Annotated in this window: 157 protein-coding genes, 1 tRNA gene, 1 other RNA gene and 3 pseudogenes; 56 read left to right on the forward strand and 106 right to left on the reverse strand. The window is 63.6% G+C overall.

Going from position 1 to position 171,818, the window contains the following annotated elements; genetic code table 11:
* The 8 genes from XH98_RS01930 to XH98_RS01965 form a co-directional block, all read right to left on the reverse strand.
* The coding region (locus XH98_RS01930; protein WP_271617636.1) for a VCBS domain-containing protein at nt 1–2,058 on the reverse strand (2,058 nt) is incomplete at its 3' end.
* Between the two features lie 1,203 nt (nt 2,059–3,261).
* The gene (locus XH98_RS01935; protein WP_271617637.1) at nt 3,262–4,896 is read right to left on the reverse strand and encodes a flavin-containing monooxygenase; all 1,635 of its coding nucleotides are present in this window, start codon (nt 4,894–4,896) and stop codon (nt 3,262–3,264) included.
* 155 nt (nt 4,897–5,051) lie between these two features.
* The gene (locus XH98_RS01940) at nt 5,052–6,632 is read right to left on the reverse strand and encodes an SDR family oxidoreductase (RefSeq protein ID WP_271617638.1); all 1,581 of its coding nucleotides are present in this window, start codon (nt 6,630–6,632) and stop codon (nt 5,052–5,054) included.
* A gap of 25 nt (nt 6,633–6,657) precedes the next feature.
* A complete protein-coding gene (locus XH98_RS01945) occupies nt 6,658–7,197 on the reverse strand; it encodes a nuclear transport factor 2 family protein (RefSeq protein ID WP_271617741.1) in 540 nt (179 codons plus the stop codon).
* A 37-nt stretch (nt 7,198–7,234) separates the two neighbouring features.
* Nucleotides 7,235–9,352 (reverse strand): acetate--CoA ligase family protein, encoded by a 2,118-nt coding sequence (locus tag XH98_RS01950; protein WP_271617639.1) that lies wholly within the window; start codon nt 9,350–9,352, stop codon nt 7,235–7,237.
* On the reverse strand, nt 9,352–10,260 hold the full coding sequence (locus tag XH98_RS01955) for an SMP-30/gluconolactonase/LRE family protein (RefSeq protein ID WP_271617640.1): 909 nt from the start codon (nt 10,258–10,260) through the stop codon (nt 9,352–9,354). The genes XH98_RS01950 and XH98_RS01955 overlap by 1 nt, the downstream gene beginning before the upstream one ends.
* A gap of 29 nt (nt 10,261–10,289) precedes the next feature.
* Nucleotides 10,290–11,519 (reverse strand): ABC transporter substrate-binding protein, encoded by a 1,230-nt coding sequence (locus tag XH98_RS01960; RefSeq protein WP_271617641.1) that lies wholly within the window; start codon nt 11,517–11,519, stop codon nt 10,290–10,292.
* Nucleotides 11,520–11,586: 67 nt separating this feature from the next.
* Nucleotides 11,587–12,348: an SDR family NAD(P)-dependent oxidoreductase gene (locus XH98_RS01965; RefSeq protein WP_271597213.1), complete on the reverse strand. Its 762-nt coding sequence runs from the start codon at nt 12,346–12,348 to the stop codon at nt 11,587–11,589.
* A gap of 207 nt (nt 12,349–12,555) precedes the next feature.
* On the opposite strand from XH98_RS01965, the gene XH98_RS01970 reads away from it, so the two are divergent.
* A complete protein-coding gene (locus tag XH98_RS01970; RefSeq protein WP_271617642.1) occupies nt 12,556–13,320 on the forward strand; it encodes an IclR family transcriptional regulator in 765 nt (254 codons plus the stop codon).
* Nucleotides 13,321–13,328: 8 nt separating this feature from the next.
* On the opposite strand, the gene XH98_RS01975 is transcribed toward XH98_RS01970, so the two are convergent.
* From XH98_RS01975 to XH98_RS01995, 5 genes are all read right to left on the reverse strand, one after another.
* Nucleotides 13,329–14,486: an acyl-CoA dehydrogenase family protein gene (locus tag XH98_RS01975; protein WP_271617643.1), complete on the reverse strand. Its 1,158-nt coding sequence runs from the start codon at nt 14,484–14,486 to the stop codon at nt 13,329–13,331.
* Nucleotides 14,486–15,262, reverse strand: coding sequence for an enoyl-CoA hydratase/isomerase family protein (locus XH98_RS01980; RefSeq protein WP_271617644.1), 777 nt, complete (start codon nt 15,260–15,262; stop codon nt 14,486–14,488). The genes XH98_RS01975 and XH98_RS01980 overlap by 1 nt, the downstream gene beginning before the upstream one ends.
* A complete protein-coding gene (locus XH98_RS01985; protein ID WP_271617645.1) occupies nt 15,262–16,392 on the reverse strand; it encodes an acyl-CoA dehydrogenase family protein in 1,131 nt (376 codons plus the stop codon). Before XH98_RS01985 ends, XH98_RS01980 begins: the two co-directional genes overlap by 1 nt.
* A gap of 55 nt (nt 16,393–16,447) precedes the next feature.
* Complete coding sequence (locus XH98_RS01990) at nt 16,448–18,079, reverse strand: 3-(methylthio)propionyl-CoA ligase (protein ID WP_271617646.1); 1,632 nt, start codon at nt 18,077–18,079, stop codon at nt 16,448–16,450.
* Nucleotides 18,080–18,542: 463 nt separating this feature from the next.
* On the reverse strand, nt 18,543–19,769 hold the full coding sequence (locus XH98_RS01995; RefSeq protein WP_271617647.1) for an aminotransferase class III-fold pyridoxal phosphate-dependent enzyme: 1,227 nt from the start codon (nt 19,767–19,769) through the stop codon (nt 18,543–18,545).
* 177 nt (nt 19,770–19,946) lie between these two features.
* Here XH98_RS01995 and XH98_RS02000 point away from each other — a divergent pair.
* Nucleotides 19,947–20,666: pseudogene (locus tag XH98_RS02000) on the forward strand (GntR family transcriptional regulator); the annotation flags it as partial.
* Nucleotides 20,667–20,760: 94 nt separating this feature from the next.
* Here the strand turns inward: XH98_RS02000 and XH98_RS02005 are convergent.
* The 12 genes from XH98_RS02005 to XH98_RS02060 all read right to left on the reverse strand — a co-directional run bounded on the left by XH98_RS02005 (nt 20,761) and on the right by XH98_RS02060 (nt 34,813).
* On the reverse strand, nt 20,761–22,437 hold the full coding sequence (locus XH98_RS02005) for a N,N-dimethylformamidase beta subunit family domain-containing protein (protein WP_271617649.1): 1,677 nt from the start codon (nt 22,435–22,437) through the stop codon (nt 20,761–20,763).
* 76 nt (nt 22,438–22,513) lie between these two features.
* Nucleotides 22,514–24,775 carry a N,N-dimethylformamidase beta subunit family domain-containing protein gene (locus tag XH98_RS02010; protein ID WP_271617650.1) on the reverse strand — a complete coding sequence of 754 codons (2,262 nt, stop codon included), beginning with the start codon at nt 24,773–24,775 and terminating at the stop codon, nt 22,514–22,516.
* Entirely contained in the window at nt 24,765–25,115 is a 351-nt protein-coding gene (locus tag XH98_RS02015; protein ID WP_271597204.1) for a hypothetical protein, read from the reverse strand. The genes XH98_RS02010 and XH98_RS02015 overlap by 11 nt, the downstream gene beginning before the upstream one ends.
* Nucleotides 25,116–25,164: 49 nt before the next feature.
* On the reverse strand, nt 25,165–26,232 hold the full coding sequence (locus XH98_RS02020) for an ABC transporter substrate-binding protein (RefSeq protein WP_271617651.1): 1,068 nt from the start codon (nt 26,230–26,232) through the stop codon (nt 25,165–25,167).
* A 32-nt stretch (nt 26,233–26,264) separates the two neighbouring features.
* Nucleotides 26,265–27,059 (reverse strand): ABC transporter permease, encoded by a 795-nt coding sequence (locus XH98_RS02025; protein ID WP_271617652.1) that lies wholly within the window; start codon nt 27,057–27,059, stop codon nt 26,265–26,267.
* Nucleotides 27,056–27,934, reverse strand: coding sequence for an ABC transporter permease (locus XH98_RS02030; RefSeq protein WP_057751283.1), 879 nt, complete (start codon nt 27,932–27,934; stop codon nt 27,056–27,058). The genes XH98_RS02025 and XH98_RS02030 overlap by 4 nt, the downstream gene beginning before the upstream one ends.
* Complete coding sequence (locus XH98_RS02035) at nt 27,931–29,040, reverse strand: ABC transporter ATP-binding protein (RefSeq protein ID WP_271597227.1); 1,110 nt, start codon at nt 29,038–29,040, stop codon at nt 27,931–27,933. The genes XH98_RS02030 and XH98_RS02035 overlap by 4 nt, the downstream gene beginning before the upstream one ends.
* 111 nt (nt 29,041–29,151) lie before the next feature.
* The gene (locus XH98_RS02040; RefSeq protein ID WP_271617653.1) at nt 29,152–29,988 is read right to left on the reverse strand and encodes a shikimate dehydrogenase family protein; all 837 of its coding nucleotides are present in this window, start codon (nt 29,986–29,988) and stop codon (nt 29,152–29,154) included.
* Nucleotides 29,954–30,601, reverse strand: a complete 648-nt coding sequence (locus XH98_RS02045; protein WP_271617654.1) for a class II aldolase/adducin family protein — start codon at nt 30,599–30,601, stop codon at nt 29,954–29,956. The genes XH98_RS02040 and XH98_RS02045 overlap by 35 nt, the downstream gene beginning before the upstream one ends.
* Nucleotides 30,598–31,884: a 3-oxo-tetronate kinase gene (otnK, locus tag XH98_RS02050; protein WP_271617655.1), complete on the reverse strand. Its 1,287-nt coding sequence runs from the start codon at nt 31,882–31,884 to the stop codon at nt 30,598–30,600. Before otnK ends, XH98_RS02045 begins: the two co-directional genes overlap by 4 nt.
* A gap of 491 nt (nt 31,885–32,375) precedes the next feature.
* On the reverse strand, nt 32,376–33,389 hold the full coding sequence (locus XH98_RS02055) for an LLM class flavin-dependent oxidoreductase (RefSeq protein ID WP_271617656.1): 1,014 nt from the start codon (nt 33,387–33,389) through the stop codon (nt 32,376–32,378).
* Between the two features lie 1,070 nt (nt 33,390–34,459).
* Entirely contained in the window at nt 34,460–34,813 is a 354-nt protein-coding gene (locus XH98_RS02060; RefSeq protein WP_271597197.1) for a hypothetical protein, read from the reverse strand.
* Between the two features lie 473 nt (nt 34,814–35,286).
* Between XH98_RS02060 and XH98_RS02065 the strand changes: the two are divergent.
* The 7 genes and pseudogenes from XH98_RS02065 to XH98_RS02095 form a co-directional block, all read left to right on the forward strand.
* Nucleotides 35,287–35,655, forward strand: a pseudogene (locus XH98_RS02065) (PRC-barrel domain-containing protein); the annotation flags it as partial.
* A 51-nt stretch (nt 35,656–35,706) separates the two neighbouring features.
* Nucleotides 35,707–36,042 (forward strand): annotated as a pseudogene (locus tag XH98_RS02070) (PRC-barrel domain-containing protein); the annotation flags it as partial.
* Between the two features lie 216 nt (nt 36,043–36,258).
* Nucleotides 36,259–37,488, forward strand: a complete 1,230-nt coding sequence (locus tag XH98_RS02075; protein ID WP_271617657.1) for a DUF1236 domain-containing protein — start codon at nt 36,259–36,261, stop codon at nt 37,486–37,488.
* A 786-nt stretch (nt 37,489–38,274) separates the two neighbouring features.
* Nucleotides 38,275–38,670 (forward strand): hypothetical protein, encoded by a 396-nt coding sequence (locus XH98_RS02080; RefSeq protein WP_271617658.1) that lies wholly within the window; start codon nt 38,275–38,277, stop codon nt 38,668–38,670.
* 56 nt (nt 38,671–38,726) lie between these two features.
* Entirely contained in the window at nt 38,727–39,113 is a 387-nt protein-coding gene (locus XH98_RS02085; RefSeq protein ID WP_271597194.1) for a PRC-barrel domain-containing protein, read from the forward strand.
* Nucleotides 39,114–39,127: 14 nt separating this feature from the next.
* Nucleotides 39,128–39,337 (forward strand): DUF308 domain-containing protein, encoded by a 210-nt coding sequence (locus XH98_RS02090; protein ID WP_271617659.1) that lies wholly within the window; start codon nt 39,128–39,130, stop codon nt 39,335–39,337.
* A complete protein-coding gene (locus XH98_RS02095; protein ID WP_271617660.1) occupies nt 39,319–39,579 on the forward strand; it encodes a hypothetical protein in 261 nt (86 codons plus the stop codon). Before XH98_RS02090 ends, XH98_RS02095 begins: the two co-directional genes overlap by 19 nt.
* Nucleotides 39,580–39,586: 7 nt before the next feature.
* On the opposite strand, the gene XH98_RS02100 is transcribed toward XH98_RS02095, so the two are convergent.
* Nucleotides 39,587–39,790 (reverse strand): hypothetical protein, encoded by a 204-nt coding sequence (locus XH98_RS02100; protein ID WP_271617661.1) that lies wholly within the window; start codon nt 39,788–39,790, stop codon nt 39,587–39,589.
* A gap of 424 nt (nt 39,791–40,214) precedes the next feature.
* Here XH98_RS02100 and XH98_RS02105 point away from each other — a divergent pair, with 424 nt between their 5' ends.
* Entirely contained in the window at nt 40,215–40,931 is a 717-nt protein-coding gene (locus XH98_RS02105; RefSeq protein ID WP_271617662.1) for a TMEM175 family protein, read from the forward strand.
* A 223-nt stretch (nt 40,932–41,154) separates the two neighbouring features.
* Here XH98_RS02105 and XH98_RS02110 read toward each other — a convergent pair whose 3' ends face one another.
* Nucleotides 41,155–41,664 (reverse strand): cytidine deaminase, encoded by a 510-nt coding sequence (locus XH98_RS02110; RefSeq protein WP_271597189.1) that lies wholly within the window; start codon nt 41,662–41,664, stop codon nt 41,155–41,157.
* Nucleotides 41,665–41,860: 196 nt separating this feature from the next.
* Here XH98_RS02110 and XH98_RS02115 point away from each other — a divergent pair, with 196 nt between their 5' ends.
* Genes XH98_RS02115 through XH98_RS02150 form a run of 8 tightly spaced genes read left to right on the forward strand, consistent with a single transcriptional unit; the run spans nt 41,861 to nt 48,730 of the window.
* A complete protein-coding gene (locus XH98_RS02115) occupies nt 41,861–42,127 on the forward strand; it encodes a hypothetical protein (protein ID WP_271597188.1) in 267 nt (88 codons plus the stop codon).
* Entirely contained in the window at nt 42,124–43,185 is a 1,062-nt protein-coding gene (locus XH98_RS02120) for a BMP family ABC transporter substrate-binding protein (RefSeq protein WP_271617663.1), read from the forward strand. Before XH98_RS02115 ends, XH98_RS02120 begins: the two co-directional genes overlap by 4 nt.
* Before the next feature lie 48 nt (nt 43,186–43,233).
* The gene (locus XH98_RS02125) at nt 43,234–44,787 is read left to right on the forward strand and encodes an ABC transporter ATP-binding protein (protein WP_271617664.1); all 1,554 of its coding nucleotides are present in this window, start codon (nt 43,234–43,236) and stop codon (nt 44,785–44,787) included.
* Nucleotides 44,784–45,833 (forward strand): ABC transporter permease, encoded by a 1,050-nt coding sequence (locus XH98_RS02130; RefSeq protein ID WP_271597185.1) that lies wholly within the window; start codon nt 44,784–44,786, stop codon nt 45,831–45,833. The genes XH98_RS02125 and XH98_RS02130 overlap by 4 nt, the downstream gene beginning before the upstream one ends.
* Nucleotides 45,830–46,723: an ABC transporter permease gene (locus XH98_RS02135; RefSeq protein ID WP_271597184.1), complete on the forward strand. Its 894-nt coding sequence runs from the start codon at nt 45,830–45,832 to the stop codon at nt 46,721–46,723. Before XH98_RS02130 ends, XH98_RS02135 begins: the two co-directional genes overlap by 4 nt.
* A 12-nt stretch (nt 46,724–46,735) precedes the next feature.
* Nucleotides 46,736–47,179, forward strand: a complete 444-nt coding sequence (locus XH98_RS02140; protein WP_271597183.1) for a VOC family protein — start codon at nt 46,736–46,738, stop codon at nt 47,177–47,179.
* Nucleotides 47,180–47,191: 12 nt separating this feature from the next.
* Complete coding sequence (locus XH98_RS02145; protein WP_271617665.1) at nt 47,192–48,133, forward strand: nucleoside hydrolase; 942 nt, start codon at nt 47,192–47,194, stop codon at nt 48,131–48,133.
* Nucleotides 48,134–48,178: 45 nt separating this feature from the next.
* Entirely contained in the window at nt 48,179–48,730 is a 552-nt protein-coding gene (locus XH98_RS02150) for a nucleoside 2-deoxyribosyltransferase (protein ID WP_271617666.1), read from the forward strand.
* A gap of 159 nt (nt 48,731–48,889) precedes the next feature.
* Here XH98_RS02150 and XH98_RS02155 read toward each other — a convergent pair.
* The 5 genes from XH98_RS02155 to XH98_RS02175 all read right to left on the reverse strand — a co-directional run bounded on the left by XH98_RS02155 (nt 48,890) and on the right by XH98_RS02175 (nt 54,596).
* A tRNA-Lys gene (locus XH98_RS02155) sits at nt 48,890–48,965 on the reverse strand.
* A gap of 168 nt (nt 48,966–49,133) precedes the next feature.
* Entirely contained in the window at nt 49,134–49,712 is a 579-nt protein-coding gene (locus tag XH98_RS02160; protein WP_271617667.1) for a Spy/CpxP family protein refolding chaperone, read from the reverse strand.
* A gap of 208 nt (nt 49,713–49,920) precedes the next feature.
* Nucleotides 49,921–50,922 (reverse strand): TRAP transporter substrate-binding protein, encoded by a 1,002-nt coding sequence (locus XH98_RS02165; RefSeq protein WP_271602680.1) that lies wholly within the window; start codon nt 50,920–50,922, stop codon nt 49,921–49,923.
* Between the two features lie 188 nt (nt 50,923–51,110).
* Nucleotides 51,111–52,673: a 2-isopropylmalate synthase gene (locus XH98_RS02170; protein WP_057750443.1), complete on the reverse strand. Its 1,563-nt coding sequence runs from the start codon at nt 52,671–52,673 to the stop codon at nt 51,111–51,113.
* A gap of 1,605 nt (nt 52,674–54,278) precedes the next feature.
* The gene (locus tag XH98_RS02175; protein WP_271617668.1) at nt 54,279–54,596 is read right to left on the reverse strand and encodes a hypothetical protein; all 318 of its coding nucleotides are present in this window, start codon (nt 54,594–54,596) and stop codon (nt 54,279–54,281) included.
* 231 nt (nt 54,597–54,827) lie between these two features.
* Between XH98_RS02175 and XH98_RS02180 the strand changes: the two genes are divergently transcribed.
* The 9 genes from XH98_RS02180 to XH98_RS02220 all read left to right on the forward strand — a co-directional run bounded on the left by XH98_RS02180 (nt 54,828) and on the right by XH98_RS02220 (nt 65,639).
* On the forward strand, nt 54,828–56,051 hold the full coding sequence (locus XH98_RS02180; protein WP_271617669.1) for an SMP-30/gluconolactonase/LRE family protein: 1,224 nt from the start codon (nt 54,828–54,830) through the stop codon (nt 56,049–56,051).
* A 133-nt stretch (nt 56,052–56,184) separates the two neighbouring features.
* On the forward strand, nt 56,185–57,303 hold the full coding sequence (locus tag XH98_RS02185) for a D-alanine--D-alanine ligase family protein (protein WP_271617670.1): 1,119 nt from the start codon (nt 56,185–56,187) through the stop codon (nt 57,301–57,303).
* Nucleotides 57,304–57,344: 41 nt separating this feature from the next.
* A complete protein-coding gene (locus XH98_RS02190) occupies nt 57,345–58,448 on the forward strand; it encodes an NAD(P)/FAD-dependent oxidoreductase (RefSeq protein ID WP_271617671.1) in 1,104 nt (367 codons plus the stop codon).
* 213 nt (nt 58,449–58,661) lie between these two features.
* Complete coding sequence (locus XH98_RS02195; protein WP_442868534.1) at nt 58,662–59,906, forward strand: ABC transporter substrate-binding protein; 1,245 nt, start codon at nt 58,662–58,664, stop codon at nt 59,904–59,906.
* 109 nt (nt 59,907–60,015) lie between these two features.
* Entirely contained in the window at nt 60,016–60,891 is an 876-nt protein-coding gene (locus tag XH98_RS02200) for a branched-chain amino acid ABC transporter permease (RefSeq protein WP_271602674.1), read from the forward strand.
* A 1-nt stretch (nt 60,892) separates the two neighbouring features.
* Complete coding sequence (locus XH98_RS02205; RefSeq protein ID WP_271602673.1) at nt 60,893–61,819, forward strand: branched-chain amino acid ABC transporter permease; 927 nt, start codon at nt 60,893–60,895, stop codon at nt 61,817–61,819.
* The gene (locus XH98_RS02210; RefSeq protein ID WP_271617672.1) at nt 61,819–63,300 is read left to right on the forward strand and encodes an ATP-binding cassette domain-containing protein; all 1,482 of its coding nucleotides are present in this window, start codon (nt 61,819–61,821) and stop codon (nt 63,298–63,300) included. Before XH98_RS02205 ends, XH98_RS02210 begins: the two co-directional genes overlap by 1 nt.
* Before the next feature lie 42 nt (nt 63,301–63,342).
* Nucleotides 63,343–64,581, forward strand: coding sequence for an ABC transporter substrate-binding protein (locus XH98_RS02215; RefSeq protein WP_271617673.1), 1,239 nt, complete (start codon nt 63,343–63,345; stop codon nt 64,579–64,581).
* Nucleotides 64,582–64,739: 158 nt separating this feature from the next.
* Nucleotides 64,740–65,639, forward strand: coding sequence for an SMP-30/gluconolactonase/LRE family protein (locus tag XH98_RS02220; protein WP_220004480.1), 900 nt, complete (start codon nt 64,740–64,742; stop codon nt 65,637–65,639).
* An 11-nt stretch (nt 65,640–65,650) separates the two neighbouring features.
* Here XH98_RS02220 and XH98_RS02225 read toward each other — a convergent pair whose 3' ends face one another.
* From XH98_RS02225 to XH98_RS02260, 8 genes are read right to left on the reverse strand one after another with little or no spacing between them, the layout of a single operon-like run.
* Nucleotides 65,651–66,949: an MSMEG_0569 family flavin-dependent oxidoreductase gene (locus XH98_RS02225; protein ID WP_271617674.1), complete on the reverse strand. Its 1,299-nt coding sequence runs from the start codon at nt 66,947–66,949 to the stop codon at nt 65,651–65,653.
* Nucleotides 66,950–66,961: 12 nt separating this feature from the next.
* Nucleotides 66,962–67,249 (reverse strand): MSMEG_0570 family nitrogen starvation response protein, encoded by a 288-nt coding sequence (locus XH98_RS02230; protein WP_271602668.1) that lies wholly within the window; start codon nt 67,247–67,249, stop codon nt 66,962–66,964.
* Nucleotides 67,242–68,408 (reverse strand): MSMEG_0565 family glycosyltransferase, encoded by a 1,167-nt coding sequence (locus tag XH98_RS02235; RefSeq protein ID WP_271617675.1) that lies wholly within the window; start codon nt 68,406–68,408, stop codon nt 67,242–67,244. Before XH98_RS02235 ends, XH98_RS02230 begins: the two co-directional genes overlap by 8 nt.
* Nucleotides 68,405–69,400 carry a sll0787 family AIR synthase-like protein gene (locus tag XH98_RS02240; protein WP_271617676.1) on the reverse strand — a complete coding sequence of 332 codons (996 nt, stop codon included), beginning with the start codon at nt 69,398–69,400 and terminating at the stop codon, nt 68,405–68,407. Before XH98_RS02240 ends, XH98_RS02235 begins: the two co-directional genes overlap by 4 nt.
* 2 nt (nt 69,401–69,402) lie before the next feature.
* Nucleotides 69,403–69,951, reverse strand: a complete 549-nt coding sequence (locus tag XH98_RS02245) for an MSMEG_0567/Sll0786 family nitrogen starvation N-acetyltransferase (protein ID WP_220004475.1) — start codon at nt 69,949–69,951, stop codon at nt 69,403–69,405.
* Nucleotides 69,948–71,078, reverse strand: coding sequence for an MSMEG_0568 family radical SAM protein (locus XH98_RS02250; RefSeq protein WP_271602665.1), 1,131 nt, complete (start codon nt 71,076–71,078; stop codon nt 69,948–69,950). The genes XH98_RS02245 and XH98_RS02250 overlap by 4 nt, the downstream gene beginning before the upstream one ends.
* Nucleotides 70,993–72,060 carry a Nit6803 family nitrilase gene (locus tag XH98_RS02255; protein WP_271617677.1) on the reverse strand — a complete coding sequence of 356 codons (1,068 nt, stop codon included), beginning with the start codon at nt 72,058–72,060 and terminating at the stop codon, nt 70,993–70,995. The genes XH98_RS02250 and XH98_RS02255 overlap by 86 nt, the downstream gene beginning before the upstream one ends.
* Nucleotides 72,061–72,097: 37 nt before the next feature.
* A complete protein-coding gene (locus XH98_RS02260; RefSeq protein ID WP_188100874.1) occupies nt 72,098–72,580 on the reverse strand; it encodes an MSMEG_0572/Sll0783 family nitrogen starvation response protein in 483 nt (160 codons plus the stop codon).
* Between the two features lie 332 nt (nt 72,581–72,912).
* On the opposite strand from XH98_RS02260, the gene XH98_RS02265 reads away from it, so the two are divergent.
* Entirely contained in the window at nt 72,913–74,301 is a 1,389-nt protein-coding gene (locus tag XH98_RS02265) for an aminotransferase-like domain-containing protein (RefSeq protein ID WP_271602663.1), read from the forward strand.
* Nucleotides 74,302–74,311: 10 nt separating this feature from the next.
* Here XH98_RS02265 and XH98_RS02270 read toward each other — a convergent pair whose 3' ends face one another.
* The 4 genes from XH98_RS02270 to XH98_RS02285 form a co-directional block, all read right to left on the reverse strand.
* A complete protein-coding gene (locus tag XH98_RS02270; protein WP_271602662.1) occupies nt 74,312–75,271 on the reverse strand; it encodes an ABC transporter permease in 960 nt (319 codons plus the stop codon).
* Nucleotides 75,268–76,380, reverse strand: a complete 1,113-nt coding sequence (locus XH98_RS02275; RefSeq protein WP_271617678.1) for an ABC transporter permease — start codon at nt 76,378–76,380, stop codon at nt 75,268–75,270. Before XH98_RS02275 ends, XH98_RS02270 begins: the two co-directional genes overlap by 4 nt.
* Nucleotides 76,373–77,920: a sugar ABC transporter ATP-binding protein gene (locus XH98_RS02280; RefSeq protein ID WP_271617679.1), complete on the reverse strand. Its 1,548-nt coding sequence runs from the start codon at nt 77,918–77,920 to the stop codon at nt 76,373–76,375. Before XH98_RS02280 ends, XH98_RS02275 begins: the two co-directional genes overlap by 8 nt.
* Nucleotides 77,921–77,983: 63 nt before the next feature.
* Nucleotides 77,984–79,114 carry a sugar ABC transporter substrate-binding protein gene (locus XH98_RS02285; protein ID WP_271617680.1) on the reverse strand — a complete coding sequence of 377 codons (1,131 nt, stop codon included), beginning with the start codon at nt 79,112–79,114 and terminating at the stop codon, nt 77,984–77,986.
* A gap of 454 nt (nt 79,115–79,568) precedes the next feature.
* Between XH98_RS02285 and XH98_RS02290 the strand changes: the two genes are divergently transcribed.
* Complete coding sequence (locus XH98_RS02290) at nt 79,569–80,879, forward strand: ABC transporter substrate-binding protein (protein ID WP_220004468.1); 1,311 nt, start codon at nt 79,569–79,571, stop codon at nt 80,877–80,879.
* Between the two features lie 477 nt (nt 80,880–81,356).
* On the forward strand, nt 81,357–81,536 hold the full coding sequence (locus XH98_RS02295) for a hypothetical protein (protein WP_271617681.1): 180 nt from the start codon (nt 81,357–81,359) through the stop codon (nt 81,534–81,536).
* Between the two features lie 14 nt (nt 81,537–81,550).
* On the opposite strand, the gene XH98_RS02300 is transcribed toward XH98_RS02295, so the two are convergent.
* The 9 genes from XH98_RS02300 to XH98_RS02340 form a co-directional block, all read right to left on the reverse strand.
* Complete coding sequence (locus tag XH98_RS02300) at nt 81,551–82,720, reverse strand: Gfo/Idh/MocA family protein (protein ID WP_271617682.1); 1,170 nt, start codon at nt 82,718–82,720, stop codon at nt 81,551–81,553.
* Nucleotides 82,721–82,764: 44 nt separating this feature from the next.
* Nucleotides 82,765–83,079, reverse strand: coding sequence for a septal ring lytic transglycosylase RlpA family protein (locus tag XH98_RS02305; protein WP_057750533.1), 315 nt, complete (start codon nt 83,077–83,079; stop codon nt 82,765–82,767).
* A gap of 102 nt (nt 83,080–83,181) precedes the next feature.
* Nucleotides 83,182–84,027: a CmcJ/NvfI family oxidoreductase gene (locus tag XH98_RS02310; protein ID WP_271617683.1), complete on the reverse strand. Its 846-nt coding sequence runs from the start codon at nt 84,025–84,027 to the stop codon at nt 83,182–83,184.
* A gap of 334 nt (nt 84,028–84,361) precedes the next feature.
* Nucleotides 84,362–85,300 (reverse strand): ABC transporter substrate-binding protein, encoded by a 939-nt coding sequence (locus XH98_RS02315; RefSeq protein WP_271617684.1) that lies wholly within the window; start codon nt 85,298–85,300, stop codon nt 84,362–84,364.
* Complete coding sequence (locus XH98_RS02320; protein WP_271617685.1) at nt 85,297–86,391, reverse strand: LLM class flavin-dependent oxidoreductase; 1,095 nt, start codon at nt 86,389–86,391, stop codon at nt 85,297–85,299. The genes XH98_RS02315 and XH98_RS02320 overlap by 4 nt, the downstream gene beginning before the upstream one ends.
* Before the next feature lie 21 nt (nt 86,392–86,412).
* Complete coding sequence (locus tag XH98_RS02325; RefSeq protein WP_271617686.1) at nt 86,413–87,585, reverse strand: acyl-CoA dehydrogenase family protein; 1,173 nt, start codon at nt 87,583–87,585, stop codon at nt 86,413–86,415.
* Nucleotides 87,579–88,373, reverse strand: coding sequence for an ABC transporter ATP-binding protein (locus XH98_RS02330; protein WP_271617687.1), 795 nt, complete (start codon nt 88,371–88,373; stop codon nt 87,579–87,581). Before XH98_RS02330 ends, XH98_RS02325 begins: the two co-directional genes overlap by 7 nt.
* On the reverse strand, nt 88,367–89,389 hold the full coding sequence (locus XH98_RS02335) for an ABC transporter permease (RefSeq protein WP_271617688.1): 1,023 nt from the start codon (nt 89,387–89,389) through the stop codon (nt 88,367–88,369). The genes XH98_RS02330 and XH98_RS02335 overlap by 7 nt, the downstream gene beginning before the upstream one ends.
* Nucleotides 89,367–90,467, reverse strand: a complete 1,101-nt coding sequence (locus tag XH98_RS02340) for an ABC transporter substrate-binding protein (protein WP_271617689.1) — start codon at nt 90,465–90,467, stop codon at nt 89,367–89,369. Before XH98_RS02340 ends, XH98_RS02335 begins: the two co-directional genes overlap by 23 nt.
* Before the next feature lie 488 nt (nt 90,468–90,955).
* On the opposite strand from XH98_RS02340, the gene XH98_RS02345 reads away from it, so the two are divergent.
* The gene (locus tag XH98_RS02345; protein ID WP_271617690.1) at nt 90,956–91,936 is read left to right on the forward strand and encodes an ABC transporter substrate-binding protein; all 981 of its coding nucleotides are present in this window, start codon (nt 90,956–90,958) and stop codon (nt 91,934–91,936) included.
* A 117-nt stretch (nt 91,937–92,053) separates the two neighbouring features.
* Here XH98_RS02345 and XH98_RS02350 read toward each other — a convergent pair whose 3' ends face one another.
* The gene (locus XH98_RS02350) at nt 92,054–92,461 is read right to left on the reverse strand and encodes a hypothetical protein (RefSeq protein WP_271602647.1); all 408 of its coding nucleotides are present in this window, start codon (nt 92,459–92,461) and stop codon (nt 92,054–92,056) included.
* A 327-nt stretch (nt 92,462–92,788) separates the two neighbouring features.
* Here XH98_RS02350 and glgC point away from each other — a divergent pair, with 327 nt between their 5' ends.
* Together glgC and glgA are read left to right on the forward strand one after the other, a co-directional pair.
* Nucleotides 92,789–94,051, forward strand: a complete 1,263-nt coding sequence (gene glgC, locus XH98_RS02355) for a glucose-1-phosphate adenylyltransferase (protein WP_057750542.1) — start codon at nt 92,789–92,791, stop codon at nt 94,049–94,051.
* Nucleotides 94,048–95,499, forward strand: a complete 1,452-nt coding sequence (glgA, locus tag XH98_RS02360) for a glycogen synthase GlgA (RefSeq protein ID WP_271602646.1) — start codon at nt 94,048–94,050, stop codon at nt 95,497–95,499. Before glgC ends, glgA begins: the two co-directional genes overlap by 4 nt.
* A 104-nt stretch (nt 95,500–95,603) precedes the next feature.
* Here glgA and XH98_RS02365 read toward each other — a convergent pair whose 3' ends face one another.
* A complete protein-coding gene (locus tag XH98_RS02365) occupies nt 95,604–96,398 on the reverse strand; it encodes a DODA-type extradiol aromatic ring-opening family dioxygenase (protein ID WP_271602645.1) in 795 nt (264 codons plus the stop codon).
* Between the two features lie 162 nt (nt 96,399–96,560).
* Between XH98_RS02365 and XH98_RS02370 the strand changes: the two genes are divergently transcribed.
* Nucleotides 96,561–96,740: a hypothetical protein gene (locus XH98_RS02370; protein WP_128950411.1), complete on the forward strand. Its 180-nt coding sequence runs from the start codon at nt 96,561–96,563 to the stop codon at nt 96,738–96,740.
* Nucleotides 96,741–96,747: 7 nt separating this feature from the next.
* On the opposite strand, the gene XH98_RS02375 is transcribed toward XH98_RS02370, so the two are convergent.
* The 3 genes from XH98_RS02375 to XH98_RS02385 all read right to left on the reverse strand — a co-directional run bounded on the left by XH98_RS02375 (nt 96,748) and on the right by XH98_RS02385 (nt 102,638).
* Nucleotides 96,748–98,217 (reverse strand): carboxylesterase/lipase family protein, encoded by a 1,470-nt coding sequence (locus XH98_RS02375; protein WP_271617691.1) that lies wholly within the window; start codon nt 98,215–98,217, stop codon nt 96,748–96,750.
* A 165-nt stretch (nt 98,218–98,382) separates the two neighbouring features.
* Nucleotides 98,383–101,439: an efflux RND transporter permease subunit gene (locus tag XH98_RS02380; RefSeq protein WP_271617692.1), complete on the reverse strand. Its 3,057-nt coding sequence runs from the start codon at nt 101,437–101,439 to the stop codon at nt 98,383–98,385.
* A 5-nt stretch (nt 101,440–101,444) separates the two neighbouring features.
* Nucleotides 101,445–102,638 carry an efflux RND transporter periplasmic adaptor subunit gene (locus tag XH98_RS02385; protein WP_271617693.1) on the reverse strand — a complete coding sequence of 398 codons (1,194 nt, stop codon included), beginning with the start codon at nt 102,636–102,638 and terminating at the stop codon, nt 101,445–101,447.
* A 153-nt stretch (nt 102,639–102,791) separates the two neighbouring features.
* Between XH98_RS02385 and XH98_RS02390 the strand changes: the two genes are divergently transcribed.
* Together XH98_RS02390 and XH98_RS02395 are read left to right on the forward strand one after the other, a co-directional pair.
* Complete coding sequence (locus XH98_RS02390; protein ID WP_057750557.1) at nt 102,792–103,277, forward strand: hypothetical protein; 486 nt, start codon at nt 102,792–102,794, stop codon at nt 103,275–103,277.
* Nucleotides 103,235–105,007, forward strand: coding sequence for a SulP family inorganic anion transporter (locus tag XH98_RS02395; protein ID WP_271617694.1), 1,773 nt, complete (start codon nt 103,235–103,237; stop codon nt 105,005–105,007). The genes XH98_RS02390 and XH98_RS02395 overlap by 43 nt, the downstream gene beginning before the upstream one ends.
* Before the next feature lie 9 nt (nt 105,008–105,016).
* Here XH98_RS02395 and XH98_RS02400 read toward each other — a convergent pair whose 3' ends face one another.
* Nucleotides 105,017–105,226, reverse strand: a complete 210-nt coding sequence (locus XH98_RS02400; protein ID WP_057750566.1) for a hypothetical protein — start codon at nt 105,224–105,226, stop codon at nt 105,017–105,019.
* A 227-nt stretch (nt 105,227–105,453) separates the two neighbouring features.
* Here XH98_RS02400 and XH98_RS02405 point away from each other — a divergent pair, with 227 nt between their 5' ends.
* The 3 genes from XH98_RS02405 (at nt 105,454) to XH98_RS02415 (ending at nt 108,977) form a co-directional block, all read left to right on the forward strand.
* Nucleotides 105,454–108,141 (forward strand): flavin-containing monooxygenase, encoded by a 2,688-nt coding sequence (locus XH98_RS02405; protein WP_271617695.1) that lies wholly within the window; start codon nt 105,454–105,456, stop codon nt 108,139–108,141.
* A gap of 130 nt (nt 108,142–108,271) precedes the next feature.
* Nucleotides 108,272–108,547, forward strand: coding sequence for a hypothetical protein (locus XH98_RS02410; protein WP_271617696.1), 276 nt, complete (start codon nt 108,272–108,274; stop codon nt 108,545–108,547).
* A 124-nt stretch (nt 108,548–108,671) separates the two neighbouring features.
* Nucleotides 108,672–108,977: a hypothetical protein gene (locus XH98_RS02415; protein WP_271602640.1), complete on the forward strand. Its 306-nt coding sequence runs from the start codon at nt 108,672–108,674 to the stop codon at nt 108,975–108,977.
* A gap of 396 nt (nt 108,978–109,373) precedes the next feature.
* Here XH98_RS02415 and XH98_RS02420 read toward each other — a convergent pair whose 3' ends face one another.
* From XH98_RS02420 to XH98_RS02450, 7 genes are all read right to left on the reverse strand, one after another.
* Complete coding sequence (locus tag XH98_RS02420) at nt 109,374–109,526, reverse strand: hypothetical protein (protein WP_167353988.1); 153 nt, start codon at nt 109,524–109,526, stop codon at nt 109,374–109,376.
* An 84-nt stretch (nt 109,527–109,610) separates the two neighbouring features.
* A complete protein-coding gene (locus XH98_RS02425; RefSeq protein ID WP_271617697.1) occupies nt 109,611–110,135 on the reverse strand; it encodes a septal ring lytic transglycosylase RlpA family protein in 525 nt (174 codons plus the stop codon).
* A 153-nt stretch (nt 110,136–110,288) separates the two neighbouring features.
* Complete coding sequence (locus tag XH98_RS02430) at nt 110,289–110,456, reverse strand: hypothetical protein (RefSeq protein WP_271617698.1); 168 nt, start codon at nt 110,454–110,456, stop codon at nt 110,289–110,291.
* Between the two features lie 164 nt (nt 110,457–110,620).
* Nucleotides 110,621–113,134: a M56 family metallopeptidase gene (locus tag XH98_RS02435; protein ID WP_271617699.1), complete on the reverse strand. Its 2,514-nt coding sequence runs from the start codon at nt 113,132–113,134 to the stop codon at nt 110,621–110,623.
* Complete coding sequence (locus tag XH98_RS02440) at nt 113,115–113,522, reverse strand: BlaI/MecI/CopY family transcriptional regulator (RefSeq protein WP_057750580.1); 408 nt, start codon at nt 113,520–113,522, stop codon at nt 113,115–113,117. The genes XH98_RS02435 and XH98_RS02440 overlap by 20 nt, the downstream gene beginning before the upstream one ends.
* 254 nt (nt 113,523–113,776) lie before the next feature.
* Nucleotides 113,777–115,429 carry an NAD-dependent malic enzyme gene (locus tag XH98_RS02445; protein WP_271617700.1) on the reverse strand — a complete coding sequence of 551 codons (1,653 nt, stop codon included), beginning with the start codon at nt 115,427–115,429 and terminating at the stop codon, nt 113,777–113,779.
* Nucleotides 115,430–115,742: 313 nt separating this feature from the next.
* Nucleotides 115,743–118,082: a mechanosensitive ion channel domain-containing protein gene (locus XH98_RS02450; RefSeq protein ID WP_271617701.1), complete on the reverse strand. Its 2,340-nt coding sequence runs from the start codon at nt 118,080–118,082 to the stop codon at nt 115,743–115,745.
* A gap of 564 nt (nt 118,083–118,646) precedes the next feature.
* Here XH98_RS02450 and XH98_RS02455 point away from each other — a divergent pair.
* Entirely contained in the window at nt 118,647–119,531 is an 885-nt protein-coding gene (locus XH98_RS02455; RefSeq protein WP_271602635.1) for an MBL fold metallo-hydrolase, read from the forward strand.
* A gap of 299 nt (nt 119,532–119,830) precedes the next feature.
* Here XH98_RS02455 and XH98_RS02460 read toward each other — a convergent pair whose 3' ends face one another.
* The 11 genes from XH98_RS02460 to XH98_RS02510 all read right to left on the reverse strand — a co-directional run bounded on the left by XH98_RS02460 (nt 119,831) and on the right by XH98_RS02510 (nt 130,000).
* Nucleotides 119,831–120,868, reverse strand: a complete 1,038-nt coding sequence (locus tag XH98_RS02460; RefSeq protein ID WP_271617702.1) for a patatin-like phospholipase family protein — start codon at nt 120,866–120,868, stop codon at nt 119,831–119,833.
* The gene (locus XH98_RS02465) at nt 120,865–121,794 is read right to left on the reverse strand and encodes a polyphosphate kinase 2 family protein (protein WP_271602633.1); all 930 of its coding nucleotides are present in this window, start codon (nt 121,792–121,794) and stop codon (nt 120,865–120,867) included. The genes XH98_RS02460 and XH98_RS02465 overlap by 4 nt, the downstream gene beginning before the upstream one ends.
* Nucleotides 121,754–122,773 carry a branched-chain amino acid ABC transporter permease gene (locus XH98_RS02470; RefSeq protein WP_271617703.1) on the reverse strand — a complete coding sequence of 340 codons (1,020 nt, stop codon included), beginning with the start codon at nt 122,771–122,773 and terminating at the stop codon, nt 121,754–121,756. The genes XH98_RS02465 and XH98_RS02470 overlap by 41 nt, the downstream gene beginning before the upstream one ends.
* A complete protein-coding gene (locus XH98_RS02475) occupies nt 122,770–123,651 on the reverse strand; it encodes a branched-chain amino acid ABC transporter permease (protein WP_188100947.1) in 882 nt (293 codons plus the stop codon). The genes XH98_RS02470 and XH98_RS02475 overlap by 4 nt, the downstream gene beginning before the upstream one ends.
* 7 nt (nt 123,652–123,658) lie before the next feature.
* Nucleotides 123,659–124,363 carry an ABC transporter ATP-binding protein gene (locus tag XH98_RS02480; RefSeq protein WP_057747282.1) on the reverse strand — a complete coding sequence of 235 codons (705 nt, stop codon included), beginning with the start codon at nt 124,361–124,363 and terminating at the stop codon, nt 123,659–123,661.
* A complete protein-coding gene (locus XH98_RS02485) occupies nt 124,363–125,133 on the reverse strand; it encodes an ABC transporter ATP-binding protein (RefSeq protein ID WP_271602629.1) in 771 nt (256 codons plus the stop codon). Before XH98_RS02485 ends, XH98_RS02480 begins: the two co-directional genes overlap by 1 nt.
* Nucleotides 125,134–125,148: 15 nt before the next feature.
* Nucleotides 125,149–126,471 (reverse strand): ABC transporter substrate-binding protein, encoded by a 1,323-nt coding sequence (locus XH98_RS02490; RefSeq protein ID WP_271602628.1) that lies wholly within the window; start codon nt 126,469–126,471, stop codon nt 125,149–125,151.
* Nucleotides 126,472–126,564: 93 nt separating this feature from the next.
* Complete coding sequence (locus XH98_RS02495) at nt 126,565–127,269, reverse strand: NUDIX hydrolase (protein WP_271617704.1); 705 nt, start codon at nt 127,267–127,269, stop codon at nt 126,565–126,567.
* A 29-nt stretch (nt 127,270–127,298) separates the two neighbouring features.
* Nucleotides 127,299–128,324: an ABC transporter substrate-binding protein gene (locus tag XH98_RS02500; RefSeq protein ID WP_271617705.1), complete on the reverse strand. Its 1,026-nt coding sequence runs from the start codon at nt 128,322–128,324 to the stop codon at nt 127,299–127,301.
* 72 nt (nt 128,325–128,396) lie between these two features.
* On the reverse strand, nt 128,397–129,182 hold the full coding sequence (locus tag XH98_RS02505; protein WP_271602625.1) for an ABC transporter permease: 786 nt from the start codon (nt 129,180–129,182) through the stop codon (nt 128,397–128,399).
* Nucleotides 129,182–130,000 carry an ABC transporter ATP-binding protein gene (locus XH98_RS02510; RefSeq protein ID WP_057747262.1) on the reverse strand — a complete coding sequence of 273 codons (819 nt, stop codon included), beginning with the start codon at nt 129,998–130,000 and terminating at the stop codon, nt 129,182–129,184. The genes XH98_RS02505 and XH98_RS02510 overlap by 1 nt, the downstream gene beginning before the upstream one ends.
* Nucleotides 130,001–130,144: 144 nt before the next feature.
* Here XH98_RS02510 and XH98_RS02515 point away from each other — a divergent pair, with 144 nt between their 5' ends.
* Complete coding sequence (locus XH98_RS02515) at nt 130,145–130,927, forward strand: ATP-binding cassette domain-containing protein (RefSeq protein WP_271617706.1); 783 nt, start codon at nt 130,145–130,147, stop codon at nt 130,925–130,927.
* A complete protein-coding gene (locus tag XH98_RS02520) occupies nt 130,924–132,483 on the forward strand; it encodes an ABC transporter permease/substrate-binding protein (RefSeq protein ID WP_271617707.1) in 1,560 nt (519 codons plus the stop codon). The genes XH98_RS02515 and XH98_RS02520 overlap by 4 nt, the downstream gene beginning before the upstream one ends.
* A gap of 123 nt (nt 132,484–132,606) precedes the next feature.
* Here XH98_RS02520 and XH98_RS02525 read toward each other — a convergent pair whose 3' ends face one another.
* Together XH98_RS02525 and XH98_RS02530 are read right to left on the reverse strand one after the other, a co-directional pair.
* Nucleotides 132,607–134,319 carry a sulfatase-like hydrolase/transferase gene (locus XH98_RS02525; RefSeq protein ID WP_271617708.1) on the reverse strand — a complete coding sequence of 571 codons (1,713 nt, stop codon included), beginning with the start codon at nt 134,317–134,319 and terminating at the stop codon, nt 132,607–132,609.
* A 195-nt stretch (nt 134,320–134,514) separates the two neighbouring features.
* Entirely contained in the window at nt 134,515–135,183 is a 669-nt protein-coding gene (locus XH98_RS02530) for a TetR/AcrR family transcriptional regulator (RefSeq protein ID WP_271617709.1), read from the reverse strand.
* A gap of 109 nt (nt 135,184–135,292) precedes the next feature.
* On the opposite strand from XH98_RS02530, the gene XH98_RS02535 reads away from it, so the two are divergent.
* The gene (locus tag XH98_RS02535; protein WP_271617710.1) at nt 135,293–135,913 is read left to right on the forward strand and encodes a hypothetical protein; all 621 of its coding nucleotides are present in this window, start codon (nt 135,293–135,295) and stop codon (nt 135,911–135,913) included.
* A 181-nt stretch (nt 135,914–136,094) separates the two neighbouring features.
* Here the strand turns inward: XH98_RS02535 and XH98_RS02540 are convergent, their stop codons facing one another.
* The 9 genes from XH98_RS02540 to miaA form a co-directional block, all read right to left on the reverse strand.
* Entirely contained in the window at nt 136,095–136,283 is a 189-nt protein-coding gene (locus XH98_RS02540; protein WP_271602619.1) for a hypothetical protein, read from the reverse strand.
* 44 nt (nt 136,284–136,327) lie between these two features.
* Nucleotides 136,328–137,347, reverse strand: a complete 1,020-nt coding sequence (ilvC, locus tag XH98_RS02545) for a ketol-acid reductoisomerase (protein WP_057747255.1) — start codon at nt 137,345–137,347, stop codon at nt 136,328–136,330.
* Nucleotides 137,348–137,481: 134 nt separating this feature from the next.
* A complete protein-coding gene (locus tag XH98_RS02550; protein ID WP_271617711.1) occupies nt 137,482–138,084 on the reverse strand; it encodes a LysE family translocator in 603 nt (200 codons plus the stop codon).
* Between the two features lie 7 nt (nt 138,085–138,091).
* Nucleotides 138,092–138,967, reverse strand: a complete 876-nt coding sequence (locus XH98_RS02555; protein ID WP_220006881.1) for an EamA family transporter — start codon at nt 138,965–138,967, stop codon at nt 138,092–138,094.
* Between the two features lie 47 nt (nt 138,968–139,014).
* Entirely contained in the window at nt 139,015–139,710 is a 696-nt protein-coding gene (locus XH98_RS02560) for a class I SAM-dependent methyltransferase (RefSeq protein ID WP_271602616.1), read from the reverse strand.
* 3 nt (nt 139,711–139,713) lie between these two features.
* Entirely contained in the window at nt 139,714–140,256 is a 543-nt protein-coding gene (ilvN, locus tag XH98_RS02565) for an acetolactate synthase small subunit (protein ID WP_271602615.1), read from the reverse strand.
* 152 nt (nt 140,257–140,408) lie between these two features.
* Nucleotides 140,409–141,362, reverse strand: a complete 954-nt coding sequence (locus XH98_RS02570) for a threonine dehydratase (RefSeq protein WP_271617712.1) — start codon at nt 141,360–141,362, stop codon at nt 140,409–140,411.
* Between the two features lie 4 nt (nt 141,363–141,366).
* On the reverse strand, nt 141,367–143,142 hold the full coding sequence (locus tag XH98_RS02575; RefSeq protein WP_271602613.1) for an acetolactate synthase 3 large subunit: 1,776 nt from the start codon (nt 143,140–143,142) through the stop codon (nt 141,367–141,369).
* Between the two features lie 329 nt (nt 143,143–143,471).
* Nucleotides 143,472–144,428, reverse strand: coding sequence for a tRNA (adenosine(37)-N6)-dimethylallyltransferase MiaA (miaA, locus tag XH98_RS02580; protein WP_271617713.1), 957 nt, complete (start codon nt 144,426–144,428; stop codon nt 143,472–143,474).
* Nucleotides 144,429–144,439: 11 nt separating this feature from the next.
* Here miaA and serB point away from each other — a divergent pair, with 11 nt between their 5' ends.
* The gene (gene serB, locus XH98_RS02585) at nt 144,440–145,345 is read left to right on the forward strand and encodes a phosphoserine phosphatase SerB (RefSeq protein ID WP_271617714.1); all 906 of its coding nucleotides are present in this window, start codon (nt 144,440–144,442) and stop codon (nt 145,343–145,345) included.
* 116 nt (nt 145,346–145,461) lie between these two features.
* Here the strand turns inward: serB and XH98_RS02590 are convergent, their stop codons facing one another.
* From XH98_RS02590 to XH98_RS02640, 11 genes are all read right to left on the reverse strand, one after another.
* Nucleotides 145,462–146,955, reverse strand: a complete 1,494-nt coding sequence (locus XH98_RS02590; RefSeq protein WP_271617715.1) for a Do family serine endopeptidase — start codon at nt 146,953–146,955, stop codon at nt 145,462–145,464.
* Nucleotides 146,956–147,098: 143 nt separating this feature from the next.
* Complete coding sequence (locus XH98_RS02595) at nt 147,099–147,305, reverse strand: DUF2065 domain-containing protein (protein ID WP_057747247.1); 207 nt, start codon at nt 147,303–147,305, stop codon at nt 147,099–147,101.
* Nucleotides 147,306–147,376: 71 nt separating this feature from the next.
* Entirely contained in the window at nt 147,377–148,273 is an 897-nt protein-coding gene (gene hflC / locus XH98_RS02600; RefSeq protein ID WP_057747246.1) for a protease modulator HflC, read from the reverse strand.
* Nucleotides 148,270–149,406 carry an FtsH protease activity modulator HflK gene (gene hflK, locus XH98_RS02605; RefSeq protein WP_057747245.1) on the reverse strand — a complete coding sequence of 379 codons (1,137 nt, stop codon included), beginning with the start codon at nt 149,404–149,406 and terminating at the stop codon, nt 148,270–148,272. The genes hflC and hflK overlap by 4 nt, the downstream gene beginning before the upstream one ends.
* A 160-nt stretch (nt 149,407–149,566) precedes the next feature.
* Entirely contained in the window at nt 149,567–150,079 is a 513-nt protein-coding gene (locus tag XH98_RS02610; protein ID WP_271602609.1) for a dihydrofolate reductase, read from the reverse strand.
* Entirely contained in the window at nt 150,079–150,564 is a 486-nt protein-coding gene (locus XH98_RS02615; RefSeq protein ID WP_271602608.1) for a GNAT family N-acetyltransferase, read from the reverse strand. The genes XH98_RS02610 and XH98_RS02615 overlap by 1 nt, the downstream gene beginning before the upstream one ends.
* A 5-nt stretch (nt 150,565–150,569) precedes the next feature.
* Nucleotides 150,570–151,364, reverse strand: a complete 795-nt coding sequence (locus tag XH98_RS02620; protein ID WP_220006870.1) for a thymidylate synthase — start codon at nt 151,362–151,364, stop codon at nt 150,570–150,572.
* A gap of 243 nt (nt 151,365–151,607) precedes the next feature.
* On the reverse strand, nt 151,608–153,122 hold the full coding sequence (locus tag XH98_RS02625) for a tripartite tricarboxylate transporter permease (RefSeq protein WP_057747241.1): 1,515 nt from the start codon (nt 153,120–153,122) through the stop codon (nt 151,608–151,610).
* Nucleotides 153,123–153,129: 7 nt separating this feature from the next.
* Nucleotides 153,130–153,891 (reverse strand): tripartite tricarboxylate transporter TctB family protein, encoded by a 762-nt coding sequence (locus XH98_RS02630; protein ID WP_271602606.1) that lies wholly within the window; start codon nt 153,889–153,891, stop codon nt 153,130–153,132.
* A gap of 94 nt (nt 153,892–153,985) precedes the next feature.
* Nucleotides 153,986–154,516 carry a chromate transporter gene (locus XH98_RS02635; protein WP_271602605.1) on the reverse strand — a complete coding sequence of 177 codons (531 nt, stop codon included), beginning with the start codon at nt 154,514–154,516 and terminating at the stop codon, nt 153,986–153,988.
* Nucleotides 154,513–155,118, reverse strand: coding sequence for a chromate transporter (locus XH98_RS02640; protein WP_271617716.1), 606 nt, complete (start codon nt 155,116–155,118; stop codon nt 154,513–154,515). Before XH98_RS02640 ends, XH98_RS02635 begins: the two co-directional genes overlap by 4 nt.
* A gap of 94 nt (nt 155,119–155,212) precedes the next feature.
* On the opposite strand from XH98_RS02640, the gene ssrA reads away from it, so the two are divergent.
* The 9 genes from ssrA to XH98_RS02685 all read left to right on the forward strand — a co-directional run bounded on the left by ssrA (nt 155,213) and on the right by XH98_RS02685 (nt 164,450).
* Nucleotides 155,213–155,579: a transfer-messenger RNA gene (gene ssrA / locus XH98_RS02645) on the forward strand.
* 115 nt (nt 155,580–155,694) lie between these two features.
* Nucleotides 155,695–156,210 (forward strand): SspB family protein, encoded by a 516-nt coding sequence (locus XH98_RS02650; protein WP_271602603.1) that lies wholly within the window; start codon nt 155,695–155,697, stop codon nt 156,208–156,210.
* Nucleotides 156,211–156,299: 89 nt separating this feature from the next.
* Entirely contained in the window at nt 156,300–157,727 is a 1,428-nt protein-coding gene (fumC, locus tag XH98_RS02655; protein ID WP_271602791.1) for a class II fumarate hydratase, read from the forward strand.
* A 284-nt stretch (nt 157,728–158,011) separates the two neighbouring features.
* A complete protein-coding gene (locus XH98_RS02660) occupies nt 158,012–158,200 on the forward strand; it encodes a DUF4169 family protein (RefSeq protein WP_220006107.1) in 189 nt (62 codons plus the stop codon).
* Nucleotides 158,197–158,442, forward strand: a complete 246-nt coding sequence (locus XH98_RS02665; protein WP_057747235.1) for a ribbon-helix-helix domain-containing protein — start codon at nt 158,197–158,199, stop codon at nt 158,440–158,442. Before XH98_RS02660 ends, XH98_RS02665 begins: the two co-directional genes overlap by 4 nt.
* Nucleotides 158,443–158,551: 109 nt before the next feature.
* Nucleotides 158,552–158,827, forward strand: coding sequence for a FeoA family protein (locus tag XH98_RS02670; protein ID WP_237866121.1), 276 nt, complete (start codon nt 158,552–158,554; stop codon nt 158,825–158,827).
* Nucleotides 158,828–158,852: 25 nt separating this feature from the next.
* Entirely contained in the window at nt 158,853–160,724 is a 1,872-nt protein-coding gene (feoB, locus tag XH98_RS02675) for a ferrous iron transporter B (protein WP_271617717.1), read from the forward strand.
* 508 nt (nt 160,725–161,232) lie between these two features.
* Complete coding sequence (locus XH98_RS02680) at nt 161,233–162,747, forward strand: ATPase domain-containing protein (protein ID WP_271602601.1); 1,515 nt, start codon at nt 161,233–161,235, stop codon at nt 162,745–162,747.
* A complete protein-coding gene (locus XH98_RS02685; protein WP_271617718.1) occupies nt 162,744–164,450 on the forward strand; it encodes a response regulator in 1,707 nt (568 codons plus the stop codon). Before XH98_RS02680 ends, XH98_RS02685 begins: the two co-directional genes overlap by 4 nt.
* A 171-nt stretch (nt 164,451–164,621) precedes the next feature.
* On the opposite strand, the gene XH98_RS02690 is transcribed toward XH98_RS02685, so the two are convergent.
* Entirely contained in the window at nt 164,622–165,377 is a 756-nt protein-coding gene (locus XH98_RS02690) for an outer membrane protein (RefSeq protein ID WP_271602599.1), read from the reverse strand.
* 556 nt (nt 165,378–165,933) lie between these two features.
* Between XH98_RS02690 and XH98_RS02700 the strand changes: the two genes are divergently transcribed.
* A complete protein-coding gene (locus tag XH98_RS02700) occupies nt 165,934–166,431 on the forward strand; it encodes a GNAT family N-acetyltransferase (RefSeq protein WP_271617719.1) in 498 nt (165 codons plus the stop codon).
* Between the two features lie 19 nt (nt 166,432–166,450).
* Here the strand turns inward: XH98_RS02700 and XH98_RS02705 are convergent, their stop codons facing one another.
* Nucleotides 166,451–166,816, reverse strand: coding sequence for a response regulator (locus XH98_RS02705; RefSeq protein ID WP_271602596.1), 366 nt, complete (start codon nt 166,814–166,816; stop codon nt 166,451–166,453).
* A 27-nt stretch (nt 166,817–166,843) separates the two neighbouring features.
* Between XH98_RS02705 and XH98_RS40840 the strand changes: the two genes are divergently transcribed.
* Entirely contained in the window at nt 166,844–167,236 is a 393-nt protein-coding gene (locus XH98_RS40840; protein WP_333931513.1) for a hypothetical protein, read from the forward strand.
* Nucleotides 167,237–167,341: 105 nt separating this feature from the next.
* Here the strand turns inward: XH98_RS40840 and pyrF are convergent, their stop codons facing one another.
* The gene (pyrF, locus tag XH98_RS02715; RefSeq protein WP_271602595.1) at nt 167,342–168,247 is read right to left on the reverse strand and encodes an orotidine-5'-phosphate decarboxylase; all 906 of its coding nucleotides are present in this window, start codon (nt 168,245–168,247) and stop codon (nt 167,342–167,344) included.
* 424 nt (nt 168,248–168,671) lie between these two features.
* Between pyrF and XH98_RS02720 the strand changes: the two genes are divergently transcribed.
* The gene (locus tag XH98_RS02720; protein WP_271617720.1) at nt 168,672–169,034 is read left to right on the forward strand and encodes a hypothetical protein; all 363 of its coding nucleotides are present in this window, start codon (nt 168,672–168,674) and stop codon (nt 169,032–169,034) included.
* A gap of 58 nt (nt 169,035–169,092) precedes the next feature.
* On the opposite strand, the gene XH98_RS02725 is transcribed toward XH98_RS02720, so the two are convergent.
* The 4 genes from XH98_RS02725 to XH98_RS02740 all read right to left on the reverse strand — a co-directional run bounded on the left by XH98_RS02725 (nt 169,093) and on the right by XH98_RS02740 (nt 171,451).
* Nucleotides 169,093–169,536: a c-type cytochrome gene (locus tag XH98_RS02725; protein WP_271617721.1), complete on the reverse strand. Its 444-nt coding sequence runs from the start codon at nt 169,534–169,536 to the stop codon at nt 169,093–169,095.
* A 93-nt stretch (nt 169,537–169,629) separates the two neighbouring features.
* The gene (locus XH98_RS02730; RefSeq protein ID WP_271617722.1) at nt 169,630–169,755 is read right to left on the reverse strand and encodes a hypothetical protein; all 126 of its coding nucleotides are present in this window, start codon (nt 169,753–169,755) and stop codon (nt 169,630–169,632) included.
* 300 nt (nt 169,756–170,055) lie between these two features.
* Nucleotides 170,056–170,301, reverse strand: coding sequence for a hypothetical protein (locus XH98_RS02735; protein WP_271602590.1), 246 nt, complete (start codon nt 170,299–170,301; stop codon nt 170,056–170,058).
* Between the two features lie 25 nt (nt 170,302–170,326).
* Complete coding sequence (locus tag XH98_RS02740; RefSeq protein ID WP_057747227.1) at nt 170,327–171,451, reverse strand: DUF2336 domain-containing protein; 1,125 nt, start codon at nt 171,449–171,451, stop codon at nt 170,327–170,329.
* Between the last annotated feature and the right edge of the window lie 367 nt (nt 171,452–171,818).

Consider the following 171,818-nt stretch of genomic DNA (forward strand, 5'->3'; position numbering starts at 1 on the left):
GCCGCTGGTGTTCAGCGCCGCCGCGGTGTCGCCCTCGGTGACGGACTTCGCCTCGGAAGAGACCGTGGCCGCATCGTTGCTGCCGGTGATGGTGACCGTGACGGGGGGGGGGGGGGGGGGGGGGGGGGGGGGGGGGGGGGGGGGGGGGGGGGGGGGGGGGGGGGGGGGGGGGGGGGGGGGGGGGGGGGGGGGGGGGGGGGGGGGGGGGGGGGGGGGGGGGGGGGGGGGGGGGGGGGGGGGGGGGGGGGGGGGGGGGGGGGGGGGGGGGGGGGGGGGGGGGGGGGGGGGGGGGGGGGGGGGGGGGGGGGGGGGGGGGGGGGGGGGGGGGGGGGGGGGGATGCCGTCCTGGCTGGCGACCGTGAACTGGTCCTGCACCTGCCGGCCCGCGGTGAGCTCATTGTGAGCACCGTTGCCGCTATAACTCCAGGCCCCGTTGGCATCGATGGTGAAGTCACCATAGGTGCCATGGACGTTGCTCTGGGCCACGACATGGGCTTCGCCCGTGTCGGGATCTACAATCGTCAGCTGCCCGGAGGTGTTCAGCGCGGAGGCAATGTCGCCCTCCGTCACCGCGTTGGAGTCCGAGCTCACGGTCGCGGCATCATTGGTACCGATGATCGTCACCGTCACGGTGCCGCTCGCGGTGCCATCCTGGCTGCTGACCGTGAACTGGTCCTGCACCTGCTGGCCCGCGGTGAGCTCATTGTGAGCACCGTTGCCGCTATAACTCCAGGCGCCGTTGGCATCGATGGTGAAGTCGCCATAGGTGCCGTGGACGTTGCTCTGGGCCACGACATGGGCTTCGCCCGTATCCGGGTCGGTGATGGTGAGCTGGCCGGAGGTGTTCAGCGCCGCCGCGGTGTCGCCCTCGGTGACTGCCTTCGAATCCGAGCTGACGGTTGCGGCGTCGTTGGTCCCGGTGATGGTCACCGTCACGGTGCCGGTGGCGGTGCCGTCCTGGCTGGTGACCGTGAACTGGTCCTGCACCTGCTGGCCCGCGGTGAGCTCATTGTGGGCGCCATTACCGCTGTAGCTCCAGGCGCCGTTGGCATCGATGGTGAAGTCGCCATAGGTGCCGTGCGCGTTGCTCTGGGCCACGACATGGGCTTCGCCCGTGTCGGGATCCACAATCGTCAGCTGGCCGCTCGTGTTCAGCGCGGAGGCGGCATTCCCCTCGGTGACGGACTTCGCCTCGGAAGAGACCGTGGCCGCATCGTTGGTCCCGGTGATGGTCACGGTCACTGTCTGGGTAGCTGTCGAGCCGTGGCCGTCATTGATCGTCACCACGAAGCTCTCGGTGACGGTCTGGCCCGCAGCGAGGTATTGCGCAGCCGCGTTGTTCAAACTGTAGTGCCACTGCACCGCGCCGTTGGCGGCATTGGCCGCCTCGTTGACGGGGTCGAGCGAGAAAGTGCCGAGCGAAGTCGTGTTGGAAGAGGCTGCCGCGAACGAGGCGGAATGCGTGTCGCTGAGATCGGCGTCGTTGAAACTGATAGTGCCGGCCGCGCTCTGCGAATCCGAGAGATCCGGCGTGGCATTCGCGTCTTCCACCACCGAGCCGCTCTGCGGACTTGATGTCGCGAAGACCGAATCGTTTGCGCCGTTGAACTGGAGTGTCACCGTCGCCCAGCTGAGCGTGCCATTGCCCAGCTGGATCGCGTAGGTGAATGTGTCAGTCAACGTTTGCCCGACCGCCAGCGCCTGAAGCTGAGCGTTGATGTCGCCCTTGTCGTAGTGAATGGTGCCGTCCGACTCGATCCAGATGCGGGCACCGAGCGCGCTGCGGTCTCGGGTTCCGGCCATGCCGGCTTCGTCAGCGCTGTACACCACATCCCTGACCAGCAGATCAGCAGGTGCGTAGCTCTTGGTAGAGGCGGAGGCGCTCGTGCCGTCGTCCAGCGAGAACAGCGTCTTGGCCGCGCCCCCAAGGTCATTTGCCAGTACGTTCAAGATGAGAATGTTGCCGGCGTCTTCCGTAAACGAGAAAATGTCCGAGTTGGCTTGCGGAGTATTGCCGAACGAAACCGTGCTGCCGCCGCCCGTTGTCTGCGTCGCCATAGCTTAAATCCTCGGGGTGATGCGCCGCCCGCATTCACGGACCGGCACAAATTGCACAATGGCGCGGGGATGATCGGCCGTTGCCTTGCCTATGTTGCTGAAGAAAAATGCCAAGCTGCCCAGGATGCCTACCGTCCTGTTCAGCGCTTCGAAAATGTGCAAAGAGAACACGTGCCGCTCAACTCTGCTCGAGGCCAGAGTCGCTCCGGGCCCGCGAGCGGATGTCGTGAAAACGGTCGCGCGCCCGACAGCCGCCATGTTTGCAAACCGCAAACTTGGCTGGATCGAAGGATCGCAGATTGACGGAGAAGAATTCGAGACTGCCTGAGCCCGACCCAACATTGCTACAAAATGCGTGCACGTCATTCGCGACCCTCGTCTGTCAATGCAGAGCAGAGAGCGTCGCCGGAAAATCAATTCACGCAAACTGATAGCGCTCGCTCGGAGGGTGTTACGTCCACCAGCGATAATCGATCAACTGCTGCCAATTTGCGTGAAAAGATCTGGAGCGGTATCCCCCTGCCCATCGCGGTCGGTGCTTGGCCGGCCACGTCTTGGCAATTATTGATTCTGCGATATTCGCGGCTTCAGAAGCGACGACCGTGATCAGGAAGCGCCACGGTCATTCGCCCTCATTAAATCAATATCTATTTTAAATTAAAGCCATTGTCCATTTATTTATTTATTCGCATATTTTATTGATTAATGCCTCAAATTAATGACAATGAGGCTTTTGCGCCCTCCTTGCGAGGACCCCGGAATACTTCGGCTTGTCTCCCAGATGCACTCGGTCCGCGAGATGATCTTTGCTTCGCGGGGACACGTCGCCAATCGGCCGGGCCGGGGTGCCTCACAACGCTTGAACCAACTCGGCGGCGGGACCGGCTGCCTATTCAGGATCGCGCGTTAGCTCCGACCTTCATTCGACGTTGCACTTCGGAACACCGCAACGAGCCGATCGCCTTCCCAAAGCTCAACGTCGTGCTCGTCATGCATTTTCTCGGCGCGGCGCCTCGCCGTCTGCTCGTCAATGCAGTCGAGCTTTGCAGCGCAGATCACTTGCCGGCTGCCGTCCACCACGAACACCTTGTAACGGAATGATGGCGCGTGCCCCTTCCTCGGCGCCCAGAAGCCCACCTGCTGAACGGAGATGTGGTTGCCGCCCGTATCGCTGGTTCATCCGAACTGTGCACGATAGCGACCTCAAGCCGCCACTGGCGTTCGTCCGCGCTCGAACACGAAATCGCGATACCCCGCTTGCGCGGCGGCGGCACAATACTCCCTGTACTTCGGAAATCCACCCGTGAAAAGCGTAAGCCCGAGCGGCTTGTCCTTGACGTTGGCGCCGAGATACCAGGTCTTCGCCTTGTTCAGCAGCGAGCGCTGCGCGAGCCGCGCGACGAGCTCCATCCAGCCGTCTTCCGCCGCCTTGGTCGGCTCGACGGTCGCAAGGCCCCGATCGGCCATGTGCGTGATCAGGTTCGCGATCCAGTCGACGTCGTTCTCGCTGATCCTGACGATGTTGGCGAGCGCCGCCGGCCCGTTCGGGCCGGTGGTCATGAACAGGTTCGGGAAACCTTCCATCATCAGGCCGAGATACGACCTCGCCCCGTGTTTCCATTTGTCATTCACCTTGCCACCATGGCGGCCGACAACGTCGAAGGCCGTCAGCGCACCGGTGAGCCCATCATAGCCGGTCGCGAGGATCAGCATGTCGAGCTCGGTTTCTCCGGCCTCCGTCCGCACACCCTTCTCGGTGACTTCGAGGATCGGTTCGGTGACGCAGTCCATCAGATGGACATTGGGCCGATTGAACGTCTCGTAGTATTCGGTGTCGAGACACGGCCGCCGCGCGAAGATGGGATAGCCGCGGGGCTTGAGCTTTTCGGCGGTGACGGGGTCCTTGACGACCTCGCTGACCTTGCCGCGCACGAATTCGGCGACATGCTCATTGGCCTCCTCGTTGCTCAGGAGATCCGTGAAGGTCCCGAGCATCGCAAGGCCGCCGGCCTTCCAGGCGTCTTCCATGAGTTCGCGACGCCGTACCGGCGTCACGCTGAAGAACGCGCGCGTGGTCCACGGACGCACGCCGCCGTTCGGGCTGTTACGGGCGGCCTCGCGGATCCCGGCGTAGTTGCGCTTGACCTCGGCTACGTAGTCCGGCTCCAGCGTCTGATTGCGCATGGGCATGGTGAAGCTTGGCGTGCGTTGGAAGACGAAGAGCTCGCCGGCCTTCCGGCCGACCTCCTGGACGATCTGGATGCCGGTCGACCCCGTGCCGATCACCCCGACGCGCTTGCCGGCGAAGCTGACCGGATGGTGCGGCCACTTGCCGGCGCGCAGCAACTCGCCCTTGTAGCGCGCGATACCCGGAATCTGGGGATCCATGGGGATCGACAACGGGCCCGTCGCCATCACGCAGTAAGTCGCCTCGACGGTCTCACCGCGATCGGTCGTCACCTTCCACAGCTTGCGCGTCTCGTCCCAGATGGCGCTGATGATGCGGGTGTTAAACTGATAGTGCTTGCGCAGGTCGAGCCGGTCAGCCACGAAGTTGAAGTAGGCGAGAAGCTCCGGTTGTGACGCGAACTCCTCCGACCAGGTCCACTCCTGTTCGATCTCGGGACAGAACGAATAGCTGTAGTCGATACTCGGAAGGTCTACGCGCGCCCCGGGGTAGCGATTCCAGTACCACACCCCGCCGACATCGCCGCCCGCCTCGAATGCCGCGAGCTTGAGGCCCAACTCCCGGAATTTGTACACGGCGTACAAGCCGCCGAAGCCGGCGCCCACGACGACGACGTCCAGGCGACGTGCGCCCACCTCACTGCTGCTCATCTCGGCATTTCCTCGCTTGCGCTATTGGTTCGATTGACGCGGCGATCGCGCTGACGTTGAAAACCATCTCATGAGTTCTGCGGCGCCACCACGGCTTTGAGGCCACGCAGGGTGAGTTTCACATCCATGAAAGACCCGGGCCTGCACCGCCGTCTTCAACCGCTCGCGGTGCTCGCATCGCCGGCATCGCCGAACGAGGTCCAGCCGCCGTCGACATAGAGGATCGAGCCGTTGACGTAGGACGCTTCCGGCGAGGCCAGGAAATAAGCCGCGTTTGCGATCTCCGCCGGCTCGCCGAAGCGGCCGAGCGGAACGCGGCGGCGGATCCGCGCGCTGTCGATGCGCCCCGATTCCTGAAGCGCAGCCACGCCCGGCGTGCGGACATAGCCTGGCGCAATGGTGGCGGTGCGCACGCCGGCAGGGCCGAGCTCAGCCGCCATGCACCGCGTCAGAATGTCGATGGCGGCCTTCGACGCGCCGTAGGCGTGGCGCGGCGCGAAAGGCAGGAATGTGTTGATCGATCCGAGATTGAGAATAACGCCGCCGCTCCCCATCAGCTTGATTGCCTCTCGCGCGCAGAGAAAGGCGCCCACGAGATTGACCTCCAAGACCTTGTCGAGCTCCGCTGCGGACTGCGCGAGCGCCGGCACGAAACCGTCGGCCACCGCGGCATCGTTGACCAGCACGTCGACGCGACCGAAGCGCTGCCGGATCGTGGCAAACACCGCCAGCACCTCCTGTTCGGAGGAGACGTCCAAGACGAAGGCCATGTGTTTCGTGCCGAGCGCGCGCACGAGCTCGGCAGCGCGATCGCCATCCTTGTCGGCGACGACCACGGTATCGCCGGCGGACGCAAATCGTTGGACGATCGCCGCCCCGATGCCGTTGGCGCCGCCGGTCACGACCACGATACGCTCCTTCAGCGCCGGCTCGGGCTTTTTCAGTTCGGCGTCCGGCGCCCCCATGACCGGAGGATGCGCGTCGCCGGGCTGATTGAAGGATTGCCAGCCGCCGTCGACGGCAAGGACTGCGCCCGTGACATACCCTGCGTCCGGCGAAGCGAGGAAGCGCGCCGCTGCGGCGATCTCGTCCGGGCGTCCCATGCGCCCCAGTGGAACGCGCCGCCGGACCAGTTCGAGGTTCGCCTTGCCGGAGCGCTCCAACTCCGCAACCATGGGCGTGCGGACATAGCCGGGCGCCACCGCCACGACGCGAATGCCATGTTTTGCCCATTCGCAAGCGAGCGACCGCGTCGCCGAAATCAACCCCGCCTTGGACGCCGCATAGGCGTTGCGCTTGGGATTGCCGAGAACGCCGGCCAGCGACGCGATGTTCACGATCACGCCGCCCTGCCCCATCATGCGCCTCGCCGCCTCGCGCGCCAGCACGAAGGGGCCGCGCAGGTTGACGCTCAACGCCTTGCGAAACGAGGCGACGTCCGTGTCTGTCGTCGCCGCCATGGTCGGCCCGAGCGCGGCGTTGTTGACGAGAACGTCAATCCGTCCAAACCGCCGCTCGATCGCGGCGACGAGCTCCACAACCTCGTCTTCAGAAGCCACGTCGCAATAGAACGCCGCATGCTCGCCGCCGAGCGCAACCGTGATATCGCCGACGTCGGTGCCAGGCAGATCGACGGCCGCAATGACATCACCGTCCCGATGGAAAGCCTCGAGCAGCGCCCGGCCGACGCCACCGGCCGCTCCGGTGACGATGACAACGCGCCTTGCCTTTTCCATCGCCCACTTCCTTCGATGCGTTTACCTACATGCGCAGAGCGCGCGCATCGGCCAGAACTTCATAGATGGGATCCTCGGGGTGCCGCGTTCCGATCGGCGTCCGCGGGCCCAAACGCACCTCCTCGCCCTCGGTCGGCACGGCCTGCTCTTCCACCCAGTCAAACGTCACGATGCGCCGCGCGACCCGCCATTCCCCGCCGCGCTTCTCGAACAGGTCGCAGTAGCGCCCGGCCATCACGTACTGCCGTACGACGCCGTCCTTGCCGTGACCGCGCTGCATGGCGAGGAAGTAGGTCTCAACCACGGCTCGCGTCGGGCCGACGAATTCGATCAGAAGGTTGCCGACCTGATGGACGTTGCGCGCGCCGCTCTTGAAGATCTCGCGGGCCCAAAGGAAGAAGCCCTCCACCGGCCCGGAATAGATGCCATGCTGATCGGTGGCGTCGGGCCAATAGGTGCCGCGCAGCGTGGCCTCATCGGCCCGGTCGACTCCGCGGCAATAGCGATAGATGCAATCGCGGATCGCCTCGCGGTCCAGGAGTTCGGTGAGCTTCGCTGTATCGATCGTCATATATCTCTTCCCCCAACCAGAATCGCCATGCTCAAGACCCGGATCTGCACGGGACCAGCAGCGCATCGAGCGGCATGACGCCCTCGCCGCGCGGCATTGCCAGAACCGGGTTGAGATCGATGCTCTCGATCAGCTCGGCATTGTCGGCTGCGAATTGCGACAGCCGCGACAGCATCTCCGCCAGTGCATCGATATCGGTGGGCGGCGCACCGCGAACGCCCTCCAGCAGCGCAAACCCACGGATCTCGTGGATCATTCGCTGCGCCTCGGCAACGTCGAATGGCGCTGCGCGGAACGTCACATCCCTGAGCACCTCGACGAAAACGCCGCCGAGCCCGAACATGACCACAGGACCAAAGGTCGGATCGCGCACCACACCGGCGATGGTCTCCACCCCGCCCTTGATCATCGGTGAGGCGATGACGCCGTCAATCCGCGCGTCCGGCCGCTTGTCGCGCGCGCGGGCCAGAATGGTTCGCGCGGCATCGCGGGCCTCCGCCTCATTCCGCACTCCGACGATGACGCCGCCGATCTCGGTCTTGTGCGCGATGTCAGGGGAGCAGATCTTGACCACCACCGGAAAGCCGATCGCTGCCGCGGCGGCGCCGGCGTCCTCGTCGGGCCGCACCAGCGCTTCCTTCGGAAACGCAATGCCGGCCGCCGCGCGCAACAGCGATTTCGCCTCGTGCTCGCTGAGCGCGCCGTCCGGTGGCGCGATGCGCATCGCGGCCGGCGAGGCCGGGCGCGTCGCTTTCGCCGCATCGAAGCTGCGGCGAAACCAGACCAGTGCCGCCAGCGCGTTCACCAGCGCCGAGCCATCCTCGAAGACCAGGAAACCGTCGTTCTCGTAGGCGCGAACGATCTCCGCCGGCGCCGACATGGACAGCGCCAGGACCCGGCCTTCATGTCCGGCTGTTGCGGTCCGCAGCGTCTGGCGCAGCTTGGCCGAGAAGGTGGGGCTGGCCGGTCCGCTGCCGAAAATGCCGGCGAAGAGGTGATAGCCGCCCTTCTCGAGCATCGCGGCGATATAGCTCGTCATCAGCGGCAGGTCGGTAAGCGCCTGCGCCGTCGCATCCACGGGATTGCGGGGCGATGCGTAAGGAAGCATCGCCTTCAATTCCTCCTGCGCCGCCTCAGGCATCGGTGCGACGTCGAGCCCGCACGCCGAGGCGTCATCGGCCATCTGAATGCCGAAGCCGCCTGACAGCGTGAAGATGCCGAACCTGTTGCCCGCGGGATAAAGCCCCCGCGCGCAGGCATAGGCCACGTCGAGGTGCTCGGCGGTGGTCCGCGCCCGATAGGCGCCATACTGCCGCAGCACCGCGTCGAACACGGCGTCCGATCCCGCCAGCGCCGCGGTGTGCGAACTCACAGCCTGCGCGCCGACATCGGAGCGGCCGACCTTCAGGAAGACGATGGCCTTTTCCCGTGCGCGCGCGACCTCCAGCGCCTCGACGAATGTGTCGCGATCGCGAATGCCCTCCGCATAGGCCATTACGACCTTGACATCCGCCTGATCAATGACCCAGCGCAGCGCTTCGGCGACATCGATGTCGCACTCATTTCCCGTCGTGATCCACTGCCCGATGCCAAGGCCGCGCTGGCGCGCCAAGTGGGCGATATGCGAGCCGTAGGCCCCGCTCTGCGACACGACCGCGACCGGACCGGGCTCGACGAACGCGGCGTCGAGGATCGCCGAGAATGTCCCGTAATAGCCGATGCCGGCGTTGAACAATCCGAGGCAGTTCGGGCCGAGGACACGCATGCCGCTCTGGCGAGCGATGCCCGCGATCTCATCCTGCGCAAGACGCCCCTGCTCGCTTGCCTCGGCAAAACCCGCTGAAAACACCACCGCTGCGTTGACGCCGCGATCCGCGCAGTCCCTCAGCGCCTGGACCGTGCCTTGCGCCGGCACCGCGAGGATGGCGACATCAGGCACCTCTGGCAGCGCCGCGACGGAGCTGTAGGACCTGATGCCCTGGACGGTATCCCGCTTCGGGTTGACCGGATAGACGGCGCCCTTGAAGCCGCCCTCGCGCAAGTACCTCAACGGGCGTCCGCCGATGCGCGCGACATCGTCCGAGGCACCGATCAGGGCGACGGACCGCGGCTTGAAGAGCGGATCGAGCGAGGCTGGGGGCTGACGCATCAAGACGTGGTCCTGGTTGGGAAAGAGTTCGGCTGAACCCGGAATTGCGCTTCCGGCAGACCGGTAACGCCGAGGCCCTCGATCGCGAACAGAAAGCCGCCGTCCGGGTGCCGCGAAACCGCGCGTCCCGATCCTGAATCCTTGATCGAGGTGACATAGAGCGTCGATAGATCCGGGCCGCCGAAAGCGACCGATGAGGGCAAGTCGGTCGGCGCGTCGATCAGACGATCAAGCGTACCTTCCGGAGTAAACCGCGCGATCTTGCCCACCTGCACCAGCGCGACCCAAAGGCAGCCGTCGCAATCGACGGTCGCGCCGTCCGGCCCGGAATGATATGGCGCGGTGTCGATGACCATCCGGGGTTCTCGATCGGGCTTATCACCGGGCCCATAGCGATAGGCGCGGATTGCGCGGTCGAGACTGTCGGCAAAATACATCGTGCGGCCGTCGGGGCTGAAGCAAAGCGCATTCGAAATGCGAATGCCATCGGCAAGCACCGTATGCGCACCGGCAGCGTCAATGCGAAAGAGCTGCCCCAACGGCTCCGCATGGACGCCCATGGTGCCGCAGAGAAACCGTCCCCAACGATCCACCTTGCCGTCATTGAAGCGCACACGGACATCGCGAGGCTCGGGCAAGAACAGCGATGTCAGTGACCCGGAGCCGAGATCGAGCCGGTAGATGCCGTCCACGAGCGCGACGATCAGCGCATCGCCTTGGACAAGCGCGACAGAGCCGACCATGGACGGGACATCCCAATGCCGCGTGTCACCCCTCGCTGGCTCATAGGCATGCACGCGACGCGCGACGCCATCGACCCAATACAGCCGTTGCCGCTCGGCATCCCAGAGCGGGCTTTCACCCAACTGGGCGGCTGTCGCCGATATCCGGCTCACTTCCAGCGCCATCAAGCAGTTCCGCTTATACTCGCTTGGTTTCACTGGGTCTTGAGCAGATCGCAGGTGCTCTCCGCGGCTGGGCGCCAGGCGTCCTCGGCCGGAATGGTCGACGTGATCTCGTAGTAGTCATAAGGATATTTCGACTCCGCCGGCGCCTTGATGCGCGCTGCATAGAGCGGCCGCATCACCTGGCCGTCAGCACGGATGCTGACATTCTTCATCTCGAAATCGTTGATGGGCGTCGTCTTCATCTGCCGCACCACCGCTTCGCCTTCGTCGGTCTGCGTCGCGGCGACCGCCTTGAGATAGTGCGTGACCGCGCTGTAGGTGCTCGCCTGCGCCTCGTTCGGGACGCGGTCTTTGAATTCCGCCTGAAATCGCTTCGCAAAGGCGCGCGTCTCGTCCGTCATGTCCCAGTAGAAGGGCGTCGTCAGGCGCACGTTCTGCAGCGGCTGCAGGCCGATACTATGCGTCTGATTGAGCAAGAGACCCAGCGGGGCAAGCTGCTGCTTCTGCGTCAACCCGAATTCCTGTGCCTGCTTCATGGCATTGGCGAAGTCTGATCCCGAATTGGCGAGCGCAATGACCTTTGCATCACTCGCCTGTGCCGTCAGCAGGAACGAGGAGAAATCCGAGGAATTGAGCGGGTGCAGCACGGAGCCGACCACCTTGCCGCCATCGGCCTTGATGAAGTTCGTCGTATCGGCCTGCCAGGCCTTGCCGAACGAATAGTCGACGGTGACGAAGAACCAGGTGTCGAGCCCTCGTGCGAGCAGCGATTTCACCGTCGCCTTGGGCAACGCATAGGTGTCCATCGTCCATTGCGTCGTCATCGGTGAGCATTTTTCGTTCGTGAACATTGAGGCCGCGGTTCCCGCCAGGAGATACGGCTTCTTCCGGTTCTTCATGATGTCCTGCACGCCCAGCGCGATCGAGGACGCCGAACAGCCGACAATCGCGTCCACGCTCTCGTTGTCCAGCCAGCGCAAGGCAATGGCCATCCCGATATCCGGCTTGTTCTGATCGTCGGCCACAACGAGCTCGATCTTCTTGCCGTTGATGGCGCCACCAAAGTCGCTGATCGCGAGACGTGCGGCGACGACCGAACCCGGCCCGCAATTATCCGAATAAGGACCGGCCTGGTCGTTCATGATGCCGATCTTGATGACGTCCCCGGAAATCCCCTGCGCGCGGACCGGCGTTGCAGGGCACGAAATTGCGCTCAACAAGATCGCCACAGCGGCGATATAGCTAACCGAGAGTCTCATATGGTCCTCCTTACGGTCCGCGGCTCTTCTTGTTGTGGTGGGCCGCCAATGAACGATTGATGCGCACTCAAGAGAACGCGTAGGTAATTCCTCCGTCGACAAACAGCATGTCGCCGGTGATGAAGCTCGCCTCATCGCTGGCAAGAAATACGGCTGCGTTCGCCACGTCGCGCGGCTCGCCCAGACGGCCGATCGGCACGCGTGCGCGGCGCCGCTCCCAGGCTTCCTCGCTGACGACAAGATTGGCGCCGTCCGTCGGCGTCGGCCCGGGCGCGATCGCGTTGACACGAATCCGGCGCGGCCCGAACTCGGCCGCGGCGGATCGCGTCGCGCCCGCCACCGCGGCCTTCACTGCGCTGTACATCACGCCATTCGCCATCGCGAGCACGGCCGATGGCGATCCAATATTCACGATGGCTCCGCCCCCGGCCGCAGTCATTGGCTCGAGCACAGCCTGGTAACCCCAGATCACACCCTTCAGGCCGACATCGATCATCCGGCCGATCATCTCTTCGGTTTGCTGCTCCAGCGGCCCGTAGCGATTCCACATCGCGTTGTTGACCAGGACAGTGGGCGGACCAACGGTCCTGAGGAGACGATCGACTGCCGCAAAAACGTCGGCCCGCGATCCCGCATTGCCGACGATCGCTACGGCCTTGCCACCCTCCGAGACGATAGAGTGCGCCGCAGCATCTGCGACTTCCGCCTTGAGATCGAGCACCCCGACTGCCGCGCCTTCACGCGCAAAGGCTTCTGCGATGGCGCGGCCGATGCCGCGCCCTGCGCCGGTGACGAGCGCCACGCGCCCCTGTAGCCTGCCGCTTCCCAATGACGTCCTCCAGCTCAGCGCCCGCGGCGTCGTATCGCGCCATTGGACTTGACTGCGGGCAGCATGTCATGCGCTGTTGGGGCAAACCAAACATAATTCATATGCGAAGCTGACTTTCATATCCGTGAATTTTGCAGCGACGATGAGGACCCAGTGATGCAAGCGGCAGCAACGACGTCCGCAGCGGTACCGGGAGGGACATCCACCGTGAAGTCAGCGCTTCGCGCGCTCGAGATCCTTCAGTTCTTCATGAACGTCCGCCAGCCGCGCGCCATGTCGGAGATCGGGCTCGCGCTCGGCTATCCGCCGTCAAGCACGACGGTCCTGCTCAAGACCCTCGTCACCATGGGCTACCTGAATTACGACCGGCGAATGCGCGTCTATTTTCCAACACCCAAGGTGACGTCGCTCGGCGACTGGATTCCGCGTACTCTCTTCGGCAACAGCCGCACGCTCGAGGCCATGCACGACGTTCATGCGGCGACCGGCGAAACAGTCTCGATCGGCACGACGAACGACGTCTATCTGCAATACGTCAAGATCGTCCAGTCAATCCACCCGCTCCGCTTCCATGTGGATGAGGGGACACTGCGCCCATTGACTCAGTCGGCGCTTGGCTGGCTCCTGATGTCGACGATGTCGGACGAGAAGGCCGACAACATCATTCGCCGTGCGAATATCGCCACCCCCAACGCATCGGATCGCGTGAAGCTGTCGGACATGATGGACCGCATTCGGAAGATCCGCGGCAAAGGATGGTGCTCGGCCGAAAACATTCCCATTCTCGGCGGCGGGACCATCTGCGTGCTGCTGCCCGTGACGATCCAAAACCAGCCGGTCGTACTCGGCCTCGGCGGCGCCGCCGAGCGTATCCGGCAGAACTTTGATCGTTACCTCGCCGTCCTTCAGCGCGCGGCGAAGTCGGTCAGGAAGGACAACGACCTCGAGCAGCCGGTCGACATCGATTTCTGACGCGGCAATCAACCGGGAAGTTGGAGCACTGCCTTGGCCAGGATATTGCGCTGAATCTCGTTGGAGCCGCCGAAGATCGCGGGCGCGCGGGAGTCGAGAAAGAGGTTCATCGCATCGATATCGATGTCTCCGGCGCCGAGATCGTCGGCAAATCGCGCCTCTTCGCCTGCGACAGTTAGCATTTCCTCCGTGATCCGCTGATAGAGCTCAGTCGTGAATATCTTGAGAGCGGAGACATCGGCGCCCAGTTCTCCGCCCGCACGCAGGACTTTCGCATAGCGCTCGAAGGCTGATCCGAGATCGTAGAGGTCTAGCCGCAACCTCGCGAAACGAGACAGAAACGCGGGATCCTCGAACGCTCCACGTGCTTCTGCGAGCCGCCGCAGACGTTCGAGCGCATATTCCGGCCGCGTCGGCGCGCCGAGAAAGATACGTTCGTGGCCGAGCACCGACTTCGCGACGGTCCAGCCCTCGTGGATCTTGCCAACCAGGTTCTTCAGCGGCACACGCACGTTATCGAAGAAGACCTCGCAGAAATCTGTCTCGCCGCGCAGATTTTCGATCGGCCGGACACGAACGCCGGGCGAGGTCAAATCGAGCAAAAGAACGGTGATGCCCTTCTGGCGTACCTTGGCGTCGCGCTCGGTACGGACGAGGACGAAGATCCAGTTGGCGCAATGGGCGAGCGTGGTCCAGATCTTCTGTCCGTTCACCACGAACACGTCGCCATCCAGCTCAGCGGATGTCCTGAGGCTCGCGAGATCAGATCCTGCATTGGGTTCGGAATAACCCTGACACCAGACGTGCTCGCCGGACAGGATGCAAGGCAGGTAGTGAGCCTTCTGTTCCTCAGTGCCGTACTGAATCAGGAGCGGACCGACCAGGCCGATACCATGATCCGGAATGCGTGGACAGCCGAGACGTCCCCATTCCTCGACATAGATCATGTGCTTGGCCGCCGAGAGGCCCATGCCGCCATATTGCCGGGGCCAGGTAGGCGCCAGCCACCCCTTGGCGGCCAGCGCATGGTACCATTCGGCGACTTCGTTGAAGAGTGGACGCTGCTTGCGCATGTACCGGAGATGGGCGGGGCAGTTCTGGTCGACCCACGTACGAAAGACCGACCTGAACTCCTCGTCGGCAACCTCGTTCCAGTCGGGCGCCATCAAAGCACGTCCTTGAAAACGGGCGTGCGCTTCTCCATGAAAGCCCGCATCGCTTCCTTGGAATCCTCGTGCTGCGTCATCTCCACCGTGAGGTTCTGCTCGAAACGATAGCCGTCCTTCAGGCCCATCGTTTCGACCGTATTGATCGCGCGCTTGGCAAGCTTCAGCGCCATCGGGCTCTTCTTGGCGATCTCGGCCGCCATCCTCATGGCTGACGGCATCAGCTCTTCCCGAGGCAGGCAGTCCTCGATGATGCCACGGCGATAGAGCTCGGCCGCAGGCACCCGGTAACCGGTCAACACCATGCGGCGCGCCAGCGTATGCGGGATGATCCGCATCGTATGCCGCACCCCGCCCATCAGCCCGACGTCGATCTCGGGCAGGCCGAAGACCGCATTCTCGGACGCCAGGATGATGTCCGAGCAGAGCGCAAGGCCGAGGCCGGCTCCCAGCGCCGGGCCATTCACCGCCGCGATCACCGGCTTGTTGGATTCGATGATGCAGAAGCCTACCTCGCGAGCGCGCCGCAGATGCCGATAGGTGTCGCCCGGCGCCGCGCCGACCTTGCCGCGCGATTTGATGTCGGCTCCCGCCGAAAAGGTCTTTCCGGCGCCGGTCAACACGATCACCCGCACCGACGGGGTCTCGTTCAGTTCGTCGAAGACCGCGATGAACTCCTCGACGAACTCCTTGGACTGTGCGTTCACCGGTGGCGCATCCATCGTTACAATCGCGATGTGATCCTTGATCTCGGTCTTGATCAGATTGTTGTCCATTAAGTCCTCCCGCGGCCATAGCCGCTTTCGCGTTCGACAAATTCCAGGCGCAGCTGTTCAGGTTGGCCCAGCATGGCATTGAGATTGATGGCGCGTTTCAGATAGAGCCCGATATCGCATTCGTCGGTGTAACCCATGGCACCATGAAGGTGCACCGCGCGCCGGCAGATCGAAAATGCGGCTTCGCCCGCGCGCGCCTTGGCCGCCAGCACCGCGAGCTCCGCCGCATCGTCATCCTTTGCTTGTAATGCATCGACCGCGTTCACCACGGCGGCAGCCGCAAAATCCGCCTCGATCCACATGTCGACAAGCCGATGCTGAATGGCCTGGAAGCTGGCGATCGGCTTGCCGAACTGCAGGCGGTCGCTCGTGTAGGCAATGGTGAGCTCAAGCGCTTTCGACGCCACTCCGGTCAGCTCGGCTGCGAGTGCCAGACGCGTATGCAGGATGGCCCGCCGGAGCAGATCCTCGCAGCGGTTCGCGCGCGACAGCACGCGATCCGCCGGCATCGCACAATCGGAAAACGAGATGGTCGCAAGCGCACCGCCGTCAACTCCGGCCCGTTCCGAAATCGCCAAACCTGGCGCATCGGCAGCGACGCTGAGGAGTATGACGCCGTCGGCGCTCTGGGCGACCACAAGGAAGTCCGTTGCTGCGCGCGCGGCATCGACGAAGCGCATCTCGCCCGACAGCAAGATGCTGCCATTGACGCTGCGTGCGGTCATCGGCTTCGCACCGGACGTCCATGCCGGTACGGCGATGATCTCGCCGCTGGTCATTCCAGCCGCAAGACGGCTGCGCTCCGCACCCGGCGAAGCTCCACCGACCAGCGTCGCAGCGAAGACGGAGGCTGCACCGGTCGGCTCGGCGATCAACGCTCGCCCCAGCGCCTCACTAAGCACTGTCTGCTCGCGCAGCCCGAGGCCCGCGCCACCGCATTCCTGCGGCAGCAACAATCCGATCCAGCCCGCTTCAACCATCGCAGACCAGATCAGCGGGTCCATGGTTCCGCCGCGTCCGCGCCTCTCGCGCATTGCCTTTGCTCCCGGAAAGCGGCCGGCAAAGCCGGTGACGCTGTCGCTAAGCATCACGAGTGTACCATCGGGATCGTCGAGCATCAGTTTGGGCATGGTCTCTGCTTTTCTGTGGCACCTTTTTCAGGGGGCGCACAGCGGTGCGCCGGCGTCAGTTCGGTAACGCATGATCCTTGAACAGTTCGCGCAGCTTGGTCTTTTGCAGCTTTCCGGTTGCGGTGTGGGGCAACTCGTTCACGAAGACGACATCGTCGGGCAACCACCATTTGGCGACGCGGACGGACATGTAGTCCAAGATGTCCTCGCGCGCGGGATCGGTGTCTGGCTTTCGGACCACGACCAGGAGCGGCCGCTCCTGCCACTTCGGATGCGGCAGACCGATGACCGCTGCCTCCTGTACGGCCGGATGGGCAACCGCGACATTCTCGAGGTCAATCGAGGAGATCCATTCGCCGCCGGACTTGATCACGTCCTTCGAGCGATCGGTGATCTGGATGTAGCCGTCGGGATCGATCGTCGCGACATCGCCCGTCGCGAACCAGCCTTCAGCATCCAACACTGCGCCGCCCTCCCCCTTGAAGTAGCCCGCGGCAACCCATGGGCCGCGCACCATCAGGTTTCCGGCGCTCGCTCCGTCATGCGGAAGCGGTGTTCCGTCTTCGTCGACGATCCTGAGCTCGACGCCATAGATCGCGCGCCCCTGCTTGCACTGAACCGATACCTGCTCGGCGGCAGGCAGATCGCGATGAACCGGCAGCAGATTGCCGATCGAGCCGAGCGGGCTGGTCTCGCTCATTCCCCAGGCGTGGATGACGAATGTACCGAAGATGCTGCGGAACTTCTCGATGATGCTGCGCGGCGCGGCGGATCCCCCGACGACCACGCGATCGAGCTTGATCGCGGAGAGATCGAGCGCGGGATTTTCCTCGATGTACTTGAAGAGGCCGAGCCAGACGGTCGGCACGCCGAGCGAGAAGTTGCAGCCTTCCTGCGCCGCCAGCTCGAAGATGCTCTTGCCGTCCAGAGCGGGACCGGGCAGCACGACCTTGGCCCCACACATGGCGGCAGCATAGGGAATTCCCCAAGCATTGACGTGGAACAAGGGCACAACGAGAAGAACGCTGTCGCTGCTGCACAGCTTGAGACCATCGTTCGCGCAGGCGACAAAGGAATGCAGGATGGTCGAGCGGTGACTGTAGAGCACCCCCTTGGGGTTGCCGGTCGTGCCGGATGTGTAGCAGAGCGATGATGCGGTTCGCTCGTCGAACACCGGCCAGTCCAGAATATCGTCTTCCGCCTCGACCAACGTCTCATAAGAGAGACAACCGAGAGGCTGAGCCGGAAGGTGCGCGCCGTCCGTCATCGCGACCAGATGCTCGACGGTGGTCAGATTCGGCCGCAGCTTGTGAACGAGATCCGCAAAGGTGATATCGAACAACAGAACCCGATTTTCGGCGTGGTTGATGATGTAATCGATCTGCTCCGGAAACAGGCGCGGATTGACGGTGTGCAGCACCGCGCCGATGCCGGATACGGCGAAATAGAGCTCCATGTGACGATGGGTGTTCCAGGCGAGCGTCGCAACGCGATCGCCTGGCCCGATGCCAAGTTTGATCAGCGCCCTAGCGAGTTTTGCGGCGCGCGAGCGGAGCCCGGCATAGTTGCTGCGATAGATCGTCCCCTCGCAGGTCTTGCTGACGATCTCCGCCTTGGGATGGTAATGCGCTGCATGCTCGATGAGACTCGAGATCAGTAACGGTCGATCCTGCATCAAGCCGAGCACTGACGCTTCCTCCGTAATCCTGCGGGGCGGCCATTGTTGATGTTGCTCGCCGCCGGCCCCGACATTTCTTGGTGGAGGTGTGCGCTGTCAAACGAAACGATCCGCGCGAGGTGAATTTCACATCCTTGAAAATGCGCTGATGGCGATCGTATCGCCTTTCGTCTGCGGCGCTCCCGGCGCCATCATGAGGCAAACCAGAGCGATCTCGCAGACCAAAATGACCATTTCGCAGCGTGCCGAAGTGCACGACGTTGCCGTAGCATCTCGCCAGGAATGATCGGCTCCGACCATCCCGCGACTCTAGTTTTGCGGGGTTCGAGTCCCTGGTCCGCTAGATAGCGAGACCCAATATTTCGGAAACCCTACTTGAGAGATAGCGACGGTAAGAACATAACCGCTTACTGGTCGCACCACTGGGCTTATTCGACCGAACATGGGCATTCGTCTTTGCACCACGTGACAATCAAAGCGCCGCCACAGTTGCAAAGCCGTGCTCTGCCGCCTGGAGAGCAGCGGCGATGTCGGCCTCGGTATGAGCGGCACAGAGGAACATGTTGTGCTTGGGATGGAAGTAAACGCCCCTGGCAAGCATCGCGCTGCAGAAGGCTGAACCCTTCCGGTAGTCCGGGTCCTCTTCAAACAAAAGGGTCGGCATTTGCACCGGTCCCGATTGGCGGATCGAAAGACCGAACTGGCGGGAGCGCGTCTCGAGGCCATCACGCAGCGTTTGCCCGAGTTGCGCAAGGCGGGTCGGCACATCGTCCCTGCGCACGATCTTCAATGTGGCGACGGCAGCAGCCATGGCGACGGCGCCGGCCCAGAATGACCCCGTGACGAAGACCTGGGACGCAGCACGACGCAGCCAGTCGGCACCGGTCACAGCCGCCAGGGCATGACCATTGGCGATCGCCTTGCTCCAGGCAGATAAATCGGGCTGAACGCCGAGCCCTTCCCAGCTACCCGCGGCATTGAGGCGGAGGCCGGCGCGAACTTCGTCGATGATAAGCGCCGCCCCCTTGCTGTCACAGATGCGACGCGCCGCACGCGCGAACTCCAGGGTTGGAAGTTCCTGGTCGACTCCGAGATCGTGGCGAAATGCCGAAATTAAAATTCCAGCAAGATCATCGCGCGCCGCGTCAGCCGCCGCCTCGAGACTCTCGACGTCGTTGAAAGTGAAATATCCGAGATGAGCGCGATCCTCCGCGGTCACGCCGAGAAGCGACGGTGAGCACCACGGCACGGCACCATGATAGGCCTTCTTGGCGACGAGGATCTTTCGCCGACCGGTTGCAGCCCTTGCGATCGTGACGCATGTCGTCGTCGCATCGGTACCGTTCTTCTGAAACTGGGTCCAATCGGCATGGCCCACCGTGTCGACGACGAGTTCAGCCAGCTCGACCATGATCTCGGCCGGACCGTTGAGGCAGTCGCCGTCGCGCCGTTGACGCTCGGCCGCTTCCTCCACCTCGGGATGATGGTGGCCGAGCAAGTTGGGACCCCAGCTGCACATGAAGTCCACGTAGCGGTGACCGTCGACATCCCAGAGCACGCCGCCCTCGCCGCGGCTGAAGAACTGCGGATACGTCTCCGGCAACTTGGCCGCGTGGAGATGTCCCCACATCCCGCCTGGCACGACCTTCTCGGCCCGCGCCCGCAGGGCAGCATCCCTTGTCCTGATCAGTTCCGGCATGCCTTCTCTTTCTCTCTCTTCTAATTCTGATATATCATATATTATGTTGTCGATGACAAGGGAATTGTTGCTTTACCGGCCCAGACCCGTAGACCCTCTTGTCGAGGCTAGGGTCCGGATTCCGACTCCGTATCGGCGCGGATTGCCGAAACGGCCCAGACCTTTCGGGGACCGAGAATGGCTGACGTTGACCAGAGACATGGTGAAGGCGGCGTGGGCCCGGTGGCTCGCGACAGCCTGACGAGCCTGGTCTACAACAATCTGCGTCAGGCGCTGATGGAAGGCCGGTTCTGGCCGGGCCATCGCTTCAAGATTCGCGACCTTGCCGCGACCATGAACGTGTCGGAGACACCGATCCGCGAAGCCCTGATGCAGCTCGTGCGCGGTCGTGCGCTCGAGATGCAGGCGGGACGCTCGATCATGGTCGCCCACATGACGGCGAAGCAATATATCGAGCTCAGAACCGTCAGGCTGTTTCTCGAAGGACTTGCCGCCGAGCACGCAACCACGCGCATCTCCGAAGCCGATATCGACAAGATGGAGGCCACTCACCGCGAGCTGATCAGCGCAGAGAAGGAGCGCAGATGGTCCGACGCGGTCCGCGCCAACTGGCAATTCCACCGCGGTCTCTATGATGGATCGGGTCTTCCCGAAGTGCTCGCCATCCTTGACGATATCTGGATGCGCAACGGACCCTTGTTGAATTTCCATTACCCGCACGCGCCCCCCACCTATCCAAACGAACATCAGCACCTGTCTGTTCTCAAGAATCTGCGGCAGCGCCGGCCGGACAAGGTTCGCGAGTCGATCCAGGCCGACATGATGGAGGGCGGCCAGAACCTCGTCCGGTTGCTGGAGAAGCATGGCGGCACGCGCTTCATGACTCCAGAGAGGGCCATTGACGAGGAGGTGGAGATTGAAGCGACGCAAACGCGCGCCGCACCGCCATCCAAAGCAGCGCGCGCGAAAGCCAAGCGCCGCTGACAACCGCTCACGCGGAACGGGGCGCAGTGAATTGATCGAGGATGTTGCGGGTGATCCGCTGCGTGAACGGGTCGCCGCGCTTCAGCCCCATCACCCATTCGCAGGTCGCCGCCGTCAGCACCTCGCCTTTGCCGCGGGTCATGTGCACCATCATGCCCGAGCCGTATTTGTAACGGGCCAATCCCTCGGGCGTGACCTCGCCGGTGATGCATTCCACCAGGCCTTCGAGGTCGCTACTGCGCACGTAATAGCGGAAGCCCTCACCTGGCGGCTCGTCCTCGGCCAGGACGGCCGGCGCCATCGCCAGGATCTGGATGGTCTCGGGCTGCCCCTCGGCCGGGACCGGAAAAGGAAGACCGTTGCGGAACGTGTAGTCCAGCCCGTCGACCTCGTAGGCGAAGATGTGCTGCTTGTCGCCGAAGATATCGGCATAGTGCAGCCCTGTGCCGGCAAAGGCCCAATGCTCGGGGCGATAGACGGTAAAGCCTCTTTGGCCATTCGGCGCGAAGCCGCCCCAGGATGCGTAGAGACCGTGCGCGCCGTTCACGCCGACCGTCGAGGCGCCGGGCCAACGGACGTTGCGATCTTCCCAGGCCGACGTCATCAGACGCGCACGGTCCGTGCCGACGATCGGGTCCTTGTGGATAGCCTTGAACTTGTAGCAGACTTGGCGCTTGCCATCTTCTTCGAGCCGGATCTGCCACAGGAAATTGGCGCCGAAGCGCGCCAGCCGCCCGCCGCCTTCCACATAGCGCTCGATCGCCTCGCGCATCTCCCACGTCCAATACTCGTCATGGCCGATGATGGTGACGCAAGGATAGGCGTCGAGCAGTTCGGGCCGGTAGTGAAGATCGGTCTGGGTGATCATATCGAGGGCGTAGCCTTCCTTCTGCGCCCAGTGCACGAAATGCCGGTCGAACTGGGCCCAGCCCGCCGCTGCGTAATACTGGCCAAAGCCGTTGGCGAAAGCCCACTCCTTCATCGGGTAGCGCGGCGCGTCACCCATCTCGGGTACAGGATCGGCGCAGATGCGCGGCGCACCTGATGGCAGCCAGACCACGCCGCGCGTCCACGGCCGCTGCAACGACAACACCGGCGAGGGCTCGTCCCTGTCAGGACCTTCGACCCCGAAATAATGATTGGCACCGCCGAAATCATTGTACGCGGTCCAGGTGCCGGTCGGTAGGATCATCAGGATCTTCGCGCGCCGCCTCGCCTCGGTCGGGCGCACGACGAAGAAATGATGCTGGACGAAGCGGGCCCCGTTCGCTCGTTCGCACGACGAGACCACGCGATAGAATCCCGAGCGCAGATCCGGCGGCAATGTCCAGCGATGCGCGACGGGCCAGTTGCAGCCATTGCGATAGGCATCGGACGGCGTCGCCGTGAACACACCGTCAAGCGCGTCGATCTCATGCACCATCTCGGGTTCGAGATCGTCGCGATAGATCTGCAGCCGCCAGGCCTTTACCGTTGCGGAAGAGCGAAAGACGACTTCGTCTCCGGGGTCGTAAGACATTGCGTCGGTATAAGTGTAGACCTCCGCTACGGCAGGATCGCCGCGCGGCGCTTCGTACCAGGGCTGGCTGCCCCAGTGCTCGTCCGCATGCATCGGGCGCGCCTTGCGGGGAGCGACATTGAGGGCTCCCAATTCCGGGGCTTGAAAATCGCGCTTGTCCGGCATGACAGCCTCCCAGGTTCGAGAACCATCTCTGGCGACGAGATGGCAATTCTTGTGGAGCCGAAGTCCAGTCAGCCCGCTAGGCTCTGGCAGGCATGATGAAAGGCCGTGGATCGAGAAACCGGTTCACGACGTTCAGGGTGATCGTGCTGATGTTGTTGTCATAGTTGTTGTGGCCCAACGACATGCCGTAGGTGATCGATCCCGTCGCAAAGACCGCGCCACCGTGGGCGGTCTCGAAGAACACCATGTCGGCGCGCACCAGGGCATTTTGCGTCCCGTCGAGACCATCGACCACGGTGCGAAACTCCTCGGGCGTCGGCAGCGCGCCCGCGCCCAATCCTTCCGATGTCGCGATCCGCAACGCATGCGGCGGAGTTCCGAGCTCGAGATCGTAGCGGTCGATTTCGCTCCCGACGGCGCCGTTGTAGCGAAATCCAAAATCACCGAACTTGTCGTGACGGCCTGTGCCCTCGAAGATGAACGCGACACGCGTATCCTCGCTTTCAGCTGTCCGCAGATAGTAGCCGCAGGTATCGTTGATCATGGCCGAGAACCCGACGCCGACGAGCTTTTGGGGTGCAAAGCCCGAATGCCGCCACAGTGAGCCCGGCTCGCCGGTGCCGGCAAGATGAACTTCGCCCGGCTCCGATTCCCAAGTGCGGGTTCCGGCCATGCCGCGGCGAACCTCGAGCGCGGCGGGCGCGGCCGGATGAAAGCCGCAGCGCCAATAGAATGCATTGCCCCCCATCGAGATGTGCCGCCCGCCGGCGTTCTGATACGCCATGATCGCGTTCATCATATTGAGGCTATAATACTCGGGATGGGTCGGCGTCATCATGACCCGGTAAGGCGCAAGTGCACGCGCGCCTCCCCGGTCAAGCTCGACATCCGTGATCAGATCGTAGGCGATGCCTTTCTCCTCGAGCCAGTCGAGGATGTGGGTGTCGTTGATCAAATTGAACCAGTAGCCGCGCGGGCGCATGTTCAGGATGGGTCGCAGCCAGGAGCTGTACGCTCGCCCCGAGCCGTCGACATGGCAATCATAGGTCGACTGGCCGATCTCCGGGTTCTCCTGCATGAAGACGTCATCTTGCGGCAACCACAGAACATGCTCCATCAGCGTCTCGAAGTGGACTTGGTAGAGACGCAACGCGCTGTTGGCATAGGCGAGATAAGTCGCGACCGAAGCGACCACGACGAGATCTGCACGCCGCGACGTCTTGCCTGGTGTCACGAAGAAGGTGACGTAGCTCTCGCAGTCCCGGTCAGGATCGTCGCCCCCCGGGGTCAGCCGGAGCGCGTAGACGCCTGACCGCCAGTGGACCGGCACATCGAGCGTGCAGGTGGTCTGCCACTCGCAATCGTAGATGTCGTCGCTGTGGAAATGAATCGCCGCATATTCCTGCGGCGACATCCGCCAGTCGTGGACGGATCCAGACCAGTGAAAGCCTGTCACGCCCCTGCGCGGTAACTGGCGGAGGTTGCCGTGCAGGCCGTTCGGCGAAAGATCCCTGATCGACGTTGACGAGATTCCATTCGAGAAGTCCCAGAAGGCGACAAGCCCGACATCACTTGCTCCCGTCCGCTGCCGGCCGTCGAAGACACGCAGCGCCTCTGGGTCCAGCGGACGCGAAAAGACACGAGGCGCCTCGATCTTGCCGTCGAAGTGCGAGGTATATTGGCGATCGCCGTTCAGATGGTGGGCCGCGATCAGGAACGGCAGTCCGGAGTCGAATGCAGCCGCTTGCGGCAGGGCGAACGATTTCGAATAGGCGGCCGCCGGCCGAACGCCGTCTGCCGGAACGATCAGCGACACGGAGGCCGATCCTTGGGCAAGATCAAGCGCGCACGATACGAATGCCCAGACGCGCAGGCGCAGCTTGACGTCGAGGGCAAAGCGGGCTGGCGTACCGCTCGCTTGACCCAGCACCAGGACCGGATGCCCCTCCTCGTCGAGCTCGAGCCCATAGCCGCGCGCCGAGCGCTCGCACCAATTTCCCATCACGGCTTTGGCATTATCCACGATCCGCGTCGGATACACGTAGGCTCCGAAACACCAGTGCCCGCCGGTCGGGACCAGTGCACCGTCGTGATCAACGACAGCGTTGGATCCCGGGCGGATCGGCTGGTCGAGGCAGGCATGCTCACCGTCTATGCTGCTCGTCATCACCTCATATTTGAAGCCCGGGCCGTTTGCATCGACATCGCCGCTGCGCAGCCTGAGCACCTCGATCTTCACGCTCGGCCGCTTGCTGCTCAGCTGGAATCTGACGGACTCACCAGCCGGGACGCTGATGCTATCCGGATAGCCGAGATACTCGTTGGTCCTATAGATCACCGGAGACCTCCGCGGGCAGCGTCGTGCCCGTCATGTCCTGCCAACGCAGCTTGAACACGTGCCACTCCGCTTCAGCGAGAGAGGTGAAGACGCGATCATCGACGAAAGGCATCGGATCGCCCCGGCGCTTGGGGATGCGTGACAGCCGCCAGGCCTTGCCGGGTTCGAGCACGATCAGGACCAGTCGCCCTTCCGGCCTGCCCCATCGCATCCGCGCCAACAGCTTGCGAAGTTCCGGGCTATGTACGCCGAGTGGACTTGCGCGGAACTCCTCGACGAGATCGAGCCGTCCGGGATCGATCACGTAGCGCATCGCACCGGGGTCACTGGTGTGATCCATCGTACGTCCTCATCTTGCAAAGGCGAATGGCGGAGGCGGCTGCCGCGGATCAGCGGGTCAGCCAGGCCATCCACCGCTCCCGCAGCTCGTTACGATGTTCGCCGATCCAGGCGAAATCGGGCTTGACCAGCTTTTCGTAATTCTCCGGCGAAGTCGCGTAGAGATTGCGCTCCTCCGGCTTCAGCAGCTCGATGGCCGATTTGCTGGCCGTCGCATAGTTGACGGCGCGCATGAACGGCACATGCGCATCGGAGCTTGCATAGAAGAAGTCGAGATAGGCCATGGCGGCATTGAGGTCAGGCGCCCCCTTGAGAACAGCCATGTAACCGGTGTCGCGAATGGCCTGGTCCCAGGACATGGCGACCGGTACGCCCTCCTTCACGACGGCAAGCGCGCGGCCTGAGTAGCTCATGGCCATGACGACCTCGCGGCTGCGCATGATCTGTTGCACCTGATCGCCCGTCTTCCACCATACCGCGACATTGGGACGGATCTCGTCCAGCTTCTTGTAGGCGCGACCGATGTCCAGCGGGAAAAGCAGCTCCGGCTTGACGCCGTCGGCGAGCAGCGCGGCGACCGGCACCCACCAATCGCTGTCGCCGGTATCGGGCAGTCCTCGCGGCCCGGGAAACTGCTTGACGTCCCAGAAGTCCGCCCATGTCCTGGGCGCCTTGTCCTTGAACGTCTCGGTATTGTAGGTGATCAGCATGCCGCCGGTCGTGCGGGCAACACCGTAGGGCTGACAGGCGTCGGAGACACCGAACTTCTGGACGCTCGGCAATTTCGCACAGTCGATCTTCTCGAGCAGGTCGGTGCGCCCCACCAGATCGGGACCTGTTGCCGTGACGATGTCGAACTCCACCTTGCCGGTTCGCTGCATCGCCTTGGCGCGCGCCCACTGGTCCGGGACCTCGATTGCGACCGGGACGATCTCGACATTCTTGGCCTTGTTGAAGGGATCGTAGAAATATTTCGCGAGGGTGTTGCCCATCAGACCACCGGTCGTGGCAATCACCAACTGGTCTTCCAGCTTTTCAGCCGCGGCCGGCAACGCTCCGCAAAGCGCCAAAGCAAGCACGAAAGCTGCCGACTTCCACATCCAACCTGTTCTCAACATCGACGGTCTCCTCTCTGGCTTCTCACCTGACGCTACCGGGTGACGCTGCGGGATCTGAGGACATGGGCCCCCAGCAGAATCAAAATGGACAAGACGATCAACAGTGTCGCGATCGCGGGAATCACCGGCGTCAGGTTCTGCTCGATGTCTTCGAACATTCGACGCGGCAGCGTCTTCTGGCGCACACCGGACAAAAAGAACGACACCACCGGTTCGTCGAAGGAGATGATGAAGGCAAACAGCGCACTGCTGGCAAGGCTCGGCAGGACGAGTGGCAACGTGACCAGGCGGAAGGCCTGGAAGCGTGTCGCGCCGCAGCTCATGGCCGCCGCCTCCAGATTGGCATCGACCTTTGCCAAGGCCGCGGCCATCGTGAACACGACGAACGGCAGGGTGAGCACCGTATGCGCCAGCACGAAGCCGGGAATGGTGCCGGAGAGACCGATCGTCTGAAAGAACAGATAGAGGCCGACGGCAAGCGCGATATGCGGCACGATGATCGGCCCGATCAGGAGGATCTGGAAAGCCGTGACCAGCCGGCTACGGCCGCGGATCATGGCATAGGTCGCGGCCGTGCCGATCGCCGACGCGCAAAGGGCAGTCAGCAAGGCCACCTGCACGCTGAGCCAGGTCGCGGCACGCCATTGCCTGCTGTCGAAATATTCCGAGTACCATTTCAGCGTGAAGCCGGACGGCGGAAATGCCAGATAGTCGTTCTGGCTGAACGACATCGGAATGACGATAACTAGCGGCACGATAATGAAGGCCAGCACGGCATAGACATAGGCCCCCAGCGCGAGCGATCCGCGGTCAGCAGGCGGCTTCACGAGGCATTCCCCATCAGACGGTCGAACCGGAGCGTCTTGCTGAAGATGATCGCCAGCAACGTCACGAATACGGTCAGCACCCCGACCAGAGCCGCAGCGAAGGGCCAATCGAGCACCTCACGGATCTGTTTCGAAACGAGCGTCGAGATCATCATCTCCTGCGGCGAGCCGAGCAGCGCGGGCGTAATGAAGAAGCCGAGCGCAGTGAGGAACACCAGCAGCGAGCCGGAGACGACGCCCGGCAGGCTCAAGGGAAGGATGACTTCCAGAAAGGTCCGCAGACGCGTCGCGCCGAGCACGGCGGCCGCACGCCCATAGTCGTCAGGAATGCTGCGCAATGCGCCGTAGATCGGCAGGATCATGAACGGCAAGAGCACATGGGTCATGGCGATGACCACCGCGCTCTGGGTATAAAGCAGCTTGAACGGCTGAGAGGTCAGACCGAGAGCCATCAACGCCGAATTGATCAGTCCGTTGCGCTGGAACAGAAAGGACCAGGCGGCGGTGCGCACGAGGACGCTCGACCAGAGCGGCAGGATGACACAGACCGCAACAAGCGCCGCGACCGTCCCCTTCGCCCGACTCATGTAATAGGCCACCGGGAAGCCGAGAACCACCGACAAAGCCGTCACCAGCGTCGCGGTCCAGAGCGTGCGCATCAGGACGCGCATGTGAACCGGATTTTCAACGACGCGCGCGTAGTTCTCCAAGGTTGGATGCGGCTCGAGGATGCTGATCACCAGGAGCTGCAGGATCGGATAGACGAAGACGAAGGCGATGATGGCGAAGAATGGCAGGAGCAGCAGCAGCGTCGACAGGCCGCTGAGCCGGCGACCGTCGGAATGCCAGAAATGCGATCGCCGCGCCTCCGTCATCGCCGGCTCCCTCGGTAAAGCAGCATTGCCTCCACGGGGACGGTAAAGGACGCGACGTCGCCCGGGGCCAAGGCGCTGAGCTGCGAGGCGCCAGGAATTCGCGCGCGCATCTCGGTGCCGTCAGGCAGACGACCGATCAAAAGCAGCGCCGCCCCAGCATAGACAATGTCGCTCAGCGTCACAGTGATGACTTGCCCGCCCGAACCGGCGCCAAGTTGCAGCCGCTCGGGCCTCACGGCCAGCAGCGCTGCTTCGCCGGCTGCAACCGGCTCGACGGCCGCCGTGGCCGGCAGGCGCCATGTTTCACCCCATGGCAGTGCCACCGAGACGTTGTCGCCGACGCTTTCGACGGTGACGCCGACGAAATTCATCTCGCCGATGAAGCCGGCCGTGAAGAGATTCGTCGGCCTTTCATAAAGCTGGCGCGCCGGCCCGATCTGCTGGATCTTGCCATCCTTCAGGACAGCGATCCGGTCGGCCATGGTCAGCGCCTCGCTTTGGTCGTGGGTAACGAAGATGACGGTGATGCCAAGCTCGGCATGCAGTCGCTTGATCTCGAGCTGCATGTCTTCGCGCAGGTTCTTGTCGAGCGCACTGAGCGGCTCATCCATCAACAGCACGCGCGGCTGATAGACGATCGCGCGCGCCAGCGCCACGCGTTGCTGTTGGCCGCCGGACAGCTCATTCGGACGACGATGGCCATAGCCCGCCAGACGCACGGTCGCGAGCGCGGCTTCGGCGCGCGCATGGCGTTCAGCCGTCCGCAGACCGCGCATCTTCAAGGGAAAGGCGACATTGTCGAGAATCGACATGTGGGGGAACAGCGTGTAGTTCTGGAACACCATTCCCAGGTTGCGCCGGTTCGAAGGGACATAGGTCAGGTCTTCGGAATCGACGTGAATGCTGCCGCTGGTCGGGAATTCGAATCCGGCAACGCTCATCAGGATCGTGGTCTTCCCGGAGCCGCTCGGTCCGAGCAGGGCGATAAATTCACCGGCAGCAATATCGATATCGACGCCATCGACGGCGGACACGGCGCCGAAACGCTTCTCGAGGCGACTGATGCGGATCGATGCGCCCGACGCCGATTGTGTTGCCGATGCAATATTCACGGAGTCTCACGTCCCTTCCGTTTGCCTTCGATGCAGGGCGACAGCCCTTGCACTTCAATTCTCAGTCGGGCTCCCCCGGTTCGATATAATATTTGATATATCAGGCTATCGCGCAACGAACCGCGCGACAAGGGCCATCTGCGCATCGAGCATGGGCTTTCCGCCGATGGCCGTTGCGCCCTGCGCAGCCGCCCTTGCGAGCAGCCGCGTGATTGCAGGATTGACGATGATGTCGCTGACGGTGGCGCCCGGACCCACGCCTTCGATGTCCAGTGGGAGCGGATCATCCGGTTTCATGCCGAGCGACGTCGTATTGACGATGAGATCGAAGGTGCGCGCGTCCGCACGGCCGGCGCTGACCTTCGTTGCCGGATAGTGCGCAGCTACGGCAGCCGCAAGCGCGCGGGCCTTCTCCCCATTCCGGTTCATGATCGTGATTTCGCGCGCGCCGGCCTCTGCCAGGCCAAATGCGGTTGCGCGTCCTGCGCCACCAGCACCGACCTGGAGCACCTTCCGATCGCGAACCGCAACGTCATGCTGAGCGAGGCTGGCGATGAATCCCCGCGCGTCCAGATTGTCGCCAACAAGGCGCCCTTCGGCCGTTCGCTTGACGAAGTTGACCGCGCCGATGAGCCGTGCCGTCGGCGTGATTTCATCCAGATGCTCGATCACGCAGGTCTTGTGCGGGATCGTGACGCCGAAGCCGTAGACGTTGCGCATGAGCCTGATGGTTGCAACGACGCGGCCGAGATCGCCTGAGAGGACATGGATCGGCGACACAGCAAGGTCGTCGCCGATCGATGCGAAATAGGCGTTCATGACCGCACTCGCCCGCACATGATCGATCGGATCGGCGAGCACGAACATGATCTTGGTCTTGCCGGTGATCTCCATGGAGCTGTCCTTCTCAGGCCGGAAGACCAGCGCGGCCGTAGCTGCCATAGCGCTCGACCACCCGCGCCATCTCGTCGTCGGCAAGGATCGCGGGCGCGCCGGCCTGACAGGCGAGTAGATACTGTCGGGCAAGGGTTTCGAGCTTCACGGCGAGGTCGAAGGCCGCCTGCAGTCCCTTGCCGACGGCAATCATGCCGTGGTTCGCGAGCAGGCAGGCCTTGCGCTGTTTCAGCGCAGCGACTGCGCTATCGGCGAGAGCCCTGGTGCCGAATGTGGCGTAGGGCGCACAAGGCACGTCGTTTCCGCCAAAGCTGGCGATCATGTAGTGGAATGACGGAATTGGCTTTGCGAGGCAGGACAACGCAACGCAGCAGTCGGCATGCGTGTGAACCACCGCGTTCACATGCGGATAGGCGTTCATGATCGCCAGATGCATGTGCCATTCACTGGAGGGCAAGCCGCCGCCGACCACCGTTCCGTCGCGCTTCAGATGGACGAGATCGTCAATCGTCGTGTTGCTGCTATTGCCGCCGGTCGGCGTGATGAGAACGTCGTCTCCGATACGACAGCTGACATTTCCGCTGCTGCCGTGGTTGAATCCCTTGGCCTCCAGGCGCGCCACAATATCCAGCACGGATTGTCTGAGTTCGCGCTCGTTCAATTGGCTCTCCCAGGATCCAGCATCACTTCGAGCGTGGTCGCGAACAGATCGACGGGGCCCAGCTTGCCAGACTTGAGACAAAGGGCCACCGGATCCTCGTCTTCGGTCACCGCAGTGCCGATGCCGGGTCCACCATAAGGACCGCCCCGCAAACGTCTGATGCCGAGGTGCTCGACGATTGCACCAGACGTCTCGCCACCGGCCACGACGAAGCGCCGCACGCCGACACTGCGAAGAGAGACAGCGAGCCGGCCAAGAATGGCTTCGGCGAGTTGCGCCGCGCCTTCACGGCCGTATCGCTCCTGAGCCATCTTGACGGCCTCGGGCGCGCCCGAAGTGGCGAAACCGACAGGACCGTGATGCAGCCGTGGTCGTGCCCAGTCGAGCGCATCGCCAACCGTCGCCGCCACATCCCTGGCATTCAGGAGATCGATGCGGAGCACCGGATGACTCTTCTCGAATTCGGCGAGTTGCTCCAACGTCCGCTCGGCGCAACTCCCGGCGAGAACCACGCCGCCTCCGCCAACCGCGCGCAGGCAGGGCGGTCTCCTGGTGGCGCCGATGAGCCCCCGAGCCCTCCAGATGTCCGGATAGTGCTGCACGATGGTCGCATTGCCCGTCATCAGCTTCCAATCGCAGGTGAGCGCGGCAAGCGTATCGAGATCCCGATCGTAGATCGCGTCTGTTATGAAGTAGCGGATACCGCGAGCCGCCGCTTCCGCGATCGCGCGTCCGGCCGCCTCCGCGCCGGCACTGACCAGCGCATGCGCCAAAAGGCCAACCTTGGCCCGCGTTTGACGCTGTAGAACCCGAACCAGATCGGAATCGGTCATCGGCGTCAGCGGATCATGGCGTTTCGGCGAGTCCGAGATCAGCTCGGTCCCGAGAAAGAGATGGCCGTTATAGACAGTCCTTCGAAGGGCGGGAGAAGCCGGGCAGAAGGCAGTGTGTTCGGCGCCGGTCAGCTGCATCAGCAGGTCGGCGACCGGGCCGATATTGCCCTGGTCGGTGGAATCGAACGTCGCACAATATTTGAAGAAGATTTGCCTGGCGTCCCGCGCAAGTAGCGCCCGTGCCGCCTTCTCTGTCATGCTGACGGCCTCGCCCGCGGGGATCACCCGTGTCTTCTGCGCGATCACGATAGCAGGCACATCGCCGCAGCTGTCGACGACGTCGGGGTCGGTGACAAATCCGCATTCGATCCCGGCAGCGACCAGCATGGCGGCCGTTTCCATGCCTCCCGTCAGATCGTCCGCCACCACTCCGAAGATGAGCGTCCTCATGCAGATCCCGTGCGTTTCGTGCCACTTGATACATGATATATCAAATATTGGCAATACCTGATACCGCGGACGGCGACTACGGTCAGGTCCTGCTTGGCAGACTTCCGTTCGCAGCCCCGCTCGTGATTACAGATGTCTCCTATCAGGAACGGGAACCGCGCCGCGCAATCACGTCCGCATCCGGACAACCCTCCGCGAGGTCACCGTCCTCGCTACCCACCTCGCTCTCTCGATTCATGAGCGCCAAGCGCAGGCCCGCGCGATCGCCAGCCTAGTGGCGGTCGGCGATTTCAACGACTGGCTTTGGGTTAAATCCGTACGGCGCGCATTGGCCGACCGTTGCCCAGTGCGTACGCAGCTGCGAATATTTCCGTCGTCGCTGCCAATGTCCGGCCGGGAGCGTTGCAGATTCAGGGTCACAGGTTGGATTTCGGCGTCAACGATGAAGGTATATGCATCATCCTGCATCTACTGGATTAGTTGCACGGGTTTCAGCTGATGCTGGCGGCCAGCGCAGCGGCCTCCGGAAGAAGTTCAGCGGCAATTTCAAACGAGCGCAGTCGTGCCGTATGGTCGTAGATCTGGGCCGTCAAAATGAGCTCATCCGCCCGGGTCTCCGCGATGATCCGGACCAGCCCGCTTTGCACGGTGGCGGGGCTGCCCACGGTCGAATAAGCCAGCGACTCCTTAACCATCGCCCGCTCTGTGGGCGAGGAGCGCCGATCCATGTCGTCGACCGGCGGCGGCAGCGGTCCCGGTGAGCCCCGCCTCAAGTTGATGAACTGCTGCTGCAACGATGTGAATAGGCGCTGCGCCTCCGCATCAGAATCGGCGGCAAAGACATTGACGCCTACCATGGCGTACGGCGCTTGCAGAAATTGCGACGGCTGAAACCGGGAGCGGTATATGCTCAGCGCGTTGAACAGCTCTCCCGGCGCAAAGTGGGACGCAAATGCAAATGGGAGCCCGAGCGTTGCGGCGAGTTGCGCGCTGTACGTGCTGGAACCCAAGAGCCAGACCGGCACCCTGAGCCCGGCGCCGGGAACGGCCCGCACGGCCTGACCAGGTTGCACCGGTCCGAGCAGCGCCATCAGTTCCACGACGTCGCGCGGGAAGCTTTCGGCGCCTGCCGCCAGGCTCCGCCGCAAAGCACCCGCCGTTCGCTGGTCCGTTCCGGGAGCGCGGCCGAGACCAAGATCGATGCGGCCCTCGTAAAGGGACTCCAGCGTTCCGAACTGCTCGGCAATGATCAGCGGCGCATGGTTCGGCAGCATGATGCCGCCCGACCCCACCCGGATCGTCTTGGTGCCCCCGGCAATGTAGCCGATCACCACCGCGGTCGCAGCGCTTGCGATGCCCGGCATGTTGTGATGCTCGGCCAGCCAGAAGCGCCTGTAATTCCAACGCTCGGTATGCTGGGCGAGATCGAGCGAGTTGCGGAAGGCCTGGGTGGCGTCGCTGCCTTCGTTGATCGGCGCGAGGTCCAGTACTGAAAAGGGAATCACAATCGCCTCCAGCTATTCGCAGCGCCCGGTCGCTCCGGTCAGGTTCGTATTCAGCCATCGTTCGGCACAAACCATTCTCCGCCGATCGCTTGGTGGCCAATGAAATTTCAACCCGGCGCCACTGAACGCGCCGGTGCTCAGCCCGCGCCATGCGCTAAACCTCATCGGCGGTCTAAGCTTCTCAGCGATCGAAAGCTTCCCAGAAGTCTGATCAACCACACTACGGCTCTCATTTGGGGGGACCGCTGCTTCCCCTGGTGCTGTAGGCACGGGTGTCATTGGTGGGCTCAGGCAGCGCAGGAACGGGGCTCGCGTGAGGTTGGGCATATGCGCTTCGCGGTGTGTCGGAGGCCTGGCGCTCCCATCGTCGTCCGCCACCGGTCCCTTCCATCGCCCAAAGCATCAGAACAGCGCCAACGCAAGCCATCGCGATCACGAAGATGATCGCATAGGGTACATCTCTGTTCATGCGGTGCTCCATTGGTACCTGACGGATGCTGATGGCAGGCGTCGATAAGTCGAGGCCTCTCGCGAGTGAGGACCTCACATCAACCATTTGGGCTTGCCCACGATCCGGCTCAGTTGTGCTCTTCCAGTTGAGCGGCGCTGCCATGGACCGGACAGTTCGCGTCGGGAGCCGCAAGCATGCCAGCGGACTCCAACTCCTCCGCCTTGGTCTCATGGCAGATCACGTGGCACGTGCAACCAAGCTGGATCGCTTCCGTGGTTCCCGGTGATGGCACAGAGTAGTGCAATGTGTGCGGTACGCGCATAATAGCCTCCGCTTCTTTGACATCATGCCGCTGCGGCGGTGTGCACCGGCTGACCGCTTCGACTGGTCCGCGCTATCTCGAGAAAGGCGCGAAGCTGTTGCACGACGGTCGGGCCGCTGAGCGATCAAACCGATTCCGTGGCGGCTACTTGCCGTTCGGACGCCCGCTGGGCAAGCCGATCGTACTCCTCGGCAATCTCCAGCAGGCGTTCGCGCGAGTGTCTCATGCTGAATTGCTCCGCCTTGTCTCTCGTCCTCTCAGCGCACGTCACGGAATCTACAAGGATCGCAGTCCAGATCACGTCATGCTGCCCGGCATGAAGCATCGAATCGTGATGCCCGACAGCCCCTTGATCGGCCACACCATCGCCCTGCCGACCCGGTTCGGCTCGGTGAGCACGGCATCATCGGGGACCACGATCCATTCGTTGTCGATGCGGACACGAAAATGACCGTCTTTCGATTCCCAATCCGGGTCGGCAATCGCAAGACCGTCAGTAACCGAACAACATGGACCTTTGCCGGACTTGAGACTATCGAACCATGGCTTGAGGGGAGATAGCGAATAGCGGCCGTCGTCACGGGCTTGAGCGGTGCCGATTAGCAGCGCGACGAGAATGATAAGGCTCAATCGGCGGAAGAAAGTTTCCATGATTGCGTGCCGAGAGCTGTTAAGGCCGCGAGCTGTGAAGGCTATGAGGATCGCGCCTAGCGGCTCGTGCTTTAAGCGAAGTTATATGATCCACCGGAGCCGGCCTTGATAACAGTCAACCTGGAAGATCATTTCCGCGGCTGTGGAAATGAACTTTCGTGTAGGTATTGGTTACGCACTGCTCCCTTTGGTCTCGCAGCTCGCACGCCATAGCGATTTGGCCGTTAGCAAGCGCGTGTGCAGTTCCGTCGCGCTCGCGAATGCAGCCCCCCATTCGCTTTAGGTTCCACAAGAGTTGGTTGAGGAAGCCATGCTTGCCGAACCCGGAGCAACGCCGACCTATCTGCAATGACGAGCGTCAATGCAACGAGCGCGATTGTAGCGTAGGTGCTGCAATAGAGTGCAACAATCAGCACCGGGGCCAAGCAACTGAGCGTCGCAAAGGCAGCCCGGTTGGCAATCGAGGAGACGATATGGTGACCACAATGCAACGCGCATCCGCGACCGAGCGCGGAACTACACCCTCTCTGATCGCAAGTGACCGCGTGGAAGGAACTGCGGTCTATGACGCACAAGGAAAGCGTATCGGAAAGGTCGAGCACCTCGTGATCGACAAATCCGGCGGTCGCGTCATCTACGCCGTGCTAAGTTTTGGAGGCTTTCTTGGTATCGGCGCGAACCACTACCCGATTCCCTGGCAGATGCTGGATTTCGATGAGGAGCTCGGCGGATACCGCGTGGGCATCACCGAACAGCAACTCAAGAACGCTCCGAAAGCCGGCCAAGGGGAAAGCTGGGAGCAAGCGAACCGTGACCGCGATGAAGAGGTTTATGGCTATTGGGAGCAACCCACACCAGACCAGACTTCGTCTCTCATATCTAGCGACCGCGTCGAAGGAATGCCGGTCTTTGACCTACACGGCAAGCGTATCGGCAAAGTCGAGCGCCTGATGATCGACAAGCTCACCGGCCAGATCGCCTACGCGATCCTGAGTTTCGGCGGCTTCCTCGGCATCGGCGAGGATCATTATCCGATACCCTGGTCGATGCTGACCTACAACGAAAAGCCCGATGGCTTCCAAGTCGAGATCACCGAAGAGGAGCTCAAGAACGCCCCAAAAATCGAACCAGGCGAAAACTGGGAGCAAACAACGCGAACCCGCAATCAGGACGTCTACGACTATTGGGAAGTCAGGTACTATTGGATTGTCGATTCCGATAGTCCGTGAGCATTATCGTTGGCTTCCTCGTGCAGGCACCCGGGCCTAATGTCATGCCCGGCTTTTGCGCCGCGGATCCAATGGAGTGTGAGGCGCTGATCCCACTTTTGAGCAAGCTGCATCAGATCACCCGGCACCGGTTGACCGTCGTCATGGTGGATCGAAACGCAGCTACCTAGATTACCCAATCCCGACGCGTGGGGGGAACCAACAGGAGATTCTCCCATGAGGATTAATTGGCTTTACACGACAGCGATGGCGTTGGTGATTGGCGCCGGTCCCGCCATTGCGCAATCGCCGGAAGGCTCGCAGAAGCGCGAAGAGAGCCCCCGCGCCCAGTCACCAGCATCTCAGTCTAGGGAAATGGACCGTCCAGCCGCCCCGTCGAAGGAGATGGATCGCGGCAGCGCGGCTGATCGCGTCAAGGAGCGCGCGCAGTCCGAGTCGAAGGGCAGCGCTAAGGACATGCAGCGCGGTGAGGCCCCGTCACCGGCCGAGCGCAGCAAGGAGGCGCAGAACCCGCAGGACCGCAACTCCAAGGAGCCGACCCGGGAGAGCCAGGATCAGCCCAACCGTGGCGAGCGCGCACCCTCGAGCACGGCGCAGCAGAAGGACCTGCAGCAGGGCCGCGATGCCAAGCCGGCTACCGACCAGAAGCAACAGGCTGAGGAAAAGCTGCGGGGCCGCGAAGGTCAAGCCAAGCAGGACCGCGCGCAGGACGCCACCCGGCCGGCCGATACGAAGCAGCAGCAGACCCAGCAGCAGATCGATCGCGATCGCAAGGAGCAACGCGAACAGGCCGTCCAGCCGTCCAAGTCCTCGCCGCAGCAGAGCTCGCGGCCGGCCGACAACACACAGACCCAGAAGACCGGCGAGGCGCCGGATCAATCGAACCGCCAGACTTCCTCGGGTGCGGTCGACGACGATCAGCGCAGGCAAGTCGTCGATCAGCTGCGGCGCGACAGGACTGTCACCAGCCAGAATCTCAATGTCCAGGTCAACGTGGGCACGCGGTTGCCGCGGGGCGTGCAGGCGCGTCGATTGCCGCCCGATATCGTGCGGATCATGCCGCAATATCGGGACTACGAGTACACGGTGATCGATAATCGCGTTGCCATTATCGATCCGCGGCGGCGCGAGGTCGTCGATATTCTGGACGACGGACCGGGTTACAGCAGGGCGGCCGCTTACAGCCGCGACCGTGTTGTCATCGACGATGACACGCGTAGGCGGTTCAGGGAAGTGGTACGCAGCTCCTCGACGACGGTCGGCTCGACCTCGCCTTCGGCCGGCGGAGGCGGAACCTCCGCGTCAAACTGTCTGTCGCTACGGCCGGTGCCGGAAGAGCTGGCGCGCAACCATCCAGAGCTCGCCAACTACCGCTATCTCGCTATCGGCGGCCAAGTGGTGCTGGTTGACCCGCAGCAGCAGAAGGTCGTCCAAGTGATCGACTAAAGCTGGCTGTTCTCCCTCTCTCCGTTCTTCACGGGGAGGGGTTGGGGTGAGAGGCTGCAGGTTTCCTGCGATATCCCGGCCAAACGCGCGCATTGCGAATGAAGGAGAGCGACATCATGGGCGTCCTCACCGACGTTCCCGCCACCAAGAAGGGCGCTGCTTAGCCCGCTCCCTCATCCTGAGCAGCCACCTTCTCGAAGAATCATGCCGCAAGCTCAATTCGCATCCTTCGAGAACCCGACGAGCCGCGCGGCCTTTTGGCTCTGGCCATTTGAGATGAGACCACTATGCCGGCCAGGAATTTAGATTCGGCGTTGCTGCCCGCCGACGGGATGCTTCGCGCCTTCGACATTCTCGCCAACGAAAGACCCCGAAACTCAGGACCGCGTAGTCGAGGCCGAGCGCGGCTCGCGGTGTTCCGGCAGCCATCCCCGGCAAGATGACGCGACAACGTGCAAAGAAGACGCCAGCGCACTCCGATCCGCCACATCCCGCTTAGCCGGCGACACTCTGGGTTCTGAGGGCGCGCTCGTGAGGCGCTAATCGAACTCAAGCGAGATCCAAGGAAAATTACTGCCGGCAGCTTGACAACGGTCAAGGCTCGATCCGCGCGCCGCGCGGAGATTGGTGTGACGACCGAACTGACGCGCGCACGCGTGCTGGCTGCAATGGTCGCCGACACAAATGTGCGTCACCGACGCAAAGGTGTCGTCGTTTGTTCAATCCCCATCGCTGGGACGCGCTCGAAAGAAACGGCTCGGATCCATCACAATCAAGGAGACCACCATGAATCGACTTCTCTGTTCCGGCGCCTTGCTCCTCGCCGTTCTCGGCAGTACCGCCGCCACTGCTCAGAACACAACCGACGCCACTCAAAGCAACAACCCTCACGGGACCCTGAACCCGGCGCAGCAGCAGATGGTCAGCAACAGCCTCTCCAGCACGCCATCGCAATCCGCGCCATCGGGCGCGCAGCCGCAAGTCGGTGACAAGGTTCCGGAGTCGATGTCCGCGCAATCCATGCCGCATGACGTTGCTGACCAAGTCCCCGAGGCGAAAGAACTGCTCTTTGTCAAGCTGCCAGACCGTATCCTGCTCATCGACCCCGACACCAAGCTGATATCCGAAATTGTCACCGAGCCGGCCACCACAGGGTCGACGGCCGGCAACCAGGGTCGGTAGGACCACGAGTGCCTCGGCCAACGGCCTGGCCCAACTTTGAAGGCGAAGGAGTTCTGATGAACATGCCTCACCTCCCGCTGCTCCTAGCAGCCACCTTGGCCGTCGCCACGCTTTCAATGCAGATCGACCACGCAGCGGCTCAAGAGATCGGGCTGACGCCTTTGGAGGCGACGGAGGTCGCCAAAGGCTATAATGCCGAGGCACTCAAACTGCGGTCTGTCGTCGGCGACAAGCACGACAGGATAGGAAGAATCCGTGACTTCATCTTCGGCAAAGACGGCAATATTTATGTGGTCGTTGCGGTAGACGATTCGACAGGCCTGTTTGGCCATCTCGTGGCCATTCCACTCCGTCAATTCAAGCTCGACGATTCGCCCGATGCCGTTCTGCCGGGCGCAAGCCGCACTGCGCTTGCAAAGCTGCCGGTTTATGGCGGGCCCTGACACCGCGGTGGTTGGTGCTCGGCGGATTGTGTTCGCTGATTTACGGGGCGCTCCTGATCGCTATGCCACTGATCGGTGCGGTCGTGCTCACGTGGTGGATGGGCGCCTATGCGCTCGTATTCGGTATTTCCTTGATCATTCTGTTGCTCCAGCTCCGCTACAGGGATCAGCATGCGGTCACGCCCAATACAGCGGGAACTCCAGCATGGGTGACATTTTTATGACTTCCGCCACACGCAGGTCAGGTCGGCCGGATGGTCCGCCACAGGACCGTCTGGTCAGTAATGCCGAAAAGGCCAATGGCGAAGAATTACTGCAGGAAAGCTTGATCGAAACCTTCCCGGCAAGCGACTCACCATGCTGGACCGCCTTGACGCGGGTCGGCCCGCCTGACCGAAAAGGCCACCATGTGAAGCGCCAAAAGAAGCGGCTTGGTCTCCCTCATAAAAAAGAGGCGGCCAACTAAGGCTGCCCTAGCCAGACCTACCCAAGGCCTCATTGATTACTTGCTTTGCCTCCTGAAATGCTGGCGAAACGCTAGTGGCTCGAATGTTCAAAGCCACCCAATCAATCTCCGGCAGGGTCGGGTCTGTTCGATAGATCGCGGCGTACCAAAGGGCGGGGTTGTTCGTGACCTGGATTTCGTAGCCGCGAAAGCTTTGTTGTTCGGTATGCATGTGAACTCTCCAAAGCACCCGCTCAGAACATGGGGGTCTGGGCGGTGCTCCAAAAGGGCCAAGCAATAGAATTCAAGAAAGGCCAATCAACTAAACCGGGAATAAGAAAGGCAGTAGCCCGCAAGGGGCTTTACTCCTCGTAGAAGATGAGGCGCTTGTTCGAATGTTGCTTGTCCAGGAGCAGCGTTAACGTTTACCGCCTACGATGCGCATAGACCCGTTCCAAGAAATGGAAATGCTAGGCGCATGGGCTTCCCTCCGAGACGCGAAATATACCACTAGCTCCGCATGCCTGCGGGCCGGCCGTACTCTGACAGTTATCATTGAAACGCCCGGGATAGGCCCCATTCTTGTTCAGTCCTCCGGTACAGCGCGAGTACTCTTCGTGAAAAATGAAGGCACATCGAGGCAGGATGTTCGTCGCATGGCGACAGCGATAGAAACGTCGCAATGGCCGCAGGTACGGCTATCCGGTACCGATCGATTGGAGACCTTTAGCGACGGCGTACTCTCAATAACGATCACGCTGCTCGTCGCCGAAATCGTCCGGCCCGAACATGCACCCGGTCAACTCCTGAACAGGCTGGCCGAGCAATGGCCCAGCTACGTCGCTTTCCTCGCGTCATTCTTTTACACCGGAGTCATCTGGCTCAATCATCGCGCGGTGTTTGCCCGCGTGCGCTACTGCGACCGCGGCCTGCATCTTGCCAACCTATTTCTGCTGCTGACATCCGGGCTTATCCCGTTCCCGACCGCGATCCTTTCGTCCTCCATGCAGACGGGCAATGATTTTGATGCAAGGATTGCCGTCGTGCTCTATGCCGCCATCGCCGGCAGCATGTGCCTGGCGTGGCTCATCTTGTTTCACGTTTTGAGCATTCATCCATGGCTCGTCGAGCACCACATCGGCTCTGATTTTTTTCCCAAGGAGCGGTTGCGCGCCATCCTTGGCGTCGTCTGCTACACGGTGGCGGGCGTTGCGGGCCTGTCGATGCCGAAGCTCGCTTTGGTCATCTTCCTGGCGCTGCCGATCTTCTACGGAATCACCAGCGAAGGCCTCACGGAGACCCGGATCCGCCTGCAGTTTGGCAAGGCCCAGCGCGAAGCTGCGATCAAGCGCGACGCAAACCGCGCCGGATAGCTGCTATGGTGTCTTGACTGTCTCTTCCTTCGCGGTGTGCGCCGCGCTATCCAGTCCTGCCACATCGCCGGATCAGACCGGAGTTCCATCGCCCCATGCCAAGCCGGCAAGCAGGAACGTGATCTCCTCCCGAGGCGTGCCGCACATGCTGCCATCGACGCGCGCTGCGCTCAGGATGGTCGCGGACGACAGATCACCGCTTTCTTTTCTAACCTACATGAGCTTACTTCTTCGCGTAAGTGCTCACATCGATGCCCAGATTGGCGGGACCGAAGGAGTCCGGCAGCAACTCGGAAGCCGAAGACACTTTGCATTTGCTGAGATCGCCATTGCAACTGATGACCCGAATATCTGTGGCAGATGCTTGGCTTGCCTCGAGGATAATCTGGCGACAGCGACCGCACGGAGCGACGATGTCGATGCCCCTAGCCGGATCGTCTGACGGGTATCCTACCACGGCGATGGCGTTGATATTGAAATCGCCGGCTGAATTCGCCGCAGAAACGGCAGAAACTTCAGCACAAATCCCGATGCCGTACGAAGCGTTTTCCAGGTTCGCACCAACGTGGACTCCACGCTCGGTGCGCACAGCAGCCCCAACAGAAAATTTCGAATAGGGCGCGTATGCGTTCCGCGCGACCTTGGCCGCTTCGTGGCAAAGATGCCGGTCCGACGGCTCGAGCGCCGAAACAGGGACAATACGATCAACGGAAGGTCTTTCTGGGTCGCTCATCGATTGCTCGCTTCCGGTTGCGTGTCTTATGAAATCAGCGAATTTCAGGTCCTACAGCACACAATTTAGGCGCCGCCGGAAATCCTGACAACTTGAACAGAGCGGGCGTTTTGGTCAGGATCCAACTTGACAAAGGTCAACGTTCTGGTGAGGTTTTTGTAAATCCGCCGCAACGGCAACGGCGCGGGGATGGCGGATGGTGATTTCGGTCAAGCGCGCGCAAATGCAAATGGAGACCGAACTTGACCGGCGTTCGATGATCGACGGCATCGGCATAGGGCGCAAGTTCATCGCGCAAGAGGCGTTCGATCGAGACCATCCGAGCTCGGGACGCGATAGTCACAAACCCGGCGCATCTTTCATCGGTCACGGGCATGGCGCGGGCCTGACCCTCGCGCCGTTGCGCGCTGTTTTCCGGCGCGCGCCGACCGGGGCGCGCCATTATGCAGGGAGAGTACGGTGAGCCAGTCTTTCGATCTGTCGAAAAGTCCATTGACCGACCCTTCGCGCCGCGATGCCCTCAAGGGCGGCGCGGCGGCGGTGCTCGGACTGATGGCGGCGCTCGCGCCGTTCGAAGCGCAGGCCGCGGGCGACCTCGTCGCGCTCGTCCACACGCAAGCGGCCGGCGACAACGGCCCGGTCGATTCTATGATCGCCAAGCTGCAGCAGCTCGCCAAGGACAAGGGTTTTGCGACGCGCATCGTCTACGCCTCCGATCCCGCCACTTACGAGACGATCTTCCGCACGCTCGGCGACGCCGGTGCCTCGGTCGTCGTCTCGACCTTCAACGAGGTCGGCGAGCCGTTCAAGGCGCTCGCGCCGACTTATCCCAAGACCAAATGGATTCAGCTGTTCGGCGACCCCATCACGCCGCCTTTGCCCAATGTCGCGACCATATCCTATGACTATTACCTCGGCTGCTACCTCTCTGGGCTGTTTGGCGCGCTGATCTCCAAGACCGGCAAGCTCGGCTATATCGGCGGCATTTCACTGCCGCCGCTCAACGCGGACGCCAACGCGATCAAGGCCGGCGCGACGTCCGTCAACGCTGCGGCGACGCTGAACGCCGCCTTCGCCGGCTCCTTCCAGGACCCGGCGAAGGGCCAGGAAATCGCTACCCAGATGTATCAGGGAGGCGTCGACTATATTCAGACGGACTCGGCAGCGACCGACGCGGGCATCATCGCCGCGGCGAACGAAGGCGCGGGCCGCCTGGTGGGTGCAATTTCTCCGGCGCAATACAAGCTCGGGCCCAAGACCGTCGTCACGCTCGTGGAGCTCGACTTTGGCCAGTCGCTCTATAACGAGGTCGTGCGCACCCTCGACGCGGCGTGGACCGGCGGTCACGTCGCCACGGGGCTCGGCACGGGAGTGATCGACTTCGTTTTGTCGCCTGTATTTCTAGAGCAAGGCCCGCCCGACATTGTCGCCAAGGCGAAGGCGGCCTGGCCGCAGATCGAGAAGGCCAAATCCGCCATCCTCGCCGGCTCGTTGAAAGTGCCGTTCAACACCACTTTGTAATCCAGGACGCTCGTGCAGCTCGACAGGGATCGCGGACCCATAACGGACATGCAGGAGCCTGCTCTCGAGTGCCGAAGCGTCTCCGTCACGTTCGGCCCTGTCACAGCGCTGTCGCAGGTGAGCCTCCGTTTCGAAGCCGGCCGGGTCCACGCCGTGGTGGGGCAGAACGGAGCGGGCAAGACCACCTTCGCCAGGGTCGTTGCCGGTCTGATCCGGCCGCAATCCGGCGAGGTGCTCGTCCAAGGCAGGCCGGTGGCTGCGGGCAGCGTGAAGGGCGCGCGTGCGGCGGGCGTCGAACTCGTGCACCAAAGCTTCGCTCTGCCGCCGAGTTTCACGATCTGCGAGGCAATGGAGTTCGGCGCAAAGGGGAATCGTTCCGCCTTCACGCGTCGCCAGCTCGAACGACGATGGAACGGCCATCTCGCCTCGCTCGACATTTCCGTGGACAGGCGCCGCCGGATTCGCGACCTGCCGGTGGAAACGCAGCAGGGCGTGGAAATCGCGCGCGCCTTGGTGACCGACGCGCGCGTGCTGATCCTGGACGAACCGACAGCGGTTCTGTCGCCGTCCGGCGCGGAAAAATTGTTCGATCGCATTCGCACGCTCAATGCGCGCGGTGTGACCGTCATCCTCATCCTGCACAAGATTCGCGAGGTTCTGGCGATCGCCGACACCGTGACCGTGCTGCGAGGCGGCAAGTTGATCGCGGCGACGATGCCGGTCGGCGAGACGGACGCCGCTCAGCTCGCGGAAAAGATCATCGGCTCGGCAAGCTCGCAAATGCTTTCGCCTGACGACGCCAAGGCGCTCGTCGGTGCGGAGAGCGGCGGCGGCGAGCCGGGCCACGCCGCGGTCGTCGCCGCTCCCATGCTCGAATTGCGAAATGTCGCAACACGCGGCGACAATGAAGGACCGGCGCTGCGCGACGTCTCGCTCGTCATTCGCCCCGGCGAGATCGTCGGCGTCGCAGGCGTCGAAGGCAACGGCCAGCGGACGCTGGTGAGAGCCATCGCGGCGCTGGTCGAGGTGACGCAAGGTGAAATCAAGCTGGACGGAGCCGCGGTGACGGGCGTGGCACTTGGCGATCGCAGGAACCGGGGACTGCGCATCATCCCATTCGAGCGCAACACCGAGGGCCTCAGCCTTTCGAGCGCGCTGTGGGAGAACTGGTCGGCGCGCCAGCTTCTGCGCTCGCCTCTGTTCCAGTTCATCAATCCGCATCGCATCCGGCGCGACAGCGAGGCCGCCTTCAAGGCGTGGGAGGTGCGATATGCATCAACAGGACAGAGAGCGGGTTCGCTCTCCGGCGGCAACGCCCAGAAGGTGATCCTCGCGCGCGAGATCGACGACGAGGCGCGGCTGATCCTCGCCGCCCAACCGACGCGCGGGCTCGACATCGGTGCGACCGCCTTCGTCTGGCGTTCGCTGCGCGCTGCGCGCGACCGAGGCTGCGCTGTCCTGTTGGTCTCGTCGGATCTCGACGAATTGTTCGACATCAGCGACCGTATCGTAGTGATGCTGTCAGGCGCCGTGGCTGGAGAATTCTCAGCCCCCTACGACATCGCGCGGGTCGGCGCGACCATGACAGAGGCGCGCCCATGACGGGGAGATTGACGGCGAGATTGATTCCCTTCGTCAGAGCGCTGGTCTTCATCGTCGCTGCGCTCGCCCTCTGCGGCATCATTTTCCAGTTTGCCGGATATTCCGCTTTCTCGATGTTTCAGAACATCGTCGATGGCGCTTTCCTGAGGCCGGGCGCGTCCCTGCAGAGCTTGCGCTGGGCGCTACCCTTGTTCATCACTTCGGTCGGTGTCTCCATCTCGTTCCGGTGCGGCTATTTCAACATCGGAGCGCAGGGACAGTTCTACATCGGAGCGATATGTGCCACGTTCACGGCAACTTGGCTGAACGATGCGCCGGCCTTCGTTCTGACGCCGCTCTGCTTCCTCGCGGGCATGGCTGGCGGTGCGCTCTGGGCGTTCTGGCCGGGCTGGCTGCGCCTGCGATCGGGGACCGACGAAGTCATCACGACGCTGATGGGCAACTTCATCGCTGGGCTCATTCTCGTGTACGTGACGACCGGACCGCTGAAGGACCCGTCAGGTAGCGGCCAGCAATCCTCGAGCCGTCCATTGAAGGCAGCCTATCGGATCAGCGATTCGCTGGGTGTTTCGCCCGTCATCGTCGTCATCGCGCTGGTCGTGGGCGTCGCCATGTGGCTGCTGGTCAATCGCACCGCGTTCGGCGTGCTCGCGAGCCTCGCCGGCCGCAATCCGACGATGGTGAAATGGCAGGGCGCGCGGGTATGGCGCCTCGGACTTGCCAGCTTCCTCATCAGCGGCGCGCTGGCGGGCCTGTCCGGGGTCATCGAGGTCTTCGGTCCCAATGGCCGGCTGGTTGGCGGGTTCCTGCCCACGCATGGCTTTACCGCGATCCTCATCGCCCTCGTCGCCAGTCTGTCCGTCGTCGGCATAAGCTTCGTCAGCCTGTTCTTCGGCGGTCTCGCCTCCGCCGCGCTTTATTTACCGATCATGGCGGGCCTGCCGGCGGCGGCGATCGACATCGTCAACGCAGCGATCGCTCTGTTCATCACCGCCAAGTCCGAATGGGTCGACCGCCTGCTTCGGCTGGGGAACCCGCCCTCATGAACGATATCATCATCGCCATCCTGCGCTCGGGTACGCCGCTCGTCTACGTCACGCTGGCGGGCGTGCTCGCACAGCGCTCCGGCGTCTGGCACCTGGGCCTTGAAGGCGTGATGATCGTCGGCGCATGCGCCACCATTCTCGGCATCGTCGCCACTGGATCGTTCGCCCTGGCGATGCTGATCGCTTGCCTCGCCTGCGTGATCACTTCGGCGCTGCTGTGGTTCGTGATCGAGAGGCTGAAGGCCAGCCCGATCATCGCCGGGCTCGGATTGACGGGGCTCGGCATCGGGGGCACGGCGCTCGCGATCCAATCGATCTTCGGCAGTCAGGCCGCTGTCACCGCCCCGTTCGGCGTGCCCAGGCTGGGGCCCGCGTTCGGCCCTTACGGCATCCTGTCCGTCTTCGTCCTGGCAATGCCCTTCGTCGTCTTTGCGCTCTGGGCACTACTACGGCGCACACGGTTCGGCCTTCAGCTCGCGGCGGCGGGCGAGCATCCTTTCGCAGCGCGCAGTGTGGGCGTGAACCCTTCGGCGATGCGCCTCATTGCGCTCGTCGGCGGCGGCGTCCTGTGCGCGGTCGGCGGGGCGGAGCTTGCGGCGGGAAGCCTGCAGATCTTCGCGCAAAACATGACCGCCGGTCGCGGTTTCATGGCGTTCGCAGCGGTCGTGTTCGGGGCCGGGCACCCCATCGGTTCGGTCCTCGCCGCGCTCTTCTTCAGCGTCGTCGGCGCGGTCGGCATCCGCGCGCAACTGGTCTTCGGCGACGCCGTGCCGCACGACCTGCTGCTGGCGCTTCCCTATTTGGCGACGGTCTTTGGCGTCTGGCTCAGCGGTCAGCTGCGCGGCGGCGCCAAAGCGGCGGCAGACTTTGCCGAACTGCGTGACTACTGAGGACGACACAGGATGGAATTTGCACAACGGCACGCCATCACCGACACCTGCATTCTGGTGCGCGATCTCGAGGCCTCGATCGCGTTCTACCGGGACAAGCTTGGCTTCGCTCTTCAGCGCCGCGCGCCGGGCTTCGCCGACTTTACCGGCGCCGGCCATACGCTCGCGCTATGGGAACGCACACATATCGCCGCCAATACCGGCGTTCCGGTCGACCTCGACGCGTCAGCCGGTGTCCTGATTGCCGTCAGGCTGCCGGACGCGGCGTCGCTCGAGGCTGTATATGCAGAGCTTTGCGCAAAAGACGTCGCCTTCATTCGGCCGCCCGCCAATTATCCCTGGAACGCGCGATGTGTGTATTTTGCGGGTCCGGATGGCGAACTGTGGGAGCTCTACGCCTGGCTCGCCGGCGGCGCGCTCGGCGACATCGCGCGCGACGTTGCGCCACGACAATGAGGGAGGCGCTCCATGGCGCGCAAGATCATTATCGATACCGATCCCGGCCAGGACGACGCCGTGGCGATCCTGATGGCTCTTGGCTCGCCCGAAGAGCTCGACGTGCAGGGACTAGTGACGGTGGCGGGCAACGTGCCGCTCTCGCGCACGACCGACAATGCGCGAAAGATCCTGGAGCTCGCGCAGCGCACCGACGTGCCGCTTCATGCCGGATGCGCGCGTCCCATGCGCCGAAAGCCGGTCACCGCTGAACATGTGCATGGTCCAACCGGGCTCGACGGCCCGTCGCTGCCGGCGCCGACGATGAAGGTCCGTGAGCAGCACGGCGTGCTTTTCATCGTCGACGCGCTGCGAGCGGCGAAGCCGGGCGAGATCACGCTGGTGACGCTCGGGCCGCTCACCAACATCGCCATGGCGATGGTCCTCGCGCCCGATATCGTCGAGCGCATCGCGGAAATCGTGATGATGTTCGGTGCCTATTCGGAAGGTGGCAACATCACGCCGGTGGCCGAGTTCAACAGCTACGTCGACCCGGAGGCCGCGGACGTCGTCCTGAGCAGCGGCGTCAAGATCACGATGGTTCCGCTCGACGTGACGCATCAGTGCCTGAGCACCAGACCGCGCCTTACGGCCTTTCGCGACATCGGCAACGCCTGCGGCATCGCGACGCGCGAGATGCTCACCTTCTCGGAGGGGTTCGACATCAGGAAATACGGCTGGGACGGCGCGCCGCTCCACGATCCCTGCGTGATCGCTTATCTGCTGGCGCCAGAATTGTTCGGCGGCAAACAGGTGAACGTCGGCGTGCAGACCGGCGACGGGCCCACGGCAGGCATGTGCATCGTCGACTGGTGGCGCGTGACAGAGAAGCCTGCCAACGTCCTGTTCCTTCGCGAGGTCGATGTGCCGGGGTTCTACAAGCTCCTCACCGAGCGGCTCGCGCGTCTGCCATAATCGTTCCCGTCCGCCTCGAACTGATCCGACCTGCGGAGACGTGTCATGACAGTAACAGCCTATCTGGCGGGGCCTGACGTGTTTCTCCCGAACGCGGTCGAGCACGCCGCACGGAAGGTGGAGATATGCCGACGATTCGGCTTGCAGGGTCTCCCGCCGCTCAATCAGGATATCGAGACCGCCGCCAAGGCGCTGGACGTCTGGCAATCCATTTACGAGAAGGACATTGCGATGATGGAACGATGCGACATCATCATCGCCAACCTCACGCCATTCGGAGGCGCATCCGCCGATGCGGGTACCCTGATCGAGGTCGGCTGGTTTCTCGGAAGGGGTAAGCCGATCTTTGGTTACTCGAATGTGTCCGAGAGCTTCGAGCAGCGGATGCGGAGGCAGCTTGGCGACGGCTGCGCGAACCTCGGCATCGAAGGTTTCCATCTGCCGGACAATCTGATGATCGTCGGCGCCGTCTCCAGCGGCGGATGCCCGATTTTTGTTCCCAGGGACGGCGAAGCGCGCGGCATCGACGCGCTGGACGTGTTCGAGGCCTGCGCAGCCGCCGCGGCGCACGTTGTTGCCGATCAGAAGGAGCGCTGACGAAGTGCTTGCGGTCCTGCAGCCGTCCGCCGAGATCTTTCGCCATGCCCGATATTCTCGGGAGTACTTGGGGAGGTAACAGTAGTTAGTTGGACGTCGAAAGCGTCCAACCGAAGGTGCCGTTCTGAGGCACAAACCTGCCAAGCAATTGATTTTGCTTGGTGGGCGCACCAGGGCTCGAACCTGGGACCCGCTGATTAAGAGTCAGCTGCTCTACCAACTGAGCTATGCGCCCGAAAGGCGGTCAATGCCTTGCGAGGCCGGTCGTTTAGCAAAGCGATCCGGGTCTGGCAAGCGATGCGAGGCATGTTTTCCAAGGTTCTTCCACAGCCCCCGGAAAGGCGAAAAGCCGCTGGATTCCAGCGGCTTCGCAGAGGTTAATGCCGGCGAAATCCCGGTTCGCTCAGAGCCGGCCCTCCCGGTCGGCGCCCTCGTCCCGGTCGCCGCCGCGCATGTGGTCCATGCCGTGATCCATCATGCGGTCCATGCGCTCCCTGAAACGGTGGGGCGGGCCGTCTTCGCCGCCGCCGAACGGGCCGCGATGGCGGGTCAGCAGGGCAAGACGGCGCTTCTGACCGTCATCGAGGCTCTTGTAGAGCGGATCGGCGGCATCGGCGATCTTCTTCAGGGCCGCCGAGCTCGCGCCCATGTCCTCGGCGCGCTGGCGCAAGCGGGCAACCGGGTCATCCGGCTTGTCGGGGTCACCGGGACCATTCATCCGCGCATTGGCGCGGTCGAGCCGCAGCTTGGCGAAGTCGCGGACCGCGGCCTCGACCGGCGGCCACAGCTTCTCCTGATCGGCGTTGAGCCTCAAGCCGGCATGGACGGCAGCGATACGCGCGTCGACCAGGGCGGCGCGGTCTTCCGGATTCATGCGGATGTGGTGGAAGTGCTCCATCCACGGGCGATGAAATTGGGCATAGACCGCGCCCGAACCGGCGATGCTGAGCACGGCGATGGCGGCGATGGTGAACTTCTTCATCCGAACCTCCTCTGGAAGGATACCCTGAAGATGAGCGTCGTAAGGCCCGTGCGCAACTTACAACTTGGACAGGAAGCCCGTTCTTACGAGATGTAACGACTATGAATTTTGGTTCAGCCGCAACCGGAAATCGTTCGCAACAAAGAGCTTCCGTGCCGCTCGCACGGAAGCCTCGTCCATCGTTCATCCAGACTAGTTGGTCGTGCTGTTAATTAGTAGTGCTCCTGGCTTCCTTCTGGAATTCGTCGATCAGCGGCTGGCCGACGCGGCTCGCGGCGTCCTTGTAGACCGGCTCCATCGCCTTGCGCATCGCTTCGTCCTGCTCGCTGGTGAGCTTGATGATTTCGCTCTTGCCGCTCTTCTTGATCTCGGCGAGCGCGTCGTCGTTTTCCTTCTGCGACTGCGCGTTGTTGAAATCGGTCGCTTCCTTCATCGCCTTCGCGAGCTGGTCGCGGATGTCGGCCGGCAGGTCGTCCCAGAACTTCTTGTTCACGATCACGACGTAGCCGATATAGCCGTGATTGGTCTCGGTGATGTACTTCTGCACCTCGTGCATCTTCTGGGTATAGATGTTCGACCAGGTGTTCTCCTGCCCATCGACCACGCCGGTCTGCAGCGCCTGATAGACCTCGCCGAACGCCATCACCTGCGGCAGCGAGCCGAGCGCCTTGAACTGGGCCTGCAGCACGCGCGAGGACTGGATGCGGAACTTGACGCCCTGATAGTCCGCCGGCGCGATGAGCTTCTTGTTGGCGCTCATCTGCTTGAAGCCGTTGTCCCAATAGGCAAGGCCGGTGATGCCCTTCGGCTCGAGCAGCTTGAGCAGCTTTGCCCCGAGCGGGCCTTCCGTCACCTTCCGCAGCGTCTTCAGATCAGGGAGGATATAGGGCAGGTCGAACACCTCGAACTCGCGGATGCCCAGCGGGCCGAACTTGGAGTTGGACGGCGCCAGCATCTGCACGCTGCCGAGCTGAAGCGCCTCGAGCTCTTCCTTGTCCTTGTACAGCGTCGAGTTCGGATAGACCTCGACCTTGACCTTGCCATTCGTGTACTTCTCGGCGAGCTCCTTGAATTTTTCCGACGCCTTGCCCTTCGGCGTGTCGGTCGCGACCACGTGGCTGAATTTGATGATGATGGGGTCGGCGCTGGCTTGGCCGGCAAGGCCAAGTGCCAGTGCCGCGATGGACGCCGCGATCGCGAAGGTACGCATAATCTCTCCCTGTTGTTATTTGGGCCGCCCGCGCGCGGACGGCCGATCTTTATGCCGACAGCACCAATAGCGGCTCGCGCATCGAGCCGCTATTGGCCGTTCGCAGGGCAGCTATTCAACGCGAATGCCGCTGTACTCCCTCTCCCGCAAGCGGGAGAGGCGAAAGGCCACTCACAGCAGAGCGCTTCTCAGCTCGCCGCGGCCGTCGTCACGGTGTCGCGCTGGCGCTTCATGACGATCTTGTTGAGCGCGCCGAGATAGGCTTTGGCGGACGCCACCAGCGTGTCCGGATCCGCCGCGCGGGCCGTCATCGAACGTCCCTCCTGCGACAGCCGCACCGAGACTTCGGCTTGCGCGTCGGTGCCTTCGGTCACGGCGTGGACCTGATACAGTTCGAGCTTGGCCTCGTGCGGCACCAGGCGCTTGATGCAGTTGAACACCGCGTCCACTGGACCGTTGCCCTCGGCTTCCTCGATCTTGATCTGGCCGTCGACATCGAGCTTCATGGTCGCGCGCTGCGGGCCATGAGTGCCGGCGATTACGGTGAGCGAGGTCAGCTTGATGCGGTCGTGCGAGGCCGCCATCTCCTCGTCGACCAGCGCCTCGATGTCCTCGTCGTAGATATCCTTCTTGCGGTCGGCGAGCGCCTTCATTCGCGTGAACGCATCTTCCAGCTGGTTCGGCCCGAGCTTGTAGCCCATCTCCTCCAGCTTGTGCACGAAGGCATGACGGCCGGAATGCTTGCCCAGCACCAGCGAGGACTGCTTCAGGCCGACCATCTCGGGCCGCATGATCTCGTAGGTCGAGGCATCCTTCAGCACGCCGTCCTGATGGATGCCGCTCTCATGCGCGAACGCATTCCGGCCAACGATCGCCTTGTTGTACTGGACGGGGAACGAGGTTGCGGCCGACACCACCTTCGAGGCGCGAGTCAGCTGCGTGGTGTCGATCTTGTTCCAGTAGGGGAATTTGTCGTTGCGCACGTTGATCGCCATCACGATCTCTTCGAGCGCGGCATTGCCTGCGCGCTCGCCGATGCCGTTGATGGTGCATTCGACCTGGCGGGCGCCGCCGACGACGCCGGCCAGCGAGTTCGCGACCGCCATGCCGAGGTCGTTATGGCAGTGGACCGAGAACACGGCCTTGTCGGAGTTCGGCACGCGCTCGATCAGCGTCTTCATGAAGTGGGTGTATTCCTCCGGCACCGTGTAGCCGACGGTGTCGGGGATGTTCACCGTGGTCGCGCCGGCCTTGATGACGGCCTCGACGATGCGGCACAGATAATCCATCTCGCTGCGGGTGCCGTCTTCGGCCGACCATTCGACGTCGTCGATCTGGTTGCGGGCGCGCGCGACCATCGCGACCGAGGTCTCGATCACCTCCTCGGGGGTCTTGTTCAGCTTCACCCGCATATGCAGCGGCGAGGTCGCGATCACGGTGTGGACGCGGCCGCGTTTCGCAAACTTCACGGCCTCGGCGCAGCGGTCGATGTCGGCCGGGTGCGCACGGGACAGGCCGGCGATGACGGCATTCTTGGAGCGGCGGGCGATCTCGCTCACCGCCTGGAAGTCGCCCTCGGAGGTGATCGGGAAGCCGGCCTCGATGACATCAACGCCCATATCATCCAGCAGTTCGGCAACCTCGAGCTTCTCCTCGAAAGTCATGGTGGCGCCGGGGCATTGCTCGCCGTCGCGCAAGGTGGTGTCGAAAATGATGACGCGGTCCTTGTCGGACTTGTTCACGGAGGCCATTCTAAATTCCTTTTGAGCTTTCGCGCCGTCAGTCTTAGGGGCGCCTGAGGTGTCCGGTGATCTCGACCAACCCCTGAGTGCCCAGGCGCGCAGCGCCCAGCCGGCCCTCAGGGGCAGCTAAGAAGAAGCCCGCCAAGAAGCAGGGTGGGCAGCGCGGCCGGGATCGCGGCGGCGGCCAGAGCCACCTCCCCAGAAATCCCATCGATTTGGCCGCGAATCAGCATTGCCAGACCCTTTTGAGCCCCAAATCCTCGGTCAAAACCGTTGACGGTTGGTTGCCGGGAGGCTCAGTGCACCGTTTCTAGACGACAAATGGCAGCAACTGCAACGCCAAAAGATGGTCAGGGGGACTGACCTGGTTGGGGGATGATTGCGTCGGAGCGACCATATCGATCCCCGTCATCCTGAGGCGCGAGTGGCGCGATGCTAAAGCATCGCGCCGGGAGCTCGAAGGATGAACGGCCTAGCTGGCGCAGCCGGGCCGTCGCCCTTCGAGGCTTGCCCTGCGGCGCGTTGCGCCCCAGGGCGCGCACCTCAGGGTGACGGTCATGGTTGGTGGCTGCTCGCAATGACGGCGTGTGAGGCGGCAGCCTCGCCCCCCCAAATGACGCTGTCATTCCCCGCGAAGGCGGGGAATCCAGTACGCCGCGGCTCCTCTGCTAATCATTGCTGTCTCGGAGTACTGGATCGCCCGGTCAAGCCGGGCGATGACGGCGGGTGTGTAGACGCAAACACACCCTCGCCTTCTCGCGGCGTGTTTCGCCCGAGTTTTGCTTCGCGCTCGCTCCCTCTGCAAACAAAGGGCGCAGGGAAGGCCGGGTGCCGGCAGGCACCCGCGGTCTGCTGCGCGAAGATGTAGCGCAAGGAGACCGCACAGCAGCATACAGGTGGTGCCGAACACACGGCCTTCCCTGCGCGATGGTCGGACGGCTTATGCCGTGCTCTCCCGGGAGCCGAATTCCTTCTGGCCTCCCTCGCCTTGCGGAAGGTACCGGCACCGCGCCGGTTGACACTGATGCCGCATCCGCAAGACTTGACCGTAGCGACGACGGCCGGGACCACACGGTTTTGCCGTACGCAAGCTTTCCTGTTCCGCCCAAAGGCGATGCAGGACATCAAGCGCCGTTCGTACAACGCGGCTTGCGAGATCCTCACGAGGCTCGGCTCAATCCACTGCCCCGCCCTGGTCCCACATCCGCGACGACGCTGCCCACGTCCACCGCAGCCCGATCCGCGGCTCGTGACGACGTACGACCGCCCCTTTTCGCCGGATCAGGATGGGCGAAACATACGACAAATCCGAATTTCGGTAAAGTGGAATATTTTGGGTGGGCGGGATTGACAGGCGAGCGAAACAGGGGCGACGGCAGGCCCTCTCTCCGCCGACATTCCGGGGCGCGCCGCTTGGCGCGAGCCCGGAATCCATTTGACCGCACAACATGAGGCAAAATGGATTCCGGGCTCGCGCTTCGCGCGCCCCGGAATGACGGCCGGATCTCTTGTTGGATTGCGCTTCCGCCTTCGCTCTTCGAGCTTCGGCGGACAAGTCGCGCGCCGCGGAATGACGGTCGAATTTTTTGTTGGATTGCGGGTCCGGCGCCCAGCCTATCCCACCCGGCGCGCGCGGGCCCTGCTCTCCCAGCGATCCAGCATCAGACCGAGTTGACCAAGCTCGCCGGTAGCCGCATGTGCAATCTGATTGGCGGCGGTCGCGTCGTTCGTATTGGCGGGCGCATTGGCGTTCAGCCAATCCGGCTGCGCGTAGTCGCTCCAACGGCGGGCTTCCGCACGGCGTTTGCGAGACTGCCGATCGCGCAGGAAATAGCCCGCCGCAAACGCAATCCCGAGCAGCACGATCAATATGACAACTTCCACAACCAACTCCGACCTTTCGCCCCAAACAGTTTTTGCGAAGCATCGCATGCGAGGTCAAGGCTTGACATGAGCGAAGCTCGCTTCCCGCGAACTGCAGAGACAGAACGAACTGCCGGCCGCCCAAACGCAGCCGCAATGCAGCCATGTTTCGACCTCGACACGCCAGATTGTCTCGTAGAGGATGCGAACCTTCCTCTCGCAACCAGGCGCGGACCGGACTAACCTTGCACCTGCTTGGCCGGATCAACCGGCCAGCCAACATGATCCGGGAGGACGCGAATGACACGCCAACAGCCGCGTGAGCAGGATGCTGCGCTTTCACGACGAACGCTGGTTCAGGGCCTTGCACTCGGAGCCGCGGCCACGATGGCCGGAACAGGCTCGGCGCTTGCCCAGAACGGCCCCGCCGCCCCGCCGACGACCATCACCACGCCGCCGCGCGACTTCAGCCCCCGCGGTGCACCGACCACTTATTTCTGGGACCCCGATATCATCGCGGTCGATCCCTCCTTCGAGGACCTCGCGCAGCCCAACACCGCGATCAAGCGGCTCTATACCGGCCTGTTGTGGGCGGAAGGCCCGGCGTGGAGCGCGCAAGGACGCTATCTGCTCTGGAGCGACATTCCCAACAACAGGCAGATGCGCTGGAGCGAGGATGACGGCCATGTCAGCGTATTCCGCATGCCCTCCAACAATTCCAACGGCAACTCGTTCGATTTCCAGGGGCGCCAGCTGTCCTGCGAACATCTGACCCGGCGGGTGACGCGCTACGAGCATGATGGCACCGCCACCGTGCTCGCCGATAATTACAACGGCAAGAAGCTGAACTCGCCGAACGATGTCGTCGCCCATCCTGACGGCAGCTACTGGTTCACCGATCCGCCCTATGGCGGCCAGCTTTACGAGGGCGAGCCCGACGGCCCGGGCGGACCGAGCAATGCGGCCGGCAAGCTCAATCCGAAAATCGGGCAGCCGGCCGGCTTCGCACCTGGCAAGCGCGAGCTGCCGACCAACTGCTATCGCATCGACCCCTCAGGCCGCGTGGATCTCGTCGTCACCGAAGATCAGGTGCCCGACCCGAACGGCCTCTGCTTCTCGCCCGACTACAAGAAGCTCTACGTGGTCTCGACCGGCAAGGGTCCCGGCGACACCGGCGCCGGCGGCAAGGGCGAAGTCTTCGTGTTCGATGTCGGCAGCGACAACAAGCTCTCGAACCAGAAGAGGTTCAGCGACTTCATGATCGACGGCGTGAAGTGCGGGCCGGACGGCGTGCGCTGCGACGTCAACGGCAATGTCTGGGCCTCCAGCAATGCCGGCCGCGCCGTCGGCTATAGCGGCGTGACGGTGTGGTCGCCGGAGGGCAAGCTGCTCGGCCGCATTCGCCTGCCCGAAGTCTGCGGCAATGTCTGCTTCGGCGGACCGAAGCGCAACCGCCTGTTCATGGCGGCGAGCCAGTCGCTGTACGCGGTATACACGGCGACGCAGGGTGCGGGACCGGGCTGAGCGGGTGTAAGCTCAAGTGCGACGAGGCGCCGGCGTGCCCCGCCGGCGCCGACTTGTTTCGAATGTCATCACCGACGGGTGAACATAGAGGCAAGAGAGGTGACTTCCGCGCGAAGCGCGTGATAGTTGAAGCATGGCAGATAAAATTCGCGTCGTTGTTCTCTATGGCGGCAGGTCCGGTGAGCACGAGGTCTCGCTGAAATCGGCCGCCTCCGTGCTCCGGCATCTCGACCGTGCGCGCTTCGAGGTGATCCCCGTTTCCATCGACAAGACCGGCCGGTGGCAATGGAACGATCTTGCGGCGATCGACCCGGCGGAGCCGTCCTTGCCGATCCTGCTCGATGCACCCGAGATGCGGCTCGCCAGGGGCGCTGACGGAGGCGGCGTTCTCGTGCCTGTTTCCGCAGGCGCAGGCGGCCCGATCGAGATCGACGTCGTGTTTCCAGTCATGCACGGTCCCCTGTGCGAGGATGGCACCGTGCAGGGCCTTTTGGAGCTGGCCGAAGTCGCCTATGTCGGATCGGGCGTTCTCGCCTCCGCCGTCAGCATGGACAAGGACGTCGCCAAGCGGCTGGCTGAATTCGCCGGCGTTCCGGTCGCGCCCTATCGCGTGCTGACGCGTAAAGCCTTCGCCGCCGATCGCCCCGCCTCTCTCGCCAGGGCGATCGAGGGCCTGAGCCTGCCGGTGTTCGTCAAGCCGTGCAACATGGGCTCCAGTGTCGGCATCCACAAGGTGAAGACGCTGGATGCGCTTGGGCCCGCGCTCGATGATGCGTTTCGCTACGATCTCAAGGTGCTGGTCGAACAGGGCATCGACGCCCGCGAGATCGAGGTCGCCGTGCTCGATGGCGAGATGCTGTTTGCGAGCGTTGCCAGCGAGCTCAATCCCAACGCTCAGCACGAATTCTATTCCTACGAGGCCAAATATCTGGATCCCGACGGCGCGCGCGTCGATCTTCCGGCCAGGCTCGATGCAGCCCAGATGGCGCGCGTGCGCGCGCTCGCGGTGCAGCTGTTCGCGGCGCTCGAATGCAGCGGCCTTGCGCGCGTCGATTTCTTCCTCGATCGGCAAACCGGCGAATTCTGCTTCAACGAGATCAACACGCTGCCCGGCTTCACCTCGATCAGCATGTATCCGAAGATGATGGAAGCTTCAGGCGTGCCGTATCGCGAGTTGCTGACGCGCCTCGTCCATCTGGCGCTGGACCGCCATCAGCAGCGTCATGCGTTGGAACGCGGCTATTCGAGCTAGGTTGTTTTTGGCAGCCCCAGGCTTACGGCGGGAAACAGGCCATGCGCGTTGTGATCTGCGGCGGCGGCGTGATCGGGGCCTGCACCGCCTACTTCCTCCGCCGCCACGGCGCCGAAGTCATCGTCGTGGAGCGGACCGGAGTCGCGGCCGCGGCCTCCGGCAAGGCCGGCGGCTTTCTGGCGCGCGACTGGTGTGCGGGCACGCCACTCGACACGTTGGCGCGGCGCAGCTTTGCGCTTCATGCGCAACTGCCCAAGGAGATCGCCGGCGATTGGGGCTATCGCCCGATGAATGCGTATAGCGGCTATGTCGCGACCGATGACGATGCGCGTCGGACTACGTCGTCCGCGCTCGACTGGCTGAGCGATAGTATCGTCCTCGCGCAACGCATCGGCACGCCCGAGTCGACCGCGATCGTTCACCCCAGAAAGTTCACCTCGGCCGTGATGAATGCGGCGATCGCGCAAGGCGCCGAGCTTCGCCATGGCCGCTTTACTGGCATCGCGCGCGACGCAGATCGCGGCGCCGTCAAGGGCGTCGGGGTGGAAGACGATGTCATCGAAGCGGATGCCGTCGTGATAGCAATGGGGCCCTGGTCGCTTCTCGCTGCAAGCTGGATGAGTCTGCCAGCCCTCCATGCCCAAAACAGCCCGAGCATTTTGTATGACACAGGCACAAAGGTCTCGGCAGACGCCTTGTTTCTGGATACGGAGATCCACGGCCACGCCACCAGCATCGAGGTGTTTCCTCGCCCGGACGGCAGCACCTATGTCACCGGCTTCCCCGACACCTCTGCCTTCCCCACTGATCCGGCCGACGTGAAGCCCGATCCGTACAGCATGAAGTGGTTGCAACAAATATCGGAGCAACTGTCGCCGCTGTTCCGGCCGGACAAGATCATCGCGAAACAGGCCTGCTTTCGTCCGGTGACGGCGGACGGCTTGCCGCTGATTGGCCGCGTGCCGCAGGATGAAGGGCTCTATGTTGCGACCGGACACAGTGTCTGGGGTATCCTGAATGCCCCTGCAACCGGCGAAGCGCTGGCGGAGTTGATCGCCGAAGGCGCAACGCGCAATGTCGACCTCGCGCCATTCGATCCTGCCCGGCTCAAGCCACTCGATCTGCCGCGGCGGCGATGGCGATGAATGCCGGCGCGCCTGCGATACACGCGCATGCCCATCGACGAAATCTGCATGCCTGCGTGCGGAATAACGCTCTGTCCTGCCCGTTATTTACGCAGCTAGACTTTAGTCCCCATCGTACACTCCTGAATACAGTTCCACTTGCCGAGGATTCTCTCGCCGCTATAGTCGCGCCCCAATAGCTCAAAGAAGCTTGGTTCAAAGGGAGAGAACAATATGAATAAAGCACTCTCTGGTGCATTGCTAAGTGCGTTTGGTGCTGCCGCTGCGGGCGTGATGTTGGCAGCCTCAGGTGCGGCCTTTGCGGCTGATCCAATCAAGATCGGCGTGATCGCGGAGGCGCAGGCGATCGCCGGCGCATCGATCCCGCAGGCGGCGCAGCTCGCCGCCGACGAAATCAACGCCAACGGCGGCGTCGACGGCCGCAAGATCGAAATCATCGGCTACGACAATCACTCCTCCTCGGCAGATTCGGTGCGCGCGTTCCAGCGTGCGGTGAACGAGGACAAGGTCAACGTCGTCATCGCCAGCTATATCAGCGAAGTGGTGCTGGCGCTGGAGCCCTGGGCCTCGCGGCTGAAGACGCCGTTCGTGACGCCGGGTGCTGCCTCCAACGAGATCAGCAAGAGCGTCCACGCCGATTACGAGAAGAACAAGTACACCTTCCACGGCTATCTGACCTCGGCGGCACTGGCGCTTTCTGTGTGCGACGGCGCCAAGGATCTGCTCGTCGACAAGATGCACATGAAGACGGCGGTCATCATGAGCGAGGACGCCGCCTGGACCAAGCCGCTCGACGTCGGCTACGAGGAGTGCCTGCCCAAGGTCGGCCTGAAGGTGCTCGACCACATCCGCTTCTCGCCCGATACCACCGACTTCACCCCGATCTTCAACAAGATCGAGGGCGCCAAGCCCGACGTGATCATCACCGGCATCTCCCATGTCGGCGTGCAGCCGACGGTGCAGTGGAAGAACCAGCAGGTGCCGATCCCGATGTTCGGCATCTCCTCGCAGGCGACCAACGAAACCTTCGGCAAGGACACCAACCAGGCCGCCGAAGGCGTGCTCTATCAGGGTGTCTCCGGGCCCGGCGTCGCGGTGACGCCGAAGTCGGTGCCGTTCGCGGAGAACTTCAAGAAGAAGTACGGCAACTACCCGTCCTATGCCGGCTACACCGCCTATGACGAGGTCTATTACATCGCCGACGCCGTGAAGCGCGCCGGCTCGCTGGATGCCGACAAGCTGGTCGATGCGCTGGAGAAGACCGACTGGGAAGGCACGATCGGCCGCGTCCAGTTCTATGGCAAGGACGATCCGTTCACGCACTCGATCAAGTACGGCAGGGGCCTGATCACCGGGCTGATGCTGCAATGGCAGGACGGCAAGCAGAGCGCGGTCTGGCCCAAGGAGGTCGCCAAGGTCGACATCAAGTTCCCGAGCTTCATCAAGCTCAGCAACTGATCGGAACAGCTCCCGGGACCATCGCCCGGGAGCTTCCACTTGCGGCGCAGCACCTTTCCTCAAAGCGGCAGCCTGACTGCCAGCCCATAGACCGGATTGCCAATCTTCAATGCGAGCTTTCCAGATTCTGATCGATGGCTTTGCCATCAGCGCTCTCTACGCTCTCGGTGCCACCGGCTTCACACTGATCTTCGGCGTCTCCGGCGTGCTCAACCTCTCCCACGGCGCCATCATGGTGGCGGCGGCGGTGGCGGCATGGGCCGCCGCGAGCATTCTGGGCGTCGGCACCTATGCCGGCGCACTTGTTGGCGTCGGCGTCGCTCTCCTCACCGCTTTCCTCACCTACTTCGCCGTCGTGAAGCCGATCCAGGATTCCCGGCGCATCCCGAATGAGGAGAAGGAGATTTTCGTACTCACCGGCACCCTGCTCTGGGGCATCATGATCCAGGAGCTGATCGCCTATTTCTTCACCAACAACGCCAAGACCGTGCTGCCGATCGTCGAAGGCGTGGTCGATATCCTCGGCGTCCGTACGCCCACGAACGAGATCTTCACCGCGATCGTGTGCTGCCTCGTCATCGCGCTGTTGTGGCTCCTGGTGAACCGCACCCGCACCGGCAAGGCTGTGCTGGCGGCCTCGATGAATCCGCGCGGCGTGACCCTGCTCGGGCTCGAGCTCACCAACATCTATATCGTGGTGTGGGCGATCTACGGCATCCTCGCCGGCATCGCCGGCGTGCTGCTCGGCATGTTCTTGGGGGTCAGCTCCTACAGCGTCGGACCGTTGACCGCGAGCGCGTTCTCGATCGTGGTGCTCGGCGGCCTCGGCAGCGTCTCCGGCTCGCTGATCGCGGCCTTCGTGGTCGGCTATCTCGAAACGCTCACGGCCTATCTGGTCTCGCCGGCCTATCGCACCATTCCGGCGCTGCTGCTGCTCGTGTTCGTGATGTACATCCGGCCCCAGGGCCTGCTGGGGAGGCGCTGAGATGGCCGGATTCTTTACCTCGCGCCTGTTCTTCGTCTCGCTGGCGCTCGTCATCATCGCGGCGACGCTGCCGCTCTACGTCTCCGGCTACGTGCTCGGGCTGCTCACGGTCGCGTTCTATTTCGGCGTATTCGCGATGGCCTGGGACCTGCTGTTCGGCTTTGCGGGCGAGGTCAATTTCGGCCCGACCTTCCTGATCGGCGTCGGCGCCTACACGGCCGGCATCCTCAATGCCCAGCTTGGCTGGTCGGTCTATCTCTGCATCGTGCTCGGCGCGCTTGCCTCGGTCATAGCGGGCCTCGTGCTGGCGCTGCCGGCGCTGCGCGTGCGCGGACCGTATTTCGGCCTAACCACGCTGGTCGCGGTGCTGATGCTGCAAAACTTCGTCGTCGTGTTCGCCGACCTCACCGGCGGCGAAATCGGTCTCACCATCCCTGACGTCATCACCATCAATGCCGGCGCCAATTACTGGATCGCGCTCGGCTTCATGACGATCTCGGCGGCGATCCTCTACGGCCTGTCGCAATCCCCTGTCGGTCTCGTGCTGCAAGCCAGCGGCCAGGATCCGGTGCAGGCCGGCGCGCTCGGCTTCAACATCGTCAAGCACAAGCTCGCCGCCTTCATCGTCAGCGCGTTCTTCTCGGGGCTGTCAGGCGCGCTGCTGGTGTTCTACTTCGGCACCGCCTCGGTCGGCACCGTCGTCGACGTTGCGGTCGGCGTCAATGTGATCGTCTCGGCCGTGCTCGGCGGAAGGCGCACCGTGCTCGGCGCGGCGCTGGGCGCGATCTTCCTGATCGTCGCCGGCGAGTTTCTGCGCCCGACCGGCGAGCTTGCGACCTTCATCGTCTCGGCGGTGGCGCTGCTCGTCGTCCTGTTCTTCCCCGGCGGCTTCCTAGGAGCGGCCCTCTCGCGCGAGGCTCGCTCGTAATGGATCAGAGGCTTTCCAACCGGCCCGTGCTCGAAGTCCGCGGCCTCACCAAGCGCTTTGGCGGCCTGACCGCGGTGAAGAACCTCAACTTCGACGTCAACAGCGGCGAGATCTTTGGCCTGATCGGGCCGAACGGCTCGGGCAAGTCCACCGCGATGAAGAGCGTGATGGGCATCGAGCGCCCGACCGCGGGCGACGTCGTGTTCGAAGGTGAGAATGTCGCCGGCCTGCCCGCACACAAGATCGCGCGCAAGGGCTTTGGCATGGTGTTCCAGCACTCGCGGCCACTGAACCGGCAGACGGTGCTGGAGAACATCATGGTGGCGCTGCTGCCGGACAGCCTGTTCATGCTGTTTCCGGACAAGGCGCTGGTCGAGCGCGCCAAATGGATCGCCGACCGCGTCGGCTTGGGCTCCGTGATGAACCGCCGCCCGCCGACGCTGCCCTTCGCCGATCTGCGCCGGCTCGAGCTTGCAAAAGCGATCGCGCGCGACCCAAAAGTGGTGCTGGTCGACGAGCCCTTCGCCGGTCTCACCCGCGCCGAGGTGGACGTGTTCTCCGACCTGATCCGCAGCTTCCGCGATGACGGCCGCGCGGTGATGCTGGTCGACCACAACGTCAAGAGCGTCGCGGCCCTGGTCGACCGCGTGCTGGCAATGTATCTCGGCGAGGAGATCGTCACCGGCAGGGCCGACGACGTCATGCGAAACGAGACCGTGCGGCGGGTCTATCTCGGCGGCGCCATCGAGACCCATGCGCGGCCCGAGACGAGCTTCAAGGACAAGGTGCCGCTGCTCCAGGTCGAGAATGTCAGCGTCCATTACGGCAAGGCGCAGGCGCTGGAGAATGTCTCCATCCACATCCACGAAGGCGAGTTCGTCTCCATCGTCGGCCTCAACGGCGCCGGCAAGACCACGCTGTTCAACACCATCTCCGGCTTCCTGCCCTACACCGGGGAGATCGTCCGCGGCGGCGAGAAGCTGCGCGGCACCAGCCCCGCCAAGATCGCCCGCAGCGGCCTCGTGCAATGCCCGGAGTCGCGCGAGCTGTTCGGCGAGATGACGGTGCGGGAAAACCTCGATCTCGGCGGCCAGCATCTGGACGACGCCAAGCGCGCGGCACAACTCGCCTGGCTGTTCGAGCTGTTCCCGATCCTGAAGGAGCGCCAGGGGCAGATGGCGCAAACGCTGTCAGGCGGCGAGCAGCAGATGCTGGCAATCGGCCGCGCGCTGATGATGCAGCCGCAGATCCTGATCCTGGACGAGCCGACACTGGGGCTCGCGCCCGTTATCCTCGAGCTGCTCTCCAAGGCGCTGGAGAAGCTGCGACAGACCACATCGATCACCGTGCTGCTCGGCGAGCAGAACGTGACCTTCGCGCTGCCCCATGCCGACCGCGTCTATGTGCTGGAGCACGCCAGGATCGTCTGGGAGGGCGATCCCGGCCGCTTCGCCGCGGAAGCCGGTGCCGATTTTCTCTAAGTCGCGCGTATCAACAAAGAAAACAACGAAAGGGAAACGACCATGCGATCATCGACGGCTTTGAGTTCCGCCTTCCTCACCTCCGCTCTGGCGCTATGCCTCGCAGCTCCCGCCTACGCGCAGTCGAACGACCCGATCAAGATCGGCGTCATCGCCGAGGTGCAGGCGATCGCAGGCGCGGCGACACCCGGCGGCGCGCAGATCGCCGCCGACGAGATCAACGCCAAGGGCGGCATTCTCGGCCGCAAGGTCGAGATCGTCACCTATGACAACAAGAGCTCCTCGGCCGACTCGGTGCGAGCATTCCAGCGCGCGGTGAGCGAGGACAAGGTTTCTGCCGTGATCGCGAGCTACATCTCCGAGGTCGTGCTGGCGCTGGAGCCCTGGGCCGCGCGGCTGAAGATGCCGCTGATCACGCCGGGCGCCGCCTCGAACGAGATCACCAAGGCGATCCACAATGACTATGAGAAGAACAAGTACACCTTCCACGGCTATCTGACCTCTGCCGCCCAGGCCCAACTCGTCTGCGACGCGGCCAAGGATCTGCTGGTCGACAAGATGCACATGAAGACCGTCGCGATCATGAGCGAGGACGCCGCCTGGACCAAGCCGCTCGACGTCGGCTACGAGGCCTGCCTGCCCAAGGCGGGGCTGAAGGTCGTCGAGCATGTGCGCTTCTCGCCTGACACCACCGACTTCACACCGATCTTCAACAACATCGAAGGCAAGAAGCCTGATGTGATCGTGACAGGCATCTCCCATGTCGGCGTGCAGCCGACGGTGCAGTGGAAGAACCAGCAGGTGCCGGTGCCGATGTTCGGCATCAGCGCGCAGGCGCTGAGCCCGACCTTCTGGAAGGACACCAACGGCGCAGCCGACGGCGTGCCCTCGCTTGCGGTCGCGACGCCCGACGTCGCCGTCACCTCGAAGACCAAGCCGTTCGCGGCCGCGTTCAAGGCCAGGTTCGGCGCGCCGCCGGCCTATACCGGCTACACCGCCTATGACGAGGTCTACATCATCACCGACGCAATCAAGCGCGCGGGATCGACCGACCCGGACAAGATGGTCGCCGAACTCGAGAAGACCGACTACGAAGGCACGATCGGCAAGATTCAGTTCTACGGCAAGGATGACGAATTCACCCATGGCATCAAGTCCGGCCCGGGCGCGGTGACCGGCCTGGTCTTCCAGTGGCAGGACGAGAAGCAGGTCGTGGTCTGGCCGGAGAAGATCGCGGAAGGCAAGCTGAAGTTTCCGAACTTCGTGAAGCTGTCGCAATAACAGGCCCAAACGCCAGATCACCTGCGCGATGCCCGGGCCCTCCCGGGCATTTCGTTTTTGTCCGTTGATGCGAACCATCTTGCAAATTCGACAAGGTCGATCAAACTAACGACCGCACGCAGGCCACCTTAAGAATCTGCGGCTATCGCGGAGGACGCATGCTCCCCTATGTCGTTCACGACCCTCGCTTCGAGAAGCTGGTCATCGGCCATGTCAATCTCGAAAAGCTCTTCACCGGCTGCCGCTGGGCCGAAGGCCCCGCCTATTTTCCGGCCGGGCGCTACCTGATCTGGTCCGACATTCCGAACAACCGGATGATGCGCTTCGACGAGACCGACGGGTCGGTGTCGGTGTTCCGCTCGCCGAGCTTCAATTCCAACGGCAACACCACCGACCGCCAGGGCCGGCTGGTGAGCTGCGAGCACTTCATGCGGCGCGTCAGCAGGACCGAGCATGACGGCTCGATCACCGTGCTGGCTGACGCGTTCGAGGGCCACCGGCTGAATTCGCCCAACGACGTCGTGGTCAAGTCGGACCATTCGATCTGGTTCTCCGATCCGACCTACGGCATCGACAGCGACTATGAGGGGCAGCAAAGCCCGTCCGAGATCGGCGCCTCCAACGTCTATCGGATCGATGCCAACACCGGCGCCATCACGCGCGTCGTGTCCGACCGGGTGCAGCCGAATGGCCTCGCCTTCTCGCCGGACGAGACCCGGCTCTACGTCGCCGACACCGGCGCGACGCATGTGCGCGGATTGCCGCCGACGATCTGGTCGTATGAAGTCAGGGGGCAGACGGTCGGCGAAGCCTCGCTGTTCGCGACCTGCCCGGACGGGCTCTATGACGGTTTCCGCGTCGACATCCATGGCAACATCTGGACCTCGGCGGGCCGCAGCGTGTTCTGCTACGCGCCTGACGGGACCCACATCGGCACGGTCCCGATCGGCGAGATCGTCGCCAATGTCTGCTTTGGCGGCCCGCGCCGCAACCGCCTCTATATCTGCGGACAGACCTCGCTGTATTCGATTTATCTCAACACGCGAGCGGCGGTGTAGGGCGTGCGAGGCTACACAGCCTCGCTCGCTGCATATTGCTCGCGTGGGGCTGCCTGATACTGGCCGGCGTGCGACACGCTCGATCGCGCCTCGATGTGGTCTGCGACAAACTCTGCATCACGCCCGATGCCGACGAACCGGCCCGAGCCCCAGGTGTAAAGCCAGGGCAGGCCGATCACATAAGCGCCGTCGACCGACGTGACGCCCCGCTTGTGGGTTGGATAACCGGCGCCGTCGAACATCGGCAGGTCGACCCAGGACCAGTCGGAGCGGAAGCCGGTCGTCCAGATGATGCTCGTGATGCCGCTCGCTGCGAGATCGAGCTCCGTGGGCACCGCGGCGGGGGTCCACACCGGCTCGTAGTGAGGCGTCTCGGGCGCGGCGATCCTGTTCCTTGCGATGTGCTCGTCGATCATCCGGCAGATGCCATTATAGACGCGATCGGCATTGTCGAGATTGACCTGGAGATCATCGCCAAGCTGCAGGCGCGTTCCACGACCGTCCTTGAGGCGACCGTAGAGCTTCATGCCCTCGAGCGCGAATTTGCGCAGATCGATGTCACGGCCGCCGTCCCTTCCGGTCAGGTAATGGTTGGCGTTCTTGCGGACCCCCTCTTTCAACGAATGCTTGTCGACCGGCAGGTCGTACTGGCCGAGATCGTCGAGCCAGTCGACGGCGTCGCGGCCGCGATAGAAACGCGGGCACCGCGGCGCGCTGCCGACGGCGAGATGCACCTTGCGGCCGGCCAGGTGCAGATCCTCCGCGATCTGGCAGCCCGACTGCCCGCTTCCCACCACGAGGATCTCGCCCGGCGGCAGCTGATCCGGATTGCGGTAGGCGGAGGAGTGGAGCTGCATGATCGACGAATCGAGCCGGTCGGCAAACGGCAGCACCTTGGGAACGTGATATCCGCTGACCGCCAGCACGACGCTGTCAGCAGCGATCTCGCCCATCGTCGTCTCGAGCGTGAAGCCGCGATCGGATTGCCTGAGTCGCGTGACGGCGACGCCTTCGCGGACCGGCGCATCGATGCGCCTGGCGAAATCCTCGATATATTTGACGATCTCGTCGCGCAGCATGAATCCATGCGGATCGCTGCCGGCATAAGGAAATCCCGGCAGCTTGCATTGCCAGTTCGGCGTCACCAGGCAAAACGCGTCCCACCGCTGCGTCTTCCAGGAATGCGCGATGGTGTTTTTCTCCAGCACAATATGCGCGATGCCATGCGCCTTGAGCTGCGCGCTCATCGCCAGGCCGGCCTGGCCGCCGCCGATCACGACGACCGGATAGTGAGTGTGAAGGTCGGACATGATCAGCTCCTGCTAGTCTTCAAACGAGACGATGGTGACGGAAGCGCCAGGCGTGGCCTCGAACTGTGCGGCCGCGGCCTCGATCCGGGCGAGTTGACCGAGCGCACGCGAGCAGAGGAAGCCGTACTTCTCGCGGACGCGCTCGGCCGCGATCGTCAGCGCGACGCGGCTGCGCTCGCGGAAATCGTCGAGCGCGTAGGTCGTGCCGGCGACGAAGTGGTCCTTGATGACGAGCGAGGGCGAATAGCAGGCCTCGATCCGCTCATCGGGCCAGCGCACGTGAAAGTGCAGCTCAGGCATAATGCACCTCTCGCATGTCCTGATAGGTCGTCATGTGGGCCTTGGCGGTGCGGCGCCAGTCGTGAAGCCGGGCGACCCTGGCGCCATTCGCAATCAGGCGCGAGCGCAGCGGCTCAGCGAGCGCGCTGAGGGCGGCATCCGCGATCGAGCCGGGATGATGCGGATCGCACCAGGCAACATCGTCCGCGCCGAGATATTCCGTGAACGGCGCGAGATGCGAGACCACCGCGGGCACGTTACTCGCCATCGCCTCCAGCACGGCCAGGCCAAAGCCTTCGCGCAACGACGGGAACAGCAGCACGTCGGCCAGACGAAACAGCGATGGCATCTCGGCATCCGCCAGCGGACCGGTTTCGATGACGGTATCAACAGGCAAGCCCGCATCGCGCAGCCGCGATTTGAACTGCTCTCGATACGTGCCATGATCCAGCAGAGAAGCCCCGCCGGCGATGACGAGCTGCGCGGACCGGTGCACGGCGTGCACCTGGCGGAAGGCCTCGAAAATGCCGAGCGTATTCTTGCGCTGCTCGACGCCGCCGATGGAGAGCAGGATCGGGCCTGCGCGAAGGCCGATCCGTGCACGCAACACCTGGTCGCCAGGAGCGACAGCGGGCGAATAGCGCGCCGTGTCGACACCATTGCCGACCAGCGTCGCCGCGCGCGACATCTCCGCCTGCAGCTGCGCCTGCCAGAACCGGCTGACGACGAACAGGCCGTCGGCGTGGACGATCGAGCGACGGTCGAGCTCGCCGAGCCGCTCGTCGGCGAATGCATCGATGTGATGAACGGTGCGGACATAGCGCTGGATCAGGCCGCGCTGTTTCAACGTCGCGAGCGCATTGCCGGAAATGCCGTCCTGGGCGTGGAAGACGTCGAACTGGCGGTGCGCTGGGTCCTCGAAATAGCTGACATAGTCGGCGATACGCGCCTCGACCATCGCGACGACGTCGCCCGAGACTGATGATGCAGGCACCGAGCGCGTCGCGGCGACGCTGCGGCGGAAGAAGCCTTTGCCGGTGGGGTCCGGCGCATGCGCGACCGGCCTATGTCCGAGGTCGGCAAGGGCGTCCGCCAGCGCGAGCGCATGCACCACGCCACCTCTCGGATTGGTGGAGTGGGTAAGGATCGCGATGCGAAGCCGGGGCGAGTCGCCGCTCATGCCACGCTCCGCTGCTGATGGCTCTGGCCTGGCGCACAGCCGATCAGCGGCTGCGCCGCAAAATCCCAGACCGTTGCCCGAGCGGAACCGGCGCTGATATCGACCGATGTCCCGGCGCTGACCTCTCCGATCGCGGCGGCCGCGATGCCGCGCCGCTGGAAGCGCGACAGGATCTCGTCGACGTCTCCGGGCCTGGCTGACAACAGATAGCCGAAGCTCGGGAATGTCAGCAGCCAGCGCTCGAGCGGCGCGCTCGCGGGAATCGGAATCGCCTCGATGTCCAGGGTGATGGCGACCTGCGAGCACTCGGCCAGCATCGCCGCGGTCCCGACGATGCCGCCCTGGCTGATGTCCTTGGCGGCGAGTGCGAGCCCGCTTTCTGCGATCGACGGCAGGATCTCCAGATCGCCCCGCAATCGCTCCGCCGGCGCGTCGGTCGCCGCCTCCCAATTGGCGAACGGCTCGCGGTAGCGGCCGCGCAGATCGATCGCCGCGATGAGCTTGTCGCCGGGCCTGGCGTCGAAGCTGGTGAGAAGCCGCCTGGCGCGGCCGAGGATCGCGACGGCGAACTGGCTTTGGCCGCTGCGCACATTGGTATGCCCGCCGATGACGGGCACGCCGAATGTCTTCGCCGCAGCTTTCAAGCCTTCGAGAATGGGCGCGGCCTTGTCCGCGCCATTGGACCAGATTGCATTGACGATGGCCGTCGGTCGTCCACCCATCGCGGCGACATCGGAGATGTTGACCATGGCGCCGCACCAGCCGGCGAACCAGGGATCGGCAGCGACGAATTCGTTCATGAAGCCTTCGATGGCGAACAGGGTGTAGCCGTCACCCTCCGGAATCGCTGCGCAATCGTCCCCCACCGCAATGGCGTCGCTGCCCGACAGGTCGAGCGCAGCGGCAACGGCCGCGATGTCGGCCTTGGCGGCGATGCCGCGGCTTTTGCGGAGCGTTTCGGCGAGGCTTGCGAGCGCGGCGTCCGTCAGCATGATCAGGCCGCCAGCTTTGCCAGTGACAGGAAGCCGGTTTCGGGCGTGCGGAACGGCGGGTAGTGATCGAGGTCGGCCTCCATGCGATGATGCGGCCGGCCGTGGAGCTCGAACTCGCCCAGGGAATGCCAGTGCATGTGCTGGAACAGCAGCGCGTTCTGACTTTGCACATTGGCAAGGAAGCGCCGGCAACCGCGCGCATGCGCGGAGGACACGGCGAGCCGGATCAGGCCGGCACCGACTGCGCTGAGACGCCGATAGCTCTTCGCAACGGCAAGGCGGGAGCCCCACCATACATCCGCCTCGTGCTCATCGGCGTGAATGCGCACGGTGCCGACGACCTCGTCCTCGGCGACGCCGAGCAGCGATACGGCCACGAGCGGAATGGCTGAAACGTCGATCGCATCGCGATCATCGCCCGCAAACACGCCCTGCTCGTCGCAGAACACCTTGCGACGCAAGGCTGCCGCCGCGTTGCGCTCCCAGGCTTCGGTTGCGAACTTCACCTGGAATTCCGGTGCAACGAACGGCTTGAACGGCTCGAACATCATGCGCTTGCTCCGCGTTCATAGGTGGACAGGGCCGAGCAGGCGCCGCATTTGCCGCAGCCTGCCTTGATGTCGGTGGCTCGCAGACCGCCGGCGCGCAGCATCTCGGCGAGCGGACGCAGGATGTCATGCATGAATGCCGCGGACGGCGTCGGATGACTCTCCAGCGGCGTGCCGGCGATCGGCACGAACGGCACGACGAAAGGATAGACGCCGAGATCGATCAGCCGGCGCGACAGCGCGAGAATCTCGGACGGCTCGTCGCCAAGTCCCGCGAGGATGTAAGTCGAGACCTGACCGCGGCCGAACACCGGAACGGCCGCAGCAAACGCGTCCATATATTGCGCGACCTGGACCTGCGCCTTGCCCGGCATGATCCTTTGCCGCACGGCCGGCCCGATCACCTCCAGATGCATGCCGAGCGCATCGACGCCGGAACTCTTCATGCGCTCGAACCAGGCAAAATCATCCGGCGGCTCGCACTGCGCCTGGATCGGCAGGTCGACGGCGGCTTTGACGGCCTGCGCACTCTCGGCAAGGATGCCGGCGCCGCGATCGGACGTGTGCGGCGTGCCCGTCGTCATCACCATGTGCCTGACGCCGTCGAGCTCGACGGCGACCTTGGCGACTTCGGCGAGCTGCGCCGGCGTCTTGCGCTCGACCGTGCGTCCGGCCGCGAGCGACTGGCCGATAGCGCAAAACTGGCAGGTCTTGGTGCGGCTCTGGTAGCGAATGCAGGTCTGCAGCACGGTGGTGGCGAGCACGTCGCGCCCGTGCAGGGTCGCGATCTTCCAATAGGGAATGCCGTCCTCGGTGGTGCGGTCGTAGAATTTCGGCCGCAGCGGAAACGAGACGTCGGCCAGCACCACGCCGTCGCGCGAGATGCGGCTGCGCCCGGCCGCGTCCGGGCGCTCGACCAAATAGGGGCTCTCGAAGGCCGGCGCGTTGTGGACCGGGATCATCACGGTGGCGCCGTCGATCGTGAACGGCGTGTGATCCGACGGCCCGGCGCCGCCGCGGCGGCTGGTTCCCCCGGTCTTGGGATCAGCGAGCCGGACCCCGAAGGACTGCAATTCGTTGATCAGCTGCTCGGTCGGCATCGCCATCGGAATCGCCTTGGGCTGCGGCATCTGCGGTCTCATCTGATTGGTCTTTCGGAATGGGTGCGAGGCGGTTCGGGTGAAAGCCGTGCATCGGACGCGCAGGCGCGTCGTTCAGCACCAGCGACAGCAGCTCGGGCCGGGCGTAGTGGCCGACCGAGTCCATCATCCGCTTGCGCTTGGTGATCAAAGCAAGATCGAGATCGGCGACAAGGATGCCCTCGCCGTTGGTCAGTGGCGGCACCAGATGATTGCCTTCGGGTGAGACGATCGCGGTCATGCAGCCGCCGCGCAGGCCCTTGCGCAGGCCCTCCTCCGGCGAGATTTTGGCGATCTGCTCCTCGGTCAGCCAGCCAGTGGCGTTGACGACGAAGCATCCGCTTTCCAGCGCATGATGCCGGATCGTCACCTCGATCTGGTCGGCGAAGACCTGCCCGACCAGCGAGCCCGGAAACTGGGCCGCGTGAATCTCTTCATGCTGGGCCATCAGCGCGTAGCGGGCGAGCGGATTGTAGTGCTCCCAGCAGGCCAGCGCGCCGACACGGCCGACCGCGGTCTCGACCACCTTCAGGCCGGCGCCATCGCCCTGCCCCCAGATCATGCGCTCGTGAAACGTCGGCGTGATCTTGCGGCGCTTGAGGAGAAGCGCGCCGTTCGCGTCGAACACGAGTTGAGTATTGTAAAGCGAGCCGTGATCGCGCTCGTTGACCCCGAGCACCACCACCATGCCGTGGCGCTTGGCCGCCTGCGCAACGGCATCCGTCACCGGACCAGGCACGACGACGGCGTTGTCATAGAGCTGGATGTGCTCGGCGCCGCTGAGGACCGGCGGACGGACAAAGGAGAAATACGGGTACCAGGGAACGAACGTCTCCGGAAAAACGGCGAACTGGACGCCCTTGCCCGCCGCCTCCGCGATGGCCGCCAGGATCCGGTCGACCGTTCCGGTCGGCGTGTCCAGATCCGGCGCGATTTGAATCGCGCCGGCCCTGACCGTGCGTTTCGCTGTCACTGTATCCTCCCTCGTCCGTCGCGTGGGCCGACCGAGGTCAGACGGTCCAGGTGTGGAGCATGAACGCGTCGTCCCTGCGGTGAAGCAGGATGAGGTCGAGCACATCGAGCGGGTTGATCGGCCGGATGCCCGGAATCAGCGACGGCTCGCCATGGCCGTAGAGCGCCTGCAGCGCGAACCGGCAGGCATAGACCTTGCCGCCTTCGTCCATGAATTTCGCGAGCTGGTTGTTGAAGTTCTGCGCGCCGGGGAAGGCCTCGTCGCCGATCTTCGGAAAGCCGCGCTGAATGCCGAGCGTGACACCGGGACCGTAAAGCAGAACCGAGGTCTCAAAGCCCTTCCGCTTCAGGCGCAGCGCCTGCAGAATATTGACGAGGCCGATCGAGCCTTCGAACGCGACGGTGTGGAAGGTGACCAGCGCCTTCTCACCCGGCTTTGCTTTGACGTCCTCGAAAACCTTCTCTTCGTAGTCGACAAGAAAGTCGCCCTTCTGACGTGCGGGCATGTTCACTGCTGGCATAGACACCTCCTGTTCACGTCCGGCCCTCCCGGATCGAGATCAGGTTTTGCAATCAATGTGCCAAGCAGCGTTCTGCACTACAAATCATCAAACCATACAATATGCATTCACTTATCCATTCAATGTTGAATGGAGACCTGACTGGATTTGATGGTGCTCGCGTGATGATCAAAAAATATTGCCTTAAAAATACTGGGCAGCGCGCTCGATCTATGTGCAACGCGCGCAGCCGGAACGCCTCGCCAAGGTGATCAAAAAGCGCAATACAATTGCCTGGACGCTCGCAACAATATACAGTCAATTCTACTGACGTAATTGACCGGAACCGAGCAATGGCCGACTGGCGCCCCGATCTCTCGAACAGCGACAAGCCGCGCTATCTCGCCATCGCCGACGCGATTGCCGACGACATCGCGGCCGGACGACTGGTGATCGGCGACCGCCTGCCGCCACAGCGGAAACTGGCCAAGCGCCTCGACGTCGATTTCACCACCGTCGCGCGCGGCTATGTCGAGGCGCAAAAGCGCGGGCTGATTGAATCCAAGGTCGGACAGGGAACCTTTGTTCGCGACAAGCCGCGGCCGCGGCGTTCGGCGACAAGCTTTCCGCCCCGCCCCGTCGACCTCTCGATGAACCTGCCGCCCGAGCCCGACGATCCTGAATTGATCGAGCGCATGCAGGCCGGCGCTGAACATGTGCTGCGCGACATCGCATCGCTGCTGCGCTACCAGGGCTTTGGCGGCACGCAAGCCGACAAGGACGCCGCCTCGAGCTGGCTCGGCCGCCGCGCGCTGGTGCCGGCACAGAACCGTATTTTTGTCTCGCCGGGCGCCCATCCGGCGCTGCTCGGCATCCTCTCGATCCTCGCAAAGGCAGGCGAGGTGGTGCTGTGCGAGGCGATCACCTATCCCGGGATCAGGTCGATCGCCGCGCAGCTCGGCATCACCCTCGTCGGCCTGCCGATGGATCAGGATGGCATCGAGCCGCAGGCGTTGACCGATGCCTGCAAGAAGCTGAAGCCGAGGGCGATCTACCTCAATCCGACGCTGCAGAATCCGACGACGCTGACAATTCCGGATTCGCGACGGCGCGAGATCGTCGCGATCGCCCGCCGCTTCAAGCTGCCTGTTATCGAGGACGACGCCTATGGCTTCATTCCCGAGCATGGCCACGGCCACGCGCCCTTCGCCGCGATCGCGCCCGATCTGACCTGGCACGTCGCGGGACTGGCCAAGTGCATCGGAGCGGGCCTGCGCGCCGCCTATGTCGTCGTGCCCGATACGCGCTCGGCCTGGCCGTTCGCTTCGGCGCTGCGGTCAGCGACCGTGATGGCATCTCCCCTGACCGTGGCGATCGCGACGCGCTGGATCGAAGACGGCACCGCGGACACGATGTTGCGGTTCATCCGCGCCGAGACGTCGGCGCGGCAGAAGCTCGCCGCCGAAATCCTGCCCAAGGGGTCCTATCGCGGCGATCCCCTCAGCTTCAACCTCTGGGTCGAGCTGCCGACGCCCTGGAGGCGCTCGGCTTTCGTGGAGCATATGCGGCAAACCGGCATCGGCGTCGTCGCAAGCGACGCCTTCGTCGTGGGCGATCCACCGCCCGAGGCCGTGAGAATATGCATCGGCGGCCCGTCAACGCGAACGCAAATCAGGGGCGCGCTCGAATACGCCGCTCACGCGCTGGCCGAAACGCCGGCCCTGGCGTCGCCGTTCCTCTGATCGTGCAGCGTCAGCTCGTGACGCGTTCGCCGCGGCCGTAGACCAGCAGCATGAAGATGATGACGAGGCCGTAGATCACCTGGCGGCCGGCCTCGGGCATGTCCATGATCGAGAGCACGCTGTTGAGCAGCACGATCAGCACGACGCCGATCAGCGTCCCGAGATAGCGGCCGCGGCCGCCCAGGATGTTGGTGCCGCCGATCACCACCGCGGCGATCGATGGCAGCAGATAGGCATCACCCATGCCCTGATAGGCCTTGGTGGAGTAGCCCGCGAGCAGGACGCCGGCGAGCGCCGCGGCGAGGCCGCAAAGGACGAAGCAGATCACCGTGACGCGCCGGGTGTCGACGCCGGCGAGATACGCGGCCGCCTCCTTGTTGCCGATGGCGTAGACGTAGCGTCCGAGCGCCGTGCGCTGGAGGATGATCGTGACGATCACAGATACTGCGGCCCAGACGAACAGGGCGTTGGGAATGCCGAGCGTGCGGTCGCCGGCCAGCATCCGCATCAGGTCTGTCGCAGCCGTCTGCGGAGCGTAGCCGCCGGTATGCGCGACCATCAGGCCGCGCATCACCGCATTGACGCCGAGGGTGAAGATCATCGAGGGCACGCGCAAGTAAGCGACCCCGATGCCGTTGATGAGACCGACCACGAGGCCGACGCCGAGCCCGACCGGAATGGCGAGCGGCCCGCCGATCGATGTCGCCATCATCGCGGCCGCGGCGAGCGTCCACGGCACCGACAGGTCGATCTGCGCGATCAGGATCACCATCATCATGCCGGCGGCGACAATGCCGAGGAAGGCGCCGATCTGGAGCTGCTGCAACAAATAGGTCGGCGACAACAGCGGCGCGCTGCCGAAACGGGCAACGGTATAGACCGTGCCGGCGACCAGGATGACGAGGATGAACAGCGCCGCGATCAGGATCGGACGGTCGTCGCGGGAGAGTCCGAGGGACGCGGTCGTCATCGAAACAGCTCCAGCGTATTCTTGACGCGCAGCACGCCGAGCGCGCCGATGCAGACCGCCCCCAGCAGGATCAGGCCCTCGAACAGCGGCTGCAACAGCGGCGCGATGTCGAAGATGCGGAAGAAGAACGAGATGACGCGCAGCACCATGGCGCCGAAGATCGAGCCGATGGCGCTGCCGGTGCCCCCTAACAGCGAGGTGCCGCCAATGACGACGGAGGCGATCGAGTTGAGCGTATAGGCGCCGGCTTGCGGAATGTCGGCATTGCCGGAAGAGGTCTGGATCGCGAGGAACAGGCCGCCGCAGCCGGCAAAGAAGCCCGCGAGCGTGAAGGCCGCGATCTTGGCGCGATCGATCGGAAGGCCGGACATGTAGGCGGCGCCCTCGGCCGAGCCGACTGCATAGACGGCGCGGCCGAGCACGGAGCGGCGGAACGGCACCCAGACCAGGAGCGCAATCAGGATCAGCAGCACGAACGGCACCGGGATCCAGGCCAGGGGCGCGAACCACGCCGCTGCGCCATCGCCAAAGATATGGACGGTCGCGGCGAAATCCCCGAGCGAGTTGGTCAGCGCCCAATTCAGATCCTCGTCGATCTTGCCGCCCGGCGTCGGACGCAGGAACAGCGCGATGCCGATATAGACCGCGCCGGTCGCGAGCGTCGCGATGATCGGCTGGATGCGTCCATAGACGACGATACAGCCGTTGATGAAGCCGGCCAGCGCGCCGGTCGCAAGGCAGACGACGATCCCGAGCAGGATGCCGCTCACCCCGCCGGGAAAGGTGCCGAGGCCGAGATGCAGGCCGAAGATGTCGAGGTGCAGCGGCGTGCCGCCCGCCGCCCCCGTGAGCAGGTAGCTCGCAAAACACCCCACCATGGTCATGACGGCGCCCACGGAGAGATCCAGCCCCGACGCCAACACCGGCACGGTCTGCGCCATCGCCAGCATGGCGAGGGCAAAGATCTCGTCGCCGTTCTGCACCAGAACCGCCGACGAGAAGCCCTTGGGGTGCGCGAGATTGTAGAGCAGATAGAGGATGGTGAACAACAGGACGGCGGTGACGATGCCGATGTTCTGGCGAACCCGGATGGCGATATCGTCAAGCATGGGCGGCTCCGGCAGCGTCCGGCGTCGCCGCGTCGATATTCAGCGCGCTCGCGATGATGTTGGTCTCGGTGAGCTCGTCACCTTCGAGCTCGCGCACGATGCGCCCGTCATACATGATCGCCACCCGGTCGCAGCAGCCGATGAGCTCGTCATAATCGGTCGAATAGAACAGGATGGCGGCGCCCTGGTCGGCGAGCTCGCGCATCAGCCGGTAAAGCTCCTGCTTGGTGCCGACGTCGATGCCGCGCGTGGGATCGTTGAGCAGGATGAGTTTTGGCTCGGTCATCAGCCATTTGGCGAGAACGACCTTCTGCTGGTTGCCGCCTGACAGCGTGGAGACCGCATCGCCCGGCGCGCCGATCTTGATCTGTAGTCGCGCGATGGCGCGCTTGATCATATCGCTCTCGCGCGCGCGGTCGACCAGAGGGCCGGTCGAGATCGCATCGAGCGAGGCGATCACCAGATTGTCCGCGATCGACATCGGCAGCATCAGGCCCTCGGTCTTGCGATCCTCCGGCACCAGCGCGATGCCGACCGACTTCGCCGCCGCCGGAGACCCCGGCCGCACCTCGCGGCCTTCAACGATGATCTGCCCGGTGACGCCGCGCAGCACGCCGAACAGCGCCAGCAGCAGGGATTTCTGGCCCTGGCCATCGAGCCCGCCGAGGCCGACGATCTCGCCGGCGCCGACGTGGAGCGAGATGCGATCGAGGCGCCGGTCCCAGCTCAAATTCTCGATATCAAGCACCGGCGGCGGCGATCCGCGCGGCGGCTTCGGCGGATATTGGGTCGCGATATCGCGCCCGATCATGAGCTGAACGATATCGGCGGTCGAACGCTTGCCCTTGTCGAAGGTCTCGATATGGCGGCCGTTGCGGAACACGGAGGCGCGGTCGGCCAGCGCCTCGACCTCGTGCATGCGGTGCGAGATGTAGAGAATGGCAACGCCCTCGGCCTTGAGCCGCGCCAGCATGGCGTAGACCTTCTCGACGTCGGCGCTGGTGAGGGCCGAGGTGGCCTCATCCAGGATCAAGAGCTGCGGCTTCTTGCCGAGCGCCTTGGCGATCTCCACCACCTGGCGGCGCGACAGCGGCAGGTCGCGTACGCGCATCAGGGGATTGACGTCCTCGCAGCCGATCTCGGCCAGCAGCTGTTCGGCACGGCGGCGCTGCGCCCGCGCGTCGATCAGGCCGAAGCGGCGTGGCGGCGAGGAGATCGAGATGTTGTCTGCGACCGAGAGGTCGGGCATCAGCGACAGCTCCTGGAAGATGCAGACGACGCCGGCGGCATTGGCGGCGGAGGGCGTCGCAAAGCTGACGTCCTGGCCGGCAAGCCGCATGCTGCCGGAATCGGGCTGCACCACACCCGAGATGATCTTGATCAGCGTCGACTTGCCGGCGCCGTTCTCGCCCAACACCGCATGGATCTTGCCGCGCTCGCAGGCGAAATCGACGCCTTCGAGCGCACGCACTCCGGCGTACCGCTTGGAGATTCCTGACAGCGTGAGGAAGGCATGACGGGTCAGAACGGCATCGGACATGGCGGGCTCACGCAGCGGCGGCCCGGCGAAGGCCGGGCCGCAACCGTGACGTCTCCAGCAGGCTCACTGGGTATTCTTTTCGCTCTGCGACATGATCTCCGGCGCCGTGAAGTTGACGCCGCAGGGCGTGAACTGGTTCGGCGCGAAGAAGTTTGCATTCAGCTCCGGCCAGTAGTTCTCGCCGGGCTTGAGGTCCTTGTAGGTCGCGACCGGAATCGGGATCGAGATCAGCTGCGGCATGACATTGCCCTGCAGCGCCGAGATCGCCGCCTTGGTGGCGATCGCGACCAGCGCCGGCGACTGGCCGTAGGACATGCCCTTGAGCCCGTCCTTGGCGTGATCGGCGATCTGCTTGCGGAACTCGTTCTCACCCTCGCCCGACATCGGCACGAAGGGGTGCTTGGCCGCCATCATCGCCTGCACGGTGCCGTCGGAGCCGCCTTGCGTGAACACGCCGTCGAAATGGCCGTGCACCGCGAGCGCATCCGCCGTCACCTTCTGCGAGGTGCCGGTATCCCAATTGCCGACCACTTCGGTGATCTTGAAGCTGTTGCCCGGCGCTTCCATCACCTCGCGGAAGCCGAGATGGCGGTCGCGGTCGACGGAATTGCCCGGCAGGCCGCGCACCTCGAGAATGTCGCCGCCCTTCTTGCCGCTCTCGTCCATCAGCCATTTCGCCGACATGCGGCCCATTTCCTTCTGGTCCTCGTTGACCATCATCACCTTGTCGGTGTCGAGGACGTTGTCGAAGGGCACCACGACCACGTTGTTCTTGTCGGCGAGGCGGATGATGCGGTCGAAGCCGTCAGGGGCGACCGCGATGGTGACGATGGCGTCAAAGCCCTGATTGATGAAGTCCTCCATCGCGCCGAGTTGCGCTGCAACATCGGTCCCGGTGGAGACGACCTTGAACTCCTTGATGTTCTCCTTGATGCCCGGCTGCGCGGCGAAGGCCTTGGCGGTCTTCACCATCTGGATGCGCCAGGTGTTGCCGACGAAGCCGTTGACGAGGGCGATCTTGTAGGGACCGGGCTTCTTGTCCCACTGGAAGAACTTGGTCTCCGATGACCAGGGCTTGAAACATCCGGGATCGGCGCCCGGACCGGACACGACCTTGGGCCCTGCGAGGGCGCTGACGGAGGACAGCAACAGGCCAACGCAGGCGAGCCCCGTAAAACGAAGCGTCCAAACCATATCTCTTCTCCTGAGCTTTTGTTTCCACCCATAATGCGGCGCAATGGCCAAGCCGGGAATTGGGCTTCCCGTGCAATTTACCGCGCTAGGATGCCACGCAACCTCCGAGGCGCACAAGCCGAATGCCGGTCATGGGCCCTGCCCTGCTGCAACGCGTGAAGCGATGCCATCGCATCTGCGGAAAGCGATGTCGCGTCGCGGCGAAGCTGAAAACCCACGCGCGACAGGCGGATGTTCGCCTCCGCCCCGATGCAATGCCGAGGAATGATTGCGAACCAAAGCACGGCACGGCGCAAAAAGAATGAGACTCAGGGAAAAATTCCGACGCGATCACGCTCGGGTGCATGCATCCGAATTGCCTAGTGCGACGCATGTTGACTTTCGGAATCGCCCTCCAAATACTTGCCGGAAAACATAAGACCAGTCGCAAATGACTGATCCGAGGGAGGATAGGATGCCGACTTCACGCAGGCAGCTGCTGAAGGGTACGGCGGCGGCTGCCGCCACGCTCAGCCTCGATTGGACCCGGGCCCAGGCGCAAGCCGAGACTCTGCGCATCGGCCTGATCTACGATCTCACCGGACCATTCGCCGCGGGCGGCTCGGTCGCCTCCTCGGTCGGCGCGCAGATCGCGATCGATCTCGTCAACGAGAAGGGCGGCATTGGCGGCAAGACCAGGATCGTGCCCGTCGCCGCGGATTCCCAGAGCAAGCCCGACGTGGCGATCAACGAGGCCGAGCGCCTGATCAGCCAGGAGAAGATCGACATCCTCAACGGCGTCTATGCCAGCGCGCATGCCGTGCCGCTCGCAGCCAAGGTCGAACAGCAGAAGAAGATTCTCTGGATCACGACCGCGGTGTCGACCGCCGTGTTCAAGGACAAGAACCTGCAATATGTGTTTCGCGCGCAGATCCATTCGGATCAATACGGCCAGGCCTTTGCTGGCTTCATGAGCGAGCATGCCAAGGCGAAGCTCGGCATGGAGCCGAAGGACGTCAAGATCGCGCTGATCCATGAGGACGGTCCCTATGGCGTCGGCGTCGCCGCTGCGGACGAAGCCTATGCCAAGGAAGCCGGTCTCCAGATCGTGCTGAAGGAGGGTTATTCGGCATCGGCCCCCGATCTTTCGGTGCTCGTCACCAAGATCAAGCGCGCCAAGGCCGACGTGATCTCGCATGCCGGTTACAACCCCGACATCACCCTGCTGCTGCGGCAGGCGCGCGAGAGCGGGCTGCGCTTCAAGATGCTGTTTGGCAACGGCGCCGGTTACAGCCAGCTCGACAAGTTGCGGGCGACCTTCGGCACCGACATCGACAATTTCTGCAACATCGATCCGGTGCCGGCGCAATTGCTGGATCCCTCGAAGCTGGCGCCGGGCTTGGGCGAGCTGATCAAGACCATGGTCACGCGCTACCAAGCCAAGACCAATGCAACTGATGTACCGCCGCACTGCTCGATGGGTTTTAATCAGACCTGGGTCTTGCTCAACAACGTGCTGCCGGTGGCGAAAGAGAAATACGGCAGCTTCGAGCCGGAAGCCATTCGCAAAGCCGCGCTCGACGTCGACATCCCGCCCGGCGGCACCATCCAGGGCTATGGCGTGAAATTCTTCCCGCCGGGCACGCCGCTATCAGGCCAGAACGAACGCTCCACGCCGGTGGTGATGCAGAACGCCGGCGAGCACATTTCCGTGGTGTGGCCGACCAACATCAGGACACAAGACCCGGTGTTTCCGCTGCCGAAGGGATCGACCTACGGGGCGTGAAAGAGGCGACTTGCCCTCCGCAGATCTATCGCAGATGGATGCACGATGCGACGGCATCGGCACTGGGCTCCCTCTCCCGCTTGGCAAGCGGGAGAGGCGGAGCAAGCCCGCAGGTCGTCGTCAATTCCAATGGTGATTGCCCTGCCCGGAGGGGGAGAAGCGGCGTCGACAACACGTCGGCGCCGACCGCGTGCAAGCAGGAACACTTACACCCACCGGTCATTGTTTGCGCGCTATGGTTGGATTTTGGTCCGCCCGGCAACTCGCGCTGGTTGTGAGACGAAGTCTCTTTGAAACAAAAGCCTTCTAGAGTGTGAATTGGGTTACTGGCGGCGCTCGATTTTCGTACGTACAAACCGGACAGCCAACGGCATTTCAGCTCGGTTGGCCTTTCAGGTAAACCGGCTCGCATTTTCGAAGAAGCCGTGCAGCGGGATCACATATTTCAGAGCTTGAATTGCAGCGATGGGGGTGACAATGCCCGCCATATTCGAACTGCTCTACAAGGAATTCTGCCGTGCCCGCCTTGCCGAGATGCGCAAGCAGCTTCTGCTCATCCGCAAGCATCCAGCGCAGTTTCTCCCGGATGACGCTCCTTCCGACCCTGATGGGATGGACGAGCAACACGACGCAGAATTGAAGCGCTCGAGAGAATAGTCGCTTGGCGACAGCTACAGCACCACCCGCCGCCCCTCCTCCGCGGCCCAATAGCCGGCATAGTTGACCTTGATCGTCTCGTAGGCCAGCGCGAGGTCCGACAAAGGCTGTCGTCCCGTGGCGGCGCATTCCATGAAATCCTGGATCTCCTGGAGATAGCCTCGCGTCCATTCCTCCTCAATGCACACATATTGCCAGCCGGTTTTGCGGTCGACCTTCTCGGTGATGTAGACGCTCGCGAGCTTCTCCTCGGAGGTCTGGTAGCTCATCAGATGATTGTTCGGCGTGATGTTGGCGAACAGCGATCCGCCCGACGTGTAGGTCTCGATCAAATTGCGCACGCCGCCCATGATCATGTCACCGGAGAATATCGTGGCCTTGGTGCCGTCGGAGAAGGTCGCGGTCAGCGTGCCCCAATCCTCGACGTCGACGGGCTTGGCCTTGATGTAGGTGCGTTCGTCCGGCCTGAGGACGGCGGTGACATTGCCGATATCGCCGGTGACGCTGACGACATGGATTTTCTCCGCTCGCGTGCGCGCTTCGACCTGCTTGAGATAGAGCACCGCCGAGAGCGGATGGCAGCCCATCCGGATCAGCGAGCCGCCGCCGGTCATCGCCCATTGTGCGGCATGCGCGGCGTGCGAGCCGGAATGGCTCTCCTCGCCCTTCATGAACAGGATCTTGTCTTTGGTGGCCTTGAGGATCTCGGCGGTCTTGGTCACTGCAGGCGCGTAGATCCAGTCCTCGGCATACATGAAGAGTTTTCCGGTGCGCTCGATCGCGGCGCGGGTGGCGTCCATCTCCTCGATCAGGCGCTCATACATCAGGGCCTTTGGCACGTGCCTGCCGATCGGCTGCGGGTCGCCATCGCGGCCGAAATAGCCGGCAAACGGCTTTTCGCAGATGACGTGCTTGCCGACCTGCATGCTGGCGACGATCATCTCGGCATGGAGATTGGGCGGCGTGCAGATGTCGATCACATCGAGCTCGCGGTCCGCGATCAGCTCCGCAAAGCTGCGATAGACGCGCGGGATGTTGTGGCGGCCCGCGAATGCGACGACATGATCGCCGCGCGCGGCGACCGCGGCCACCTCGACATCCACGCCATAGACGCGCCGGAATGCATACATATGCAGCTCCGACACGAAGCCGCAGCCGACGAGTCCCACCCTGATGCGAGCCATAACGCCCCCCTTGCCTCGGGCGGCACTATAGCGCGAAGGCAGAGCTATTCCACCGAGACCCGCACCACGCCTGCACTCATCATGCCGAGCGCACGGGCGGCGGGCACCGAGAGATCGACGATACGGCCGCGGATGAAAGGGCCGCGATCATTGACGCGGCACTGAATCGTCCGTCCGCTATAGGACACTTTCAGCACGCTGCCGAACGGACGCGTCCGGTGCGCGCAAGTCAGCTCGCCGCTCCTCGCGGCTTTTCCGTATCCATAGTATGAGGCAAGTCCGCTTTCGGCGTGGGCGACGGAAAATGCAGAAAGCGAGAAAATCGTCAGGCAATACAATAGCGTCGGCTGCGCTCGCACGGCACCGCTCCCGGTTCGCCCTGCCCGGCGCTGCAACGTCGTCCGGTTCCAATGGTTCCGGGAACTCCGCCGGGCCATGCCCGGCGGGTCCATCACACATTGTTACTGTTTATGAAAGACGAGGGTACGCACCTCGATGCTTTCGCGCGGCGGGGCATCCGGTGGCGTGGTCGGATCGACGAAGGCGGTGTGCGGCGCGAAGCGGGTGCGGCCGTCAGTTGCGGAATCATAGCATTTGAGCAGCAGCGCCTCGTCCGGTGTCATCTCCGGAAAATAGAACCAGCGATGATCAGGATTGTATTTCACCGAATAGGTCTCACCGCGCCGATTGGGATAGATCAGGTCCGAAGCGACGAGATCTTCTGAAGCCACCGTCGTGCCGTCGGCCATGGCGAGCGGTGAATCGCGCAAGGGACCGCGGATCGGCCGCCACAGATTGATCACCTGCACGCGGCCCTTGAGCAGCTCCTCCGCCTCGTCAGGCAGATGCTCGCGCACGCGATTGGCGCCGGAGACGACGGTCTGGTCGACATGCACGCGCGTCGCAGGCTGTCGCGGCCCGCCGTCGCGAATGTCGGGAGCACCTTCGACGCGCTTGCGGACGGTATGGTCGAAGATGAAGACACGGTCGGCCTTCAATGTCGCGCGCAGGAAAGCCTCGACGGCAGGATAGTAGACGCTGCGGATTTCCTCATCGTTGTAAAAATCCTTCACTTGATGCGGATGGCGCACCAGCGCAAAACCTTCGCGATCGAGCGAGAAATTTTCTGCGATCAGCCGCGCATCGAAGATCGGCACCAGATGCGGCTCCGGCAGCGAGGTGCTCTTCGGCTCCCCCGGGGGTGGATCGAAAGCATAGGTGCGCGGCTTGCCTGACACAGGCGCGAGGTAATTGAGTTCAGCGGTGACGAAGGGAAGCGATTCGATTTTTGTTTCTTGCAGGCCCATGGCCGGTCTCCCGATGTGGTCGTCTGATCGATCTTTGAGGAGATGGAGCGGGCCGCAAGGGAGGTGGCGCAAATAGCAATGAGGGTGTTGTTGCGGACAAGAATGCAGAAAGAATCCTTCGAGGATTGTCGCCATGCGAGAAACCTCGTCCTCATCTCACAGGCGCTTGATGACCTCGTGAGATCTCGTGCCCCGGAGGCAGTATCGTAGGGTGGGCAAAGCGGAGCGTGCCCACGCAATCTTCACGATCGAAAGAGGTGGTGGGCACGGCGCAAGTGCGCCTTTGCCCACCCTACGAAACCGGACATGCGAAGAGACTCCCCTCATCCGGCAGCTACAACCCGGCCTTCGCGATCGCGTCCGCAAAAGAGCGATCGACGATCTCGCCGGCATCGAGCTTCTGCTTGATCAGGCCCCAGCGGAAATAGAGATCGATCGTGCTCTGCTCGTCCGCAACCACGCCGTCGTCGATCGGTGCGATCCTGATTTTTGCGCGCGAGAGCCAGTTCTGCGGCACGGCGGTCGGGATGTTCATCAACCTGCCCCAGGTCGCGGCATAGCTGTCGATGTTGTTCAGCGACCACGCCCGCGCCGCGGTGAGGCGGCGGACGAAGTCGGCCAGTTCGGCCCGCTTGTCGCGGATCGCGTCCGGCCGCGCCACCTGGAAGCTGAGGCCCGGCGTCAGGCCTTCCGAGCTGATGACACGGCGCGATTTGAACAGCACCTCCTCCTGGCTGACATAAGGCTCCCAGGTCGACCACGCATCAACCGAGCCCTGCGTGTAGGCGATCTTGGCATCGGACGGCGCCAGGAACGCGATCTGCACGTCGCCAGCACTCCAGCCGTTCTTTTCGAGCGCGGCGAGGATCAGCTGATGCCCGATCGAGCCGCGGCCGGTCGCAATCTTCTTTCCGCGGAGATCGGCGAAGGTCCTGATCGGTGAGTTCTCGGGCACGAGGATCGCAAGCCCCTCGCGGGTCTGCCGGATCGCCGCAATCGCCTTCACCGGCGCACCGGAGGCGGCGGCAAAGGTGAAGGGCGCATCGCCGACGAGCCCGGTCTCGATCGCGCCGGCGCTCAGCGCTTCCAGCAGCGGCGCCGCGGCCGGAAACTCCTTCCACTCGATCTTGTAAGGCACGTCGTTGAGCAGGCCTGCGGCTTCCATCACTGCCCGCGCGTTGCCCTTCTGGTCACCGACGCGCAGCGTCGTTTGCGCGACCGCGAGATCAGCGCCCGCAAGCGCGAGCGCCACAGCAACAATGAGCCGGATCATTCCGCCGCAATCCCCCGCTGCTGGTCGCGTTCGGCGATCAGCTTGCGCGTCAGCGGGATCAGCTCACGGCCGTAGTCGATGGCATCGGGCAGCGGATCGAAGCCGCGGATCAGGAAATGGCTCACGCCGAGGTCGTAATAGTCGGCGAAGACCTCGGCGACCTGCTCCGGCGTGCCGACCAGCGCGGTCGAGTTGCTGTTGGCGCCGGTGAGTTTTGCAATTTCGGTCCACAACCGCTTGTCGATGCGCGCGCCCTGGTCTGCCAGCGCGAGCAGCCGCTTGGCGCCATCGGTGGCGTGATTGGGCCGGCGATAGCCGGTCTGGTCCTGGAGTGCGGTGGCACGCTCGAGGATCCCTTCGGCCTTCTTCCAGGCCTTCTCCTCGGTGTCGGCGAGGATCGGCCGCACCGACAGGCTGAAGCGCGGGCTCGGCCGCCCATGCTTCGCGGCCGCCGCGCGGACCCGCGCGGTGACGTCGCGCACCTGCGCATAGGATTCGCCCCACAGCGCAAAGGTGTCGGCATGCTTGCCCGAGACCTCTATCGCAGCGTCCGATCCGCCGCCGACGAAGGTGTAGATGCCGCCCTTCTGCAGCGGCTTCACCTGCGAAAAGCCGTTCTCGACGGTGTAGTACTTGCCGCTGTAGTTGAACGGCTTCTCGCTGGTCCATTCCAGCCTGACAACGTCGAGGAATTCGCTGGTGCGGGCGTAGCGCTCGTCCTTGTCGTCGAGCGTGTTGCCGTCCTGACGCAGCTCGATGGCGTTGCCACCGGTGATGACGTGCAGCGAGACGCGGCCGCCATACAGCTGGTCGAGCGTGGCGAGCTGACGCGCCAGCAATGTCGGCGCGGTGAAGCCAGGCCGCTGCGCGATCATCACTTTGAGGTTCTTGGTGATGGCCAGCACGTGCTGGGCGACCTGGAGCGAATCCGGCGTGGTCGAGTGGAACGCCAGCAGCGCGCGGTCGAAGCCGGCGAGCTCGTGCGCCTTCGCCACCGTCTCGATATAGTGCGGGTCGAGGATCGGACCCTGGCGCACGATGGTCTCGGAAGCATTGCTGTTGGCGATAAAGCCGATGAACTCGACCGACATGATGGTCTCCTTGTTGATTTTCTAAAGTCCGAGCGCGGCGCGGCCGAGGCCGGTGCGCGTGGCGTCATCCTGCGGCGTATGCACCCGGCCGCACAGGACGTCGCGATAATGCCGCTCCAGCGGATTGCTGCGGGACAGTCCGTGATTGCCGGTCAGCGAAAGTGCGTCCTCGACCACAGCGACCGCGTTGTTGGTCACCGTCAGCTTGATGACGTTGGATTCGCCGGCGGAGAGCTGGACCCCATCGTCGAAATCGCGGGCAAACGTGTCGAGCAGCCGTGCATTGACTGCGAGCCTCGCCTCGATCGCTCCGAGGATCTCCTGCGCACGGGCCAGGGTCGCGAGCGGCGCGCCGAGGCTGGCGGGGACGCGCTGTTTCAGGAACTGGACGAACCAGTCGCGCGCGGCGCGGGCGATGCCGTCATAGATCGCGGCGACGAAGACGGTATGCACGGTCGCCTGCGCGATATCGGGCGCGCGCCAGTCCGCCGGCTTGCGGACATCGATCTCCGCATCGAGCGGAATCACGACCTCGTCGAAGATGACGTCATGGCTGCCGCTGGCCCGCAGGCCATGGTGGTCCCAGGTCTCGACGATGCTTGTGCCCGGCAGGCCCGCCGGCACCAGGAACTGGCCGACCCGCGGCTCGGCTTCGTCCGTGCGGGCCCAGACCAGATACCATTTCAGGATCGGCGAGCCCGTCGAATAGATCTTGTGGCCAGAGAGGCGCCAGCCGGTTTCGGTGCGGCGCGCGATCGTCGCCGGCAATCCGCCACGCGCCGGCGAGCCGAGCTCGGGCTCGACCCGCAGGGCGTTGATCAGCGCGACGCCTTCGACGGTCTCAATTGCGAGCTTGCGCGAGAGTTTCAACGGCCAGCTCGGGCTCCGTGCCATCACCAGATGGTTGATGTAGTGCATCGACAGCACCAGTGCCGTCGACGGGCAGGCCTTGCCGATGATGCCGAGGACGCGCGCGGTGTATCTTGCGCCCGCGCCCGCCCCGCCAAAGGCGGCCGGCACCGTCAGCGAGAGCAGGCCGGCCTCGGAGAGCGCGCGAAAATTCTCGAAGGGAAAGCTGCCGGCGCGGTCATGCTCGGCCGCGCGTGCGGCAAAGGCTGGCGCCAGCACCTCCGCGCGCGCGATATAGTCGGGCTCGCTACGGGCCACCCGTCCCTGAGCGACAGACGTCACCATGTGGCATCCAATCCCAGCAGGCCGAGAATCTGGCGGCGCAGATCGGCGAGATACGGATCGCCGCGATGGCGCGGATAGGGCCGGTTCACACGGATGTCGGCCTTCACGCGCGCGGGGCGCTCGCTGAAGACGATGACGCGGCCCGCGAGCACCAGCGCCTCCTCGGCGTCATGCGTGACGAGCAGCGTCGTAAATCCCTTGCGCTGCCACAGCGACACCAGCTCGGCCTGCATGGTGATGCGGGTCAGCGAGTCGAGCTTGCCGAGCGGCTCATCCAAAATCAGGATCTTGGGATCGTTGACCAGCGCACGCGCCAGTGCCACGCGCTGCGCCATGCCGCCGGAGAGCTGGTGCGGATAGGCATTGCGGAAGGATGCAAGCCCGACCAGATCGAGCGCGTCGTCGACGCGCTGGCGCTGGCTCTTGAGAATACCCTGGGCCTCGAGGCCCAGGGCGACGTTGTCCCAGACCGAGCGCCAGGGAAACAGGGTCGGATCCTGGAACACGACGACGCGTGACGGATGCGGCGCCCTGATGCGGCTCTCGTCCTCGCGCAGGCTTCCCGCTTTGGGCTTGTCGAGGCCCGCGACCAGCCGCAGCAAGGTCGACTTGCCGCAGCCGGAGGGGCCGAGCAGCGCGACGAATTCGCCGGGCTCGACGGCGATGCTGACGTCGCTCAGCACAGGCAGCTCGGCGCCGTCGATATCGAAGGCGTGGCTGACCTGCTCGATGTCGAGAGCGGCGCCGGCGGACGGATGCGTGATCGCTTCGGCGAGAGCAGCTACCATTTCACGGTCTCCTTCTGCCAGACCAGCAGGCGATCGCGGACCGCAAACAGCAGCGTGATCGCGCCGGAGCAGAGCAGCGACATCACGATCAGCGCCGCATACATATTGGCATAAGCCGCCCAGCCCTGCGCCCATTGCAGGTACCAGCCGAGCCCCGCCTTGACGCCGATCATCTCGGCAACGACAAGCACGGCAAAGGACGCTCCGAGCCCCATGAACAGGCCGACGAAGACGTGCGGCAAGGCGGCGGGGATCGCGACCTTCAGCACCAGGAAGGACGGCTTTGCCCCGAGGGTGCGCGCAACATCGTAATAGGCCGCGCTGACGCTCGCCACGCCCGACCAGGTCAGCACCGTGACCGGAAAGCCGGTCGCCAGCGCAATCAGGAAGGTCGAGGCGCTCCAGCTCGAGGGAAAGGTGAAGAAGGCGATCGGCAGCCAGGCGGTCGCCGGCAGCGGGCCGATGAAGCGCAGCACGGGATGCACCCAATAGCCGACCGCGCGCGACCAGCCGATCGAGACGCCGGTCAGGAAGCCGACCACGGCGCCGATGACGTAGCCGCCGAGCTGGAGCTTGACCGATGCGAACACACTGTCGAGCAGCTTCGGCAGATCGTCGGTATAGACCTCGATGATCGCCTGCGGCGGCGGGAAGAACGGCAGCGGCAGCCAACCGAATTTTGCGGTGGCGACCTCCCACACCGTGAGGAATACCCCGAACGCGACGAGCCAGGGCGCGCGCTGGCGCAAGCCGCGACCCGCTGAACCCAGATAGTCGGCACCGACCGTCCCGAACAGGGCGACCGCCGCGATGATGAACGCCGCAATGCCGAGCGAATGCGTGCGCGACCAGTCGCCGACGTCCTCCCACCACAGGCTGGAGAGGCCAAAGGCGATCCAGGCGGCGCTGGCGGCAACACCGGCACCGGACTCCCTCAACCAGGCCGCAAGCCAGGGCGCGCGCGAAAGTCGCGGCGCGCCCGAGGCTAGCCCGTCAGACAGAGAATACGTCGACATAGATGCGCTCCGCGAATTTGGTCGTATCGGTGCTTTGCTTGAAGACCTGCACGCTCTTGAGATCGTCGGCATAGGCCTTCAACTCGCGCTTCAGCACCTCGCCGGTGGGGTGATGGTGATGCGTGTGGTAGCGCACCATGCCCTCGATATCGGCCAGCGTTGCGGCCTTCGGCGCATAGGGCTGGAACGACTTCGCCGCCACGGCCGGATTTTGCGAGGTGAACATCGCGGCATCGAGCAGCGCCTGCGTGATCGCACGCGCGACCTGCGGCTCCTCGCGCACCAGGCTGCCGCGCAGGCCGACGATGCAGCAGCTCTTGTCGCGATAGTCACCGTCGAGATTGGAGGCAACTTCCCTGTACTGCGTATCCTTCAGCCAGAGATAGGCGAGCGGATCGGAGGACAGGAAGGCCTGCACTTCGCCCTTCTGGACCGCGACATCGAGCAGATTGCCGGGATAGGCACGCCAGTCGACGTCCTTGTTCGGGTCGATACCGAGCTTGGCAAGCTGAATGGAAAAGAAGTTCTTGTCGGGGCCGGCGAGATCACCGACCGCGACGCTTTTGCCCTTGAGATCGGCGAGCTTGGCCACGCCGGAATCGGCGCGGCTCAGCACGCGCATGCAGCCGCCATGGGTGCCGGCCGCGATCTTGACGTCAAAGCCCTGCTCCAGCGGCTTCAGCCAACGCAGCGCCATGCCGAGGCCGGCATCGCTCTTGCCGGTGGCGATCGCCTCGAGCAGCTGGTCGGTCGAGCCAGAATAATTGACGAGCTCGACGTCGAGATTCTGCTTCTGGAAGAAGCCGTGCTCGATCGCGACCGGCAGCGGTGCAAGGCAGACCGCGCCGGCATTCCACGACAGTTTCAGCTTGCGCGGCGCGCCTGATAGCGCTGGCGCATCGGAAGCCGTCCGGCAAAGCGGGAATTCCGAGAAATCGATGCCAGATGCCGGCGCCGGTGGCACGAAGGCCTGGGCGCCCCACGCGCCAAGCGGCGCCGCGAAAGCCGCCGCCAGCCCCGCTTGAAGCAGGTGACGCCGGTCGAGCCCCGATCCAGCGCGCTTGTCGTCGTTGCCCATCAGCCCCACTCCTGAGTTGGCACGACTCCGCCGTCCGCGCAACGCATCGCGTTGCGCATGTTCCGTACGGAGCTGCGTTGAGAGAATATTTTCTCGCGAGCGCTTCCGGCGCCGCGTTGATGCGATGCGCAAATCATGCGGCGCGGGTGCCGCATCGTCAATGAAATGGAATTTCGAATGTAGCGTGCCGCGAAGTCATTCTCTCCATTGGCGCGCGCTGCAACGATGAAAGGATTTTTCGCAGATTCATCAGCTCGCGCGCACCTTCACGACTCTGCGAGAGGCGTCCCTGTCACGCAGTCCGGAGGTCAACGCGCCGCTTTTCTCGAAAGCACTCATTCGTTGAAACGTCCTTGCTCGATGCGCGCGCAATACGGTTGGCCATTTCATTGACTGAAGACCGCGCGATCATAGACTTGATCGCCTCGCTGCATCGTTCGCTCTCACGTCGTGAGCCAAAGTAACAAACAAGCAACAAGACAGATCACATGAGCCGCAACTCTTCGGACCATCCCATCACGCGCCGCCTGGCCGCCTCGCTGTTCGCCGCGGCCGTCACCCTGTCGACGGCGGCCGCATCGTTCGCGGCCGACAATGTCGTGCTGCGCGTCGGCGACCAGAAAGGCGGCAACCGCTCGCTGCTGGAGATCTCCGGCCATGCGAAGGACCTGCCTTACAGGATCGAATGGTCGGAATTTCCCGCGGCAGCTCCAATCCTGGAAGCGCTCAACGCCGGCGCGCTCGACGTCGGCTATACCGGCGATCTCTCCTTCCTGTCGGTCTACGCGGCCGGCGCGCCGATCAAGGCGATCGGCGGCACCAGGTCGGATGCGAAGACGCAGGCGATCCTGGTGCGCGAGGATTCGCCGATCAAGTCGGCCGCCGATCTCAAGGGCAAACGTCTCGCCGGCACGCGCGGCGGCTGGGGCCAGTTCCTGATCGACGCGACCTTGGAGAAGGCGCAGATCAAGCTGGAGGACGCGACCTTTGCGCCGCTCGGCCCTGTCGATGCCAAGGTCGCACTCGTCGCCGGCTCGATCGATGCCTGGGCGGTGTGGGAGCCCTACGTGTCGTTCGCGACCTTGAAGGACAAGGCTCGCGTCATCGCCGACGGCGACGGCCTGACGCCGACCATCACCTTCATCGTCGCCTCGGACAACGCCATCGCCACCAAGCGCGCAGCGGTGCAGGACCTCGTGCAGCGGCTGAACAAGGCCCGGCTGTGGTCGCTGGATCATATTGCCGAATACGCCAAGAGCACGGCCGAGCTGACGAAACTGCCCGAGGATGTGCTGCTATCGGCCTACACCGCGCAGCGCACCAGCCCGATTCCGATCGACGAGGTCGTGATCAAGGAGGTGCAGCAAGCCTCCGACCGCGCGACGCGCTACGGCATCCTGCCCAAGACGCTCGACGTCGCCAAAGCCGTCGACCGCAGCTTCACCGCCGCGGCGGCGGGGTCGAACTAACGCGGAGGCGGCGAGATGAGCAGGCTTCGCCTCAAGGCCGGCCCGCTTCATCTCGCCGCGATCGTGCTCGCGCATTTTGCCTGCATGAGCCTGATCGTGTGGCTGTCGCTCTAGCGCTCACCAATAGCGGCGGTAGTAGTGACGGTAGTACGGCCGATAGTAGCCGTAGCGATAGCCGTAATACGGACGGTAGGGGCGGTAGTAGCGAGGATAGGCCGGCCCGTAGCCGTAGCCATAATAGGCCGGCGCATAGCCATAGCCGTAAGCCGGATAGCCGTATCCCCCGCCATAATAGCCGTAGGGCGCGCCGGCGATGGCGCTGCCGATGATCGCACCTGCCGCGAAGCCGCCGAGGCCCCAGCCCCAGCCGCCACCACGCCAATGAACCTGGGTGACATCATCGCCGGCCGCGGCCTTCATGGTCGCGACATTGGTCGGCATCGGCGCCGCTGATGCCTGCCCGATTTGGCCGGCCATGACGCCTGCTGTCAACGAGCAGGCGATTGCCATCTTCCAGATACTCATCGTCTTACTCCCTGTCTGACGTTTCGTTTGAAACAGCATCGCATGCCATGATCTTGCATCCTTGCGCGAAGTCAAAGCCTCGAATTTGCGTGCAGCGCACAAGACGGCTCGGCATGCCTGATTTATGACCGCCGGGCGACGGCGCCGCAGGGCTGCCGCCGCGGCCAAAGCGTTAAGCTTCCCATGCGTTCGCAACCAACAAGCATCTTCACGATTACCTATTCGTACCGTTACTATCGGTTCCAATGATGCGCGGCCGCAAGGTACTTCGCGAAGCCTTCGGTTTACGCCAGAATTTGGCCAGCGCCAGATGAGTGGGAGGAAGACATGAGTGCTGCCGGAAATGAGCCGCTTGCCCGCCAGGCTCTGGCATTTGTCCTGGCGGGCGGCCGCGGCAGCCGGCTGCTGGAATTGACCGACCGGCGCGCCAAGCCCGCGGTCTATTTCGGCGGCAAATCCCGCATCATCGATTTCGCGCTGTCGAACGCGGTGAACTCCGGCATCCGCCGCATCGCCGTCGCCACCCAATACAAGGCGCATAGCCTGATCCGGCATCTCCAGATGGGCTGGAACTTCTTCCGTCCCGAACGCAACGAAAGCTTCGACATCCTGCCCGCGAGCCAGCGCGTCTCGGAGAGCATGTGGTATGTCGGCACGGCGGATGCCATCTACCAGAACATCGACATCATCGAGTCGCACAATGCCCGCTTTATCGTGGTGCTGGCCGGCGACCACATCTACAAGATGGACTACGAGGTGATGCTGCGTCAGCACGTCGACAGCGGCGCCGACGTCACGGTCGGCTGCCTCGAAATGCCGCGCGCAGAATCCTCCGGCTTCGGCATCATGCATGTCGACGAGAACGGCTGGATCCAGCAGTTCCTGGAAAAGCCCAAGGATCCCCCGCCGATGCCGGGCAAGCCCGACGTCTCGCTCGCCAGCATGGGCATCTACGTCTTCGACACGAAATTCCTGTTCGACCAGCTCAAGCGCGACGCCGAGGATACCAGCTCCAGTCACGATTTCGGCAAGGATATCATCCCCTATGTCGTCAAGAACGGCCGTGCCATCGCGCATCAGTTCTCGACCTCCTGCGTTCGCTCGGGCAGCGACCCCCGCTCCTATTGGCGCGATGCCGGCACGGTAGATGCCTATTGGGCTGCCAATATCGACTTGACCGACGTGGTGCCGGAGCTCGATCTGTTCGACCGTGCCTGGCCGATCTGGTCCTATGCGGAGATCACGCCGCCCGCCAAGTTCGTCCATGACGAGGAGAGCCGGCGCGGCCAGGCGGTGAGCTCGCTGGTCTCGGGCGGCTGCATCATTTCCGGCGCCTCGCTGCGTCGCTCGCTGCTGTTCACCGGCGTGCGCATCAACTCCTATGCCAATGTCGAGAACGCCGTGATCATGCCTTACGTCCATGTCGGGCGCGGCGCGCGTTTGAAAAATGTCGTGATTGACCGCGGCGTCGAGATCCCCGAAGGCCTCGTGGTCGGCGAGGATCCCGAGTTCGACGCCAAGCGCTTCCGCACCACCGAGCAGGGCATCTCGCTGATCACCCAGCCGATGATCGACAGGCTCAATACATGACGCCTGTTCGCGTCCTGGCGGTTGCTTCCGAAGTCTATCCCATCGTCAAGACCGGCGGCCTCGCCGATGTCGCCGGCGCACTGCCGCTTGCGCTGAAAGCGCATGGCGTCGAGATGCGCACCTTGATGCCGGGCTATCCCGAGGTGATGCGGCGGCTCGCGGGCGCGGATGAGATCCGGCTTTGGCCGGATTATTTCGGCGGGCCGGGACGCCTGCTTGCCGGTTCGCACGACGGCCTAGACCTGTTCGTGCTCGACGTGCCGCATCTCTATGCGCGGCCCGGCAACCCCTACGTCACCGCCGAGGGTGTCGACTGGCCGGACAATGGTGTGCGCTTCGCGGCACTGGCGCGCGTCGCGGCCGATATCGGCCGCGGTCTCGTCGCAAGCTTCGTCCCTGATGTGGTCCATGCCCATGACTGGCAGGCCGGGCTGGCGCCGGCCTATCTGCACTACGATGGCGGGGCGCGGCCCGGCACCGTGATGACGATTCACAACATGGCCTATCAGGGCAAGTTCGACCGCGCGCTGGCCGGTGCGATCGGCCTGCCCTGGAACGCCTCGTTCGACGTCCATGGCCTGGAATATTTCGGCGGCATCAGCTTCCTGAAAGCCGGGCTGCAACTGGCCGATCGCATCACCACGGTGTCGCCGACCTACGCACGCGAGATCCAGAGCGACGAAGGCGGCATGGGACTGGGCGGCCTGCTGCGCGAGCGCGCCGGCGTGCTCAGCGGCATCCTCAACGGCATCGACGTCGCCGTGTGGAATCCGCAAACCGATCCGCATATCGCCTATCGCTTCGGTGCGGAGGATCTCACGTTCCGGGCCGCGAACAAGGCAGTGCTGCAGCAACAGTTCAATCTCGATTCTTCCGACGAGGCGCCGCTGCTCGGCGTCATCAGCCGGCTGTCCTGGCAGAAGGGCCTGGACCTGCTGCTCGAGGCGATCCCGACGATCCTTGAGCAGGGCATGCAGCTTGCGCTGCTCGGCAGCGGCGACCGCGATCTGCAGGATCGCTATCAGGCCGCAGCGCGCGCCAATCCCGGCCGGATCGGCGTGATGATCGGCTATGACGAGATCCTCGCCCACCTGATCCAGGCCGGCTCCGACGCGCTGCTCGTGCCCTCGCGGTTCGAGCCGTGCGGCCTGACCCAGCTCTGCGCGCTGCGCTATGGCGCGGTCCCGATCGTCTCCCGTGTCGGCGGTCTGGAGGACACCATCGTCGACATCAGCGAGACCGGCCGCGACGCCACAGGCTTCAAGTTCGCTCCGGTGACGGCCGACGCCCTCACCGGCAGCTTACGGAAAGCCAACGCCGCCTTCCACGACAAGGCAAGCTGGCGCCGGCTGCAATTGAGCGGCCTTGCCACCGACGTGTCCTGGCGCAACCGCGCCGGCGAGTATGCGGCGCTGTATCGGGGCCTGGTGGCGTCGCGCAATGCGTAGGGCGGATTAGCCCGCGGCTACGCGTAGCGCAGTCCGCTGGCGTAATCCGCCACCTTTGCCGCGGCTCAATGGCGGATTACGCTTCGCTAATCCTCCCTACTTATTTATCCGAACACATACGACGCCATCGCGACGTTGGCGACCTCGTCGACGAAAACCCGCTTGCCAACGTCGCTGCCGGCGGCACCGGCCGCGACCATCAGCGGCAAGAGATGATCCTCGCGCGGATGCGCCAGACGCGCGCTCGGCGCATTCTCCCAATCGACCAGCATGGCGTTGCGGCGCGCCGCGTCCGGATTGCTGATCGCCTCGTTCAAATAGGCCTCGAAGTCATACGACACCGGTTTGGACTCGGCGCGGCCAAAGCCTCGCATGTTGTGATAGGTGAGCCCGCTGCCGACGATCAGGATGCCCTCGTCGCGCAGCGAGGTGATCGCCTGCCCGACCTTGATGTGCTCGGCCGCATCATAGCTCGACTTCAGCGACAGCAGCACGATCGGCATGTCGGCATTTGGATACATCAACCCGAGCGGCACGAAGGTGCCGTGATCAAAGCCCTGCTTGGGATCTTCCCGGCAATCGAAACCGGCGCGCGCAAGCAGCGCCTTCACCTCTGCTGCGAGCTCGGGCCGGCCCGGCGCCGGATATGTGATGTGGTAGGTATGCTCGGGGAAACCATAGTAGTCATACACCATCGGCGGATGTGCCGAGGTCGACACGGTGAAGGCGTCGGCCTCCCAATGGCCGGTGATGACCAGCACCGCCTTCGGTCTTTCAGGAAGCAGCTGCGGCAGCCGGCCGAACTCCGCAGCAGTCTTGGCATATTGCACCCGCCGGTCCTCCATGAAAGGCCAGGGGCCGCCGCCATGCGACAGAAACAGGGTCGGAAATCGCGTCATGTTTTCAGGCTCGCCTCAAAGACATCTTGCGCGGATGAGACCTCCGCGCGCTCCGCGGGCGAGCATAGGCAAACCGGCATGGTTAGCAAGCCGTTAACGATTTGCCGCTCACAATCCTGGTGTGGCCGCAGGAATCGGCCAGAAGACATGCGAGACGTTACGATGAAGAAGTTTGCGCTGGGGGACGTCGTCAACTCTGACAAGGGCCGCCGCGGCGTCGTTCGCGCCGCCTACCGGTCCAAGGAAGGCCAGCAGTTCTATGCCGTCGAGAAGGACGGCACGATGGACTATCTCGAAGAGGACCGCCTCACGCCGGCGCCGCGCGTCGAGCTCGCGGCCTAGCATCAACTCACTTCTCGCTTTCGCGCGCAAGCCGGTCCAGACGCTCCGATGAGGGGTCGTCGCCGCTCGCAATGCGATCGTTTGCGATCAGCAGCAGATGGTCGCGGTCGGCGGCCGCATCCCAACGCGGCAGCTCGGGCCCGTTGGGATCGCCCTTCTTCGCGAAGTTGATCCAGTAAGATCGCATGCGGCTTGCGACCTCGCGATCCCGTCGCGAGAAGATGCCCGCGCCTGGCACGCCCTCGACGCCGAAGATGAACTGCAACTCGCGCCCATGGCCTTCGTCGGGATTGGCGCGGCGGGCTTCCGGCACGTAGGTGAAGCGATAGCGGAAGGTGGGCGCGCCGGTTGCGGCATGAAGCCGGGCGAGCATTCGCACCGGCTCGGAGAAGACCTTGTCGGTGTAGAAGCTGGCGGCAATTTCGGAAGGAGTCCTGGCGTCAGGATAGAGCCTGCGCAACTCATCGAGGCTCGCGATGGAGGATGACAACGCCTCCTTGACTTCCAGCTCGCTGTCGAAACGGGTCTCGTCATCGTTCGAACCGATGATGAGGGGAATGCGGCTCTCGTGTCCTGCCGCAAATCCCGCGGCGATATCTTCGGTCACCAGGTTTCCGTCCATCGCCGGCGCAAATCTGCGCGGCGATTTCTCCAGCAGTTTTCTCTCGGCGGCCAGCAGCCGCGCCGGTTCGACGGCGCGCAAATCCGCCAGCTTCCCGAGCGCGGCGACGAATTGGCGCCCGGCAGCCTCGGCCTCCTGTGACGATGGCAGGCGCGCGCGGCCGGGCACCGATTGCAGGATCGCTTTCTGGAAGAGATCGCGGGATTGCGCGCACAGCATCAAGAGCGCGATCGACGTCGCGCCCGCGCCGTTGCCAAACAGCGTGACGTTGTTCGCATCGCCGCCAAAGGCCGCGATGTTGTCGTGCACCCAGCGCAGCGCTGCGATCTGATCCATCAAGCCGAAATTGCCGGAGCCGCTCTCCGTCAGCGCGGGATGCTCGAGCCAGCCGAGCGCGCCGAGCCGATAATTCACGGTGACGACGATGAGGCCGGCCTGGGCGAATCTTGCACCTTCGAACAGCGGATCGTTGGCGGTACCGCTGACAAAACCGCCGCCATGGATGAACACCATCACCGGCAGCGGCCCGTCGACGCCGAAGGGCCTGAATACGTTGAGCGTGAGGCAATCCTCGCGCGCGGCCGGCAGCGACGGCTGCAGACAGGGCGCGCCATAGTCGTAGGCCGTGCTCATCTCCGAACTCTCGGGCAGGTCCTGCGGTGGACGCCAGCGCAGGCTGCCGACCGGTGGCGCCGCATAGGCGAGCCCCTTGAAGGAGGCCACTTCGCCTTCGACCGCGCCGAGCATCTGGCCTGCGCGCGTCAGCGCAAATGGATACTGGCCGACCGGCTGGGCGACGGCGGGACCGGCGCAGAGCAATCCAAGAGCTGCAATGAGCGCAAGCAGGGATCGCATCTTCAGGGGATCTCGATGCGCGGAAATGGTCCCGGCAGGTTACGTCCGCAGGGCGCGGCGAGGCAAGCGTCGAAGTGTCGGCCAGAGCGCATGCTCGTAAATTTCGGCGGCAAGGGTCTGCCAGACCGGCCACACCTTCGACAAGGACGGCCCGAACCTTCCCGGTCACGGCTGCTTCCCGGCCATGGCCTTCTCGTCGAGCCGGAACAGCAGAAAATACCCCGCCGGCACGAAAAACAACGTGAACAACGACGCGACGGCAAGCCCGGACATCATGAGCACCGCCATCGGCTGCCACAAAGCGCCGCCCGCGATCGCCATTGGCGCCAAACCCAGGACCGTGGTCGCCGAGGTCAGCAGGATCGGACGCAGGCGCTTCTCCGACGCCGCGACAATGGCAGTGCGCAAATCCAGCTTCTCGCGCTCGATGTCGATCTGATCGATGAGCACGATCGCGTTGTTGATGATGATGCCGGAAAGGCTGATGATGCCGAGCGTGCCGAAGAACGAGAGCGGCTGTCCGGCGGCCAGCAGGCCGAAGGGGATGCCGATCAGGATCAGCGGTATGGTGATGAACGTCAGTAGCGTGCGGCGGAAAGAGTTGAATTGCAGGATGATCGCAAGAATCATCACGCCGAGGGCTGCGGGAAATCCCGCAACGAGCTTCTGGTTGGTTTCAGCGCTCTTCTGGATCTCGCCGGCGATATCGATGTGATATCCGCCGCTGAGGTCGAGCGACTGCAGGGCGGGGCGAATGGAGTCCAGCAGTTGCCCGGCCGTCAATGACGCGCTCCGCGCCGTCACCGTAATCGTCCGTTCCTGATTCTTGCGGCGGATCCGCGCCACGTCGAAGCCGGGTTTCAGCCTCGCGATTTGCGCAAGTGGAATGAGGGTCCCGTTTTTCGCAAAGGCTGCGCTGGTAAGACCTTCCAGAGTCTCGGAGGTATGGGCGGTGGCCCGGAGCACGATCGGAATGAGGTTATCGCCTTCGCGATAGATCGACACCGCGGCTCCGCTGAAATAGGTATTGAGGAGCTGGGTGATTTCCTCCGAGGTAATTCCGAGCTGGCGCGCGCGATCCTGGTCGATATCGATCACCACCTTGATCAGCTTGTTGCCCCAATCGTCTTCGTTGTCGCGAATCCCGGGAGCGGCTTGAAACAGCGATCTCACGTTCCGGCTGAGCGCCAGCAGCCCGTCGCCGTCGGGTCCCGAAATCTCTACTTCGACAATGCCAGATTCCACCGAGCCCATCGCCAGCCGCTTGATCTTGAAACGCGCCTCCGGATGGTTGGCATAAAGATGGCTCCAGGCGCGATCCGCTGCTTTGACGGCGCTCCGATAATCGCCCGTGTTGATCAGGAAGAAGGCTGACGCGGGATCAGGCGCGACCGGCGTGAGCGTCAGATAGAATCTGGGGCCGCCGTCTCCGACGTAGAGGATATGGCTTGCGATTTCGGGATTCTGCGCCTTGTCGCCAAGCCATTTCGAAATGTCCAGCGCACGCGCTTCGGTTTGCGAAATGTCCGTTCCATCGGGCATGTTCATATAGATGAGGAACTGATTGCGCTCGCTCAGCGGAAACATCTGCTTCGGCAGACGGCCGAACTGCGTCAACGACAGCGCGACCAAGGCAATGCATCCGATCAACACGATAGGCGCATTGCGGAGCGCGATCTGCAATGCCGAACCATAGAGGCGCTGCAGACGGGACGGCGAAGTTTCCCCTTTGCGGGGAGCGTGCCCGCGGCCGATGAACCAGGCCGTGAGCGCAGGCAGGATGTAGAGCGCGGAAATCCAGGAGCCGGCCAGTGTCAAGGCGACGACCGCGGCCAGCGAGAACGCATATTCGCCGGATGATCCCGGCAGCAGGAACAGCGGCAGAAAGGCCGCAATCGTCGTGATCGACGATATCAGCAGTGGAAGGGCATACTGCTCGCCGGCCGCGAGACCCGCGGCTTGAGCCGGCACTCCCCGATCAATCCGGCTGACAATGTCCTCGACCATGACCACGCCATTGTCGACCAGAAGCCCAAGCGCGATGATGATGGCGGCGATCGAGACCTGCTCGAGCGCGATCCCGAAGACGCGCATACCGATGAGCGAGAACATCACGGCGAACGGGACGATCATCGCCGCGATGATCCCGGCGCGCAGGCCCAGAAACAAAACCACCAGCGCGGCAACGACGATGAAGGTCTGCCCCACGTTCGAAAGCGCCGAGTTGACGGATGCACGGACCTGCTCGGCCTGATAGGTCGCAAAATCGATCGCGTAGCCGATCGGAAGCTGCTGCTCGTAGTCGTGTGCGGCTGCGCGCAGTCTCCGGCCGAGCTGGGTGACGTCCTGATCGGGCTGCATGACCACACTCAGGACGACGGCGGGCCGTTCATCAAAGTAAACCGGCTTGATTTTGGGGGACGCATAGCCGCGGTGAACGGTCACGAGGTCAGCGAGCCGCACCAGATTGTCGCCCGCTCCGACCTTCGTCAGCATTGTCTCTATGGCGCGCACATTCGGAAAGTCGCCCGACGTCTCAAGCAGCAGGCGCGTACCATCCGCATTGATGGCGCCGGATGGCAGAACGACGTTCTGGCCCTGAAGGTCCTTGATCAGGGCATTCACCTGAACCCCGACCGCGGCAAGCTTGCGCGTGTCAAGCTCAAGCCAGACCCGTTCGTCCTGAACGCCCAACAGGTCGATCTTTGAGATGCCGGAGAGCAAATACAGCTTCTTGCGAAACTCCTCCGCGACATCCTTCATTTCGCGCTGGGAGAAGCCCTCGCCGGTGATGGCGATCGTGGCAATCGAAACATCGCCAAAGTCGCTGTTGACGAAAGGACCAATAACGCCCTCCGGCAATTCGACCTTGACGTCGCCCATCTTGTCGCGGAGACGCTGCCAGGCCGCGTTGACGTTGCCAACCTCATCCTTCAGGTCCACGTAAATCGTGAGGGCTCCTTCGGTTGCGAGCGTCCTGATGTCCTTGACCTCGGCAAGCTCGCGGATTTTGCGCTCGATCGGGATTGCAACGAGGTTTTCCAAGCGGTCCGGCGCCATGCCCGGAAACAGCGCCGACACCACGGCGGTGCGGATGACGATGACGGGGTCCTCGCGCTTTGGGAAATTCGGATAGAGAACAACGCCGGCAAGCAGAAGGCAGATCATGACCGCGATGGTGAATCGCGACCGCGCAAGGCCAAATAGCGTGAGGAGATTCACGGTGCCTACTCCTGCACGGGGAGAAGCTTCACTTTTTGTCCGTCAGCCAGATAGGAAACGCCTGCGGATGCGACGATGTCGCCCGCGCCAAGACCCCCGGTCACGATCAGGCGATTGTCGCGAACTCCACCTACTGTGATATCGTGCCTTTTGACGGTCGAACTCTGGCCGTCATAGAGGAAGATGGTCGCCTTGCCCTGCAGCTCCTTTCCGCCCTCGGGCGCAAGAACGCTGAGCGGCAGCAGGAATCCACTTGATCCACCGGCGACCGGCTCTTCGAGAGTGACTTCGACCGACATGCCCGCGTTCAATCCGGGGGCGTTGTTATCGAGATGAACGACGACCGGAAATGCCGAGACCTGCTCCGCTTTCGAACCAAGTTCCTTGATCTCGCCCTTGAGCGAAACGTCGGGCATATCGGCGACCTTGACCGAGACCGGCTGGCCGACTTTCAGGCTCTGGAACGTCGGCGATGGCGCCAGAAAGGACATCTCGAACCGGTCGTCGCTGTACAGCGTCAGGATCGGCTGTCCGGCTGTGACCTGTGCGAACGACTTGACGTCGGCGCGCGCCACCGTGCCTGAGAACGGCGCCACGAGCTTGCTTCGATCGAGATTGTGGTCTGCCAGCTCAAGTTGGCGCTTGGCCTGGTCGAGTTGTGCTTTGGAGGTCAACAGGGCGGCCTTGGATTGATCGTAGATCGCCTGCGTCGTGACGCCTTTCTTGAGCAGTTCGTCCTTGCGCTGGAAATCCGCCTCCGCATTGTCGGCCTGCGCCTGCGCCTGTTGCACGCCGGCGCTGGCCTGTTCAACCTGCGTCTGCAGCGAGCGCGGATCGATTTCCGCAAGCACCTCGCCCAACTGCACTTTCTGGCCGACGGCGAGGGTCAGAGCTTTCAATTGGCCCGCGATTTCGAATGAGAGGCTGCTCACGTCTGCTGGCTGCAGGACGGTGGGAAAGCGGCGAACCCGGCTTTCGGCCGCCGCGGAGACCTTATAGGCGCGAAGGCCGCGGACCGGCTGGTCGGAGGCCTGCGGCTCTTTCTGACCGCAGCCCGGCAAGCCTGGCATGAGCGCCGCGCAAATCAGGAATCGCAGGGGCGATCGAAGCATGGCCGGCTCCGTGCGGGGAGTTAACTTCGGCAGGTTGCATTCTTCCCCAAAGGAAGTCGCCTGCCAAGGGCGACTGGTCCGCTGCATGCCACCTTGGCGGGATCATCAACCAGCTTGGGCGTGGTGACCAGCGCCCGCCGGCTTCCGCCCCGTCGGGCGCAATCCAAACTTGAAAAAGTCCGGCGGACGCGAGAGCATGACGCGCGCAATCCCATCGACCGCCCCCCAGTGGAGAGATCCATGGCTATCACGGAGGCTGACGTCAATGCGGCTCAACAGGCATGGTGCGATGGCCTGGTCGAGATCGGAAGAGTCCACAGAGCATCGGGAGATGTTCGGGCGACGGCCACAGCGTTGGTCGAAGGCCTTTACGACTATCGGGACGGTGTGGTGTTCTTCAAACCGACATTGGCACACGGCAAGCACACCTTTCGCAACACGGCGAAGGGCGCGCTGTCATACTTCATCGGCGGCGATCCCGACTTTCCCAACGACAAGGGTTTTGCCTTAAAGCCCTGGGCACGCGCCTGGTACGACAACAACGCTGCCGAAAATGGCATTCAGATTCACGGAACGATCGCCATCACGATGGGCAATGTCTATGCAGTCGACTATCAGGGCAACGAGATCATGGTCGACAAGACATTCGTGTTTCGCCTCTGTCGGGACGGTAAGCTCCGGCTTTGCGCCCACAAGTCCGCGCTGCCCTACGTTCCGGATGCCTGATTGAGCCCACGCCGCTGCCAGAGCGAACTCGCCGGCTCTGTCCGGGGAGTTGGAAAGGGGGGATGTTGTCAGCGTTCGCGGTCACGCGTGGCGATATTTTCGGCGGCCTCACTGCCGGCATCGTCGCCCTGCCGCTTTGCCTCGCGTTCGGCGTTGCCTCGGGCTTGGGGCCCGCCGCCGGATTATACGGCGGAATTATCCTGGGCATCGTTGCCGCGGTGGTGGGCGGCACGCCCGTCCAGATCTCCGGCCCGACGGCCCCCATGACGCTCATTGCAGCGAGCATTGTCGCGGCAAACACGCCATCGAATGGGCAGATGCAGCTTGGGCCGATTGTCGGCGTGTTCTGCCTCGCAGGTGCGTTGCAGGTGCTGTTCGGGGTCGCAAGGCTCGGCAATTACATTCGCTTCCTCCCCTACCCGGCGATCTCCGGCCTGATGACCGGCATCGGGATCATCATCATCATTCAGCAGATCTTCCCGATCGCGGGTCTGCAGTCGCCGTCGTCCAGTCCGGCCGAAATCCTGAAATCCCTGGGCGCTCTCACGCAAGGTGCTCGTCTCGATGCATTTCTGCTCGCGGCGGCGACCATTGCGATATCATTCGTTCTTCCGAGGTTTTTCTCGGCAGTGCCACCGTCTCTCGTCGCATTGATTTTGCTGACGAGCCTGGCGGTGGCTTTCGGCCTTTCTGCACCGACGATCGGAGATATTCCCAAGGGGCTGCCGGACTTCGTCCTGCCCCAGCTCAACTTAGCCGATCTCAAATTTGCTGTTGTCACCGCCTTTCAATTGGCATTCCTGGGCGCGATCGACGCTCTGACAACGTCGCTCGCCGCCGACAACATGACGAGGACGCATCACGACAGCAATCGAGAGCTCATCGGGCAAGGCGCCGGCAACATAGGGGCGGCTCTGTTTGGCGGCATTCCAGGCGCCGGTGCCTTCATGCGAACCGCCATCAATGTTCGCGCCGGCGGACGGCATCGCTCCTCGGGCGTGATTCATGGTCTTTTTCTGCTGGCCGTTCTCCTCGGTCTGTCGAGCGTGGTGCGGTACATTCCTCATGCCGTCCTGTCGGGAATTCTGGTCAGTGCCGGGCTAGGCATCATCGATTATCGCAGCCTCGGTCATCTGTTCCGCGCCCCGCGCGGTGACACCTGGATCATGCTGATCGTGGTTGTGCTGACGGTATTCACCGATCTGATCACCGCGATCGGCACCGGCGCCGTGCTCGCTTCGCTGATCTTCATGACCAAGATTGCGCGCGCAATGGAACAGGGCACGACCCTGACGCTGATCGAGGACGAGCTGTGGCAGGATGAAGTCGAGATTCCGGACGGCCTGAAGCAACGGCTGCTGATCAAGCACGTCAACGGGCCGTTGTTCTTTGGTTTTGTCTATGCGTTTCGGCGCATTGCCGAGCGGGCGACGGACGGCAAGATGCTGGTGCTGCGCATGGAGCGCGTAACCTACATGGACCAATCCGGAATCTATGCACTCGGGGACGTGCTGGTCGACCTGGAAGCCGCTGGATTGAAGGTGTTTGTCGTCGGGCTTGCTCGAGACCAGATCGACCAGCTCGAGGCGATGCACATTATTCCGGACCTCTTGTCCGAGGAGAGCATCTTCCCGAGTTTCGACAGCTTCAAACAGAGGCTCCCCGCCATAGTGGAGGAGCTAAGCCGCGCGAGCGACGCTGGACCGCCGCTGAAATCGATGACAGGCTGAGTCCACGCCCTAACCGCCCTTGGCGATGATCTCCGCGAGCGCGCGCCGCGCGATGATGCCGAGTTCGCCGAGGGTGGAATGGCCGGATTGTGCAGCCTGGATCAGGCGCTCGGCGATGAACCTGCGACTGTCGTGATTGCCGCCATGCGGCAATTGCCGGCACGTCTGCTCCAGGACGACGTCCATGTTGGCTTTGGTTCGCTCACTCAAATCTGTCATGACGCCCGGCTGCTACGCGTGGCTAGTAGCCGCAAGCATACACAGGCGGATCGTCCATGATTAGCCCGGGCAATCACGGCCATCGTGCATCGCATGCGTGCATCGAGGCAACGTTCGCGCCGCCATGATGCCGCAAATGGGACTACCGAAGATTGCACTTGTTCTGGTGACAAGCCGAGCCTGCCGGACTAGCCTGCGGGCAAACAAAAGACACGGGAGGAATAACCATGCCGGAAGCAATGGTCGCCGCACGTCCGTCCGAAGGGGCTGATGGAACCGTCCAGCAAGTCGATGTTGCCGTGGTCGGCGCCGGATTTGCCGGCCTCTATCTGCTCCATCGCCTGCGCAAGGCCGGCCTGTCGGCCGTCGGGCTCGAGGAGGCCGGCGATGTCGGCGGCACCTGGTATTGGAACCGTTATCCCGGCGCGCGCTGCGATATCCAGACCATCGACTACGGCTACACGTTCGACCCGGAACTCGACAAGGTGTGGACCTGGTCGGAGAAATACGCGACCCAGCCCGAGATCCTGCGCTATCTCGGCTTCGTCGCCGATCGCTACGATCTCAGGCGCGACATTCGCTTCGGGACCAAGGTCACCGCAGCCAAATGGGACGAGAAGGCCGAGCGCTGGCAACTCACCACGAACAACGGCGCCGCGGTCTCCTGCCGCTTCTACATCATGGCGACAGGCTGTCTCTCCGCGCCGAAACCGCCGGAGATCGACGGCGTCAAGGATTTCAGGGGCGAGGTCTATTTCACCGGACGCTGGCCGCATGACGGCGTCAACCTCGCGGGAAAGCGCGTCGCCGTGATCGGCACCGGCTCGTCCGGCATTCAATCGATCCCGGTGATCGCCGAGCAGGCCGCACATCTGACCGTATTCCAGCGCACGCCGAATTTCGCGCTGCCCGCCCATAACGGCCCCTCGCCGGCCGATCGCAGGGACCTGTTCCAGAGCGACCGCGCGGCCTATCGCGCGCAGGCGCGCCAGTCGATGTCCGGGGTGCCCTATCCGCAGCAGACCGTCGTCAGCTGGCAGCTCAGCGATGCCGAGCGTCGCGAGCGGTTCGAGCGTGCCTGGGCCGCCGGCGACCTCGTCCACATCCTGACGCAGCTCTGGGCCGACCAGGCGGTCGATGTCGACGGCAACAAGATCGTCCAGGACCTGATCCGCGAAAAGATCCGCGCCGCCGTCAGGGATCCCGAGACGGCGGCGGCGCTGATGCCGGACGATCATCCGTTTGGCGCCAAACGCCCCTGCCTCGAGACCAATTATTACGCGACCTACAACCGGCCCAACGTCACGCTGGTCAATCTGCGCCAGGAGCCGATCAAGGCGATCACCGCAGGCGGCATCACGACGGCCAAGCGCAACGTCGACGTGGATGTCATCGTGTTCGCGACCGGCTTCGACGCCATGACCGGCGCGATCCGCGCCGTGCATCCGATCACCGGACGCGACGGCAAGTCGCTGACCGATGTCTGGGCGCAGGGGCCGCAGAGCTATCTGGGGCTCACGGTCGCGGGCTTCCCGAACTTCTTCATGATCACCGGGCCCGGCAGCCCGTCGGTGCTGTCGAACATGGCTGTTTCGATCGAGCAGCATGTCGACTGGGTCGTGGATCGGCTCAAAGCGCTGCACGAGGCCGGCTTCACCACGATCGAGCCGACCGAGACGGCGCAGGCCGGCTGGAACAGGCATATGGCCGACTGCTCGATGCTGACGCTGCACCGGCTCGCCAACACCTGGTACACGGGCGCCAACGTGCCCGGCAAGGTGCAGGGCCTGATGCCCTATACCGGCGGCGTCGGTCCCTATCGCAGCATCTGCGACGAAGTCGTCAGCCGCGGCATGCTCGGCTTCAGGCTGACCGGCCCCAACGTCGCAGCACAGTGCAATGACGGCGAGGTGGTGCGGCTGCAGCCGGACGTGCGGCTGGTGCTGAACCTGCTGGCCTCGCTGAACCTGCCGCCGATCGAATCGATGGGGGCGGCCGGCGCGCGCGCCTTCGTCAACGAATTCAACAAGGGTCGGCCTGCGGGACGGCCGATCGGCGACATCGTCGACGGCACGCTCCCCGGTGCCGACGGCCCGCTGCCCTATCGCGTCTACAAGCCGGCAACGCCGGGCCCGCATCAGGTCGTGGTCTATTTCCACGGCGGCGGCTGGGTGCTCGGCGATCAGCAGTCGGATGAGCCGTTCTGCCGCGACATGGTGCGGCGGACCGGCATGATGTTCGTCAGCGTCGGCTATCGCCACGCCCCGGAGCATCGCTTCCCGGCCGCGGCCGAGGACGGCTATGCCGCGACGCGCTGGATCTCGGAGCATCTGGCCGAGCTCGGCGGCATCCAGAGCCCGGTGCTGGTCGCCGGCTGGAGCGCCGGCGGCAACATCGCCGCCGTCACCTGCCAGCTCGCGCGCGACCGCGGCGGGCCGCAGATTGCGGGTCAGCTGCTGGTGTGTCCGGTGACGGACAGCAGCTTCGACCGGCCCTCCTACAACGACAATGCGACCGGCTACTTCCTGACGCGGTCGCTGATGTACTGGTTCTGGGACCTGTACTGCTCACCTGATGATCGCACCGATCCGCGCGCCTCGCCGCTGCGCGGCAAGGTTTCAGGCCTGCCGCCGGCCTTCATCGTCACCTGCGAGTTCGATCCGCTCCGGGACGAGGGCATCGCCTATGCCGAGGCGATGGCCGCCGCCGGCGTCCCGGTCGAGCAGCTCAAGGCGCACGGCCATTTCCACTCGTCCTTTGTGATGGTGGACGTGGTGATCACAGGCGTCCAGGGCCGCGTCCAGATGGCGCAAGCCCTGCGGCGCTTTGCAGGGCTTGCGCCGGAGGTCAGAAGCGACGACAGAACCCACGGCGATGTGAGCCCAGGGGACAAAATCGCAGCGGCCGCGAGTTGAGCCGCCATCGGCCGGGAACCTTTTCGCGGCCGCCGCGTTGTCGGTGCATGGCATTGAGATGCAGCGATGGGTAATGGGCCCTGGCACGCAAGGCTCGCGTGCCAGGGTTCTTTTTGCGTGAGGCGGGGCGATGGGGGACGCATCATCTTCGGCGACAAAGGTCGATTTCAGCGCGCTCGCGGTGCTGCAGAAATGGCCGTCTCTCGGAAATCAGCGCCGGCCGGACCGCGAACCCTATCAGGTCAGCGAGGGCACGCTCGATGCCTGCATCACGGCATTCATGCAGAAGCCAGCACCATCAAGGCATCTCTATGAAATCCGCACGGCGGCACAGCCGCCGCTGGTGACCGATATTCTCTCGCCCGAGCACGTCATCGAGCTGTCGCGCTTGAGAGAATTTCTCTGAACCGCAGGTGAACACCGCGGCCTGCCTTGCAACGAACGTCTTATCCGCATCCCGGAATCTGCAGGAACATTCTTCCTAATTTTCCCGTTAATGGAGATCGGAAAGCCGAGACGTGAGCAATCCAATGCTTGAAGCTGGCGTATCCTCCCCGGTCGTGCCCTATGGCGCCGACCAGACTCTGTTCGTGGTGATCGATCGCCTCGACGAGACCACTGAAATTCGCGTCGAGCGAAGCGATCTCGATGCAGCGATCAACGAGCTCGTCGCGGGCTGCTTCAACGATCCCATCAAGGTGATCTCGTTCAACACGCTCGAGCACTGGATGAAAGACATCTCGACCGATGTTGTCGATGAAATCCAGGCGCGCTGCGATATCGACGGCGTGACGCTGCCTGATTATCTCAGCGATTTCGTCGAGAGCCATAGCTGAGCGCGCGGCCATCGCGACATGCTTGCGGCAACAAAAAGCGCCGCTTCCGCGGCGCTTTTTCGCGTCTGCATCACGCTCTCAATGATGCCAGAAGATTGCCAGCAGCAGGATGATCGGCAGCGGCACGCCAAGCAACCAAAGCAAAGCACCTCGTCCAAAGCCCATGATTTCCTCCTCCATGGTCATGACTGACATGACGCCGGAGCGAAGAAGAAGTTCCGCAGCTATCGGAGAGGGCAAATGCGTTCAGAGCATGGATCTAAAGCGCGATAAGATTGGGTTGAATCGTCAGCGCGCTTTGGCTCCTTGTTTGAGCATGATCTCCGCGCAAACACGTTCCGCTGATGTCGCGAGGGAAAACCGCTTCACGCTTTTCCGGATCATGCTCTCACGGCGTCAGCCGCGCCGTCTGGCGGCGATGACCTCGATCTCGCGGCGGCGCTCGCCGGCGAAGGTCAGCAGCTTTTCGATCGTGGGCGTATCCGTGATCCGTTTGGCAAGCCGCTCGGCGCGCGCCGCCTGATCTTCAAGATACTGGATCGTGTTCAAGCGGCGTCTCCCCCAAAGCCACGAATTGCAGGACGCCCATGGTGCGGGAGAGCCGCTAAAAGTCGGTTAAGCGCGGATCATGCTCTATCGCACGACATCGAGCCTGACATTGGCGAGGCCCTTGTCGACCATGCCGAGCGCCTCGGCCGCGGACGGCGAGATATCGACGACGCGCCCGCGCACAAAAGGCCCGCGGTCGTTGACCCTGACGGTCACGAAGCGGCCGGAGGAGACATCGGTGACGCGCAGCTTGGTCCCGAACGGCAGCGTGGGATGGGCCGCAGTCATTTCGTTCCTGTCGAACCTCTCCCCGCTCGCGGTCTCCGTGTCCGAATAGAAGCTCGCCAGGCCCTGCGCTCCCGTCGATTTGGCGTTCGCTGTCGCGCTGGACCGATGCGGCCTGTAGATCGGTCGTGGATGCAGCGCCGCGACGCGGTGCGGGTGCTCGATTGCAGCCTGCTTCGTGGTTGGAGCGAGATCGGCCCTCTGGCGGCCACCCGGTGATTGCGCGCAGGCGGCGAGCGATGCGGCCCCCATGATGGCGAGCAGCAACCGGGACGCGGTTGCCGGCGAAGCCAGGGTCGTTTCGGCACGTGCAATGCAAGACATGATGCGCCCTCCGAACACGCCCTGAGTTTCGGTGGGCAATGAGGGCAGAACCTTGGCTGAACAAAAGCGGCCTTGCGGCCGCCATCGTTTCGCGCCGGCTGTGATGAATCCACCACAGTCACCTGTCCTGAATCGAGACAAAATGGCGAGAAATCAGCCCGATACGACGCGCCAGATGACCGGGCGCGGCTCCGGCCGCACCTCGCCGGTCTCGACGTCACCCCTCATGAGCCGCGCGAGCTCGCGTCGATAGAGCATCCGCCAGCCGGTTTTCAGGCTGGCAAGAAAGTCGAGCTCCCGCTGCGTCAGCATGCACATCATGAACCCGATCCGCCTGCGCGCCGCACTGTGGTCCCAAGTTGGCGGCTGTATCCTTTCGCGGCAAACTACCAAGCGTAGTGTTACACAACGTAACGCTTGCGGCGGGTGGGCGCAAGCCGGGATCGGTGGCCTCGGCTCCCGATCACGGCAACGCGAACGCGCAGCTAGAAATTCGGCCCGAGCGCGATCTTGGTGATCGTCCCGTTCCTGACACCGATGCGCCATTCCGCCGAGCCGTTGGCGAACTGGGCGAGATAGATGTCGCTGTCGAGCGCGGTCACGCCGCGGAACGAGACGGCACGGAGCGCACCGAGCCGCGCCAGGATCGCCTGGTCGAACGGAAGCTGCGCACGCGTGACGTTGGCGACCTCGGTCGTCATATGATCGTAGTCGGGCCGCCCCTTGCCGACACCCTCGATATACTGCCGCAGCATCGCCTCGCCATTGGCGATCGGAACGGCACGACGCGCGGCGCGCCCCAGCCGCGTCCCGAGATTCGCGGCCTCGACATTGTGGAAGCGCGTCTGCCGCCCCGGCACCAGGATCTCCACGCATTTCCCTGATTTGTCGGCAATGACCCACGGATTGTTCACGGTGGTCAGCGTCACCCAGGTCATGTCTGACCTGACGACGCTCTGCGCCTTGCGTTCGCCATTCGCATCGAGATTGAAGACCTGAATGTCGTCCTCGGTCTCGTTGTAGAGCATGATCCGGATCGGCGACGTGCCGGCACGGCCGCGCACATTCGCCTCTTCCGAACAGGGGACGATGCCGCCGAGCTCGTCATTGCCGTCGGGTCGGAAGATCACGTCACCTGCCTTGCCGTCGGGCTCGATCAGCAGACGGAACTCCGCGGTGCCGTTCTCGAACTTGGCGCCATAGATGTCGTAGCCACCGGGCCCGACGCCGCGGAAGAAGATCGACTCGACCGCGCCGAGCGCGGCGAAGGTCGCGCGCAATTCATCGAGGCGACGACGGATGTTGTCGGCGAGCGGCGCGCTCATCCGATCATAGCTCGGCGTGCCGCGGCGCATATCCTCGATCCCTTTCAGGATCATCTCCTTGCTGCCGGCCGCGGGGACCTGCTCCCTGAACCTGTCAGGCACTTCCGCGAGGCGGCGGGCGAAGTCGGCCTCGATCGCCTGGGCCTGCGCCGCGTCGATCCGCGAGGCCAGGCGCGCGCCGGACGCGACGTTCTGGACCAGCACGCGAGACACGCTCGCCTGTTCATCACGCAGGAAGATCAGGAGATGATCGCCGTGGACGGAGAAGGCGTCGGTGCCTTCAGGCAGCGCCAGTGATCGGCCCTGCCCGGTCTCCTGCACCTGCAGACCTTCGCCGTCGCGCCTGACGGTGAGCACGCGGTTCGGCGCGATCCTGTACCAGCCGACATATTGATCAAGCGACGCCGGACCTGTCGTCGGCGCCGGCATGGCGGCGACGTGGACGGCCCGCACGTCGCGGCCGTGCATGTGCAGCGTCAGCTCGGACGAGCGATGCTGCAGATCGATGGGAAACGTGATCTCGCCGAATGACGCCGCGTAGGACACGGTGCCGTCGCCCGCAACGGCCAAGGGCTGCCTGCGCTGGCCGGTGAGCTGCCCATAGAGCTCGTCGCCCTCGCGGAAGACCGCGAACACCGAAGCCGGACCCATGGCGTAGAAATTCACTGACGGATGGTAATGCTCGGCCGGCACGAGACCGAGATCAGCCCCGGCGGGTACAGGATCCGGCATGCGGTAGGCGATCATGCCGGCCGACACGATCACGACGGGCACGATCGACGCCGCGATCCACAGCCGCTTGCGCCAGCCGACCGCCACGGGCATGGCAGCGGCAGCGATGATGCGCTCGACCCGCGCGCGCACGGTCGAGACTTGCGCCATCGCAAGCTCCATTGGCCGCGGCTTCACGGACGTCGCGACGTCGAGCAGGATCTCCGCATAGGACAGCCGGTCGTCGATCATCTCGATGGCGCGGGCGTCGCTGATGATCTCGGCAAGCTCGGCCAGACGCGCCAGCTGCCACCACGAGAACGGGCTGAACCAGAACATCGCGCGATTGAGCGAGGCCAGCAAAAGAACATAGAAATCGCCATTGGCAACATGCGCGCCCTCATGCGCGAGCACCGCGAGGCGCTTCTTGGCGTCCCAGCCGAAAAACTGCGGCGGCACCAGGATGGTCGAGCCGAAGGTGACGGGGCCGCCGACGTCGCGGCTGACGCGCACGTCCGCGCCGATCATGCCCTTCACCGGCTTTGCGGCGCGCACCAGACGCCAGGTCAGGCACAGGCCGATGGCGAGCCGCATCAGCAACAGGGCGGCGACGCAGGCATAAACGGTGGTGGCAACCGTCCACCCGTCGATCGAGATGCCGTGCTTCGCCATCGGAGCGATGGCAGTGCCAGGCGCGATCGGCAGGGACGGCGGCGGCCGGTCCAGCATCGCGATATCGGCCGGCCAGGCTTCATCCGTCACCGGCGTGGACAAGGGCAGCCGGTCGAGGGTGAGCGTCGGCCAGTGCATCACGAACGGCATCGCCAGCGATGCCAGCAGCACGACCACCCACACCGTCATGTGCACGTGCGGATTGCGCACGCGAAACACGGTGAGACCGATCCAGACGACGCCTCCCAGCGCAAAGGAGCGCAACGCCGCCTCAGCCAGAGCTGCGATCATTCCTTTTTACTCCCCTCGCCTTCTTCGCCTTGGCCACCTGGTCCGCCAGCGCGCGCAATTGCTGCTGGTCGAGCATCGCATTGTCCACCATGCCGACGAGGACTTCCTCCATCGAGCCGTTGCAGAACCAGTCGACGATGCGCTGCACCGCCTTGGCCGCGACCCGGGCACGCGCCTCGGTGGCGTGGTAGACGTAAGTGCGTCCGTCAACCGTGTGGCGAGCATAGCCTTTTTCTTCGAGGCGGCGCAGCACCGTCCGCACCGTGGATTCCTTCAGACGCCGCGACAGGCGCTCGCGCACGATTTCGGCCGTGACCGGCCCATGGGCCCATACTATCTGCATGACCTCGTGCTCGAGATCGCCCAGGTCGGGCAAACGATCGTCCATGGTGGCTGACCTATTGAGATTCTTGTAACGCTACGGAGCGTCGCACATAAGGCCACGGCAGACAATCGCGATTCCGGGCGTGGCGGGCAGCTTGCTTTTCGGCCGTCCTTCGAGACGCCCGCCTGCGGCGGGCCCTCAGGATGAGGTGGTGCTTGCGGCGAGATATGAGACCCTCATGGTGAGGAGCCCGCCAAAGCGGGCGTCTCGAACCATGCAGGCCGAGCTTTCCCGGCAGTCTCCAGCCGTCCCAGGCCTCAGTATTTCGGCTCGTACATCTGCGACTGGACCAGGCCCTTGACGTCGTTGGGCGCGGGCCCGCCCGCAAGCCCCCGCTGATAGGCGACATCAGCCACGGCCGCCGCGATGCGCGCCGAGACCTCCCGTATGCGCGGCAGCGCCGGATACAGGCTGCCCTGATCGAGATCCTCCTTGCCGACGCAATTGGCGAGCGTATGAGCGGCTGCCATGAACATCTCGTCGGTCACGAGCCGCGAGCGGCTGGCGATGACGCCGAGGCCGACGCCCGGGAAGATGTAGGAGTTATTGCCCTGGCGCGGCACGAAGGTGCGGCCATTGAGCGTGACCGGGTCATAGGGACTGCCGCAGGCGAACAGCGCCCGGCCCTCGGTGTAGCGATAGGCATCCTCCGCCGAGCACTCGGCCTTCGAGGTCGGATTGGACAGCGCGAACACGATCGGCTGCTCGTTGAGCTCGGCCATCGTCTTGAGCACCTCGGGCGTGAAGGCGCCGCCGACCGCGGCGACGCCGATGATGGCCGTCGGCTTCAGCGTCTTGATCGCGGTAAGGAAGTCGGCGATCGGCGCCTGGTCGGTGTGGGCATAGCGCAGCTTGTGGCCGGAGAGGCCGTCGCGGCCGCTGACGACGAGGCCGCGGGAATCCACCAGCCAGTTGCGCCGGAGTGCCTCGGCTTCCGTTGCGCCCTCCGCCATCATGGCGGAGACGACGAGATCGGCGATGCCGGTCGCTGCCTCACCCGCACCCAGGAACAGGATGCGCTGATCCCGGAGCTTGCCGCCGTTCACTTTCAGCGCCGAGAACAGGCCGGCGAGCGCGACGGCCGCGGTACCCTGGATGTCGTCGTTGAAAACGCAGGCCTCGTCCCGATACTTGTGCAGCAGCTTGAACGCCGAATGATTGGCGAAATCCTCGAACTGGATCAGCACGCCGGGGAAGGTCTGTCGCGCGGCGGTCATGAACTCGTCGACGAAGCTGTCATAGGCTTCGCCCGTAAGGCGCCGCTCGCGCAGGCCGAGATAATAGGGATCGCTCAGCAATTCCTCGTTGTTGGTGCCGACGTCGAGCACGATGGGCAGGCACGCTTCCGGATGCACGCCGGCGCAGGCCGAATAGAGCGACAGCTTGCCGACGGGAATTCCCATGCCATTGGCACCGAGATCGCCCAATCCCAAGATGCGCTCGCCATCGGTGACGACGATCAACTTGGCCTGATAAGGCCAGTTCTTCAGAACCTCGCCAATCTGACCGCGCTCGCGCGAGGAGATGAACATGCCGCGCGGGCGCTGAAAGATCAGGCCAAACTTCTGGCAGGCGAGCCCGACCGTCGGGGTGTAAATGATCGGCTGGATCTCATCGATGTTGTCGACGACAACACGAAAGAACAGCGCTTCGTTGCGGTCATGCAGCGCATTCAGGGCGACGTATTTTTCGAGGTCGGTCGGCAGCGAGCGTAGATTGATCAGCACGCGCTCGACCTGCTCCTCGATCGTCAGGACGCAAGCTGGCAGCAAGCCGCGCAGCCCGAGTGCATCGCGCTCGGCTTCCGTGAAGGCCGTGCCCTTGTTGAGCAGGGGATCGCGCAGCAGCGTCATGCCGTGCGTGGTGTCGGATGATATCGAATGGGCGCTGACCCGAGCAGGTCTATTCACGAATTCCCCCAGGGAGTTTCTTATTGAAGGGCAGGCATTGTCCGCCACCGTCCCTCTGAGATCAAGGACGTTGCCCCCTGGGCCGCGATTGTGATCTCGCACCGCAGCGAGACTTTCGCGGGGGATCCGCAGGTTATTCTCTCCCCTCGTCATTCCGGGACGCGACGAAGTCGCGGGCCCGGAATCCATCAGGCCGCAGAACTGTCGTGCGATGGATTCTCAGGTGCGCAATTGCGCACCGTAGTACGCGCTGACGCGCGCCCCGGAATGACCGGAAATCCTCAGGAGGCAAGCCGGAAAATCCGCAGCGCGGTTATCCGGCCGCCCGTCTCGGCGTCAGGTTGGCGGCAAGATCGGCCGGCGGCGCGACATGCATCAAAATGGTCTGGGTCGCGGATGCGACCTCGATGCCGTTCTGCTGGAAGCGCTGCTTCATGCGACGGTTGAATTCGCGCTGGACCGGCCAGCGGCCGGTCTCGGTGCAGCGGATCTGACCGACGATCGACACCATCGCACCATCGACCTTGTCGATGCCCCAAAGCTCGAGGTCACCGCGGATCAGCGGGCGGAATTCGCTCTCGCGGCGCATCTCCTCGACGATGTCCTTGAGGATCTGGCCGGCGCGATCGGTGTCCTCCTTGTAGGCGACATTGACGCTGACGGAGGCGTTGCCGGCGCCGCGGCTGGCATTGGTGATGGTCGTCACCGCGCTGAACGGCACGATGTGCAGGGCGCCGTCGCCCGCACGCAGGCGAATGGTGCGGATCGAGACGTTCTCGACCACGCCTGTGAGCCCCGACACGCTGACCGTGTCGCCGACTTGCACCGTGTTCTCCAGCAGCAGGAACAGGCCTGTGATGAGATCCTGCACCAGTTTCTGCGAGCCGAAGCCGATGGCGATGCCGACGATGCCGGCGCCCGCGAGCAGCGGCGCGACATTGACGCCGATTTCGCTGAGCGCGGTGAGGCCGACGACGGTGGCGATGAGGCACAACAGCGCCGTGCGCAGCATCGGCTGGAAGGTGCGCAGCCGCGCGGCGCGGGCATAGTGCCCGTCGCGCGACAGCGTGTTGATCTGGCGATCCAGCAGTGCATTGCTGGCCTCCCAGATCGCCGCGGCGATGACGACGGCGACGCCGATCGTCGCCACCGCCGACAGCAGCCGGCCGCCGATCTGGCCGCCATAGAACCAGACGATGGCGTCGACGCCCCAGACCTCGAGCACGGCGACGAAGCCGATGAAGGCAATGACGCCGGAGACGATCCTGCGCAGCAGCGGCAGATAGCGATTGGCGCGGATTTCCAGGCCAGGAAAGCGATGGAGAATTTCCGGCTGGATGCGGAAGCCGCGGTCGATCAGGCTCAGCGTCACCATGATGGCGACGCGTGTCATCAGCGCCACCACGACGGTCCCGACGAAATATTGCAGCAGCAGCGAATAGCCATTGCGGATGTTCAGCGCCCAGACCGCCCACAGCGCGAGGTCGAGCGCGATTGCAAGATAATGCCAGCCGCCGGCGATGCGATTGCGCAGACGCGCCGCAATGCCCTGCCGTTCGGCGGGCGAGCGAATGGCGTCGGCCACCTGACGGCGGCATTGCAGAATGATGACCACGATGAAGAGATGGACGACCAGCATCACCATGCGCAGCAGCGCGGCATAGCCGGTGCGGGGCAAGCCGAGCAGGAGGGCGACATTGGCAAGGGCGATGCCGGACACGCCAACGCCGACGATGCGGCGGGCCCAGATCTCGACATAGGCCGCGGTCTCGGCTCGGACCGGAAACAGGCCGAACGGTCCCGCCAGGGCACGGACGATGCAGATGAGCCCGCGTGAGAACGCATAGGCATTGACGACCGCGAGGATCACGAGACGGACCGTTGCGGGTTCGCCGATCTCTGTTCCGAGCAGCGCGGTCGAAAGACTGACGAAAACGAACGCCGGCAGCAACTCGAGCACGAGCCGTCCGAGCACCAAGGGCAGCCGCAGCAGCAATTGCCAGACGCGAGCGAGGCTGTGACGGTGCCTGTGCAATTCGGCCGCGGGAGTGACCTCAGTGACCGATGACGGCGGATCTGCAATGGGAAGCGACTGGGCCGACAGGCGTGCGGTCTGCGGCACTCGTCCTTCGAGGAAGGCAACGGGACGCCGGATCAGGCGGACAATCACCCATTCCGCCGCGAGCGCGCAGCCGAACACCAGTGCCAGCTTCCAGGCGATCTCGATCAGCAAATGATAGGCATCAGGGTCATTCGCGGTCCGCACGATCCAGTAATAGAATGCCGGGAAATTCGTGAGCGTCCGCGCCATGTCGGCAACGTCGCGCGAAATCTCGCCGATCTCCTCGGACACGGTCAGCAGAAGCTGTGCGCCGAGTCCATCGGACGAGAGCGGGATTGGCGACTTCTGCTCCGGCTCCGGCGCCGGCGGCCGCTGTTCGCCCGACGCATTGGCGATCGCGCGCAGTGTGTCGATCATCAGCGCGCGCTTCTTGTCGTCCTGAAGCGTCTCCAGCGCCCGCTTGGCCTCGTCGGGCGACAGTGAGGCCGCGCTCTTGGCGGCGGGCGCAGGCGGCTCTGCCTGGACGGGGGAGAAAGATGAGAGCGCGAGAAGGAAGGCTGCGACAAGCACCGAGGCGAACTTATGCGACACGCGGATTCCCTAAAAAATGACATGCGCTGGCAGCGGTCGAATCGTCGCCGCACCAAACGCATGCGTCATGTCGGAAGCCGCTATTCGCCCCGATCGTATGTCGGAAGTTTGCCGGTGAGGCGACGATCTCTAGGCATTTCATCTCATGCAGCGAACGCGTCGAAAACGCACAGCGCCGGGCAGGTAGGGGCTCTGCCTTACTGTCTGCAGCCCACTAAACCTTGACCCGGCGTGCCGTTCGCGGTTTCTGCCGCTATGCGATAGTCCGAACGAGCTCCATCGCACTTAACGCGGCTGGATTTGCGGAGGTGGAGTCATAGACCTCCCCTTGCTCATGAGGTGGACGTTACGCGTCGCGCTGATCGCGACCACAGCCATGCTCCTCCCATGACATAAAACTGTCAAGCGGGATCAATGTCGCCAAGGATCACATTTGCACAGCTGTTCCGGGACAGACTGACCGCATAGGAGCCGCGTAGGAGCGCGGAATAAATCCCTCTCCGCAGCGTTTGTGTGAAAGACGATCTCCGCCTCCCTCGCCCTCCCTTTTTCAGAAAGCCAGAGATGAAAGCATTATCCTGCATCGCCGCTCTCGCGGTCCTCGTCACCGGTTCAGCTCTCGCGCAGACGCCGCCGCAGACCTCGACGAAGAAAGTAGAGGGCACCGACAATGTCTACATCTTCCGCTATGGCGGCCATCAGTCGATGTTCGTGGTGACTCCGAAAGGCGTGATCGCGACCGACCCGATCTCCTATTTGCGTCCGGCAAAGCCCTATATTGACGCGATCAAGGCCGTGACCGACAAGCCGATCAAATACGTCATCTACAGCCACCACCATTACGATCACATCGCCGGCGGCCAGCCGTTCAAGGATCTCGGCGCCACCTTTATCGCGCATCGCCGCACCAAGGAGCGGCTGCTCGAGCTCAAGAAGCAGAATTCGCTTCTAGCCGATGTCGTGATGCCGGACCAGTTGGTCGACAACCAGAAGATCATCACGCTCGGCGGCACCACGCTGGAGCTCGACTATGTCGGCCGCAACCATTCCGACAATTCGCTGGTGATGCGGCTGCCGAAGGAGAAAATCATCTTCGTGGTCGATTTCGCGCCGATCGAATCCGTCCAGTTCCGCAACATCCCAGATAACGCCTCGCCGCTGGAATATATCGCCTCGCTGAAGAAGCTGGCCTCCCTCGATTGGGAGCGGATGATCCCCGGCCATCCCAGCGCCGGCGGCCGGCTCGGCACCAAGAAGGACGTCGAGGACGACATTGCCTACATGGAAGATCTCTCGGCGGAGGTGAAGAAAGCCGCCGATGCCGGCAAGTGCTTCGACACCGCGATGAAGGAAGTGAAGCTGCCGAAATACGAGAAATGGGCGAATTACGAGGCGGGCCTGCCCGCCAATGTCGAGCGCTTCTGCTACTGGTGGGGACGCGGCTATTAGGAGCTTGCACAGGCGCGACGAGCTTCGCTCGCGCTGAAATCGTAGGGTGGGCAAAGGCGCGTAAGCGCCGTGCCCACTATCCGTCTCGGATACAGAACGTGGGCACGCTTGCGCGTTGCCCACCCTACGAGAGCTGTCGATGATGACATCATGCCCCTGTTTTGCCCGACGGATCAACCAATTTTTCTAAAAATCCGAATCTCGAGCGCATTCGCCGGCAAGCTATTGATTCCATGACCCAAGGCTACTGTGCATGGGGTTGTTTTCGAACTTTTTATCGATGGCCGGCTCTCGGCGGCCTAGAGAAACATGTCCGTCAGGTCGACCGTCGAGGACTTTCCGATCCGGTCGAAGTTTTGCGTCAGCCAGCTTCGCGCGGCCTCGCGGCCCTCATCGCGCAGACGACACAACAGGCTCCATTCGGGATGGAACTGGGTCGCCGTTCCGAGCTGCGACATCAGCTGGTCGTTTCCGATCCAGTGCATGAACATGCGGCTGTGCGTATTGGGATCGAGCTCGCCCTCGTCGATGAGCCGGGTCGCGAAGGCAATCGCGCGCATCTCGCGCATCAGTGATGAGTTGAAGCTGATCTCGTTGATGCGATGGAGGACGTCGGCGGCGCTTGCCGGAAGCTCGTCACGCCGGATCGCGGTCACCTGCACGATGATGACGTCGTGACTGCCCTTGCGATAGATCAGCGGAAAGATCGCGGGATTCCCCAGATAGCCGCCATCCCAATAGTGCTCGCCGTCGATTTCGACCGCCTGGAAATAGGGCGGCAGGCAGGCCGACGCGAGCACGGTCTCTGCGCTGAGCAGCGGCGTCTGGAACACCTTGATCTTGCCGGTTCGGACATTGGTGGCGTTGAGAAAGAGCTGCGGTGCGTCCGGCGACGAATTGAGCCGGTCGAAATCGATCACGCGTTGCAGCAAGGACCGGAGCGGATTGAAGTGGAACGGGTTGAGCAGGTTCGGTGGCACCGTGTGCGTCAGCGTATGGATGAAGGCGTGGACGGGGTGATATTCCGGCGGCAGCTTGAGGGCCTGGATCACCTGGTTGACTGGTGAAAACAGGTCATAGAGCTGGTCCATCCGCGAGACCTCGAACCAGAACGCATGCAGGTTCTGCCGCGCCGCCTCGGCTCCGCCGATGGCCATGCCCGAGGCGAGCGCCACCGCGTTCATCGCGCCCGCGCTTGTGGCGCTGATCGCCTCGATCGCGAGCCTGCCGTCCTCGAGCACCTGGTCGAGCACGCCCCAGACGAAGGCGCCGTGCGCGCCGCCGCCCTGCAGCGCGAAGTTGACGTTCTTCTGGTTCCTGGTCTCGGGAGCGGTCACTTCTTGCGCTTCCTTCCTCCCTTCCCCTCGCTCTCCAGCGCTTTGCGGACCTCGGCAAACTCACGCAGCGAAGCCTTGTCGGCACGGGGGAAGCGCAGGTCCAGCTTTTCAAGCTCCGCCACGATCACGGAGCCTATCACAACGCGGGCGAACCATTTGTGGTCGGCGGGCACGACATACCAGGGCGCATGCGGCATTGCGGTGTGGCGCACGATGTCCTGATAGACCGCCTGGTAGCGCGGCCACAGCGCGCGCTCCTTGATGTCGTCCATCGAGAATTTCCACTGCTTGCCTGGGTCCTCCAGCCGATCGAGAAAGCGCCTGCGCTGCTCCTCCTTGGAAACGTTGAGGAAGAATTTCAGCACCACGGTGCCGTTGCGCATCAGGTAGCGCTCCCATGCGGCGATGTCCTCGAACCGTTCCCTCCAGATGTTCTTGGTGACGAGCCGCTGCGGCAGCTTTTCCTTGGCGAGGAGCTCCGGGTGCACGCGCGTCACCAGGCATTCCTCGTAATGGGAGCGATTGAAGATGCCGATATGGCCACGCTCCGGCAACGCGACCACGTGACGCCAGAGGAAGTCATGGTCCAGCTCCTTGCTGCTCGGCGCCTTGAAGGCGGAGACCTCGCAGCCCTGCGGATTGATGCCCTCGAAGATCGCCTTGATCGCACTATCCTTGCCGCCGGCATCCATGGCCTGGAACACGATCAGCACCGACCAGCGGTCCTGGGCGTAGAGCTTCTCCTGGAATTCGACGAGACGCTTCTTGTTGGCATCGAGAATCGCCTGCGCCTTATCCTTGTCCAGATCACCCTTCTCGTTGGTCTTGTAGTCCTTCAGGTGAAACTTGCCGGACCCGTCATGGCGGAATGGCGTGATGTAGCGGTCAAGTTCCTGGGCGAGCGATTTGGACGGCTTTTTGCTCATGAGCGCGGGGCACCTTGCGTTGCGGCTTCAATCGATCGAGCAGGCTACCAAGGATGCCCTTGGGAAGAAATATGATGAAAAGCACCAGCAGCACGCCGTAGACGAGATTGTCCCAGCCGACCGCCTTGGTGCCGAAGCCGATCCGCAAGGTTTCCGCGAGCAGGATGGTGATGACAGCACCGACGGTGGGGCCAAGCGACACGAACAGGCCGCCGACAACGGCCGCGAACACCATCTGCAACGACACTGCGATGCCGCTGACCGTGTCGGGCGTGATGAACATCTGGTACTGGCAATAGATCGCGCCGGCGAGCGCGGTCATCAAGGCGCTGATCAGCGTGATCTTCAGTTTCTCCGCGGTGACATTGACGCCAGCGGCGGCCGCGGCGTCCTCGTCCTCCGAGATCGCCTCCAGCGCATAGCGGCTCATGCTGCGATCGATCAAATGCCAGACGACGATGCCGATAAGCCAGACCGCAAGCGCGATCAGATACCAGCTGGTCTTGTCGTCGAATTGCAGCGCCGCCAGCTTGTTGCCGGACGCCCGGTTCGGCGTGTAGCCGAGCGAGCCGCCGGTGTAATCGCGCGTCGCCGTGATGACCTGAAGCACGATGCCTGACAGCGCCAGCGTCACCAGCACGAAATAGTGCCCGGTGATGCGGAAGCGGAAGCAGGGATAGCCGACGATCAGCGCCAGCGCGCCGGCTGCGACCATGCTGACCGGAATGCCGATCCACGGCGACAGGCCGAGGTGATTCCACAGCAGCGCGGTGACATAGGCGCCGATGCCCATGAAGCCGCCGTGCCCGAGCGAGACCAGGCCGAACCGCCCCATCATCGACCATGATGTGTAGGCGAACGACCAGATCAGGATCAGCACCAGGATGTGCAGATGATAGGGATCGCGATAGACGAAGGGCAGCGCGACCAGCGCCGCCAATCCGATCCCCCATGCCGCAAGCCGTCCCTGCCCCGTCATCGCCGCCTCGCGAGCAGGCCCGCGGGCCGGATGAACATCATCACAATGAAGAAGGCAAAGGCGAGCACGTAGCCCCATTCGAGATCGGAGAACAGGCCGCCGAGCGAAATGATCTCGGCGAACACGAAGGCCGCGATGAAGCCGCCGATGAAATTGCCGAGACCGCCGAGCACGCAGATCAGGAAGGTGATCGGCCCGAAGGAGAGACCGACGAAGGGGTGCACGTCATATTGCAGCACCAGGAGGCAGGCGGCGAGCCCGGCCAGCCCGCCGCCGATCGCGGAGGTAATGAGATAGATGCGTTTGGTATCGACGCCCATCAGCGCCATGATCTGTCGGTCCTGCGAGATGGCGCGGATCGCGGTGCCGGTGAAGGTGCGGGTCATGAACAGATAGACCGCGACCATGCCGACCAACGCCGCCAGGAACGAGAGGAGGCGCGCGTAACTGAAATTCATGTCGCCGAAGGCGAGCACCGGCAGGCGGATGCCAAGGTTGCGGAAGTCGATGCCGAAAGCGACAGTGGCAAAGCTCTGCAGCACGAACAGCACGCCACCGGTCGCGAGCAGCTGGTTGATCGGCGGCGCGGTCAGCAGCGGCGCGATCACGAGGTAATGCAGGAGCGCGCCGAGGATCGCGACGAGCAGGATGGTCAGGGGCGCCGCGATGAAATAGCTGATGCCGTAATACTGCACCATGAAATACATGGCGTACATTCCGATCATCACCAGTTCGGCGTAGCAGATCCAGGTGACGTCGATGACGCCGAAGATCAGGTTGAGCCCGAGCGCAAGCAGCGCCAGCACGCCGCCAAGCAGGATGCCGTTGATCACCGCTTCCAGCAGGTAGATGTCGAAAATGTCCAGGACCGCCTGCATATGCGCCTCATACCCCCAGATACGCTTCCTTGACCGTGTCGCTCGCCAGCATCTCGGCTGAAGTGCCTGAGCTGCGAATCGTGCCAGCCTCAATCAGATAAGCACGATCGACCACACGCAGCACCTGCTGCACGTTCTGCTCGACGATCAGCACCGTCAGCCCGCTGGCCCGGATCCGCTTCACCAGCTCGAACACCTGCTGCACCACGACCGGCGCCAGCCCGGCGGACGGCTCGTCGAGAAGCAGAAGTTTTGGGTTGGACATCAGCGCACGGCCGATCGCGCACATCTGCTGCTCGCCGCCCGACATGGTGCCGGCCATCTGATGGCGGCGCTCCTTCAGCCGGGGAAACAGGTCGAACACGACCTCCAGCCGCTCGGCATAGCGACCGCGCGCCTCCTTCATGAAGGCACCCATCTTGAGATTATCGTCGACCGAGAGCTGCGGAAACAGCCGCCGGTTCTCCGGCACATGCGCAATGCCAAGGCTGACGATCTGGTGCGCCGGCGTAGCAAGAACGTCGACGCCCTCCATCGCGATCGATCCGCGCGAAGGTCGGATCAGGCCGGAGATGACACGCATCAAGGTGGTCTTGCCGGCGCCATTGGGTCCTATGACGCCGACGGCCTCACCAGCCTTGACGTCGAGATCGACGTCGAACAGCGCCTGGAAGGTGCCATAGCCGGCGTTGACGCCACGCAGCTCCAGCATCATTGGCCTCCCGCGCGACGGCGGGCTTCGGCGGCCGCTGCCTGGGTGGTCTCGGCATCAGTGCCGAGATAGACCTCGATGACGCGGGGGTCGCCGGCAACCGCGCTCGGCAGCCCTTCCGAGATTTTTTCGCCGTGATCGAGCACCATGACGCGGTCGACGACGCGCATCAACACGCCCATGATGTGCTCGACCCAGATGATGGTGATGCCGAGCTCGTCGCGGATGTTGCGCAGCATGTCCGCCGCCTGGTCCATCTCGGTCTCGTCGAGACCGCCGAGGCTCTCGTCGGCAAGCAGAAGCTTTGGCGCGGTGGCGAGTGCTTTCGCAAGCTCGAGCTTCTTCAAACCGGCCGCGCCGAGGCCGTCGACGCTGGCCTGGCGATCGGTCGGCAATCCTACCATCCTAAGCGAGCGCTCGGCCGCCTCCTCGGCCTTGGCGCGGCTATGGCGGCCCTGGCCATAGAAGCCGGCAAGGGCGACGTTCTCGAAAATGGAGAGGCGACGGAACGGCCGCGGGATCTGGAAGGTGCGACCGATGCCGCGGTTGATGATCCGGTGCGGCGCGAGGCCTGCGATCTCCGAGCCATCGAACCGGATTGATCCGGCGCTCGGCGAAAGCGTCCCTGAGAGCATGTTGAAGATCGTGCTCTTGCCCGAGCCGTTGGGGCCGATCAGGCCGACAATCTCGCCCCGCCCGACCCTGAACGACACGTTGTTGACGGCGGTGAAGCCGCCGAACCGCTTCACCAATCCGTTCACTTCCAGCACCGCCCTGCTCCGCCGCTACTGGTTGCCGTAGGTGGTGCCCTTCGGCAGCGGCAACACGGCTTCGCGCTGCGCCTGACTCTTGGGCCACACCACCCAGGACTTGTCGTCGATATACTGGATCACGACAGGGAACGAGCGCTCGTTCTGCCCCGCCATTGGCGTGCCCTCACCGAAGAACTTGACGCCGAAGCCGAGCATGGTGCCGCCCTCGGGGATATCGGTATCGAGCGCAGCCTTGCGCAACGCCTCCGGATCAACCCCGCCATACTTCTTGATCGCGCGCGGCAGCACGTCATCCATGAAGACGTAGGTGTTGGACGCGCCGATGCCGACATGAGCCGAGCGGATAGCGACGCCGGGCTTGATCTTGTCGAACTCCTCGCCGACCATCTTGATGACGGGCGCGAGCTTCGGATCCATGGTCTTCTGGTTGGCGAGCCAGATCGAGATCGGATCGGTGTTGAAGATATAGCTTGCGTCAGCACCCATCCCTTCCTTGAGCTTTTCGTAGACGCCGTAGCCCGCGCCGTGGCCGACGAGCGCTGCGAACTTCAGCCCCTGCTCGCGCGCCTGCCGCAACAGCAGCGTGATATCGGGGTTGTAGCCGGTGTGGAAAATGACATCAGGCTTGGCACGCTTGAGCTTGGTCACCAGCGCGGAGAGATCCGGCGCGGTGGCCGAATAGCCCTCCTTCAGCACGATGTTGAAGCCGGCCTTCCTGGCGCCGGCCTCATTGCCCTTGGCGACGTCGACGCCATAGGAGCCGTCCTCGTGGATGATGGCGACGCGGAGGTCCTTCGGCTCCTTGCCCAACTTCGCCTGAGCGTTCTGCGCAATGAAATCCATCGTCATCGCCCCGAACTGATCGCCGCTGGCCTGCGGACGGAAGACGTATTTGTAGTTCTTGTCGGCGAACACGGCAGACGAGATGCAGGTCGTCATCCACATGAACTTCTTGAGCTGCTCGACGCGGGCGGCCACCGGCACGCATTGCGCCGAGGAGAAGAAGCCGAGCACCATGTCGACCTTCTCCTGCTCGAGCAGGCGAACGGATTCGTTGATGGCGATGTCGGGCTTGCTCTGTGCGTCGGCGTAAACAGCCTCGACCTTGTAGCCCTCGACGCCGGTCTTGGTGAAATGGTCGAGGATGATCTTGGTACCGAGATATTCGAGCTCAGAGCCGCCGCCCGCGAGAGGGCCGGTCAGGTCGAAAATCACGCCGATCTTGATTTTCTTGTCCTGAGCCTTGTCTTCAGCCTTGGCCGAAGCCGTCAGGCCCATCGTCGCAATTGCGATCAACAGCCCACGTACCAAGCGGGCAGCCATGCGCAGGCGCATCTAAACCTCCCTGGACGATTATGCGTCGTATTCTTGTTGCTTTTGCTTTTTGCCCATCACATGGGCTGCGCGCGGCGATGTCAAGCCTCGCGCTCAGCGCGAGGCGAACTGCTGCTCGACGAAGGTCGTGACAAATCGCGGCATGGCCGGCGTGAGATCGCCCATTCCGCGCACGAGATGAATGGCCGACAGTTCGGGCTCGGTCTCGCGTGCAAGATTGGCCTCGATCCGGGCGCGGGCCACGTCGCCCGGCACATCAAGGTTGAGGACCTGTATCATTGCAATCGAGGGGCCCGTGACGATGCAGTGCCAATCCGGCTCGGCCCAGTAGTCGGCCGTGGTCAGCCCGGTCTCTTCCCCGAGTTCTCGGATGACACTGCCGGGAATGTCGAGCACTCCCTCCGTGACGTCATCGAGGTCGGGCGTACCCGAGGGGAAATAGATGCGGCCGGCATTCGCAGTGTGGTGCGCCATCTCGCCCATAATGAAGGCGCCGTCCGAGGCGCGCAGCGCGCCCATGCCAAAGCCGTTGAACACGGCCTTGTCGGGAAAGCCCCAGTCGCGCCAGGCGAGGAAACTGGCGAAATCGGTCTCGAAATAGGTCGCGGCAAGATGACCGTCGCCAAACACGGCATCGCGCCCGAGCAGGACACGGCCGTTCCAGAGCTTCGGCCGCTCACGCTGCTTCTCGGCGAAATGCGCCGCGATCTCGGCGCGCCGTTCCTGCGCGAACGGCCAGACGACCGGCCGCACGGCAAGGTCGAGCGTCGTGACGCGATGAATGACCAATGACGTCATGACGCCTTGTTACTACGACTTCGCGTCAGTTATTTGGCGCTTCCCGTGGTCTTCTTGGCCTGGTCGACGAACTTGTTGGTAAATGTCTTGTTGACGTCGATCTTGGCGTTCGCGACCTCCGGCGAGCCGACGCTGAACACCGCGAGCACGGCATCCGCGCCCTTCGGGTCCATCTTGCCGGTCTCGGAGAACATCGGGATCGTGTTCTTCAGCGCAGCGAGATAGAGGTCCTTGTTCTTGCCGACCATCTCCTCCGGCATCTTCGCCATGATCTCCTCGGGAGAGTGCGAATGGATCCAGGCGAGCGTCGACAGCATCGCGTTGGTGAGCGCCTGCACCTCCTTCTCGTGGCCAGCGACCCAGGCCACCGTCGAGTATAGCGCGCCACCCGGATATTCACCGCCGAAGGTCTCGAGCGTGTCCTTTTGTGTCCGGGTGTCGCTGAGGATACGCAAGTCCGGATGGCTGCCCTTGAGCACCGTGACGGAGGGATCGAGCATCACCGCGGCGTCGATTTGCCCCTGCTCCATCGCAGCCACCGCGGTGGCGCCGAGGCCGACGCCGATGACGGCGGTACCGGCGGGGTCGAGACCATTCTTCTTCAGGAGATATTTCAGGAAGAAATCGGTGGAGGAGCCGGGTGCGCTGACGCCGACCTTCTTGCCGGCAAGATCCTTGATCGACTTGATGTCGGCCGTATGCGAAGGCGCCACCACCAGCACGAGGCCGGGATAGCGGTCATAGACCACGAAGGCCTGCAACTCCTGCTTCTTGGCGGCCAGGTTGACGCAATGGTCGAAATAGCCGGATACGACGTCGGCGCTGCCGCCGAGCACGGCCTTGAGCGCGTCCGAGCCGCCCTTGAGGTCGACCAGATCGACATTGAGGCCGGCCTTCTCGTACTCGCCAAGCTGCTTGGCAAGCACCGTCGGCAGATAGCACAGGCACGCGCCGCCCCCGACCGCAACGGTGACTTTGCTTTGCGCTGCGGCAAGCGAGGTGGTGAGCGTCAGCGCAAGCAAGGCGCCGGCGAGCCTGGCAATCGTGTTCTTCATTGGTTTCCTCCGTTCGGCTGGCGGCACCATAGAGCAGCAGGGTGGGCTTGAGAAGGCGACTAACGGATACGCCTACCCGCGGCCGTCTACGGTCGGCCGCCAGACCAGCAGACGCCGCTCCACCAGCGTGACCCCGAAATCGATCAGGATGACGAAGGCCGACAGCACGAACATGCCGGCGAACACCCCGGCGACATCGAACACGCCCTCGGCCTGCTGAATGAGATAGCCAAGGCCGGCCGCCGACCCCAGATATTCGCCGACGACGGCGCCGACCACGGCGAAGCCCACTGACGTGTGCAGCGAGGAGAACATCCACGACAGCGCCGACGGCCAATAGACGTGCCGCATCAACTGCCCCTCGCTCATGCCGAGCATGCGGCCATTGTCGAGCACGGTGCGGCTGACTTCCTTGACGCCCTGATAGACGTTGAAGAACACGATGAAGAACACCAGCGTCACGCCGAGCGCAACCTTGGACCAGATGCCGAGGCCCAGCCACAGCGCGAAGATCGGCGCCAGCACCACGCGCGGCAACGCATTGACCATCTTCACGTAAGGGTCGAACACGGCGGCAACCAGGGGCTGGCGCGCGAACCAGAAGCCGATGAGAACGCCGCCGAGCGATCCGATCACGAAGGCCAGGATCGATTCCATGAGCGTAATGCCGAGATGCTTCCAGATCACGCCGGAGACGAACCATTTGACGATCTGATCGAACACATCGATCGGATTGGAAAAGAAGAACGGCGGCAGCAGGATCTTGCCGAACACCGGCACCGTCGACAGCAACTGCCACAGCACGATGCCGACGATCGCGACCAGGAGCTGCAGCGCAAGCAGCGAGACGCGCGACATCAGACCGCCTCCGCCGCGTGGGTGGATTGCGCGTAGCCCTTCATCACCTCGTCCTTGAGCACGCTCCAGATCTCGCGATGCAGCGCATGGAACTCCTTGTCCAGCCGCACCTCGAAAATGTCGCGCGGGCGCGGAAGCGTGACGCGCCAATCGCCGATGATGCGCGAGGACGGCCCCGCCGACATGATCACGACGCGGTCGGCGAGCGCGATGGCTTCCTCTAGGTCATGGGTTACGAACAGCACGGCCTTGCGGTCGGCATTCCAGAGATCGAGCAGCAGATTGCCCATGACTTGCCGCGTCTGCGCATCGAGGGGCCCGAACGGCTCGTCCATGAGAAGAATTTTGGGATCGCGGATCAGGACCTGCGCCAGCGCCACGCGCTTGCGCTGGCCGCCTGAGAGCATGTGGGGATAGCGGCCCGCAAAGGCGCCGAGGCCCACGGACGTCAGCCATTTCTGCGCTTGGGGTAGCGCCTCGGCGCGCGCCGTGCCCCTGATCTCGAGGCCGATGGCAACGTTGTCGAGCGCGGTCTTCCAGGGGAACAGCGCGTCGGCCTGGAACAGATAGCCGGCATCCCGGTTCAGCCCCGCGAGCGGCCGATCAAAAATCCTGACGCTGCCGGCGGCCGGCTTGAGCAGGCCGGCGGCGACGTTGAGCAGCGTCGATTTTCCGCAGCCGGTCGGCCCGACAATGGCGACGAACTCGCCCTGGGCGACCGTGAGATGGGCCTTCTCCACCGCTGTATAGACCCGCCCGTCCCCCAGCCGGAACGCAACCTTGGCATCTTCCAGCGCCACTGCCGTGGGCGTTGTCATATGTTCCCTCCAAACTTCGCTTGATGCCTTAGCCGCTCGCGCGACCAAGTTCAATCAAGCGGCCAGGCATGCTACGCATGGGCCTTGGCCCTGCTCTCACCCTCCCTGGAGGGGGAGGGTAAGAGAACAGCGAGCCCGTCAGCGATGCCTTCCAAGCCGGCGATCAGCTACCGAAACGTCAGCAAGAGCTTCGGCGCCCTCAGGGCCGTCGACGATGTGTCGCTCGACATCGCCGAGGGCGAGCTTCTGGCCGTCGTCGGCCGCTCGGGCTCGGGCAAGACGACGCTGCTGCGGCTCGCCAACCGGCTGATCGAGGCCGATGGCGGCACCATCACGGTCGAGGGCAGGAACGTGCAGGACATCGATCCGGTCGCACTGCGGCGCCGGATCGGCTACGTTTTCCAGAGCGGCGGGCTGTTTCCCCATCTGAGCGTCGCCGACAATATCGGGATCACGCCAAAACTGCTCGGCGCGCCCGCAGCCGAGATTGTCGCGCGCGTCGACGAGTTGATCGAGCTGATGCAGCTCGACCGTGCCTCCCATCGCGACCGGCTGCCGGAAGCGCTCTCGGGCGGCGAACGCCAGCGCATTGGCGTGGCGCGGGCGCTGGCCGCCAAGCCCCGCATCATGCTGATGGACGAGCCGTTCGGCGCGCTCGACCCCCTCACCCGCGACGCCCTCGGCGAGGATTTTCGCGAGCTGCACCGCAAGCTCGGCCTGACCACCGTCATGATCACGCATGATATGACGGAGGCGATCTTGCTCGCCGACCGGATCGCGGTGATGCGCGGCGGAAGGCTGCTCGCGCAAGGTACGCCGGCGGAGCTGTCAGCGAGCAGCGATGCCTATGTGCTGGAATTGCTGCGCACGCCCCGCCGCCAGGTCGAGCGGCTGAACGCGCTGCTGCGACAGGGCGGTGCGGCATGAGCCTTTTCAACGATCCGCGTTGGGGCGAGGCGCTGTCGCATCTGCCCGACTATCTCGGCAATCATGTGCGGGTGAGCCTCGCCGCGCTCGCGCTTGGCCTCGTTGTCAGCCTGCCGCTCGCCATCCTGACGCGCAATCGTCCGGCGCCGCGCGCCATCCTGCTCGCCCTCGCCAGCATCGTGCAGACGGTGCCGGGGCTGGCGCTGCTCGCATTGTTCTACCCGCTGTTGCTGTTCGCGGCCTCGGTGACGCTGAAATGGTTCGGCGTTTCCTTCTCCGCGTTCGGCTTCCTGCCTGCGATGCTGGCGCTGGCGCTCTATTCGATGCTGCCGGTGCTGCGCAACGGCATCACCGGACTGAACGGCATCGACCCCGCATTGATCGAAGCCGCCAAGGGCGTCGGTATGACCCCACGGCAGTCGTTGGTCATGGTCGAGCTGCCGCTGGCGCTGCCGGTGATGATGGCCGGCATTCGCACCGCTGCGGTGTGGGTGATCGGCACCGCGACGCTGTCGACGCCGATCGGGCAGACCAGCCTCGGCAATTACATCTTTGCCGGACTCCAGACCCAGAACTGGGTGTTCGTGCTGTTCGGCTGCGTCGCCTCGGCCCTGCTGGCGCTCGCCGTCGATCAGCTGCTCGGCCTGATCGAGAGCGGCCTGCGTCAGCGCGGCCGCTTGCGTACCGCGCTCGGCGCGACTGGGATCGCGGCGCTGGTTGCGGCGACGCTGGTTCCGACGATGGGACGCTCGTCGTCCGGCTACGCTGTCGGCGCGAAAACCTTTGCCGAACAATATGTGCTCTCGGCCCTGCTTCGCGACCGCCTCCAGGCCGCAGGCCTCTCCGCAACGGCGCGATCCGGCCTCGGCTCGAGCGTGGTCTTCGGGGCGTTGAAGGCCGGGGATATCGATCTCTATGTCGATTATTCCGGCACGCTCTGGGCCAATCAGTTGCACCGCACCGATATCAAGCCGCGCGCAGAACTGGTGGCGGAGTTGAAGACGGCGCTCGCCAAGGACAACATCACCCTGCTCGGCGAGCTCGGCTTCGAGAATGCCTATGCGCTGGTGATGCCGAAAAAGCGCGCCGACGCGCTCGGCATCCACACCATCGCCGATCTCGCCCCGCACACCTCGACGATGTCGATCGCCGGCGACTACGAGTTCTTCTCGCGACCGGAATGGGCGGCGTTGCAGAAGGCTTACGGCCTTCAGTTCGGCGCGCAGCGCCAGATGCAACCGGACTTCATGTATGCGGCGGTGGCGAGCGGCGAGGTCGACGTGATCGCGGGCTATACCAGCGACGGCCTGATCGCGAAATATGATCTGGTGGCCCTCGACGATCCCAAGCAGGCGATCCCGCCCTACGACGCGATCCTGCTGCTGGCGCCGAAGCGCGCCGGCGACGAGCGGCTCAAGGCGGCGCTGAGCCCGCTGCTCGGTAAGATCGACATCTCCACCATGCGCGAGGCAAACCTGCGCGCCAGTGGCAACGATGCGAACTCCTCGCCGGATGCGGTCGCGAAGTGGCTGTGGGAGAAGGTCGGCGGGCGATAAGGTGAGATTCGTAGGGTGGGCGAAAGCGCATAAGCGCCGTGCCCACGGTCTCTGGATGCGTGTGAGAAGTGGTGGGCACGCTTCGCTTTGCCCATCCTACGGATTCTCGGAATTTCGGTAAGGCTACAGCCCCCGGATCATCCCCGCATCGATCAGCAGCCGGTTCAGCCGCCGCGCCTCGGCGCCGTCCTTGCAGCCGTAGAAGATGCCCTTGCAGCGGAGCATGATCTCCTTCTGCTCCGCGAACGACGGATCGAGCGGGATGCCGGCAGCCTCCTGGATCACCAGCGGCAGATAGGGACCATCGATCGTGTCCATCACAGCGTCGCTCTTCACCGGCTCGAAATTGACCGCGTCGATGGCGTAATAGGTGGCGTAGAGGCGCGGATCATAGGCGTCGAGCCTCTTGCCGATCGCGCCTTCGTCGAGCCCGGGCTCGAGGATAGCAGGAGCGAACTCGGGTTGGTGATCGCCATAGCGCACGATCAGGAACGGCTCGCCCGGGAAATTCTTGGTCAAGCCGGCGAGGAAGGCTTTGTATTGCTCGGCGCTCATGGCCTGGCGGCGCAGATATTCGTCGATGGATGGCAGGTTGCCCGGCGCACGCCAATTCGGCAGCAGGTCGGGACGGAAGCGCGTCTCCCAGGGGAAATGGTTGGCGCCGAGATAGATGAAGGTGAACAGCGGCTTGTTCGGCGTGCGCTCGGCCATCAGCCGCAGCGCCTTGTCGTAGAAGAAGCTGTCGGGCTCGACGTCTTTGGCGCCGAGATCGTGAGAATCGAGAAAGCGCTCGACGCCGGTCGTCATCTGGAAGCCGCGTGCGCTCATGAAGCCGCCATAGGCAGGGTAAAGCGACATGGTGTCATAGCCGCAACGGCGTAAGCTGAGCGGCAGGCCACGCTCGACGCGGCCCGACGCAAGGCGCGTCACGAAATAGGCAAAGCGGCCAAACGAGCGCGAGGACAGACCCGCCAGCACGTTGTATTCGGTGAACCAGCTCGGCCCGCCATTGCTTTCAGCCAGGAAGGTGCGCTCCTTGCCGTCCCAGGACTTGAAATGACTGCCGTAGCCCGATGGCACCTTGATGCCCTGCGCGGCGCGGATATCGAAGCTCGATTCATCATGGATCATGATGATGTTCGGTCGGCGGCCCGCCGGGTGGCAGGCGTCGACCAGCGGTATATTGAGCCGCTCATTGGTCGCGGCGGCCGACTCCATGAAGCCGTACTCCACGAAATCGGACACTGCAGTGACGCCGGAGCGGAAGAACTTCGAAAGATAGCCGTCGTCGTAATAGCCGCGCCAGGCCTCGTCCGGATGATAGGCGGAATAGAAAACCAGGGCGGCGAGACAGGCGAGCTTGCAGGCCAGCGCTGGAAGGCGGCGGATGCGGAACGGATCGAGCCACCACAGCGCATACATCAGCGGCAGCGTGACAAGGCCCGCCCCGATCACCGACCAGCGCAAATTCGGGAAGATCGTGAACAGGAACGCGACCGTGTCGCGATCGATCATCATCAGGTCGATGAAGTTCACCGTCATCTGCACGACGTCGTGCTTGAGCCGGGACAGCAGCACCAACACCACGACCATGGTCAGCGACAATGCGCTCGACAGTGCCGGCCGGCGCAGCAGCGTGATCCAGAAGAAGTTGAGAATGCCCCAGGCGAGCAGGAAGGACAGGCGCGAGCCGAAATCGGTCTCGGTCTCGTACATCAGCGCAAGAGCAGCGACATGCGGCGCGGCCACCGCCAGCAGCCGCCAGATGCCGAGCGCGGCGACGCTCGCCAGAACGGCGGTGGTGGCAGAAGGATCTGGATTGGGCGCGGACGCCATCGACGACACGCTGAACTTGGGACCGGCGCGGTGATGCCAAGCCGTCTGGCCAGCATCGAGGCCGCCAAGGCGTCCGGCGCAGCCGGCTGCACCGTGTCACAAAACTGTAATGGAACGGTCACGAACAGGCAACGCGCGCGGCGATCCGACCTTCGCTTAATGTTAGCGGACGGCGAAGGGCCGCACTTGGATGACCTAGCTCTTGGCGATCCCTGCGATGAACAGATCGATCACGCCCTCCGCCATCCGCTCGATCTCCCCCTCCTCGACGCCCCAGCGCGGGAAATGGCCGTCGAGGTTCATGCGGGCAAAGCCGTAGATCAGAGCGCGGCCGGCGATCAGGATACGTTTCAGATCCGGCGAGCGCAGCAGGCCCTGCGCGGCCGCCTCAGCCAACATTCGTTCGGTCAGCGCGACGAGCTCGGCGTTGTCGCGGAGCAGTTCGGCCGAGCTGCCATACGCGAAATAGCGTCCCGTGGAGATGATCTCGAAATGCGCGGGGTTGTGCATCGCCCAGCGCAGATAGGCGATGCCGAAAGCGCGGAAGCGCACCAGCGGGTCGGCGGAGGTCGCTTCCGCCAGCGCGGCCTCGATCTCGGCGCGAAAGCGCCGCTGCGCCTCCTCGGCCACCGCAGCCATCAAGGCGTCGCGGTTGTGAAAGTGCCGGAACGGCGCCCCCGGCGACACCGCGGCGCGGCGCGCGGCCTCGCGCACGGAGACCTCGGCACCCTCGGCCGCCAGTTGCAACGCAGCATCGATCAGCACCCGGCGGAGGTCACCGTGGTGATAGGGCCGGGCTTCGGGTGCCTGGCGACGGGCGCGTGGCTTTGAAATCCGGGGCTTGGGGGACTGACGGGCGGGCATACCGCTTCCTAGCATCACCCGAACGTGAATGTAAGCATCGATTACACTATTGACGACCATGCCAGCTCGAAATGTAATCGATGATTACATTACGGAGGAGACCGCTACGATGTCGCAGCGCCACAACTGGTTCGAAGGCTGGCGGCTGCTTGCCGTGCTCACGCTGAGCCTGATCGCCTTGAGCTTCTGGATCGCCTCGATGCGCCAGTTCGAGGTCGAGGGCGTCCGCATGGTGATCCGCTTCACGGCGCGCAGCTCGCTGCTGCTGTTCTGTCTGGCCTTCAGCGCTGCAGCGGTGGCCCGACTCTGGCCCAACGCCTGGACGCGCTGGCAGCGGCGCAACCGCCGCTATCTCGGCCTGAGCTTTGCGGTCTCCCACGCCGTCCATGCGGTGGCGATCGTCGTCTTCGCCAGGATGGATCCAGCAGGCTTTGCGGAAGCCACTTCGCCGGCTTCCTACATCTTCGGCGGCATCGGCTATGCCATGATCATTGCCATGAGCGCGACCTCGTTCGATCGTGCTGCCGCACTGCTCGGACCGCGGGCCTGGCGCACGCTGCACCTCGTCGGCGGCTACTATCTCTGGGTCCAGTTCATGGTGTCGTTCGGCAAGCGCGCGCCGGCCATGCCGGCCTACGCCGCGTTCCTCATTCCGCTGCTCGTGGTCATGGCGCTGCGGATGATCGCAATGGCCCGCCACCCACGCGAGCAAGCCATCACGGCGAGCTGAGAGCGCGGCTAGCAAGAAGGCGTATCGGGTGTGCGTTCTTAAGATGAAGCGGCACGCGAACGTCGCAAATTGCGATTGATGACACCTTGAGAGTGCGGATGAAGAGCCGGGTCCTAGACTCTGAGGACACGGCACTTTTGCTGATCAGAACCTTTGAAAAATCCTGAAAAACGACGCGAACTCAAGAATGTGGTTTAAGCGTCAGTTCTTCGCTCTGGGAAAGCACATCAAGGCGCGAAGAATTTGAATGAAGCAGCAATGCTTCGCGCGGGAAGGAAAGAGCGAGACCGCTGTTTGCGATCTCGCTCAGATTTAATCGCGAAGATTTAAGATTTGGTTTGGCAGGCGAAGCTTGTGCTTCATTCGTCATTCCGGGGCGCGCGTTAGCGCGAACCCGGAATGACGGCGCTGTCGTCAGTTCTTCGACTTGTCGACCAGCGCGCCCTTCTTGATCCAGGGCATCATGTCGCGGAGTTTTGCGCCGACTTCCTCGATCGGGTGCGCGGCGAGCTTGGCGCGGGTCGCCTTGAACGAGGTCTGGTTGACCTTGTTCTCCAGCATCCAGTCGCGGGCGAACTTGCCGCCCTGGATGTCGGCGAGAACGCGCTTCATCTCGGCCTTGGTCTCGGCGGTGACGATGCGCGGGCCGGTGACGTACTCGCCGTACTCGGCGGTGTTGGAGATCGAGTAGTTCATGTTGGCGATGCCGCCTTCATAGATCAGGTCGACGATCAGCTTCACTTCGTGCAGGCACTCGAAATAGGCCATCTCCGGCGCGTAGCCGGCCTCGACCAGGGTCTCGTAGCCGCCCTTGATCAGCTCGACCAGGCCGCCGCAGAGCACGACCTGCTCGCCGAACAGGTCGGTCTCGCACTCTTCCTTGAAGGTGGTCTCGATGATGCCGGCGCGGCCACCGCCAACAGCGGAGGCGTAGGACAGGCCGAGATCATGGGCATTGCCCGAGACGTCCTTGGCGATCGCAATCAGGCAGGGCACGCCGCCGCCGCGCTGATATTCCGAGCGCACGGTGTGGCCGGGGCCCTTCGGCGCGATCATCAGCACGTCGAGATCGGCGCGCGGATCGAGCAGGTTGAAATGGACATTGAGGCCGTGCGCGAACACCAGGGCCGCGCCCTTCTTCATGTTGTCGTGCAGGTGCTCGCGATAGATGTCGCCCTGGAGCTCGTCCGGGGTCAGCATCATGACGAGGTCGGCCCATTTGGCGGCTTCGGCCACTTCCATCACCTTGAAGCCGGCGGCTTCGGCCTTCTTGACCGAGCTCGAGTCCTTGCGCAGCGCAATGGCGACATCCTTGACGCCGGAGTCCTTCAGATTGAGCGCATGGGCGTGGCCCTGGCTGCCATAGCCGACGATGGCGACCTTCTTCCCCTTGATCAGGTTCAGGTCGGCGTCGCGATCGTAATAAACACGCATAGTCGTTTCCTCGTTGAGGGCCGGAAATCGGCCGATGGGTCAGGGTCCGAAGGGTGGAATTTGCGGATTTCGGGGGCTGTCTAGAGCATTTTCAGCCTTTAGGGAAACCCGTTTCTGCATGGAAATCCGCGACATCATGCATCCATGAAAACGGGGTAGAGGGAGGCGAGCAGCAGGAGCGCCATCAGGATATTGAAGGCGCGGACCAGCCGCTCCGAGGTCAGCACCGGCCTCAGTGCAGTGCCGAATAAAGCCCAGACCACGGTCGAGGCGGTGCCGACCAACAGGCTGATCAGGGTCTGGATCGCGATGTTGACCGGGAACTGGGCAATCGCCGCATAGGCGGTGATGGTGCCGATCACGATCACCCAGCCCTTGGCATTGATCCACTGAAACATGGCCGCGCCCCAGAACGACATCGGGCCGCGGCCGTCTGCCTCGCCCGGCTTGGCCGGACCGGACATGGCGATGATGGCGGCAAGATAGATCAGGTAGGCCGCACCGGCATATTTCAGCATGGTCTGGAGGATTGGATAGGCCAGAAAGACGGCGCCGAGCCCGAGGCCGACGGCACCGACCATGAAGGCGAAGCCAAGGACGATGCCCGCGATGTGAGGGATGGTGCGCCGGAAGCCGTAGGTCAGGCCCGAGGCCAGCAGCATGATGTTGTTCGGCCCGGGGGTGAAATACATCACCACCATGAAGGCGAGAAAGGCATAGAATAGCGAGTGGGTCATGCTCACCTCACGCGGTCTTCGGCAGGATTTGCGGACGCTTCGCCAGCACCATCACGGCGATACCGCCGATCACGGTGAGCATGCCGGCGAGGCGCAGTGGACCGAACCGTTCGCCGAACACGATGCTGGAGGCGGCTGAGCCGACGAACGGCACCAGCAGCGCGAATGGCACCACCTGCGCCGCCGGATAATCGCGCAAAAGGCGGCCCCACAGCCAATAGGCGATGCTGGTGGAAATGCCGCCGAGCATCAGCATGCAGAGCGCCGATCTCAGCGAGATATGCGTCAGCGACGTCAAGGTCGATGCCGGCCCGTCGGCGATCAGCGCCAGCGCGAACAGCGGCACCGCGGCAGCAAGACACAGCCAGGCAAACAGATCGAACATCGGCACGCCGCGAGCGCCGCGCAGCAGCAGATTGCCGACGGCAAAACTGATCGGCGAGATCATCAGCACGGCGAATGCGGCAACGCTGAAATCATAGCCGACGGTGCCGCAGATCATCAGCAGGCCGATCGCAGCAATGACGATGCCCAGCGTCTGCATCGGCGTCGGCCGCTCGCCAAAGGCGAGCGCGGCAAAGCCGATCGTGAACAGCGCCTGGCTCTGCACCACGACGCTGGTCAGGCCCACCGGCACGCCGTGGGCGATGCCATAGGCCTGAGACAGGAACTGGCCGAGGAACAGCGTGAAGCTGATTGCGATGAGAAGTGACCAGGCGACCTTCGGCTTGCGGATGAACAGGCACGGCACCGCGGCGATCGCAAAGCGCAGCGCCGTCATCAGCTCCGGCGAAAGCTCGTCGAGCGCGATCCGGCTCGCCACGAAGGCGAGCCCCCAGATGATCGCCACCATGAGGGCGATGAGGATATCGGCCGGCTTCATTGTTGTTCTCGGTTCTGCCTCTCGTGCAGCCCTGCTTGTTCTTCTGTCTAGCCTTGCTCGCCGGCTTTGGGTTTGCGTAGGAGATAAGTGCCGTGCATCGGCGCGTGATAGTCGGCCGAGACCAGCGTGAAGCCGACGTCGGTCAGCATCCGCTCCATCACCCAGCCGAAGGTGGAATATTCGTCGCGCATATGCGTCACCACGCTTTCGCGCGAGAAGTCGTGGTTCTTGATCTGGTAGTCCGCCCACTGCTCGATGTCGCGCTCGACCGCGTCGGGCATCGAGGCATAGACGATATCGCGCAGAAAGAAGCTCGCGCCGGGCTTGAGCGCGCGAAAGATCCGCGACATCGCCACGACCTTCCAGAAGTCGGGCAGATGATGCAGCGTGAACTCGCTCACGATGAGGTCATAGGACTCGGGCCGATAGGCGAAGCTGAGCAGGCCGGCGGACTGCGTGCGCACGGGCGCCTTGCGGTCGCGGGCGTAGATCTCGGCGAGCGCCAGCATCGCCGGCGAGATGTCGATGGCGTCGACATCGGCGCCCATCAGGGCGGCTTCGGTGGCGAGAACGCCGTTGCCGCAGCCGATGTCGGCGATGCGCCAGCCGCGCTGGACGCCAAGCATCTTCAGTGCGGCGCGCGCCCGCAGATCGGCATCATCGTGAGCATCGTAGATCGACGCCACTGCGGGCTCGATGCCCATCCGGTTCCGCTCGTTGTAATACCAGTCGCGCGCCAGCATGGCTCACATCCCTTCAGGCCCGCGGCCGATCGCGGCAACACCGGTGCGCGACACCTCGACAAGACCGATCGGGCGCATCAGGTCGATAAACTGATTGATCTTGTCCGTATTGCCTGTGATCTCGAACACAAAGCTCTCGGTGGTGGCGTCGATCACGCGGGCGCGGAACGCATCGGCCAGCCGCAGTGCCTCGACGCGATGCTCGCCCTGACCGCGCACCTTCACCATTGCCAGCTCGCGCTCGATCGAGCGGCGGGTCTCGGTCATGTCGACGACCTGGTAGACCGGGATCATGCGATCGAGCTGATGCTTGATCTGCGCGATCACCATCGGCGTGCCCGTGGTGACGATGGTGATGCGCGAGAGGTGCTTCTGGGCCTCGGTCTCCGAGACCGTGAGGCTCTCGATGTTGTAGCCGCGTCCGGAGAACAGGCCGATGACGCGCGCGAGCACGCCCGGCTCGTTCTGGACGAGCACCGCAAGCGTGTGCGTCTCGTTGGGATCGTGGCGCTCTTCGATGAAGTAGGCGGATGCGGGCTGGTTCATTGTCGTCCCCCTTTATTCTTTCTCGTCATGCCCCGCGGAGGCGCGGCATGACGTAATCACCGACGTCGTGAGTCTCACGTCTGCCGCGGCGTACCGGATCGTCCGGTCGAGCCGGACGATGACAGTGGTGTACTTGGCGAGCGCTCGCATCGTCATGCGACCACCCATTGCTTGAACAGATCGAAATCGATATTGCCGCCGGACAGCACGAGACCGACGCGCTTGCCCTTCAGCTTGCTCTTTTCCTGCAGCGCCGCGGCGAGTGCGGCCGCGCCAGCGCCTTCGGCGAGATTGTGCGTGTCCGTCCAGTAGGCGCGGATCGCGGCAGCGACCTCGTCATCAGTGACCTGCACAATGCGCGAGGCACCCTTGCGGATCAGCGCGAGCGCATCCGCGTCGGGAATGCGCGTTGCCATGCCGTCGGCGCGCGTATTGGCGGTCTCGGTGGTCACGATCTTGCCGGCTGCGAACGAGAGCGCGTATGACGGTGCTTCCGTCGACTGCACGCCGACGATCTCGGTCTTCAGGCCGAGCAGATCGCGCGCCATGATACAGCCGCAGATGCCGGAGCCCTGCCCGATCGGCACGTAGAGAATGTCGAGATCAGGCGCAGAGCGGAACAGCTCCAGCGCGTAGGTCGCGACACCCAGCACGAGGTCCGGATGGAACGACGGCACCATGTGAAGGCCGGCGAACTGCGCGCGGCGCTCGGCTTCCTCGCGGGCGGCCTGAAAATCCTCGCCATGCTCGACGAGCTCGGCGCCAAAGGCCTTCATGGCACGGTTCTTTTCGACCGAGTTGCCGCGCGGCACGTAGATCACAGCCGGCACGCCGTGGCGGCTGGCAGCGAACGCCAGGCTCTGGCCGTGATTGCCACGGGTCGCCGAGATGATGCCGGGACCATTCGGCCGCTCGCGCTTCAGCCGTTCGAGATAGACCAGGCCGCCGCGCACCTTGAAGGCGCCGATCGGCGTATGGTTCTCGTGCTTGACCACGGCCTGCGTGCCAAGCCGCTGGCTAAGCAGCGGCCAGGCATGCGCCGGCGTTGCCGGCACCGCCTGCCCCACGATCGCATGTGCGCGCTCGAGCTCCGTCAGGTCGAACATGGCCTCACACCAGCGCCTTGCCGCCGGCGAACGCCTTGGCGGTGGCCTCGTCGTTCGCCTGCTCGGGCAACAGCATCTCGTTGTGCGCCTTGCCGGAGGGGATCATCGGGAAGCAGTTTTCCAGCGCGGCGACACGACAGTCGAACAGCACGGGGCGCTTGACCGAGATCATCTCCTTGATGGCACCTTCGAGATCGGCGGGCTTGGTAACCTGGAGACCGACGCCACCATAGGCTTCCGCGAGCTTGACGAAATCAGGCAGCGCCTCCGAATAGGAATGCGACAGCCGGTTGCCGTGCAGCAACTGCTGCCACTGCCGCACCATGCCCATATATTGGTTGTTCAGGATGAAGATCTTGATCGGCAGCTCGTATTGAACCGCGGTCGACATCTCCTGCATCGTCATCTGCACCGAGGCATCGCCCGCGATGTCGATGACGAGGCTGTCCGGATGGGCGACCTGCACGCCGATCGCGGCCGGCAGGCCGTAGCCCATCGTGCCGAGACCGCCAGAGGTCATCCAGCGATGAGGCTCCTCGAAGCCGTAGAATTGCGCCGCCCACATCTGGTGCTGACCAACCTCGGTCGTGATGTAGGTGTCCTTGCCGCGCGTGGCCTCGAACAGGCTCTGGATCGCATGCTGGGGCAGGATGACGTCATTGCTCTTCTTGTAATAGAGCGAGTTGCGGGCACGCCATTGCGCGATCTGCTGCCACCAGCTCTTGACGTCGGGCTTCTTCGCCTCCGCCTTGAACACTTGCAGGATGTCGCCGAGAACGTTGCCGCAATCGCCGATAATCGGCACGTCGACGCGGATGTTCTTGTTGATCGAGGACGGGTCGATGTCGATGTGGATCTTCTTCGAGTTCGGCGAGAACGCATCGACGCGGCCGGTGATGCGGTCGTCGAAGCGCGCGCCGACGCACAGCATGACGTCGCAATCATGCATGGTCATGTTGGCCTCGTAGGTGCCGTGCATGCCGAGCATGCCCAGCCAGTTCTTGCCCGACGCCGGGTAGGCGCCGAGGCCCATCAGCGTCGAGGTGATCGGGAAGCCCGTGACCTCGACCAGCTCGCGCAGCAGCTTCGTCGCCTCGGGCCCGGAGTTGATCACGCCACCGCCGCTGTAGATCACAGGGCGCTTGGCGCCCGCGAGCAACGCCACAGCCTTGCGGATCTGCGTCGCATCACCCTTCACGCGTGGCGCGTAGGAGCGATGCACGTCGGATTTCCGCGGCGGATGATAGGTGCCGGTTGCGAACTGCACGTCCTTGGGAACGTCGACCAGCACCGGGCCCGGACGGCCCGTGGTCGCAACGTAGAAGGCCTCGTGCAGGACCTTGGCGAGATCGTTGACGTCGCGCACCAGCCAATTGTGCTTGGTGCAGGGCCGCGTGATGCCGACGGTGTCGCATTCCTGGAACGCATCGTTGCCGATCAGATGCGTCGGCACCTGACCGGAGATGCAGACCAGCGGGATCGAATCCATCAGCGCGTCGGTCAGCGGCGTCACCATGTTGGTGGCGCCGGGACCCGAGGTCACCAGCGCAACGCCGGGCTTGCCGGTCGAGCGCGCGTAGCCCTCGGCGGCGTGACCGGCGCCCTGCTCGTGGCGGACCAGGATGTGCTGGACCTGGCTCTGCTGGAAGATCTCGTCATAGATCGGAAGCACCGCGCCGCCGGGATAGCCGAAAATGTCGGTCACGCCGTGATCGATCAGTGCGCGGACGATCATCGCTGCGCCGGTCATCTGGTTCGGATCGTGGCTCTTGTCGCTCATTGGCTTGCTCCGGATGCGCTGTTGCCAGCGGCTTCGTTCGTGTCTGGTTCGGGAAATAAAAAAGGCCCCGAAGAGGGCCCATGCACACCGCCTGTCATGTGGGTGGCAGCTAGCCACCCCCGGCGGTGTGCCTGGGTACGACGGCGATAAGGAGTTTGGTAATAATGTTGCGCATGGTAGATGTTCGGCTTCCCAAAGGTTGCGCGAAACATAGCGACCAAAGCCTCGATGTCAAGGCAAAGCGGCCACTTCCGCGCGATTTTGGCAGTGTAACCGCGTTCCCGGGGTTCGGCGAGAGGTAAATTCGGGAAGCCGCGCACAAAAGCACGTCAACCGGGCTTCCCGGCCGCATCGGCGGCGGCTGACAGCCAGCCCCTCGCCTCCGCCGGCCTCACCCACTCGAATTCGGGCAATTGGTGCCTGAACCAGGTGAATTGCCGCTTGGCATAGTGGCGGGTATCGGCCCGGCCGATCGTCGCGGACTCCTCGAGGCTGAGCTCACCGCGCAGATGCCGGATCAGCGCCGGCACGCCATGGGCCTTCATGGCCGGCAGCAGCGGATCGAGGCCGCGGGCGGCAAGCTGCTCGACCTCGTTCAACGCGCCGGCCCTCAGCATGGCGTCGAAACGGGCGTCGATGCGGGCATAGAGCTCGTCACGCTCTGGGGCGAGAAACACTGCCCGAAAGCTGTCCTTGGGCAGCAGCGATGGCTGGGCCTCATGGTGCCAGTCGAGCAGTGAACGCCCAGTCGCCTCGACCACTTCGAGGGCGCGCGCGATGCGCGCGCGATCGCGGAGATTCAGTCGTTCCGCCGCGCGCGGATCGCAGCGCGCCAGTTCCGCATGCAGCGCCTCGACGCCGTTCCGCTCCAGCCGCGCGCGCACATCCTCGCGCACCTCGGCGGGGATCGGCGGCACCACTGAAAGGCCCGCCGTCAGCGCCTTGAAATACAGGCCTGTGCCGCCGACGAAGATCGGCAGGTGGCCCTCGGCCCGCACTTCGTCGAGCACCTTCGCGGCATCGCTCACCCAGGCGCCGGCCGAAAAATTCACGGCCGCATCGACGTGGCCGTAGAGGCGATGCGGCACCTGCGCTTCTTCGTCGAGCGTGGGACGCGCCGTGATGATACGGAGGTCACGATATACCTGCATGGAATCGGCATTAATCACGACTCCGGCTGCACGGCAGGCAAGCTCGAGCGCCAGCGCCGACTTGCCGCTGGCGGTCGGGCCTGCGATAAGCACGGCCTTGCCAACATGCTTTCTGCCGACTTGCCCCTCGTTCACGAAAACCTCAAATGTCCCTCGTCGCCACGCTGATCTGCAACCCCAACAATCCCGCGCTCGACTCTACCATCGTCGATGGCGCCCGCGCCGTGCTGCCCAGCGCAGCGCCCGCGCACTGGCTGTTCGACGGGGTTGCGGTCGACATTCCCTTCGGCGCTGACTGTAACCTCGAAGGCGACCGTCACGCCATCGAAGAGCGGCTGCGCGAGCTCCGCGGCGACCTGCCCATCGACATCGTGGTGCAGCCTGTTGGCTTCAGGCGCAAGAAGCTTTTTCTCGCCGACATGGATTCCACCATGATTGGCCAGGAATGCATCGACGAACTCGCCGATCTCGTCGGGATGAAGGCGCATGTCGCTGGCATCACCGAGCGCGCGATGCGCGGCGAAATCGAGTTCGAGCCGGCGCTGCGCGAGCGCGTCGCGCTGCTGAAGGACCTCCCCGCCAGCGTGGTCGATGAGGTGCTGGCCAAGCGCATCACGCTGACCCCGGGCGGCCGCGAATTGGTCGCGACCATGCGCGCGCATGGCGCCTATACCTGCCTCGTCTCCGGCGGCTTCACGCTGTTTACCAGCGCGGTCGCCGCCAGGATCGGCTTCCAGGAGCACCGCGCCAACGAGCTCGTCGTGCGCGAGGGCAAATTCACCGGCGAGGTGAAGGAGCCGATTCTGGGTCGCGCGGCGAAGCTGGCGACGCTGGTGGATCTGATGGAATCGTTCGATCTCGACGACATCGACTCCGTCGTCGTCGGCGACGGCGCCAATGATCTGGCAATGATCCAGGCGGCGGGGCTGGGCGTGGCGTATCACGCCAAGCCGGCGGTGGCGGCTGCCGCCGCGGCACGGATCGACCACGGCGATCTCACTGCATTGCTCTATGCGCAGGGCTATCGGCGGGAGGAGTTTGTGGAGGCGTAGGCTCTACCTCACACTCCGCTGCCGTAGGGTGGGCAAAGGCGCCTTTGCGCCGTGCCCACCATCTTAGAAGTGGTGGGCACGCTTTCGCTTTGCCCACCCTACAGGATTTTCCGCGCCTACTGCACGCTGAGCGCCACGAAGCGCAATTCGCCGTCGCCGTTGGACACCAGCAGCAGCACGGACTTCTTGCCGTCCTTCTTGAGCTGGTCGATCCGCTTCTGGATGTCCTCGCCGCTCGAGACCGCTTCCTGTGCGACTTCGACGATGACGTCTCCCGCGGAGAGCCGCTTCTCGGCGGCATCCGAAGTGGCGTCGACATTGGTGACGACCACACCCTTGACGCTGTCCTTGATCTTGTAGCGCGCGCGCAGATCCTTGTTCAGCACGGCGAGATCGAGGCCGAGCGCCTTCTGCGTCACCAGCTTCTCCGGCGGCGGCTCGTCGGTCTTCACCGCGGCCTGCACCTTGTCGGGATCCTGCAGGCGGCCGAGCGTCACCTTCTTGGTCTGCTCCTCGCCCTTGCGGATCACGATGACGTCGACTTCCTTGCCGACCGCGGTGTCGGCGACGACGCGGGAGAGATCCTTCGGGTCCTTGACGTCCTTGCCGTCGAACTTGACGACGACGTCACCAGGCTCGATGCCGGCGGGCTTGGCCGGGCCCTTGTCGTCGACGCCGGCCACCAGCGCGCCGCGCGCCGGCTTGATGTTGAGGCTCTCGGCGATCTCGTCAGTGACGCTCTGGATGCGCACGCCCAGCCAGCCGCGGCGCAGTTCGCCGAACTGGCGGAGCTGGTCGACCACGCCCGCAACCGTCTTTGACGGCACGGCAAAGCCGATGCCGATCGAGCCTCCGGAGGGCGAGATGATCAGCGTGTTGACGCCGATGACGTCGCCTTCGAGGTTGAACAGCGGACCACCGGAGTTGCCGCGATTGATGGCAGCGTCGGTCTGGATGTAGCTGTCATAGGGCCCGGAGGAGATGTCGCGATTCTTGGCCGAGACGATGCCCGCCGTCACCGTGCCGCCGAGGCTGAAGGGGTTGCCGATTGCGACCACCCAGTCACCCAGGCGCAGCCTGTCGGAGTCGCCGAACTTCACTGCAATCAGCGGCTTCGGCGGCTTGAACTTCAGGACAGCGAGGTCGGTCTTCTTGTCGACGCCAACCAGCTCGGCCTTGATCTTGGTGCCGTCGTTGAGAATGACGTTGATCTCGTCGGCGTCGGCGATGACGTGATTGTTGGTGACGACGACACCTGAGGTGTCGATGATGAAGCCGGACCCGAGCGAGTTGGTCTTGCGCGGCGGGCTATTGTCGCCGCCCTTGCTGCCGCCACCCGGGCCTTTGCGGTTCTTGAAGAAGTCGTCGAAGAATTCCTCGAAGGGCGAGCCGGGCGGCAGTTGCGGCATGGTGTTGCTGCCGCCGCCTTTGGCCTCGACAGTCTGCGAGGTCGAGATGTTGACGACCGCGTCGATCACCTTCTCGGCGACGTCGGCGATGCCCTCCGGTCCGCGTGCATAGGCTGGCGAACCGAATGCGCTGACAGCGCCGATGGCGAGCGCAGCCAACCCAAATCGCAAGCGGGTCGGGACAATGGTGGCAGCGGTCATTGTGATCTCCAGAGAAAAGGATTCGGCGCCAAGACTGCGCTCGAACATGGGCACGGCGCAAGCACGGAGCTTAACGGGCCTCAAGACCCGGATAATACGGCGAAAACCCGCCGCTCGCCTTCACTTTGGCGTTGGCGCTGCGGCTAGATCGGGCGTCGCATGACCCAGATCAGGATCAAACCGGCCACGGCCGAGCCGATCCCCACCGCCCGCAGGATATTGTCCGGCGTGGCGATGGCGCTCTTCATGGCCTTGCGCATCCAGTTCGGACTTGCCGCGAACATCAAGCCTTCCAGCACAAACAGGATGCCTAAGCCGATGAGGAAGTCGGCGAACGCAATGGACCTCATCGGATTGGAACCTCCCGTGGTGCTGCTTTTGTCTGGACGAAGGGCGGCCAGACTTGCCGCCCTTGTCTAACTTACGGTTTCGCCGGCGTCTCGGTCGACGTCTTGCCGGAGGGGTTACCAAAATACCGGAAGAAATCCGAGTCCGGCCGCAGCAAATAGCGGGTGTCGTCCTTCTTCAGCCCGTTCTCATAGGCGGTCATCGACCGGTAGAACGCGAAGAAGTCAGGATCCTTGCCATAGGCTTCGGCGAACAGGCGATTGCGCTCGGCGTCGCCGACGCCGCGGGTCTGCTCGGCCTGCGAGTTGGCCTCGGCGACGATCACGGTTGCCTCGCGATCCGCCTTGGAGCGGATTTCCTGCGCCTTCTGGCCGCCCTGCGCGCGGAACTCCGCCGCTTCGCGCTGACGTTCGGTCTGCATGCGCTGATAGACCGCCTGACTGTTCTGCTCCGGCAGATCGGCGCGGCGGATCCGGACGTCGACGACCTCGATGCCGTATCCGTCGGCCTCGTGGTCAAGCTGCTCGCGGATGCGGCCCATCAGCTTCTCGCGCTCATCACGGACCACGGTGATGAAGGTGACTTCGCCGAGCACGCGACGGAGCGCCGCGTTCAGGAGCGATGTGAGCTGGAGATTCGCCGCCTGGATCGAGCCGACGCTCTGATAGAAGCGCAGCGCGTCCTTGATGCGGTAGCGCGCGAAGGCGTCGACCACGAGCCGCTTCTGGTCGGACGCGATGACCTCCTGCGAGGGATTCTCGAGGTCGAGAATCCGCTTGTCGATGTTGATCACGGAGTTCCAGGGCGCCTTGAAGTGCAGCCCGGGGTCGGTGACGACGTCCACCGGCTTGCCGAATTGCAGCACGATGGTCTGCTCGGTCTGCTGCACCGTGAACAGCGACATATAGCCGACGATAACGACCAGAAGCGCCGCAAGCAGCGCGACGATGCCTGTAACCGGAGACCTCATCGGGTGCCTCCGCCCGGTTGCTGGCCCAGCGTCGTAGGCTTCTTGGCAGACAATTCATTGAGGGGCAGATAAGGCACCACGCCCTGGCCCGATGAGCCACCGTCATAAATCAGCTTGTCCGAGCCGCCGAGCACGCGCTCCATCGTCTCCAGATAGATCCGTTCACGCGTCACGTCGGGCGCCTTCTTGTATTCCTCGTACACTTTCAGGAAGCGTGCGCTCTGGCCCTTGGCCTCGGCAACCGCCTGCTCCTTGTAGCCTTCGGCAGCTTGCAGGATCCGCGCCGCGTTTCCGCGCGCTTCCGGCACGATCTTGTTGGCATAAGTCTGCGCTTCGTTTTGCAGCTGCTCCAGATTGGCGCGCGCTGCCTGCACGTCGCGGAAGGCGTCGATCACCTGTGCCGGCGGATCGACCTTCTGCATCTGCACTTGCGTGATCTGGATGCCGGCGCCGTAGCCGTCGAGCGTCTTCTGCATCAGGTCCTGCACCGTGGTCTCGGTCTGCGTCCGCGCGCCGGTCAGGATCGGCTGGATGTTGGAGCGGCCGATCACCTCGCGCATTGCGCTCTCGGCCACCGCCTTCACGGTGCCTTCGGGGTTCTGGATGTTGAACAGGAAATTGCCGACGCCGTTGGGCTTGATACGCCACAGCACGGTGAAGTCGACGTCGACGATGTTCTCGTCGCCGGTCAGCATCAGGCTCTCTTCCGGCACGTCACGGATCGAGCGGCCGCGGCGGGCCGGATCGTCGATCAGCGTCATGCCGATGGAAATCGTGGAAACGCGCAGCGCTTTCGGCAGCAGCACTGTCTCGATCGGATAGGGCAGATGATAATTCAGGCCCGGATCGACGGTGCGCACATGCTTGCCGAAACGGAGCACGACACCCTGCTCTTCGGACTGCACCCGGAAGAAGCCCGACAACAGCCAGAGCGCGACGATGATGAGCAGGATCAGCGTGATGCCGACACCGGAGAAATAGCCGCCCGGCATGATCTGCTGCAGCCGGTCCTGGCCACGCCGCAGAAGGTCTTCCAGATCCGGCGGCCTCGGCCCGACCGGTTGCGGGCCTGTGCCCCATGGTCCTTTCGGACCCGAGCCCCACGGGCCACCGCCCTGATTCTTCCACGGCATTCGACGTTCTCCTCGGCAGGCCGGGACTAGAACTAAAGCCGGCCCGCATTGTCCGGTCCGGCTTTATAGGGGACCGAAAGGGCCCTTACAACGCAAGCCTGACCGTCTCACGAGCTATGCTCGGGGGCGGAAAAGTCAATGTAAACATTGGCGAATGCAGTTAATGGGAGGGCCGCCGACGATATGTCACATAGGAGAAGTCGGCGCTGTCGTCCGGGCCGGCGGGATGGCGGACGCGCTCGGTCTCCTCCCACTTCGCCTTGTCGATGTCGAAATGCGTGTCGCCATCGGGCCGCGCATGCACTTCGGTGATCTCGAGGCGGTCGGCGCGGTGGAGCCATTGCCGATAGATTTCCGCACCGCCGATCACGGCGATTTCAGCGACCGAACGCCGCAGGGCATCGCCAAGGGCAACCGCGCCGGCGTCCTCCGCCGAGGTCGTGACGATGGCGCCGGCGGCGCGATAGGCCGCATCGCGCGTGACGACGATGTTGGTGCGGTTCGGCAGCGGCCGGCGCGGCAAGGATTCGAAGGTCTTGCGGCCCATGATCACGGGCTTGCCGATGGTGAGCGCCTTGAAGCGCGCCATGTCGGATTTCAAACGCCACGGGATCGCATTGCTTGCACCGATGATTCCGTTCTCCGCGATCGCAACGACGAACACGATCTCCATCAGGACGCGCTCCCCGCAAGGCGCGTCAGCGCAGGGCCGGAAACGCGGCACAACGTCCAGTCGTCGAGCATGACGGCACCGAGCGATTTGTAGAACGCGATCGACGGCGCGTTCCAGTCGAGCACCGCCCATTGCAGGCGCGACCAGCCGTGATCGACGCATTCCTGCGCCAGATAGATCAGCAGCGCCTTGCCGAGACCTTTGCCCCGATGCGAAGGCCGCACATACAAATCTTCGAGATAGATGCCGTGGCGGCCGCTGAAGCTCGAGAAATTCAGGAACCACACGGCAAAGCCGACAGGTTCGCCGCTCCACTCCGCAATCGCACAAAACAGCCTTGGATCGTGACCGAACAAGGCGTCCGCAATGTCAGCCTCGGTCGCCTCGACTTCATGCGAGAGCTTTTCGTACTCGGCAAGCTCGCGGACGAAATCCAGGACGAGCCCGGCTTCGCCGGGACGCGCGCGGCGGATGTTCAGCGACATCGACGCTAGACCGCGACTTCCGCCTTGATATGCGGATGCGGATCATAGCCGACGAGCTCGAAATCCTCGTAGCGGAAGGAGAAGATGTCCTTCACGTCGGGATTGATCCTCATCACCGGCAGCGCACGCGGCGCGCGCGTGAGCTGGAGCCGCGCCTGCTCCAGATGGTTCGAATAGAGATGCGTGTCGCCGAACGAGTGCACGAAATCGCCGGGCTTCAGCCCCGTGACCTGCGCCACCATCATGGTGAGCAGCGCATAGGAGGCGATGTTGAAGGGCACGCCGAGAAACACGTCGGCCGAACGCTGATAGAGCTGGCACGACAGTTTTCCATTGGCGACGTAGAACTGGAACAGGCAGTGGCACGGCGGCAGCGCCATCTTGTCGACCTCGGCCGGATTCCAGGCCGAGACGATCAGGCGGCGCGAGTCCGGATTGCGCTTGATCATGTCGACGACGTTGGCGATCTGGTCGATGCTGCGTCCATCAGGCGCGGGCCAGGAGCGCCATTGATGCCCGTAGACCGGGCCGAGATCGCCATTGGCGTCCGCCCATTCGTCCCAGATGGTGACGCCGTTGTCCCTGAGATATCTGATGTTGGTGTCGCCCTTCAGGAACCACAGCAGCTCATGCACGATCGCCTTCAGCGGCAGCCGCTTGGTCGTCAGCATCGGGAAGCCGGCGGACAGATTGAAGCGCATCTGATGGCCGAACACCGACAGCGTGCCGGTACCGGTCCGATCCGTCTTCTCGGCGCCGTCTGAAAGAATCCGCTCGAGCAGGTCCTGATACTGGTGCATGTGCGATTTAGCCTTTGGGGAAGCGGCGAACTTATCGGCCGCTCCGGCGCTGCGACAGCGGCGATTCGCCGTCCACCGAGATTATACCCGGAAAAATGAGTGTTCCCGGTCGAAACGACAAGGGCGGAACTCACGTTCCGCCCCTCCCCTATCGGCTTGATCCTTCTGACAAAACGGCCGGATCGAAAACCGGCGCGCCGTTTTCGCGCCCCTACCGGAGACGCCGACGCGGGTGCACCTCGATCAATTCTCGGATTCGGTGAACACCTCGTCGCGCTTGGCGCGCAGCATGGGCAGCAGCGTCAGCACCAGCAGGAAGGCGGCGATCGCGAGCAGCACCGCCGAGAGCGGACGCGTCAGGAACACGCTCCAGTCACCACGCGAGATCAGCAATGCGCGGCGAAGGTTCTCTTCCATCAGCGGTCCGAGCACCATGCCGAGCAGCAGCGGTGCCGGCTCGAAATCATGCTTGATCAGCCAGTAGCCAACCAGGCCAAACACACCTGCGAGGATGACATCGACCGGCGCGTTGTTCACCGAGTAGATGCCGATCGCGCAGAAGATCACGATGGAGGGGAACATCAGCCGGTAAGGCACGCGCAACAGGCGCACCCAGATGCCGACCAGCGGCAGGTTGATGATGATCAGCATCAGATTGCCGATCCACATCGAGGCGATCATGCCCCAGACGAGGTCCGGCTGTTTCTGCATCACCTGCGGGCCCGGCACGATGCCGTGAATGGTCATCGCCCCCACCATCAGCGCCATCACCGCATTCGGCGGGATGCCGAGCGTGAGCAGCGGGATGAAGGAAGTCTGGGCAGCCGCGTTGTTGGCGCTTTCCGGCGCCGCCACGCCCTCGATCGCGCCGCGGCCGAACCGCGACGGGTTCCTGGCGAGCTTTTTCTCGAGCGTATAGGCGGCAAACGACGCAATCACCGCACCGCCGCCCGGCAAAATGCCAAGGATCGAGCCGAGCACGGTGCCGCGCAGGATCGCGGGCGTCGAGTCGATCAGGTCCTTTCTGGTCGGCATCAGGCCGGTGATCTTCTGCTGCACCAGATCGCGATTCATCTCGGCGCCATGGTCGAGATTGCGGATGATCTCGGCAAAGCCGAACACGCCCATCGCCACCGTCGCAAAGCCGAGCCCGTCGGCAAGCTCCGGAATGTTGAAGGCCATGCGCGAGGCCCCGGTCTCGATGTCGGAGCCGACCATCGACAGCAAGAGCCCGAACACGATCATCGCGATCGCCTTCAGCACCGAGCCCTTGGCGAGCACGACGGCGAAGATCAGGCCAAGCACCATCAGCGAGAAATACTCCGCCGGCCCGAACGCCAGCGCGAGCTTTGTGAGCGGCGCGCCAAGCACGGCGATGAGCACGGTCGCAACGCAGCCGGCGAAGAACGAGCCGATCGCGGCGATCGCCAGCGCCGGACCGGCGCGGCCCTGCTTGGCCATGGCGTGGCCGTCGATGGCGGTGACGACCGATGTCGCTTCGCCTGGAATGTTGACCAGGATCGAGGTGGTCGAGCCGCCATACTGGGCGCCGTAATAGATGCCGGCGAGCATGATCAGCGCGCCGACCGGCGGCAATCCGAAGGTGATCGGCAGCAGCATCGCCACGGTCGCGATGGTGCCGATGCCCGGCAGCACGCCGACCAGCGTGCCGACGAGCGCGCCGATCAGGCACATCAGAAGGTTGATTGGAGAGAAGGCGACGACGAAACCGTGAGCGAGGTTGGCAAAAAGCTCCATGACAGCCTCACTGAACCAGGAAACGCGGGAACATCGGCATCGGCAGGCCGAGCACGTAAGGGAAGAGCAGCGCGCAGCCGGCTGTCAGGCAGGCGCCGACGATGGCGGCCTCGGCCCATCGTGTTTCATGCGATCCCAGTGCGGCGATCATGAAGCTCATGAATGCCGAGACCACGAGGCCGAGCGGCCGGATCGCCAGGGCAAAGAACAGGATCGCGCACATCACGAACAGCGGCCCGCGCCAGGAATAATGTGCCAGCGCCGGTCCCTCGTTCAAAAGACCCGTCAGGGCGATCGCGGCAGACAGAGCCACCAGCAATCCGCCGAACATCCGCGGCGCGGTGCCCGCACCGAAGGAGAAGCCGCGCATGCCCTGCAAATCGCTCGAGGCCCACAGTGCGAACAGCGCCAGCGCCATCAGGATGACGCCGCCGATATAGTCCTGCGCCGACTTGATCGTCATGAACAGGGTGACGAATGCCACTGCGAACAACGGATAGGAATAGATCAGCGCCAGCAAGACATCCGATGACGCCTTCTTGGTCTCACCGCCGATCGCGCCAAGCAGCGCAGCGGGCGCGCCGGCGACGAGCGCCGTCGTGTGGCTGATCAGGACCGTGGCCGGACCGCGTCCAGCGCCCCAGCCGAAGATCGTCCCGATCGACCAGATCAATTCGAAAATCTGGGGTGCGAGCGCCAGCAGGCAGAAGCCGAGCGCCACCGAGGTGTTTCGGGTGGCTGTTGCCGAGTGGCCCATTGTGTCGGCCATGCATGTCTCCTCCGCGACCCGTAAGTCACGAGCACTGTTGTTCTAATCGGCTGGAAATGGATCCCCGCCCCGGATCATTGCCTAGCGATTTTCATCACACAATACCAGCAAAACCCAACAGTCCGCCCGCGAGCAGAAGCCACAGCGGATTGACGCGCGAGACGGAGGCGATCACCGCAATTGTCGCGGTCAGAAGCAGCGCAGCAATGCTGCGATCGATCGCCTGTGCGAGGATCAAGGCACTTGCCGCCATCAATCCGATCGACAGTGGAACCAGGGCAGCCTGGATCAGCGCCGGCCAGTGCGATTGGCTCGGCCGGTTCAGCAGCCGGGCGACACAGTAGGCAAGCAGGGCGGTCGGCAGGCACATCGCCAGTGTCGCGGCCAGCGCGCCTGGAATGCCGGCAACTGCATAGCCGATCAGCGTGACGATCAGCACGTTTGGACCTGGCGAAAGCTGCGCGATCGCATAGGCGTCCGCGAACTGCTTCTCGGTCATCCAGTGATGCACATCGACAGCGATGCGGTGCATCTCGGGCACTGCGGCAGCAGCGCCGCCGACCGCGAATAGAGACATCAGTCCAAAGGTGGAGATCAGCGCCCAGATCGGGTTCTGGCTGCTCATGCTGCTGCCTTCCGTCGCATCACATAGGTAGCCGCGATGCTGAACGGAATCGCGATGAGCAACACCGCCTGCAAGGGCCAGCGAAACACGCCAATGGCTGTGAACACGCCAAGCATCATGATGAGCACGACGACGTCCATCCGCTTGAGCAGCGGCGTCATCATCCTGAAGACCACGGCGATCAGCAGGCCGACCGCGGCGCAGGAGATGCCCGCGAGACTACGACGCAGCACCTCCGCATCGCCGAACCTGAAGTAGATGATCGCAAGCACCGTCATGATCAGCGTCGGCGGCAATAGCAGGCCGGTGAAGGCCGCGACACCGCCGGCGATGCCACGCAGCCGCGATCCGAACACCATCGACAGATTGACGATGTTGGGCCCAGGCAGGAAATGGCAGAGCGCGAAGGTCTCGTTGAACTCGTCCGCGGTCATCCAGCGGTGCTGGTCGACGATGGCGTGCCGGGCGAATACCAGGGCGCCGCCGAACCCGGCCAGCGACATCCGGCCAAAGGCCAGGAACAGCGCTATCAGGCCGGGCGGAGGGACGTGAAAGGCGGGATGATCCGACGCTTGGGCGGCCGGCGCTGAATCCGTGGACATGTCAGGAGATTAGAACGCGAGCCGGAGGGCGGCCAAGATCAGGCTCCGGCCCATCTCGGACCTATCCAAAGGGAACCCGCCTTTCCGCTCGAAACCCCTGTTTTTTGAAACCTTTGCCCCCTATATTGGGAGTGCCGGTTCGCCGGCTATGGAAATAAACGGTCGTCGCAATAAACCATTCGGACCCGGGGGCGGTACCCGGCGCCTCCACCAAAGCCCACCAGCGGGCATACCCGAAAGCGGGCTTTGGCGGGGGCGAAATAGGATCGACGAGGGCGTAAAGGGCGTACTTTTTCCCGGTATTGTTCCGCCGTTATCGGGCTACTGCAATAGTTGCCAACGACAACTTTGCTCCGGTTGCTCAGGCTGCGTAACGCAGTTTGAAAGACCAACTTAAAGTCCTAACGGGTTAAGCTCCGTTAGGCGGGGTTCGGAGGCACCTGGCAACAGAAGCCTCCACTTAGCTCTGATTTCCTTCCCGGCGGGGACTCCTGCTGACCCGTCAGGCGCGGTACTATTGCGGCTTGGCGAGTCGGGGCCGACGGGGCCCGTCTCCTGGAATGCAACAGGACCACCATGGCGACCGATCACATCCGATACGACGTGCTGGCGAGCGAGGCGATGCGCGGCGTGGTCAAGAAAGTGCTGACTGACGCTGCGGCCCACGGCCTGCCGGGTGAGCATCATTTCTTCATCACCTTCGTATCGAAGGCCGAGGGCGTGAAGCTGTCGAGCCGGTTGCTGGCGCAATATCCGGAAGAGATGACGATCATCCTGCAGCACCAGTTCTGGGACCTGACCGTGCTCGAGGACCGTTTCGAGGTCGGCCTGTCCTTCGGCGGCATTCCGGAGCGGCTGGTGGTGCCGTTCAGCGCCATCAAGAGCTTCCTCGACCCGTCCGTGAAGTTCGGCCTTCAGTTCGAAACCTCCGACGCCGAAGTGGCGGGCGAGAATTTGCCGGCCGCCCCTGCCCCGTCGGCTGTGCCGATGCCCGCGCCCGCCATTGAGCCGACAGAGACCGCGGAAGAGCCGAGCCCGCCGAACCCAGGCGGCGCCGAAGTCGTGCGGCTCGATCGTTTCCGCAAGAAATGATCTAGGCTGGCCGCGAGACCGTCGCGTCTGGCCAAACTCCCTATATAGAAGAGCACATGAAGAGGCCGTGCGGCACCTCGCGCGGCGGAATGGATGTGCCCATGGCCAAAGCTGCGAAGACCGCTCGCCCCGCGACCCGCATCGAGACCGACAGTTTCGGTCCCATCGAGGTGCCCGCCGATCGTTATTGGGGGGCGCAGACCGAACGCTCGCGGCAGAATTTCCGCATCGGCATCGATCGCATGCCGATTTCGCTGGTCCATGCGCTCGGCATCGTCAAGCTTGCGGCGGCACAGTCCAACCTCGAGCTCGGCCTGCTCGACAAGCGCAGAGCCGGCGCCATCATCCGTGCCGCACACGAGGTGATCGAGGGCAAGCTCGACGATCATTTCCCGCTGGTGGTGTGGCAGACCGGCTCGGGCACCCAGAGCAACATGAACCTCAACGAGGTCATCGCCAACCGCGCCAACGAAATTCTGGGCAGCGAGCTTGGTGCCAAGAAGCCGGTGCATCCCAACGACCACGTCAATATGAGCCAGTCGTCGAACGACTCCTTCCCGACTGCGATGCATATTGCCGCGGCAAGCCGCATCAATGCCGATCTCGTCCCTGCCCTCGGCGAACTGCACCGCGCGCTGCGCAAGAAGGAGAAGGAGTTCGCCAGGATCGTGAAGATCGGCCGCACCCACACCCAGGATGCGACGCCGCTCACGCTCGGCCAGGAATTTTCCGGCTATGCCGCCCAGGTCGAAAGCGGCATCGCGCGGCTGAAGGTCGCAGTCAGGGATCTCTATCCGCTGGCGCAGGGCGGCACGGCCGTCGGGACCGGCCTCAATTCGAAGCCGCGCTTTGCAAAGCTGTTTGCAAAGCACGTTGCCGCGATCACGAAGCTCCCCTTCACCAGCGCCGCCAACAAGTTCGAGGCGCTGGCATCCAACGACGCCTATGTGCTGGCGCACGGCGCCATCAATTCGGTCGCCACAGGCCTGTTCAAGATCGCCAACGACATCCGCCTGCTCGGCTCTGGCCCGCGCTCGGGGCTAGGCGAACTGATCCTGCCGGAGAACGAGCCGGGCTCATCGATCATGCCGGGCAAGGTCAATCCGACGCAATGCGAGGCGATGACCATGGTGTGCTGCCAGGTGTTCGGCAATCACACAACGATCACACTCGCCGGCAGCCAGGGACATTTCGAGCTCAACGTCTACAAGCCCGTACTCGCCTACAACATGCTGCACTCGATCCGCCTGATGGCCGACGCGGCGCGCTCCTTCACCGAACATTGTGTCAGCGGCATCCGCGCGGACGAAAAGCACATCAAGGAGTTGATGGAGCGCTCGTTGATGCTGGTGACCGCGCTCGCGCCGAAGATCGGCTACGACAACGCCGCCAAGGTCGCCAAGACTGCACATGCCAACGGCACCACGCTGAAGGAAGAGGCGCTGCGGCTCGGCTTCGTCTCGGCCGACGAATTCGACCGCCTGGTGCAGCCGGACAAGATGACGCGGCCAGGATGAATTCCGAATTCCGATAGCCATCCGTAGTGATACGGAGCCCTAAAAGCTCATAATTATAAGGTTTAAAGGACGGGATTTGATTACCGTCAATGTGGCGGCCGGGACGCGTGTTACGGAAGGCCCCCTCCGCTCCTTGACGGGGCGAAATTCATCGTTTGATGGCCTCGAGGCCGATTGACGAGGACGAGCGAATGACGACGATCAAGTCTTGTTGGGCGCGACGCTGCGCCTTGCTTCTGAATGTAACATCCTGCCCGAAAAGGATCGGGTGATGGAGACGCGGCATGGGGAACGTCATCAACCTGAATCGTTTCAGGAAGCGCGCCGAGCGGGAAGCCTCGGCGAAGCAGGCGGACGCCAACCGAACGAAGTTCGGCCGCACGAAGGCCGAGCGATCGGCGGAGGCGAAGCAGGCGGACCAGGCGAAGGCGCATCTGGACCAGCACCGGATCGATCGCGAGGAGCAGCCATGAAGTCGCCCGTGGTGAAGCGTTCGATCGTGGTCGCCGGCCACAAGACCAGCGTCAGCCTGGAAGAGGCGTTCTGGAACGGCATGAAGGAGATCTCGGGCCTGCGCAACATGACGCTGTCCGAGCTCGTCGGAGAAATCGACGGCGCCCGCCAGCAGGGCAACCTGTCCTCGGCGATCCGCCTGTTCGTGCTCGACTACTTCAAGAGCCGCGCCATGCAGCCGGACAAGGTCCCGGCGCAATAGCGACCGCCTGGCCGCGCTTTTCGTGATCTGCACTTTAAAATCCCTCTAAGGTGCAGTTTCCACGGGCGTGCGCGCTTGACCTGCATGCCCTGCGTTGAAAATACAGGGCATGACCGACACTCATGATATGCGCCGCGAGATGCCGCTGGGCCTGGCCCAGCGCGGCTACACCGGCGTCATTCAGCACCTCGCCGCCAAGGAGGCGGGTTCGGCTCTCTCGGATATCGAGCTCGAGAGCCGGCTGATCGAGCTGGGCTTCGTCGAGGGCGCCCGGGTCGAGGTCCTGCATGAGGGGCTGGTCGGGCGCGACCCGATCGCCGTGCGTGTCGACAACATCACCATCGCGGTGCGCCGCCGTGAGGCCATGGCCATCATCGTCGCTTAAGTCACGCGACCGGAAATCCGATTCCATGGAATTACCCCTTCTGCATCTCGCCCTGGTGGGCACGCCAAACAGCGGCAAGACCTCGCTGTTCAATGCGCTGACCGGCAGCCGGCAGAAGGTCGCGAACTATCCGGGCGTCACCGTCGAGCGCAAGGAAGGTTTTTTCGTCACGCCGCTGGGGCGCCAGGTCTCGATCGTGGACCTGCCCGGCACCTATTCCTTGCGCGGCCGCAGCCCGGACGAGGAGATCACCCGCGACTTCGTGCTGGGCAAGGCTTCCGGCGAGATCGTGCCCGACCTCGTGCTGTGCGTTGCGGACTCCACCAACCTGCGCCTGACCATTCGCCTGCTGCTCGAGCTGAAGCGCACCGGCCGGCCGCTGGTGCTGGTGCTCAACATGTTCGACATTGCGAGCCGCCGCGGCATCTCGGTCGACGTCGTCAGGCTCGCCAAGGAGCTCGGCGTGCCCGTGGTCACCTCGATCGCGGTGCGCAAGGGCGGCACCGCCGACCTCTTGAAGCTGACCGACGAGATCTCCGCCAGGCTCGCCGCCGAACCGCGGGAAAACAGCTGGCGCGCACTCAGCGTCTCCGAACTGCGCGCGACCCAGCGCGAGGCCGACCGCATCATCTCGGACTGCGTCAGCCTGCCTGCGAGACCCGACACCTTGACCGCGCGGATCGATGCGATCGTGCTGCATCCGGTCGGCGGCCTGATCGTGCTGGCGCTGATCCTGTTCGTGATGTTCCAGGCCGTGTTCGCCTGGGCGCAGCCGGCGATGGACCTGCTCAAGTCCGGCTTCGACGCGCTCGGGGCGTTCGTGCAGGCCACCCTGCCCGACGGCCTGCTGCAGAGCTTCCTGCAGAACGGCGTGATCGCGGGCGTCGGCAGCGTGATCGTGTTCCTGCCGCAGATCATCCTCATCTTCCTGTTCATCCTGCTGCTGGAAGATTTCGGCTACATGGCGCGCGCCGCGTTCCTGATGGACCGCATCATGGGCGGCGCGGGCCTGCACGGCCGCGCCTTCATTCCGCTGCTGTCGAGCTTTGCCTGCGCCATTCCCGGCATCATGGCGACGCGCGTCATCGACAACAAGCGCGACCGGCTGACCACGATCCTGATCGCGCCGCTGATGACCTGCTCGGCACGCATCCCGGTCTACACGCTGATCATCTCGGCGTTCATTCCGGCGAGGGACGTCTGGGGCTTCATCAACCTGCAGGGCCTCGTGATGTTCGGACTCTACGCCGCCGGCATCACCAGCGCGCTTGTCGTCTCGTTCCTGATCAAATTCTTCATGCTGCGCGACTATGCGCCGGCGCCGTTCATGCTGGAGCTGCCGGACTACAAGGTGCCCAGGCTGAAATCGATCGCCATCGGCATCTTCACCCGCGCAAAAATGTTCCTGCAGCGCGCCGGCACCACGATCTTCTCGATGATGGTGCTGATCTGGTTCCTGGCCTCGTTCCCGCAGCCGCCGGCGGGCGCGACCGAGCCCGCGATCAATTTCAGCCTGGCTGCCATCATCGGCAAGGCGATCGAACCGCTGCTCGCGCCGGTCGGCTTCAACTGGCAGATCGCGGTCGCACTGATCCCGGGCATGGCGGCGCGCGAGGTCGCGGTCGCTGCGCTCGGCACCGTCTATGCGATCGAAGGCGGCAAGGAGGCGGCCGAGCAGATCGGCCAGGTGCTGGCGAGCAAATGGTCGCTCGCCACCGCGCTGTCGATGCTCGCCTGGTACATCTTCGCCCCGCAATGCGCCTCCACGCTCGCCGTCATCAGGCGCGAGACCGGAAGCTGGACCTGGATGGCGGCGACCTTCGGCTACATGCTGGTGCTGGCCTATGCGGCGAGCCTTCTGACCTACAATGTCGCGGTCGCGCTGGGCGCCGGCTAGCGCCCCACAAACCAAAACTCGAAAACAACCCCATGCACAGTAGACGGGGTTGTGAAATCGATGGCTTGCGCGCGCAGAAGAAAATCTGCTGCCCGTAGCCCGGATGGAGCCAACGGGGCTACGAACTATGCACTTCTGAAAATCCGTTGACCCGTCGGGCAAAACACTGGCATGATGCCATCATCCCCGACAAGCATCTGCTTCCATGAATAGCTACAGCAAGACGTGGCTGCTCGTCGAGCGCCTGCGCGACGACCACCTCGACTCTCGTCGCGCTGCATCCCGACCCCGACGTCTCCCGCTATCTCCAAGGCTTCCAAAGCGGCTTGTGTGCAATTGTGAACCGACCCTGCCTGGGCTGTTCGCGTCCTATTGTGCCGGGATCGGATGAGGGGCCGCCGGGAACTCGATCGCTGCTAGCGAGTTCCTATTGCGCACCTTTTTTCCTGACTCGCCTCGTGGAGGCTCGGGGCAATAGCGGCCTTTCCAGAGCGTATAGAGGTTTCAATTGACCGGTTCGTCCAATGCTGCTCCAGGCAGCAATCCCTCGGATTTGCCGCGAATTTCGACCGGCAGCGAGGGCCTGGATAACATCCTCGGCGGCGGGTTCGACGCCAACCGGATGTATCTGTATGAGGGACGGCCCGGGACCGGCAAGACGACGATCGCGCTTCAGTTCCTTCTGCGCGGCGTGCGGGATGGCGAGCGCGTGCTATACATTTCGCTCTCCGAAACCAAACGTGAACTGACTGTCGTCGCGCAGCGACACGGATGGACGCTGGAGGGCGTCGACATCTTCGAGCTCGTCCCACCGGAAACGACGCTCGATCCGGACCGCGAGCTCACCGTGTTTCATCCGGCCGAGGTGGAGCTGAGCGAGACCACCGGCCTGATCTTCAAGGAGGTCGAGCGGATCAACCCGACCCGCGTGGTGCTCGACAGCCTGTCCGAGCTTCGCCTCTTGGCCCAGAATCCGCTGCGCTACAGGCGTCAGGTGCTGGCTTTGAAGCACTTCTTCACCAACCGCAACTGCACCGTCATCCTGCTCGACGACCTGTCGTCCGCTCAAGACGATTTGCAACTGCATTCGATCGCGCACGGGGTCGTGATGCTCGAGCAGCTCGCAATCGATTACGGCGCGGAGCGGCGCCGGCTTCGCGTCATCAAGATGCGCGGCATCCGCTTTCGCGGCGGCTATCACGACTTCATCATCGAACAGGGCGGCCTGACCATCTTTCCCCGGCTCGTGGCGGCCGAACATCACAGATCATTCACCGGAGATTTCACCCCGAGCGGCAACGCAGAGCTCGATCAGCTTCTGGGCGGCGGTCTGGAGCGCGGCACCAACGCCCTTCTCATTGGCTCGGCGGGCGTGGGTAAATCGTCGGTGGCTCTCACCTATGCGATCGCGGCGGCGGATCGCGGCGAGCACGCCGTGTTCTTTGCGTTCGACGAGGGCCGCGGCACTGTCGAAGCGCGCGCCAGGACGCTGGGGCTGAATCTCGACAAGCATATCGATTCAGGCAAGATCCGCTTCCAGCAAGTCGATCCGGCCGAGCTCTCGCCCGGCGAGTTCGCCGCCAATGTGAGGGACAGCGTCGAGCGTGACAATGCCCGAATCGTCGTCATCGACAGCCTGAACGGCTATCTGAACGCGATGCCGGACGAACGCTTTCTCATCCTGCAAATGCACGAGCTTCTCAGCTACCTCGCCCAGCAAGGCGTGTTGACCATCCTGATCCTTGCCCAGCATGGCTTGATGGGCCCGACCGACACAAGCCTCGACATCAGCTATTTGAGCGATGCGGTGCTGATGCTGCGCTATTTCGAAGTCGCCGGTACGGTACGGCGCGCTCTGTCGGTCGTCAAAAAACGCAGCGGCGACCACGAGCACACCATCCGCGAATTCCGGCTTACCAGCAGCGGCATCAAGCTCGGCCCGCCCCTCAAGGACTTCAGCGGCATCTTTTCCGGCACGCCGCGTTATACCGGTCCGGCGATGTCCGAAGAGACCGCTGAATGAGCGCCGCGCCGGATCAGCGGATTCTCGTCTTTGCTCCGATCGGGCGCGACGGGCCTGCATCGGTCGAGCTGTTCCGCAGCGCGAACCTGGAGGCAGTCAACTGCCGGAACCTGGCCGAACTCGTCAGCGAGATGGCGCTCGGGGTCGGCGCCGTCTTCGTGGCCGAGGAAGCCCTGTTCGGCAAGGACACGGTGCCGCTGGCACAATGGATCGCTAGCCAGCCGCCCTGGTCGGATCTGCCCTTCGTCGTCCTGACCAGTCACCGTGAACAGCCGGCGGTGATGGCGTGGCGCCGCAGCCTTGTCTCGCTGCTTCGCAACGTTTCGCTGCTCGAACGACCGCTGCAGCCGATGACGCTGACGAGCGCCGTTCAGTCGGCGTTGCGCGCCCGCCGGCGCCAATATGAGGTCCGGGCCCTGCTGGCCGCGCGCGAGCAGACCGCGCAGCAGCTCGAGAAACTCGTGGTCGAGAGGACGCGCGCGCTGGCGGAGGCAAATGAGCAGTTACGCCTTGAAATGAACGAGCGCGCCCGGGTCGAGGAGACGCTTCGCCAGGCCCAGAAGATCGAAGCCATCGGCCAGTTGACTGGCGGGGTGGCGCATGACTTCAACAATCTGCTGATGGTCATTTCCGGGGGCCTCGACATGCTCGATCGCCAGGCTGATCCGGACCGCAGGCGCCGCCTGATGGATGGAATGGTTCAGGCGGCGCAGCGCGGGGCCAGCCTGACCCGGCAGCTTCTTGCCTTCTCTCGCCGGCAGACACTCCGGCCAGAGCCGGTCGATGTTGCTGCGCAGATGGGCGGCATGCGCGAATTGCTCGATCGGAGCCTGCGAGGCGACGTCCACGTCGAGTTCGATTTTCCGGACGCGCTCTGGCCTGTTGAGGTCGATCCCGGCGAGCTCGAGCTCGTGATCCTCAACCTCGCCGTCAACGCCCGTGACGCCATGCCCAATGGCGGCACGATCGTCGTGCGCGGGGAAAACCTTCCCGATCTGAAGGACGAGCAGATCGTGGGAGACTTTGTGCGGTTGTCCGTCATCGACACCGGTGTCGGCATGGGGCCGGAAATCCTGTCGCGCGTTTTCGAGCCGTTCTTCACGACCAAGGAGGTCGGAAAGGGCTCGGGGCTCGGCCTCGCCCAGGTCCACGGATTTGCGACACAGTCGCGGGGGACGGTCCGCATACGCTCGGAGGTCGGCAAAGGCACCAGCATCGAACTCTACCTGCCGCGATCGCACAACGTTCCCTCCCGAGAGCTGCACCTCGTGGATCTGAACATGGTGCGGCCGACAAGAAGCACCCACGGCCGCATTCTGCTGGTCGAAGACGACGACGAGGTCGCCGCACTGGTGAGCGAGATGCTCGCACAGCTCGGCTACGAGGTCACCCACGCAGCGAGCGGCGCCGCCGCGCTCGGCGCTCTCGCCGACGGCCGAACGGTCGACCTCGTCTTTTCCGACATCATGATGCCCGGCGGCATGAATGGCGTGGAGCTCGCCCGCGAAATCAGACGACGGCGAAGCGACATACCCGTGCTCCTGACCAGCGGATACTCCGAGGCCGCAGTTCACGACGCCGAATTGGCGGGAATCCAGATCCTGCCCAAGCCCTACCACATCGAGGAACTGGCCGCAGCGCTGAAAGCGGTGACGTCAGACCTCGGGCGCGAAATGGACACCAAGCGCTCCAACCGATGCTGATTTCGCTCGGCTTCTCATCGAGAGGGCAATCATCGACGTTCAGGGCCGCGGTTGCACGTCAATAACCGGATCATGCTCTAAGCCTCGGCAGCGCGTGACGCGCTTGCCGCTGTTTTCGGCAAAAAAAGGCCCCGGACATGCCGGGGCCGAGGTCACTGGGAAGCCGCAAGCTCAATAGCGGGCGGTGACCGGCGCATTGTAGCCACCGAAGCGGTAGTTCACCCGAAGCGTGACCATATCGACATCCTGCTTGACGCCGTCGCCAAGGAGCGTGACCCCTCCAGGAGTGACGAAGCCGGCGAAGGTGGTGTTGTCACGCCCCATCCAGAGATGATCGTATTCGATACCGAACGACCAGTTCGGCGCGAAGCCATATTCCCATCCAATACCAGCCGTACCGCCCCAGCGCGTGTGGCCTGCGGAGGCCAGCCCGACACCGGTGACGTTGTTGAAGACGTCAAAGCGGTTGTGCGTCACGGCGGCGCCGCCCTTGACGTAGAACAATGACGCGTTCCACGCCCAGCCGAGTTGGGCCGTGAACAGGCCGATACCATCGGTTTTGCCCGTGGTGGAGACCAGTGGATCGATCAGGGTCACCCGCGTATGCTTGAGGTCGGCCCAATCGCCCTGTGCTTCGAGGCCGAACACAAATTGATTGGTCTGCCATCGATACCCGATCTGCCCACCCAAAACGCCACCGGAGCGATCAGCGCAACCACCTGCAACTGTTCCCGCGGGCGTCAGGAAATCGACGCAATTGTGGCTCTGCCCCCAGCCACCATTGGCGCCGATGTAAAATCCGCTCCAGTTGTAGATTGCCGCCACCGGTGCCGGCGGCGGCGCCTTGACAGCCATGTCGGCCGCCATGGCCGGAGCTGCCAGGCTCAGCGTCGCGACGCTGATCGCCGCCATTGAGAGCTTTTTCATCGTTTCGTCCCCTTTTTCTCAATTCTCGATCGTTCAAAAAAAAAACCGGCCCTTATGCAGGTTGGCGTGCATAAGTTCCACGAACATCCTGAAGTTTAAGCGCGAGGGGTGTTTTGGCCCGTATCAAAATGGCAACACCCAAGCGATATCGAAGTGCACGATACCGTGCTTACTCGTTTTGCAGGATTCCTGCCGACGGGGCACCATCGCTGTCATCGGCGAGCCATGCCTGGATGTCGGACGCGGGAATGAGCCGTCTGGGAACGTGGGGATTGATCGTTCCCGCAAACACGGCGAGCCCCTGATCAAACTTTTCGCGCGCGAACTGCTTGGCCTCATCCTCGGTTGCAAATGTCCTTGTCTCGCGCGGACTCCGCTGCCTCGGCAAAAGTCCGCTCTTTCGATTTTCAAAGGTGACGTACCAGATCGGATTCATTGCACCCATCGATTGTCACCCGCCCCAGCGGTGGTTGTCATATGGCCGTGATCTTCGCGATTGATCCAGATCAACCCCGCGCTTGACTGTCTGACGCGGGCAATCGACACGTTGGTCGTCATGGATCGTTTCAGCACCGACAGATTGACCGCCGAGAAACTGCGCGAGGGCCACCTCGCCGACCTCGTCGCACTCCATCTCGATCCTGATGTCTCCCGCTATCTCGGCGGCGTGCGTTCCGCCGAGGTCACGAAGGCCTACGTTGCGACCAACGTGGCGCATTGGGACCGGCACGGCTTCGGGCTGTGGACGCTACGCACCAAGGACGGCGCATTCGCCGGGCGGGCGGGCATCAGGCACATTCCCGTCGACGGCGTCGACGAGATCCAGATTGCCTACACGTTCAGGCGCGAGCTCTGGGGCCAGGGGCTCGCGAGCGAGATCGCGACCGCGCTGACCGACATCGGGCTGTCACAACTGAAGCTGCCGTCCCTGATCGGTCTCGTCTCCCTCGAGCACGGCGTCTCGCGGCGCGTGCTGGAGAAGGCAGGCTATGCACTGGAGAAACACACGACGCATCGTGGCGAGGACGTCGTGATCTATCGCATCAGGCGATGACGCCTGACATGCCCGCGGCTCACAGCCTCGTGAGCGCCGCAACCAGGTGTTCGGGATGAAACGGCTTTTCCAGCAACAGGCTGTTGGGCACGCCTTGTGACTTCCACAATGCAGCACCCGCGCCGCCGGTGATGTACACGACCGGAAGGGCCGGATGCTTTTCCCGCATTCTCCGCGCGAGATCCCAACCATTGAGCTTGCCGCTGAGATAGACGTCGGTCACCAGCGCCTTGTGACGCTTGCCGCGCGCGAGGAACACCGTCATCGCCTCTTCGCCGGACGAAAGGATGTCGGAGGCAAAGCCTGCATCCGCCAGCACGCTCTCGAGCACGCCCTGCAGCGGATATTCGTCCTCCACGATCAGGATCGAAGGCGGTTCCGACATGTTGGACCTTTGGCTCACGCGATACAAATGTTCCAGTTCATCCGCAACGCAACATATGTTTTTGGCTTTCTGACGATGGCGTGCGTGAAACCTGAACACCCATTCAAGAAAGTTTCTTGTCAGTTCCTGCAACAGGCGGCGGCGGCATCCGTTGACGAACCGACGATGCAGAAGGAGGAGGAACAGATGAGGAAGCTGACTTACGCTCTTGCGGCAGTTGCGACACTCGCAATCGGTGCCCCCACCATCGCCAATGCGGCCGGCTTCGGCGTCTATGTCGGCGGCGACCGCGATGACTATTACGGCCCGCGTGCCCGCATCTACGAGCACGATCGCGGCTGGCATCATGGCTGGTACCACCATGATCGCGACTACGATCGCGGCGTCGTGATCCGCCGTCACCACTGGGACGACGATTAGTTCGTGCCAGCATCGTGAAACAAGGAGGCCTCGCTTCGGCGGGGCCTTTTTGTGATGCTACGGACTGCCATCCTTCGCACCGCGTCCGCCCTTGGCGTCAAAGCGTCACGCGCTCGTTCGGGCAAGGCCGCTGCGTCGCGTGGATAGGAGCTTGAACGTAGCGGTTCTTTCCAGCACGAGATTGCGATACGCGTCTGCATCAAGATTGCGATCGACGACAGCCGAAAGACCGCGCGAAACTGGGAGGAGGAGATCGCCATCGAATTGTCCGCGCATGGCGCCGATCGTGGCGGCATCCGCGCCCTGCGCGCCCAACCCGGGTGCAAGTATGATCGATCGCGGCATGAGCTGCCGCAACCGCCTGCCCTCATGAACTGCCGTTGCACCAATAACCGCGCCAATCGCGCTCAGACGTTGCGCACCCTCCAGCGGAGGCCCAATATTGGCGATCAAGTCTGCAACATGTTCAGAGATCAGCCTGTTCCCTGCCACCTTGTCTTGAAGCCAACCTGCGCCCGGATTTGATGTTCTGCAGAGAACAAACAGACCCTTACCGTAGCTACGCGAGCAATCGACGAAAGGCTCCAGCGTATCCGGGCCCATGAATGGAGCGACTGTCAGGCAATCGACTTCGAAGTCGCCGCTGCCACCGGCCGAGGCCGGGGTGAGATAGGCCCGGGCGTAGGCCGCTGCAGTCGATCCGATGTCACCTCGCTTGGCATCGAGAATGACCGCCATCCCGTTGGCCTTCGCCTGTGCAATGCCGGCCGATAGTGCCGTCAGGCCCCTTAGTCCGCAGGCTTCAAAATATGCGGACTGAAACTTTACAAAGCCAACCTGGCCCTTGAGTAGCTCAAGCATGAATGTGACGTAGTCTTCAATCCATGAGCCGTCTCCTCTGTGATCGAAAAAGGCAGGAAGCTCAGGCAGGTATGGATCGATGCCCGCCACCAGCTCGCCAAACTCGGTGGCATTCCTCTCGACGAGGTCGATCCAAGAGAGAGTGGTCATCGCTAGCTCTCCAACGGCATCAGGAAGTTTCGGTCGAACCAAGGCCAAGCCGGCACTCCAACGCCAATCGCTATAAATCTCCGACGCGTCATGCTGTCCTCAGTTCGTCGGATGGGTGAGTTTGTAGGATGGGGTGAACCCTTGCGAAACCCATCACGCTGCAACACACTCGTATGCAATGATGGGTTTCGCAAGAGCTCAACCCATCCTACGCGCTATGGCGAGAGACCGCCGAAACTGGCAAGAAGTCCCTCCCAGCCGAGGGCCATCGCATACGGGCTCCTTGCGCGACCTGCACGCACGCCTCGTCCTTCGAGACGACCGCTTCCAGCGGTCTCCTCAGGATGAGGCTAAACAGCAAGCCTGTGACAATCCCACTCTGATTTGAATGGCTTTCGCGCGACCGGCTGTCTATGGTCTGACCATGTCACGCCTTCTCTGTCTATTTGTTGCTGCCATCCTGTCGCTGCTATCGGCCGTTGCGCCTGCCGAGGCCGTCGCGAAAAAGCCCAAGCAAGCCTGGCACGGCTACGGCTTCCTGCCGGGCTATCGCCAGCCGCTGAGCAACACCCAGCCGATCTTCATGCAGAAGAACGGCTTTCGTCGTTACGCGCGCGAAAACCAGCGCCCCTGGTACATCGATCCGGTGCCGGCCTATTACCGTTTCTTCGACGGCGAATGGCACTATTTCGGCCGGCCCGGCTTTGGCGGCTCTCGCTACAATGGCGGCAGTTTCGGTCCGTGCTGGACTCGGACGCCGATCGGCGCGATCTGGAATTGCGGCTGAGCCGGACGTCCATAAGCAGAAGTGCGATCTCAAGCAGTGAGGCAGCCCTTGCGCTCCCTCACTGAAGCGGATGGCTGATGGCCCAGACATAGGCCGCGACCGCATCGACGTCATCCGGCTTGAGGTCACCGTCCATGCCCGGCACCACGGCCATGTTGTGCAGGATCGTGCGCTTTAGCTCACGGACGCTGCCGTCGCTCCAGACGAACATGCCGGCGGTCAGATCATTGCCGTTGGGCGTTCCCTTGCCGTCGATGCCGTGACAAACACTGCATTGCCCATTCGCGGCCTCGCCGTGGAACACGCGGTCGCCCAACACGATGTGGTCCCGCGTATATCCCGGCGGCACCGGCAACTCGGAGGCCGAGGGCCGTATCTGCTCCCTGAACATGCTGAGCGGCGGTGTGACAAGCCTGAGTTCGTCCGACTCCGCCGCGGATGCGTCGGGCGCAGCGAGAAGCATCGCGCAGGCCACTGCGGGGACCGTGAAATAGATTGCCACCACTCGCCTCCCGGATTTGTCCGAACCAGTCCGCAACGCAGAGAGATCAGCGGGCAACCGCACTCCCGAGCGAGCCCGCCGCCGATGCCACTCCTATTCAAGCATGATGACTGTCGGCTTTCGGGGCGATGGCTTCTGCCCATGCGCCTCGGACGAATTCGCCATGAGATCCAGCAGGTCCAGGAACAGATCGAAGATCACGAGTGGCAGATAGAGCATGGCCATCTCCCGTTTCCAGCAAGCCCCGCAAACCCAACCGGCATGACGCTGGCGCACCACGATTCGCGCGATGCCTCGCCATGCTGCGAATGCAGAAGCGACGCGGTGCTATTCAGACGAAGGATTCAGGCAGGGTAAATGGGACCAAGGTAGGAGGCGTGACCAGAAGATCGTAGGGTGGGCAAAGGCGCACTTGCGCCGTGCCCACGAATCCGGCGCTACGATAGAAAGTCGTGGGCACGCTTCGCTTTGCCCACCCTACGATAGCTCGCGCGACTGTGAGGGGTGAGCTTGACGTCGTTACCTGAAATACCCGACCACGAGATCGGTATCCGCACTGGCGGCGACCGTGCCGTTCAGCTCGGCGTCGATGACGCGGCGGCAGGCTTCGATCGCGGCGTGGTCGCCCAGATCGTTGGCGGCTTCCAGCACGAGCCATGCGGCGTCGACCGTGGCCTTCTCCGGAGCCGCCCCGCCCGTCTCGGCGGGAAGCGGCTTGGCGAGGCTCTTGTTCTTGCGAATCGCGGTGCCGAATTGAGGCAACATTGCAAATACTCCCTCGATATCCCGCTCAGTGGACCTGGAGCTCGGGCTGACGACCCGTGGCGGGATCGGCGCCGGCGCTGTTCTTGCGCGACTGGTAGAATTTCAGAATGCTGCGCGAGGTCTCGATCTTGAGCCGGCTGAAATCGCGCTCATTGTCGTGGAGCTCGCGCGCCGTGATCAGGTGATCCTTGGCGCCGAGGAAGAGCAGCGACATCGTCGTGTCCCAGGAGAAGTCGAGCGCCTTGCACAGCACCAGGATCATCTCGCGGTTACGATCCATCAGCGCACGCTCGATCACATCGACCGGCAGCGAGGACAGCAGCGACAGGCCGATCTGGACCTCGTCGAAGCGATGCTGGCGCGCATAGTTCGAGATCGAGACCTGGTTCAGGTTGCCCTGCCGGTACTGCGTCGTCACCACGCGCTTGGCGACGAAATAGCTGCGCGAGGACGGGCCGAACTTCGACTGCAGGTCGCCGGTGACCTCGGTCACCGAGCTCTGGATCTGCGACATCATCTCCGGGCGCTCGGTCTCGAGGCGGCGACGGACGTCCTCCGACGCCTTGGAGATGAGCTGCTGGAAGACGTGGCGCGGCACGTCCTTGCGCAGGCCAAGTTGTTCGGCAAGAATCGAATCTCCCTCGGCGCGGCGGACCATGTGCAGCAGGCCCGAGCCGGAGAAGCGCGCCCCCTCATTCCTGGCGACCGAGGTGACAACCTCCTGGTTACCACGCTTGACGAGAACGTCGGTCACGGCCTCGCCGATCGTCTCGCGCTGGGAGATCGCGAGCAGATGCGCCTGGCCCTTGGTCATGGCGCTCTCGACCAGCACCTTCTCGCCGATCCTGACGGAGTCGCGCAGCACGGGGCCGGCGACCGCGATCTCGTCGTCGAGCGCGAGCTTCTCGATGACGTTGAGCGGTGCGTGATCGCAGCCTGCCATCAATTCGGAGAGCTGCGCCCGCGCGGCGACCTCGATCTCATCGGCAAGCCGGCCGATGACCTCGCCGAACATGCTGATCTCGTCGTCGACGTAGCGACCGGTGATCAGAAGATCAGTCGCATGCCACAACGCCTTCGCCCGGCTCTCGTCCGTGCCGCGTGCGATTGCGTCGTCCAGATCCTGTAGAAGCGTTTTCGCCCCATCCATCGCGATAACCCCAGTTCTTGGTCCAGTTGCTGGCGAGCCATCCTGCCGATGCGGGCAGGACGCCGGATTCCTCTGGGGACCAACACTAGGGAACAAACGCGAGAATCCAGTAAAACCGTCACATCAGTTTTGCCGACGAAAATTCATTCAAATGCGAGGGATTGCGGTGACCACGGGGTAAGGCCGGCGTTTGTCGCGCGGACGCGTGAGGGCATCGGAGCCTCTTCGACGTCATGCCCGGGCTTGTCCCGGCCATGACGAGCGTCTTTGACACGTTCATGCCAACAGCGCCTTACGGATTCTGCGGCGTCAGGACCAGAGGTGGCTTCGGCCGCGGCTTTGCGGGCGGTGGGCCCGGGGCGGGCCG

The organism is Bradyrhizobium sp. CCBAU 51745, assembly GCF_028128715.1.
GTDB classification, from domain to species: domain Bacteria; phylum Pseudomonadota; class Alphaproteobacteria; order Rhizobiales; family Xanthobacteraceae; genus Bradyrhizobium; species Bradyrhizobium manausense.

What these genes read in the sequence shown, in the direction of transcription:
- XH98_RS02505 (WP_271602625.1), bottom strand. Translation starts at nt 129,182, where the DNA reads ATGTCGCGCGTCTCGCTGCTTGCGCTGCAGCTCCTGGTCGCGATCGTC.
- XH98_RS02240 (WP_271617676.1), bottom strand. Translation starts at nt 69,400, where the DNA reads ATGCTGACGGACGCCGCGCTCGCAAGCCTCGCCGAAACGCTCCGCAAA.
- XH98_RS02210 (WP_271617672.1), top strand. Translation starts at nt 61,819, where the DNA reads ATGGATCAGAGGCTTTCCAACCGGCCCGTGCTCGAAGTCCGCGGCCTC.
- XH98_RS02430 (WP_271617698.1), bottom strand. Translation starts at nt 110,456, where the DNA reads ATGATGTGCATGCTGACGCAGCGGGAGCTCGACTTTCTTGCCAGCCTG.
- feoB (WP_271617717.1), top strand. Translation starts at nt 158,853, where the DNA reads ATGGAATTACCCCTTCTGCATCTCGCCCTGGTGGGCACGCCAAACAGC.
- XH98_RS02365 (WP_271602645.1), bottom strand. Translation starts at nt 96,398, where the DNA reads ATGACGCGATTTCCGACCCTGTTTCTGTCGCATGGCGGCGGCCCCTGG.
- XH98_RS02060 (WP_271597197.1), bottom strand. Translation starts at nt 34,813, where the DNA reads ATGGAAACTTTCTTCCGCCGATTGAGCCTTATCATTCTCGTCGCGCTG.
- XH98_RS02220 (WP_220004480.1), top strand. Translation starts at nt 64,740, where the DNA reads ATGCTCCCCTATGTCGTTCACGACCCTCGCTTCGAGAAGCTGGTCATC.
- hflK (WP_057747245.1), bottom strand. Translation starts at nt 149,406, where the DNA reads ATGCCGTGGAAGAATCAGGGCGGTGGCCCGTGGGGCTCGGGTCCGAAA.
- XH98_RS01960 (WP_271617641.1), bottom strand. Translation starts at nt 11,519, where the DNA reads ATGAGACTCTCGGTTAGCTATATCGCCGCTGTGGCGATCTTGTTGAGC.
- XH98_RS02300 (WP_271617682.1), bottom strand. Translation starts at nt 82,720, where the DNA reads ATGGCTCGCATCAGGGTGGGACTCGTCGGCTGCGGCTTCGTGTCGGAG.
- XH98_RS02170 (WP_057750443.1), bottom strand. Translation starts at nt 52,673, where the DNA reads ATGGCCTCCGTGAACAAGTCCGACAAGGACCGCGTCATCATTTTCGAC.
- XH98_RS02130 (WP_271597185.1), top strand. Translation starts at nt 44,784, where the DNA reads ATGACGGGGAGATTGACGGCGAGATTGATTCCCTTCGTCAGAGCGCTG.
- XH98_RS02115 (WP_271597188.1), top strand. Translation starts at nt 41,861, where the DNA reads ATGGTGATTTCGGTCAAGCGCGCGCAAATGCAAATGGAGACCGAACTT.
- XH98_RS02325 (WP_271617686.1), bottom strand. Translation starts at nt 87,585, where the DNA reads ATGGTGACGTCTGTCGCTCAGGGACGGGTGGCCCGTAGCGAGCCCGAC.
- XH98_RS02435 (WP_271617699.1), bottom strand. Translation starts at nt 113,134, where the DNA reads ATGATCGCAGCTCTGGCTGAGGCGGCGTTGCGCTCCTTTGCGCTGGGA.
- XH98_RS02150 (WP_271617666.1), top strand. Translation starts at nt 48,179, where the DNA reads ATGACAGTAACAGCCTATCTGGCGGGGCCTGACGTGTTTCTCCCGAAC.
- XH98_RS02740 (WP_057747227.1), bottom strand. Translation starts at nt 171,451, where the DNA reads ATGGATGGGGCGAAAACGCTTCTACAGGATCTGGACGACGCAATCGCA.
- XH98_RS01935 (WP_271617637.1), bottom strand. Translation starts at nt 4,896, where the DNA reads ATGAGCAGCAGTGAGGTGGGCGCACGTCGCCTGGACGTCGTCGTCGTG.
- XH98_RS02570 (WP_271617712.1), bottom strand. Translation starts at nt 141,362, where the DNA reads ATGTTCGACCTGACGGAGCTCGAGCGCGCACATGCGATCGTGGGGCAG.
- XH98_RS02560 (WP_271602616.1), bottom strand. Translation starts at nt 139,710, where the DNA reads ATGCTGGCGCGCGACTGGTATTACAACGAGCGGAACCGGATGGGCATC.
- XH98_RS02135 (WP_271597184.1), top strand. Translation starts at nt 45,830, where the DNA reads ATGAACGATATCATCATCGCCATCCTGCGCTCGGGTACGCCGCTCGTC.
- XH98_RS02145 (WP_271617665.1), top strand. Translation starts at nt 47,192, where the DNA reads ATGGCGCGCAAGATCATTATCGATACCGATCCCGGCCAGGACGACGCC.
- XH98_RS02690 (WP_271602599.1), bottom strand. Translation starts at nt 165,377, where the DNA reads ATGAAAAAGCTCTCAATGGCGGCGATCAGCGTCGCGACGCTGAGCCTG.
- XH98_RS02405 (WP_271617695.1), top strand. Translation starts at nt 105,454, where the DNA reads ATGCCGGAAGCAATGGTCGCCGCACGTCCGTCCGAAGGGGCTGATGGA.
- XH98_RS02005 (WP_271617649.1), bottom strand. Translation starts at nt 22,437, where the DNA reads ATGCCGGACAAGCGCGATTTTCAAGCCCCGGAATTGGGAGCCCTCAAT.
- XH98_RS02350 (WP_271602647.1), bottom strand. Translation starts at nt 92,461, where the DNA reads ATGAGTATCTGGAAGATGGCAATCGCCTGCTCGTTGACAGCAGGCGTC.
- XH98_RS02525 (WP_271617708.1), bottom strand. Translation starts at nt 134,319, where the DNA reads ATGGCGTCCGCGCCCAATCCAGATCCTTCTGCCACCACCGCCGTTCTG.
- XH98_RS02535 (WP_271617710.1), top strand. Translation starts at nt 135,293, where the DNA reads ATGTCGCAGCGCCACAACTGGTTCGAAGGCTGGCGGCTGCTTGCCGTG.
- XH98_RS01975 (WP_271617643.1), bottom strand. Translation starts at nt 14,486, where the DNA reads ATGGCGCCCGACTGGAACGAGGTTGCCGACGAGGAGTTCAGGTCGGTC.
- XH98_RS01980 (WP_271617644.1), bottom strand. Translation starts at nt 15,262, where the DNA reads ATGGACAACAATCTGATCAAGACCGAGATCAAGGATCACATCGCGATT.
- XH98_RS02390 (WP_057750557.1), top strand. Translation starts at nt 102,792, where the DNA reads ATGGCTATCACGGAGGCTGACGTCAATGCGGCTCAACAGGCATGGTGC.
- XH98_RS02190 (WP_271617671.1), top strand. Translation starts at nt 57,345, where the DNA reads ATGCGCGTTGTGATCTGCGGCGGCGGCGTGATCGGGGCCTGCACCGCC.
- pyrF (WP_271602595.1), bottom strand. Translation starts at nt 168,247, where the DNA reads ATGACCACTCTCTCTTGGATCGACCTCGTCGAGAGGAATGCCACCGAG.
- XH98_RS02515 (WP_271617706.1), top strand. Translation starts at nt 130,145, where the DNA reads ATGCCTTCCAAGCCGGCGATCAGCTACCGAAACGTCAGCAAGAGCTTC.
- XH98_RS02490 (WP_271602628.1), bottom strand. Translation starts at nt 126,471, where the DNA reads ATGCGCCTGCGCATGGCTGCCCGCTTGGTACGTGGGCTGTTGATCGCA.
- XH98_RS02440 (WP_057750580.1), bottom strand. Translation starts at nt 113,522, where the DNA reads ATGGACGATCGTTTGCCCGACCTGGGCGATCTCGAGCACGAGGTCATG.
- XH98_RS02480 (WP_057747282.1), bottom strand. Translation starts at nt 124,363, where the DNA reads ATGCTGGAGCTGCGTGGCGTCAACGCCGGCTATGGCACCTTCCAGGCG.
- XH98_RS02195 (WP_442868534.1), top strand. Translation starts at nt 58,662, where the DNA reads ATGAATAAAGCACTCTCTGGTGCATTGCTAAGTGCGTTTGGTGCTGCC.
- XH98_RS02125 (WP_271617664.1), top strand. Translation starts at nt 43,234, where the DNA reads ATGCAGGAGCCTGCTCTCGAGTGCCGAAGCGTCTCCGTCACGTTCGGC.
- XH98_RS02295 (WP_271617681.1), top strand. Translation starts at nt 81,357, where the DNA reads ATGCCCGCCATATTCGAACTGCTCTACAAGGAATTCTGCCGTGCCCGC.
- XH98_RS02685 (WP_271617718.1), top strand. Translation starts at nt 162,744, where the DNA reads ATGAGCGCCGCGCCGGATCAGCGGATTCTCGTCTTTGCTCCGATCGGG.
- XH98_RS02340 (WP_271617689.1), bottom strand. Translation starts at nt 90,467, where the DNA reads ATGGGCAACGACGACAAGCGCGCTGGATCGGGGCTCGACCGGCGTCAC.
- XH98_RS02520 (WP_271617707.1), top strand. Translation starts at nt 130,924, where the DNA reads ATGAGCCTTTTCAACGATCCGCGTTGGGGCGAGGCGCTGTCGCATCTG.
- XH98_RS02215 (WP_271617673.1), top strand. Translation starts at nt 63,343, where the DNA reads ATGCGATCATCGACGGCTTTGAGTTCCGCCTTCCTCACCTCCGCTCTG.
- XH98_RS02575 (WP_271602613.1), bottom strand. Translation starts at nt 143,142, where the DNA reads ATGAGCGACAAGAGCCACGATCCGAACCAGATGACCGGCGCAGCGATG.
- XH98_RS02320 (WP_271617685.1), bottom strand. Translation starts at nt 86,391, where the DNA reads ATGTCGGTCGAGTTCATCGGCTTTATCGCCAACAGCAATGCTTCCGAG.
- XH98_RS02335 (WP_271617688.1), bottom strand. Translation starts at nt 89,389, where the DNA reads ATGTCGACGTATTCTCTGTCTGACGGGCTAGCCTCGGGCGCGCCGCGA.
- XH98_RS02075 (WP_271617657.1), top strand. Translation starts at nt 36,259, where the DNA reads ATGAGGATTAATTGGCTTTACACGACAGCGATGGCGTTGGTGATTGGC.
- XH98_RS02205 (WP_271602673.1), top strand. Translation starts at nt 60,893, where the DNA reads ATGGCCGGATTCTTTACCTCGCGCCTGTTCTTCGTCTCGCTGGCGCTC.
- ilvN (WP_271602615.1), bottom strand. Translation starts at nt 140,256, where the DNA reads ATGAACCAGCCCGCATCCGCCTACTTCATCGAAGAGCGCCACGATCCC.
- XH98_RS02105 (WP_271617662.1), top strand. Translation starts at nt 40,215, where the DNA reads ATGGCGACAGCGATAGAAACGTCGCAATGGCCGCAGGTACGGCTATCC.
- XH98_RS02185 (WP_271617670.1), top strand. Translation starts at nt 56,185, where the DNA reads ATGGCAGATAAAATTCGCGTCGTTGTTCTCTATGGCGGCAGGTCCGGT.
- XH98_RS02230 (WP_271602668.1), bottom strand. Translation starts at nt 67,249, where the DNA reads ATGCCTGAGCTGCACTTTCACGTGCGCTGGCCCGATGAGCGGATCGAG.
- XH98_RS02610 (WP_271602609.1), bottom strand. Translation starts at nt 150,079, where the DNA reads ATGGAGATCGTGTTCGTCGTTGCGATCGCGGAGAACGGAATCATCGGT.
- XH98_RS02660 (WP_220006107.1), top strand. Translation starts at nt 158,012, where the DNA reads ATGGGGAACGTCATCAACCTGAATCGTTTCAGGAAGCGCGCCGAGCGG.
- serB (WP_271617714.1), top strand. Translation starts at nt 144,440, where the DNA reads ATGTCCCTCGTCGCCACGCTGATCTGCAACCCCAACAATCCCGCGCTC.
- XH98_RS02245 (WP_220004475.1), bottom strand. Translation starts at nt 69,951, where the DNA reads ATGATGTTCGAGCCGTTCAAGCCGTTCGTTGCACCGGAATTCCAGGTG.
- XH98_RS02275 (WP_271617678.1), bottom strand. Translation starts at nt 76,380, where the DNA reads ATGCTTGACGATATCGCCATCCGGGTTCGCCAGAACATCGGCATCGTC.
- XH98_RS02540 (WP_271602619.1), bottom strand. Translation starts at nt 136,283, where the DNA reads ATGACGAATGAAGCACAAGCTTCGCCTGCCAAACCAAATCTTAAATCT.
- XH98_RS02465 (WP_271602633.1), bottom strand. Translation starts at nt 121,794, where the DNA reads ATGAGCAAAAAGCCGTCCAAATCGCTCGCCCAGGAACTTGACCGCTAC.
- XH98_RS02310 (WP_271617683.1), bottom strand. Translation starts at nt 84,027, where the DNA reads ATGGGCCTGCAAGAAACAAAAATCGAATCGCTTCCCTTCGTCACCGCT.
- XH98_RS02225 (WP_271617674.1), bottom strand. Translation starts at nt 66,949, where the DNA reads ATGTCCGACCTTCACACTCACTATCCGGTCGTCGTGATCGGCGGCGGC.
- XH98_RS01950 (WP_271617639.1), bottom strand. Translation starts at nt 9,352, where the DNA reads ATGCGTCAGCCCCCAGCCTCGCTCGATCCGCTCTTCAAGCCGCGGTCC.
- XH98_RS02375 (WP_271617691.1), bottom strand. Translation starts at nt 98,217, where the DNA reads ATGCGATCCCTGCTTGCGCTCATTGCAGCTCTTGGATTGCTCTGCGCC.
- glgA (WP_271602646.1), top strand. Translation starts at nt 94,048, where the DNA reads ATGACGCCTGTTCGCGTCCTGGCGGTTGCTTCCGAAGTCTATCCCATC.
- XH98_RS02290 (WP_220004468.1), top strand. Translation starts at nt 79,569, where the DNA reads ATGCCGACTTCACGCAGGCAGCTGCTGAAGGGTACGGCGGCGGCTGCC.
- XH98_RS02160 (WP_271617667.1), bottom strand. Translation starts at nt 49,712, where the DNA reads ATGAAGAAGTTCACCATCGCCGCCATCGCCGTGCTCAGCATCGCCGGT.
- XH98_RS02330 (WP_271617687.1), bottom strand. Translation starts at nt 88,373, where the DNA reads ATGGTAGCTGCTCTCGCCGAAGCGATCACGCATCCGTCCGCCGGCGCC.
- XH98_RS02670 (WP_237866121.1), top strand. Translation starts at nt 158,552, where the DNA reads ATGACCGACACTCATGATATGCGCCGCGAGATGCCGCTGGGCCTGGCC.
- XH98_RS40840 (WP_333931513.1), top strand. Translation starts at nt 166,844, where the DNA reads ATGTTCCAGTTCATCCGCAACGCAACATATGTTTTTGGCTTTCTGACG.
- XH98_RS02650 (WP_271602603.1), top strand. Translation starts at nt 155,695, where the DNA reads ATGGCGACCGATCACATCCGATACGACGTGCTGGCGAGCGAGGCGATG.
- XH98_RS02100 (WP_271617661.1), bottom strand. Translation starts at nt 39,790, where the DNA reads ATGCATACCGAACAACAAAGCTTTCGCGGCTACGAAATCCAGGTCACG.
- XH98_RS01940 (WP_271617638.1), bottom strand. Translation starts at nt 6,632, where the DNA reads ATGGAAAAGGCAAGGCGCGTTGTCATCGTCACCGGAGCGGCCGGTGGC.
- XH98_RS01985 (WP_271617645.1), bottom strand. Translation starts at nt 16,392, where the DNA reads ATGCCCAAACTGATGCTCGACGATCCCGATGGTACACTCGTGATGCTT.
- XH98_RS02110 (WP_271597189.1), bottom strand. Translation starts at nt 41,664, where the DNA reads ATGAGCGACCCAGAAAGACCTTCCGTTGATCGTATTGTCCCTGTTTCG.
- XH98_RS02455 (WP_271602635.1), top strand. Translation starts at nt 118,647, where the DNA reads ATGAAAGCATTATCCTGCATCGCCGCTCTCGCGGTCCTCGTCACCGGT.
- ilvC (WP_057747255.1), bottom strand. Translation starts at nt 137,347, where the DNA reads ATGCGTGTTTATTACGATCGCGACGCCGACCTGAACCTGATCAAGGGG.
- XH98_RS02550 (WP_271617711.1), bottom strand. Translation starts at nt 138,084, where the DNA reads ATGACCCACTCGCTATTCTATGCCTTTCTCGCCTTCATGGTGGTGATG.
- XH98_RS02020 (WP_271617651.1), bottom strand. Translation starts at nt 26,232, where the DNA reads ATGTTGAGAACAGGTTGGATGTGGAAGTCGGCAGCTTTCGTGCTTGCT.
- XH98_RS02640 (WP_271617716.1), bottom strand. Translation starts at nt 155,118, where the DNA reads ATGTCCACGGATTCAGCGCCGGCCGCCCAAGCGTCGGATCATCCCGCC.
- XH98_RS02510 (WP_057747262.1), bottom strand. Translation starts at nt 130,000, where the DNA reads ATGACAACGCCCACGGCAGTGGCGCTGGAAGATGCCAAGGTTGCGTTC.
- XH98_RS02260 (WP_188100874.1), bottom strand. Translation starts at nt 72,580, where the DNA reads ATGCCAGCAGTGAACATGCCCGCACGTCAGAAGGGCGACTTTCTTGTC.
- XH98_RS02250 (WP_271602665.1), bottom strand. Translation starts at nt 71,078, where the DNA reads ATGCCGCAGCCCAAGGCGATTCCGATGGCGATGCCGACCGAGCAGCTG.
- XH98_RS02530 (WP_271617709.1), bottom strand. Translation starts at nt 135,183, where the DNA reads ATGCCCGCCCGTCAGTCCCCCAAGCCCCGGATTTCAAAGCCACGCGCC.
- XH98_RS02345 (WP_271617690.1), top strand. Translation starts at nt 90,956, where the DNA reads ATGAGCCGCAACTCTTCGGACCATCCCATCACGCGCCGCCTGGCCGCC.
- XH98_RS02700 (WP_271617719.1), top strand. Translation starts at nt 165,934, where the DNA reads ATGGATCGTTTCAGCACCGACAGATTGACCGCCGAGAAACTGCGCGAG.
- XH98_RS02590 (WP_271617715.1), bottom strand. Translation starts at nt 146,955, where the DNA reads ATGACCGCTGCCACCATTGTCCCGACCCGCTTGCGATTTGGGTTGGCT.
- XH98_RS02705 (WP_271602596.1), bottom strand. Translation starts at nt 166,816, where the DNA reads ATGTCGGAACCGCCTTCGATCCTGATCGTGGAGGACGAATATCCGCTG.
- XH98_RS02595 (WP_057747247.1), bottom strand. Translation starts at nt 147,305, where the DNA reads ATGAGGTCCATTGCGTTCGCCGACTTCCTCATCGGCTTAGGCATCCTG.
- XH98_RS02425 (WP_271617697.1), bottom strand. Translation starts at nt 110,135, where the DNA reads ATGTCTTGCATTGCACGTGCCGAAACGACCCTGGCTTCGCCGGCAACC.
- XH98_RS02015 (WP_271597204.1), bottom strand. Translation starts at nt 25,115, where the DNA reads ATGGATCACACCAGTGACCCCGGTGCGATGCGCTACGTGATCGATCCC.
- XH98_RS02285 (WP_271617680.1), bottom strand. Translation starts at nt 79,114, where the DNA reads ATGGTTTGGACGCTTCGTTTTACGGGGCTCGCCTGCGTTGGCCTGTTG.
- XH98_RS02410 (WP_271617696.1), top strand. Translation starts at nt 108,272, where the DNA reads ATGGGGGACGCATCATCTTCGGCGACAAAGGTCGATTTCAGCGCGCTC.
- XH98_RS02165 (WP_271602680.1), bottom strand. Translation starts at nt 50,922, where the DNA reads ATGCGTACCTTCGCGATCGCGGCGTCCATCGCGGCACTGGCACTTGGC.
- fumC (WP_271602791.1), top strand. Translation starts at nt 156,300, where the DNA reads ATGGATGTGCCCATGGCCAAAGCTGCGAAGACCGCTCGCCCCGCGACC.
- XH98_RS02500 (WP_271617705.1), bottom strand. Translation starts at nt 128,324, where the DNA reads ATGAAGAACACGATTGCCAGGCTCGCCGGCGCCTTGCTTGCGCTGACG.
- XH98_RS02385 (WP_271617693.1), bottom strand. Translation starts at nt 102,638, where the DNA reads ATGCAGCGGACCAGTCGCCCTTGGCAGGCGACTTCCTTTGGGGAAGAA.
- XH98_RS02280 (WP_271617679.1), bottom strand. Translation starts at nt 77,920, where the DNA reads ATGTCCGATGCCGTTCTGACCCGTCATGCCTTCCTCACGCTGTCAGGA.
- XH98_RS02235 (WP_271617675.1), bottom strand. Translation starts at nt 68,408, where the DNA reads ATGAGCGGCGACTCGCCCCGGCTTCGCATCGCGATCCTTACCCACTCC.
- XH98_RS02200 (WP_271602674.1), top strand. Translation starts at nt 60,016, where the DNA reads ATGCGAGCTTTCCAGATTCTGATCGATGGCTTTGCCATCAGCGCTCTC.
- XH98_RS02470 (WP_271617703.1), bottom strand. Translation starts at nt 122,773, where the DNA reads ATGACGGGGCAGGGACGGCTTGCGGCATGGGGGATCGGATTGGCGGCG.
- XH98_RS02085 (WP_271597194.1), top strand. Translation starts at nt 38,727, where the DNA reads ATGAACATGCCTCACCTCCCGCTGCTCCTAGCAGCCACCTTGGCCGTC.
- XH98_RS02475 (WP_188100947.1), bottom strand. Translation starts at nt 123,651, where the DNA reads ATGCAGGCGGTCCTGGACATTTTCGACATCTACCTGCTGGAAGCGGTG.
- XH98_RS02080 (WP_271617658.1), top strand. Translation starts at nt 38,275, where the DNA reads ATGAATCGACTTCTCTGTTCCGGCGCCTTGCTCCTCGCCGTTCTCGGC.
- XH98_RS02040 (WP_271617653.1), bottom strand. Translation starts at nt 29,988, where the DNA reads ATGGCAGCTACGGCCGCGCTGGTCTTCCGGCCTGAGAAGGACAGCTCC.
- XH98_RS02030 (WP_057751283.1), bottom strand. Translation starts at nt 27,934, where the DNA reads ATGACGGAGGCGCGGCGATCGCATTTCTGGCATTCCGACGGTCGCCGG.
- XH98_RS02415 (WP_271602640.1), top strand. Translation starts at nt 108,672, where the DNA reads ATGCTTGAAGCTGGCGTATCCTCCCCGGTCGTGCCCTATGGCGCCGAC.
- XH98_RS02615 (WP_271602608.1), bottom strand. Translation starts at nt 150,564, where the DNA reads ATGTCGCTGAACATCCGCCGCGCGCGTCCCGGCGAAGCCGGGCTCGTC.
- XH98_RS02630 (WP_271602606.1), bottom strand. Translation starts at nt 153,891, where the DNA reads ATGGCCGACACAATGGGCCACTCGGCAACAGCCACCCGAAACACCTCG.
- XH98_RS01955 (WP_271617640.1), bottom strand. Translation starts at nt 10,260, where the DNA reads ATGGCGCTGGAAGTGAGCCGGATATCGGCGACAGCCGCCCAGTTGGGT.
- XH98_RS02140 (WP_271597183.1), top strand. Translation starts at nt 46,736, where the DNA reads ATGGAATTTGCACAACGGCACGCCATCACCGACACCTGCATTCTGGTG.
- XH98_RS02095 (WP_271617660.1), top strand. Translation starts at nt 39,319, where the DNA reads ATGGGTGACATTTTTATGACTTCCGCCACACGCAGGTCAGGTCGGCCG.
- XH98_RS02180 (WP_271617669.1), top strand. Translation starts at nt 54,828, where the DNA reads ATGACACGCCAACAGCCGCGTGAGCAGGATGCTGCGCTTTCACGACGA.
- XH98_RS02720 (WP_271617720.1), top strand. Translation starts at nt 168,672, where the DNA reads ATGTCACGCCTTCTCTGTCTATTTGTTGCTGCCATCCTGTCGCTGCTA.
- XH98_RS02620 (WP_220006870.1), bottom strand. Translation starts at nt 151,364, where the DNA reads ATGCACCAGTATCAGGACCTGCTCGAGCGGATTCTTTCAGACGGCGCC.
- XH98_RS02315 (WP_271617684.1), bottom strand. Translation starts at nt 85,300, where the DNA reads ATGATCCGGCTCATTGTTGCTGTGGCGCTCGCGCTTGCGGGCGCTGAT.
- XH98_RS02625 (WP_057747241.1), bottom strand. Translation starts at nt 153,122, where the DNA reads ATGGAGCTTTTTGCCAACCTCGCTCACGGTTTCGTCGTCGCCTTCTCT.
- XH98_RS01995 (WP_271617647.1), bottom strand. Translation starts at nt 19,769, where the DNA reads ATGCCGGAACTGATCAGGACAAGGGATGCTGCCCTGCGGGCGCGGGCC.
- glgC (WP_057750542.1), top strand. Translation starts at nt 92,789, where the DNA reads ATGAGTGCTGCCGGAAATGAGCCGCTTGCCCGCCAGGCTCTGGCATTT.
- XH98_RS02400 (WP_057750566.1), bottom strand. Translation starts at nt 105,226, where the DNA reads ATGACAGATTTGAGTGAGCGAACCAAAGCCAACATGGACGTCGTCCTG.
- XH98_RS02370 (WP_128950411.1), top strand. Translation starts at nt 96,561, where the DNA reads ATGAAGAAGTTTGCGCTGGGGGACGTCGTCAACTCTGACAAGGGCCGC.
- XH98_RS02270 (WP_271602662.1), bottom strand. Translation starts at nt 75,271, where the DNA reads ATGACGACCGCGTCCCTCGGACTCTCCCGCGACGACCGTCCGATCCTG.
- otnK (WP_271617655.1), bottom strand. Translation starts at nt 31,884, where the DNA reads ATGAGGACGCTCATCTTCGGAGTGGTGGCGGACGATCTGACGGGAGGC.
- XH98_RS02495 (WP_271617704.1), bottom strand. Translation starts at nt 127,269, where the DNA reads ATGACGTCATTGGTCATTCATCGCGTCACGACGCTCGACCTTGCCGTG.
- XH98_RS02735 (WP_271602590.1), bottom strand. Translation starts at nt 170,301, where the DNA reads ATGTTGCCTCAATTCGGCACCGCGATTCGCAAGAACAAGAGCCTCGCC.
- XH98_RS02665 (WP_057747235.1), top strand. Translation starts at nt 158,197, where the DNA reads ATGAAGTCGCCCGTGGTGAAGCGTTCGATCGTGGTCGCCGGCCACAAG.
- hflC (WP_057747246.1), bottom strand. Translation starts at nt 148,273, where the DNA reads ATGAGGTCTCCGGTTACAGGCATCGTCGCGCTGCTTGCGGCGCTTCTG.
- XH98_RS02730 (WP_271617722.1), bottom strand. Translation starts at nt 169,755, where the DNA reads ATGCTCTATCTGCCACTCGTGATCTTCGATCTGTTCCTGGACCTGCTG.
- XH98_RS02555 (WP_220006881.1), bottom strand. Translation starts at nt 138,967, where the DNA reads ATGAAGCCGGCCGATATCCTCATCGCCCTCATGGTGGCGATCATCTGG.
- XH98_RS02265 (WP_271602663.1), top strand. Translation starts at nt 72,913, where the DNA reads ATGGCCGACTGGCGCCCCGATCTCTCGAACAGCGACAAGCCGCGCTAT.
- XH98_RS02175 (WP_271617668.1), bottom strand. Translation starts at nt 54,596, where the DNA reads ATGCGATGCTTCGCAAAAACTGTTTGGGGCGAAAGGTCGGAGTTGGTT.
- XH98_RS02635 (WP_271602605.1), bottom strand. Translation starts at nt 154,516, where the DNA reads ATGAGCAGCCAGAACCCGATCTGGGCGCTGATCTCCACCTTTGGACTG.